Origin of the sequence: Paenibacillus sp. FSL R7-0312 (genome assembly GCF_038004445.1) — a bacterium.
Classification (GTDB): domain Bacteria; phylum Bacillota; class Bacilli; order Paenibacillales; family Paenibacillaceae; genus Paenibacillus_AQ.
Window position 1 is genome coordinate 7,434,908 of record NZ_JBBORE010000001.1, and the last position, 230,686, is coordinate 7,665,593.

The 230,686-nt window shown below is 51.0% G+C and carries 206 protein-coding genes, 5 tRNA genes and 4 pseudogenes (2 of these 215 cut by a window edge); 58 read left to right on the forward strand and 157 right to left on the reverse strand.

The features are described from left to right. Together MKX70_RS32065 and MKX70_RS32070 are read right to left on the reverse strand one after the other, a co-directional pair. Positions 1–920: the beginning of a putative bifunctional diguanylate cyclase/phosphodiesterase gene (locus MKX70_RS32065; protein ID WP_340841550.1), read on the reverse strand. Its footprint begins 1,204 nt before the window's first position; only the first 920 of its 2,124 coding nucleotides appear in the window; it begins with the start codon at positions 918–920; the stop codon falls past the left edge of the window. Positions 921–1,108: 188 nt separating this feature from the next. Then, a complete protein-coding gene (locus MKX70_RS32070) occupies positions 1,109–2,068 on the reverse strand; it encodes an aldolase catalytic domain-containing protein (protein WP_445323732.1) in 960 nt (319 codons plus the stop codon). Positions 2,069–2,319: 251 nt separating this feature from the next. Here MKX70_RS32070 and MKX70_RS32075 point away from each other — a divergent pair, with 251 nt between their 5' ends. The 4 genes from MKX70_RS32075 to MKX70_RS32090 all read left to right on the forward strand — a co-directional run bounded on the left by MKX70_RS32075 (position 2,320) and on the right by MKX70_RS32090 (position 5,037). Then, on the forward strand, positions 2,320–2,562 hold the full coding sequence (locus MKX70_RS32075; protein WP_042134498.1) for a FeoA family protein: 243 nt from the start codon (positions 2,320–2,322) through the stop codon (positions 2,560–2,562). Continuing rightward, positions 2,559–4,571 (forward strand): ferrous iron transport protein B, encoded by a 2,013-nt coding sequence (gene feoB / locus MKX70_RS32080; protein ID WP_340789587.1) that lies wholly within the window; start codon positions 2,559–2,561, stop codon positions 4,569–4,571. The genes MKX70_RS32075 and feoB overlap by 4 nt, the downstream gene beginning before the upstream one ends. A 43-nt stretch (positions 4,572–4,614) precedes the next feature. Next, complete coding sequence (locus tag MKX70_RS32085; RefSeq protein WP_039301473.1) at positions 4,615–4,797, forward strand: FeoB-associated Cys-rich membrane protein; 183 nt, start codon at positions 4,615–4,617, stop codon at positions 4,795–4,797. Between the two features lie 108 nt (positions 4,798–4,905). After that, positions 4,906–5,037: a hypothetical protein gene (locus MKX70_RS32090; RefSeq protein WP_256704057.1), complete on the forward strand. Its 132-nt coding sequence runs from the start codon at positions 4,906–4,908 to the stop codon at positions 5,035–5,037. Positions 5,038–5,145: 108 nt separating this feature from the next. On the opposite strand, the gene MKX70_RS32095 is transcribed toward MKX70_RS32090, so the two are convergent. From MKX70_RS32095 to leuB, 5 genes are all read right to left on the reverse strand, one after another. Then, complete coding sequence (locus MKX70_RS32095; protein WP_340789590.1) at positions 5,146–6,687, reverse strand: leucyl aminopeptidase; 1,542 nt, start codon at positions 6,685–6,687, stop codon at positions 5,146–5,148. Between the two features lie 145 nt (positions 6,688–6,832). Beyond that, complete coding sequence (locus MKX70_RS32100) at positions 6,833–7,936, reverse strand: ATP-binding protein (RefSeq protein ID WP_042233416.1); 1,104 nt, start codon at positions 7,934–7,936, stop codon at positions 6,833–6,835. A 331-nt stretch (positions 7,937–8,267) separates the two neighbouring features. Continuing rightward, complete coding sequence (locus MKX70_RS32105; protein WP_039301477.1) at positions 8,268–8,675, reverse strand: hypothetical protein; 408 nt, start codon at positions 8,673–8,675, stop codon at positions 8,268–8,270. Positions 8,676–8,902: 227 nt separating this feature from the next. Further along, positions 8,903–9,442 (reverse strand): peroxiredoxin, encoded by a 540-nt coding sequence (locus MKX70_RS32110; protein ID WP_039301479.1) that lies wholly within the window; start codon positions 9,440–9,442, stop codon positions 8,903–8,905. A 238-nt stretch (positions 9,443–9,680) separates the two neighbouring features. Further along, positions 9,681–10,763, reverse strand: coding sequence for a 3-isopropylmalate dehydrogenase (gene leuB / locus MKX70_RS32115; RefSeq protein WP_340789594.1), 1,083 nt, complete (start codon positions 10,761–10,763; stop codon positions 9,681–9,683). Positions 10,764–11,003: 240 nt separating this feature from the next. On the opposite strand from leuB, the gene MKX70_RS32120 reads away from it, so the two are divergent. After that, positions 11,004–11,984 (forward strand): aldo/keto reductase, encoded by a 981-nt coding sequence (locus MKX70_RS32120; protein ID WP_042233412.1) that lies wholly within the window; start codon positions 11,004–11,006, stop codon positions 11,982–11,984. A gap of 102 nt (positions 11,985–12,086) precedes the next feature. Here the strand turns inward: MKX70_RS32120 and MKX70_RS32125 are convergent, their stop codons facing one another. The 4 genes from MKX70_RS32125 to MKX70_RS32140 form a co-directional block, all read right to left on the reverse strand. Then, the gene (locus MKX70_RS32125) at positions 12,087–13,175 is read right to left on the reverse strand and encodes a LiaF transmembrane domain-containing protein (RefSeq protein ID WP_340789597.1); all 1,089 of its coding nucleotides are present in this window, start codon (positions 13,173–13,175) and stop codon (positions 12,087–12,089) included. 19 nt (positions 13,176–13,194) lie between these two features. Then, a complete protein-coding gene (locus tag MKX70_RS32130; protein WP_042233408.1) occupies positions 13,195–13,692 on the reverse strand; it encodes a hypothetical protein in 498 nt (165 codons plus the stop codon). Between the two features lie 124 nt (positions 13,693–13,816). After that, the gene (locus tag MKX70_RS32135; RefSeq protein WP_042233407.1) at positions 13,817–14,281 is read right to left on the reverse strand and encodes a zf-HC2 domain-containing protein; all 465 of its coding nucleotides are present in this window, start codon (positions 14,279–14,281) and stop codon (positions 13,817–13,819) included. After that, positions 14,278–14,820, reverse strand: a complete 543-nt coding sequence (locus tag MKX70_RS32140) for an RNA polymerase sigma factor (RefSeq protein ID WP_042233405.1) — start codon at positions 14,818–14,820, stop codon at positions 14,278–14,280. Before MKX70_RS32140 ends, MKX70_RS32135 begins: the two co-directional genes overlap by 4 nt. 272 nt (positions 14,821–15,092) lie before the next feature. Here MKX70_RS32140 and MKX70_RS32145 point away from each other — a divergent pair, with 272 nt between their 5' ends. Then, on the forward strand, positions 15,093–16,238 hold the full coding sequence (locus tag MKX70_RS32145; protein ID WP_081956401.1) for a response regulator: 1,146 nt from the start codon (positions 15,093–15,095) through the stop codon (positions 16,236–16,238). A 108-nt stretch (positions 16,239–16,346) separates the two neighbouring features. Here the strand turns inward: MKX70_RS32145 and MKX70_RS32150 are convergent, their stop codons facing one another. The 5 genes from MKX70_RS32150 to ilvB all read right to left on the reverse strand — a co-directional run bounded on the left by MKX70_RS32150 (position 16,347) and on the right by ilvB (position 28,107). Next, positions 16,347–22,703 carry a SpaA isopeptide-forming pilin-related protein gene (locus MKX70_RS32150; protein WP_340841552.1) on the reverse strand — a complete coding sequence of 2,119 codons (6,357 nt, stop codon included), beginning with the start codon at positions 22,701–22,703 and terminating at the stop codon, positions 16,347–16,349. Between the two features lie 346 nt (positions 22,704–23,049). Beyond that, the gene (locus tag MKX70_RS32155; RefSeq protein WP_042233401.1) at positions 23,050–24,591 is read right to left on the reverse strand and encodes a 2-isopropylmalate synthase; all 1,542 of its coding nucleotides are present in this window, start codon (positions 24,589–24,591) and stop codon (positions 23,050–23,052) included. Positions 24,592–24,696: 105 nt separating this feature from the next. After that, entirely contained in the window at positions 24,697–25,689 is a 993-nt protein-coding gene (gene ilvC / locus MKX70_RS32160) for a ketol-acid reductoisomerase (protein WP_039301500.1), read from the reverse strand. Positions 25,690–25,870: 181 nt separating this feature from the next. Further along, complete coding sequence (gene ilvN, locus MKX70_RS32165; protein WP_039301592.1) at positions 25,871–26,350, reverse strand: acetolactate synthase small subunit; 480 nt, start codon at positions 26,348–26,350, stop codon at positions 25,871–25,873. A 5-nt stretch (positions 26,351–26,355) separates the two neighbouring features. After that, positions 26,356–28,107: a biosynthetic-type acetolactate synthase large subunit gene (ilvB, locus tag MKX70_RS32170; RefSeq protein ID WP_042233399.1), complete on the reverse strand. Its 1,752-nt coding sequence runs from the start codon at positions 28,105–28,107 to the stop codon at positions 26,356–26,358. Positions 28,108–28,728: 621 nt separating this feature from the next. On the opposite strand from ilvB, the gene MKX70_RS32175 reads away from it, so the two are divergent. Beyond that, positions 28,729–29,175, forward strand: coding sequence for a GNAT family N-acetyltransferase (locus MKX70_RS32175; RefSeq protein WP_039301506.1), 447 nt, complete (start codon positions 28,729–28,731; stop codon positions 29,173–29,175). A 22-nt stretch (positions 29,176–29,197) separates the two neighbouring features. Here MKX70_RS32175 and MKX70_RS32180 read toward each other — a convergent pair whose 3' ends face one another. The 5 genes from MKX70_RS32180 to MKX70_RS32200 form a co-directional block, all read right to left on the reverse strand. Next, entirely contained in the window at positions 29,198–29,551 is a 354-nt protein-coding gene (locus MKX70_RS32180; RefSeq protein WP_042233397.1) for a hypothetical protein, read from the reverse strand. Between the two features lie 177 nt (positions 29,552–29,728). Continuing rightward, positions 29,729–30,679, reverse strand: a complete 951-nt coding sequence (locus MKX70_RS32185; protein WP_042233395.1) for an ABC transporter permease — start codon at positions 30,677–30,679, stop codon at positions 29,729–29,731. Then, on the reverse strand, positions 30,680–31,756 hold the full coding sequence (locus MKX70_RS32190) for an ABC transporter permease (RefSeq protein WP_039301514.1): 1,077 nt from the start codon (positions 31,754–31,756) through the stop codon (positions 30,680–30,682). Continuing rightward, a complete protein-coding gene (locus MKX70_RS32195; RefSeq protein WP_042233390.1) occupies positions 31,749–33,287 on the reverse strand; it encodes an ABC transporter ATP-binding protein in 1,539 nt (512 codons plus the stop codon). Before MKX70_RS32195 ends, MKX70_RS32190 begins: the two co-directional genes overlap by 8 nt. Positions 33,288–33,465: 178 nt before the next feature. Next, complete coding sequence (locus MKX70_RS32200; protein ID WP_042233388.1) at positions 33,466–34,545, reverse strand: BMP family lipoprotein; 1,080 nt, start codon at positions 34,543–34,545, stop codon at positions 33,466–33,468. 305 nt (positions 34,546–34,850) lie between these two features. Here MKX70_RS32200 and MKX70_RS32205 point away from each other — a divergent pair, with 305 nt between their 5' ends. Beyond that, complete coding sequence (locus MKX70_RS32205; RefSeq protein WP_042233386.1) at positions 34,851–35,393, forward strand: acyl-CoA thioesterase; 543 nt, start codon at positions 34,851–34,853, stop codon at positions 35,391–35,393. Positions 35,394–35,512: 119 nt separating this feature from the next. Here the strand turns inward: MKX70_RS32205 and rplT are convergent, their stop codons facing one another. The 4 genes from rplT to MKX70_RS32225 form a co-directional block, all read right to left on the reverse strand. Continuing rightward, on the reverse strand, positions 35,513–35,872 hold the full coding sequence (gene rplT, locus MKX70_RS32210) for a 50S ribosomal protein L20 (RefSeq protein WP_036649386.1): 360 nt from the start codon (positions 35,870–35,872) through the stop codon (positions 35,513–35,515). Between the two features lie 31 nt (positions 35,873–35,903). After that, positions 35,904–36,104, reverse strand: a complete 201-nt coding sequence (gene rpmI, locus MKX70_RS32215; RefSeq protein ID WP_036696104.1) for a 50S ribosomal protein L35 — start codon at positions 36,102–36,104, stop codon at positions 35,904–35,906. 57 nt (positions 36,105–36,161) lie between these two features. After that, positions 36,162–36,659 carry a translation initiation factor IF-3 gene (gene infC / locus MKX70_RS32220; RefSeq protein ID WP_039301536.1) on the reverse strand — a complete coding sequence of 166 codons (498 nt, stop codon included), beginning with the start codon at positions 36,657–36,659 and terminating at the stop codon, positions 36,162–36,164. A gap of 287 nt (positions 36,660–36,946) precedes the next feature. Beyond that, positions 36,947–38,185 (reverse strand): glycosyltransferase family 2 protein, encoded by a 1,239-nt coding sequence (locus MKX70_RS32225; RefSeq protein ID WP_042211122.1) that lies wholly within the window; start codon positions 38,183–38,185, stop codon positions 36,947–36,949. A 409-nt stretch (positions 38,186–38,594) separates the two neighbouring features. On the opposite strand from MKX70_RS32225, the gene MKX70_RS32230 reads away from it, so the two are divergent. Beyond that, positions 38,595–39,122 carry a phosphatase PAP2 family protein gene (locus MKX70_RS32230; RefSeq protein ID WP_042233383.1) on the forward strand — a complete coding sequence of 176 codons (528 nt, stop codon included), beginning with the start codon at positions 38,595–38,597 and terminating at the stop codon, positions 39,120–39,122. A gap of 55 nt (positions 39,123–39,177) precedes the next feature. Further along, complete coding sequence (locus MKX70_RS32235; protein ID WP_042233381.1) at positions 39,178–40,293, forward strand: UDP-N-acetylglucosamine--LPS N-acetylglucosamine transferase; 1,116 nt, start codon at positions 39,178–39,180, stop codon at positions 40,291–40,293. A 154-nt stretch (positions 40,294–40,447) separates the two neighbouring features. Here the strand turns inward: MKX70_RS32235 and trmB are convergent, their stop codons facing one another. Together trmB and MKX70_RS32245 are read right to left on the reverse strand one after the other, a co-directional pair. Then, on the reverse strand, positions 40,448–41,164 hold the full coding sequence (gene trmB / locus MKX70_RS32240; protein WP_042233380.1) for a tRNA (guanosine(46)-N7)-methyltransferase TrmB: 717 nt from the start codon (positions 41,162–41,164) through the stop codon (positions 40,448–40,450). A gap of 335 nt (positions 41,165–41,499) precedes the next feature. Continuing rightward, on the reverse strand, positions 41,500–41,682 hold the full coding sequence (locus tag MKX70_RS32245) for a hypothetical protein (RefSeq protein ID WP_039301551.1): 183 nt from the start codon (positions 41,680–41,682) through the stop codon (positions 41,500–41,502). A 244-nt stretch (positions 41,683–41,926) separates the two neighbouring features. On the opposite strand from MKX70_RS32245, the gene MKX70_RS32250 reads away from it, so the two are divergent. The 5 genes from MKX70_RS32250 to MKX70_RS32270 all read left to right on the forward strand — a co-directional run bounded on the left by MKX70_RS32250 (position 41,927) and on the right by MKX70_RS32270 (position 46,127). Next, the gene (locus MKX70_RS32250; RefSeq protein WP_042233378.1) at positions 41,927–42,883 is read left to right on the forward strand and encodes a TIGR01212 family radical SAM protein; all 957 of its coding nucleotides are present in this window, start codon (positions 41,927–41,929) and stop codon (positions 42,881–42,883) included. Further along, complete coding sequence (locus tag MKX70_RS32255) at positions 42,883–43,488, forward strand: tRNA (mnm(5)s(2)U34)-methyltransferase (protein WP_340790252.1); 606 nt, start codon at positions 42,883–42,885, stop codon at positions 43,486–43,488. Before MKX70_RS32250 ends, MKX70_RS32255 begins: the two co-directional genes overlap by 1 nt. Next, positions 43,489–43,878, forward strand: a complete 390-nt coding sequence (locus MKX70_RS32260) for a VOC family protein (protein ID WP_340789619.1) — start codon at positions 43,489–43,491, stop codon at positions 43,876–43,878. Between the two features lie 212 nt (positions 43,879–44,090). Next, positions 44,091–45,059, forward strand: a complete 969-nt coding sequence (locus MKX70_RS32265; RefSeq protein ID WP_042233372.1) for a type I phosphomannose isomerase catalytic subunit — start codon at positions 44,091–44,093, stop codon at positions 45,057–45,059. A gap of 105 nt (positions 45,060–45,164) precedes the next feature. After that, positions 45,165–46,127 (forward strand): alpha/beta hydrolase, encoded by a 963-nt coding sequence (locus tag MKX70_RS32270; RefSeq protein WP_340789622.1) that lies wholly within the window; start codon positions 45,165–45,167, stop codon positions 46,125–46,127. A 391-nt stretch (positions 46,128–46,518) separates the two neighbouring features. Here the strand turns inward: MKX70_RS32270 and MKX70_RS32275 are convergent, their stop codons facing one another. The 4 genes from MKX70_RS32275 to recQ form a co-directional block, all read right to left on the reverse strand. Further along, complete coding sequence (locus MKX70_RS32275) at positions 46,519–47,361, reverse strand: hypothetical protein (protein ID WP_340789624.1); 843 nt, start codon at positions 47,359–47,361, stop codon at positions 46,519–46,521. Positions 47,362–47,664: 303 nt separating this feature from the next. Beyond that, a complete protein-coding gene (locus tag MKX70_RS32280; RefSeq protein ID WP_340789626.1) occupies positions 47,665–48,216 on the reverse strand; it encodes a histidine phosphatase family protein in 552 nt (183 codons plus the stop codon). A 208-nt stretch (positions 48,217–48,424) separates the two neighbouring features. Beyond that, on the reverse strand, positions 48,425–50,398 hold the full coding sequence (locus tag MKX70_RS32285) for a B12-binding domain-containing radical SAM protein (RefSeq protein ID WP_340789627.1): 1,974 nt from the start codon (positions 50,396–50,398) through the stop codon (positions 48,425–48,427). A gap of 15 nt (positions 50,399–50,413) precedes the next feature. Further along, positions 50,414–52,240 carry a DNA helicase RecQ gene (gene recQ / locus MKX70_RS32290; RefSeq protein WP_042233360.1) on the reverse strand — a complete coding sequence of 609 codons (1,827 nt, stop codon included), beginning with the start codon at positions 52,238–52,240 and terminating at the stop codon, positions 50,414–50,416. Positions 52,241–52,427: 187 nt separating this feature from the next. Between recQ and MKX70_RS32295 the strand changes: the two genes are divergently transcribed. The 9 genes and pseudogenes from MKX70_RS32295 to MKX70_RS32330 all read left to right on the forward strand — a co-directional run. Continuing rightward, positions 52,428–54,032: a spore germination protein gene (locus MKX70_RS32295; protein WP_231637793.1), complete on the forward strand. Its 1,605-nt coding sequence runs from the start codon at positions 52,428–52,430 to the stop codon at positions 54,030–54,032. Continuing rightward, positions 54,025–55,122 carry a GerAB/ArcD/ProY family transporter gene (locus tag MKX70_RS32300; protein WP_042233357.1) on the forward strand — a complete coding sequence of 366 codons (1,098 nt, stop codon included), beginning with the start codon at positions 54,025–54,027 and terminating at the stop codon, positions 55,120–55,122. The genes MKX70_RS32295 and MKX70_RS32300 overlap by 8 nt, the downstream gene beginning before the upstream one ends. Further along, a complete protein-coding gene (locus MKX70_RS32305; protein WP_042233355.1) occupies positions 55,119–56,342 on the forward strand; it encodes a Ger(x)C family spore germination protein in 1,224 nt (407 codons plus the stop codon). The genes MKX70_RS32300 and MKX70_RS32305 overlap by 4 nt, the downstream gene beginning before the upstream one ends. Before the next feature lie 37 nt (positions 56,343–56,379). Further along, positions 56,380–56,574 carry a CLC_0170 family protein gene (locus tag MKX70_RS33520; protein ID WP_042233353.1) on the forward strand — a complete coding sequence of 65 codons (195 nt, stop codon included), beginning with the start codon at positions 56,380–56,382 and terminating at the stop codon, positions 56,572–56,574. Between the two features lie 82 nt (positions 56,575–56,656). Further along, a complete protein-coding gene (locus tag MKX70_RS32310) occupies positions 56,657–57,709 on the forward strand; it encodes an RluA family pseudouridine synthase (RefSeq protein WP_081956398.1) in 1,053 nt (350 codons plus the stop codon). Between the two features lie 138 nt (positions 57,710–57,847). Continuing rightward, positions 57,848–58,372, forward strand: a complete 525-nt coding sequence (locus tag MKX70_RS32315; protein ID WP_340790253.1) for a hypothetical protein — start codon at positions 57,848–57,850, stop codon at positions 58,370–58,372. Positions 58,373–58,395: 23 nt separating this feature from the next. After that, positions 58,396–58,791 (forward strand): hypothetical protein, encoded by a 396-nt coding sequence (locus tag MKX70_RS32320; protein WP_042233348.1) that lies wholly within the window; start codon positions 58,396–58,398, stop codon positions 58,789–58,791. Positions 58,792–58,851: 60 nt separating this feature from the next. Continuing rightward, entirely contained in the window at positions 58,852–59,421 is a 570-nt protein-coding gene (locus tag MKX70_RS32325) for a TetR-like C-terminal domain-containing protein (RefSeq protein WP_042241755.1), read from the forward strand. 192 nt (positions 59,422–59,613) lie between these two features. Next, positions 59,614–61,203, forward strand: a pseudogene (locus tag MKX70_RS32330) (oleate hydratase); the annotation flags it as partial. Positions 61,204–61,299: 96 nt separating this feature from the next. Here MKX70_RS32330 and MKX70_RS32335 read toward each other — a convergent pair. Together MKX70_RS32335 and MKX70_RS32340 are read right to left on the reverse strand one after the other, a co-directional pair. Beyond that, positions 61,300–62,022, reverse strand: coding sequence for a DsbA family oxidoreductase (locus MKX70_RS32335; protein ID WP_340789637.1), 723 nt, complete (start codon positions 62,020–62,022; stop codon positions 61,300–61,302). A 372-nt stretch (positions 62,023–62,394) separates the two neighbouring features. Then, positions 62,395–63,678: a glycosyltransferase family 4 protein gene (locus MKX70_RS32340; RefSeq protein ID WP_042233342.1), complete on the reverse strand. Its 1,284-nt coding sequence runs from the start codon at positions 63,676–63,678 to the stop codon at positions 62,395–62,397. Positions 63,679–63,936: 258 nt separating this feature from the next. Between MKX70_RS32340 and MKX70_RS32345 the strand changes: the two genes are divergently transcribed. Further along, positions 63,937–64,869: a glycosyltransferase family 2 protein gene (locus tag MKX70_RS32345; protein ID WP_042134449.1), complete on the forward strand. Its 933-nt coding sequence runs from the start codon at positions 63,937–63,939 to the stop codon at positions 64,867–64,869. Positions 64,870–65,339: 470 nt separating this feature from the next. Here the strand turns inward: MKX70_RS32345 and MKX70_RS32350 are convergent, their stop codons facing one another. Then, entirely contained in the window at positions 65,340–67,055 is a 1,716-nt protein-coding gene (locus tag MKX70_RS32350; RefSeq protein ID WP_042241752.1) for an SGNH/GDSL hydrolase family protein, read from the reverse strand. Between the two features lie 126 nt (positions 67,056–67,181). Continuing rightward, positions 67,182–67,754: a TetR/AcrR family transcriptional regulator gene (locus MKX70_RS32355; RefSeq protein ID WP_042233340.1), complete on the reverse strand. Its 573-nt coding sequence runs from the start codon at positions 67,752–67,754 to the stop codon at positions 67,182–67,184. A gap of 244 nt (positions 67,755–67,998) precedes the next feature. Between MKX70_RS32355 and MKX70_RS32360 the strand changes: the two genes are divergently transcribed. Then, the gene (locus MKX70_RS32360; protein WP_042233338.1) at positions 67,999–69,114 is read left to right on the forward strand and encodes an FAD:protein FMN transferase; all 1,116 of its coding nucleotides are present in this window, start codon (positions 67,999–68,001) and stop codon (positions 69,112–69,114) included. A 75-nt stretch (positions 69,115–69,189) separates the two neighbouring features. On the opposite strand, the gene MKX70_RS32365 is transcribed toward MKX70_RS32360, so the two are convergent. The 8 genes from MKX70_RS32365 to MKX70_RS32400 form a co-directional block, all read right to left on the reverse strand. Beyond that, positions 69,190–69,900: an HAD family hydrolase gene (locus MKX70_RS32365; RefSeq protein WP_340841554.1), complete on the reverse strand. Its 711-nt coding sequence runs from the start codon at positions 69,898–69,900 to the stop codon at positions 69,190–69,192. 22 nt (positions 69,901–69,922) lie between these two features. Further along, positions 69,923–70,384 carry a GNAT family N-acetyltransferase gene (locus MKX70_RS32370; RefSeq protein ID WP_340841556.1) on the reverse strand — a complete coding sequence of 154 codons (462 nt, stop codon included), beginning with the start codon at positions 70,382–70,384 and terminating at the stop codon, positions 69,923–69,925. A gap of 29 nt (positions 70,385–70,413) precedes the next feature. Continuing rightward, positions 70,414–70,920 (reverse strand): metallophosphoesterase family protein, encoded by a 507-nt coding sequence (locus MKX70_RS32375; protein WP_340841557.1) that lies wholly within the window; start codon positions 70,918–70,920, stop codon positions 70,414–70,416. A 221-nt stretch (positions 70,921–71,141) separates the two neighbouring features. After that, a complete protein-coding gene (locus MKX70_RS32380) occupies positions 71,142–72,347 on the reverse strand; it encodes an anti-sigma factor (protein ID WP_340841558.1) in 1,206 nt (401 codons plus the stop codon). Beyond that, positions 72,340–72,843: a sigma-70 family RNA polymerase sigma factor gene (locus tag MKX70_RS32385; protein ID WP_340841559.1), complete on the reverse strand. Its 504-nt coding sequence runs from the start codon at positions 72,841–72,843 to the stop codon at positions 72,340–72,342. The genes MKX70_RS32380 and MKX70_RS32385 overlap by 8 nt, the downstream gene beginning before the upstream one ends. 168 nt (positions 72,844–73,011) lie before the next feature. Next, complete coding sequence (locus tag MKX70_RS32390; protein WP_042233329.1) at positions 73,012–74,298, reverse strand: ATP-binding protein; 1,287 nt, start codon at positions 74,296–74,298, stop codon at positions 73,012–73,014. A 1-nt stretch (position 74,299) separates the two neighbouring features. Next, positions 74,300–75,748 carry an RtcB family protein gene (locus MKX70_RS32395; RefSeq protein ID WP_340841560.1) on the reverse strand — a complete coding sequence of 483 codons (1,449 nt, stop codon included), beginning with the start codon at positions 75,746–75,748 and terminating at the stop codon, positions 74,300–74,302. A gap of 349 nt (positions 75,749–76,097) precedes the next feature. After that, a complete protein-coding gene (locus MKX70_RS32400; protein ID WP_340841561.1) occupies positions 76,098–76,358 on the reverse strand; it encodes a YqkE family protein in 261 nt (86 codons plus the stop codon). Between the two features lie 90 nt (positions 76,359–76,448). Between MKX70_RS32400 and MKX70_RS32405 the strand changes: the two genes are divergently transcribed. Next, positions 76,449–76,796: a winged helix-turn-helix transcriptional regulator gene (locus tag MKX70_RS32405; protein WP_039299846.1), complete on the forward strand. Its 348-nt coding sequence runs from the start codon at positions 76,449–76,451 to the stop codon at positions 76,794–76,796. 37 nt (positions 76,797–76,833) lie between these two features. Here the strand turns inward: MKX70_RS32405 and MKX70_RS32410 are convergent, their stop codons facing one another. Together MKX70_RS32410 and MKX70_RS32415 are read right to left on the reverse strand one after the other, a co-directional pair. Further along, positions 76,834–77,337, reverse strand: a complete 504-nt coding sequence (locus MKX70_RS32410) for a GNAT family N-acetyltransferase (RefSeq protein ID WP_042233322.1) — start codon at positions 77,335–77,337, stop codon at positions 76,834–76,836. Positions 77,338–77,493: 156 nt separating this feature from the next. Beyond that, complete coding sequence (locus MKX70_RS32415) at positions 77,494–78,336, reverse strand: SDR family oxidoreductase (protein ID WP_340789654.1); 843 nt, start codon at positions 78,334–78,336, stop codon at positions 77,494–77,496. A gap of 182 nt (positions 78,337–78,518) precedes the next feature. Between MKX70_RS32415 and csaA the strand changes: the two genes are divergently transcribed. Further along, on the forward strand, positions 78,519–78,848 hold the full coding sequence (gene csaA / locus MKX70_RS32420; RefSeq protein WP_039299841.1) for a chaperone CsaA: 330 nt from the start codon (positions 78,519–78,521) through the stop codon (positions 78,846–78,848). A gap of 560 nt (positions 78,849–79,408) precedes the next feature. On the opposite strand, the gene MKX70_RS32425 is transcribed toward csaA, so the two are convergent. Continuing rightward, positions 79,409–80,758: a PQQ-dependent sugar dehydrogenase gene (locus tag MKX70_RS32425; RefSeq protein ID WP_340789658.1), complete on the reverse strand. Its 1,350-nt coding sequence runs from the start codon at positions 80,756–80,758 to the stop codon at positions 79,409–79,411. 186 nt (positions 80,759–80,944) lie between these two features. On the opposite strand from MKX70_RS32425, the gene MKX70_RS32430 reads away from it, so the two are divergent. Further along, positions 80,945–82,039: a M24 family metallopeptidase gene (locus tag MKX70_RS32430; protein ID WP_340841562.1), complete on the forward strand. Its 1,095-nt coding sequence runs from the start codon at positions 80,945–80,947 to the stop codon at positions 82,037–82,039. Positions 82,040–82,110: 71 nt separating this feature from the next. Here the strand turns inward: MKX70_RS32430 and MKX70_RS32435 are convergent, their stop codons facing one another. Next, positions 82,111–82,836: a queuosine precursor transporter gene (locus tag MKX70_RS32435; protein ID WP_340841563.1), complete on the reverse strand. Its 726-nt coding sequence runs from the start codon at positions 82,834–82,836 to the stop codon at positions 82,111–82,113. Between the two features lie 394 nt (positions 82,837–83,230). Here MKX70_RS32435 and MKX70_RS32440 point away from each other — a divergent pair, with 394 nt between their 5' ends. Together MKX70_RS32440 and MKX70_RS32445 are read left to right on the forward strand one after the other, a co-directional pair. After that, positions 83,231–84,919, forward strand: coding sequence for a methyl-accepting chemotaxis protein (locus MKX70_RS32440; protein ID WP_042233313.1), 1,689 nt, complete (start codon positions 83,231–83,233; stop codon positions 84,917–84,919). 172 nt (positions 84,920–85,091) lie between these two features. After that, a protein-coding gene (locus tag MKX70_RS32445; protein ID WP_156123452.1) for an IS3 family transposase occupies positions 85,092–86,425 on the forward strand; the annotation gives its coding sequence in 2 pieces (ribosomal slippage) (positions 85,092–85,473 and positions 85,473–86,425; 1,335 coding nt in all). Positions 86,426–86,683: 258 nt separating this feature from the next. Here MKX70_RS32445 and MKX70_RS32450 read toward each other — a convergent pair. From MKX70_RS32450 to cobD, 14 genes and pseudogenes are all read right to left on the reverse strand, one after another. Further along, complete coding sequence (locus MKX70_RS32450; protein ID WP_042233310.1) at positions 86,684–87,010, reverse strand: YnfA family protein; 327 nt, start codon at positions 87,008–87,010, stop codon at positions 86,684–86,686. A 2-nt stretch (positions 87,011–87,012) separates the two neighbouring features. After that, positions 87,013–88,565, reverse strand: a pseudogene (locus MKX70_RS32455) (cobyric acid synthase). 258 nt (positions 88,566–88,823) lie between these two features. Further along, positions 88,824–88,949, reverse strand: coding sequence for an adenosylcobinamide-GDP ribazoletransferase (locus MKX70_RS33525; protein WP_445323694.1), 126 nt, complete (start codon positions 88,947–88,949; stop codon positions 88,824–88,826). Between the two features lie 205 nt (positions 88,950–89,154). After that, positions 89,155–89,631: pseudogene (locus MKX70_RS33530) on the reverse strand (adenosylcobinamide-GDP ribazoletransferase); the annotation flags it as partial. Continuing rightward, on the reverse strand, positions 89,628–90,191 hold the full coding sequence (gene cobU / locus MKX70_RS32470) for a bifunctional adenosylcobinamide kinase/adenosylcobinamide-phosphate guanylyltransferase (RefSeq protein ID WP_042233308.1): 564 nt from the start codon (positions 90,189–90,191) through the stop codon (positions 89,628–89,630). The gene cobU and the pseudogene MKX70_RS33530, both read right to left, overlap by 4 nt. After that, positions 90,188–91,249: a nicotinate-nucleotide--dimethylbenzimidazole phosphoribosyltransferase gene (gene cobT, locus MKX70_RS32475; RefSeq protein ID WP_340789664.1), complete on the reverse strand. Its 1,062-nt coding sequence runs from the start codon at positions 91,247–91,249 to the stop codon at positions 90,188–90,190. The genes cobU and cobT overlap by 4 nt, the downstream gene beginning before the upstream one ends. 203 nt (positions 91,250–91,452) lie before the next feature. Beyond that, positions 91,453–92,616 (reverse strand): aminotransferase class I/II-fold pyridoxal phosphate-dependent enzyme, encoded by a 1,164-nt coding sequence (locus MKX70_RS32480; RefSeq protein WP_340841725.1) that lies wholly within the window; start codon positions 92,614–92,616, stop codon positions 91,453–91,455. Between the two features lie 65 nt (positions 92,617–92,681). After that, on the reverse strand, positions 92,682–93,680 hold the full coding sequence (locus MKX70_RS32485; protein ID WP_340841565.1) for a D-alanine--D-alanine ligase: 999 nt from the start codon (positions 93,678–93,680) through the stop codon (positions 92,682–92,684). Positions 93,681–93,694: 14 nt separating this feature from the next. Next, on the reverse strand, positions 93,695–95,155 hold the full coding sequence (locus MKX70_RS32490) for an aminotransferase-like domain-containing protein (RefSeq protein WP_340841567.1): 1,461 nt from the start codon (positions 95,153–95,155) through the stop codon (positions 93,695–93,697). Between the two features lie 308 nt (positions 95,156–95,463). Next, positions 95,464–96,558 (reverse strand): histidine phosphatase family protein, encoded by a 1,095-nt coding sequence (locus tag MKX70_RS32495; RefSeq protein ID WP_340841726.1) that lies wholly within the window; start codon positions 96,556–96,558, stop codon positions 95,464–95,466. A gap of 11 nt (positions 96,559–96,569) precedes the next feature. Next, positions 96,570–97,535, reverse strand: coding sequence for an adenosylcobinamide-phosphate synthase CbiB (gene cbiB, locus MKX70_RS32500; RefSeq protein ID WP_042233305.1), 966 nt, complete (start codon positions 97,533–97,535; stop codon positions 96,570–96,572). A gap of 52 nt (positions 97,536–97,587) precedes the next feature. After that, a complete protein-coding gene (locus MKX70_RS32505) occupies positions 97,588–98,502 on the reverse strand; it encodes an adenosylcobinamide amidohydrolase (protein ID WP_081956767.1) in 915 nt (304 codons plus the stop codon). Between the two features lie 253 nt (positions 98,503–98,755). Continuing rightward, entirely contained in the window at positions 98,756–103,726 is a 4,971-nt protein-coding gene (locus MKX70_RS32510; RefSeq protein WP_340841568.1) for an S-layer homology domain-containing protein, read from the reverse strand. A 684-nt stretch (positions 103,727–104,410) separates the two neighbouring features. Continuing rightward, positions 104,411–105,502, reverse strand: a complete 1,092-nt coding sequence (cobD, locus tag MKX70_RS32515; protein WP_340841569.1) for a threonine-phosphate decarboxylase CobD — start codon at positions 105,500–105,502, stop codon at positions 104,411–104,413. Between the two features lie 330 nt (positions 105,503–105,832). Between cobD and MKX70_RS32520 the strand changes: the two genes are divergently transcribed. Further along, positions 105,833–105,976 carry a hypothetical protein gene (locus MKX70_RS32520; protein WP_340841570.1) on the forward strand — a complete coding sequence of 48 codons (144 nt, stop codon included), beginning with the start codon at positions 105,833–105,835 and terminating at the stop codon, positions 105,974–105,976. 96 nt (positions 105,977–106,072) lie between these two features. Next, positions 106,073–107,077: a lipoate--protein ligase gene (locus MKX70_RS32525; RefSeq protein WP_042233303.1), complete on the forward strand. Its 1,005-nt coding sequence runs from the start codon at positions 106,073–106,075 to the stop codon at positions 107,075–107,077. A gap of 359 nt (positions 107,078–107,436) precedes the next feature. On the opposite strand, the gene MKX70_RS32530 is transcribed toward MKX70_RS32525, so the two are convergent. After that, the gene (locus MKX70_RS32530; protein WP_340841571.1) at positions 107,437–108,159 is read right to left on the reverse strand and encodes a metal-dependent hydrolase; all 723 of its coding nucleotides are present in this window, start codon (positions 108,157–108,159) and stop codon (positions 107,437–107,439) included. A gap of 231 nt (positions 108,160–108,390) precedes the next feature. Here MKX70_RS32530 and MKX70_RS32535 point away from each other — a divergent pair, with 231 nt between their 5' ends. Continuing rightward, positions 108,391–109,302 carry a DMT family transporter gene (locus MKX70_RS32535; protein ID WP_042233301.1) on the forward strand — a complete coding sequence of 304 codons (912 nt, stop codon included), beginning with the start codon at positions 108,391–108,393 and terminating at the stop codon, positions 109,300–109,302. A gap of 111 nt (positions 109,303–109,413) precedes the next feature. After that, complete coding sequence (locus MKX70_RS32540) at positions 109,414–110,220, forward strand: Cof-type HAD-IIB family hydrolase (RefSeq protein ID WP_042233300.1); 807 nt, start codon at positions 109,414–109,416, stop codon at positions 110,218–110,220. A gap of 116 nt (positions 110,221–110,336) precedes the next feature. On the opposite strand, the gene hydF (MKX70_RS32545) is transcribed toward MKX70_RS32540, so the two are convergent. From hydF (MKX70_RS32545) to MKX70_RS32605, 13 genes are all read right to left on the reverse strand, one after another. Beyond that, positions 110,337–111,605 carry a [FeFe] hydrogenase H-cluster maturation GTPase HydF gene (gene hydF / locus MKX70_RS32545; RefSeq protein WP_340841573.1) on the reverse strand — a complete coding sequence of 423 codons (1,269 nt, stop codon included), beginning with the start codon at positions 111,603–111,605 and terminating at the stop codon, positions 110,337–110,339. Positions 111,606–111,648: 43 nt separating this feature from the next. Then, positions 111,649–113,061 (reverse strand): aspartate ammonia-lyase, encoded by a 1,413-nt coding sequence (locus MKX70_RS32550; protein WP_042233295.1) that lies wholly within the window; start codon positions 113,059–113,061, stop codon positions 111,649–111,651. Positions 113,062–113,074: 13 nt separating this feature from the next. Beyond that, positions 113,075–114,265 (reverse strand): [FeFe] hydrogenase H-cluster maturation GTPase HydF, encoded by a 1,191-nt coding sequence (gene hydF / locus MKX70_RS32555; protein WP_042233293.1) that lies wholly within the window; start codon positions 114,263–114,265, stop codon positions 113,075–113,077. A gap of 27 nt (positions 114,266–114,292) precedes the next feature. Continuing rightward, complete coding sequence (gene hydG / locus MKX70_RS32560; RefSeq protein WP_042233290.1) at positions 114,293–115,717, reverse strand: [FeFe] hydrogenase H-cluster radical SAM maturase HydG; 1,425 nt, start codon at positions 115,715–115,717, stop codon at positions 114,293–114,295. Between the two features lie 36 nt (positions 115,718–115,753). After that, the gene (locus tag MKX70_RS32565) at positions 115,754–117,490 is read right to left on the reverse strand and encodes an NADH-dependent [FeFe] hydrogenase, group A6 (RefSeq protein WP_340841574.1); all 1,737 of its coding nucleotides are present in this window, start codon (positions 117,488–117,490) and stop codon (positions 115,754–115,756) included. A 17-nt stretch (positions 117,491–117,507) separates the two neighbouring features. Further along, positions 117,508–119,385, reverse strand: coding sequence for an NADH-quinone oxidoreductase subunit NuoF (gene nuoF, locus MKX70_RS32570; RefSeq protein ID WP_340789677.1), 1,878 nt, complete (start codon positions 119,383–119,385; stop codon positions 117,508–117,510). 42 nt (positions 119,386–119,427) lie between these two features. Then, positions 119,428–119,925 (reverse strand): NADH-quinone oxidoreductase subunit NuoE family protein, encoded by a 498-nt coding sequence (locus tag MKX70_RS32575; protein WP_042233288.1) that lies wholly within the window; start codon positions 119,923–119,925, stop codon positions 119,428–119,430. A 154-nt stretch (positions 119,926–120,079) separates the two neighbouring features. Beyond that, complete coding sequence (locus tag MKX70_RS32580; RefSeq protein WP_042233287.1) at positions 120,080–122,371, reverse strand: thiamine pyrophosphate-dependent enzyme; 2,292 nt, start codon at positions 122,369–122,371, stop codon at positions 120,080–120,082. Between the two features lie 26 nt (positions 122,372–122,397). Then, on the reverse strand, positions 122,398–123,387 hold the full coding sequence (locus MKX70_RS32585; protein WP_042233285.1) for a 2-oxoacid:acceptor oxidoreductase family protein: 990 nt from the start codon (positions 123,385–123,387) through the stop codon (positions 122,398–122,400). Between the two features lie 62 nt (positions 123,388–123,449). Then, the gene (hydE, locus tag MKX70_RS32590) at positions 123,450–124,508 is read right to left on the reverse strand and encodes a [FeFe] hydrogenase H-cluster radical SAM maturase HydE (protein WP_340841575.1); all 1,059 of its coding nucleotides are present in this window, start codon (positions 124,506–124,508) and stop codon (positions 123,450–123,452) included. 421 nt (positions 124,509–124,929) lie between these two features. Next, positions 124,930–125,391: an ATP-binding cassette domain-containing protein gene (locus MKX70_RS32595; protein ID WP_340841576.1), complete on the reverse strand. Its 462-nt coding sequence runs from the start codon at positions 125,389–125,391 to the stop codon at positions 124,930–124,932. Next, on the reverse strand, positions 125,391–126,761 hold the full coding sequence (locus tag MKX70_RS32600; protein ID WP_340841577.1) for an ABC transporter ATP-binding protein: 1,371 nt from the start codon (positions 126,759–126,761) through the stop codon (positions 125,391–125,393). The genes MKX70_RS32595 and MKX70_RS32600 overlap by 1 nt, the downstream gene beginning before the upstream one ends. A 14-nt stretch (positions 126,762–126,775) precedes the next feature. Next, a complete protein-coding gene (locus MKX70_RS32605; protein ID WP_042233281.1) occupies positions 126,776–127,357 on the reverse strand; it encodes a GNAT family N-acetyltransferase in 582 nt (193 codons plus the stop codon). Between the two features lie 450 nt (positions 127,358–127,807). Here MKX70_RS32605 and MKX70_RS32610 point away from each other — a divergent pair, with 450 nt between their 5' ends. Continuing rightward, entirely contained in the window at positions 127,808–128,263 is a 456-nt protein-coding gene (locus MKX70_RS32610; protein WP_340841578.1) for an S-ribosylhomocysteine lyase, read from the forward strand. 499 nt (positions 128,264–128,762) lie between these two features. Further along, positions 128,763–129,083 (forward strand): MazG-like protein, encoded by a 321-nt coding sequence (locus MKX70_RS32615; RefSeq protein WP_340789680.1) that lies wholly within the window; start codon positions 128,763–128,765, stop codon positions 129,081–129,083. 92 nt (positions 129,084–129,175) lie between these two features. On the opposite strand, the gene MKX70_RS32620 is transcribed toward MKX70_RS32615, so the two are convergent. The 5 genes from MKX70_RS32620 to cysT form a co-directional block, all read right to left on the reverse strand. Beyond that, positions 129,176–129,958, reverse strand: a complete 783-nt coding sequence (locus MKX70_RS32620) for an MBL fold metallo-hydrolase (RefSeq protein ID WP_340789682.1) — start codon at positions 129,956–129,958, stop codon at positions 129,176–129,178. Positions 129,959–130,230: 272 nt separating this feature from the next. Next, on the reverse strand, positions 130,231–131,295 hold the full coding sequence (locus MKX70_RS32625) for a sulfate ABC transporter substrate-binding protein (protein ID WP_340841579.1): 1,065 nt from the start codon (positions 131,293–131,295) through the stop codon (positions 130,231–130,233). A gap of 53 nt (positions 131,296–131,348) precedes the next feature. Beyond that, the gene (locus MKX70_RS32630) at positions 131,349–132,413 is read right to left on the reverse strand and encodes a sulfate/molybdate ABC transporter ATP-binding protein (RefSeq protein WP_042233272.1); all 1,065 of its coding nucleotides are present in this window, start codon (positions 132,411–132,413) and stop codon (positions 131,349–131,351) included. Between the two features lie 2 nt (positions 132,414–132,415). After that, the gene (locus MKX70_RS32635; RefSeq protein ID WP_042233270.1) at positions 132,416–133,213 is read right to left on the reverse strand and encodes a sulfate ABC transporter permease subunit; all 798 of its coding nucleotides are present in this window, start codon (positions 133,211–133,213) and stop codon (positions 132,416–132,418) included. After that, positions 133,210–134,025, reverse strand: a complete 816-nt coding sequence (gene cysT / locus MKX70_RS32640) for a sulfate ABC transporter permease subunit CysT (protein ID WP_340841581.1) — start codon at positions 134,023–134,025, stop codon at positions 133,210–133,212. Before cysT ends, MKX70_RS32635 begins: the two co-directional genes overlap by 4 nt. Before the next feature lie 195 nt (positions 134,026–134,220). Between cysT and MKX70_RS32645 the strand changes: the two genes are divergently transcribed. Continuing rightward, positions 134,221–134,622 (forward strand): secondary thiamine-phosphate synthase enzyme YjbQ, encoded by a 402-nt coding sequence (locus MKX70_RS32645; RefSeq protein WP_042233266.1) that lies wholly within the window; start codon positions 134,221–134,223, stop codon positions 134,620–134,622. Positions 134,623–134,770: 148 nt separating this feature from the next. Here MKX70_RS32645 and MKX70_RS32650 read toward each other — a convergent pair whose 3' ends face one another. The 3 genes from MKX70_RS32650 to MKX70_RS32660 form a co-directional block, all read right to left on the reverse strand. Then, entirely contained in the window at positions 134,771–135,352 is a 582-nt protein-coding gene (locus MKX70_RS32650) for a TetR/AcrR family transcriptional regulator (protein ID WP_039296452.1), read from the reverse strand. 4 nt (positions 135,353–135,356) lie between these two features. Further along, complete coding sequence (locus MKX70_RS32655) at positions 135,357–135,989, reverse strand: YigZ family protein (protein WP_042233263.1); 633 nt, start codon at positions 135,987–135,989, stop codon at positions 135,357–135,359. A 128-nt stretch (positions 135,990–136,117) separates the two neighbouring features. Further along, the gene (locus MKX70_RS32660; protein WP_042233261.1) at positions 136,118–137,473 is read right to left on the reverse strand and encodes a glucose-6-phosphate isomerase; all 1,356 of its coding nucleotides are present in this window, start codon (positions 137,471–137,473) and stop codon (positions 136,118–136,120) included. Between the two features lie 262 nt (positions 137,474–137,735). On the opposite strand from MKX70_RS32660, the gene MKX70_RS32665 reads away from it, so the two are divergent. The 5 genes from MKX70_RS32665 (at position 137,736) to MKX70_RS32685 (ending at position 142,316) form a co-directional block, all read left to right on the forward strand. Continuing rightward, positions 137,736–138,638: an NAD(P)-dependent oxidoreductase gene (locus tag MKX70_RS32665; protein ID WP_042233259.1), complete on the forward strand. Its 903-nt coding sequence runs from the start codon at positions 137,736–137,738 to the stop codon at positions 138,636–138,638. 171 nt (positions 138,639–138,809) lie between these two features. Beyond that, positions 138,810–139,283, forward strand: coding sequence for a GNAT family N-acetyltransferase (locus MKX70_RS32670; protein WP_340841582.1), 474 nt, complete (start codon positions 138,810–138,812; stop codon positions 139,281–139,283). 534 nt (positions 139,284–139,817) lie between these two features. Next, a complete protein-coding gene (locus tag MKX70_RS32675) occupies positions 139,818–140,633 on the forward strand; it encodes an ABC transporter ATP-binding protein (RefSeq protein ID WP_340841583.1) in 816 nt (271 codons plus the stop codon). Between the two features lie 51 nt (positions 140,634–140,684). After that, complete coding sequence (locus MKX70_RS32680) at positions 140,685–141,515, forward strand: ABC transporter permease (RefSeq protein WP_340841584.1); 831 nt, start codon at positions 140,685–140,687, stop codon at positions 141,513–141,515. 9 nt (positions 141,516–141,524) lie between these two features. Continuing rightward, entirely contained in the window at positions 141,525–142,316 is a 792-nt protein-coding gene (locus MKX70_RS32685; RefSeq protein ID WP_042233251.1) for an ABC transporter permease, read from the forward strand. 91 nt (positions 142,317–142,407) lie between these two features. On the opposite strand, the gene ppnP is transcribed toward MKX70_RS32685, so the two are convergent. Further along, positions 142,408–142,725, reverse strand: coding sequence for a pyrimidine/purine nucleoside phosphorylase (ppnP, locus tag MKX70_RS32690; protein ID WP_042233249.1), 318 nt, complete (start codon positions 142,723–142,725; stop codon positions 142,408–142,410). Between the two features lie 35 nt (positions 142,726–142,760). Beyond that, positions 142,761–144,812, reverse strand: a complete 2,052-nt coding sequence (gene tkt, locus MKX70_RS32695) for a transketolase (protein ID WP_042233247.1) — start codon at positions 144,810–144,812, stop codon at positions 142,761–142,763. A gap of 318 nt (positions 144,813–145,130) precedes the next feature. Here tkt and MKX70_RS32700 point away from each other — a divergent pair, with 318 nt between their 5' ends. Next, positions 145,131–145,775 (forward strand): hypothetical protein, encoded by a 645-nt coding sequence (locus tag MKX70_RS32700; protein ID WP_197073045.1) that lies wholly within the window; start codon positions 145,131–145,133, stop codon positions 145,773–145,775. 81 nt (positions 145,776–145,856) lie between these two features. On the opposite strand, the gene MKX70_RS32705 is transcribed toward MKX70_RS32700, so the two are convergent. From MKX70_RS32705 to MKX70_RS32770, 14 genes are all read right to left on the reverse strand, one after another. Beyond that, positions 145,857–149,126 (reverse strand): hypothetical protein, encoded by a 3,270-nt coding sequence (locus tag MKX70_RS32705; RefSeq protein WP_340841585.1) that lies wholly within the window; start codon positions 149,124–149,126, stop codon positions 145,857–145,859. Positions 149,127–149,615: 489 nt separating this feature from the next. Next, on the reverse strand, positions 149,616–151,880 hold the full coding sequence (locus MKX70_RS32710; protein ID WP_340841586.1) for a hypothetical protein: 2,265 nt from the start codon (positions 151,878–151,880) through the stop codon (positions 149,616–149,618). A gap of 9 nt (positions 151,881–151,889) precedes the next feature. After that, positions 151,890–152,522 carry a hypothetical protein gene (locus tag MKX70_RS32715; protein ID WP_340841588.1) on the reverse strand — a complete coding sequence of 211 codons (633 nt, stop codon included), beginning with the start codon at positions 152,520–152,522 and terminating at the stop codon, positions 151,890–151,892. 57 nt (positions 152,523–152,579) lie between these two features. Beyond that, on the reverse strand, positions 152,580–153,077 hold the full coding sequence (locus MKX70_RS32720; protein WP_340841590.1) for a hypothetical protein: 498 nt from the start codon (positions 153,075–153,077) through the stop codon (positions 152,580–152,582). A 20-nt stretch (positions 153,078–153,097) separates the two neighbouring features. Next, on the reverse strand, positions 153,098–153,478 hold the full coding sequence (locus MKX70_RS32725) for a hypothetical protein (RefSeq protein WP_039296416.1): 381 nt from the start codon (positions 153,476–153,478) through the stop codon (positions 153,098–153,100). 15 nt (positions 153,479–153,493) lie between these two features. Continuing rightward, complete coding sequence (locus MKX70_RS32730) at positions 153,494–153,637, reverse strand: hypothetical protein (RefSeq protein ID WP_156118554.1); 144 nt, start codon at positions 153,635–153,637, stop codon at positions 153,494–153,496. A 5-nt stretch (positions 153,638–153,642) separates the two neighbouring features. Then, positions 153,643–153,852, reverse strand: a complete 210-nt coding sequence (locus MKX70_RS32735; protein WP_042233239.1) for a hypothetical protein — start codon at positions 153,850–153,852, stop codon at positions 153,643–153,645. 61 nt (positions 153,853–153,913) lie between these two features. After that, entirely contained in the window at positions 153,914–154,783 is an 870-nt protein-coding gene (locus tag MKX70_RS32740) for a hypothetical protein (protein WP_042233237.1), read from the reverse strand. 11 nt (positions 154,784–154,794) lie between these two features. Next, entirely contained in the window at positions 154,795–155,844 is a 1,050-nt protein-coding gene (locus MKX70_RS32745; protein WP_340789717.1) for a hypothetical protein, read from the reverse strand. 11 nt (positions 155,845–155,855) lie between these two features. Beyond that, the gene (locus MKX70_RS32750; protein WP_042233233.1) at positions 155,856–157,424 is read right to left on the reverse strand and encodes an ATPase, T2SS/T4P/T4SS family; all 1,569 of its coding nucleotides are present in this window, start codon (positions 157,422–157,424) and stop codon (positions 155,856–155,858) included. Further along, on the reverse strand, positions 157,421–158,485 hold the full coding sequence (locus MKX70_RS32755) for a hypothetical protein (protein ID WP_340841591.1): 1,065 nt from the start codon (positions 158,483–158,485) through the stop codon (positions 157,421–157,423). Before MKX70_RS32755 ends, MKX70_RS32750 begins: the two co-directional genes overlap by 4 nt. Before the next feature lie 31 nt (positions 158,486–158,516). Continuing rightward, positions 158,517–159,296: a hypothetical protein gene (locus MKX70_RS32760; RefSeq protein WP_340841592.1), complete on the reverse strand. Its 780-nt coding sequence runs from the start codon at positions 159,294–159,296 to the stop codon at positions 158,517–158,519. 273 nt (positions 159,297–159,569) lie between these two features. Beyond that, positions 159,570–160,466, reverse strand: coding sequence for a formyltetrahydrofolate deformylase (purU, locus tag MKX70_RS32765; RefSeq protein ID WP_340841593.1), 897 nt, complete (start codon positions 160,464–160,466; stop codon positions 159,570–159,572). Between the two features lie 46 nt (positions 160,467–160,512). After that, on the reverse strand, positions 160,513–161,640 hold the full coding sequence (locus MKX70_RS32770; RefSeq protein WP_340789725.1) for a deoxyribonuclease IV: 1,128 nt from the start codon (positions 161,638–161,640) through the stop codon (positions 160,513–160,515). Between the two features lie 171 nt (positions 161,641–161,811). On the opposite strand from MKX70_RS32770, the gene MKX70_RS32775 reads away from it, so the two are divergent. Both MKX70_RS32775 and MKX70_RS32780 read left to right on the forward strand, forming a co-directional pair. Beyond that, positions 161,812–162,276: a DUF2621 domain-containing protein gene (locus tag MKX70_RS32775; protein ID WP_042241709.1), complete on the forward strand. Its 465-nt coding sequence runs from the start codon at positions 161,812–161,814 to the stop codon at positions 162,274–162,276. 52 nt (positions 162,277–162,328) lie between these two features. Next, positions 162,329–163,234 (forward strand): TIGR01777 family oxidoreductase, encoded by a 906-nt coding sequence (locus tag MKX70_RS32780; protein ID WP_340841594.1) that lies wholly within the window; start codon positions 162,329–162,331, stop codon positions 163,232–163,234. Here MKX70_RS32780 and MKX70_RS32785 read toward each other — a convergent pair. The 10 genes from MKX70_RS32785 to MKX70_RS32830 all read right to left on the reverse strand — a co-directional run bounded on the left by MKX70_RS32785 (position 163,225) and on the right by MKX70_RS32830 (position 173,963). After that, the gene (locus tag MKX70_RS32785; RefSeq protein WP_340841595.1) at positions 163,225–164,931 is read right to left on the reverse strand and encodes a DUF6382 domain-containing protein; all 1,707 of its coding nucleotides are present in this window, start codon (positions 164,929–164,931) and stop codon (positions 163,225–163,227) included. The genes MKX70_RS32780 and MKX70_RS32785 overlap by 10 nt on opposite strands. 41 nt (positions 164,932–164,972) lie before the next feature. Further along, a complete protein-coding gene (locus tag MKX70_RS32790) occupies positions 164,973–165,485 on the reverse strand; it encodes an A24 family peptidase (protein ID WP_042233219.1) in 513 nt (170 codons plus the stop codon). A gap of 27 nt (positions 165,486–165,512) precedes the next feature. After that, positions 165,513–166,487: a TadE/TadG family type IV pilus assembly protein gene (locus MKX70_RS32795; protein ID WP_042233217.1), complete on the reverse strand. Its 975-nt coding sequence runs from the start codon at positions 166,485–166,487 to the stop codon at positions 165,513–165,515. A gap of 15 nt (positions 166,488–166,502) precedes the next feature. Continuing rightward, positions 166,503–168,578 carry a hypothetical protein gene (locus tag MKX70_RS32800; protein ID WP_340841596.1) on the reverse strand — a complete coding sequence of 692 codons (2,076 nt, stop codon included), beginning with the start codon at positions 168,576–168,578 and terminating at the stop codon, positions 166,503–166,505. A 350-nt stretch (positions 168,579–168,928) separates the two neighbouring features. Next, complete coding sequence (locus MKX70_RS32805) at positions 168,929–169,594, reverse strand: TadE family protein (protein ID WP_340841597.1); 666 nt, start codon at positions 169,592–169,594, stop codon at positions 168,929–168,931. Next, positions 169,591–169,779 carry a Flp1 family type IVb pilin gene (locus MKX70_RS32810; protein WP_042233214.1) on the reverse strand — a complete coding sequence of 63 codons (189 nt, stop codon included), beginning with the start codon at positions 169,777–169,779 and terminating at the stop codon, positions 169,591–169,593. Before MKX70_RS32810 ends, MKX70_RS32805 begins: the two co-directional genes overlap by 4 nt. Positions 169,780–169,792: 13 nt before the next feature. Continuing rightward, positions 169,793–170,674, reverse strand: a complete 882-nt coding sequence (locus MKX70_RS32815; protein ID WP_445323695.1) for a type II secretion system F family protein — start codon at positions 170,672–170,674, stop codon at positions 169,793–169,795. A 9-nt stretch (positions 170,675–170,683) separates the two neighbouring features. Continuing rightward, positions 170,684–171,475: a type II secretion system F family protein gene (locus MKX70_RS32820; protein ID WP_340841727.1), complete on the reverse strand. Its 792-nt coding sequence runs from the start codon at positions 171,473–171,475 to the stop codon at positions 170,684–170,686. Positions 171,476–171,537: 62 nt separating this feature from the next. After that, complete coding sequence (locus MKX70_RS32825) at positions 171,538–172,809, reverse strand: CpaF family protein (protein WP_042233209.1); 1,272 nt, start codon at positions 172,807–172,809, stop codon at positions 171,538–171,540. Then, a complete protein-coding gene (locus MKX70_RS32830) occupies positions 172,806–173,963 on the reverse strand; it encodes a hypothetical protein (protein ID WP_042233208.1) in 1,158 nt (385 codons plus the stop codon). Before MKX70_RS32830 ends, MKX70_RS32825 begins: the two co-directional genes overlap by 4 nt. Positions 173,964–174,256: 293 nt before the next feature. Here MKX70_RS32830 and MKX70_RS32835 point away from each other — a divergent pair, with 293 nt between their 5' ends. Then, positions 174,257–175,447: a copper amine oxidase N-terminal domain-containing protein gene (locus MKX70_RS32835; protein ID WP_042233206.1), complete on the forward strand. Its 1,191-nt coding sequence runs from the start codon at positions 174,257–174,259 to the stop codon at positions 175,445–175,447. A gap of 109 nt (positions 175,448–175,556) precedes the next feature. Here the strand turns inward: MKX70_RS32835 and MKX70_RS32840 are convergent, their stop codons facing one another. The 3 genes from MKX70_RS32840 to MKX70_RS32850 all read right to left on the reverse strand — a co-directional run bounded on the left by MKX70_RS32840 (position 175,557) and on the right by MKX70_RS32850 (position 177,079). Beyond that, positions 175,557–175,955, reverse strand: a complete 399-nt coding sequence (locus MKX70_RS32840) for a thiol-disulfide oxidoreductase DCC family protein (protein ID WP_042241697.1) — start codon at positions 175,953–175,955, stop codon at positions 175,557–175,559. Between the two features lie 127 nt (positions 175,956–176,082). Beyond that, the gene (locus MKX70_RS32845; protein ID WP_039296361.1) at positions 176,083–176,361 is read right to left on the reverse strand and encodes a hypothetical protein; all 279 of its coding nucleotides are present in this window, start codon (positions 176,359–176,361) and stop codon (positions 176,083–176,085) included. A 283-nt stretch (positions 176,362–176,644) separates the two neighbouring features. Further along, positions 176,645–177,079, reverse strand: coding sequence for an organic hydroperoxide resistance protein (locus MKX70_RS32850; RefSeq protein WP_042233204.1), 435 nt, complete (start codon positions 177,077–177,079; stop codon positions 176,645–176,647). Positions 177,080–177,251: 172 nt separating this feature from the next. On the opposite strand from MKX70_RS32850, the gene MKX70_RS32855 reads away from it, so the two are divergent. Further along, positions 177,252–177,731 (forward strand): glutathione peroxidase, encoded by a 480-nt coding sequence (locus tag MKX70_RS32855; protein ID WP_042233201.1) that lies wholly within the window; start codon positions 177,252–177,254, stop codon positions 177,729–177,731. Positions 177,732–178,096: 365 nt separating this feature from the next. On the opposite strand, the gene MKX70_RS32860 is transcribed toward MKX70_RS32855, so the two are convergent. Together MKX70_RS32860 and MKX70_RS32865 are read right to left on the reverse strand one after the other, a co-directional pair. Next, positions 178,097–178,179, reverse strand: a tRNA-Leu gene (locus MKX70_RS32860). Between the two features lie 119 nt (positions 178,180–178,298). Continuing rightward, positions 178,299–178,667 (reverse strand): helix-turn-helix domain-containing protein, encoded by a 369-nt coding sequence (locus tag MKX70_RS32865; protein WP_042233195.1) that lies wholly within the window; start codon positions 178,665–178,667, stop codon positions 178,299–178,301. A 146-nt stretch (positions 178,668–178,813) separates the two neighbouring features. On the opposite strand from MKX70_RS32865, the gene MKX70_RS32870 reads away from it, so the two are divergent. Then, complete coding sequence (locus tag MKX70_RS32870) at positions 178,814–179,011, forward strand: Rha family transcriptional regulator (protein WP_076242814.1); 198 nt, start codon at positions 178,814–178,816, stop codon at positions 179,009–179,011. A gap of 36 nt (positions 179,012–179,047) precedes the next feature. Then, the gene (locus tag MKX70_RS32875) at positions 179,048–179,692 is read left to right on the forward strand and encodes a hypothetical protein (protein ID WP_052416036.1); all 645 of its coding nucleotides are present in this window, start codon (positions 179,048–179,050) and stop codon (positions 179,690–179,692) included. 19 nt (positions 179,693–179,711) lie between these two features. Here MKX70_RS32875 and MKX70_RS32880 read toward each other — a convergent pair whose 3' ends face one another. From MKX70_RS32880 to MKX70_RS33015, 28 genes are all read right to left on the reverse strand, one after another. Further along, positions 179,712–180,704: a hypothetical protein gene (locus MKX70_RS32880; protein WP_340789740.1), complete on the reverse strand. Its 993-nt coding sequence runs from the start codon at positions 180,702–180,704 to the stop codon at positions 179,712–179,714. Continuing rightward, positions 180,701–181,138, reverse strand: a complete 438-nt coding sequence (locus MKX70_RS32885) for a DUF3788 domain-containing protein (RefSeq protein WP_042233193.1) — start codon at positions 181,136–181,138, stop codon at positions 180,701–180,703. The genes MKX70_RS32880 and MKX70_RS32885 overlap by 4 nt, the downstream gene beginning before the upstream one ends. 643 nt (positions 181,139–181,781) lie before the next feature. Further along, positions 181,782–181,976: a hypothetical protein gene (locus MKX70_RS32890; protein WP_340789742.1), complete on the reverse strand. Its 195-nt coding sequence runs from the start codon at positions 181,974–181,976 to the stop codon at positions 181,782–181,784. A 9-nt stretch (positions 181,977–181,985) separates the two neighbouring features. Next, on the reverse strand, positions 181,986–182,276 hold the full coding sequence (locus MKX70_RS32895; RefSeq protein WP_340841599.1) for a hypothetical protein: 291 nt from the start codon (positions 182,274–182,276) through the stop codon (positions 181,986–181,988). An 86-nt stretch (positions 182,277–182,362) separates the two neighbouring features. After that, entirely contained in the window at positions 182,363–182,725 is a 363-nt protein-coding gene (locus tag MKX70_RS32900) for a hypothetical protein (RefSeq protein ID WP_340841600.1), read from the reverse strand. 19 nt (positions 182,726–182,744) lie between these two features. Further along, a complete protein-coding gene (locus MKX70_RS32905) occupies positions 182,745–184,847 on the reverse strand; it encodes a hypothetical protein (protein ID WP_340841601.1) in 2,103 nt (700 codons plus the stop codon). 106 nt (positions 184,848–184,953) lie between these two features. Further along, on the reverse strand, positions 184,954–185,253 hold the full coding sequence (locus tag MKX70_RS32910; RefSeq protein WP_042233184.1) for a WXG100 family type VII secretion target: 300 nt from the start codon (positions 185,251–185,253) through the stop codon (positions 184,954–184,956). A gap of 190 nt (positions 185,254–185,443) precedes the next feature. Then, positions 185,444–188,098, reverse strand: coding sequence for a DUF5704 domain-containing protein (locus MKX70_RS32915; protein ID WP_052416027.1), 2,655 nt, complete (start codon positions 188,096–188,098; stop codon positions 185,444–185,446). Between the two features lie 79 nt (positions 188,099–188,177). Then, complete coding sequence (locus MKX70_RS32920; RefSeq protein WP_042233182.1) at positions 188,178–188,810, reverse strand: hypothetical protein; 633 nt, start codon at positions 188,808–188,810, stop codon at positions 188,178–188,180. A 10-nt stretch (positions 188,811–188,820) separates the two neighbouring features. Continuing rightward, complete coding sequence (locus MKX70_RS32925; protein ID WP_340841604.1) at positions 188,821–190,056, reverse strand: S-layer homology domain-containing protein; 1,236 nt, start codon at positions 190,054–190,056, stop codon at positions 188,821–188,823. 40 nt (positions 190,057–190,096) lie between these two features. Then, positions 190,097–190,834: a hypothetical protein gene (locus MKX70_RS32930; protein ID WP_042233180.1), complete on the reverse strand. Its 738-nt coding sequence runs from the start codon at positions 190,832–190,834 to the stop codon at positions 190,097–190,099. A 694-nt stretch (positions 190,835–191,528) separates the two neighbouring features. Next, positions 191,529–192,341, reverse strand: coding sequence for a carbohydrate ABC transporter permease (locus MKX70_RS32935; RefSeq protein ID WP_340789748.1), 813 nt, complete (start codon positions 192,339–192,341; stop codon positions 191,529–191,531). Continuing rightward, the gene (locus tag MKX70_RS32940) at positions 192,338–192,475 is read right to left on the reverse strand and encodes a hypothetical protein (protein WP_340789750.1); all 138 of its coding nucleotides are present in this window, start codon (positions 192,473–192,475) and stop codon (positions 192,338–192,340) included. Before MKX70_RS32940 ends, MKX70_RS32935 begins: the two co-directional genes overlap by 4 nt. A 369-nt stretch (positions 192,476–192,844) precedes the next feature. Next, positions 192,845–193,060 (reverse strand): hypothetical protein, encoded by a 216-nt coding sequence (locus MKX70_RS32945; RefSeq protein ID WP_340789752.1) that lies wholly within the window; start codon positions 193,058–193,060, stop codon positions 192,845–192,847. A 222-nt stretch (positions 193,061–193,282) separates the two neighbouring features. After that, positions 193,283–193,365, reverse strand: a tRNA-Leu gene (locus MKX70_RS32950). A 117-nt stretch (positions 193,366–193,482) separates the two neighbouring features. Further along, positions 193,483–193,557 (reverse strand) — tRNA-Glu (locus tag MKX70_RS32955). A gap of 171 nt (positions 193,558–193,728) precedes the next feature. Beyond that, positions 193,729–194,865 carry an alanine dehydrogenase gene (gene ald, locus MKX70_RS32960; protein WP_340841605.1) on the reverse strand — a complete coding sequence of 379 codons (1,137 nt, stop codon included), beginning with the start codon at positions 194,863–194,865 and terminating at the stop codon, positions 193,729–193,731. A 235-nt stretch (positions 194,866–195,100) separates the two neighbouring features. Further along, on the reverse strand, positions 195,101–196,297 hold the full coding sequence (locus MKX70_RS32965) for an ABC transporter substrate-binding protein (RefSeq protein ID WP_042233170.1): 1,197 nt from the start codon (positions 196,295–196,297) through the stop codon (positions 195,101–195,103). Between the two features lie 75 nt (positions 196,298–196,372). Next, a complete protein-coding gene (locus tag MKX70_RS32970) occupies positions 196,373–197,074 on the reverse strand; it encodes an ABC transporter ATP-binding protein (RefSeq protein WP_039296330.1) in 702 nt (233 codons plus the stop codon). Positions 197,075–197,078: 4 nt separating this feature from the next. Continuing rightward, entirely contained in the window at positions 197,079–197,861 is a 783-nt protein-coding gene (locus MKX70_RS32975) for an ABC transporter ATP-binding protein (RefSeq protein ID WP_042233168.1), read from the reverse strand. Beyond that, positions 197,830–198,798, reverse strand: a complete 969-nt coding sequence (locus MKX70_RS32980; protein WP_197073040.1) for a branched-chain amino acid ABC transporter permease — start codon at positions 198,796–198,798, stop codon at positions 197,830–197,832. Before MKX70_RS32980 ends, MKX70_RS32975 begins: the two co-directional genes overlap by 32 nt. Before the next feature lie 12 nt (positions 198,799–198,810). Beyond that, positions 198,811–199,716: a branched-chain amino acid ABC transporter permease gene (locus tag MKX70_RS32985; RefSeq protein WP_039296535.1), complete on the reverse strand. Its 906-nt coding sequence runs from the start codon at positions 199,714–199,716 to the stop codon at positions 198,811–198,813. Between the two features lie 473 nt (positions 199,717–200,189). Next, on the reverse strand, positions 200,190–201,272 hold the full coding sequence (locus MKX70_RS32990) for a Gfo/Idh/MocA family protein (RefSeq protein WP_340789761.1): 1,083 nt from the start codon (positions 201,270–201,272) through the stop codon (positions 200,190–200,192). A gap of 17 nt (positions 201,273–201,289) precedes the next feature. Then, a complete protein-coding gene (locus MKX70_RS32995) occupies positions 201,290–202,207 on the reverse strand; it encodes a helix-turn-helix domain-containing protein (protein WP_042233164.1) in 918 nt (305 codons plus the stop codon). 42 nt (positions 202,208–202,249) lie between these two features. Next, the gene (locus tag MKX70_RS33000) at positions 202,250–203,254 is read right to left on the reverse strand and encodes a Gfo/Idh/MocA family protein (RefSeq protein WP_042233162.1); all 1,005 of its coding nucleotides are present in this window, start codon (positions 203,252–203,254) and stop codon (positions 202,250–202,252) included. 203 nt (positions 203,255–203,457) lie between these two features. Then, positions 203,458–203,546: transfer RNA gene (locus tag MKX70_RS33005), tRNA-Ser, on the reverse strand. Between the two features lie 6 nt (positions 203,547–203,552). Beyond that, positions 203,553–203,628, reverse strand: a tRNA-Asn gene (locus tag MKX70_RS33010). Positions 203,629–203,732: 104 nt separating this feature from the next. Further along, a complete protein-coding gene (locus MKX70_RS33015; RefSeq protein ID WP_340789763.1) occupies positions 203,733–204,485 on the reverse strand; it encodes an MBL fold metallo-hydrolase in 753 nt (250 codons plus the stop codon). Between the two features lie 133 nt (positions 204,486–204,618). Between MKX70_RS33015 and MKX70_RS33020 the strand changes: the two genes are divergently transcribed. Next, entirely contained in the window at positions 204,619–205,047 is a 429-nt protein-coding gene (locus MKX70_RS33020) for an Lrp/AsnC family transcriptional regulator (RefSeq protein WP_340789765.1), read from the forward strand. Between the two features lie 773 nt (positions 205,048–205,820). Here the strand turns inward: MKX70_RS33020 and MKX70_RS33025 are convergent. Beyond that, positions 205,821–212,726 (reverse strand): S-layer homology domain-containing protein, encoded by a 6,906-nt coding sequence (locus MKX70_RS33025; RefSeq protein ID WP_340841606.1) that lies wholly within the window; start codon positions 212,724–212,726, stop codon positions 205,821–205,823. A 227-nt stretch (positions 212,727–212,953) separates the two neighbouring features. Here MKX70_RS33025 and MKX70_RS33030 point away from each other — a divergent pair, with 227 nt between their 5' ends. Further along, a complete protein-coding gene (locus MKX70_RS33030) occupies positions 212,954–213,595 on the forward strand; it encodes a pentapeptide repeat-containing protein (protein ID WP_042233158.1) in 642 nt (213 codons plus the stop codon). On the opposite strand, the gene MKX70_RS33035 is transcribed toward MKX70_RS33030, so the two are convergent. Further along, positions 213,592–214,077: a SprT family protein gene (locus tag MKX70_RS33035; RefSeq protein ID WP_042233156.1), complete on the reverse strand. Its 486-nt coding sequence runs from the start codon at positions 214,075–214,077 to the stop codon at positions 213,592–213,594. The genes MKX70_RS33030 and MKX70_RS33035 overlap by 4 nt on opposite strands. A 121-nt stretch (positions 214,078–214,198) precedes the next feature. Between MKX70_RS33035 and MKX70_RS33040 the strand changes: the two genes are divergently transcribed. Further along, positions 214,199–214,558: a hypothetical protein gene (locus tag MKX70_RS33040; protein ID WP_042233154.1), complete on the forward strand. Its 360-nt coding sequence runs from the start codon at positions 214,199–214,201 to the stop codon at positions 214,556–214,558. Between the two features lie 127 nt (positions 214,559–214,685). Then, complete coding sequence (cmpA, locus tag MKX70_RS33045; RefSeq protein ID WP_099052445.1) at positions 214,686–214,823, forward strand: cortex morphogenetic protein CmpA; 138 nt, start codon at positions 214,686–214,688, stop codon at positions 214,821–214,823. A 113-nt stretch (positions 214,824–214,936) separates the two neighbouring features. Here the strand turns inward: cmpA and MKX70_RS33050 are convergent, their stop codons facing one another. Then, a complete protein-coding gene (locus MKX70_RS33050) occupies positions 214,937–215,104 on the reverse strand; it encodes a hypothetical protein (protein ID WP_167549522.1) in 168 nt (55 codons plus the stop codon). A 123-nt stretch (positions 215,105–215,227) separates the two neighbouring features. Further along, entirely contained in the window at positions 215,228–215,722 is a 495-nt protein-coding gene (locus MKX70_RS33055) for a DinB family protein (RefSeq protein WP_042233153.1), read from the reverse strand. Between the two features lie 269 nt (positions 215,723–215,991). Between MKX70_RS33055 and MKX70_RS33060 the strand changes: the two genes are divergently transcribed. Beyond that, complete coding sequence (locus tag MKX70_RS33060) at positions 215,992–216,564, forward strand: CGNR zinc finger domain-containing protein (protein ID WP_042233150.1); 573 nt, start codon at positions 215,992–215,994, stop codon at positions 216,562–216,564. 30 nt (positions 216,565–216,594) lie between these two features. Here MKX70_RS33060 and MKX70_RS33065 read toward each other — a convergent pair whose 3' ends face one another. The 3 genes from MKX70_RS33065 to MKX70_RS33075 all read right to left on the reverse strand — a co-directional run bounded on the left by MKX70_RS33065 (position 216,595) and on the right by MKX70_RS33075 (position 219,439). Then, on the reverse strand, positions 216,595–217,719 hold the full coding sequence (locus tag MKX70_RS33065) for a GGDEF domain-containing protein (protein WP_331281902.1): 1,125 nt from the start codon (positions 217,717–217,719) through the stop codon (positions 216,595–216,597). Between the two features lie 267 nt (positions 217,720–217,986). Further along, entirely contained in the window at positions 217,987–218,940 is a 954-nt protein-coding gene (locus MKX70_RS33070) for a phosphotransferase (RefSeq protein WP_340789773.1), read from the reverse strand. A 262-nt stretch (positions 218,941–219,202) separates the two neighbouring features. Next, positions 219,203–219,439 (reverse strand): hypothetical protein, encoded by a 237-nt coding sequence (locus MKX70_RS33075; RefSeq protein ID WP_042233144.1) that lies wholly within the window; start codon positions 219,437–219,439, stop codon positions 219,203–219,205. A 625-nt stretch (positions 219,440–220,064) separates the two neighbouring features. Between MKX70_RS33075 and MKX70_RS33080 the strand changes: the two genes are divergently transcribed. After that, positions 220,065–220,904 (forward strand): aldo/keto reductase, encoded by an 840-nt coding sequence (locus tag MKX70_RS33080; RefSeq protein ID WP_042233143.1) that lies wholly within the window; start codon positions 220,065–220,067, stop codon positions 220,902–220,904. 103 nt (positions 220,905–221,007) lie between these two features. Continuing rightward, positions 221,008–222,006: an S-layer homology domain-containing protein gene (locus MKX70_RS33085; protein WP_340789776.1), complete on the forward strand. Its 999-nt coding sequence runs from the start codon at positions 221,008–221,010 to the stop codon at positions 222,004–222,006. Between the two features lie 141 nt (positions 222,007–222,147). Here MKX70_RS33085 and MKX70_RS33090 read toward each other — a convergent pair. From MKX70_RS33090 to MKX70_RS33110, 5 genes and pseudogenes are all read right to left on the reverse strand, one after another. Beyond that, positions 222,148–222,805: pseudogene (locus MKX70_RS33090) on the reverse strand (Type 1 glutamine amidotransferase-like domain-containing protein). A gap of 291 nt (positions 222,806–223,096) precedes the next feature. Beyond that, positions 223,097–223,495 carry a hypothetical protein gene (locus MKX70_RS33095; RefSeq protein WP_156122967.1) on the reverse strand — a complete coding sequence of 133 codons (399 nt, stop codon included), beginning with the start codon at positions 223,493–223,495 and terminating at the stop codon, positions 223,097–223,099. A gap of 111 nt (positions 223,496–223,606) precedes the next feature. Further along, complete coding sequence (locus tag MKX70_RS33100) at positions 223,607–224,200, reverse strand: hypothetical protein (RefSeq protein WP_156122965.1); 594 nt, start codon at positions 224,198–224,200, stop codon at positions 223,607–223,609. Positions 224,201–224,673: 473 nt separating this feature from the next. Continuing rightward, positions 224,674–225,087, reverse strand: coding sequence for a hypothetical protein (locus MKX70_RS33105; RefSeq protein ID WP_042233134.1), 414 nt, complete (start codon positions 225,085–225,087; stop codon positions 224,674–224,676). Between the two features lie 81 nt (positions 225,088–225,168). Further along, positions 225,169–227,148: a GTP-binding protein gene (locus MKX70_RS33110; protein ID WP_042233132.1), complete on the reverse strand. Its 1,980-nt coding sequence runs from the start codon at positions 227,146–227,148 to the stop codon at positions 225,169–225,171. 288 nt (positions 227,149–227,436) lie between these two features. On the opposite strand from MKX70_RS33110, the gene MKX70_RS33115 reads away from it, so the two are divergent. Further along, positions 227,437–228,405, forward strand: a complete 969-nt coding sequence (locus MKX70_RS33115) for an S-layer homology domain-containing protein (protein ID WP_042233130.1) — start codon at positions 227,437–227,439, stop codon at positions 228,403–228,405. A gap of 116 nt (positions 228,406–228,521) precedes the next feature. Here MKX70_RS33115 and MKX70_RS33120 read toward each other — a convergent pair whose 3' ends face one another. The 3 genes from MKX70_RS33120 to MKX70_RS33130 all read right to left on the reverse strand — a co-directional run. Beyond that, the gene (locus MKX70_RS33120; RefSeq protein WP_340789780.1) at positions 228,522–229,286 is read right to left on the reverse strand and encodes a hypothetical protein; all 765 of its coding nucleotides are present in this window, start codon (positions 229,284–229,286) and stop codon (positions 228,522–228,524) included. 102 nt (positions 229,287–229,388) lie between these two features. Continuing rightward, on the reverse strand, positions 229,389–229,838 hold the full coding sequence (locus MKX70_RS33125; RefSeq protein ID WP_340789782.1) for a GNAT family N-acetyltransferase: 450 nt from the start codon (positions 229,836–229,838) through the stop codon (positions 229,389–229,391). Positions 229,839–229,844: 6 nt separating this feature from the next. After that, positions 229,845–230,686 carry the 3' portion of a GNAT family N-acetyltransferase gene (locus MKX70_RS33130; RefSeq protein WP_340789783.1) on the reverse strand. Its footprint extends 73 nt past the window's final position, so only the last 842 of its 915 coding nucleotides appear in the window; its start codon lies beyond the right edge, outside the window — the gene reads right to left on this strand; its stop codon occupies positions 229,845–229,847.

Sequence of the window (230,686 nt, forward strand, 5' to 3'; positions counted from 1 at the left end):
CGGCTTTTGTCCTTCTCACTCTGGATCACGATCTCTTCCATACGCTGCATCAGGCGGCGCCTGTTCGGAAGACCTGTAAGATCATCGTGGAAGGCCAGATAATTAATCCGCGCCTCTGCCTGCTGGTTCTCTTCAAAGGGCTCCTCTATCGTTAATCTGTAGACACCGGTAAGCAGAAGATAATAAGCCACTCCGCTGCTGAGCATCCCGAACAGATAATCCATATCTCCGACACTGAACAGATTCATGAAGAAGACCTGGCCCAGTGCAAAAAATACAAGGGAGCGGATAATAATCAGAAGCGAAGCAGACTTCTCAATTTTGCCCGGATATACAATAATCCCTACTCCAAGCAGATAAACGAACAGTACGGCCATATTCATCAAATCTCTTACTGTCTCCACCCACGGATAACTCGCCAGTCCAGGAACAATCAGGTTGCCGGAGCCAAACACAGCCGCGGATAGCAGAATCAACAAAAAGGAATTCCGGAACACCTTGTTCTTGCTGTCTACCGACATCGGCTGATCTGCCCTGCAGAAGATAAGCACGATCCCCAGCGCACTCGCAAGCCGCGAGAAGGTCAGCAGCCATAGGGATTGTCCGGAGCTAATATAAGAGGCAACTCCGGGAATGCCTACAAAACCGAGAACATGCAGGAAATCAAAGATGCTTACACCCAAAAACAGAGCGGATGTATAAAGTCTTGCTCTGGATAATTTATTGGAGAATAACAACCAGCCCTGGGCAAAAATCGCAAAGCCGAAAGCCACAGTGCAGCAGCCCGAAATAAGATAGAATGCCAGCAGTAAATCTTTATCCTCTATATCGCCCAGCGGTGTACGGAAAATCTGGATCAGAAGGAACAGCGCAGCCCCTATAATCGCCGCATGAATGGTCTTTCTCTCTTCTTGTCTCATATGTCCCTCGCGTCTAAAAATGATATCTATAATAACTAGTCGATGTGTTTTTGGTCCTATGAATAAATATCGGTTAAATACTCCTGTAAAGTTACATCGTTCATCCTACAATATTAAAAGAAACCATCTCTGGCAGAAAAAAAGCACCTTCCTCTAAAGAGAGGTCAGTGCTTTCATCTTCCGGACGTTTATTTATCCCCGAAATTAACCTCAGGTGTAGTCAGTTTGTCATAGAAGTCAACCGCCTTGTCTTTATCGGCTGAAGAACGCAGCGCCATCGCCGAGCGCGGATGCTCATCCAGTGTTCCCGTAATCATGTATGGGATGATATACCCCCACTCTTCCTTCTCGCGCAATGGAATCATCAGGTTCTCAACAATATCCAGAACGGGACGGAGGGTATACTTGGTATTCTTCAAATGGGTAACCAGCAGCTCTGTAGGACAATTGCCGGCAGCACGGCCCATGCCGTAGCAGGAAGCGTCCAGCAGTTCGACACCTTTTTCCGCTGCAATCAGTGTATTGGAGAAGGCCAGCTGCAGATTGTTATGCGTATGTACACCCAGGCGTTTATCCGGCAAATGTGTTCTGAACTTCTCTACCAGGTAATGGATGTCATTGTGATCCAGACTGCCGTAGGAATCAACGATATATACAACATCAACGACGCTTTCGCGGATCTGTTCAAACGCTTCAAGCAGTTCATTCTCCATGACATTGGATAGAGCCATAATATTAATCGTAGTCTCGTACCCCAGATCGTGGAAGGTCTGCACCAGCTCAAGCGCCTTGTCCACATCTTTGCTATAGCAGGCTACACGGATCAGGTCCAGCATACTCTCACTGCGGGGCAGGATATCATTCACGTCAACACGGCCGATATCGACCAGTGCCGACAGCTTGGTGTGGCCTTTTTGCGGAATAACCTTGCGCAGGAAATCATCATTAAGAAAACGCCACGGCCCGGCACCCTCGGACCCTTTCAGCAGCTTCGGTGAGTTTTTATATCCGATTTCCATATAATCAACACTGGCTTCATTCAAACCAGCGTATAATTTCTGAACAAATTCAATACTGAAATCCCAGTTATTCACCAATCCCCCGTCACGGATGGTACAATCGACAATTTTGCTCTGATTAGTCTTCACAATCTGTTCTCCCTTCGGGCTTAGCTTCATATTATATCCTCATAATAAACACGGCCACAAACTTACTATGCTTACATTATCGTTCAATCATACTTTAATGAAGAATATATTGTAAAGAAAATTTCAGTAATTTCCATATAGATTTCAGAAGAGACGTTCAATGACATTAATCACAGAAAATATTCAAACAAAATGCTACAGTACAAGAAAATAATTGAGATTGATTATCAGTCTCTCTCGGAGGGATTACAATGGCTTCTGCATCCTGCTCCTTGCTGCGTTTACAACCGGGCACTACCGGCTCTATTTATAGAATCGAAGGTATGAACCCCATCTTGCGCCGCCGTCTTGCCGATCTGGGAGTATCCGAAGGTGTAATGATCCGTCTGAAGGGTAAAGGTCCTTTTATGGGCCCCATTACGCTGGAATGCAACGGCCAGTTGTTCGCGATCCGCCGAAAGGAAGCTTCGATGATCGAGGTGAAGGTTTCATGAGCTCTATCGCCCTTGTAGGGAATCCAAACACCGGAAAGACTTCGCTTTTCAATACACTCACATCTTCGTATGAATATGTCGGAAACTGGGCGGGCGTTACTGTTGAGAAGAAGGTCGGCAGCCTGAAGAACGGAGCCGGCAAGCTGATCGACTTACCCGGAATCTATTCACTCCATCCGCTCTCCCGCGATGAGGGCGTAGCCGCCCAATATCTGATCGAAGAATCACCCGAAGCACTCATCAATATTGTCGATGCATCGCAATTGGAAAGAAATCTGCTGCTTACCCTGCAGCTGCTCGAATACGGCAAGCCGATTGTACTTGGTTTGAATATGATCGATGTTGCCAATGCCCGTGGAATTCAGGTGAATCCTGAAGTACTGCAGGCACAGCTTGGGATAACCGTGTTACCGCTGATTGCCAGAACAGGCAAAGGAAGCAGCCAAGTGCTCAGCGTTCTTGAGAAGCCGGCGAGTATTCCGCCTGTAAGCTTCCGTCTGAATTATGGTGAACTCGTTGAAGCGACGATAGCTTCTATATCAAATCAACTGCAGCAGATCTCCGGGCTGCCTAACCTGCGCTGGGTTTCCCTGCAACTGATGGAGCAGAATCCGGTAGTACTGGAGCTGCTCAAGAAACGTATGGATACTTCCGAGCTGATGCTCCTCTGTGATACCTGCCAGACCCAGCTGCAAAAGCAGAAGCTGGCGCTTACCCTTCCGCAGTGGATCCGCTCCATCCGCATGGACTACATCCGCAGTGTATGCGCGGCAGCCATCGATGCGACGAAGCAGAAGCCGCATAATCTGACAGAGCGGCTGGATTCCATCCTGACTCACCGTTTCCTGGGATTGCCTCTGTTTATCGTCTTTATGTATGCTATGTTCAAAACGACCTTTGATTGGGTAGGCGGACCTTTATCGGATCTTCTGGACGGCTTCATTGGCGGCCCCCTCAGTGACGGAGCCAACTCATTGCTGCAGATGATCGGTGCATCGGGCTTTACCCATGCTTTGATTGTCGATGGTATTATCGGGGGTGTCGGCGGCGTGCTCGTCTTTGTTCCCCAGATTTTCATACTGTTCCTGATGATCTCCTTCCTGGAGGATTCCGGTTACATGGCACGCGTCTGCCTGCTGATGGACAGCACGATGGAACGGATGGGCCTGAACGGTAAAGCCTTTATCCCCTTCATTATCGGCTTCGGCTGTAACGTACCGGCGATCATGGCAGCGCGCAGTATCGAACAGCCCAAAGACCGGATGCTGACAACGCTGCTTATGCCGCTGATGTCCTGTTCAGCCCGGCTGCCGGTGTATCTGCTGTTTGCAGCGGTTTTCTTCCCGGCCCGGCAAGCAACGGCGGTGCTGGCGATGTATGTGATGGGAGTAGTCTTCGCCCTGATTCTGTGTAAATTATTCTCCAAACATCTGTTCAAGAATGAATCCTCCATCTTCATTATCGAGCTGCCGCCTTACCGGATGCCGCAGTTCAAGACACTCAGCCGCAGCACCTGGGAGAAGGGCAAAGGCTTCCTGCGAAAAGCAGGAACCATCATTCTTGCCGGTTCGGTCATTATCTGGCTGATGTCTTACGCGGGTCCTGCCGGATTCAATGTAGAGATGGACAACTCGTTCCTGGCCAAATTCGGCGGGCTGATCGCACCGCTGCTGCAGCCGCTCGGCTTCGGCACCTGGCAGGCTGGTTCCACACTGGTTCCAGGCTTCCTTGCCAAAGAGGTTGTCGTATCCACCATGAATATCATTTACCATGCGCCGGATAGCGCAGGGCTGGAAGGACAAATTGCGTCAGTCTTCACACCGCTTAGTTCGATCAGCTTCATGGCCTTTATTCTGCTCTATATTCCTTGCCTGGCCACGGTCGGAGTGATCAAGAAAGAAACGGCATCCTGGAAATGGACCTTCTTCTCCATGGGATATTCACTGGTACTGGCGTATGCCGTGTCACTGGTTATTTTCCAGGGCGGCCGGTTATTAGGATGGTCGTAGAAATAGCAAGTCCAAGATTTACTGAGAGGAAGCGAGAGCAGCAATGATAGTCAATATTCTGATTGTAGCGCTTATCTTCGGGTACTCCGGCTGGATGCTGTACCGTCATGTTCAAAAGGGCAAAGAAGGCGCCTGTGCCGGCTGTGACAAAAGCAAAACCTGTTCGGCCGCGTCGCTGGATTCACCCTTGTCCTGCTGCGGAACTACAGCCGATCCCAAACACTAGATCCGTCTGCGTCCCTAGAGAAAAGAATACAATTCGTTTAGAATCCTTGGCATGCGGGTATGTTAGTTATAAGCAATTACAGCCAGACCATACCAAGGAGGAATTACCATGAACACCAAAAAGACATTGTTTACTACGGTAGCATTGGGAGCAGCCTACTTGCTGAAGAATAAGAATACGCGGGACAAGATCATGAATGGGGTCCAGTCCTTTACTGCACAGATGAAGGCCAGAAAATAGGGTGTAACCCAGGCTCTACTCAGCCGAAAAATAACTCAATCCTAAACAGCCGCGGTCCCGGGAATCCGGAGACTGCGGCTGTTTAGCTTGGTACAGGCCTTATCAGGTTCATGAAGAAGCTTCGGCAGTATCTGCCTGGTTAACAGGATCAGAAGCTAAGCGGAGCAGATATTCAAGCAGCGTACGCACCATCACACCCGTTGCCCCCTTCGGGTTCACTCCCCGCTCTTTTGACAAAAATGCCGTTCCGGCAATGTCCAAATGAATCCATGGCAGACCTTCCGCAAATTCACCGATGAATAATCCGGCTGTAGTAGCTCCGCCGTATCTTCCGGCAGCATTGCGGATATCGGCGACCTCGCTTTTTAGCATCTCGCGGAATTCCGGATAGACGGGCAGAGCCCATATCTGCTCACCTGACAGTCTGGAGGCCTCCAGAAGCTCCGTCAGGAACCCTTCATCATTCGTTACTGCGCCCGTAGCCACATCGCCCAGAATGGACAAGACCGCCCCGGTTAGCGTGGCGACATCAATAATCCGTTCTGCCCCCCACTCCCGCGCATACGTGATTGCATCTCCCAGAACTACTCTGCCTTCCGCATCGGTATTCAACACTTCAATCGTTCTTCCGCTAAGGGAGGTTATAATATCACCAGGTTTAAAAGCATTGCCTGCCGGCATATTCTCCGCCGACGGAATAAGCATGACCACATTGATCCGGGGACGCAAACGCCCCAAGGCCTCCATGACTCCGAGTACTGCGGCTGCACCACCCATGTCACTGATCATATCCTCCATCCCAGGAGCTCTTTTGAGCGAAATGCCTCCAGTGTCGAAGGTGATGCCCTTGCCGACAATCCCCACCACATTCTCCCACTGATTGGTTCCCTGATAGCGAATGGCTATCATACGCGGCGGATTCACACTGCCTTTGCCGACGGCCTGTAATCCGCCCATTCCCTTAAGTTCAATCTCACGTTCATCCAGCACCTCAGCAGGAAGGCCGTGGCGTTCGGCTACTTCAATGGCTGCTGCCGCAAGCTCTGAAGGGGTCAGGAGATTACCAGGGAGGTTGGTTAAATCCCGGGCCAGATTCGTCGCTTCCCCAAAAACCTGTCCCCGCAACATGCCTGTTTTCCATCGCTTATCCTCTGACTCTTCGGACTGACGCTCCATATGCAGCCTTACGGCGGTTAAGCCGGCGTAAGGCTGCTCCAGCTTGTATTGTCTGCGGCGGTAGGCCCCAAGAACCAGGCCTTCTGCGAGGGCCTGACCTGCTGCCTCTGCCTTCAGGGCCTCAGGCAGCAGGTTCAGCTGATCCGGGATCTGCACGATCAGAGTATCTGCCTTCAGTCTGTGAGCCGCCCTAGCGGCATGCGCCATCAGCAGCCGCAGGTCATGGACTGCTGCGCTGCCATTGCCGCTTCCGGCCAGAATGACAACCGGCGGACCCGGACGGCCAGTCACCGGCAGCAGGTAGATTTGCCCCAGCCTGCCGCTAAACAGCCCTGCCTTGGTCAACAGGCCGATTCTCTCCGCCCATTCCGCCGAAAGTCCTTCTCCCAGCGCCTGTGCCTCCGAGACTATGAGACATAAGGCATCACCTTGCAGCGAAGCTGCCTCTGAACCGCTGCTCCATTCAATATTCATGCTGCATCCCTCCACTGGCTCACTGTATTATTCTAAATAACGCAGACAAGGCTGATCTCCCGCACACAACCGTGCACTGCAGGAATCAGCCCATAATGTATTGATTATAACCCGGAAACCTGGAAATACCGAGTCTATTGTTAGATTAATGAATGAGCGGAAGCGAAATCACGAACCGGGTTCCCTCATTCAGCCGGCTGCTGACAGAGATGCAGCCACCATGATTCTTGATGATACGGTCACTGACTGAGAGTCCTAATCCCGTACCATTCTCCTTGGTAGTGAAGAAAGGATTGAACAGCCTATCCAGTGTGCAGATATCCATGCCTTTGCCATTGTCAGAGATAAAAATCCGCACCTCTGTTCCTTCTTTGCGTGCTCCGACCTCTATTCTGCCCATGGAATCATCCGCTCTCTCCGAGATCGCTTCCATAGCGTTTCGAATCATGTTTAAGACGACCTGCTTCATTTGTTTCGTGTCTCCGGAGATGAACAGATCTTCCTGAAGCACCTGCAGATTAATCTGGCAGCCCTTCATCAGCGCTTCACTCTCTGTAAGCAGAACAACTTCCTTAAGCAGCGCCGAGACAGGAATCATACTGACCTGTGGTACCGATGGCTTGGAGGAAGTCAGAAATTCATGAATAATGTCATTGGCACGATCAATCTCAGCCAATATAATCTTCGCATACTCCTCCTTGCCGAGCAGGTGAAGATGGGGATGCAGCAATTGAATAAAACCCCGGATCGCAGTCAGCGGGTTGCGGATCTCATGGGCAATTGAAGCCGATAATCTGCCGAGCATCGCCAGACTGTCGTTCTGGTATGCTGTCTGTTCAATCAGCTTAAAGTCTGAGATCTCTTTAAGCGTGAACAGGTAGCAGCCCTTCATCTGCTCTCCACTGCAGAGAGAAGCGCGCCAGTACCGGCCATATTCATCTACAAATTCATAGCTTGGCTTACCTTTGACCACCATTTCACGGTAGCTCCGCAATACCTGTTTCTTCTTAAAACGGCTTAATTGAATATGGGCTAACAGATGGTTCAGAGTGCAGCCGAGTAGAGAATGGCGGTTAAGCTCCAGTATACCGTACATCTGCTTATTTACGAACGTCAGAACTCCCTCTTCATCAAAAAGCATAATTCCGCTGTCGATATGCTCCAGAACATCCTCATATGTAGTATCCATCGGTCCAGATTGAAACGTTCTTGCCGGTAAAAGCAAGCTTTCCTGATATTGGCTTATCACGATACGAAGTTCCCCCTTTTACTGCAATTGACGAGACGCTTAAGCGACATCAAATTACTATGTATATGAGTATATGACGAAGCCGCCAGAACATTCGGAAATCGTATTATATTATCCAACCGTTTCAACTATATTCCAATCATATCCAAGAGAAGAAGACAACGCAACCGGAGAAACTGTCGAATGATAAAAATATTCTTAAAATGATTCTTAAGACACATTAAATATCGTTAGAATATTTCGTTTCCTGCAAATACAATGAAAAGAGCCTCCGCATTTCGCGAAGACTCTCCTCTTTTATGACATTCCGTGGAAGCATTAAGCTTGGTATTCAGGCTTTCTGCTGCAGCCGGTGACGCCGCTGACTCATAACCGCCAGACGCTTTTTCAGTTCACGTTCCCATTTGGTATCGCCAATTTGTTTGGCTACGGCCAGCAGGTCAAGCGACATGTCGATTTGGCTGCGCACAATAGCGAGCGGATCCTCGCTCTCCATATTTATCACATTCTCGAAGATCGCTTCCTCATCTTCCATTACATAATCCTGGAAATCAACATCCGTAACTCCGTCGCCATGGGCATATTCTGCCAGGATTTCATATTCATTTTCGACTTTATAATGTACCTCTACCCGGTGGCATACCGGACAAAAAAGCAGGGGAACATTATGGACTTGCGTGCGATAATGCTTTAGGGTCCCCTTAGTTCCAACCATACTCGCTCCACAGCAAAAGCTCATTTTTGTTCACCCTCCTTGATTTTTTCCGTTGAATTCCTATTATTATATTACACAATGGCAGGAGAGATTCCTCTCCTTGAAGCTATATATTAACCTTAACGCCCATTTTCAAACGGCTTGTCCGGTAAGGATGGGCCGTTTGGTGCAAAAAACCCCCTTGCCGGGAAATACTCCCGCAAGGAGGTTCTCTTCGTATATCAAAGATCGCAGCTATGAGGACCGGCAGCTTACAGATTCTTGTCGCCTGGTTTCCAGTTCATAGCGCATAGCCCGCCGGATTGCAGAGCCTGCAGAACACGCAGAGTTTCTTCTACACTGCGGCCTACATCATTGTGGTTAACCACTTGATATTTCAGTTCGCCATCAGGATCGATAATGAACAATCCGCGGAGTGCGATACCTTCTTCTTCGATCAGGACGCCATAATCGCTGGCAACCTTCTTCGTGATATCAGACGCCAGCGGGAAGTTAACCGGACCAAGGCCATTCATATCCTTAGGGGTTGTCAACCAGGCTTTGTGGCTGTGGATGGAGTCGATGCTCACCCCAAGAATTTCTGTATCGAGTTCTGCGAAATCAGCCGCAGCATCACTCAGTGCTGTAATTTCGGTCGGACATACAAATGTGAAATCAAGCGGATAAAAGAAGAATACAAGCCATTTGCCGCGATAGTCGGACAAGCTAACCTTACCGAAATCCTTACCGTCGCCCGTTACTGTCTCCATGAAGAAATCAGGGGCTGGTTTACCTACCAAACGTTCTGCCATTGCTTAAATCCTCCTTTGATTATGTAAGAAAAACAACTACGGTGCCGTTAGCCGGTGCAATATGCTTTTCTTGATTTTGATGGGATGGTTACATTGTTGCTTCTACAGAACAAATGTTATCATCGTACAAAATCAAAGTCAATATTACATTGATTACTTTTTTATAATTATTATAAATAAGCAACATTTTGTGAAGTTTTTCTTCTTACTGCGTCAAAGGAGGGCATATGTGGTAGAACTAGGCTCTGCGGATAGCAGCAACAATCAGATCGCCCATCTCAGTAGTACTGATTGCCTTGGTCTTGTCTACCGCGATATCGCTGGTCCGGTGACCGGCATCGAGCACCTCAGCGACAGCTGCTTCTATGGCAGCCGCTGCCTCTTCGTAGCCGAAGGTCATGCGGAACATCAGCGCAAGCGACAGAATCGTCGCGATCGGATTCGCGAGCCCCTGGCCGGCAATATCAGGCGCAGAGCCGTGTACCGGCTCGTAGAGGCCGTAGCTGCCTTCTCCCAGTGAAGCGGAAGCCAGCATACCGATGGAACCGGTCAGCATCGCTGCTTCATCACTCAGGATATCTCCGAACATGTTCTCAGTAACGATGACATCGAAGCTCGAAGGGCGGCGCAGCAGCTGCATTGCACAGTTATCCACCAGCACATGCTCCAGCTCTACCTGCGGATATTCCGGTGCCAGTCTGTTTACTACCTCACGCCAGAGGCGCGAGGTCTCCAGCACATTGGCTTTATCGACACTGGCCAGCTTATTCCGGCGTTTGCCGGCAATCTCGAACGCCTGGCGTACAATGCGCTCTACTTCCGTTACGTTGTACACGCAGGTATCCACAGCTTCTTCTCCGTGTTCACCCTGACGGCGCAGCTTCTCACCGAAATAAATACCGCCTGTCAGCTCACGCACCACCATCAGGTCCGTGCCTTCCAGTACTTCCGGTTTCAGCGTTGAAGCATCCTTCAGGCAGTCGAAGACAACTGCAGGACGCAGATTGGAGAACAGACCCAGTGCTTTGCGGATACCCAGCAGTCCCGTTTCCGGGCGCAGCTCCTTCGGGTTGTTATCCCACTTTGGTCCGCCAACGGCTCCCAGGAGTACGGCATCTGCACTGCGGCAGATTTCCAGCGTATCCTCCGGCAGCGGTGTTCCCCGCTCGTCAATGGCAATTCCGCCGAAGAGGGCATGCTCCGTTTCAAAAGCAAAGCCAAACACTTCTTCCGTTCTTTTCAATACTTTTTCCGCTTCTGCCACAACTTCAGGTCCGATACCGTCCCCGGCAATTACGGCGATTTTCTTAACCTCGCTCATTCCTGTCACTCCTTAGGTAGTCCTGCTGCTCGCAGACATAGTTCTTCTGTATATTGTTGTATCATAACAACAGACAAAGGACAAAGATATAGATTCTATTGAACTGATAGTTTTTCCCTATAAAGGAGGAAGCACTGACTTAATCTGCACAGTTTGCTCTTAAATCTGAAGTTGTTTACAATTAGTATGCAAATGTTGTAAATAACCGTTAGTCCATCTTAATGAGGGAGTGATACTAAGGTGCAATATACTAAGCTTGGCAAGTCCGGTATGAAGGTTAGCCGCCTCTGTCTGGGAACGATGAATTTCGGGCCGATTACCGACGAGAAGGAAGCCTTCCGCATCATGGATGCTGCGCTGGACGCCGGAGTCAACTTTTTTGATACCGCTAACGTGTATGGTTGGGGAGAAAATTCCGGCCTGACCGAGACCATTATCGGGCGTTGGTTCAAGCAGGGCGGCGGACGCCGTGAAAAGGTCGTTCTCGCCACTAAGGTCTATGGCGCCATGAGTGACAAGCTGGATGGTCCAAACGATGAGGCCGGCCTCTCCTCTTATATTATCCGCAGGCACCTGGAAGCCTCTCTGCAGCGTCTGCAGACTGATCATGTTGAACTCTACCAGATGCACCATATCGACCGCAACGTGTCGTGGGATGAGCTGTGGGGCGCCTTTGAGCTTGCTGTCAGCCAGGGCAAGATCGGTTATGTCGGCTCCAGTAACTTTGCCGGCTGGGATATTGCCGTAGCCCAGCAGGAAGCGAAGGCCCGCGGGTTCCTGGGACTGGTATCGGAGCAGCATAAATACAGCCTCACCTGCCGTCTGCCGGAGCTGGAGGTCCTGCCTGCGGCCCAGCATCTCGGTCTTGGAATTATCCCGTGGAGCCCGCTTGACGGGGGACTCCTCGGCCGCAATGCCTTGAAGAAGATCGAAGGCAGCCGCAGCGGGGGCAATTCAGAACGTGTAGAGCAGCATAAGAGCCAGCTGGAAGCCTTTGCGGAGCTGAGTCTGGAGCTGGGCGAACCGCAGGATAATCTCGCATTGGCCTGGCTCCTGGCCAATCCTGCGGTGACGGCTCCGATTATAGGACCGCGTACGCTGGAACAATTCGAAAGCGCGCTGCGCAGCTTGGAGATCACCCTGGACGAGTCCGTGCTGAAACGTCTGGACGAGATTTTCCCGGGACCTGGCGGTGCTGCTCCGAAGGCTTATGCCTGGTAAGCAGGGTTTAAGAAGCCAGATCTGACTCCTATTCTATTCTATAGCAGGGCATAAAAAGAGCTGTTCACCGGCAATTATCCGGTAAACAGCTCTTTGTGCAATTTACTCTGCGGTGTCCACCGTCACAGAACCATTACTGGTGGACAAAGTAACCTCATGGGTTCCGCTGCCAAGCACAGCTGTTCCATTGTCATCATCGCCGTCCCAGGTAACATTCCCTTTAAGCGAGCCATTGCTCGTATCCGCATGGATTGTCGCATCTGTAACAGCCGGCAGGCCCACCACAACCTTGCCATTGCTGGATTTCAGCTCCCAGTCGCCTGTCACCGCAGAATTGACCGTAATCTTGCCGTTGCTGCTCTTGGCAGATAAGGAGCCGTCGATATTGCCCAGTGTGATCGCCCCGTTCGAGCTGACCAGCTCCACTTTACCCTGTATATTCTGCACGGTTACTGTACCATTGCTGGTGTGAGCCTCCACGCCTCCGGTAATATCATGGATATCCATTGTCCCGTTGCTGGTGTCCACATCAATGCCTGCCGTCAGACCGGCAGCTTCGATAGATCCGTCGCTGGTCTCTACCTGGGCGGCTAAATTCTGCGGAATGCTGACATTCAGGTAAGGAGCTTTAACATTGATCCCGAATTGAATGTTCGCGAGCCAGCCGGAATCTCCTTCCAGCTCCATGACAATCGTGTCCCCTTCGGTCGTCACTTTCCATTTACGCTCCAGTGCGCTTGCTGCTTCACTGTCCGTATTGCCCGGCAGCTCCAGCTTTCCTTCATACTCAAGGGTGTTTCCTTGCACGCCTTCAATCTTAACCTTGCCGTCAGGCAATTCAATCCGCACATTCTTAATTTCCTGATTCACTTCTACCGTCCCGCTTACCGGGACAAGCGTTGTATTGCCCAAGATACTGCTCAACGAACCGCCGGCCAGTACCGTCTGTGCCCCGCTTGCAGCGACAAGCACGATAATGAGTACAATCGCCCAGCCGCTCACGCGGCTCTTGACATCCGATTTAATGAAGAGCCTAAGCAGCATCTCCAGCCCGAACAGAATAAGCAATGCCGGCCAGATATAGCCCAGCGCCTCGTAAGTGATTACATCGTACTGGGCGAGTACTACAATGACCCCAATCACAATGCAGCCTATCGCGGCGGTAAAGCTGCCGATTTTCCATCTCCCCATGGTTCATTTCCCCATTTCACTATACTTTAGAATTGTTCTTCAGCATTCTCAGTCCATATCCGATCAAGGCAAGAGACAGCAGGATCGCCCCGATGTTCATGTCATTGAGTATTCTCCAGAGGGTTGGGAATGCCGTAATGAGCATTAGCATAATACCCGCTATTACACAGCCTATGCCTACCCATACCGGATTAACATCATCATGCGGATACACCGGAGGTGCCGGCATCCCCATAGTCCAAGGTGCCCCGAAGCTGTCCGGATGGAACATCATCCGCTCATGCTCAGCCGCAGAGAGCTTCATCCAGGCCGCTTTTTGCAGCGCATCGAATAGCTGATAGAACCAGAGTGCTGCCAGCGCGAACGGAAATACGGTGGGCATCGACGGAATGAACATAATACACAGCGATGCTCCAAGCATATACTCAAGACCCAGCTTTTTGAAGCCTAAATACATATGGCCCAGTCCCGGAACCATCGCCAGGAGAAAGGTGAGCCAGCGTCTTTTCTTAATCATATAATACCCTCCTAAAAGTTTTGCGGAACATCCGCTTCTTCGAAATCTTCTTGCAGCAGAGCTGCTGCTATCGTACGCAGGTTTTAGTATGAATTAGCCGGAATAGCCCCTGCGGATTGTTGGATTATTTGCCTTGAGGGCCGAACCAGGCGCTGACTGAAGTGGACATTTGCCCATTAATTTCGGTAATGCCATAGGCAAGGTGTTCGAACACACCGAACTGCAGCAGGAGAAAAGTCAGCCCCACGGCAACGCCATAATGCATCCAGGAGGTTCCCGGGGCGGTACGCCGTCTGGACATTGTTGCTTTAATCACCCGTTCCCTGCGGCCATTCTCCATACGGTCAATCTTAGCCATCACATCCGCTGTAAGATCAGGGAAGTTCATAGGCTGCATTGCTTCCTGGCCAAGGCCGTCCAGCCCTGCTTCCATCTCATTCCACAGCGCTGCGAGACCGCGTGCCTCTTCCAGCCACTGCGCGCAGTCGGGACAGGACTCGGCATGCAGGCGGATTGTCTGCTGCGCCTCAGGCGGCAGCTGGCCATCGATATAATGCGGCATCCATTCTTTTACTGTTGCACAATTCATCGCCATTCCTCCCCGCTTTTGCGCATCATCTGTCTGGCCCGATACAGCTGCGATTCAACCGTTTTGACCGAAATCCCTTTCTGATCGGCAATCTCCTGATACGAGTGTCGCTGAAAGTAGTACAGCTGCACAACCGACCGGTACGGCTCTGTCAGACTGTTCAAATTCTCACCGAGCTCCTGGGAGGCTTCCTTACGGAGCGCCATCTGCTCAGGCGTTTGCGAAGTCACCCAATCATTCTCCGTGTAGTCCGCAGTGCTCCGGTGCCGCCATTCCCGGTCATTGGCCCGTTTCCAGTCCAGACAGGTCCGGTAAGCAATACGGTACAGCCAAGTGGAGAAGGAGGACTGTCCTCTGAAGGAGGGGAGAGCCTTATAGGCTTTGATGAAGACTTCCTGGGCCATATCCTTGGCCGACTCGGCTTCTCCAGTGATTTTGATGCATACACTATATACCATGCCCTGATAACGCGTCACCAGGTGCCCAAAGGCCTGATGCTCTCCGCCGAGCACAGCAGTAATCCACTCCGTCTCTTCCACGTAATTCTCCCCTCCTTCAGTTACATAACGTTAGACGCCGGGCAGGCTGATGCCCCTGCAGGATATGTAGAATTTTTTAAAAATAATTTTTGTAGTCTATTCTACTTTACTATATCCTACATGGAGCTTATCCTCTACAGAAAGGGAATTCCCTTTTCTTGTCGAAATCATTTATCATCATGGCTAGGCAGCATACAAATAGAAGCGGCTGCTCCCCCTTAAGAGCATGTTATCCGTTTCAGCGATAAAGATAAGGAAAGCGGTGGACAGAAATGATTCGAGCTATGCTAGTGGATGATGAACGTCTTGCACTTATAAAACTTCAGCTCATGCTTGAAGAATTAACGTCAGTACAGATCCTTGCCGCTTTTACAGACCCTTATGAAGCGGTAAAAGCAGCGCCGGAGCTGGACCCGGAAGTTATTTTCCTGGATATTGATATGCCCGAGATGAATGGAGTTCAAGCTGGTGAAATCCTGCAGAATCTTTGCCCCCGTGCCAAAATCATATTTGTGACCGCATACAATAACTACGCTGTAGATGCTTTTGAACTAAACGCGCTTGATTATGTATTGAAGCCGGTAAGCAGAAGCAGGCTGGTGAAGACTATCCAGCGTCTGGAGGAACGGATAGAGCTGGAGCCCGACAAGAAAATTGCAGATCATCAAATCATGATCCGCAGCCTCCAGTCCCTGCGTTTCGAGCGCGGCGGACAGCCACTAAGCAATATTCGCTGGCGTACCTCGAAAGCCCAGGAGCTGTTTGCTTATCTTTTCCATAACCGTAACCGGTTTGTCAGCAAGGACAGCCTGATCGATCTCCTGTGGCCTGATTTCAATCTCAAAAAAGCCTCAACCCACCTGTACACTACCATTTATCAGGTAAGGCAGTGCTTGAAGCAGGGAGAAATCGATCTCCCCATCAATAATGTCAGCGGCGGAGAAGGCTATACCCTGGAGACCGGAGGCGCTTTAATTGACAGCTACGAATGGGAGAAAGGCCTTCTTACTCTGGAGCCGGTCAGTGCAGGCAATATTCAAGAGCATCAGCGTCTGCTGGATTTCTACACTGGTGATTATTTGGCCGACTACGATTATTTGTGGGCTGAGAGTGAACGTCAGCGGCTCCGGACGATCTGGCTGCATCATGCACTGAGTCTGGCAGCATTCTATATAGAGACCAGCAAACTCCCGGAGGCTGTTACGATATATCAGCGTCTTGTCCGTCTTCAGCCTTATTTCGAACAGGGATATTTCGGACTCATGAAAACGTATGATATCATCGGTGAACGCTCAGGGGTTGAGGAGCAATATAACACGATGACAGCTCTTTGGAACGGGGAACTGGGGATCAGCCTGCCGGCAAATATAACCCGGTGGTACGAGGAATGGAAGCAGAATAATTTCAGAAGTCTGTGAATTAATCTTATGCTTCTGCTGAATATAAGAACAAGACAACCCGCCCGGAGCATTTGCTTCGGGCGGGTTGTCTGTATACCACTGTAACCTTGTTTATGCTATCACTTATTACTCCGGTTTATTGCGTGTCTTGAATCTCCGTGCCAGGATTATCCCCAGAACGATCAGTCCTCCACCCATCAGATACAATGGAAGCGGGCTTTCTTCACCTGTCTTAGGGAGATCTCCAGGCAGGCCATCTTCACTGGAGGTTGTATCAGTTACCGTACCTGTCGGCACTTCGTCAACACCCACCTCAATAATAATATCCTGATCATTGCTGTCTTCATCCGTTACAGTAATGATGAACTTATCCTTGCCGGTATATCCCGGATCAGGAGTATAAGTCCATTTGCCGTCTGGTGTAACGACTACTGTACCATGTGTCGGTTCCACGCTAAGGCTTGGAATGCCGCCCAGCGGAATCTCCCCCTCGATTGGAATATCCTGAACAGTAGTTGCTGACGTAGCCTGTGGCGTCGGTGTACTGCTTACTGCAGGTGCAGTAGGACTTAAGGTCGCTATTGGTGTAGGTCCCGGTGTAACCGCTACGCCAGGTACTCCTGTTGCTGAAGGACCAGGTGTACTAGTTACACCTGGCGTTACCGTACTAACCGGAGTAGGTGTCGGGGTAACCACCGGGTACGTTCCGGGCGCTCCTGTCGGTGCCGGTATGTCTTTATTCGTAATTGGGGCCAGCACCTGTTGTACCTTCGAATCAATGATGATGCTGCGCTCCGATGAATCCAAATAATAGCCTATAGGAGCCACGGTTTCCTGCAGTGTGTATACTCCAAGCTTCAAATCCTTAAATTCAATCTCACCATTCATGTCGGTAATTCCCGTTGCAACTACGCTCTTGCTGGAATCATAAAGCTTAAACTCAGCCCCGGCAAGCTTTCTCGCTGCATTACCTTCGGCGATCTTAACGAGCTTGATTGAACCCAAGGTCTCTTGGTTTGTGATTGGTGCTAATACCTGCTGCACCTTTGAATTAATCGTAATAGTGCGCTCCGTTGAATCTATTTCATATCCTGTTGGCGCCTTGGTTTCTTCCAGCGTGTACGTGCCCAGCTTCAACTCATCGAACACAATTTCACCGTTCGCATTGGTAGTTTTCGTTGCTACCACAACCTTGCTGGAATTCGTGAGCTTGAACTCTGCTCCGGCAAGCTTTTTGGCGGCATCAGCGGCGTCTACCTTGATGAGCTTGAGCGAACCCAAGGTTTCCACGTTCTGAATGGGAGCCAGCACCTGCTGGGCCTTCCCGCTGATTGTGATGTTACGCACTGTTCCATCCAGATCATACCCGGCTGGAGCCTTGGTCTCCTCCAGTGTGTATTTGCCTAGCTTCAAATCATTAAATACCAGTTCACCACTAACATTGGTGGTGCCTGTTACTACCGCACCGCTGCTGGAATTCGTAAGCTTGAACTCTGCTCCCGTAAGCTTTTTCGTGGAATCAGCTCCGCCAACCTTAACGAGCTTGAGCGAACCCAGGGTCTCCTGGTTCTTAATAGGGTCGAGCACCTTCTGTACATTGGAATCAATCGTGATATTCTGTGGAGTCCCCTCCAAGTCATATCCGGCTGGAGCTGCAGTCTCCTCCAGGGTATAGACTCCGACCTTCAAATTATCAAACACAATTTCACCATTGGCATTGGTAGTCTTTGTTCCTACCACAACCTTGCTGGAATTCGTGAGCTTGAATACAGCTCCTTCAAGCTTCTTATTCCCGTCAGTTGCATCGACCTTAACAAACTTAATCGAGCCTATGGTCTCTATATTTGCAATTGGGCTCAGTACAAGCTGATCCTTCGAAGTAATCTTGACATTGCGTACCCTTGCATCCAAATCATATCCGTATGGGGCCTTGGTTTCCACCAGGGTATAGTCCCCAAGATTCAGATCAGTGAATTCAATCTCACCATCGGCATTCGTAACACCCGTCACCGCTACATTTGTGCTGGTATTCGTGAGTCTGAACTCTGCTCCGGCCAGCTTTTTATTCACATTATAATAATCTACCTTACTTACCTTGAGTGAGCCCAATGTTTTGGTGTTCTTAATTGGGTCCAGCACCAGCTGATCCTTTGAATCAATCTTGATACTACGCACTGTTCCATCTAAATCATATCCGGTTGGAGCCTTGACTTCCTCCAGTGTGTACGTTCCAAGCTTCAAATCATCGAATACAATTTCACCATTGGCATTGGTAGTCCCTGCCGCAACCACAGTATTGCTGGAATTGTATAATTCGAACTTTGCTCCTGCAAGCTTCTTCGTTCCGTCCGCTGCATCCACCTTTATGAGCTTGAGTGAGCCTGTGGTTGCTTTATTGGGGATCGACGGCAGAACCTGCTGTACTTTCGAATCAATCTTGACATTACGCACCGTCTCATCCAATTCATACCCAGTTGGAGCTTCGGTCTCCTTCAGTGTATAGTCTCCAAGCTTCAAATTATTGAAAACTATTTCACCATTGGCACTGGTAGTCGCCGTTGCCACCATAGCATCGCTGGAATTGTACAGTTCGAACTTCGCTCCGGCAAGCTGCTTCGTTCCGTCCGCGGCATCTACTTTAACAAGCTTGAGTGAACCCAAGGTTTCTTTATTCGTAATTGGAGCCAGCACCTGCTGTACTTTCGAACTAATCGTGAGGTTGCGCACCGTGGAATCCAAATCATATCCGGCCGGAGCCTTGGTTTCCTCCAGTGTATATGCTCCAATCTTCAGATTATCGAATATAATTTCACCACTGGCGTTAGTAGTTGCCGCTGCCACCATGGCATCGCTGGAATTGTACAACTCGAACTTCGCTCCTGCAAGCATCTTCGTACTGTCAGCTGCATCTACCTTAACGAGCTTGAGTGAGCCCAGAATTGCTGTATTCTTGATCGGTTCCAGAACCTTCTGCACATCCGAATCAATCGTAATGCTCTGCTTTGTTGAATCCAATTCATATCCGGCCGGAGCAGCTGTTTCCTGATAGAAATAGGTTCCGAACTTTAAATTACTGAATACAATTTCCCCGCTGGCATTAGTAGTAGATGTTGCCACTAGAGTATTGCTGGAATTGTATAACTCAAACTTTGCTCCTGCAAGCTTCTTCGTTGCATCATCTTTATCTACCTTTATTAGCTTAAGCGAACCTTGAAGTGCTTCATTAGTAACCGTCACGGCCTTTTGTTGAGCCGGATCAATAGTTACGGGAACACTATTACCATTAAGCTTATATCCAGCCGGTGCTTTAGTTTCTTTGTATGTGTAGCTTCCTCCCATTAATTTCGTAAATAATACTACGCCGTTTGAATCGGTAGTTCCCGTTTCGACCAATTTATTCGTAGTATCATACAGTTCAAATTCTGCACCTGCAAGTTTTCTGGACGAATCATCCTGAGCAACCTTAGTCAGCTTGAGCGAGCCGTTATAATCATTCGTAACGGTCAGCAGAACAGGTGTAGAAGAATTAATGGTTACCGTCCGCACTGTAGTATCCAGTGCATATCCGGAGGGTGCCTTTGTTTCCTTTAGAACATATTTACCGGCCCGCAAATTAGTGAACTCCAGATTGCCAGCTGAATCGCTGGCTGCTTTCACTGTATCCTTCAGTTCTGTGCCTACAATACGATCCAGGGAGAACTCAGCACCCTGCAGATTTTTAGTTTGGTCTGCATTTGTTTTCAGCACCTTAAGCGAGCCTTTCACACCGCTTCCCGTGCCTCCGGTATCAACGATGGTGAAGTTTTGGGTGAATGAAGAAGGTTTACTTACCAGTTGGGACCCCAATCCACTGAACGATACAGCATTGGTTACAGGTACGGTCCCTACTGCCGCAATGACTGACTTATAGGTGAGAATGTATGGTTTATTAATGGTGTTCGTAAATGCCAGCTTGAATGTATCCTTGCCGGTACTATCCGTGATGAAATCCAGCGTATAATCCTTGTCACGCTCAAGCTTGGTAGCCGTAACATTTACAGTACCGTTCGCAGGGTTAACAGTGGTCTCAACCAGCTGGAAGCTTTCAGGAAGCAGTACCTGATTACTACTCGGAGTATCCACGACTTGAACATTGCTCACGTTTGACTGGTTTGCATTAATCGTTACTGTCCAGTTAATGATAGTTTGATCAGAACTATCCCGGGATCCGGTTTTTGTTACATATTGTCCGCCATTCGTTACACTTGCACTACCGGATAATACTTCCGAGACTGGCTTATCGTCCGAGTTATTCAAAATGGCGTTATTAGCAACGCTAGACAGGTTAATATCACCGTCTTTGAACTCCGTTTTAAAAACTACATAGAAAGCATAATCCACGCTGTCTTTGAATTTAACCTTGAGCAATTTATCTGTTACAGTAACTGTGTAGTCTGTACCCTCAACCAAAGCAGGATTTACAGAGTAATGTGCTCCATCAGCACCATAATTCAGCTTATTAACGATTACAGTACCCGCAACTACCTGCTGACCCGCCGGAAGGGTATCAACCAGCTCCGCACCTGCAGCGAGCACTCTTTTATTATAGTTCGCTCCAACTGTCCAGGTGATTTTCTTACTGGCTATATCATACTTTCCTGTCTTAAATCCATTCTTAATAACCTTACCGTCTGGAGTGAATGTTGAACTTGATGTCTGAGCACTGCTTGATGTTTTTTCATTCCACACAATGGATGCAGTATTAATGAAATATTTTGAAGCAGTGATCAATGAGTAATAATCAAATTTTGTACTGTACGTAATCGTGTAAGCCTTAGTAATTGGCTTTAAAAATTTAATCTCAAAACCCTCATTCACCTTAAATTCACCAGAGCCTAAATTGGTGATCTCATAATCTGTACCTTCAACAAGCGCAGGCGAAATATCCGGTTTCCCGATCAGTTGCAATCCTGCGTTAGTAAATTTATCGGTAAGTACCAGGTTTGTCATAGTTCTGCTGTCTTCATTAACCTTAATAGTCCATTTCACGGTCTTGTTCAAGTAGTCTACATCCGTACCGTTATTTACAGCCTGCTTGTTCAAAATACGTTGGGTAGTCGAAGTACTCGCTTGAACAGTTTGCCCGTTATAAGTCGCCTTATTTACGATGCTCTCACCAGTGTATACCCGCTCAGCTACCTTTGTCTTATAGACAATCCGGTAGGCAGATTGAATATCATGGTTGAACTGAAGCTTAAATCCAGCTGTACCTGATACGTCAGGTAGTTGGGTAAGCGTATAATCCGTATCTGCAAGCAACGTTCCGTCATCTGTTCCAGACCCATTTTGATCGAGCTTGACTTTATAGATAATCATTGAATCAGCAACATAGTCTTGGGTTATGTTGAAATAGTCAGTCAGGACAGCATTATTTGACGTTATTGACTTTTCATTATAATTGAACCGAATCTCCCAAGTAATAGTCTCATCTGAGGAATTATATCCGCTTGTAAACTTTTCCAGCGTTTTGCCCAAGTTAATATTAACCTCTGCAGAGGCAGATTGAGGTGAGCCATTAGCAGTCAGTGTAGCTGTATTATTAAACTTTGTTTGCTCTGTAGTACTTATGTTCTTGGTAGTAAACTTTATCCGGTAGGCTTCATTTATTGAATTTTTGAATTTCAGATCCAGTTTGGTCAGATCACTTGCGGTCGTGTCATAGAGTGCAGAACTGACCTGCCCGCCAAGGGTTAAGTTTCCTTTAACATCCACCGTCAAGGCATATACAGCAATAGAAGCCGGATCCAGCTCCAAGCCTGTCTGCATGGGGTCCGTAATTACAGCATTATCAAGTTTGTTCAAAAGCGTATTTACATCAACCGTCCAGTCAATACTGCTGGCATTATATTTTTGCGGCATTGGTGTTCCGGTTTTGGTGATAGCTTTGCCGTTACTGGGTTGAACCTGGAGTGTAATTGAGTTATTGGCATTTCCCGCTATCGGAAAATGGAGCACCTGCGTTGTGCTGCCGGTAACTGTAGTTGAGCTTAGGGTAGATTCAACCCAAAAAGTGCCTTTTATATCTAATAGCCCTTCAATATTTTCATTAAAAACAAATACGACTTTATTATCAGCACCTACAGTATAAGTACCGATTCCATTAGCGAATTCACTATTAACCAGCGTACCGGAATACGTTTGATTAATTTTTAATTGGGAAGGAAGGGTGTACGTGTATGTAGCGCCTTTGTCATACTTTGCATCCGGAAGCTCATATGTCAAATTCAGCTTAACCATAGAATCCAGCTTGTACACACTATCCGTAACCTGCATCCCATTTTCGTAAACCGAGAGTGTTACAGTTTTAACAATATCTTCGGTAATTTCTGTGTTCACTGCATCCGCATTTACATTGGTGAAGAAACCCATTGCCTGAGCAAATGTTGTTACAAATAGTATTATTCCAAGCCCCAGTGCCCATTTTTTCTTTTTCAATAATCTCAAGACCTCTCCCTCTTTCATATGTATAATTTGTTCTTACCTCAGTCGTGGAATGATCAGATTAGACATTAGAGCAGTGACATGAACATTTTCTGAACAGCTAAGTAATTTCTCCATTTCTCACTCCAATTTCCTAAAAACCGCTTAGTATTGACAAAGAAAGTGCCAAAAGGCGTGTTTATGACAAGTTAAATTGTAACTAAAGTCACTGATAAATCACTGACAAACCGCTCATAGACCATAATTCCCCCAGGAAAAACAAAAAAAGCCATCCGGTCAGCAGAATGTTCTGCTGGCCCAATGGCTTAACCATAGGTTTCAATTAAGTTAAAGCTACTATATATACCGTTTACAGGCTGGCCTGGTCAGCCGGGAGCAGCGACTTACGCTTCTCAATCAGCTTGTTCAGCGCATCCAGATAGGCTCTGGCACTCGCTTCCAGAATATCGGTACTGAGTCCGCGGCCCTGCGCTGCGATTTCGCCTTGGGACAGCACAACATGAACCTCACCCTGCGCGTCTTTGCCTCTGCTGACTGCCTTGATCGAATAGTCTCCCAAGGTGACTTCTTCACCAGTAGCCTGATCAATGGCGTTATAGATCGCGTCTACGGAACCATTGCCCTCAGCAACTGCCACAATCGGCTGCGGCTCCTGCCCGTTAATAATAACTTTGGCCGTTGGCGTAGCTTCATTACCATAAGTCACATATATCGTCTGCAGGCTGAAGGTCTCCGGTGTATCGATCAGCTTCTCTTCCAGAAGAGCCAGAATATCCTCATCCGAGACTTCCTTCTTCTTGTCCGCCAGATCCTTGAACTTGGCAAAAGCGGCATTCAGCTCTTCCTCCGGGACGTCATAGCCCAGATCACTGAGCTTGTCGCGGAAGGCATGGCGTCCGGAGTGCTTGCCGAGCACCAGCTTGCTCTCTTTGAGGCCGATCGTTTCAGGTGTCATGATCTCGTAGGTGGTCTTCTCCTTCAGCATGCCATCCTGATGAATACCGGATTCATGGGCGAAGGCGTTGGCACCGACGATGGCTTTATTCCCGGGCACTACCATCCCGGTCAGCTTGCTGACCAAGCGGCTGGTACGGGATATTTCCGACAGGACCAGTGAAGTTTTGGCGTCAAAAAATTCGCTCCGGGTCTCCAGCGCCAGCGCTACCTCTTCAATCGCTGTATTTCCTGCCCGCTCTCCAATACCGTTGATGGTCCCTTCAATCTGATCTGCACCATTCTGAATCGCAGCCAGCGTATTGGCGGTGGCCATCCCCAGATCATTATGACAATGTGCACTGAGCTGTACACGTTCGATATCAGGCACCGTATCCTTCAGGAATTTGAAAATCGCTCCGTATTCCGAAGGATTCAAATAGCCCACAGTGTCAGGGATGTTCACCACATTGGCACCTTCACGGATCGCCATCGACACCATTTCAGCCATGAAATCACGTTCTGTCCGGCCGGCATCCTCCAAAGAGAACTCCAGCTTGGGGAAATATTTCTTGGCATAACGGATAGCCGACTGCGCAGTTTCCAGTACCTGTGCTTTATCCATACGGAGCTTGTGCTGGCGGTGAATCGGTGATGTAGCAAGAAAAATATGAATACAAGGATCCTGTGCACCCTGCAGCGCTTCCTTAACCGCATCGATATCACTCTCTCTAGAACGGGAGAGGCCAATCAAAGTGACGTTCTTCACGGCTCTGGCCACTGCGTTAACCGCAGCCAGATCTCCGGGTGAAGCCGCAGGGAATCCGGCTTCCATCCGGTCAATTCCCAGCTTCTCCAGCTGATAGGCGATTTCCACCTTCTCGCGCGTGTTGAGGTTCACACCCGGTGACTGCTCTCCGTCACGCAGCGTCGTGTCGAACACATATATTTTCCGCATGCTGAGCACCTCCTGCAAATTGTCCATAAATCCCCAAATGCGGCTCGCAAAATTACGGCCGCATCTGAGGATCACCTATGGTTCATGTAGTCTTAAGTATATGTCCTATTTCTTAATCCAGTGCATCATTTCACGCAGCTGGCTCCCTACCACTTCTACCGGATGAGCGGCTTCATTGCGGCGGGTAGCAGTCAGGAAGGCGCGGCCGGATTGGTTCTCAAGGATGAAGTCGCGGGCGAATTTACCTTGTTGAATATCGGACAGCACTTCTTTCATTGCTTTTTTAGTTTCATCCGTGATGATGCGTGGTCCAGTTACATAATCACCGTATTCAGCTGTGTTGCTGATGGAATCGCGCATAGTGGCAAGTCCGCCTTCATACACCAGGTCCACAATCAATTTCATTTCATGCAGACACTCGAAGTATGCCATCTCAGGAGCATAACCGGCTTCTGTCAGTGTTTCGAATCCGGCTTTGATCAGTGCGGATACACCGCCGCAGAGGACAGCTTGTTCACCGAACAAATCTGTTTCTGTTTCTTCACGGAAGGAAGTTTCGATAACTCCTGCACGGGTACAGCCGATACCTTTGGCATATGCAAGTCCGATCGCCTTGGCATTACCGGTTGCGTCCTGTTCAATGGCGATCAGGCCGGGAACTCCGAAGCCTTCAACATAAGTACGGCGGACCATGTGGCCCGGGGACTTAGGTGCTACCAGCAGCACGTCTGCATCCTTAGGAGCAACGATTTGACCAAAATGTACGTTAAAGCCGTGGGAGAACATCAGAGCCGCGCCATTCTTCAGGTTCGGTTCAATTTCATTCTTATATACGGATGCCTGTGTTTCGTCCGGCATGAGAATCTGCACTACATCTGCACGGGATACTGCTTCTGCAACAGACAATACTTCAAAACCGTCATTCTTCGCAGTTTCAAATGATTTGCCTTCACGCAGGCCGATGACAACCTGGAGTCCACTGTCACGCAAGTTCTGTGCCTGAGCATGCCCTTGGCTTCCGTACCCGATTACTGCAATTGTCTTTCCTTTTAATACGCTAAGTTCTGCATCCTGTTCATAGTACGTTGTAACTGCCATTGTCAATATCCTCCTTTAATTTGGACCCATCGTAAAGAGCGGGTGCTTCAAGAGCGCAGGGCTTCAATACTTATGCATTGGCGTCTCCTCAAGCCCCCGCTCTTTCGCGGGAAAACCTAACCATATCTTAATAAATTAATGCAAGCAAGCAGTAATTCGTTAAAGCTATAAATTGTGACGATCAGGCATTGCCGCGAATCATCGCCGTTACACCTGTTCGTGACAGTTCCTTAATACCATATGGCTTCAGCAGCTCAATCATAGCATCAATTTTCTGGGTCTCTCCAACTACCTGTACTAATAAGCTAGTTGTTCCGATATCCACTACCGAGGCCCGGAAGGTTTCGACCACGCCCATAATCTCAGGCCGTTCAGCCGGATCAGCCTTGACCTTAATCAGCGCCAGCTCACGGGCAACCATGGGCTTGGAGCCAAGATCAATGACCTTGATGACATCAATCAGCTTATAGAGCTGCTTCTCAATCTGCTCAAGCGTATGCTGGTCTCCAAGAGTAACGATAACCATCCGGGACAGCCCAATCTCTTCAGACTGGCCTACAGTAATACTCTCAATATTGAACCCCCGGCGGCCGAACAGTCCGGATACCCGCTGCAGCACACCCGGCTGGTCATTTACAAGCACGGAAATCGTATGTCTCATCACCGCTATTCATCCCCCATCAGCATTTGATCAATGGTTGACCCTTGGGTTACCATCGGGTAGACATTCTCGTCTTTAGGGACAACGAATTCTACCAGGACGGGTCCAGGTGTTTCCAGGGCTTCTTTCCACGCGGCTCCGGCTTCCTCTTTATTCGTAGCCCGCAGACCCTTAACTCCGTAAGCTTCAGCCAATTTCACAAAATCCGGACTGCCGGCAAGATCGGTATAGCTGTAACGCTTCTCATAGATGAGATTCTGCCATTGCCGGACCATTCCCAGTACCTGATTATTGATTACGACGATTTTGACCGGAATCTTATTAATCGCGCAAATCGCAAGTTCCTGTGAACACATCTGCATGCCGCCGTCACCATTAATGGAGACTACCAGCCGCTCCGGATGTGCCATTTGCGCCCCGATTGCCGCAGGGAAGCCGAAGCCCATTGTACCAAGACCACCCGAAGTAATCCATGCACGAGGGTGATTGAATTTGTAATATTGTGCAGCCCACATCTGGTGCTGTCCTACGTCAGTAGTAACAATTGCCTCGCCTTTAGTGGTGTCATTAATCATTTGAATTACCCATTGCGGTTTCAGCTCTGCCTCAGAATCTTTATAACGCAACGGCTGATCCAGCTTCCACTGGGCGATTTGCGTTCTCCAGGCATCCGCATTCGCGGCCCGCTTCACATCAGGGATCAGCATTTCCAGCACGGTTTTTACATCGCCAACGATCGGAATATCAGGCGATACATTCTTGCCGATCTCCGCCGGATCAATATCGATATGAACAATCTTGGCTTTTGGAGCAAAACCATCCAGCTTACCGGTTACACGGTCATCAAACCGGGCACCGATATTAATCAGCAGGTCGCATTGTTGAATCGCATTGTTCGCTGTATAGGTACCGTGCATGCCCGGCATTCCCATCCACAGATCCTCCGCACTCGGATAACAGCCGAGACCCAGCAATGTTGTAGTAATAGGAATTTCTGTACGCTTCACGAATTCATACATCGCCTCATGCGCTCCGGAGTAAATGACCCCGCCGCCTGCAATAATAATCGGACGCTCTGCAGCAGCAATGGCCTTCACCAGCTTATCAAGCTGAAGCTTGTTAGGCACTGTGCGCGGGTTGTAACCGCGAAGGTTAACGCCTTGCTGCTGAACCGGCGTGAACAATGTCTTCGCAGCCGATACATCCTTCGGAATATCAATCAGCACCGGACCCTTGCGTCCGGTATTCGCGATATGGAATGCCTCATGAATAATTCGCGGCAGGTCTTCAACATCCCGTACCAGATAGCTGTGCTTCGTAATCGGCATCGTTATACCAGTAATATCCGCTTCCTGAAAAGCATCTGTGCCGATCAGGCTGGAGAATACGTTCCCGGTGATTACCACCAGCGGAACAGAGTCCATGAATGCAGTAGCAATTCCTGTTACCAGATTAGTTGCCCCCGGGCCTGAAGTGGCGATACATACGCCTGCTTTGCCGCTCGCTCTGGCATATCCGTCAGCCGCATGAATCGCTCCCTGCTCATGGCGTGTCAGAATATGTTTGAAATCATCGAATCCATAAAGAGCATCATAGATATAGAGTACAGCCCCGCCCGGATATCCGAATACAGTATCCACACCTTCCAGTACTAGACTGCGCAGCAGGACTTCAGACCCTGTAATCACCTCAGGATTTTTCCATTTCTCACGTAACTGCTCTATAGACCGCACTTCTTCCGGTAATTGCGCGCTCATCAGTATTCCTCCCTTCGATTGTTCACATTCATTATTCAAATGACAGGACGTCTTTTATACAACAATTAATATTGGCGAACGGGCCGTAAATCCTCCTCATTCAACAAAAAAACCTCTCGCCTCCCACGCGCAGAATAAGCGCGTGAGGGACGAAAGGTTTAGCTTCCGTGGTACCACCCATGTTTGCATTCCATCTCACGATGAAATGCCTTATCAGGATACAAAAATCCATCGATGTAGGCAGGGCCCAAATCTCTGTAACCTGAAGTCCCTAACGCGGACTAGACGATTCCCCCTAATAATTCCAACGCTCTTGCTGATGGACCTTTCAGGGAAACAGCTCCGAGGTGAGCTCGTATATAAGGGATTTTGGTGGAGGTTGCAGCAATTCCTCTCACTCTCTGAACAAAAGAGCCCTTAAAACTTCGTCCTCTTCATCGCCGATACATGTATGTTCGTTAAAATGTTTAGACACATTATATGATTTCCTCACACGGTAAGTCAATACCCATCTTCCGGATATATATTAAATTCTTCACAAAATGTTGTTCTACCCTTTCCGGAACGCCCACACCAAGCAGGGCATATGATGTACGACAATGCGTGGAAAGGGGGCATTTTATGATTCGTTACCGCAGACCCAAGCAGGATGACACCGTCATTTTTGACTTGATTGAAAAGCAGCTTGTCCCGCTATCCCATCTTCCACAGACGATTATCAATCAGGTCAGAAAAGATCTGCCCCGCCGTCTGGGGCAAGGCGTTACTCTCGTGGCTTGTCCTGACTATGAGAGTGATCCGCTGGGGTTCGTACACTTTATGCTGCATGGAGATTTGTTATATATCGATATGCTCGCCATTGCGCCTAATGCAAGGCGTAGGCGTTACGGGAATATGCTGATGGACAGAGCGGAGCGGTTTGCACTATCACGTGCATGCCGGCGGGCTAAGGTTTCTGTGGATACCGGAAATACAGCCGGTCTTGCCTTTTATGAAAAACTGGGCTACAGCGTAGCCCGTTATCAACCGCAAAACTACTGTTATGAGCTTGAAAAACAGTTTATCTGACGAACTCTGACCGCTCTACAGCTTAAAAGAATCCAATAGGCGGAACACCATAACCGGGACCAGGACCATAACCGCCGTAAGGACCGGGAACAGGCCCAGGGCCGTAACCATATCCGCCTCCGTAAGGAGCCCCTCCATATCCATAACCCCCGCCGCCATAAGCGTATGGAGCCGTACCGACGGCCAGCAAATCAAATAATACAAGCGGAATCAATGCTTTGGTTTGTACTTTTTTACCACTGATACGCTGTAAAACAAGACGGTTGCCCGAAACACGGAGTAACTTGCCCATCACCTTGGAGCCGTCTTTTTTTACTGCAACGATATTTCTACCCACCAGCTTCATGACTTGTTTTTTCGTAACCGGCTGTGCCATAATATCCCTCCTAATGAGTTTCTTAAGCAGTCTATTCGCCTCAGCCGGTATTTGCCTGTACATCTGTCCTGCCCGAATCATGAAGGAGCAGCATCACCGCGAATAAAAAAAACGCATTTCCGGATAACCGAAAATGCGCACTGCAACGAAAGAGAATTAAACAAGGAGAAACTGACCCTAGCGTTTACCCGGGTCGTACGGTTCCCCCAGAGCCTTAGGTGCCGAAGAACGTCCGACTGCACTTACCAGTACGATGATAGTTAGTACATAAGGAATCATGAAAATGAATTCCTGCGGAATGCTCTTGGACCATTCAAACAATTGCACATAGTTACGGATGGCCTGGGACAGACCGAAGAACACGGCCGCTCCGAAAGCACCCAGCGGATTCCATTTACCGAAGATCATCGCTGCGATGGCAATGAAGCCTTGTCCGGAGATGGTATTATGCGCAAACGTACCCGTAGTTGTCAAAGTAATCGTGGCTCCGCCGATACCAGCCAGCAGGCCGCTCAGCATTACGCCAATATATCTCATCTTGTTTACATTTACACCCAGTGTATCTGCTGCACTCGGATGTTCACCGACTGCACGCAGACGGAGTCCAAACGGAGTTTTGAACAGGACGAAATAAATAACAATCACCAATATAATCGCTAAGTAGGTCGTTGGATAGGAATTAAAAATCCCTTCCCCGATCACTGGTATCTTGGAAAGTCCGGGAATGGATAATTTGCTAAAACCATCGATCAGCGGAGTTTCACCCGAACCGTCGAAGATTAGCTTAACCATATACAGTGTACTGCCTGCGGCAAGGAAGTTGATGACCGTACCACTTATCGTCTGGTCGGCCTTGAAGGTTATTGAAGCCACCGCATGAATCAGTGAACCAATCACACCCACAGCCATGGCACAAAGCACACCAACCCAAGGCGCCCATTCACCCATTCCTGCTTCCTGAGCGTAGTACCCGCCTACTGCTGCAGCAAATGCACCAAACATCATCAAGCCTTCAAGTCCGATGTTGACGACACCGGATCGTTCAGAGAAGATGCCGCCAAGGGCGGCAAATATAAGCGCCGTGGAAAAAACAAGCGTTGTATTGAGCAGTTGGCCTAAGACTTCCATCTATAACACCTTCTCTTTCTTGCGCTTGAAGTAAAACGGTTTGAGCACCCAGCGTACAATGCCTTGCGCAGCAATGAAGAAAATAATTGAACCGATGACAATACGGATCAGCTCCGGAGGTACATCAGCACCAAAGCTCATCCCTGCAGAGCCATACGTAAGCGTACCGTATAGAATAGCAGCGAGAATGACGCCGAGCGGATGAGTCAGCCCCAGCAGAGCCACAGCGATACCATCGAATCCATAACCAGGTGATGCCGCGAATACCGATTGATAATGGAACACACCCAGTACTTCACCAGCGCCCGCCAATCCGGCGAACACACCACTGATGAACATCGCCTTGATCACATTGCGTCCTACATTCATCCCTGCATATTCTGCAGCATGCGGGTTCAAACCTACCGCACGCATTTCGTAACCTTGCTTGGTTTTCCACAAATAGACGTAGAAGAATGTCGCCGCTGCAAGGGCAATAACCGTTCCCCAGTGCAGACGGGCATTGTCGAATGTGGAGAACAGGAAAGTCATCGACAGCGATGCCGGGTTATCTTCCGAACGGTTCTGCCCCTGTAAGAGCAGGAATGTCCGGACAATATAGTTCGACAGGAAGAGGGCAATCCAGTTCAACATGATCGTAGTAATAACTTCGTTGATTCCGCGTTTGGCCTTCAGGTAACCGGCAATCCCCGCCCAAAGTCCGCCGCATACACCCGCTGCAATCACCGCAAGAGGTACAAGCAGGAATGCAGGCAATACGCCGCCAAGCTTGATGCCGACTACTGATGCAGCCGTCATACCGATCATTACCTGGCCATCCGCACCAATGTTAAACATACCTGAACGAAAAGCAAAGGCTACCGCTAGACCTGTGAACATTAGCGGAGTCATCTCGCGTACAGCTTCACCGAAATCGTATGGACTGCCGAATACGCGTTTGAATAACGCCGAGTAGGCTGCGACCGGATCGTATCCGCCAATCAGCATAACGATAGCGCCGACCAGGAAACCCAACAGAATCGCAATAAGCGGAATAATGTAGGTGTCTGTAGCGAATATTTTTTTGATTCTAGACATCCGCGTGGCCTCCCCGCTTCAAGCTGCCCGCCATCATCAGACCCAGTTCCTGGTCATTCGTATCCTGCGGGAATACTTCTCCGACAATCTGTCCTTCATAAATAACGGCAATTCTGTCAGATACATTCATAATCTCGTCCAATTCAAAAGAGATCAGCAATACGGCTTTACCCTGGTCACGCTGGGCAATCAGCTGCTTCTGAACAAACTCAATGGCTCCAACATCAAGGCCACGTGTAGGCTGTGCTGCAATCAGAAGGGTCGGATTTTTGTCTATTTCCCGCGCAATAATCGCTTTCTGTTGATTACCGCCGGATAATGACCGGGCCTTGTTCTCAATTGAAGGCGTGCGTACATCGAATTGCTTCACCAGATCCTCTGCATGCCGGTTGATAACATCCTTATTCAAGAATCCGTTCTGATTGTACGGGCTCTTATAATAGGTTTCCAGCACCATATTCTCACTCACGGTGAAATCAAGTACCAGTCCATGCTTGTGCCGGTCTTCGGGGATGTGGGAGACATTCATTTCAGACACTTTACGCGGAGAGAGGTTGGCAATTTCCTTGCCCGAAACTGTAATTGAACCGGAATCGATCTTGCGCAAACCGGTAATCGCCTGAATAAGCTCGCTTTGTCCGTTGCCGTCGACTCCTGCAATCCCCAGAATCTCGCCCGCTTTCACTTCAAAGCTGAGGCCGTTCAGCACAGCGACCCCATCCTTGCTTTTACTTCTGACATCCGACAGCTTCAGGATGCCTTCACCAATATGTGCCGGCTGCTTGTCTACTTTAAAGGTAACACCGCGTCCGACCATTTTTTCGGCCAGCTCGTTCGGATTCGTGCCGGAGGTCTTGACGGTATCAATTACCTTGCCCCGCCGGATAATGGTTACACGGTCAGAAATCTGCATAATTTCTTTCAGCTTATGGGTAATAAGTATAATGGACTTGCCTTCGGCAACGAGCCGCTTCATAATCGCCATCAGTTCAGTAATTTCCTGAGGCGTAAGTACAGCGGTCGGCTCGTCGAATATAAGTATATCCGCTCCGCGGTACAGGGTTTTCATAATTTCTACCCGTTGCTGCATGCCTACCGAAATGTCATGAATTTTGGCATTTGGATTGACTTGAAGACCGTACTGCTCCGATAGCTTACGAACCTGCTCCGCAGCGGATTTATAGTCGATTTTAAGACCTTTTTTCGGTTCCATTCCCAGAACAATATTCTCTGTTACCGTAAAAGGCTCTACTAGCTTGAAATGTTGGTGAACCATACCAATGCCAAGCTCAATAGCCTTATTAGGGTTATCGATAATAACCGGTTTCCCGTCGATTTCGATGCTGCCTTCATCGGGCTGGTACAGTCCGAATACGATATTCATCAAGGTTGATTTGCCTGCCCCGTTCTCACCAAGCAGCGCATGAATCTCCCCTTTTTCCAGCGTCAGACTGATAGAGTCATTCGCGACAATACCGGGAAAGCGTTTTGTGATTTGCTTCAACTCTACGACAGGAGCCGCAGCACTCATGGAATCACCCTCATCACAGAATATATAATACTGCCTTATAGACACGGCTGTACCGCCCTATGCAGGACGGTACCGCTGTGTATACCTATAACAAATGTTGTAACAGAGAACAAGGCCAGCTCAAGTAACCGGCCTTGTTTCTTGATATGGTTAAATCCAGTAAAGGTGAGGCAACGAATTACTCGGCAGGAACAGTGATTGTTCCATCGATGATTTGTTTGCTGTACTCGTCAACTTTAGCCAGGATTTCAGCAGAAACGTTAGCTTTGGATGTTTCAGGAAGGCCTACGCCGTTGTCTTTCAGACTAAGAACAGTTGTAGTGCCGCCTTTGAATGTTCCGTCAACCACTTGCTGGGAAACCTTCTTAACCGCTTCGTCAACACGTTTGATCATGGAAGTCAAAGTTACGTCGTCGCCAAATTCCAGGGATTGGTCTTTGTCTACGCCGATAACCCATACTTTAGTACCGCCAGCTTTGTTGCGGGATTTAGCTTCATTGAATACGCCGTTACCTGTAGCGCCGGCAGCCGGGAAGATGATGTCATTGCCTGCATCATACAGGGTAGCAGCCAGGGATTTACCAGTATCAGGCTTGTCATAAGCTCCTGCATAAGTAATCGTTACATTCGCACTAGGGTTAACTGCCAATACGCCGGCTTTGAAGCCAACTTCAAAACGTTTGATAACCGGGCTTTCCATACCGCCGATGAAGCCTACTTTGTTAGTTTTGGTTGTCAGACCTGCAACAACACCCACCAGGAAGGATCCTTCGTTCTCAGCAAATGTTACGGATTCAACGTTAGGAGCTTCTACTACGCTGTCGATGATCGCCAGATTAGCAGTAGGGTTCTCAGTAGCAACCTTCAATACTGCGTCGCCAAGGTCAAAGCCGATTCCCCAAGTCAGGTCGTAGCCGCCTTTAACGAATTGGTTAAGGTTGGGCTCGTAGTCTGCATTGGATTTACTTTGCAGGTATTTGATTTCCGCGCCAGATTCTGTTTCCAGAGCCTGCAGGGCTTCCCAAGCGGATTGGTTAAAGGATTTGTCATTAACGCCGCCCACGTCAGTTACGAGACCTAGTTTGACAGCCTTAGGAGCCTCAGTTGCTGCTGGTGCTTCTGTAGCTGCTGCATCTGTGGTTGGTGCAGTAGTTGCTGCTCCAGCATTGGTGTTTGCGTTGTTATTGTTTCCGCATCCTGCCAAAATAACAGTGAATGCCATAACCATAACTAAAGATAGTTGGTAAAACTTCTTCATCGAATGTGATCCCCCTTAGAAAATTGGATGTCTTCTGTGTTCTGCTTGGACATACCATTAGAACAAATTATACCTGCAAAAAAAGCTAAAATCCAGTCTATTAATGACCTCAGGTCAATAATAATTTGCATTTTTCAACAAGAAACCGCTTACCATGACATAGCATGTAACCACTATGTATGATAGGTGTCAGGAAACCTCAAAATTCATCTTGTGATACCCTCGCATTAACGTTATTATTGCACAGTGATGGCTTTTCTATTATCATGAATGTTTACATATTGTTCGCAAAGGGAGTTACTGAAATGGATCAAGAAAACAAACCTCAAGTTGTTCCGGCCTCTAAATACTGCCACGAATCCCGCGTATTCAAAACCGGCCGTGTCTTCCCGAATGATGTTAACAACCACAAAACATTGTTTGGCGGCAAACTGATGAGCACAATTGATGAAGTTGCCTCCATCTCGGCCATGCGCCACTGCCGTGCGAATGTGGTAACCGCCTCCGCTGACTCTGTAGACTTCCTTCTGCCGATCAGGCCCACAGATTCCGTCTGCTTCGAATCCTTCGTCTCCTGGACGGGGCGCACTAGCATCGAGGTATTCGTCAAAATCATCTCGGAGAACCTCTATACAGGCGAACGGGCTGTTGCCGCTACATCGTTCCTTACCTTCGTTGCAGTTCACGAAGATGGCACTCCATCTCCGGTTCCGGCCATCATTGCCGAGACTGAGGAAGAGAAGCTGATCTGCCAATCGGCCAACGAGCGTTCGGAACTGCGCAAGATCAGACGCGCCAGCAGCAAGAAGCTGGCTTCACAACTCAGCACAACAAAGTACTGGGAATAGCACTCCTCCGGAATTCTGTTCCTTCAATATAGCAGGGAGCAGTAGCTCAGCCTTCGGGCACAAAAAAGCACCGTCACGCGGGACAACCCGCAGGCGGTGCTTTTCGGTTTATATCATTCTTACGCGTTGATCTTCTCTTTGGCAACTACAGCCAGGGAGTTGAATGCATTCAGATCGTTCACTGCCAGATCAGCCAGCATCTTACGGTTCACTTCTACGCCAGCCAATTTCAGGCCGTATACAAGCTTGCTATAGGAAAGACCGTTCAAACGCGCTGCTGCGTTGATACGAACGATCCACAGTCTGCGGAAGTTACGTTTAGTCTGACGACGGTCACGGTAAGCGTAAACCATCGATTTCATTACTTGCTCTTTAGCTGTTTTGAAAATGCGGTGCTTGGAACCGAAGTAACCTTTTGCCAGTTTCAATACTTTTTTATGTCTACGACGAACTACAAATCCGCCTTTAACTCTTGCCATATTAATAAACCTCCCAAAAATGTGTAATTAACTATTTCAAGTTAGCAAGTCCTTGTTTCAAACGTCTTACATCCCCAGGGGCCATTACTGGATTGCCGTTCAATACGCGTTTTGCGCGTTTCGATTTGTGGGACAGCAAGTGGTTCTTGTGAGCTTTGTAACGCAATACTTTACCAGTTCCAGTGATCTTAAAGCGGCCTTTCAGGCTGCTATGTGTTTTCATTTTAGGCATGGTGTTTCCTCCTTGAATATTATGCGGCGCCAAATTGCTGTGCAAGTGACTCCAGAATTATTGGGCTTTTGGAGCCAAAATCATAATCATGCTGCGGCCTTCCAGCTTAGGCTGGCGCTCAACAACAGAAATATCTTCCACTTCGTTCTTCACACGCTCCAGGATCTTCTGGCCGATACTCGCATGGGTAATCTCACGTCCGCGGAAACGAACGGAGCACTTCACTTTATCGCCTTCGCCCAGGAACTTGATAACATTGCGGAACTTGGTCTGATAATCATGTTCTTCAATGTTAGCACGGAACCAGACTTCCTTGATATCCACGATCTTCTGGTTCTTGCGCGCTTCCTTCTCTTTCTTCTGCGTTTCATAACGGAACTTGCCGTAATCCATGATGCGGCATACCGGCGGTTTCGCCTGCGGTGCTACATTGACTAAATCAAGATTAAGATCGATCGCCATCTGCAACGCCTCGCGGATCGGTTTGATCCCGATTTGTTCACCTTCTGCTCCAACCAGCCGAACCTCTTTGGCCCGAATTTCATCATTGATCATATGTTCCTTACTGATAATACTCCACCTCCGGATCTTCTTGTAATGCGGTTCTCCATAAAAAAGGGATGCCGGTAACTCCCCGACACCCCGTTTGATCAACGTTCATGAATTATAACCATTCATAAAGCATTGAGATCAAAACCAGCCGGCAATTTAGCCGTTCAGGTGAGAAGCCGGTGCTTCTGCTTGCAATCCCTATGTTTTGCATACTTGAATACTATACAACACTGAGCGAACAGTGTCAATATCTTCTCCAAAAAATACTTAGATAACAATCAGGCATTATACTACACTTGCTTGCTCTGCACTTCTTCAAGCCGCACCACACGCGTGTGCTTGGTATGGCTCCATTGCTTGTTGTTCTGCGTGAAGAACGCGTAGAACGTAATGGGGTACCACGAGAGCAGATAAACCGGGAAGGCCAGGAGGTACAGATATACCTTTTTGAACTTCACCTTCTCAAGCGCCATGGCCAGCAGGAAGGTCAGAATATTGGCTCCAATGGCAAAGTAGCTCAGCCAGAGCGGCAAATGACCGTAAATATTAGCAATATGCGGACCATCGAACATGGAGTTATCGATCCACATTACAGCCGTCATCAGGAATGTCAGCAGCACAATGTAGACATTCGCTCCATAGAGCGCCAAGTCAAACTTCGTGAGGCTGCGTTCTTTGATGCTCTGCCACAGCAAAGGGAAGAAATAACGGCGGGCGACTGTGAAATGCCCCTGCATCCAGCGCAGACGCTGTCTGGAGGAAGCCTTGAACGTAAGCGGCTTCTCATCGAAGACCTTGGCATCATAGTTGAATCTTGGATACACACCCTTAGAAGCGCTGCGCATGGTGAATTCCAAATCCTCAACCAGACTTGTAGCCCCCCAGCCCATTTCTTTGAGCAGGTTCGTCTCGAAGCACATGCCTGTTCCGCCGAGGAAGTTGGCCATTTTCAGATTATGGCGCGACAGCTGCCAGAGCCGGTTGATGTACCAGTAGGATACACCATAAGCAGCGGTAATCCATGAATCCTCCGGATTCTTGGTATCAATATAACCTTGAATTACACGTCCCCCTGAACATAGATCATTGTTCATTTCGGTCAGGAATTCGGTATGCGCGAGGTTGTCGGCATCGAACATCACGACAGCATCATACTGGCGGGGCAGCGCCCACAGCTCCTTGAGCATCCACTCGATAGCATACCCTTTTCCGCGAAGATTCGTGTTGGTACGTACACAGGCATTCATGCCGTGCTCCCGTACGATGGCTGCTGTATTATCCGTACAGTTATCGCAGATGACAAATACATCGTACAGTTCCTGGGGATAATTAAGCTGTTTCAAATTTTCCATTAACGCGCCGACTACTTCTTCCTCGTTGTGCGCGGCAACCAGTACGGCAAATGACTTTTGCGGCGCATACTTAACCTTGTTCTTTTTCTTGTGCAGTCCAAACAGCGAGAATGCAAACTGATAAACTGCAATTGCCGCCAAGATCACTTGGAGCGTAACAAACAATGCGTCTGTCATGATCTTTTGATGCCCCCTTTTTCCAAGTCTAGATGTTCTCTTTCTCTCTCAGGCTTGTTAACGTTCTTTCTGACCCTTTTGTTGCATCCCTTACAGCAGACAAGAATTATCCCTTTTTCTCGGGCAGGCTTCCGATTGTGTATTAGCCCCGTTCCTAAGATATGAACATGGTATCCGGATCATGGCCGAATCCTTATTTCTCTGTTACCTTATAAACGGGATCTTCCTGCTTGAATCATTGTAGACGCATTGGGGTACACAAGTCAAAACTGGCATTTTTCGAGTGATTCCGAGCTTTTTCTTGAAATGGACTGCCTTAAAAAAGTATGATAAAGACAGCTTCAGGTCTTGGAACCTGCTGCTTAAGCTGCGCCAAATATCTTTAGCCGGACTAACGGAGGGACAAGATATGAGACCTTTTTTCAAGAAACTGCATCTCTTGGAGCGGCTTCTCTTTCAATGGATTAACGGACGGCTGCACAACCGCTTTCTGAACTTCTGGCTCTGGTACCTCACTCATCTCGGAGGAGCTACGAGCTCCATTGGTATCAATCTTCTAATCTGGGCACTGTGTCCACAGCCATGGAGAACTACAGGACTGCAGGCACTGACCGCGCTGGCAGTAAGCCATCTGCCCGTTGCCGTTGCCAAAAAGCTCTATCCGCGCATGCGGCCTTATCTGGCGCTGCCGGGCACCAATACGTTTCATAATCCGCTTAAGGATCATTCTTTTCCTTCAGGCCATACTACAGCTATCTTCGCCTCTACGGTTCCTTATATGATGGCTTACCCTGCCCTGACCTATATCTTGCTTCCGCTCGCCTGCACGGTCGGCTTCTCCCGGATCTATCTCGGGCTGCATTATCCGTCCGATGTCATCGCTGGTGCGGTAATCGGCTCCGGCGTTGCCGCAGGCACGCTTGCGCTCTGGGTCTGACGCCCTCCCGGCTGCCGGACCCCTGAATACCACTAAAGAACAGGTGAACTATACATTGCGCAAAAAAAGAGTATTATTGCTGTCGGAAGGTTTCGGCGCAGGGCATACCCAGGCAGCATACGCGCTGTCGAGCAGCCTGCGCAAATTGTCGCCTGATGTGCAGACGAAGGTGCTGGAGCTCGGAAGCTTCCTCAATCCTAAGATGGCGCCGATCATTGTCTCGGCCTACCGTAAAACGGTGATCTCCCAGCCCCGGCTGATGGGCTATGTATACCGGCACCAGAAATCATTCAATCGTCTTACCACACTTGCCCTGCACCGCCTATTTTATACGCATACGCAAAATATTGTGAAGCAGCTGAAGCCGGACATCATCGTTTGCACTCATTTCATTCCCGGCGCTGTGGTGTCCCGACTCAAGCGGCTGAATCCGTCGCTGAAAGCGCCGCTGATCACAGTCATCACGGATTACGACGCCCATGCCAGCTGGATTAGTCCTGAAGTGGACCGATATCTGGTCTCTACACCGGAGGTCAAGGCCAAGCTTCGCCGCCGCAGTGTTGCTGCCGCCAAGATCCGGGTAACCGGTATGCCGGTACATCCCGATTTCTGGGAGCATCCTGGCCGCGATGAGATCCAGAAGCAGTTCAGCCTCCGGAACATGCCTACGGTCATGGTCATGGGCGGCGGCTGGGGCATGATGAACGATGAGGTGGTGAACGAGACCCTCGCCGGCTGGCGGGAGCAGGTGCAGCTTGTGTTCTGCCTCGGACAGAATGACAAGCTGCTGCGCGGAATGCAGGAAGACCCGCGCTACAGCCACCCCAACATCAAGCTGCTGGGCTTCACCCGTGAAGTCGATAAGCTCATGGAGGTCTCGGACCTGCTGGTCACCAAGCCCGGCGGAATGACCTGCAGCGAAGGATTGGCCAAGGGCATCCCTATGCTCTTCCATTCCCCGCTGCCGGGGCAGGAAGAAGAAAACTGCCGTTATTTCACGGCAGCCGGCTTCGGGGAACCCATAAGCTCCCTTGATGTGGTCGACCGTTGGATGGAACGGCTGCTGGGCGACTACGGGGATGTGCGGGCCAAACGCAAAGCACACCTGGAGGAGATTTCCCGGTTCAATCCGCTGCAAAGCGCCCAGAGCATCATTGACATGCTGGAATAGCCTCCCGGATTCTTATAGAACAATGGGACTTAAGGTATGATCCTTCTTATATTTGGTTGAGAAACGGCAAATGGCAGCCCTGGGAAGTTTCTCCGGACTGCCATTTGTACTATACAGCTAATAATGCGGAATGATATTCTTACCCGTGGGCGGACTACAGGCGGTATTTGTCCAACCGTGAGGCCTGATACTGCCTCATCGCCTCTTCCCCGACAATGGCCTCACAGCGCTGAATGTTCACACCGCGTCCGTAAAATTTGGTTTCGTATTCCGTCATGACATGCTCTTCATTGATCACGCCGCCTTCATGCAGATCAAGGGAAATGTTCTTCATCTGCAGACCATAGTCGGCAAAAGCATTCAGGGAGAATTCAAACAGGCTGCGGGAATCCGTCTTCAGGTGGATTTCGCCAAGCGGACTAAGCAGCCCCCGGTATTTGTCGAGAAAACGCGGATGCGTCAGACGCCGGCGGGCATGCTTGCTCTTCGGCCACGGATCGCTGAAATTCAGGTAGATCCGCTCCAGTTCACCCGGAGCAAATACTTCCTCCGCATAATCGATATTAGCCAGTGCCACTCTGACGTTCGGCGGCGTCTCTTCCCCTGCCGGCTCCCACACATTTCTGGCCTTCTCGGCTGCACGCCGGACCAGTTCATCGTACATATCCACGCCGATAAAATTGATACCGGGATATTTGAAGCTCATTTGGCTGATGAACTGCCCCTTGCCCATTCCGAACTCCACATGAATCGGATGATCATTGCCGAACAGCTCTGACCACCGGCCCTTCAGGCTGCGTGGATCAAGGATGACCAGGTCAGTCTGCTCCTCAAGGCTTTCACGTATTCCTTTTCTTCCGCGTAAACGCATTAAGTATTCCTCCGCTTATCTCTTATTGCATTATCTGTGAATAGGGAGCTGCGAGGAAATTAGTACCCGCTTTTGTTGACAAAATCTCCACGGTTTTGGGAGTTTTGTCAACAAATTAGCGGTACTTTATTTCGTCGCAGTCTCTAGGATAACTGCCACTTGCAATATTGTGCCGAACTTGCCGTCAAAAGTAAAGGGATTTAAGCAGGAAGCTGAAATATCCCTGCAATAGTTCAAAAAAAAAAAGGATTCCCCGTCCAGCCTGAAAAAGGCCGGTTGGAAAATCCCCTTTTGTTGTATTTGGAATTGGGGTCCATTTTTCAACAGTACATAGTCTACCTTGCCGGAGCGTTAAAATCAAATGTCTTCTCGAAGGCACTGCGGATCTTGCGCTGCGCTTCGGTCTTAATCTTGTGGTTGCCGTTAAATTCCACGCCTGTCAGGGCAAGGGCCTCATCGGGAGTCAGCTGCACATCAATCGAACCTTTATTATCGGGAAACACCGTTGGAGAATTCATCGTTATCACCTCTATGGTTTATTATGGACCGGACGACACGAAATTATGAATTCAAAAATGTGATTGTGGTTGCTGCAGCGGCTTTTTTACACTTTAAATATAACATATTGTGTAAGCATTTACAAGCGAAATCCCGGCTGTTTCCTGCCTATTTCTAGTCCTTTTCCGCTGGATTTCCGGGAGTAATTGTTACGCTCCTCTTTGATTTTTGATACAATGGGAAGGTTAATGAAAGGAGCTGCACATGTCTAATCTTCTACAGACCTCCTCTCCGCTTCTGTGGGGGGATAAACGGTTCCATACCTGGAACTATGAAATGCGTGACCAGATGGATACCAAGGTGTTCAAGGTCATGCTGGATGCCGGCTTCACCTGTCCAAACCGTGACGGTTCCATCGCCAAAGGAGGCTGCACTTTCTGCAGCGCCAGAGGGTCTGGTGATTTCGCCGGAAGCCGCCGCGATGATCTGGTAACCCAGTTCAACAATGTACGTGACCGCCAGCACTTGAAATGGCCAAACGCTAAATATATCGGCTATTTCCAGGCCTACACTAATACGTACGCTCCCGTTGAGGAGCTAAGGGAATATTATGAGGTTATCCTGCAGCAGCCGGGTGTGGTCGGCCTCGCCATTGCTACCCGGCCGGACTGCCTGCCCGATGATGTGGTCGAATACCTTGCCGATCTGAACAAGCGCACCTATCTGTGGGTGGAGATGGGGCTTCAGACCATCCACCAGTCCACCTCCGATCTGATTAACCGGGCGCATGATACTGCCTGTTATACCGAAGCCGTTGCGAAGCTCAGACGTCACGGTATCCGGGTCTGCACCCATATCATTCACGGGCTTCCGCAGGAAACGCACGAGATGATGCTGGAGACTGTATCTGCTGTTGCCAACATGGGCGTGCAGGGGATCAAAATCCACCTGCTTCACCTCATGCGCAAAACGCCGATGGTAAAGCAGTACGAAGCCGGTCTGCTGCGCTTCCTGGAGCAGGATGAGTATGTGAAGCTGATTGCCGACTCGCTGGAGATTCTGCCGCCGGACATGATTGTCCACCGCCTGACCGGCGATGCTCCGCGCGATGCCCTGATCGGCCCGATGTGGAGCCTCAAGAAATGGGAAGTTCTTAATGCCATCGACCACGAGCTGATTGCCCGTGATACCTGGCAGGGTAAGTATTGGAGGAAGAGCTAATGGGCTTCATGTCCGTCCTTAGCTTTGCTCATAAACTAACCGCCGAGCGGCTCGCTCCCGGCGGACGGGCCATTGACGCCACCGTAGGCGCAGGTGCCGACACCCTGTTCCTCGCCAAGGCGGCGGGGCCGCGCGGCGGGGTCTACGGCTTCGACATCCAGCACGCGGCGCTGGCTCTTGCCGGAGAGCGCCTGCGGCTGGCCCGGGAGGAAGCGCCTGCTGCGCTGTCTCCCGTGACCCTGCTGCAGCGGAGCCATGCAGCAATGGCTGAAGCCGTTCCGCCGGATTGGCGCGGAACGGTCTCTGCGGTGATGTTCAACCTCGGCTATCTGCCTGCAGGCGATGCCGACAAGACCATCATCACCGAGCCGGAGAGCACGCTGGCCGCGCTGGAGGCGGCGCTGCTGCTGCTGCGCCCGGGCGGGGTCATCACGGCCGTGCTGTATCCCGGCCACGAAGGCGGCGGCCGTGAAGCTGCCGCCGTGGAAGCCTGGGCCGCCGGACTGGCCCAGCCGGACGCGCAATCCATCGTGTACCGCCAGCTGCAGCGCGATTCCGCCCCGTATGTTGTAGCTGTAGAGAAGAAAAAAGGAGCTGATCACTAAATGGCAGTAACCAAAATGGAGCATGTTGGCATTAAAGTGGACATTCTTGAGCGTTCACTGCAATTTTACCAAGAGGTCATCGGCTTGACGCTTCAGGGTAGTCTGGGCCAGCCTGGAGATGAAGTGCGTCTCGCCTTTCTCAGCTTCCCCGGACAGGCCAGTGTGGAGATTGAACTGATTGAACGGGCATTCGGGGGTCTGCCGCAGGAAGGACGGGTAAGCCATACCGCCTTCACAGTCGATGACATTGAGGAAGAGCACAGTAGACTTGCCGGACTCGGCATCCTGGGACTGACCGGTATTTCAGAGCTCGCAAACGGCAGCCGCTATTTCTTCTTCGAGGGACCGGACAGCGAGAAGCTTGAGTTCTTCCAGCCGGCGCATAGATAGCCCTGCTTCCAATCACCCTGGTATCGCTCAATCAATGTTGTAATAAGTACAACATAACCATGATGCTGCCAATAATGTGTGAGCTTAAGCGTGTCACATATGATCCGGCTTGGTTGACCAGCGTTTGACCGGTTACTTATTGGGTTATAGTCCGATGTACCGTTTAAATATTAAGTTTTAACCATTCTATAATCAGGAAGGAAGATGTTGTAATGACGAAACCATATCCTCTGAAATTTCAGCCGGAGTTCAAAGAACGTGTCTGGGGAGGCCGTGCGCTGGAGAAATTCGGCCTGGAGCTGCCGGAAGGCCATATCGGCGAAGGCTGGATGATCGCTGACCACCCGAACGGAACTTCTTCTGTAGTGAACGGCGAACTCGCCGGACTAGGTCTGGATGCCATCCGTGAGCAGTTCGGACATGAATGGTTTGGCAGCAAGGGTATTACGGAGGACGGCGGAAGATTCCCGCTGCTGATCAAGCTGCTCGATTGCAATGACAATCTTTCCGTACAGGTACACCCTACTGATGATTATGCCGGATTACCCAAGGGCGAACTGGGCAAAACAGAAATGTGGTACGTGCTGGATGCCAAGCCGGGCGCCAAAATCATCTACGGTCTGAAAGAAGGCGTAACCCGCGAGGTTCTGCAGGATGCTCTCGAGAACGGGACCGTTATGGACAGCCTGCAGGAAGTGACTGTAGCGGCAGGAGATTCTTTCTATATTCCCGCAGGCACCGTTCACGCCTTGTGTGCAGGTGTCGTTGTAGCCGAAATCCAGCAGAACTCCGACACTACATACCGGATTTACGATTACGACCGTCCCGGCCTGGACGGCAAGCCCCGCGAGCTGCATATTGAGGATTCCCTGAATGTTACTGCCTATGAAGGTGCAGGCGCGACTTCGATGAAGACAGACGGTGCAGTGGCCGGTGAATGGCTGCAAATCGCCTCCTCCCCTTATTTCATCGTAGAAAAAGGTGTGGTCGCCGGTGAATGGCAGCTCGCCACCACGGACGACAGCTTCACCATTCTGGTGATCTGTGAAGGCAGCGGCCACCTGATCTGGGAAGACGGCTCCCAGCCTTATGCAGCGGGCGAATGCTATCTGCTCCCGTCCAGCCTCGGCGCCTACAGCATTGAAGGCATGTCCACCGTTCTCCGCTCTTATCTGCCGTAAGCAGCAGCGGTTTACATCCATTCATAACTGGTATACCGGGCAGATTTAGTATAACGAAGTACTCTTACGCTAGGATTGCTGAATTTAACTTTCAGGAGGACGGCGATGACAGAGAACACCTTTACAATGACCGATCCACTAGGCGTCAAAATCCATGTCTATGAATGGCTGCCGGAAGCTGGAGCCGACGTCAGAGGGGTCGTGCAGATCTCTCACGGCATGTGTGAAACGGCTGCGCGTTATGCACGTTTTGCGTCCGCGCTCAACGCAGCCGGTTATGCGGTGTATGCCAATGACCACCGGGGCCATGGCCTCACCGCCGGCCAAGTCAATCTGCTCGGCGATACCGGGGAGAACGGTTTCTACTGGATGCGCCGCAATCTGCTGCAGCTTGCGGGAATCGCCTGCTCCCGGCATCAGCATGTGCCGATTTACCTGTTCGCCCATAGCATGGGTTCATTCCTGGCCCAGAAGCTGATGTGCGAAGTAGGTAACGACATCTACAGCGGCTTCATTCTCAGCGGTACCAACGGTCCGCGGAGCATGCTGCGGCTGGCCGAATCTCTGTCGGCAATGCAGCTAAGGCTGCAGGGAGACCACCATCGCAGCGTATTGTTGAACGGTCTTGTTTTTGGCGCATATAACCGTTCCTTCTCACCGGTCAGAACAGCCTTCGACTGGCTCAGCAGAGACCGGGAGGAAGTAGACCACTTCATCTCCGACCCGTTCTGCGGGGCGATCTGCACTACCCGCTTCTTCCGGGATTTCTTCCATATGCTGCGGGAGCTTCATACCAAGACTACCCTGCTGACCTTGTGCAGAGATAAACCTGTCTATCTGTTCTCCGGGGAGAAAGACCCCGTGGGGATGAACGGTCAAGGGGTGAAGCGTCTGGCCGAACTGTACCGCGGGCAGGGAATACAGGACGTAGAGTGCAAGCTGTACCCTGAAGGCAGGCATGAGATGCTGAACGAGGTCAACCGGGATGAGGTCACCGCCGATGTACTGGACTGGCTTGCCCGCCACCTCCCTGCCGGCTCCATGCGGCTTCAGCCTACGGCGAACTAGCTTCAATGGAGCTTTGGCTCTGGTACCCTGGCTGACCATTCATGTAACCCGCAGGGGAAAGGATGAGAACTGTCAGCAGCTTAAGATATATCTTTAAAATAAAGCGAGGCACCCCGTACCTGACGGAGTGCCTCGCTTTCGGTTATGCTGCCAAAGTTCTGTTGCTGCCAGGGTCTCCACCTGATTGACGCCGCAGTATTTTAATTGTACAGAATACAGTTATCCCTGCTCATCCGGCTTTTCGCCGTATTTTAACTGCACGAAATACAATTATCTGCTAGGCTCTCTGCTTGAGAATGGTCTCAATCCTTACCGATTGCACCGAATTCAGGCCCAAGCTTGAGGATGATCCAATTCCAGGTTCCATCGCCCATCTGCCTTTAAAATCCCTTCAGTTTATTCCTGATAATACCTTCACTAAAACCTGTCTGTACGCATCTAAATCATATGAAGAGTTGTTTACTTTGCGCTTAGCCATATTCAAGCTGCTTAATATGGATTCTTCTAAGTCCCTTCTTGCCTTAAGCACCTGCAGAGTTCCTTCCAAGCCGGTGTAACCCTGTTTTTTGCCAAACCCTTGTTTGGTGTAATAGTCAACAAAGCCTTCAGACCATTCTTGGGGTCTCTCTTCAAAAGCCTTGCCGAAGGAATACTCAAGATCGTTCTGGTCAACGTATATCAGAAGCGGATTCAGCGCTTCTGATATGGCTGCCAGTTCAACAACATAATTTGTGATGTCTTCCTTGGCAGCATCATGTTTGATCATTCCCATGGTTACAGGATTCTGTATGAAACAACAATCGAAAATATAAAGGTCAGCGCCATTTAAGGCTCTCTCTGCAAACTGCTTCCATTTTGCCGTAATCAGTTCCCTGTTTCGGTCTAGCGGCAATTCATACACATCGTGCTTCACCAAAGTATCCAGCATTTCATTTGGAATACTTGAACAGTGTTCATTGATTAGTTTCCGGTATTCCACGAAATAACTATTCTCTTGATTCCATGTATATGGGCTTAATAAATCCCTAAATTCCTCATAGTCGCTCAATAGATCATCGTATTCAACTTCATCTAGATAAGCGACTCCATCATAATCAGCAGGATGGTCCAAATTCCCTTCAAGGAATAGCTGAGCCCTAAGATTATTCTCTGTAAGAATTTCATGCACCAGCTGAGCCGTGGTTGATTTCCCGGAGCCCGGTAAGCCCTCAATTAAGATCAATTTAGTATGCATATAGTAGTTCCTCCAGTCATTTTTAGGAGGATAGGCAGGTAAGAATCAAGGGAGATGCGTATTTCCCGCGACACGACAATAAAGCGGATACCAAAAGGGTATCCGCAGAAGTGGTTTTATGACACACCTTATCCTGCATACCCTGTAAGATTAAAGAAAGACATGCCTAATACAATAGTGCGTTCACTATTTCAGGCATTCTTCCGGCTTGTTAATCTTTACAGAGTCATCCACATGATACGGTTTATGCTCCTTTACAGGCATCTCATTCCTGATATTAACACCGGATACCGCCAATTACAATTACGTAATTCCTATTACAGCCTGTGTTTTATTATATCCGGTAATGGAGGCATGCGGAATTTCTTCCATCTCTCCTACGAGGGTACGAAAAGCCATGCCATGTCCGGTAATGATCACTTTTTCAAATCCGAGATATCTGTCAATCACCTTCTCCACGCGGTTCTTCAGCAGTTCTTTGGACTCCCATTGCTTGGTTGCCCCTGGAGGATATACCCCAAGATTAGCATCATAATCGTTCCCCAGCTCTGCAAGCTGCTCCAGGGAATCATATTCAAAGGTTAAGTCAGGCTGCCATTCCCTTAAATCCAATTCAACCTTTATGTCTAAACCGAGTTCCTTGGATAAAATAGCGGCCGTTTGAAGTGCTCTTGTGTAAGGAGAAGAAATAATGACCTCCGCTTCTTTCAGCCGCTCATCTTGTGCTGTCCGATATACCTGGTTCACTCCTGCTTCCGTAAGAGGTACCAGATCCCGGCCATGGCCCTTTAATTTGTACTGCTCATTGATGTTCCAATCGGGTTCACCATGGCGGATGAGATAAAACTGTGTCATTGAAATCCTCCTGTCTGTTATTGGTACTCAATCTATTCGCTACTCGTTCTACACAATCCTACCCGGTCGTATTTCTTAATGGAGGCTTGCCACTTTCTTCATATCCCATCTGCTGAAGTAGTTGAGCGCCATGAACACAGCAAAAAGCCGGAGCTTCATTGCCCCCAAGGGACAACCGTAAGCTCCGGCCATTTCAGCAGGCTTCCGTCTATATAGGCAGCGCGTAATACTGCGCCCGCTGGCTCTCATCCTGCTGATAGAGCACAATCAGCAGCGTACTGCCGCCGCTGGAACCGGGATGCGCATCCGCCACGGCCGGTACTGTGTCCCCGGCCACAGCTACTGCAGCTTGCAGCAGTGCTGCCGGAGCCACCGTAGCTGCCGTCCCGGCCGTAGTCAAGCTGCCGGACATGCCTCCTTCGGCTTTGTCGCTGCCTTCATAGCCAGCCACGGCAACCGTCGCATTCTCTGCCGCCTCACCTTCAGCACCAGCCAAGCCGTCAAAACGCAGCCCGCTGATCGAATCCAGCACCGGCGCAAGCACGAACGGCAGCACATCCAGCACGATGTACTTCTGCAATTCACGCTCGCTTAAGCCTGCCTCGGCCAGCTTGGGCGAAATCAGCTCCGGCTGCCCGGCAATCTGCTTCAGGTATTTGGCCCACTCTGACTTGCCCATCACCTCATCCCACCAGATCTTCCGCGGCTTGTACTTGTGGCCGAGGAAATAATCCAGCTTCATCAGCCCGGTGATGATGTCCATGTCCATGGAAGCCGTCCCCCGGTCCGTGAGGAAATTATGCAGCCGGGTGAACAGATCCTCGAGCTGATGCCCGATCTTCTGCCAGCCCCGCGCTTCCCAGTAGTCGCCGAATTCCTGGAAGAAATCGAACGGTGACGGGAAGACATGGCGGATCAGATACTTGACCGAATGAGCCAGGCGCTGGCTGTTCCAGTACTTCTCCAGCACATCCTCCAGCCGCTTCAGCCGGATAATGTCAGAGAACGGCATTACATGGCTGCTGAGAATTTCGTACGGCGCATGCTCCATGTACGTATAATCGTATTTGGCTGCCTGGGCGCGCAGCCCGGTGCCGCGGAGCATTTTGAGGAAACCTAGCTGCAGCTCCTCCGGCTCCATGGCGAATACATCATTGAAGGTCTTGCGGAAGGTCGAGTAATCCTCCATCGGCAGTCCGGCAATCAAATCGAGATGCTGGTCGATATTGCCGCTGGCCTTGATCTTCATTACCGTGCGGGACAGCTTCGTGAAGTTCTGGCGGCGTTTGACCAGTTCGTTGGTCTCATCATTGGTCGACTGCACACCGATCTCGAAGCGGAAAACTCCGGGCGGCGCATTCTGCGCAAGGAAATCCAGCACCTCCGGACGCATAATATCCGCTGTAATCTCGAATTGGAACACACAGCCCTGATGATTGTCGATCAGGAACTGGAACATCTCCATCGCGTAATTGCGGTTGATATTGAAGGTGCGGTCGAGGAATTTGATCACCTTGGCCCCGCCTTCAATCAGATAGAGCAGATCGGATTTCACCCGTTCAATATCGTAATAACGCACGCCTACCTCGATGCTGGACAGGCAGAACTGGCAATTGAAAGGGCACCCCCGGCTTGTCTCAAAATACACAATGCGCTTGCTGAGCTCCGGCAGATCCTCCGCGAACCGGTGGGGCGTCGGCAGGGTATTAAGGTCGCTTTTGGGCCGCGGCGGGTTGACGATCAGGTCCTCCCCCTTGCGGTAGGCAGCGCCGTATACAAAATGGTATTTATGCTCATCCCGGATCTCCTGCAGCAGATGATGGAAGGTCTCTTCCCCGTCCCCATTGACTACGAAGTCGATTCCGGCTTCCCGTTTCATCCAGTAGAGCGGCTCATAAGACACCTCCGGCCCCCCAAGTACGATCTTCACCTCCGGCATCACCTGCTTGAGAATTGAGACCAGCTTGACTGTTTCTTCGATGTTCCAGATATAACAGGAGAAGCCGATCACATCCGGCTGCTTCTGGAAAAGGTCCGACACGATATTCATCACGGGATCTTTGATGGTGTATTCCGCCAAAAGGATATCTTCGAATTCATGCTCGCTGTACGCCTTCAGAAGCCGGATCGCCAGCGATGTATGAATATATTTGGCATTTAATGTGGCCAGGATGATTCTCATGCCTTATAACCTTCTTTACATTTCATTTTGAAAAAACTCCAGGAATGCCTTACCGTATTTACGATACTTCACTTCGCCGACACCCTTCACTCTCAGCATCTCGCCTTCAGTCTGCGGGCAAACCACGCTCATCTCGCGCAGTGTCGCATCATTGAAGATGATATAGGACGGCACATGCTCGCGCCCCGCCAGCTCGCGGCGGATCAGACGCAGCTGCTCGAAGACCGTCTCGTTTACGGCCGACGGTGAATGGTCGCGCGTCCGGCTGCGGTCCCGCGTGCCGGAGGTGACCAGCGTGCGGGCCACGCGCTGGTGAACCTCACGCTGGCCGCGCAGCACCTCTGCTGCCAGCGGCTGAAGCCGCACGACCGGATACTGGCCTTCGGACAAGGCCAGATACCCCTCTGAGATCAGCACATTGATGCTCTCGGTAATCTCCTTCTCGCTGCGGCCCGACATCGCCCCGTGGGTCGGCAGCTTCTCGAAGCCGTACTGCAGCACCTTCTGGTTGCGCGAGCCCTTCAGCACCGAGGACACCAGCGCCACCCCGTAGCGTTCGCGCATACGGTGGATACAGGAGAAGATCTTCTGTGCATCCACCGTCATGTCTACCAGCTGCCGTTCATCGGTACAGGAGCTGCAGATGCCGCACGGATCGTCGTCATGATTCTCGCCGAAATAATCCAGCTGTGCACTGCGCAGACAGCGGGTGGTGTAGCAGTAATCAATCATCTGCTGCAGCTTGCGGTATTCATTGGCTTTGCGCTCTGTGTCCTGCGGATTCTGCTCAATCAGGAACTTCTGCGTCATAATATCCTGCGCACTGAAGAGCAGAATACAGTCACTCGGCTCCCCGTCGCGGCCGGCACGTCCGGCCTCCTGGACATAAGCCTCCATATTCTTCGGCATATTGTAATGAATGACATAACGAACGTTAGACTTGTCGATCCCCATCCCAAAAGCATTCGTGGCCACCATGACGCGGATATCGTCATACAGGAATCCTTCCTGGCTCTCGGCCCGTTCCTGGTCGCTCATCCCGGCATGGTAGCGGCCCGCGGCGACTCCCGTCGCCTGCAGCCGCTGATAGAGATCATCCACCTCTTTGCGGGTGGCGGCATAGACGATGCCCGGCTGATGCGAATGCTGCGCCGTGTAGTCCAGCACGAATTCGCGCTTATTCTCTCCGCGCAGCACTTGCATGGCCAGATTATCACGGCCAAGTCCAGTCATGAAGACACCCGGATCGCGCAGACGAAGCAGCCGGACCATATCCTCCATAACCTCAGGTGTAGCTGTAGCGGTGAAAGCGGCCAGGATTGGCCGCTGTGGCAGCTCCTCTACAAACGGCGACACCGCCAGATAGCTGGTGCGGAAATCATGGCCCCACTGCGATACGCAGTGCGCCTCATCGACAGCTACGCAGGAGATGGACAGACCCGCCATCTCCAGGCGGAACCAGTCCAGCTCCAGACGTTCCGGCGCCACATAGAGCAGCTTCAATTCGCCCCGGCGGGCGGCACGGATCCGGTCATTCACTTCTTTGCCGCTTAAGGTGCTGTTGATATAGGCTGCAGGAATTCCGGCGGTAGTAAGGGCGTCCACCTGATCCTTCATCAGCGAGATCAGCGGGGATACAACAAGTGTAAGTCCCGGCAGTAGCAGTGCAGGAACCTGATAGCAGATCGATTTACCGCCCCCGGTAGGCAGAATGCCCAGCGTGTCGCGGCCTTCGAGTAAGTTGTTCACAATTTTCTTCTGGCCTTCCCGGAAATCAGGATAACCGTAATATTTTTGCAGTTCAGCCTGCGCTTGTTCCATTAGTGATCCTTGCATCTTCATATCTCTTCTGACTCCTTAAGACTTTCTACCTTTAGTTTACCGGGCAACAGGGTACTTAGGCAACCGCTTGAAGCAGATATCATAGCACTCCTTTTGGGCCTGTTACATAAAATTTACATAAAAATCACGCGTTCAAGCAACACTTTATAGAAATACATTCAAATTGTACTGCTGAGGAGGCGGCCACTTGCAAGCCTGGAAAGATATATATACCTCTTATATGCACAAGCAGCAGCAAGCTTCTCCTCCAGAGCCTGACAAAAGTCCGCTTACAGGAAATCTGCAGGCCGATTTACAAGCGCTGCAGGCACGGCTCGGCGACAACGGCGACCTCGTAGTCCGCGACTTCCAGCTCTTCGGAGCTCACCAGGCCGCAATGCTCTTCTTCTCTTCACTGGTTAATATGGAGCAGGTGCGCGAGCATGTCCTTAAACCCTTAATGGCCGGGCCCTCCGGGCATCAGGATATTCCGGATTCTATTGCCGGCATGATCCATTATATCTGGAGCACAGCCGTCCAGGTAACACAAGGAACCACCACTACAGACATTTCTGTGCTGCCTGACGCGGCCGTGAAGGGTGAGCTAATTCTGCTGATAGAGGGAGTGCCCGAAGCCCTCGTACTCGATATGCGCCAGATTGACATGCGCGGCGTGGAGCAGCCGCAGACCGAGCAGGTCATCCGCGGCCCCCGTGAAGGTTACGTGGAGAAGCTGGAGAATAACCTCTCCCTGCTGCGCTACCGGCTTCAGAGCACGGATTTCCGGATCGAAATCAGCCCGATCGGAACACGTACCCAGTCGAGGGTGGCATTATGTTATATCGAGAGCATTGCCGACAGCGGGCTCGTTGCTGAAGCGATGCGCAGAATCTCAATGATTGATACCGACGGCATTCTTGATGCCGGATATATTGAGCAGTTCATCGAAGACCAGCCGCTGTCTCCGTTCCCGCAGGTACAATGCACAGAGCGGCCCGACAAGACGGTTGCCGCTCTGCTGGAAGGGCGGGTTGCCATGCTTGTCGACGGTTCTCCCTTTGCTGTGATCGTCCCTGCTCTGTTCAACCAGTTCTTTCAGACGGTAGATGATTACACAGAGCGTTTCATTATGGGCAGCCTGATCCGTATGATCCGTCTGATCGCTTTAGCCTGTTCCCTTTTTTTCCCGGCGTTCTATGTTTCTGTAATCTCGTTTAACCCCGAATTAATGCCTACAGAGTTCGCCGTGGCCATCTCGGGCGGAAGAGCCGGTGTCCCTTTCCCGGCTGTACTGGAAGTGCTGATCATGGAGGTATCCATGGAAGTGCTGCGTGAAGCCACCATCCGCCTCCCGCAAATGATCGGCGGAGCTTTATCTATTGTAGGCGTCCTTGTCATCGGCCAGGCCGCCGTGGGTGCCGGGCTGGCCAGCCCGATCACGGTCGTCATTGTCGCGCTTACGACAATCGGCTCTTTTGCCACACCGGCGTATAATGCCGCAATCGCACTGCGGATGCTTAGGTTTCCTCTAATAATACTGGCTGGGATGTTCGGCCTGTATGGTGTAATGATCGGCACGATCCTTATTGTGAATCATCTGCTGTTTCTGGAATCCTTCGGAGTTCCATACATGTCGCCTTACGTCCCGGGGAAGTGGCGTGACCTTAAGGACACTCTGGTCAGAGTTCCTCTGTGGTGGATGCGCCGCCGCCCCAGCTTCCTGCATGCCAAGGATAACACCAGGATAGCTGGCAGTGTTTCCTCCGCTTATGTAGATCAGATCCTCAGTCAGGAAGGTGAGACCGATGAGTAATTTCAGGCAGATCACAACAGCTCGGGCGGCAGCCGTCATCTGTAGCACGATTATCGGCGTAGGAATACAGAGTTTCCCCCGTTTTATGATCGCAGCAGGGGATAACAGTGGGCCTTTTATCGCGCTCACAGGTGTGATCATCTCCTTTTTAATCTACTATGTGCTTACCTCTCTATGCCAGCTTTACCCCAAAGAAACTCTGTTTGTGTTCAGCCGCCGTTTGATCGGCCGTCCGTTCGCTGTATTGTTCACTGCTGTGATTATGCTGGTGTTCGTTATACAGACGGGCCTTACTGCCCGCCAGTTCGGCGATATCGCCACAACCGTGCTCTACCGGAAGACACCCATTGAGGCCACCATTTTTCTGCTGCTGTTCGTATGCCTGCTCTCCTCCAGGCGCAATATTGTGAAATTTTCTTATATCCATGCCTTTTATTTACCGCTGATTGTCGGCTCTATCGTAATCATGATTCTGATCTCAATGGACAATATTACTTTGCTTAATCTTCAGCCTATTCTTATGCCCCTGAATCACAAGTTTTGGAAAGGGGCACAGATCGCCAGCTATTTGTTTCAGAGCTCATTCGTAATCACACTGCTGATTCCCTTTATGGTGAAGCCTAAGCAGGCCGTACGGGCAGGAGCACTGGCAATCTTCACGTCCGGTGCCATTTATCTGCTGATCGTTATCACCTCACTGGGAATATTCGGTGCTGAGGAGAGCAAGCTGCTGATCTATCCCACTTTGGAGATGGCCCGGAATGCAGCCTTTGAGCAAGGAGTCTTTGAACGGCTGGATGCCATCTTTATAGTTCTTTGGGTCATTTCCGTCTACACAACGGTCTACACTACGTATTACGTATCTGCTTACCTTATACAGAATCTGTTCGCTCTCCGCGACCAGCGTATGGCTTCCAGTGTCCTGCTCCCGGTGGTGTTTGCCATATCCATGTTTCCTACGAATGTATTTGACACTTATTATTGGTCTCTGCAGCTCGGGAATGCCGTAATGGTTCTGCTGATTGGCTATCCGCTGCTACTATGGCTTGCGCACTTGATCCGGCTTCCAAGAAAGAAGGTTCCCGCATGAGTAAATGGCTTCTTCGCAATTCTGCACTGACCCTGCTGCTGGTTTTTATCGCTCCGCTTCTGGCGGGATGCTGGGATCAGGTAGAGATTGAAGACCGCGCGCTTGTGCTTGGCCTCTCCATCGACAAGGTCAAAGCGGAAGTGGCAGAAAAAGAAGATAAGGTCACTCATATGGATAATGATTCTTTACCTGCAGAATACATCAGTGTTACGGCACAGATTGCAGTTCCCGGAAGGGTTCCTCTTGGGCCGAGCAGCGGAGGCGGATCTAGTGAAGGAAGCTCAAATCCGCTATGGGTGGTACATGTATACGGCATTTCACTGGACGACGCTATGAATAATCTGCAGCAGCAAATTGCTGACCCGCGTTACCTGGTTCATTTGCGGATCATTATCATCAGCGAGGGTATCGCCCGGGGCAATTTCAATGAGCTGAACGATTATCTAAGGCGTAATCCGGAGATCCGGCGCAGAACCTGGCTGCTTGTGTCCGAAGGGCCGGCTTCAGCATTTATGGATCTGGAGCCCCCGCTTCAACGTGTGCCTACGCTCTACATTTTGGCCATGATGGAGAAATCCGTCGCCTCCGGCAAGTTCCCCCGGGATTGTATCGGCACGTTCTGGTCAGCACATTCCGCATGGGGACAAAGTGCTTACCTTCCCTATATCGCACTCCGTGATAAAGATAATATTATGATCAAAGGCCTGGCTTATTTCAGCGGCGGAAAAATGGTCAGCAGGACCGTACCGATTGAGATCGGCGTATTCATGGCCATCCAGGGAATAGACCCCGGGGGGTACTCTGCCCTCTTCAAAACGAAGAATCTGGGAGTCGTTATGACCAAGACAAATGAACGCTTTACCCGGGTCAGGAGCCGAATCACGGAGGGCAAGCCCCATGTCTCCTATGAGATTTTTCTGGAAGGGGATTTGGATGAGCACTACAATAGTGACAAACCGGTCAATTCATCGGCCAATCTGCATGAGATTGAACGGGATTTCGAAGAAGGGATCAGCAAGCTGCTGACCGGATTGATTCAAAAAACGCAAAAGGATCATTCCGATATCTTTGGTATGGGTGAAATGATCCGAAGCAAACATCCTTCATTCTGGAAGCAGCATATCCATGGAAAAGACGATTGGGAAATGATGTACAGCACTGTGGAGGTCGATATCAAATTGTCTCTGCGCCTCCGGAGAGTCGGACTTAAAGATCAGTAAAAATCGCGAATGTACAATATTTTCACTTTAGAGAGGGTTGATCTGCATAATCCGGTTACTCACCTGTTCCTCGATCATTCTGTTTGTCTCCGCGCTGCTGATGCTGACTGTAGATTCCAGGATATATAAAGACAGAGGCTGGTTCCGGGAGAAAAAATACGCTGCTGTTATGGGATGGATCTACTGTATTCTCAGCGTATTTATTCTTATCGGGCTGATGATTTATGTCTAGTTATCCCCGCGCTCTCCGTAGTATTTCTTCACAGTGCATGGTATATTGAGGAGTACAATCTTACAGGACGGAGAATGCAGGCATGAATACAAGAAGAAATCCGAAAGAGGGTTCCAAGCGGTCCGTGAAGCCCGCAGCAGCCTCCAAGGCCCAGCCTAAATCAGGAACCAGAAATCAGGGGAACAAGACCTCTAATCATAAACCGGGAGCAAGGCCGGGAGCACCTGCCAAAACAATATCTAAAACACCAGCTCAGATAAAGTCCTATACGGTGTCCGAGCCCGCAGAGCTGCTGCCTTATCTGCTTAAGACGATTACGAACAAGGGACGGAATGCAGTCAAGTCGATGCTGTCCCGGGGACAGATATCGGTGAACGGCAAGCCGGTGACCCAGCATAATCATCAGCTCCACCCCGGCCAGACCGTGACAATTGATCAGGAGAGGCATGCAGAAGCCAAAGAAATGCTCGGCCTGACCATCGTTCATGAGGATGATGATATCATCGTCATTCAGAAGGATGCCGGACTGCTGTCGATTGCTACCGGAGAAGACAATGAACTGACAGCTTACCGCCAATTGATGGAGCATGTGCGCCTGACGAATCCGAAGAACCGCGTCTTTGTGGTACACCGGCTGGACCGTGATACCTCAGGAGTCATGATGTTTGCCAAAAGCGAGGCGATTCAGCAGTCCCTGCAGAACAGCTGGAAGGAGACCGTCAAGGAACGTTCCTACGTGGCGCTGGTGGAAGGCGCAGTCAAGAAACCGGAAGGCACTATCAGTTCATGGCTGAAGGAAACTTCAACGCTGAAGATGTACTCCAGTCCGCATGAAGGGGACGGGCTGCATGCCGTAACCCGTTATAAGCTGCTCCAGGCCAACCGCCATTTCTCCCTGCTGGAAGTGCATCTGGAGACCGGCCGTAAGAATCAGATCCGTGTGCACATGGCGGATATCGGGCATCCGATTGCCGGTGACAAGAAATACGGCGCAGAGACCAAAGCCGTAGGCCGTCTCGGACTGCATGCCCGCGTTCTCTCGTTCGCTCATCCGACTACGGGAGAAATCTTGACCTTCGAGAGTCCGATTCCAAAGACATTCCTGAAGTATACTGCACCTGCGCCGACGAACTAAACAAGCCGGCTAATTTCTTTGAAGGGCAAATGAGAGGCATTTATGCCTCTCATTTGTCATTGCAGGGATTCTTCGATTCATCCGCATTCTTTGTCACTTTTTTCTGCGTCATGGTACAATACAGAGAAACGTGAGAAGGTGCCGCTCTTGTTCCATCCTACTGTCTTTGACAATATTAAAATTGCTTTTGAGAACCAGATCTACGATTACGATAATCTGGATGGAATCCTCGTCGTGACGGATCGGTCGGATATGCTGAACCTCGCGCTGATGTCACGGGAATTCAGTCTTGCGTTCAAATTGACTGAAGGCAATAATGTAACCTCCGAAATTATACTGCAGTCTTCGGTGAAGGATCTGGGTGACGAAATTCTGGAAACAACGGGGAGCGATCCCGGCTGCACTCTTCTATTACGATTTTATATGGAGATTGACGATGTGAACGTGCAGTGTCCTGCGGCGGAGAAGATTCTGTCTACGATCTGGGGGCCGGATTTCCAGCCTGTCCAATCCCTCAGCTTCCGGTACGGTCAAGAAGGCGATACCTACAATAACTGCATAGAACTGCAGTTCAAGCGACAAATTACTGAAGAACAAATGGAAGATATTCCGAACCTTCTGAAGTTCCTGCTGCAAAGCGCCGGGGAACTGGAGGAGGTATAATTCTTAAGGCGGGTGAACTGCTTATGAACTTTCTGCCTCCTGCCCGGATAGGCCGCTGGCTCTGGTGGTATGTCAGTTATGCGCTGATTGTGTGGCTGCTGCTGATTCTGCACCGGTTCGTGCTGCTCGGCGAGGGTTTCGATCTTCTGATCTTACTGCGCTGGGCTGCTCTTGCCATCGTGCTCTCCGGCATTATTAACAGCTTCGGCTGGTATGGTGCCCGGCTGGTGTGGATATTCTCGACCGCAGGTGTTGTGCTCGGGATCAGCCTGATGTTCATGTACACTTCCCGCGATATGTCAGGCTGGGAGGATCTTGCGGGCTTTTTGTCTTTTCTCCTGTTCACGGCGGGTGGTTTCGTCCTGGGTTTGCTTGTGGAAGGCAGCCGGCTGCTTGTTCAATATTTGCGCAGACGCTGATGCCTTCTGCTGGCCGGACTCTACCCTTATACAGGTTTACAAGAGGAGCTGATGACCCTGATGTCCAATTCCTTGCTGACCAAAAATGCGCTCGCCCACTCCCTGAAAGAGCTGATGGCACATATTCCGCTGAACAAAATCTCCGTCAGGCATCTGGTTGACGACTGCGGAGTGAACCGGCAGACCTTTTATTATCATTTTCAGGATATCTTTGACCTCCTGGGCTGGATCTATAAGACTGAGGCGGTCGAGAGCATTGCCCAGTACCGCAGCTACAGCACGTGGACGGACGGCTTTCACCGGATTTTCTGCTATATCGAGAGCAATAAAGCCTTCTGCTGCAACACGCTGGACTCGCTTGGACGGACACATCTCGACGCCTACTTGTATGAAGTAACTAATGATCTGATCATGGGAGTCATTGACGAGCTGGCCACGGGAATGGATATCAGGCTGGAGGATAAGCAATTTATCGCTAACTTCTATACGCTGGCCTTCACCGGGCTTGTGATTCAGTGGATGCGCGACGGCATGAAGGATCAGCCGAAGCATGTGATTGAGAAGCTCAGTGTGCTGATCGAGGGAAATTTCCTGAAGGCGCTGCATAAATATGAACAGGCGACGTCGTAACCCTCCGGGCTGCTTACCCGGGTAAGCAGCGAAGCCAAAGCCCCACATTGTGGGGTTTTTTTCTGTCCAAAAACTATACACTTTGCACGATATGACCAAATTTCATACACTCGCGGACTTTTGATGATACCTTCCACAGCGGCGCTATATTACACTCGGTTCAGGTACAGCAATCAAGCAAACCTATGGAGGCGACAATCAGTGAAAAAAGAGTACGGTAACGAACAGGTGTATTTTGTCGGCGGCGGAATTGCATCACTTGCGGGTGCGGCATACCTCGTCAGAGACTGTGGTTTTCCCGGACAGAACATTCACATTATTGAAGAGATGAAGATCCTCGGCGGCAGCAATGACGGCTCAGGCAATGAGGAGCACGGCTATGTGATCCGGGGCGGCCGGATGCTGAACGACGAAACCTATGAGAACCTATGGGAACTTCTAAATACGATTCCATCGATTGACCAGCCGGGGCTGACGCTGCGGGAAGAAATCACCCAGTTCGATGATGCCAATCCCACCCGCTCCAAGGCGCGCCTGGTCGACAGCAAGGGTGAGATTCAGGACGTCAATTCAATGGGCTTCGATATGGCTGACCGCCTGGCCCTCGGCAAGCTGATCATTACTCCGGAGGCCAAAATGGGCAAAGCGCGGATTAATGACTGGTTCGGGCCACATTTCTTCACCACCAACTTCTGGTATATGTGGGCGACTACCTTCGCCTTCCAGCCTTGGCATAGTGCGGTTGAGCTGAAACGGTATATGATCCGCTTCATTCATGAATTCCCGAGAATTCAGACGCTCGAAGGCGTAACCCGCACCCCTTACAATCAATATGATTCGATTATTCTGCCGCTGCACCAGTACTTGGAACCGTTTGGCGTAGATTTCACGTTAAGATGTACGGTAACCGATCTGGAATTCAAAGAAGGCGACGGCATTACCGTTACGAAAATGAAGGTCTCCCGCCAAGGCGTGGAAGACGTGATCGAGGTAAACGAAGGTGACCGTGTCATTATCACCAACGGCTCGATGACCGAAGGCTCCAGCCTCGGATCGATGACCTCCGCACCCCGCCTGAACGGCAAGGGCAGCTCCTGGAAGCTGTGGGAGAATATCGCCGCCAAGAAGCAGGGTCTCGGCAATCCTTCGTCCTTCGACGATCATGTGGACGAGTCCAAATGGGAATCCTTCACGGTTACCTTCCAGGACTCGAAGTTCTTCGACCTCATGGAAGACTTCACCCGCAACCGTGCCGGCACTGGGGCACTAGTGACCTTCAAGGATTCCAGCTGGCTGATGTCCGTTGTATTGGCCTTCCAGCCGCATTTCCGCAACCAGCCGGAGCATGTCAAAGTATTCTGGGGTTACGGACTGTATCCGGATAAGGTCGGTGATTATGTCCACAAGAAAATGTGTGACTGTACCGGCGAAGAGATCATGCAGGAGCTGATTGGCCATCTCCATTTCGAAGCGCATAAGGAAGAGATCATGGCTACAGCGAACTGCATTCCATGCATGATGCCTTATATCACTTCCCAGTTTATGCCACGGCTGAACAGCGACCGGCCGCAGGTTGTACCTGAAGGCTCCACTAACCTGGCCTTTGTCGGCCAATACTGTGAAATCCCGGATGATGTGGTCTTCACGGAAGAATATTCCGTCAGGGCGGCCCGAATCGCTGTCTACACACTGTTCGGCATGGGCCGTCCGGTTGAGCCGATTAAGGAATACCAGCATGATGTGCGCACGCTGTTATCGAGCCTTGTGACTTCGTTCAGATAGTACTGTTATATGGCCCGAAATAGGTAAAAGAAATACCCCGCTGCATGGAGAAAATCCATACAGCGGGGTATTTGTGTGTAGTCTGCCTAAACGGAATCAGATGCTGCAGGAGCCATCATCACAGCCGTCAGCATCCTCTGCCTTCGCCTGTGGCTTGCCGACTACCTGGAGCACAGGGGTATTCTGCTCTTCGGCCCAGACGGTATCCAGGACTTCGGTGAATACCGGACCCGGCTGCGCGCCGGACACCGCATACTTATTGTTGAAGACGAAGAACGGCACGCCGGTGATATTCAGCAGCCGGGCTGCATCAATATCTGCATTCACCTGATCAGCATAAGCGTCACTCTCCAGCACCGCAGCCGTTTCAGCCTGATCCAAGCCGACTTCAGCGGCCAGCTCAGCCAGTACCTTGCGGTCACCGAGGTTCAGCGAGTCAGTGAAATACGCGCGCAGCAGCCGTTCGGTCATTTGCTGGGCTTTACCCTTTGTAGCCGCGAAATGGCTTAAGCGGTGACCGTCAAACGTATTGGTCGACTGGACCGTATCAAAGTTGAACTCAAGACCCACACCCTGCGCTTGTTCGGCAAGCTGTGCGTTCGTAGCTTTAGCCTTGTCACGGGTCATGCCATATTTGGCAGCCAGAATGTCGTGAATATCTCTCGTTTCGTCGGTGCGCGCATTCGGATCGAGCTGGAAGCTGCGGAATACGACCTCCACTTTGTCACGGTCCGGGAACTGGCTCAGGGCGTGCTCCAGCCGTCTTTTGCCGATATAACAGAACGGGCAGGCATAATCGGACCATATATCTATTCTCATGGGAATTCCTCCTGAAATGTATTGGATGTAACGCTGTACTACAATTGACGAGTCTTACATGTCACTTACTATTATATAGTTAAAAACCGAAAATTACAAACAAACTTTCTGCCATCCGCAGATTGGATGCTTGCTTACGGCGGGTCTGTTGATATATGCGGCAGCTATCCCAAAATCGCCCCGTTCCGCAACAAGCTGCTGTATGCCTGTATAGCCGCCATCGGCTTCTATGCAGGCATACAGCAGCTATCGGCTTCTATGTAGTCGCAGAGCATCAGATCTGCAACGGGTTCGCCAATTAGAGGAGTGACCATCGGCCGTATTCCAGCAGCAGCGGCCTCAGTCACAACGGCACAACAATAAGACAGCGGTTTACAAGGGAGACGTTAACTCTGGAGCATACCCGTCACCAAAGAGCGGTGCGGACGGATCAAGCCCTAAGCTCTCCTGAAGCAGATTGTAGAGTCTGGCTCCGATAATCTCTTCCGAATAATCAGAGCGGACAATCTGCAGCGCTGCTGCCCCCATCTCCCGGCACAGTTCAGGATTGCCGAGCAGCTGATCCAGGGATGCAGCAAGTTTAGCCGGATCAAGCCCTTCAGCGAGCAGTCCGCTCTCCCCGTGGCGTACCAGACCTCTGACCCCCATCACATTAAAAGCAACGGTTGGAAGACCGCAGGCCCCCGCTTCCAGGATAACCAGCGGCAATCCTTCATACCGCGAAGGCAGCACAAACAGCTCAGAGACGCTGTAATAGCTGGCCAGCATATCCTTGTTGCGGATTGTACCGAGCATGATGAAGCGGTCCTCCAGCCCCTTGGCCCGGATCATATTCTTCAGATTCTGTTCATCCGGACCGCCGCCGGCAACCAATATTCTAAGGTCAGGGTACTGCTTCAGCTGCTCCATGGCCTGCACCAGCAGCGAATGGCCTTTCTGATGCTCAAACAGCCGTCCAACGGTAATAATATATCTGTAGCCGGGGTCCAGCCCCAACGCAGCTATTGCTTCATCCTTATCCCGCTGGTAAAAGATCGCCGAATTCACGAAATTCGGCAGCAGCCGGATCCGCCCCTCCAGATGCGGAAAGTGGCGCACCATGCTGTTCTGCTCATCTTCGTTAAGCGTAGTCATGAATGCTGCCTTATGAAGCGTATGCTTCTTGATCGGCAGAATCCACTTATGGATGCTGCCCCCGTGGTAAGCGGCAATGATCGGGATGCTCAGCTTCTTCGCAGCGGCAGCCAGCCGCTCAAACCGTCCGGAAGCATATTCCTGGGCATAAATCAGGCTGATTCCGTCTCCCCGCAGAATATCACACAGGTCTCTCTGAATCGTGGATATATATTGTGATACGAATTTGCCGATCGGTGTCCGGTGGGACAAGGGAATGACGGAATACCATTTATACAGCATGCCCACCGGGATAAACTTAATCGTACAATCCACGATTCCGTGCTGATAGGTGCGGACCTCACTCCCAATTCTGGTGAAATTATAAATGGTCGTGCGGATCCCCTTGGTTTGCAGAAGACGCGCATAGTCGAAAGAAAAATCGTTATGATACGAATGTACATATTCCTCTTCACTGAGACCCAGACCCTTTACGAAGAAATCTTCAAAGTAATTGGTATGCATAAAGATCCCGACATGCATAACGTCCCCTCCTAAAATTTTTTTACACCCTGTATAACTCGAACAGAGCTCATTTCGGAAGCACCGCTTAGGTTTTGAAAGCATATACATTCTGAAATTAATTCTATTATAAGCGCAACTGTACTAAATAAAAGTAAACCAAAGTGGTATATACGGCCTACAAAAGGGGGAGTAAAATTAGATCAACACGTACTTTCGGTGCATTGTAATCTAAAATTAAAGCGGACGGTCTAGGACGTCCCGGGAGGAGTCAGCGGTATGCATGATCTGTCTATAGTAATTCCTACACGCAACCGGATCAGCGATCTGACCCTGTGCATTGAATCCATCGGCAGGCAGACAGAGCTGGAGGATGTTTCAATTGAACTGCTGATTGTGGATGACGGCGAGATTGAGGAGAAAGTGCTGGAGTATTTCCGCAAGGTACTGGGCCGTATGCCTCAAGCCGAGCTGCGCTATTACCGCAAAACCAAACCCGGCGTCTGGCTCTCCCGCTATGAAGCCCTGGGTCTTATCGACGGTGAAATTCTGCTCAGCTTCGATGACGATGCCGAGCTGGATGATCCGCTCTACATCCGCCGGATGCTGGACACTTACGCTTCGGACCCGTCCATTGCCGGAGTTGGCGGCATCGCCAAGGGCCTCTCCAGCAGCAAGTCCGGCAAACTGCTCGGCAGGCTGACCTGCCAGATGTCGGCTTCACCCGGCCGGCTGTCGGCAAGCACACTGGCAGGCTCCCTGCTGCTGTGGGGGGAGACCGAGAATATTTTTGAGACGGATTTCTTCCATGGCTGCAATATGTCCTTCCGGACGTCGGCGCTGCAGGATATGAAGCCTTACCCCTGGATGACCAGCTATGCGGTGGCTGACGATATCTATATGTGCCATCTGGCCAGCAGATACGGCAAGCTTGTCATCAACCCGGAGATGAAGATCATGCATCATGAATCTCCCAGCTCCCGCGACAAGGCTGGCCGGGTGGCCCGGGCTACTGCAGTAAATCATTATTATTTGCTTAATCTGCGCAAGGCACCGGTGAAGAATTATGCCGCTTTGCTGTGGACACTGACCTATTTAACCGGCAAAGCTACCCTCAAGCGGAATTTCAATGCCGTCTCGGGCTATGCCAGCGGAATTCTCTTCGTACTGAACCCCCGTAAGGATAAATACAGGGAATTTATGCTGGACTAGCAGCGCCAGATTTAACCTATATAGATTGAACTAAAGATTCCCCCATTTAAGCGAGGAAGTAGCTGCGGTGAATGAATTGTACCGCTGTTCGCGGTGGGAATCCGGTGACAAAGGCGTCCGCTATCGCTCCTACAGTTCCAAAATCCCCTACGTACCTTTGCAGTGAACGGAATATGGGATATCCGGCATGCTTAATTGTACTTTATACAACTAAATCGTCTAATTTACACCCCATTCTCCGTTTAGTTGTATTTCGTACAATTAAAATGCCGGTTGTAGAGGGTTCTGTCCGATCGGGCGGATTTAGTTGTACAAACTGCAGTTATAAGAAGGCAGCAACCCTTTTCGCAGGTTTTAATTGTACATAATACAACTATCACTCAATTTCCACATGGACTGAATACATAAGTCGCTGCATTGTCTGAATGAACTCACTTCTTCAGTCCTGTTGTGTGCTGGTTCTTAAACCATCAAGCAGTATAACCGAAGCCCAGTACCGTAAAGCATTTGTCCTTATCTTCCGGCGCCATGCGGATCTCAATGACATGCTCCTGACTCTGCTCATTCTGGTACAGAATGACCGGATTACAGTGCGTCCAGCTGTTCACATGCGGATCAGCAGTCAGTACAAGGCTGCCATCGACGAAGATATCTGCTCTGCCAAAATCAGGGCTGCCCGAATCCTTGTATACGAGGATCAGATTGCTGCTGGTGATGGTCAGCCTGAAGCCTTCCTCACCGGATGCTGCCGTATGCTGCCAGTTATGCGGAAATTCCGGGGTGCCGAAGGGATCGGCATCTAGCTCTACCCGCTGCAAATCCGTGTCGGTTGCCCTGAAGCCGCCAGCTTCCACCCGGACATCGCTGAGATCGCTCAGGCTCTTGCGGTCTAGCAGCCGTATATTCGCGTAATCATTTCCGAGAACCGGCCGTTTAGCGGTTGTAATATCCTCTTCGTCCCGGAGCGACCGGCAGGTCTCGGAGAATAAATAACCCAGACAGTCAGCCATAACCCGGTGCCCGTCATTCGCAGGATGATAAATATCGTAGAAAAATTGCCGTTTCGATATGACATTCCCCTCAGTCTTGCTCAAACGGAACTGTCCGGTTACCGCATCTTTGATGCTGACCATCGGGAGGTTATAGTGCCTGCCCACAGGAGCGAGCCGTTCCTGAAGGTTCCAGTCATTCACAAACACACTGAACAGCAGAATCACGGCAGGCCGGGCCGGATCAGACAGAATTTTTAGACAAAGGCTCTCGAAGCAATTGCCCTTCGTTTCATCGCCCTCGTCATTCACTGCAAATTCCACCACCACAATATCCGGCGTTACCGCACCCTCCCGCAGAATATCTCTTTCATAACGGATCACTCCAAGCTCAGAAGGCGTCCCGCCCACTCCGGCTTTCACATAATGGATATTCTCTCCACCGTCCTTACCGAACAGCTCCTTGAACTGCAAATAAGATTGGTAGGCATAACAACCGGTGTGGATCGGCTTAGCCCCTGCACCTTGGGTGATGGACCCTCCAATATAAGCAATAGTGACATCCTCACCCTTAATTGCTTTGTCTATAGCTGTTCTGAGCCGGTAATTATTGCCCGAATGCAGCAGAGATTTAGCAATCATTGCGCGGTATTCCAGCGAACCGAAGGCAACCGGAGCTTCCATTGCAACTTCAGGCGCAGTATAGCCGTCATTCAAATAGAAAATAATACTCGCCGTTGCCAGCTCTCCTTCACGGCTAAATTCAAAAGCGAATTTACCGGGACTTATATCGTCCCCGGACCACATGGCCTCCTCCAGCTTCAGCAATACCTCCGTCCCGTCCCCCGGACAGGGGACACGCAGTTGCGTTCCTGTCTCATACTTGCTGCTTCCGCCCCAGTTCTGCATAAGAAAGGAGACCTTTCCCCCTTCACTGCCTGTCCCGGTCTTCACGGACACCCCGATGCTATGCACCAGCTCACGGAACCCGGCCCAGGTGGTCAGAAGCGCCAGCATCCCCTCATCCGTAATCCCGCCTATGTATCTTGCCTTATCCGTCAGATAATTGCCTTCCAGATACACTTCCTGGGATGGACTGCCCTCCGCTCTGGCTGTCGCCTCTATCGCTGTTTCGAACATTACGAAGAAGCCGCCTCTTCTGTCCTCCGGATCTTTGGGTGCCGCCGGACCTTCCATTCTGCCGCCGGTAGAATCATTGTTATTGCCCTTCACTTGGATCAGCCTCGCTTTCCGGTATATATGAAGACGCTCTCATTATAGACGTGGGGCGGACTCCCCTCATCCGGGAAAAGCCCACCCACACTATAGCAGAATCCCCGTCGAAATGAACAGGATCATATGCTCTTTAATCTTGTTTTTGTCCAGCGGCTCATGGGATTTGTTCCATTCCGTGGTGAGCGCCAGGTACATTCGCAGAATCATAAATGCCGCAACACTGGAATCGCAGGGCTTCACTTCACCGCTGCCGATGGCTTCCTCAATCTGCTGTTTCAAGAAATCAAGCGCGTATGCCTCCATCCGCTTAACCCCTTCCAGCGCCTGGGCTGTCCCGATGTCCCGCACCTCCTGGGCGAGCTTCACAAATAGCTCATGATCGGACCGGAATTCCAGAATGGAGTCCAGCAGATTAAGCAAGTTATGCACAAAGGTCGTTTGTTCCGCCGCTACACGGTTCATCACAGACATTAATTCCTGCGAAGCCTTGTCCAGAATTTCCTCAAACAGCTCTTCTTTGGTTTTGAAAAAAGTATAGATTGTGCCTTTGCCCACATTAGCGATTCTGGATACCTGATCCATAGTCGTAGCTTTATAGCCAAATTGTACAAATGACAGGGTCGCTGCCTGCAGGATCAACGCCTTGCGGTCAATGGACATAGGTAAAACTCCCTTCTTCCTGTACGACCATAAATTGACTAAATTTTATTTTTGGTCACCAAGTCACAATCAATTTATCATGTCACCGGCAAGAAGACAACTTTTTGATAAAAGTTTCAATCCGCTTCCGTTCTGCAAGCTGCTCTTCTGCACAAAATGTCATGAAATTAGTATCCCTTGCCATTCTTTCTGGGGTATGATAATAAAGATGTGATCAAGAAACTAACTTTATGGATGGTGGAATATGTTTAAGAACAAGAAATCTGGCGTTATTCTGGCTGCTCTCGTCATTGTTATCGTCGCAGCTGTGGGCATCTGGCTATTGGTGGGCAACAATGGAAAAGACAGCACGACTACTGAACCCCCCGGCGGTGCAACGGTCACGAAGGATGGCGATACGAAGTCCCTGGAACAGACGTTTTATATTTATGATACGGTCGTGAATATCAAGGTCTTCGGTAATACTGTAGAGCAGAAGAATATGGATGATATTCAGGCGATGCTGGAACGGATGGACATCGAGTTCAGCCGCACCAAGGAGAATGGGGAATTATACGCTGTGAATCAGGCAGCCGGTAAAGAAGCCGTAGCCGTATCCGACGAAACGCTGGATATCGTGAAGCTTTCCCTCAAATATGCCGAAGAAATGGACGGGCTATATGATCCGACTGTTGGACCGCTCGTTGACCTCTGGGCAATCGGTGAAGGCGGAGAGCATGTTCCCGATCAGGCAGCGATTGATAAAGCCCGCAGCCTGACCAATTACAAGGATGTTATTGTGGATGATGCCGCGAAGACGGTCAAGCTGGCTAAAGAAGGCATGGTACTGGATATGGGCGGGATCGGCAAAGGGTATGCCGCTGACCGGATCGCCGACTACCTCAAGGCGCAAGGCCTGGACAGTGCGATGATCAATCTCGGCGGCAGCAGTATTATTGCGCTTGGCAACAAGCCGAACGGCTCGCCTTGGAATATCGGCCTGCAGGACCCCGATCAGAGCCGAGGTACCCAGCTGGGTACCATCAAAATCTCGGACGAGGTTATTGACGCATCCGGGGTATACGAACGCTTCTTCATGCAGGACGGTGTGCGTTACCATCATATTCTTGACCCGCGTACGGGCTTCCCTTCCCAGAACGGGCTTAAGAGCATTACCATTATGAGTCCGAACGCAACAGATGCGGATGCCTTGTCAACCGGTGTATTCCTGATGGGTCTCGAAGACGGCATGAAGTATCTTGAAGCACTCCCGGAGAAGATCGATGCCTTCTTCATCACAGACGACAATAAGATTCATGCCACCTCTTCGCTGAGAGAACGGCTGAATCTGACCGATCCTACGTACAGCTTCGCTGATTAATACCGCGCAGTGTGGATGTACAGCATCGTATGTAAGCAGAAAAGGTGCCTTCCTTTGGGGGAGGGCACCTTTTTGTCATACCAGCGGCAGCTCGCTGAACTCCTTATAATTGGTGAAAATATAGCTTGGCCTGTGATCCCCACCCGGCTGCCGGCCGCGCGGGTTGTACCAGCATACCTTCCAGCCTGCCGCAAGCGCACCAACCACATCGTTAGCCCATGTATCGCCTACATAGAGGCTGTTCTCAGGTGCAGTTCCCGTCATCTTATTGACATGGGCGAAGATGGCCGGGTCGGGCTTAGCCAGACCCACAGCATCCGAGATGAAGATCATCTCCGGCGGAATGATCTTATCTATACCCAGCCCGCGCAGCTTGCCCATCTGATGCCTCAGCGGTCCGTTGGTGATAATGCCTACCGGATGACCCAGGGCAATGAAGCGCTTAAGCTGCTCCGCCACGCCTTCGATCATCTCGATCGTGTACTGGCGGGCAATATAGGAGGCCTGAACTCTGGCTGCCTGCTCCCGGTTCAAGGGCAGGCCATATTCGGCAAAAGCCAGCTCCAGCCGCATCACCCGGGTCTCCTCCAGTTCAAGCTCCCCGCGCAGATATTTCGGCCACAGCAGGTCACTGTGATGCCGTACGGTGTAGAACAGCTCCGCATAATCCAGCTTGTCTTCATCTGGCGCCAGCACCTCGCGCACCGCTTCCCGGAAAGGCACCAAATGGTCGTACAACGTATCATCCAGATCAAAAAACACGGCCAGCTTATTGCTTGTCTCCACGTAAACTCCCCTAACTATATCTTTAGAAATATAAATGATAAGTGAAAAAACTCTCGTCCCGGATGTAGCCTTGGGCTTCATACAGACGCTGTGCGCCGGTATTATGCGTCATCGTTGAAAGCGTCAGTCCCTTCGCACCAGTACCCTGCGCAAATCCGCGCACGCCTTCAAGCAGCAGTGAGCCAAGTCCATGCCCGCGCTGCTCCGACGTCACAAACAGATCGTTCAGAATCCATACAGGCTGAACTGTAATGGAGGAGAAGGAAGGGTACAGCTGCGCCATTCCATACGTCCGCTTGTCCGCACCCTCACCGGCTGCTGCTATAAAAATTACAGATTCCTCATTGGACAGCCTCTTCTTCAGAAATTCCCGTGCTGCTTCCAGGTCAGAGGCTTGGCCGTAATAGCTGCGATATTCATCGAATAGTGGAACAAGCTCCTCCACATCCTCAAGCCCTGCCCGTTCAAAACGAAATTTCAACACAGCTCTTCCCTCCTTCTCCCCTGCTTCCTTTATTCCTTGGAGTCATAAAAGACATGACGGGCCGTGATTTTACCGTCTTCAATGTCCATCAGGCCGAAGGAATACTGCTTCTCCCGGCGCTTGTCCGTAGGTGATCCGGGGTTGAACAGCAGAATACCGTTCTCCCGGCGCATCAGCGGCTGATGGGAATGGCCGAAGAGAATACAGTCCACCTCCTGGCCTTCAAAGGCCAGCAGCGCATTTCCATCCGTCCCCTTGCGGGAATACGGCGCATGTCCGTGAATCATTCCTATACGCATGCCCTCCAGCGTAACGATCTTGCTCTCGCCGAAGCGCTGAATGATCTCATATCCATCGTTATTGCCGGCAATTCCCTCTACCGGAGCAAGCCCGGCCAGCAGATCGTAGATCTCCAGCGATACCCAATCGCCCAGATGCAGAATCATATCCACCTTGCTGAATTCTTCCATAAGCACGGAGGGCAGTCCCTTGGCCCTGCTTGAGAGATGTGTATCCGATACTACTCCAATCTTCATCTGCTTCAGCTCCTAATTCTTATAGTCCTCCTGCCGGCACCCCGGTAAATTTCCATCCTAATTCCAAGTGTTCAAAGATGACCCGAGATACTGGAAGTAAAATAGCTGAGAAACGCTGTAAACAACGTTCCTCAGCCATTTCACATCAACCTTCTCAAGTTTACGTACTTATAATTGTACGGTTTGGCGAACTTAGAAGCAAGCCGCGCCCGGCCTAAGCCTTATTCCCGCCAGTTCCACAGCCGGACTTCACCCACCCGCATATAGCTGACCCAGGAGGCCTCGCGCAGCTTCAGCAGTTCCTTGACCGGCCCGGTGACAACGGCTCCATAGAGCTTAACCCCGTTCTGCTCCAGATAGGCCAGAGAGGTGTCAAGCTGGTCAATATACACCGCTCTGCCCGCAAGTGTCTGATGCTGCTGCAACAGCTTGAGGGTCTTGATGAAATTGGCATCCCGCAGCGCGCCGCTCCCGTACGCTTCAACGGAAGGCGATACGCTGCTATAGGAGGATACCGAGCTGAACCAGCCTGTCTTGGTAGTAGTGACTTCCGATTTCTTCATATCATCCTCATGCCAGATGGGCTGGTAGGGAAAGCCCAGCGGATATCTGACCACATCGTCTCTTGTTGAAGGTCCAGTATCTGCACCGAACCAGACAGGCAGAAGGTTCAGCGGTTCCAATTGCTTGAGCAGCTCATCTGTGGTATACAAATGGTCCAGCGACAGATACGCCTCGGCCACCGTACCTTCAGGAAGCTTCCCCAGCTTCTTCCACTGATCGCTGTTGTCCCCTCTCCCGGCAGTGCCCTTCGCAGACGGATAATAGAATACATAAGTAGCCGCATTCTGCTCATCCATCCAGTTAAACTCCCCAAGATTCGCCCTTCCCAGAAAGAGATTCTGGGTATAGTTGCCCACCTGAATGCTCTCGCTGCCCACCTGCCTCAGCAGATTCCCGGTTAACTCCAGTCGGAAAAAATAATGCGCGTTCGATGAAAGCCTCACCGTTGTATTGGGACGGGTAACGGCAATCGCCGATGTCACCACATCCTTGTAAGTGTCACCACGGTCTCCAGTGCTGTAGAAGACCGCAGTAATGATGCTGCTGATGACCGTCAAGATCAGAAACGCAGAAAATACAGTAAACGTATTGGTGATTCGTGCTTTCCATTTGCCGCGCCGGATAATAGACTTCTCTCTTCGCTTGGCCTTCCTCTTGGTCTTCTTAAGCCCTGTAGGTGCGCTTCCTTCTGGGTCAGTCTTGATCCACCGTTCGCTGGTCTGCTCCTCCCGCTCCATCTGCTCCTCCAGATACAGCTGATATGCTTCAAGCTTCGCCAGCTCACTCTCCAGCTCCTCACGCTCTTCCTCCGGAAGTGTGCCTTCGCTGTATTGGCGCAGCTTCTCCTTGAATTCCTCACTCATGCTCATTCCTCCTCCGCTCCGCCTCACGCAGCTTCTGCCTGGCGCGGAATACCAGTATCTTGTATTGGGACAGGCCCACATCCATAACGACTGCGGCTTCTTTGTAACTCAGCCCGTGATAATCATGCAGCAGCAGCGCATGGCGCTGTCCTTCCGGCAGCAGATTGAGCGCCAAGGCCGCTTCCGCCCAGCGTTCCTGACGCAGCAAAGTCCCCTCTGTTGTGTCAGGATGAGCCAAACCGCTGAAGTAACCGGCTTCCTTGGACACACTCCGCTTCTCCTTGCGCTTATAATCTACAAAAGCATTGTAAGCCACGCGGAACAGCCACGGCTTAATCTTATCTTCCCGGCAATCCTCCAAATACAGATAAGCGCGGTAAAAGGTCTCCTGCATCAAATCTTCGGCCGCATGGTGGTCCTGGCAGAGGGAGCGCAGATAGCGGTAGATGTCCATAACATAATTTCCGTATACCTCATCCAGCGAATTCGGCTCCATCTCCTCCCCCCTTAATCCATCCACGTATGAGAACGCCAAAAGTTACAGCTTCCAGCCATATATTTCAGGAATCATCCATCTTACTATAGCAGATTTATCTTCATCCCTACGCAAAAAGGGAGCCTCCCGGCTCCCCAAATCTTCCCTTTACAGTCGCTTCTCACATACTTAATAAAATCCGATACTGGACGAAGCATCCTTCATCCATTCCCGTTTGCGCCCCTTGTCCAGTTCGCCGCGCATGCCGCGCACCAGAGACTCGACATCTGCCATGCCATTCTCATGCCATTCCAGCGCCGCACTGACATATAGCTCGCCAAGCTGAGTCAGGGAGAAATCTCCTGTCAGGCGCGCAGCGGTGGCCGTACCCTCTTCACCTGCGAAGGCGGAGAACCCGCGTAGCTGCAGATATTCGAGGCGCAGCGCCTCATTTGGCATCTTGATCTCATAAGCCCGGTCGAAGCGCCCGGCGCGGTTCATGAGACCCGGGTCGATTTTCTCCGGATAATTGGTGGTGCCGATCAGGAAGATGCCTTCCTTCGAAGTAGCCCCGTCCAGCGTGTTGAGGAAAAAGGAGCGGACCTCCTGCGGCATGGAATCGATGTCCTCAATCACCAGTACCATCGGCGCCAGCCGGGCCGCAGCCTCGAACACCTCATTCACTGACTCGCTGCTCGTATATTCGGTAATCTGCCAGTAGATCACAGGTCCCGGTACACTTCCGGCGATCGATTTGACGAGCGTAGTCTTGCCGTTGCCCGGATGGCCGTAGAGCAGAATGCCCCGCTTGTACGGGATATCGTAAGTGACGTAGAAGCTGCGGTCCGAATCAAAAAACTGGTCGAGCGAACGGTAGATTTCTTTCTTGATCCCCGCGTCCAGCACGACCTCCTCACGCCCGACAGAGCGGGTGATGGGTTCATCGTCACGGAAGATTCCATTGCGCCGGTCAGTGAACACCGTCACCTTATTGATGTTCTGCTCCCGCTGCCGGGTACGCACATTGGCCAGGAAGAACTGCAGCTGCGCGTCAGATGCCGCGAACACATAGTCCTGAAAGTTGATGCCGTTCTCCTGGAACACCGGCACCCGCGCCAGAGCAATGCCCATGGCAGGATACGCCAGCACATTATTGCGGATCGAGAGATGGATATTGTATTCCGGCTGCTCTTTATCATCGTCATACACAAACGTCCGGTCCTCCAGGCGGTCAAAAATCCGCGCCACATGCTCCACCCCGGCATTTCCACTCTGCACATCATTCTCCAGCAGCTTCCAGTATTCACTGTTGGGGTCATCGCTCGCATACAGCTCATAACGGACGCCGTAGCGGATGTAGAGCGCTTCAAGTATGCCGTCAACCAGGCGTGCGTACACATCATAACCTTTGATGATTCCGGCTCTGTCTTCATCGTACTCGTAGATTACAGTAGGCTTCTTAATCTCCTGCTCCATCCTATTTCGTCCCCTTTATCGCTGCGAGCGGCTTGCATTTGGCCACAACAGCAGCCAGGCCGGCGCCCGTAACGCTTTCTATAATCTCATCTACATTCTTATAGGCCTGGGGAGATTCGTCAATGATAGATTCCAGGGAATGCTGATTCACTACAATCTCGTCTGCCGTCCCCACCTTCATCGACTGGGAGAATTCATGGACAGACACCAGCCGCTTCGTTGCCGAGCGGGAGCGGATGCGTCCGGCTCCATGGCAGATCGAATAATAATTCTCTTCTCCTCCGGGCTGGCCGACCATGATGTAGGAAGCGGTGCCCATCGAGCCGGGAATCAGCGCCGGATGCCCGGTCGCCGCATAGGCTGACGGATTATCCGGATGTCCGGCCGGCAGGGCGCGCGTCGCCCCTTTGCGGTGTACGAACTTGGTGCCGGAGGAGGTCTCCTCTTTCCAGGCATAATTGTGCATCAGATCATAGAGGGTCCGCAGCTCGCATTTCGTGCCGAAGACGTCACGGAAGCCCTCACGTACACCATAAGCGATCAGATGGCGGTTCACTACCGCATAGTTCAGCGCCGAGTACATCAGATTAACATAGCGCTGGGCCTGCGGATGTGCCAGAGGCGCATAGATCAGGCGCGGGTCGGCGCTGCCCAGTCCAAGCTGGCCCATGACCTTGGCGAAGGCCGGGGTACAGAACTGATTGACCATACCTCCCCAGGCCCGGGAGCCGGAATGGATCATCACGGCAAGCTGCCCGTCCTTCAGGCCCCACGCTTCAGCCACTTGCCGCTGCTCTTCAGCAATCTCAATCGCTTGAATCTCGACGAAATGGTTGCCGCCGCCAAGGGTGCCGAGCTGGCGGTGACCCCGGTGCCAGGCCATATCCGGCAGCTCATTCAGAATCTCGTCATCGAAGGCAAGCTTGCTGATCTCCACATGGGACAGCGCACTCGACTTCTTCGGCGTGTAGCTGTCCGGAATATATTTGTTCGGCAGGCCGTGCAGCCTTTTGCGGACGATATTCTCCAGCCGGATATCGCTGTAATGGCCGCGCTGCTGGGCCTCCATCGGCAGATAAGCCTCTATCCTGCGGACCAGCTTCCGGCGCAGCTTCACTTCACGCAGATCATCCATATGCAGGTTAGTCAGATGCACGCGCATGCCGCAGCCGATATCGCTGCCCACAATGGACGGCGATACATAGCCTGACGCGGCATCCCAGACCGCCGTGGTCCCGATGCAGGTTCCGACGCCTACATGCACATCCGGGGTGTAGCTCATATATTCTATATTCGGGATTTGCAGATTGTTATTAGCCATTTCCAGGACCTTGTAATCAAGTGAGCCAAATAATTGCTCGCTGGCATATACCCTGAGGTCGCCGCCCGGAAGGGCTACCTCATGTTTGTAGCGGGATATCTCCCCCGCTTGCTGCTTCATGCTATTCATAAATGTTTTCATTTCCTCTCAGGTTGGTAAGATAAATCCCAGTTTTGTGGTACACAAAAAGAGCCGCAGATCAGTTCTGATCATGCGGCTCCCGGAGCGCTGGGTGCAGCTTCGAATTCAAGCTGGGACACCCGTATGCAGTTGTGACATAATAAGCACGCTGCGCATTATGTCTTCCGGACGAAGGCGATGAGATCAGATTGTTCATATGCGGTTGTAATGTGACTGTGCGGCGTTCTCAAACCATTTGTTCCAATCATGACCCATCGGCCTCCCTTCTCTAAATGATAAACCCAATAATATAGGGCGCTGCTGCAGATTGTCAACCCTGATACTGGTAAAGTTTGTTTTATTTAAATTTCGACCAGTCCTGATTGCTGTTCTCCAGCAGGTGGCCGAAATCATTCTCCAGACGTTTCTGCTCTGCCTTGCGTTTGTCCTCCGCTTCCTTGAGGGCGGCGTCTTTCTTGCCTTGCTCTTCGGCTTTGAGCGCATCGGACTGCGCCTTCAGCTTGTCCAGCACCTCTCGGCTGAGCAGGTCTTTGAGTGTTGCCGGAGCATCGGTCGCCGCAGGCCGCGGAGCCGGGGTTATCTTCTTCTTTTTAGCCAAGGGAATCATCCTTTCAAGTAGTGCAAATAGTTCAAATTTGTTTTAGTTATAGGTCTTTTCGTTTATAATGTACAGTAAGAGGTGAGCCTAATGAAATCCACAGAGTTATGTCCAAGGTTACAAAAAAGCATGGATATTATCGGCAGACGTTGGACGGGCTTAATCATCTATCAGCTTCTGCAAGGTCCCCAGCGCTTCGGCGCCATTGAAGCTTCGCTGCCGGTCAGCGGCAGGCTTTTGTCCGAGCGGCTGAAAGAACTGGAGCAGGAGGGCATCGTCCTGCGCGAGGTTTTTCCCGAAACGCCTGTAAGAATCCAGTATTCGTTAACTGACAAGGGCCGGGCCTTGGAATCCGTCATCCGTGATTTGCAGGTATGGTCGGAAGACTGGATTACAGAAGAGGAATGCCGGTCTGCTTCAGCTGCTCCTCCGCAATAAGTTTCACACACTGTTTCTGCGAAAGCCTTATATAAATTTACAGCTTGCGGCCTACGATAACAAGGTCACGCGGAATGCCGTCCAGCACGGCGACACCCGGCAGCAGGCCCCATTGTCCGAAACCAAACTTCCGCAGCAGCGCAAGACTTGGCTCATTATGGCCAAACACAAAGCCTACCAAGTTCTGCAGTCCAAGTCGCGGACATTCCTCAAGCGCCTTGGTCAGCAGGATACTTCCGGCGCCGCTGCCGCGGAATTTTTCACTTACATAGACGCTGATCTCTGCCGTTCCATTATAGGCCGGACGCCCATAGAATGACTGAAAGCTGAACCAGGCTGCAATTTCTCCGCCTTGCCGCAGGACCCAGAGCGGACGGTGATGACTTTTATGCTCATGGAACCACTCTACTCTATCCTCCACGGCCACCGGCGTAAGATCCGCTGTCACCATTCTTCCGGCAACCGTCGTGTTATAAATCTCCACAATCGCTCCCAAATCCTCAATTGCCGCATCCTCTATGCTGTAACCTTTCCAATCCATGCTATGATTCCTCCTAGAAGTTGTATGTGATATGTGAACAACATTCCCCTCATCATATCGGCCCGAATCCAAAATGGTTGTTCAAAAGCATTTACAGAGATCCTTATAATCAGTTGATGCCTGTCCACTAGTTTCATTGCATTGCGGAAAACGAGGCTAGTTCAGCCCTGTCTGCTCCAGACTCCACTTCCACAGCCGTGCGGCTTCTTCTGTATTCTTCGCCCTTGGCGATAATTCCTTGATCTCGCGGCGGTAATAATATTGCCCGCTTACTTCGCTCAGCTCCGGCGCAGCCGCCAGATAAATGGCCGTGTCCGCACCTTTCTCAGGAGTCAGGAAGAAGTAGGACAGCAGCTTCAGCAGCGAGCGCCCAAAGCCTGTCTCCCGGTTCACTCCGATACTCGTCCCCACCGCTCCCGGATGCACACAGTTCACAGTAACCCTGGTGCCCTTCAGGCGTGCAGCAAGCTCCCGGGTAAACAGGATGTTGGCCAGTTTGGAACGGGCGTAAGCCTTAGCCGGATTGAAGCCGCGTGACAGCGTATGATCCTCCAGATGCAGCTTGCCAATCTTGTAGGCACCTGAAGCCACTACCACAATCCTGCCCTGTTCAGCATGCTTCAGTCTATCCAATAACAACATGGTAAGCAGAAAATGACCCAGATGATTCACGCCCAAATCCTGCTCATAGCCGTCTGAAGTAAGCTCACGTCTGATGGCGACTACGCCAGCATTATTGATCAGAACATCAAGCACCGGATAGCCGGCCGTGAATTCCTCTGCAAAAGCGCGAATGCTTGCGAACGAACCCAGATCGCACAGCATCAGCCGGATTTGATCAGAGCCGCTCTGTCGTACCGCTTCTGCAAGAGCTTCCTCCCCGCGTTGGCGGCTGCGGCAGGCCATGATTACATGGGCTCCTCTGCGGGCCATCTCCACTGTCGTAGCCAGTCCCATGCCGGAATTCGCACCGGTGACAAGCACGGTCTTTCCTTTCATGGACATCTTCCCCTCTCTTGCGGGCCAGCCAGGCCAGAGCATGGCGTAGCCTTTTCAGAGTATATGTTTTATGATAATGTTACATCATTTCTGAGGGTTAAAATAGCCCCTGGGCATGGAATAGCTTCTCAAGAGGTCTATTCCCGGTTCGAAGCAACTTATCCACTACAGGAGGCGGGGACATGGCTACTATTGAAGATTTCTTGAAGCTAGATATGCGCATAGGAACCATTCTGTCCGCAGAGCCTTTTCCTGAGGCACGCAAACCGGCGATTAAGCTGCAGATCGATTTCGGGGAACTCGGCATTAAGGCCTCCAGTGCGCAGATCACCAAACGTTACACTCCGGAAGAGCTGATCGGCCGGCAGATTGCCGCTGTCGTGAACTTCCCGCCCAGACGGATTGCCGGCTTCCTCTCGGAAGTGCTCGTCCTGGGCGGTGTGCCGGAGGAAGGCGATGTGATTCTGCTGGCTCCGGAGCAGCAGGTTCCGAACGGGACGCCGATCGCGTAGCGGACCCGCCGCTGAACCGGCTCCCCAAGGTATGCCGCTTACGCTGCCTAGTCTGCATAAGCTCTCAGACCTGACGGTACAGAATATCTTCTGCTACCACGTTGCACGTTATGAAGACAGCCTGCAGGCGTTGATGGTTCGCTTGCGGGCTACCTGTAGGCGGGGTTTACACGCTGCAGGCCCATAACAGGAAAGGCTGTCCTCTGTGCAGATGATCTGCAAGGAGGACAGCCTTTGTTTGCTACATAGTTACATAGTTACATACTTACATTACATAGTTACAGAGTGAGATGGACTCAGATGACGTTATTTTGCGGAAAAGGGTGATTTTGACGTATATGCGGACTCAGGAGACCTTATTGGGATTATTGTAGACCCGAATACGGTAAAACTGAGCCATTAAGGGCATCTGAGTCCGCAACGGACAGAAACCGGGCTAATATCCGGAAATAACGGCTTCTCAGTCCGCTCAGCGCCGGGTGGCCGTGAAATCCCTTCGTCAATAGTATGGCCGTGATAAAGTTCCGGAGGAAGTACACGGAAAATGCACCTAACAGCCCTTATTTCCAATCCGGCCGCAGCGCAATCAGCTTATCATCTTGTGCGCGTGGGTTGCCTCTGCCATCCCGGTTATTGGTCATAAGGTACAGGGTGCCGTCAGGCCCTTCCGCCACATTGCGGATTCGGCCATACTTCTCTTTGAATACAGCCGTAATCTTAGGCTTGCCGCCCGAAGGAGACAAAGATACCCGCAGCAGCTGCTGCCCGGCCAGACCGGCAACCAACAGTTCGCCGCTCCATGGCCCCTGCGTAATAAAGCTCATACCCGATGGCGCCCAGGTCTCCTCCCCGCTGTGTGCCAACGGAGCCTTCAGCTTCAGCTTTGCGGCTCCATTCGCATCGCCTTCAATCAGCGGCCAGCCGTAATTGGACCCGGCCTGAATAAGATTGATCTCATCATGGCTCGACTGGCCATGCTCCGAGCTGTATAAGACTCCGCTCTCCGGTTGCCAGGCCAGACCCTGCGGATTGCGGTGGCCCATACTATAGACCGGAGATCCCGGCCACGGGTTATCGTCAGGGATGCCGCCGCTGGTCGTAATCCGCAGGATTTTCCCGCCCAGACTGGTCTTATCCTGCGCCAGCTCAGGCTCATAGCGTTCACCTGTGGTGATGTACAAGTAGCCGTCCGGGCCCAGCTTAACCCGTCCGCCGTTATGATTGGTGTCCCCTGGTATATTATCCAGCAGGACCTGCCTGATCTCCGCTTTGCTGCTGCCGATCTTAATCCGCAGGACCCGGTTTGCCATGCTCCCCTCCGCATTGCGGTAAGAATGATATACATAAGCCAATCCGTTGCTCTCGAACTCCCGGTCAAGCGCAAGTCCCAGCAACCCGCCCTCTCCCTTACTGATAAAGGGGGCTTCAAGCTCCAGCAGCGGGGCCGCACGAAGCTTGCCATTCTCTATGACCCGCAGGCTGCCCGGCCGTTCGGTGAAAAAGATCCGCCCGTCCGGAGCGAACGCCATCTCCCAAGGCACATTCAATCCGTCTGCCAGCGTATGGGCGGTATAAGGGAAGGCTGACGAAGCTGGCGGCTTCGGCGCGGCAGCCGTTACTTCCGGTGCCTGTGTGCTTCCAGAGGCACCAGGTGATGCTGCGCCAACCGGCGCACCTGTTCCTGCACTCGCAGACGCTCCCGGTGTTCTTACCGGCGTTTCGGTCATCGTAGTCATTGAAGATGGAAGAGCAGTGCCGGCAGGCTGTGCGTCAAACCGCGGATTCTCACCTGTCAGCTGCCCTTGCCTAGGATCTTGTTCAGCAGAGGTGCAGGCTGACAGCAGGCCCATCAGCAGGACCAAAGCTCCGCGCAGCAGAAATGTATGGAAGAGGGCCGATGTACCGGACATATTCATAACCTCCTGTTAAGTGAAGCGGGAATAGAAACCAGAAATGATAGTGGCAACTATTACCCGGTGCTTAACTTCACTAAACTCCCTGTTGCATCCGTTCCAGGAACGTGCAGCCTCCCGGATTATGAATTATAATGAGAATAATGCTGTTTCAAGCGTGTATATGAAAGGGGAACTATTGCAATGAATGAAGCTCTGCTTAAACTGGAGCAAGGACTTACAGAAGAGGGCTTGGATGCTCTCCTCGTAACCGATCCCAAGCATGTATACTATCTGACCGGCTTCGCCAGCAACCCGCATGAACGCTTTCTGGGCCTGCTGCTGATCCGCGGCGAGGAGCCTGTGCTGATCGTTCCGGCGCTGGACGCCGAAGCGGCGCATGCCGCCTCCTCGGTGAAGACTATTCTGACACACAGCGATACGGACAACCCGTACGAGCTGCTCAAATCCCGCTTCGGCGGCGCTGCTCCGGGCAGCTTCGGCATAGAGAAGGAGCACTTCTCCGTCAGCCGCTATGAGTTGCTGGCAGACGCCATCCCAGCGGGGGCATTCAGCGACATCGGCCATCTGCTCCGCGCTATGCGCGCCATGAAGACGCCTGAAGAAATCCGCATTATGAAGCATGCCGCCGAGCTTGTGGAGGAAGTTCTCCGCCGGGGCCTGTCACATGTCAAAGCCGGTGTCAGCGAGAATGAGCTGGTAGCGGAGCTGGAATACCTGATGAAAAAAGTCGGAGCCTCCGGCCCCTCCTTCGACACCATGGTGCTCTCCGGCCCGAATACGGCCCTGCCGCATGGCGTACCGGGTGAACGCAAGATTCAGCCGGGTGATCTGCTGATGTTCGATCTTGGCGTATACGCCGCAGGCTATGCCTCTGACATTACCCGCACCTTCGCTGTAGGCGAAATCGACAGCAAGCTGATAGATATCTACAATACTGTGCTTGCTGCCAATGAGGCTGGTATCGCCGCTTCTGTTGCCGGAGCCACCTTCGGTTCTGTTGACAAGGCTGCCCGTGACGTTATTGAAGCCGCCGGCTACGGCGAATACTTCATGCACCGCGTCGGACATGGTCTCGGCATGGATACCCATGAATATCCATCATTGCATGGACTCAATACGGATATTATCGCAAACGGCAACGTCTTCACAGTAGAACCGGGGATTTATGTGCCGAATCTTGGCGGCGTGCGCATTGAGGATGATGTGCTCGTTACGGCAGAGGGCCCGCAGACGCTGACCAGCTTCCCCAAAGAATTGACAGTGCTGAGCCTGTAATTCAGAAATCAAAAAAAAGCCCCAATCTCCAGATCATCAATGGAGGTCAGGGCTTTTATATATAAACTATGCTATGAAATATTGCGCTTGGTCTCCTGGGAGCTGACTGCCTGCTCCTCTTCAGCGAATTTAAAGGAACGGGCAAGGTAAAGTACCGGTGTGCCTGCACCTGTAAGCAGGAATTTGGCCAGATAGGTGGTCAGCAGAATCTCAGTCCATACCTTCAGGTCATACATTCCGGCAAACGCAATAGTGCAGAAGATCAAAGTGTCGACAAAAGAGCTGATCATGGTGCTGCCGTTGGAGCGGATCCAGAGCTGCCGTGAGCTGCCGTAGTATTTGCGGATCCATGCGTATAAGCGTACATCCAGAAACTGGCTGATAAAATATGCGGTAAGACTGCCCAGCGCAAGTCTCGGCATCAGACCGAAGATTCTCTGAAGAGACTCTTGGGCCATATCTCCCTCCTGCGGCTCAAAGACAAGCACCATCTGCATAATGACGGTAGTCATCAGCAAGGTGAAGAATCCGAACCAGACGGCGTTCCGCGCTTCAGCCCGCCCGTATCTCTCATTCAGCAGGTCACTGGTCATATATAACGTGACATACATCGTATTTCCCAGCGTCATTACGATATCGAAAGGCATCGCAATCGTCTTGGCGACTTGAATATTGGCGACCACGGTTGCCATGCCGACCCAGGCATAGAGCCCTTTTTTACCGAACAGCCGGTAGCAGAGCAGAAAAAACACAAAATTAACAACAACAAACAAAATCCCCCACAACAAATTAAACATATTTCTGTTAACTCCTCCTAGTTTTGGTTACGCGGGATGGTTACGAACCGCGGCTATCCACTCTTATAGAAACAAAACATTAATACTCTACCACAGAAAAAGCTAACATACTATGAAATTTTAAATTTTCACGAAAACAGCGTATAATTCATTTTTTTCGGCAAATTGGTGATAGACTCGTTAAATATTCAATTTTTTCTGAAAAATAGTGCAATATAGAGCAAACTTTCACTATTCAACCTGAGGTTAATTCTATAGAATAGTTATCAATCACCATTCCCGTTCACTGATAGCTTCATATATGACCTATACCAATGGAATATATTGCTGCTTGCCTGGCACTTTGTCTGGCTTGGGATATTCAGATGCAATTGACAGAAAAGGAGAGAAAGAAATGTTCCGTCTCAAAAAATCAATTAGCCGCAAGTTTACGCTTCTGCTGTTTGTCGTTCTGTTACTCACTTCTCTTTTGCTAAGTATCAGCTTCTACTTCATATCCATTAATATTATCGACAGCTATGTGATGCCGCAGATCAACAAGTCTCTGACTGCCTCAGCCCAGGATGTATATAAGAATCTGAATGCTACAAGCGCGCAGCAGGCCCTTAACAAGAATGAACAGGCGGGGACCAATGTAGAATTTTATTTCGAGGAAAAGCGGAAGCAGCACGATGTTGAGACCATTTTCCTCATTGAACTGAAGGAAGGCAAAGCTACTGTCCTGGTCGCAGATCATAACGCCAAGCTTCAACGTGAAGAATCCATTGAGGTATTGCCTGCCATGGAGCAAGCCTCCAAAGGAAAGTCCGGACTTAGTGAAATCTATAGTGATAGTCATGGTATACATAAGACTGCATTTGTTGGCGTTCCCGGCACCCCCATGCTCGTTGGCGTAAGCTCGGATGTCGGCTTTATTCAAGAAAAGATGAGCAGCATTCTATGGACCAGTGCGGGAATCACCCTGCTGGCACTTATTGTCGGACTCTCCGGCGCCACATTGATGAGCCGCAGAATCATCCGTCCGATTAAACTGCTGGCGGCCTACAGCAACAAGCTGGCCGGAGGTGATTTCACCGAAGAACTTACGATTAAAGGCAACGATGAAGTAGGCCAGCTCTCCGAGAGCTTCCGGATCATGAGCGAGCGGCTCAAGGAGATGATCGGGCATGTGCTGGATACATCGGGCGCCGTCGTTGCCGATTCCAATGATCTGAAGGAACGTGTTCAGATTCTGAACAATATGGCTGAGCAATCCGCTGTTTCTGTAGAAGAAATCGGTAAAGGCAGCACCGCTATTGCAAGCAGCGCACTCGATAATTCCCGGGCTATGGATGAGATCAACATCGGCATCCAGCATATCGCTTCTGCCGCCGGTGAGGTCACGGAGCAGATCAGTGAAGCCTCCACCGAAGCCATGGGCGGTAATGACATTGCCCAGAGTGCTGTGCAGCAGATGCGCCAGGTGGAACAGGCCTCGGTACAGTCGCTCGAGCAATTCCGTATCATGAATGAACGCTCGCTGATGATCGGGGAAGTGGTGCAGGGCATTACCGAAATCACGAAGCAGATTCAGATGCTGTCGCTTAACGCATCTATTGAAGCCGCGCGCGCCGGAGAGCATGGCCGGGGATTCGCTGTCGTGGCCGGTGAAGTGCGCAAGCTGTCTGAGCAGTCCAAGGAATCCAATGAGCAGATCCGTGAATTCCTGCTCGGACTTCAGGAAGATATGAACCACTCGGTATCCGAGATGAACCACGTGAATACTGAAGTAGCTTCAGGTATGAACAAAGTGGTGGAAGCAGGCAATGCCTTCAATCATCTGCTTATTCTTATTCAGAGCATCAACCACAGCATCCAGTCCGTATCTGCCGCTACCCAGCAGATTTCGGCAGGCACCGAAGAAGTCAGCGCCTCGGTGGAAGAAACGGCACAGATTACAGCCAAGTCGCAGCAGAGCGCTGATACGCTGGCCGGCAACTCTGCCCGCCAGCAACAGGAGCTGGAAGGCCACGCGCTGACCGTAGAGCATCTGCATGAGCAGGCCGTGAAGCTGCAGAAGGCTGTCGAGCAGTTTAAGATTTAGCTTGTTCCCTGTTCAATCAAATCTATAATGCAATAGAATAGTAAACTATAAAAAGCAGCTCCAAAGGCCACACTGAACTGTGACCCACAAGAAAGACACTTTGAAAAAAGTGACCTTCTTGTGGGTCTTTTGTGTTTTAATCAGAATATTGGAAAAGGAGCGGGATAAGACTGTGGGAAATTTAAATCGAACCCTATTTACGGAAGATATCATTAGAAGATTAGAGAAGAATCCAAATGTTCAGCGAGTATCCGAGACGAATATTTCGTATACTGCTGAGTTTAAGTTGGCGGCAGTGAAGGCCTACAACGAGGGGACACCCCCGTCAGAAATATTTCTTAAGGCGGGCTTTGACCTAAATCTCATCGGTTCTAAAAAACCAAAGCATAGTTTGAAACGCTGGAGAGATAGCTTTGCTAAATATGGTGAACTAGGACTACTGGAAGAACGGCGTGGCAAAGGCAGCGCTGGACGAAAGCCTGCATGTGCCTTGTCTGCTGACGAAGAACTGAAGCGCGCAAAGGCGAAGATTAAATTACTAGAAGCTGAGGTCGACTTTCTAAAAAAGCTCGAAGCGCTCGAACGGAACCAAGGAAAACCTTAACACCTTCGGAGCGCTACGAAATCATTTATCACACCCTGAGAGCCCATGGATTAAGCCGTATGACTCGTTATCTATGTGGAGTCGCCGCTGTGAGCACCAGTGGCTATTACAGATGGCTGGGCGCCGAGCAAAGGCGTCAACTTCGTGCAGCCGACGACGAGCGCGACCTTGTTCTTATTAAGCAACACTTCAACGCATTACAAGGAAGAGCTGGCGCTTTGGTGATTAAGATGCGTTTGGAGCATCTCAGCGGTGTCACCATGAATCACAAGAAGATTCGCCGATTAATGCGTAAATTTAACCTTGTCGCAGCCTTACGGCAAGCTAATCCGTACCGTAAGATGGCAAAGGCAACGCAGGAGCATCAGACCTGCGCAAACTTACTGAAACGCCAATTTGACCAGAAAGAGCCGGAGAAAGTCTTTCTAACCGATATCACCTATCTGCGGTACGGAAACGGACAGTGGGCTTATCTTTCGTGCATAAAAGATGGAGCAACCCGGCAAATTCTTGCTGACTGTGTAGCAGGGACACTAGAGTTACCAATCGTTGAAAAAACCATTCGGCGTCTGCTGGAACGGCTTGATGGAAATCTTCATCCAGAAGCCATTTTCCACTCCGATCAGGGCATGCACTACACACATCCTAAAACTCGTCTCCAAATTGAGCAGGCAGGTTTTCAACAGTCTATGTCCCGTAAAGGGAACTGTTGGGACAATGCATCGATGGAGTCGTTCTTTGGGCATATGAAAGATGAAATGAGCGTTCGAGATTGTCAGAATCTCACAGAAGTCAGGGCTCGTGTTTCGGAATATATTGCCTACTATAACTCCGAGCGATACCAATGGACATTAAAGAAGATGACTCCTGACGAATTCAGAAGTCATCTCCTTGCGAGCTAGCTCTAGGGTATTTCTTTTAAACCGTCCTCAAATCGGGTCACAGTTCACACGGCTGTTGGAGCTGCTTTTTTGCATAGGGACAAGCGCAAGCATTCATTTCCTCAAGTTTGATTCGTTGCTGACACCTTGAGATTCTTAAGTTCACGCGGGTTCAGGATAAATGTTGTATTTTGGGCAGGATTCCATGGAACAACAAGGTTCCATCACAATCCGTGGATGAGAATAGAGGGATTCGTGCGATAACTGATTAGGACATGCTCAGTGCCTCGGTGCCCACAAGATGACAGAGACTCCAATCACGCAGACGCCGGCGCCGATCCAGTCGTAGAGATCCGGTGTTTTCCGGTCCACCAGCCAGCCCCACAGCACAGCAAGCACGATGAATACTCCGCCATAGGCGGCATATACCCGGCCAAAGGAAGGAAACTTCTGCAGCGTCGGGATAATACCATACGCGATCAGGATGGCAGAGCCTGCCAAACCGTACCACAGCGGCCGCGATTCCCGCAGCCAGAGCCAGACCAGATACCCGCCGCCGATCTCGGCCAGTCCGGCAACCATAAACAGCAGAACCGCAATAGTCATCCCTATTCCCCTCCTCCCCGCAAGCCCATAATATTGTAAACGGCATTCATGTCCAAATGTGACCTTACAGCATCCGCCAGCCGGTCGAATTCCTGCTCACGGAGCGCAGCGCCGAGGAGGTTACCGACAGCGGTGCGAGTCCTTTGGCAATACGCAATCCGTCCAGCCAGCTGCGGCGCAGCCCGTCGTTGTGGAACAAGCCGTGCAGATAACTGCCCCAGATTCTGCCGTCCGGGGTTCCCCAGCCTTCCGGCAGAGCCTGCCGTTCCGGCCCGTCCAGACTGAACAGGCAACGTACCGAAGCAGCATCATGATTCTTCGTTGTTCCCATATGTATCTCGTAGCCGGTAATGGGTATCTCTCCGGTTGAGGCGGACGCTTGTGTGCTTAGTTGCAGCGGATGATCCGCAGCCAGTGTTCCGCTCACGCGTACCGTGGTCTTCTGCTGCAGGAACGCCGTTGACAGCGGCAGATACCCGAGGCCCTCACTCTCACCTGGTTCAGCACTCTCAACCGCATGAGGATCAAGCAGCTTCAGCCCCAGCATCTGATACCCGCCGCAGATTCCGGCAAGCTGCTGCGTCCCCTGTCCCAATGCACGCTCTATTGCCTCCGGGAACCCCTGCTCCCGCAAATACTGCAGGTCGGCGACCGTATTCTTCGTGCCCGGCAATATAATGACATCCGGCGTTCCTAGCTCGTCTGCCGACAGTACATAGCGTACGGTAACATCCGGCTCATCCTCCAGCGGATCGAAGTCGGTGAAATTGGAGATGCGCGGATAGCGGATGACCGCAATATCAAGTTCTTTCATAGAACCTTCACGCACTCGGCCTGAGGTTCCTTCCAGAACTACGGAGTCCTCCGCCTCAATCCGCAGCTGCGGCAGGAACGGCAGCACCCCCAGCACCGGAATGCCTGTACGCTCCTCCAGCCAGTCCAGCCCGGGCTGCAGCAGCGAGACATCGCCGCGGAATTTATTGATAATGAAGCCTTTGACCCGGGCCCGTTCATGCGGCTCCAGCAGCTCCAGCGTCCCGACGATGAAGGCAAACACGCCGCCCCGGTCAATATCGGCAACCAGCAGCACAGGGGCATCTGCCCAGCCAGCCAGATTCATATTGACGATATCCCGCGCCTTGAGGTTGATTTCCGCGGGGCTGCCTGCGCCTTCCATCAGCACAACATCGTATGCCTCGCGCAGACGCCCAAGCGCATCCATTACGGTCCCTTTGGCCTCGGGAAGAAATTTCTCGCGGTATTCCCTTGCACTGAGCGCGGCATGCGGCACACCATGCACCACAATCTGCGCGCTCATCTCACCGGAAGGCTTCAGCAGGATCGGATTCATGTCACTGGTAGCCGTAATACCGAAGGCTTCCGCCTGCATCCCCTGGGCGCGGCCGATTTCTTTGCCGTCCGCTGTAACATAAGAATTCAGCGCCATATTCTGCGACTTGAACGGTGCCGTACGGTAGCCGTCCCGGGTCATAATCCGTCCGATGGCGGCGGTGACGAGGCTCTTGCCGACATCGGAGGCGGTTCCCTGCACCATCAGCACGGCGGCTGGGTGCTGCTTGCCGCGTCCATCTGCAACCACCGGCGCTGCCTGGACGGTAGCTGGCTGCTTATCCGCTCCCCGAGCAGCTCCCGTCGCTGCCTGAAGCGCGGCCTTACCTGAGGCTGTAACTTCCATGTTCATCTTCTTCACTTCCTCGCTTTCTTGCTGCTGCCGGTGTTCAGGGCGGTGCAGCCCTATGGCCTATTGGAGCGCTGTGCGGCGCTGCCCTAAGTGCATGGCGGACGCTGTCCGCTACAGGTTGTGCTGCAGCAGCACCAGCACCAGCAGAACCACCGTCTCCAGCAGCTCACCCAGCGCGCCGTAGACGTCGCCGGTGAGCCCGCCGAGCCGGCTGGCGATCCGCCGCGCTGCGAGCATGCCGCAGGCGCCGCAGCCGCCGGCGCCAGGATGGCCGCCGCCGCCAGCTGCGGCCAGGCCCCGCTGCCCGCGCCGAGCGCCAGAGGCGCCGCGGCGCGGCCAGCGTAAGCAGCGCGGCGCTTAGACGCGCGCGCCGCTCCAGCCAGGCAGGCAGCCCGCCGAAGCTGGCGGCCAGCCCTTCATTGCCGCGGGCCAGCGGATAGCGGGCCATGGCCCGCACCATGTACCAGCGGCTCCAGATCGGCGGCAGCAGGAGCAGCGGCAGCATGCTGTAGCTGCCGCCTTCAATTAATGCCGCCAGCAGCGAGGCCTTCAGCAGCAGGAGCAGCACGCAGGCCAGCACGCCCATAGCGCCTACGCGGCTGTCCTTCATGATCTCCAGCATCCGCTCCCGCGAGCGATAGCTGAGCAGCGCATCGGCGCTGTCCATCCAGCCGTCCAGATGCAGCCCGCCGGTCAGCCCCACCCACAGGATGAGGGTGATGACAGCGGCAGGCCAGGCCGGCAGCAGCCAGGCGGCGGCAGCTGCGCCAAGCGCGGCGCTGAGGCCGATCGCTGCGCCTACCAGCGGATAATAGACCACGCTGCGGCGCAGCAGCTCAGGCGAGAAATCCGGGCTGTATTTGACCGGAAACCGCGACAGGAACTGAAACGCGGCAGCGGCATCCCCCCGCGCGCTCACAGGAGGTACTCCCGGCTCTTCAGCTCCACAGGAATCCCGGCTGTAACCAGGAATACCTGCTCACACTGCCGGGCAAGCCGCGCGTTCATCCGTCCGGCCAGGTCACGGTACAGCCGGCCGAGTGAATACTCCGGCACAATGCCGTCGCCTACTTCATTGGTAACCAGAATTAGCGTTCCTTTGAAGCTGGAGACACTCTGCTCCAGCCCGGTAATTGCCGCTTCAACCAGTGGCTGCCGGTCACTGCGTTCCTCCACAGCCAGCAGCTGGTTGGACAGCCAGAGCGTCAGGCAGTCCACCAAGACTGGCTGACCGCTGCCGCTGCCGGACAGCCGCCGGAGCAGCGCCGACAGTTCAAGCGGCTCCTCCAGTGTCTCCCAGCGGAAGCCGCCCTCCTCCCGCTGCTGCCGGTGCAGCGCAATCCGCGCCTTCATCTCTTCATCGAACGCTTGCCCGGTCGCCACATAGACCGCCTGCTGCGGGTCTGCCAGCTTCTTGGTTAGGCGCTCGGCGAATCCGCTTTTCCCGCTGCGTGCCCCTCCGGTTACAAGGATGCTCATACGCTCTCCGAACCGGAGACCCCCGCACTCTCGAAGGTCGCCATCTCCCGCATAATCCGGCAGACCGCTTCAATGAAATGCAGGCACAGCGCGCCGCCGGTGCCTTCACCGAGGCGCAGTCCGAGATCCAGCAGGGCTTCCAGACCGAGGCGGTCCAGCATCAGCTTATGCCCCTGCTCGCCCGAGACATGGGAAGCAATCATGTAGGCCGTCGATTCCGGCGCTAATGCCTTCGCTACCAGGGCTGCCGCTCCGGAAATGAAGCCGTCCAGAATGACCGGAATCCGCAGGGCCGCCGCCCCCAGAATCAGACCGGCCAGACCGGCAATCTCAAGTCCGCCTACCTTCGAGAGTACATCGATCGGGTCAGCCGGATTCGGCGCATTAACCTTCAGGGCGCGTTCGATCACCGATATTTTGTGGCGCAGCCGCTCGTCGTCGATACCTGTCCCCCGTCCGGCTGCTGTCTCCGCCGGGATGCCTTCCAGTGCGCACAGCACCGCAGCACTTGCCGTAGTATTGCCGATGCCCATCTCACCGGTAATAAAAATCTCCGTTCCGTTCTTCACCGCCTCCTGGGCCACCTGAACTCCGGCCAGAATCGCGCGCAGCGCATCATCACGGCTCATGGCCGGACCTGCCGCCATATTGTCCGTGCCGCGGCGCACTTTGCGGTCGATCAAGTGCGGATGGCTGATGTCACCGTTAATACCGATGTCCACGAACTGCACCTCTGCACCGCCTTGGCGGGCCAGCACATTCACTGCGGCGCCGCCGCTCAGGAAGTTATAGGCCATCTGCATGGTAACCTCCTGCGGAAAAGCACTGACCCCTTCACAGCAGACCCCATGATCCGCTGCCATAACTACTACCGTACGTTTGCTGTAACAGGGCTGTTCTACTTTGGAGATCCCGGCCAGCCGGACGGCCAGCGCCTCCAGCCGCCCGAGGCTTCCCGGCGGCTTGGTCAGGCTGTTCAGGCGGAGCACCGCGCGCAAGGTCGCTTTTTCATCAGGCGGAGCGATCCGTCCGGTTACTTCTTGTATGGCTGTGATCATGATATTGCCTCCTGTTATCTATTGTATATTCTATTAAAAACAATCTACTTCTAGCTGCTCATCATCCTGTCATCAGAACACAAAAAAAGCTCCCCTGCTCTGAAGAAGGGAGCTTCCGCTGACTTGGCTGCAAGCCAATTGAATTCTAACATATCCCTATTTCTTCCTTAAAGGATTATAGGTGATATAGATTGATCTTACAATTAGATTTTTACCTTCATGAAGCCTTCAAGCCGCTCCAGCGCCTCGGTCAGCTTCGCTGTAGAAGCTGCATAGGAGCAGCGGATATACCCTTCTCCGCCAGCCCCGAACACATGACCCGGAACAACTGCGACTCCCGACTCCTTCAGCAGCCTTAAGGCGAATTCCTCCGAGCTCATGCCTGTGCGGGCAATGGACGGGAAGGCATAGAATGCCCCTTCAGGCACATGGCAGGGCAGTCCTGCAGACCGCAGGCCGTCTACAAATATTGTCCGGCGGTCCTTGAAGCATGCCTTCATCTGGTCTTTATCCGGCAGAGCACTGCGCAGGGATTCGGCAGCGGCGATCTGGCCCAGCACGGGTGCGCACATGGCCGTGTATTGATGAATTTTGAGCATAGCCGCCAGCAGTTCGCCGTTCCCGCAGGCATATCCGACCCGCCAGCCGGTCATGGCAAAAGCCTTCGAGAACCCGCTGATCACCACCGTCCGCTCCTTCATGCCGGGAAGTGAGGCAATACTTACATGTGTGCTGTCGTAGGTAAGCTCGGCATAGATCTCATCCGAAATCACGATCAGCCCGTGCTCCTTCACCACCTCAGCTACCGGCAGCCAGTCCTCATAGGTCATTACCGCCCCTGTAGGGTTACTCGGAAAATTCACCATCAGCAGCTTGGATCGCGGAGTGATTGCCCGCTTCAATGCTTCGGCCGTGAGCTTAAAGCTCTGCTCCACCTTCGTCTCCACCGTGGCCAGCGTTCCGCCATTCAGATAGGCGATAGGCGCATAGGCGACATAACCCGGGGAAGGAATCAGAATCTCATCGCCTGGTGCGATGAAGGCGCGCAGCGCCAGATCCACGGCTTCACTGCTCCCTACAGTAACCATTATTTCATCCGCAGGATCGTACTGCAGGTCGAAGCCCTTCTGCAAATACCCGGCAATCTCCTCCCGCAGCTCCATCCTCCCGCTGTTAGGCGTATACATCGTCTCCCCGCGGTCCAGGGCGCGGATACAGGCCGCTCTGACCTGTTCAGGAGTAGCGAAGTCAGGTTCGCCAACCCCGAGTGAAATAATATCGTTGTTACCCGCAGCCAGATCAAAAAAAGCGCGGATGCCCGAAGGCGGAATCTCCCTTAGACGCGGAGTAATGGGGTCGTTGTGCATGGAGATGCCAGAGAGGCGCGGGATGCGGGGGTGGCGGTCCACAGGCAAAGCGGATTGTTTGCTGTTCATAACCCGCCACCCCCTTGCTGTACCAGTTGTGCTTCTGGTGCTTCTGGTGCTTCTGGTGCTTCTGGTGCTTCTGGTGCTTCCCCCGTACCTCCACGCTCCCGCAGCGATCCGGTGATAATCTCATCCAGCAGCCGGGTGAAGGAAATACCTGCGGCCTTTGCACTCTGGGGTAGCAGGCTGGTTGCAGTCATGCCGGGCAGGGTGTTCACTTCCAGCACATAGGGAATCCCGTCCTTCAGCAGCATATCCACCCGTGCATACACCGCGCATTTCAGCGCCCTGTAGCAGGTAAGCGCCGCCGTCCGCACCCGTTCCTCGACCTCCGCAGGCAGCTGAATGATCTGTTCCTCTGCCCCGCCCTGCTCATATTTGGCGCTGTAATCGAACCAGTCGGCACCGAGCGACTGAATCCCGATTACCGGCAGCAGCTCTCCACCGAGAATGGAGCAGGTAATCTCCTGTCCTGTTGTATAATGCTCAATCAGCACCGAGCAGTCTGCGGCAAAAGCCTTCTCCACCGCCCCGCGCAGCTCCCGCGGATGATTCACCTTGGTCATGCCGATGCTGGAGCCGCCGGAATTCGGCTTGACCATCACCGGATAACCCAGCCGGTCCACGGCTTCCGGTGCATATTCATTGATATGCTCCCAGCACAGCCAGTCGGGTGTGAGGATGCTTTTGCTGCGGATAACCGTCTTGGCCAGCCCTTTATCCATGCAGAGACTGCTGGACAGCACGCCGCTCCCGGAATAAGGAATGCCGAGCGTTTCAAGCGTACCTTGCACAGTGCCATCCTCGCCGTAGGTCCCATGCAGGGCGAGCAGAGCGAAGTCTAGCCCCACGACTCCCTCCAGCAGCTCCTTCCGCGAGGTGATGGGTACAGGAATCCCGGTGTATATTGCCGGATCCAGTGCCTTCAGCATCTCCCTGCCGGTATTCATGGACACCTCATATTCAGACGATACGCCGCCCATAATAACTCCCACTTTAATCATATCCGTACACCCCTTCATCCCATAAGTTGCCGTGCTGTCCTGCCGATAATTTCGATCCCTCTGCGTATATCCTCATCCGCCACTCTGGAGAAGCCCAGCCGCAGTGTATTCTGTCCCTTCCCGTCAGTGAAGAAGATGTCTCCTGCGGTAAAAATCACTCCCTGCTTATGGCAGGCCGCCAGCAATTCCCTTGTGCTGAAGCCTTCGGCGAACGTTACAAACAGATGCAGCCCTCCATCCCCTGACAATGAGGCATATGGAATATGCTCCTTGCAGTACGCGAGCGTCAGCTCGTATTTGCGTTTATACTCCAGCCGGGCCTTCTTCAGATACTTCTCCAGATTGCCGCCCAGCAGATATTGGTACAGGATAGACTGGTCCAGCGTCGAGGTATGAATGCTGCGTGCCCTTTTGACACTTTCGAGATAATAGATCAGCTCCTGATCCGCCAGCACCCAGCCCACCCGCAGTCCGGGGAACAGTACTTTGGAGAAGCTGCCGAGGTAGATGACGCTGTTCCCGCCGCCCGCCGCCGCGATTAACGGAGCCACATGGGCACCCGAATAACGCAGCTCCTCGTTGAAGCCGTCCTCAATGACCGGCACTTTGTAGTCCGACATCAGCTTCATCAGCCCATGTCTTTTCTCGGGAGACATGACAATGCCCGTGGGATTATGGTAGGAGGGGACCAGATAGGCACAGTCATATTCCCGCTCTTCGAGCGCCTGCCTAAGCTCCCCTAAGTGGATGCCGTCCCGCTCCATCGTTACCCCATGTATCCCGAAGCCGTGCAGCTTCAGATTTTTGATCGCCGTATGATGCGTCGGATTCTCGCAGACCACAGCGCCATGCCGCTTGCCGAGAGCCGACAATACCACGTCAAACCCCTCCGTAAACCCGTTGGTGATCAGCAGATCCTTCCCGCGCATATTCACGCCCTTGTGCTCCATATATTGCCGCAAATAATCTATTAAAGGTCTATATCCCTTGGCATATCCATAATTCAGCAGAACGTTGCCCTCTACGGACATACGCTCCAGAAAAGCTCTCCGGACCTGATCCAGATCGAAGAGGCTCTCATCCGGCGCGATACTGGTAAAAGAAATCGTTCCTTTCCCCGCGCGGATTCCCCGCTTCATAATGTCCAGCTCTTCCGCGAGCAGCGCCTGGCCGCTGAGCCGCTCTTTCCAGTCCACGCTCCAGGAGGCCGCTTCCGGATCTCCGTGCCCCGCTGCTGCACCTGGTGAGATATAACTTCCCTGGCCCTGCACCGTATACGCGAAGCCGTCATCCTCCAGACTCTCGTAGGCTGAGATAATGGAGTTGCGGCTGACCTTGAGGAGTGTGCTGAGTTCCCGTGTAGAGGGAAGCTTCTGCCCGCCCTGGAGCGCGCTTTTGATAATAAGATGCTTCATGTAATCCTTCACCTGGATATATACCGGACGTCCGGCAATGAGCTTGAAATCCTTAAACATACCGCTATCGCCCCCATAGCTATCATGGCACAGACGCCGCCGTAAAAAAAGAACCACAGCCCCGGGATTTTCTTCCGGCTGTGGTTCTAAGGGGGACAATGTAGTTGGTTTTTCGCATACACTTGGCTGGTTAACCCTATCGACGCGCATTGTAGTCGGTTTTTCGCATACACTTGGCTGGTTAACCCTGTCGACGGCGCATTGTATTCGGTTTTTCGCATACATTTGGCTCGTGAACGCTATCGGTGGTGCAATGTAGTCGGTTTTTCGCACCCGAGTTGTAGCTGTCCCTAGTCCACCCGTGGTAGCTACACTTCGCGCGGCATCATGCGCCAGGCTCCTTCATCCTTCAGAAGATTCAGTACAGTGACTTCACCCGGAGCGGGTGCAGCTGCTGTATAGAAGGTTACTCCTTCGGTCAGACGCGCCAGCAGCAGACGGATGATACCACCATGAGTTACAATCAGCACGCGCGGAGGCGGGGGATTGGGCGGTGAGTCTGGCGCTAATGGAACTCCCGAAGATAAAATTGGTACTGGTGGAACCGCCACAGTTGAAATGGGCACTGGTGAAACTTCTGCTGGAGGAACTACCGCTGGTGGAACCACCCTTGGTTTGCTGGCTTCAAGACAGGGCATACCGTCGTCCATGCTTCTTAGCTCAAATTCCTGCACCAGCTGAGCCCAGAAATCATCCACCCGGGCTTCAAACTCTTCCCACGCTTCCCCTTCCGGCGGTGTTACTAACTCGGGGTGGTCAATCCAGCTGCGGTAATGCCCGTTATCCTTCAGCTGGTCATAATTGCATCCTTCCCAGGCACCAAAATCCAGCTCGCGCAGCCGCGAATCATAGTTGGCCTGCCGCTCCAGGTGTGGAGCCACGGCTACCAGCGTCTCCCTGCACCTGAGCAGGTCACTGCAATAGACACGCCAGAATTCCCCGCCGAGCGCAGGCTGGTCGCTTAGTGCGGACAATTGCTGCCGCGCCTCCGGCAGCAGCGGCAGATCCGTACTCCCTAAATAGCGCCGTTCCTTGTTCCACTGCGTGTGCCCATGACGGACAAGCACCAGCTCCAGTTCCTGCTCCAGTTCCTGCTCCAACTCCTGCCCCAACTTCAGCTCCAGTTCCTGCTCCAGTTGAGGCTCCCGTGCCAGCTCCTGCTCCTGCCCCAACTCCTGCTCCTGTTCCATTTCCTGCTCCCGTTCCATTTCCTGCTCCTGCTCCTGCTCCTGCCCCAACTTCAACTCCAGCTCCTGCTGCGGTGCCGGGTTTCTTATGCTACTGCGACCTGACGGAGCCAAGCGGCCTTCCTTATCTTTGTCCTTATCTTTGTCCTTATCCTTATCTTTGTCCGTGTCCTTATCTTTGTCCTTACTCGTATCCTTACCCTTGTCCTTGTCCATCTGCACTCCGCTCAGCCCCCCATCCCCTGCCATAACAAGGCAACCGCTGCACACAGGCAGACAAATATGGCTGAAGACAGCATCATTATCCGCGCAGTCACGATAATATCCTCCGGCTCCATTGTCCGCAGGGGATCTCCCATGTAGGCGCGGAAGGAGGTTACGCTGTGGTATACATTTTCTCCACCCAGCCGGATGCCCAGTGCTCCGGCAACTGCCGATTCCGGGTAACCGCTATTCGGGCTGGGATGAAGACGTGCATCCCTCCGGACGGTACGCCAGCATCTCCGCCAGTCCAGCCGCAGCAGTGCTGCACATAAGGTTAGCAATAGCGCTGTAATCCGCGCCGGTATGTAATTGGCCACGTCATCCAGCCGGGCGGATGCCCAGCCCAGATCGCGGTACTTGTCGTTCTTGTAGCCGACCATGGAATCCAGCGTGTTCACCGCACGGTAAGCCATTGCCAGCGGAGCCCCGCCCAGCAGGGCGAAGAACAGCGGCGAGATGATCGCGTCGACGATATTCTCCGCCACTGTCTCCACTGTGCCGCGAACGATTTCCGGACTCTCCAGGTGGCCCGTATCCCGGCCGACAATCATTCCCAGCGCTCTGCGGGCAGCGGGAATATCCCCTTGGCGGAGTTCTGCGAATACCGCCATCCCGGCATCCTTCAAGCCTTTGGAGGCGATCGTTGTCGAGATCAGCCACACTTCGGCCGCCCCGGCCAGCCAGGGGGATATCCGGTAGAGCAGCAGCACTAGCAGCGCTGTCAGCACCCATGCGCCTCCTGCTATCAGGAGCGGAAGCAGCAGCCCCGCCCGCTTCAGGGCACGGGGCGCCGATGCGAAGCGGCGGATAAGCCCCTCTATCGCGCTGATGGCCTTCCCCATATAAACAACGGGATGGGGAAATTTACGCGGATCGCCGACAATCCGGTCCACTATATAAGCAGCCAACAGTATGATGGCAAGCTTCACCTTGGTTCACCCCGCTGCAGTTCCTGGCGGACCATGTTTATCAATCCAGACATTATTCCCGGCCGCCTTTCTTCAGATGGCCGTGCTGCCCATTTAGTGCTTCTTTCGGCGGTAACAGTTCAGCTGCCACTACTGCTTCGACTTCAACTGCTTCTTCTCCACCCGCGGCTTGCCTAGTTTCCACAGAAGCCGCCAGTTGCTCTGCCTGCGCCAAGTCAGCTAGTTCCGCTCTCCGCACAGCTTCCGCCGCCTTCACCGAACGCAGACTTTCCGTCACCGCACTGTACACCAGCCTACCAATGGCTCCCCCGAGGTCGGTCGCTGTTCCGGCATACACATGCTCCGCTGCATAGCGGCGGCTCCCGCTCACCGCAAGCACGATGGCATCCGTTGTGGTCCCGGTTGCGAGTAGACCGTTCTCGGAATCCGTGATTCCGAGATCTGCCAGTGCGGCAGCCTTCGCTTCCGTGGCCGTCATCACGGCATTGACCATGGCCGATGGCGACAGCCAGCCGTCAATGCCGAGCATGATATTAATCGTGCCCGGGCGGTATGCCGCCAGCACGCTGCGCTGCGAGCCGGCGCGGGCGGCATTGCCCGCAGCCGCTGTCACGCAGCACATAATCCCCGCAGAGCCGGTATCCTCCTCGGCAACTGCGGCATGTTCAAGCGGAACGGCCGTCATCAGTCCGGCACAGCCGTCCAGCGGATAACCCCACTCCTGCAGCTTATTTTCCATATCCCGTACCGGATTGCTGCATTCGTAGTCCCGGGAGACATATTGGTTCACCGCCCGCTTCAGGCGGCCTGTTCCTCCGCCATACACCGCGCTTGATATACTGTCCGCCTCAGCCGGAAATTCCAGCAGCAGATGGCCTTCCCGCCACTCCAGCGTTAGTCCCTGCCAGACCCTGCTCTGGTACACCGCCAATCCACCGTCAAGATTAAAGGGTAGGTTCACATTCATTTCTTTCACATTACATCCGCTCCTCTCGCGCAGTAAACTATTCCTAAACCCACTATATCATTATATATATAAGACGCACTTAAGATTTGAACCTGAAGCTTAGTCGTCACTGCAGTGAACCTTTGGACTTCCGACCGCTGCCCGCCCCAGATTTCTTGATATATAGTTTCTCGTCTCCTCTGTATCAAGGTTTGTAGCCTGCAAACAAAAAGCTGACGCCGGAAATCCGGACGCCAGCTTACTCTGCCTCATTCTACTGCTGTTCAGTTTTGTCTAACAGTCTAAGAATCAGGGTCACGGCCTCTGCCCGCGTTGCCTGATCATTCGGAGCCAGCCGGTTATTGCCTTGGCCTTCAACCAGACCCGCTTCATAGGCGGCTGCCGCATACGGCTGACCCCATGAAGGAATAAGATCCGCATCAGCAAATGCTGCCTTAGCCTTGGAGTCAGTCTTCCATTCCAGCGCCCGGGCGATCATTGTAATCATCTCCAGACGGGTAATCTTTCCGCCGGGCCTGAAGGACTGATCCGTATAGCCTGTAATCCAGCCGGATTTAACCGCTGCGGCAACATATGGCTTCGCCCATGGCTGAATGATGCCTTCATCCGTGAAGGAAAGTCCGGATTGCGAAAGGTTCACCTGTAAAGCGCGGCCCAGGATCACCGCGAATTCACTGCGTGTAACGGCTCCGTCCGGACGGAAGGTTCCGTCTGCATAACCGTTCACCAGCTTGCGCTGCGCCGCAGTTATAATGCTCTCTTTTGCCCAGTGCTTCTCTACATCCTTGAACGCAGGCTGAGTAGCCAGACCGCCATCGCCTGTATTTCCTGTGCTGCCTGTGCTGCCCGTATTGCCGGTGGTTACGATAGTACCGATAGTTCCGGCGCTCCCCGTGCTGCTGTTGCCTGAATTCCCATTATTGCTGTTGTTACCGTTGTTACCATTGTTGCTGTTGTTGCCGGTGTTCCCTGTATCCGTGCCTCCGTCAGGCTTGGTGTCTGCCTTTAGAACCGTCAATACAAAGCTTTTCTGCGCCTCCGCCCCGTCTTTCTTCAGAGTGGCTGTCAAAGTCACCCCGATTGTACTCGCCGGACGCTTAACTTCCCCTTTGCCCGAAACGATATCCGGATGACTTGAGGTCCAGGTAATTACACTTCCATGCTCACCTGCTGCCGGCAAAATAACGTCTTTCGTAACCGAGGCCTGGAGGTCTCCATCGGCATAAACAATTTCAAGCTGATCCTTATCTAAGTTAACAGCCAGCGGTTTCGGTAAATCACCTAAAGTTATTGTTACTGAGGCTGTATTTAACGGAACCGTAACGATACCTTTGCTGTTATCCATTATGCCTGCAGATACATCCGTAATATTGTTCACCATGCTCGGCAATTGGACACTGAAGCTAGCCTCTCCGGCACCAGCTTTCGCCTGGCTTAAATCGCTGCTGAAGGTAACCATGAGCTGGTTATCTTGTCTTACAATGCTGTACCCTACTCTGCCGCCTTGCAGGGCGGGGTAATTCTGCACACGGGCCACCGCATTATTGTTCCTGGCAGCATCCTTGACCCACTCCTTAGGAATACCGCGGCCTACAATAATCTCCGTCTTCTGATTCTGATCATAAATCCGCTCGGCAATCAGGGAGTCAATGAGTACCTTGGAGTTAACGGATTGTCCCCACATATGCTGAGCCGATCCACCGCCGCCCGGTGCATTCTGAAGGTTCAGCTGATCATTCGTCTGTGCCCAAGGACTTCCCGCGACAGGATAATTGATCCCTTCCCACCAGCTGAACGGCCCGCTCATCGAATTTTCAATCATGAATTCATACGCTTTAATGCCCATATCCCGGTATTCTTCTCCGCGCAGCGCAGCGCTTCCGTATCCGGCGTTGTATGCGCTTGAATAAAAGCCATGCGGATACCCCCCGAAGTTGTACGGAGAATCTGTCGTATCCTCTTGAATACGCCGGTTGATTCCATAGGAATACGTATCGTCCAGCAGCTTCAGGCTGATGTTGTCCTCGGGCTGCTCCGCCCCATACAGATATCCGTCCCAGTGCCATCTGCCGAACAGGAACATGGAAGCCCAGTTCGCATCTCTGGAGTCTCTCATCCGGTTCTCATCATTGGTCTCAACGACCGAAGCCGGAATATAATCAAGTCCTTCTTCGGTTATCGTCTGCTGCAGCTTGGTTGTGAATTTGGCCAATAAGTCGTCATACCTTGCTTTTGCCCACTCTGCTTCCTGCAAATAGGCTTCGTCATTCTTTATACGGTAGAGCTCGCGGGTTACATATTCATAGGCGGTCAGACCGGTCAGGGCGGAATAATTGTCGATCGTCCAGTTGCCCTCGGAATCAATCGCATACGTTTTTTTCATAATTCCGTCAGCGTTGCGGTCACTCTCGATGGTTCGCGCCCCGAATTTAACCCGCTTCTCAAATACGGTACCGGTAGAGCCGTCATCGGCGGTCATCTGCTCATCGAATATGGAGGCGTCACCGGTTTTACTTAAGTAAACCGCATAGGCCCACGGAATTTTCCAGTTCGTATCCCAATACAGATTGCTGTCCACCTGCCCCGTCTCCATGTTGATTCCACCTGTCAATGGGATACTCTTCAGATAATCCTGCGCATGGGCGAAATCCCCGCTCTGAATCAGGTTCACCAGAATACCCAGCGTATCATGGGAGAATAACCGGGCATAGCCGTTCTCCCCCACATGCAGATACGAATCATCTTTAATAATCAGCGTATCGATATAGCCGGATTTGAACGCATTTTCAAGCTCCCGGTTCGGTAATCCGATATCCACTACTGCTGAGAGTCTCGTCAGCCAATAAGCCTTCATCTCACTGTAGTTGGCTTCGAAGGTTCCCAGACCCGCCACCTGCTCTTTAGTTAAGGAAGTAAACCGGGTCAAGTTCTTGTCAAAATATTCATATTTATCAGCTTCAATCGCATATTCCCTGACAACGCTTTCCCCCGGCTGAACGGTGTACGTATTTACAGCGTCCGCATTGAGTGGCACCAGATTGCCCGAGACGACCGGCAGCAGCATGAGCTCGCCTGAATGATTCGCAGCCGTGACTCTCGAATAGTTGACGACATAATCCTTATGGTCCACCGTATGCTTGTTGGCGAAGGTCTCAATCTTGTAGTCTACTTTATTCTTCGTATATTCACTGATCATTACCGGTAAATAACCTTCCCCCTTGGTCCACTTGATGTTGCTTGTGTCCGCAACTCCGAAGGTAACCATTTGTTTCGGGGCCACCGGACCATGCTGCTCCGGACGGCTTCCGCCGATTTGATACGATCCGTCCAGAAAAGCGAGGGAAGCATTCTTATCTCCTTCGAAGCCGAAGGCCGCAGTCATTTGTGCATGGGTATCGTACTGGTATTTGCCCGCAGTCTTCAAATTATGAACCGCTTCCAAAACAGCGGAGTAGGCGGTCAGCTTCTCGTTATCCGGGGCGTTGGCCCCCAGCGCCTTGGCAGCTTGCACAGCTTCATTCAAGGTGTTCAGGGAACTGAGGGTGTAGCCTTTAATGACGGCCCGGCTAATAAGATCGATCTGTCCGGCAATCGCCGCCATATCCATCTTAATCTCCAGCTGGTCCCTTGCCGCCTGTAAATGGCTGAGTGCTGCATCGATCCCCTCCTGATTAGCGTCAAAATCGTTCAAAACCAGACCGGCATTAGCCAACGCGGCTTCGAGTGCAGACCACGACTGCACGGTGTACAGCCTGCTGTTGTAGTTAGATTTGGCAATATCATCGATTAAGGCCTGCAAGGCGGTTCTGTCCACATCCGTATTCTTAATAATTCTTAAAATGCCGGTGCCCAGATGTGCTTCGGATTGGAAGGCTCCGGAGACGCTTTTGCCAAAAAATTCACTTGCCGTTTCCCCGTTCTTCTTCATGACCATCCAGCGGTATTTGCCGGCGGAGAGATTCTTCTGTGATAAAACCAGAGCGTACCTTGTATTTCCGGCAAGACTGTAACGGAGTGGAATCGTAGTCATTTCACCGTCCGCAACACGGTCCCGGCTGACCACGGTTTCTGCAAGAGGAGCACCTGCCGGGAAGCCGGAAGGGTCTGTCCCATATAGCTTCACAGTCAAGTCGCTTACGCTATTGGACATTTTTCTCACATTTACTTGTGCGTACTGCATCTCGAAGCTCTCCTGAGCAGTAAAAGTCTGATATCTATCCTGCTGATCCCCATTACTGCCGAACTCGTATTCATTCTCCGCAGCACCTGTGTAATCGATCATCAGATTGGTTTCTCTTCTTACCAGAGCCGCTTGCTTCTGCTCTAGAAGAGACAGGGCCGTGTCGATCTCCGCCTGAAGGGCATCCGGCTTGTCCAGAACCTCCTTGGCTTGAATCCTTGCTTTGGCAAAGTCCTGCCAGGATTCATCCGTGTGTACACCTTGGAGTTTGTCCTTCACCTGATTATAGGCAAGCTGCAGCGCACTTTTGTCGGCTACCTCCTTGCTGCTTACCGCAAGTCCCGAGAAGGACATGTTACCGTACCGTGAAAGGGTTTCTGCCTGCAGACCCTCAACCTTTAATTGCACATTGGCGGGCACCTTAATTTGATACTTGTATACTTCCGAGGTCCCACCCGCATTGATTTCCTTCGTCTCCATGAGGTTCATATCTGCATAGATCCTCACAGCAGCTTTCGCCTGCCATAGCCCGATGCCGAAGACGACCGTTGACTCCTGCGGCTGCGGGGCAATTTGGAAGGTCCAGCCTACATTCCCGTATATCCCCGAATCTCTATTCTTGGGGAAAAACACGCCGAATCCGGTATCCTTGACAGCCCTTTCATAACCAGGCATGCCGTCATTCCAGGAATAGGACAAATAATTCCCGTCATTGCCCCTATCTGGCTTCCCTTCGGTACCTGTCGTACCGTTCCCGTACACGCTGAAGGTTACAGAGCTGGGAACGGCCTTTTTAATCTGAATGATGTCGTCCGGTCCATTGCCTCTCAGATGCAGCCAGTCTACATTCCCAACCTCCGACAGATCCAGCGCATACTCACCTTCTACTTTACTTTGGGTAATATCAAGTGCGGCGGAGCTTACAGCGGCATCTGTGCCTTCTGCTCCATAAGCGGCCGGGGGCTGGCCAAGCGGGGTTGAGGATAGGACCAGTGAAGCCAGCAATATCAAGACGGGGATTTTTCGTAAGGGTATTCTGAACATTCTTTAACCTCCTTGTGTATTTGATTTAAGCATATAAAAACCCGGTAAATTTAAACATACGAATATCTTTACATCCAGCCGACTTTTTTTACCTCTTTACGGCCCGGCCATCCGGTTAACCTTAATGCCTGGGTTCATGTACGCTTAGCAACAAGTCTGCGGGGTGAACGCGTTGCCGGTAATATCCAGGTAACATACATTCTTCAAACACAAAAATACATTCTTCAAACACAAAAAAACCGTTCCTGTAATTAATGGAGGTATCACCCGCCATTTCTAAAGGAGCGATTTCTATGTATACTCACCAGATGATGGACCCTTCCGATAAGAGACGGGTTCCGTTCCGTGCTATAGCCGGCCTAATAAGTGGAATTATGACATTTAATTATATGCTTTAACCGTGCATACGGCGGTTATTAAGTGGAAAAACAGCATCTAATTCTCTTGATTTCGCCTCCAAACGGGGATGCGGGACGAATAGATGTACTTTTTCCAACTGCTGTCCCGAAAATGTCTGGTTCAGGCTAAATAAATGCTCTTTTTCCACTAATTTCTTGAGGAGAGGCTACGTGCACACTGGCAGCGAAGCGAGACGGAGAACCGTTGCTGGCGGGCTCGCTGACGGATGACGGCGGGCACGCTAACGGATGGCGGCGGGCTCACTCTCCATTGTTGCAGCAGCTCTCAGCTCCCCGCACGCAGCGCCGCCCCCAGCTCCCGCAGCAGCCGGGCATTGTCCGCCCAGCCCTTCACTGCGACGCGCATATGCCCCGGCTCAAGGCCGGGGTACATCGCGCAGCTGCGGACGAGTATGCCGCCCGCGCCCAGCCGCCGCTGCATCTCCTGCGCGCTCCACGGAGCGGGCAGCCGCAGCAGCAGGAAGTTCGCTTCGCCCGGCGGCACTTCGCAGCCGAGCTCAAGCAGACCTTGGCGCAGCAGCTGCCGCTCTGCTGCGATCAGCGCGCGCGTCTCCTGCCCGTAGCCGTCGCCGCTCTGCAGACAGGCTTCCCCGGCCAGCAGCGCCAGGCCGTTCACGCTCCAGGTCACCTGCTTGCCGGTCATCGCCGCGGCAAGCTCCGGGTGCGCGGCGGTGAAGCCCAGCCGCAGCCCGGGAATGGCAAAGAACTTCGTCATCGAGCGCACCAGCACCGTATGACGGTAAGCCCCCAGCTCCGGCAGCAGGGATTGCCGGTCCGCCTCCGGTATGAAGTCAATGAACGCTTCATCCACGGCAAGAATCGTCCCGCAGGCTTCCGCCTTGCGGGCCAGCACCCGCAGCTCGTCCAGCGGATACTGGACGCCGTTCGGATTATTCGGCTGGCCGAGGAACAGCAGATCCGTCTGCTCCAGCAGGCCGGAGATCTCGTCCACGGAGGCCCGGTAATCGGTGCCGCGGGTCCCCTGAACGGACAAAACCTCGGCACCGAACTGCTCTGCTAGCTGGCGGTATTCGGAGAAGCACGGCTCGACAATGCCTACGCGGCGCGGGGCCGCTGCCAACAGGAGCAGGGCCATCGACTCGGCAGCTCCATTGGCAACGGTAATCCAGTCCGTGCCTACGCCCAGGCTCTCCGCGAGCAGCGCTTTCAGCCTCCGGTGTCCCGGATCAGGATACGCTGTAATCGCGGAGACTGCATCCCGCAGCAGCGCGAGCACCCCCGGCGGCGGGCCCAGCGGATTAATATTGGCGCTGAAATCCAGGAAGCCACCGCTATTCTCTCCGTATAGCTCGGCCGCAGTCAACAGATCGCCGCCGTGTCCGTATTTTTCAAGCATGAGTACACTCCCTTTACGCTCAATCATTACTTCATTAATTTAATTGAACTACACTTATTTGAGTAGCAGATCAGCCGCTGCCAAAATCCTGCCCATAATACAACATTCTCCGCATGATTCCGGCAATAATCCAGAACTGTTGTATAAAAGGCAGCATTTCGTCCCCTCCAAGCGGTTTAGCAGGACAATTCTTGTATCTCATACAACAATCTGTGTGAATAATGAGGTATTTAGGATGCAAAGTTGCAATACGTACAACACATAAGCCTATGTAGTGTGAAACTTAGCAATCTGTCACCCAATTATCGGCCAATTGCCGGAAGTACGTCAATGCTCCACAGCAAACGCACAGGTGCGCCCGGCATGATGATCCCAGGCACTTATCAAGCGGAGAAATACCGGGCGAAGCTGATTCTGCCGGGCAGAAGTCCTCCTCCAGCCTCAGTGGAGGGTAAACTGGTGGCCCTTGCGTAACTCCGGCCGGCTAAGTAAACTTTCGATTTTGTGGAAATCTCTCTTTTAGTTTAGAATAAGTACAGCAGTTTACTATGGCCAAGCGGAGGAATCACTATGCTTTTTATCGATAACACCGGAATTACAGACGCATCGGTCAATCTGGCCATTGAGGAATTTGCACTCAAGAACCTGCCGATGGACGAGAGCTATCTGCTTTTTTATATCAACAGCCCGTCGATTATTATCGGCAAACATCAGAACACCATCGAAGAGATCAACCAGGAATATGTGAAGGACAACAATATCCAGGTTGTACGGCGGTTATCCGGCGGCGGCGCGGTCTATCATGATCTGGGCAATCTGAACTTCAGCTTCATTACCAAGGATGACGGACAGTCTTTCCATAACTTCCTCAAATTCACCCAACCCGTTATCGACTATCTGCAGTCGATGGGAGTGAACGCCGAGCTGAGCGGACGCAACGATCTTCAGGTAGGGGAGCAGAAAATCTCCGGCAATGCCCAATTCTCCACACGCGGACGTATGTTCAGCCACGGCACCTTAATGTTTGACCTTAATCTGGATGATGTCCAGGCTTCACTGAATGTGAATCCCGAGAAGTTCAAATCGAAGAGCACCAAGTCCGTACGCAGCCGCGTCGCCAATATCAAAGAGCTGCTGGGCAACCCCGATATGACGATTGAGGCGTTCCGCGAAGGCCTGCTGCGTTCCATCTTCGGGATGGAGGCGTCCGAGGTCCCCCAGTACAAGCTGACCATGGACGACTGGGTGCGGATCAATGAAATCTCCAAGGAGCATTACCAGAACTGGGACTGGAACTACGGCCTCTCGCCAAAAAGCAATGTGAAGCATACCCGCAAATTCCCGGCAGGGCTGGTGGATATCCGCATGGATATTGAAGATTCTGTCATCCGCGAGATCAAAATCTACGGGGACTTCTTCGGTGTCGGCGATGTGGCGGATGTGGAGAACGCGCTGCGCGGCAAACGTTATGCGGAAGCTGACGTCAGAGAGGCACTGGCTGATCTCGATCTGAAGCATTACTTCGGCCGCATTGAGCCGGAAGACTTCATCGGACTGGTGTTTCTTGAAGAATAAACTTGAGGAATAAAATAGAAGGCATTACAGGCCAAAGCCCTCCCGCGCGGATGATCTCCGCACCGGAGGGCTTTGCCGTATACGCTTGCCGGTATTGAACCAAGCACTGCCGCTCCCCCTCAACAAGCAAGTGGATAAACGTATCTTAAATCGCCCGTTTCTGAGGATTCCAGGGAAGCAAGTGGATAAACAGCATCTATTATTGCTCTCTTTCGCTACTTAGGCCGAACCGAGAGGTTATAAGTGCTGTTTATCCACCTGCTGTTGCAGCAGGAAGCATTCATTCATCAGCAAGTGTACGAAATCCAACTATTTCCGGTCCTCACCGCATCCTGACCTAACCCGTTCGCTATCAGACGTCATCCCAAAGAGGGTGTAAGCACAAACACATAGACAACCAGCGCCAGCGTGAGCATTACGCACACCTTCTCCACCGCATTGCCTTTCTTCGTGCCGGTGCTCATCAGCTTCAGCCGCAGCTTGACCGGCAGCGGGGGCAGCGGCGTAATTCCGCGCTGGGTCAGGGAATCGGCCAGCAGATGCAGGCCGTAGGACATACTCCCGGCAATCCAGAGACTGCCTCCATCATCCATGCCCTTTGATACAAAATACAGCAGCGCCCCCCAGCCGGCCACGGCATACAGCGTATGCGTGATTCCCCGGTGCGGGACAACGGAAGCTACGACCAGCACACAGGCGGCAATATAGTTCCATGGCTCATAGGCATCGGCAAAAGCAAACAGCGCCAGCGCAATCAGCAGCATCACCAGATGCCTCAGCCTCCTGCCCGGCAGAAAAGACACACTGCCGACCAGCAGAGCCAGGGCCATATTCCACGGCGGAGCAGCGATTCCGGCAAAATAAAGATAAATTGCTGCCCCGATCAGGGATACCTGCAGGATACGCAGCAGAAACTCGGGAACTGCCTTGCGTACCAGTAGTGAATTCGGCTCGTCGATATCGGGCAGCAGCGAGCTGACCACCGCAACGGCGACGGCCGGAAGAGTGATTTCAAGCCCAAATAAACTCATGGCGGACAAGGTAACCCCGGTGCTGATAACTAAATGGGATTTGCCCATCATGGTGAATCCGCTCCTTCATATGAGAGTATAATGATTCTGGATGCCCGAAATAAGAACAAGTGTGCGGTTATCGAAGTATACCAAGGCTTTCCTTTTTTGTCCAGCGGATAACGGGTTACAAGCTTCCTGTATCCCGTACGGACACGGCCGCTACGCAGTTTCGGCTTGTCCTGCCCCCTGATTTAGGATACAATTTGGACAACTCAACCGGCCCTGAAAGGATGACACCTTGTGAATCGCTCCCGAATCGCCGATCTAAGTCTGCTGCTGGTGGCGATGATGTGGGGATGTACGTTTCTTATTGTGCAATCTGCCGTCCGGGTACTGCCGCCGCTTGCCTTCAACAGCATCCGGTTTATAGGTGCCGCCCTGCTGCTTGCCCTAATTACTGCCGTCTTCTACCGTCAGGAATGGAAGAAGCTAAGCTTACGTATGATTCTGCATGCTCTGCTGCTGGGCCTGCTGCTCTTCCTGGGCTATGGCTTCCAGACCATAGGACTGCTGTATACTACCACCTCCAATACAGGGTTCATTACCGGACTGTCAGTGGTACTTGTACCTTTCCTGTCTCTGGCGCTGCTGAAGCATGCCATCTCCCGTTTCACCTGGTTCAGTGCCGGACTCGCTGCGGTTGGCCTGTATCTGCTGACCTTCACCGGCTCTGCGTTCTCCCTGAATAAGGGCGATGGCCTGATCCTGCTCTGCGCCGCCTTCTTTGCACTGCAGATCGTGTATACCGGCATATATGCGCCGCGTTATCCGGCCTTGCCGCTGGCCGCGCTGCAGCTTGCCTTTGTGGGCCTGTTCAGCGTCCTGGCCTCCCTTCTGGTGGATGGCCCCGCACCGCTTATGCACAGCGGAGAGCTGCTCGCGAAGCCGGAAGTGCTCTGGGCCATGCTAATCTCCATCGGCCCGACCAGCGCCTTCGCCTTCTGGATTCAGACCGCCTGCCAGAAATACACCACCCCGTCCCGGGTGGCGATTATTTATGCCACAGAGCCGGTATTCGCTGCAGTAACGGGCCTGCTCTTCGGCGGAGAGATACTCGGCCTGTCCGCTGCGCTAGGCTGTGGATGCATACTTGCCGCCATGCTGATGGCGGAGCTGAGTCCTGATCCAGTGCGGACGAAGGCGGAGGGCTAGCCCCATTTTAAAAGTTACATGCTTCAGACAAAAAGTCGTGCTTCTGTTCCCCTTCTTATAGAAGATTCAGCGGAAAGCCGGACTAAACCAACCTTTTAGGAGAGAACCCAAATGTACAAATTGATTGCTATCGATATTGACGACACCCTGATTAATGACAACAAGGAAGTTACCCCTGCCACCCAAACCGCCCTGGAACAGGCTGTCGCCGCAGGCGTTGTAGTTACACTCGCTACCGGACGCGCATATGCCTCCGCCCAGGCGATTGCCCGCCAGACCGGACTGAATGTGCCGATCATCACCTACCAGGGTGCATTAGTTAAGAATCTGCTGGATGAAGCAGTGCTCTATGAGCGTTATGTGCCGCAGGATGCAGTGCGCAAGCTGTTCCAGTACTGTGTGGAGCATGACCTGCATCTGCAGACTTACATCGACGACAAGCTCTATGCCCGCGAAGAGAACCAGAAGCTGATCGATTATTCTACCTTGAACGGAACACAATACTACATTGAGCCGAACTGGGAAGAGAAGCTGGTTCCGCAAAAAACACCTAAAATGCTCATCATCGACGATCCGGCCTTCCTGGATGAACTGTCTCCGATCCTGCGCAATCTGCTTGGTGATTCGGTTCACATCACGAAGTCCAAGCCGCATTTCCTGGAGATCATGCATCATGAAGGCACCAAGGGCCTGGCGCTCGAATTCCTGGCTAAGCATTTCGGCTGCGAGCTGTCCGAGACTATCGCTGTCGGCGATTCCTGGAACGATCATGAGATGCTCGAAGCCGCCGGTCTCGGTGTCGCGATGGCGAATGCTATTCCTGCCCTGAAGGAAATCGCCGATTTCGTTACCCTCAGCAACAATGAGGACGGCGTGAAATACGCGATTGATAAATTCATTCTGAACACTGCTGAATAAGCAGCCTAAGCTTTACCCGCTTCCCCCTGCTGCCCTCCGGCAGCAGCACAAAGAGTGCCTACCGCCGGTTTACTGAACCCGGCGGTAGGCACTCTTTTTTTCAAATAGAATCACAATTATTCCTGCGGCTTGTTCTCCTCCCAGGCCATACGCGCAAGCGGGAACGGTGAAATTGCCCGCTCCAGTATACCCTGCACAAATGCAATCGCAACCCCATAATTGACGATGGGACCCCTGGCGTCCTGTGCCTGCTCCATCCGCCAGAGCATCTGCCTGCGGCTGAGCATACACCCCCCGCAATGAACAATAAGCGAGAAATCCTCCAGATCGTCCGGGAAACTCATGCCGCTGGCGAACTCGAACTGCAGCTGCTTGCCGGTAGCCTGGCGGAGCCAGCGCGGAAGCTTCACGGTGCCGATATCATCGGCTTGACTGTGATGGGTGCAGGCCTCGGCAATCAGCACCCTGTCCCCATCCTGCAGCCTGTCGATGGCACGCGCGCCTCTAACCATCTCTTCAAGATTGCCCTTTTGCCGGGCAAACAGGATTGAGAATGAAGTCAGCGGGATATCCCTTGGCGTATCCGCCGCAGCCTTCAGAAACACCTGTGAATCGGTCACCACCAGCCGCGGCTTCTTGCCGAGACTCTCCAGGGTCTCCTTCAGCTCGAATTCCTTTGTTACCACTGCAATGGCATCGCTCTCCAGCAAGTCACGGATGGTCTGCTGCTGGGGAAGAATCAGCCTGCCTTTGGGCGCAGCCTGGTCAACCGGAACCACGAGTACGACCAAATCTCCCGGAGAGACCAGATCGCCGATAATGCGGAATTTATCCTCGGCTTCCGGCACAGCAGTGCCCAGCGCTTTCATCAGCTTCGGTATCCCTTGCCGGTCCAACGCAGAAACGGGAATCACCTTCATCCCCAGCTCCAGCTCCGTCCGGCTGGCCAGAGCGGCAAACTCTTCTGTCCGGGAAGACTCATTGCCAATCAATAAATCTATTTTATTCAGTATTCCCATCGCTGGAATACCCTTGCTGCGGACGGTCTCAGCAATCTGCCGGTCCAGCGGGAGCACACCGCAAGCAGCATCAACGACGATCAGGGCCAGATCGGATTTATTAAGAACATCCAGCGTCTTCTGCTTCCGCAGTTCACCGAGCTCTCCCGTCTCATCCAGGCCGGCGGTATCAATAAATACGACTGGTCCGAGCGGCAGCAGCTCCATAGCTTTATACACGGGATCTGTTGTTGTTCCTTTGACGGGGGACACAAGCGCGGCATCCTGCCCTGTGATCGCGTTGATCAGGCTTGATTTCCCGGCGTTGCTCCTGCCGAATATAGCGATGTGCAGACGATTCGAACGGGGCGTATGATTCATACTCATACGGCTCTCTCCTTCCCCAATAACGGTTAGCGCGTGTCCGTATTTATTTGCCGGGAACACCCGGTCTGGTCACTTGACTGGGATTCAGGATTTGTGCAATCTCAGACTCCGGAAGAAGCTGTGCCTCGAGCAGCACCTGCCGTACCGTTTTGCCTTCCCGGCTTGCCTGCTTGGCGATCTCCGCACTCTTCTCGTAACCGATGTGATGGACCAGCGCAGCGGCCAGCACAGAGGAATTCATCACATGCTCCTGACAACGCTGCTCACAAATACGGATGCCGCGGACACACCGCTCTTCGAACAGGTTAACGGCATTTGCCAGAATCTCCAGAGACTCCAGGAGCGCATCGGCGATCAGCGGCATGAATGCATTCAGCTCCAGCTGGCCGCCGGCCGCCGCCAGCGTCACAGCGGTGTCATTCGCAATGACCCGCATCGCAACAAGCCCCGTCATCTCTGCCATGACGGGATTGACCTTACCCGGCATAATCGAGGAGCCGGCCTGCACAGCCGGCAGTTCAAGCTCCCCGAGGCCTCCGGACGGCCCGCTGGCCAGAAGCCGCAGATCACCCGATATTTTCAACAGATTAATAGACGCAGCCTTCAGCAGTCCGGATACTTCAGCGAACACATCCATATTCTGCGTAAGGTCCATCGGGTATTCACTGCGGGCCAGACCATACCCGGTCAAATCCTGCAAGATATCAGTAATCAAAAACGTATATTTCACCGGTGCATTGAGACCTGTTCCGATGGCAGTCCCCCCAATGTTGATCTCCCTGAGCCGTTCCTCCACTTTGTAGAGACGCCAGCGGTCCCGGGCTACCGCTTTGGCATAGGCTCCGAAGCCTTGCCCTGCCATCATCGGCAGCGCATCCATCAGCTCCGTACGGCCCAGCTTGAGCACATCCGCGAAGGCATTCTCCTTCTCCTGAAGGGCTTCCTGCAAAGACGCGAAGGCCTCACTCAGCCTTCGGACCAGCCCGATAGCGGCAATCCTTAGCGCAGTGGGATAGACATCATTGGTGGACTGGCAGCAGTTGACATGATCCAGAGGATGTACCCTTGAATAGTCGCCCCGCTCTCCGCCCAGGAGCTCAATCGCACGGCCCGCGATCACTTCGTTCACATTCATATTGGTTGATGTCCCGGCACCGCCCTGCATGGCATCTACAGTGAATTGTTCACGGTAAGCACCTGCCAGAATTTCATCACAGGCCTCAACAATCGCCAGGGCTATCGCTGCCGGATAGGTATTCAGCTTCATATGGGCCAGCGCCGCAGCTTTCTTCACCGTCACCAGGCCATGCAGCAGATGCGCATTAACCGTTCTGCCGCTTACCGCAAAATTATCCATGGCCCGTGCAGTATGAATCCCGTAATACGCTGACTGCGGTATATTTCTGGTGCCTAATGCATCCTGCTCCATACGGAAGGCGTTCAGCGGATTCTCCATGGGGATAATCTGCTTAGGCCTTTACTTCCAGAACTTCCAGCACACGCGGCAGGATCCCGCGGAAATAGGCAAAAGCGATGCCGTAGTTGGTAATCGGCACGTTCTGCACTCCCGAGCTCCGCAGCCGCATCATCAGCTGCTTCCGGTTAAAGATGCAGCCCCCACAGTGAACGATCAGCTTATACCCGGAGATATCATCCGGGAAATCCGGACCCACGCTGGTCGTAATCTCCAGTCTGCCGCCGGCGATCTCCTCCAGTTTGGCCTTGACCAGCATACGGTCAATCTCTCCGTTATGCGGGTGATGGATGCAGGCCTCTGACAGCAGAACCTTGTCGCCGGGCTTGAGGCTTGAGATCATTCCGGCACCGGCCACAAAGGTGTTCAAATCCCCCTTAAAGCGCGCCATCAGGATCGCAAACGTGGTTAATGGCACACTCGCAGGTATGATCTCGTTCACTCTGTCAAACACCTGTGAATCGGTAATGACCAGATTCGGCAGACGGTTTAAGCCCGCAAGCAGCTCCGGCAGTTCTTCTTCAGTAACAGATACGGCTATGGCGTGATGATCGAGCAGGTCGCGGAGGATCTGCTGCTGTGAGGCGACCAGCCGGTATTTCGGTGCAGGGATCAGTTCAGGCATCACCATTACGACCAGATCGCCCAGGTTCACGAGGTCCCCTACGATGCTGTTCCGCTCAAACTCGGCGGGAGCAAGGTCGCTCATGGCAAAACGCAGACTGCCAAGGTTCGTGTTCCGCTTCACACTGAGCTTCACGAAGGGTATAGTCAGCGCCGCTTTTAAGGAATCAATATCTGTATAATGGTCGTCCGTTTTGGTGATCACCCCGATAACAGGGATATTCCGTTTATCCATTTCCCGGACCCATTCCTTCTCCAGCTTATAGTCGCCGGCCTCATCCGAGAAGATCATGATTCCAAGATCTGTCAGATCCATGACCTCTCTCGTCTTTTGGACCCGGAACAGGTCCTCATCATCAATTCCTGCTGTATCTACGATAATCTGGGTCCCCATATTTTTCATAGTCAGGTATTGGAATATCGGTTCAGCTGTCGTTCCCGGCTCATCACTGACCAGCAACGTTGATTTCCCGGTGAGCGCGTTAATCAGACTGGATTTCCCTGCATTTCTTCTTCCAAAAACAGCAATATGCATTTTGTTAGATTGGGGTGTAAATTGCATCACTTTTCTCTCCTCAATATGCGATTTTTAGAAGTGTATGTCCCGTTCACCGTTTTCTAGGCGCAGGAGCCGGTCAATCGTTGCCTTCCTCGCAGCTTCCTTCGGAATATCCTCAAGCCCCTTACGGATGATCTCTTCCCCCAAGGTACGGGTCGTTTCGTCCGCATAATCCAGCAAGTATTCTTTGAAGGTTAAAAGAGAGTTGGGCTGGCAGATGTTATGAATCTGCCCGGATTTGGCCAGCCGCATGAAACGGTCACCCGTCCGCCCTTCCCGGTAGCAGGCGGTACAATAGCTGGGAACGTATCCATCCTGGCATAGTCCAAGAATAATCTCCTCCGGTGACCGGTGATCACTGACTTCGAATTGAGGCTTCTCTCCCTGCTGGCCTGCGGCCCCCTGCTTGTTCTCCATATAGCCTCCGACCCCGGTACAGGAGCCTGCACTCACCTGTGAAATCCCCAGCTTGATCACCTCGTCACGGAAGGCTGGCTCTTCACGGGTGGAGAGAATCATTCCGGCATAGGGAACAGCCAGGCGCAGGACGGCAACAAGCTTCTTGAAATCCTCATCCTTCACCAGATGCGGATACACATCCAGATTTACATTCTCCGCCTCACGCAGCCTGGGAACAGATACCGTATGAGGACCCACACCAAACCTCTCTTCCAGATGCTCGGCATGCATCAGCATAGCAACAGTATCGTATTTATGGTCATATAGGCCGTAGAGAACGCCTATGCCCACATCATCGATCCCCCCCGTTTGTGCCCGGTCCATGGCCGTAGTGTGCCAGTCATAATCGCTTTTGGGTCCCTGTGGATGCATGACTGCATAGGTGGGTCTGTGATAGGTCTCCTGGAACAAAATGTAGGTGCCTATCTCCGCATCCCTAAGCTTCGTATAATCTTCCACTGTAGTAGCCGCAATATTAATGTTCACACGGCGGATGCTGCCATTATCCACCTTGACAGAATAGATCGTCCGGATGGCTTCGACAACATAGTCAATGTCACAGTTCACCGGATCTTCCCCCGCTTCCAGAACAAGGCGCTTATGCCCCAGCTCCTGAAGCACACGTACTTCAGCGGCTAATTCCTCTTGGCTTAGCTTCCTCCGCAGGAAATCCCCGTTGGTGTGCTTGTATCCGCAGTAGTCGCAGTTATTCACACAGTAGTTGCTTATATATAAAGGAGCGAATAATACAATACGGTTGCCGTATATTTTCTCTTTAATCACCTTTGCAGAACGGTTAATACTGCTTAGCACCTCTGGATCTGTAACCTCAAGAAGGACAGCTGCCTCCCGGTGCGTAAGCCCCTTGCAGGCCCTTGCTTTTTCTAAGATAGACTGCACATAGGCCTGATCGCCAGCCTTCACTTTCGCCTCTTCCAGACTAAGCAGAATTTCTTCATCATTGATAAAATCCGCCGCTTCCCAGCCCTTCCGCAAATTCTTCACCTCCTCTTAAATGTGTAGGCCATAAGCTTATACTTTGGAACGCACCCTATAATGAGTATGCAGCAGCTCATGGGCCAGGTGACCGTTAGGCTCCCCTAAGAATTCTTCATAGAGCGCTTTGATAAAAGGATTGTTATGCGATTTGCGAACCGTCTGCGCCTCATCTTCCGTGTAGATCGCTTTGGCACGCTCAGCCTTAATATTGATCCGCTCGGATGTCCCCGCATTCAGGATCGGCTGGCCTCCGCCCGTAATACAGCCGCCGGGGCAGGCCATAACTTCTATGAACTCATAGCTTTTTTCCCCGAGCTCCATCGCTTCCATCAGCTTGCGGGCATTGCCCAGACCATGAACAACAGCCGTACGGATCTTCTGGCCATTCGGCAGCTCGATCACATTCTCCTTAATGCCATCCATTCCCCGCACAGCTGTGTATTCGACCGTATCCAGTTCCTTGCCTGAGGTGATTTCGAATACCGTACGGAGTGCTGCTTCTGCTACACCGCCCGTTGCACCGAATATAACGGCTGCCCCCGAGCCCTGGCCAATCGGATTATCGAACGCTTCGTCCTTCAGGTTCGCAAAGTCTATACCGGCTTCCTTGATCATGGATGCCAGCTCACGGGTGGTGAGGACCCAGTCGACATCCTGCAGCCCTTCACTTGACAGCTCTTCACGCGCTCCTTCGAATTTCTTGGCGGTACAAGGCATGATGGAGACTACGGACATATTTTTGGGATCCATCCCTATTTTCTTGGCGAAGAAGGACTTCACGATAGCGCCTTCCATTTCATGCGGTGACTTGCAGGTAGACAGGTTATCCAGCCGGTCCGGGAAGTTATGCTCCATAAATTTCACCCAGCCAGGACAACAGGATGTCATGAGCGGCAGGTTCTCTCCGCTGCTGATACGGGAGAGCAGTTCGGTCCCTTCTTCCATAATAGTAAGATCCGCGCCAAAGTTGGCGTCGAACACTTTATCAAATCCAAGCCTGCGCAGTGCTGCGACCATTTTACCGGTAACCCGGGTTCCAACCGGCAGGCCAAATTCTTCTCCCAGGGCTACGCGAACAGCAGGTGCTGTCTGGACCACAACATATTTGCCCGGGTCTGCGAGCTCATTCCACACATCATCGATGTTCTCACGCTCACTAAGTGCACCTACCGGACAAGCCATAATACACTGGCCGCAGTTGACACAGGTGGACTCGGCAAGCGGACGGCCGAACGCGGTAGAGATTACCGTATCGAACCCGCGCTTCGCGAAGCTGATGGCACCCACTGTCTGCATCGTCCCGCAAGCCCCGACACAGCGGCCGCAAAGGATACATTTGGATGCATCCCGAACGATAGACGGGGATGTATAATCCTTCTCCTGGCTGGATTTCTCACCTGTGTAGGTCACTTTGCGGATATTCAGCGCACTGGAGACGTCCTGCAGTTCACAACCGCCGCTGCGGGAGCAGCTGAGACACTCCTGACTATGATCGGACAGTAAAAGCTCAACGGAAGCTTTACGGGCTTCCCGGACTTTCCGGGTGTTCGTCTGAATCTTCATGCCTTCTTCCGCAATCAGCGTGCAGGAGGCAATAAGCCTCGGACCCACCTCCACCACACATACCCGGCAGCTGGACGAGTGGTTGATTCCTTTCAAATAACACAGGGAGGGGATATCAATGCCTTGATTTCGCGCCGCTTCGAGCACAGTCGTGCCTTTCTGGACTTCTGTCTCGATCCCGTCGATCATGATTTTTATCGTATTCAAAGTGTTCACTCCTCTCGTCAGACTATCGCTACGGCTTCAAACTTGCATACATCGAAGCAGACGCCGCATTTGATGCAGACCGCCGTATCGATGACAAACGGTTCCTTCAGTTCGCCGGAGATCGCATCCGTTGGACACTTCTTGGCACAAAGGCTGCAGCCCCGGCACAGATCAGGATCGATCTCATAAGAAATCAGCGATTTACAGACACCAGCCGGACATTTATGACCTTCAATATGGGCCAAGTATTCCTCGCGGAAATACTTAATGGTGGATAATACCGGATTTGGAGCAGTCTGGCCTAACGCACACAGTGAGGCATTCTTGATCTGCACCGAAAGGTTCTCCAGCTTCTCAAGATCGTCTAAGCTTCCTTTGCCTTCCGTGATCTTATCCAGCAGCTCCAGCAGGCGTTTGGTGCCTATACGGCAAGGCGTGCATTTCCCGCAGGACTCATCGCGTGTGAAATCCAGGTAGAACCTGGCAACGTCAACCATACAGGTGTCTTCATCCATGATGATCATGCCTCCTGAGCCCATCATGGAGCCCAGGCTGGTCAGTGTATCGAAATCAATGGTGCAGTCCAGATGCTCTTCCGTCAGACAGCCGCCGGAAGGCCCGCCGGTCTGTACGGCCTTGAATTTTTTGCCGCCCGGAATCCCGCCGCCGATTTCAAAAATAACTTCGCGCAGCGTGATTCCCATAGGAACCTCAACGAGCCCGGTGTTCACAACCTTTCCGCCCAGAGCGAATACTTTAGTGCCCTTAGACTTCTCGGTCCCGATGCTTGCATACCACGGGGCGCCTTTTAGAATAATCTGGGCAACATTCGCCAAGGTTTCCACATTGTTGATGATCGTCGGCTGCCCCCACAGGCCCTGAACAGCCGGAAAAGGCGGTTTGGGCGTCGGCATTCCCCGGTGCCCTTCAATCGAATGGATCAAAGCCGTTTCTTCCCCGCAGACAAAAGCCCCCGCGCCAAGCCGCACATCGATGCTGAAGCTAAAGCCTGTTCCAAGAATATTGTCGCCGAGCAGCTCATATTCACGGGCTTGTTCAAGCGCTTTCATGAACCGCTGGACTGCGATCGGATATTCCGCACGGACATAGATGAAGCCTTGGTTAGAGCCAATCGCATAGCCGGCAATCGCCATCGCCTCAATGACCGAATGAGGATTGCCTTCGAGGATCGAGCGGTCCATGAATGCCCCCGGGTCTCCTTCATCCGCATTACAAATGACGTACTTCTGCTCTTTATCCTGCTTCGCGGCAAACTCCCATTTCAGACCAGTGTTGAATCCGCCGCCGCCGCGTCCCCGCAGTCCGGACTGCTTCATCGTATCAATAACCTCTTGACGGCTCATGGTCTTCAGTACTTTGTCAAGCGCCTGATAGCCGTCACTGCCGATATATTCATCAATATTCTCCGGGTCAATGACACCGCAGTTGTGCAAAGCAATCCGCACTTGCTTCTTGTAGAATTCGGTTTCTTCAAAATTCAGGATTTCGCCGTCCTGCTTGGTCTTCTCGTAGATTTTCTTCTCGTATGGTTTGCCCTGAAGCAGATGCGTTTCCACCAGCTTTGGAATATCCTGAACCTCCACCCGGCTGTAAAAAATCCCTTCCGGATAGACGATAACGACCGGCCCGAGCTCGCATAGTCCGAAGCAGCCTGTACGTACCACTTCCACCTGCTGCTGAATGCCGTGGCCTGCTATTTCCTGGTTAAGCTTAGCAATAATCTGATTGGAATCGGACGATGTACATCCCGTCCCCCCGCATACCATCACTGATCTGAACGAGATGGAATCCGGAGATTCCCCGGTGATTCTCCGGTTGTCCAGACGAGCTTGCGTAAGCGTTCTGATGGCCTCAAGATCCGTTAGAAGCTTCATACTCATACCTCCCCTATCACATGCGCCAGAGGCGCAGGATCATCATTTGTATTCCTTCAGAATTACCGGAATGTTATTAGGCGCCAGCCGTCCATGGACCTTCTCGCCAATCGTCATAACTGGTGCAAGACCGCAGGCCCCCAAGCAGCGTGTGGCTTCAAGTGTGAATTTGTTGTCCTCAGTAGTTCCCTGAACAGGCACTTTAAGCTCCGTGCTCAGACGGTCGAGAATCCCTTGTGCGCCTTTGATATAACAGGCTGTCCCGAGGCATAGATGGACCACATTCTCCCCTTTGGGGGTTAGCGAAAAGAAATGATAAAAGGACGCGACACCATAGATTTCACTCATCGGCAAGTTTAGCTCGGCAGACACTATCTGGAGCACCGGCTCCGGCAGATACCCGTAAATATCCTGAATTTCATGCAGTACGGGGATTAGTGCCCCCTTGATCATTTTGAACTGAGAAATCGCGGATTGTACCTTCATCAGCTTTTCATCCGCTTCGGCTACGCCCACACAACTGCTGGCTTGTTGTTCCATGTCCATACTCCCTCCATTCAAGGTAAAAAAGTTAGGCAAGGTACTCAGGAATATTGCATTTTTTGCATAACTCCGGATATAATGTATTGAGAATGATTTTCAGTGAAAAGAATGAGGCCAACTCCGGCAGTTGTCAGCCTCATCACAACCCATACTAGAGCAGCGAACTTTCGCTCTTAAGTTTCAGCCTGCTCCAGCGGCGCTCAATTTCGGTTTCGAAGTCTTTCAGCAGCTCTTCATCCTTGAGCAGATGTTTGGTTTTGCCCATTCCCTTCAGCCAATCCACTGCCGGAATACGCTTGCCCTTCAGTTCCGGATTGTAGGTGATGCTGGTGATGCCCTGCTCAATTTCATACAGCGGGAAGAAGCAGGAATCCACAGCCGCCTTCACTAGGTCATAGCCACTATGGTCAGCGGATTTCCAGTTCAGCGGGCAGGCGCAGAGCAGCTTCCCGTAGGCAGTCCCGACATTATTGGCGTACCACTGTGCCTTGGCTGCCTTCTGCAGCAAATCCTGAGGATTGGATTCGGCACCGGTGAATACATAAGGGATGTTGCAGGCCGCCAGAATTTGAGCCGTATCCTTGTGATGCCCCTTCTTCCCTTTTTGAGTTTTACCGACACCAGAGGTGCTGGTCATGTGTCCCATAGGTGTGGAGTAGGACAATTGAGAGCCAGTGTTCATGTAACCCTCGTTATCGTATTCAAGGATGATCATTTTATGGTTGCGGAGTGCTGCACCTACGGTTGCGCCCATCCCGATATCCATGCCGCCGTCACCGGATACCATCACGAAGGTCACATCGTCACTAACCTGAACTTCGCCGCGCCGCTTCAATTCATAGAAGGCATCCACCATACCGGCTAAGGTGGCTGCACCATTCTGGAACAGATTGTGGACAAAGGTTTGTTTATGAGACGAGTACGGATAGCTTGCCGTTACAACATAGGCGCATCCTGTCTGGAACAGGACGACCATATCGCCTTCGATTCCCTTGAAAAACAGCTCCAGTGCGGAGAGTGCACCACAGCCAGGACATGCTCCATGTCCTGAAGCCAAGCGGTGCGGCTTCACAGTCAATTGACTAAGTGGCGGAAGCTTCACTTTCAATAAACCGGTATCTTCGTTTTGGGTGACTGTGATCAGGCCCGTTTTGAAGGCATCCCCATGCATCGGTTCCATCACCGGAGCAAGAGCATCCTTTTCTTCACCAGGGTAGTATCCATGATAGTCAAAAGGTGTCTCCGCATAGCCCTTTTCTGCCGCCTCAACAGCCAATTTAAAGAAAGCTTCTGCATCATCAGCATAGAAGTCTTTACCGCCCAGGCCAAAGATACGGGAGAGAATGATAGTCTTGTTCTCCGGATCTACTTGCAGAGCGGAGCGGATTTCGTGAGTCAGGTTGCCGCCCTGAGCACCATAAGAGTCTGCGCGTTCACCGACAAGCAGTGCTGTGACGTTCTTGAGCGCTTGGCGCAGCTGTTCAGCCGGGAACGGACGGATGATGTTCGGACGAACTAACCCTGCTTTGATGCCTTTGGCGCGCAGCGCGTCAACGGTATCCTTGGCTGATTCACCTGCTGAGTTGAGCAGAAACACAGCTACGTCGGCATCATCCATACGATACAGGTCAAGAATCGGATATTCGCGTCCTGACAAGAGGGCATACTCCCGGGCAACTTCCGCATAGACTTCACCCGCCTTTTCAAGCGCTACCGACAGCTGATAATGGTTATTCAGCAGGTCATCGCCACCCATATGTGCACCAATGGTTACCGGATGGGAAGGATCTGAGACGTTGGGATAATTGTGATTCGGATTTGGACCCACAAAATGCTGTACGACTTCGTTCTCTTTGAAATATTGGACCTTGCGTTTTTGGTGAGATGTGAAGAAGCCGTCATAAGCAACGATAACGGGTAGGCGCACTTCAGAATGTTCAGCAATTCGGAGTGCCATGATGTTCATGTCATATACTGCTTGCGGTGTACTGGCTGTCAGGATGACCCAGCCTACATTCAGACCATAGTACAAATCGGAGTGATCCCCCCGGATGTCGAGCGGTCCGCTGACTGCACGGGTAACGAGGTTGAGCACCATCGGGAACCGGGTCCCGGATTGGGTGGGAAGCTGCTCCAGCATATATAGAAAGCCTTGGGAGCTGGTAGCGTTAATCACGCGTGCGCCCGCCATCGCCGCACCGTAGCATATTCCGGCAGAACCATGCTCACCATCCGCTGCGATCAGCTGAATGTCGTGCTGACCGCGGGCTTTCATCTGATCCAGGTATTGAGCTACTTCCGTGGAAGGCGTTATCGGGAAATACCCCATGATATGGTAATTAATTTGAGCTGCTGCTGTTGCAGCCATTTCATTTCCGGATTCGAAGTGTGTGACTTGCTCGGCAAGTTTAACCCCTGTCAATTGATTTTCAACTACAGCCATTTTTTGTATCCTCCCTTTCGATTGATTTACAACACTTGAGGAACGCGATGTTGTTCGGCAAACCCAACTTCCTCACGGAGACTGGTGAGTGCCTCTGTTGGGCATACATCGATGCATTTCAGACAGCCTTTACAGTATTGATAGTCGATCCCGAGGAGCTGCTGCTGCTGGCGTCCGCGTTTATCTTCAGTGGTCTCCCAAACAAAACAATAATCAGGGCAAACATTGTCGCAAGCCGCACAGCTAACACACAAATCTGAATCGAGTACCGGCAGCATTCCAGACCGCGAGCCGCTCAAATCCTTCAGCATACTGTTGCCTTGAGCTGTAATAACGCCACCGGGCAGCTGTGTTAGATAGCCAAGTACGGATTTGGCACGTATGAAAGGCTTGGCTTCGGTACCTTCCGGCACATCATAGGTTTTGAATTTCACTTCATTGTAACCGCGATCAAAGGTACGGATGTTCGGCTCTACCAAGTGCGGGTATTTGTTCTCAAAGGTTCTGCGGATTACCTTACGCATCGCTTCCGGATCCAGGAAGTCACAGATACGGAACATAGCACCAAGCATCGAGGTATTTACCTTGGTTTTCTCTTCAACGGCTATCCCCATCGCATCTACTAATGCAATCGTGCCGTATTCAAGCTTCAGGTCTGCGCGAACCTCATCGAAGTCACGTGAGGTGTTAACCAGTACAACTCCATCCGGCTGCATGCCGCTTACCACGTTAACTGTCTTGTACAGGGCTTCATGAAAAACCGCAACCAGATGGGGCTCTTCAATCGGACTGTGGTCCCTGATCTCCACTTCGGGATCACAGAAGCGGACAAAGGTTTTGATGGGGGTGCCTTTTTTCTCCGAGCCGTAGGACGAGAAGTTCGCTGCATTGAAGCCAAGCTCAATAGCACCTGTCTCGGCGAGCATTTTACCTGCAAGGTTGGCACCAAGTCCGCCGATGGATTCAAGACGGATTTCGTAAAAACCTAGCGCATTCTTTTTTGGCAAAGTTGACATTAAATCTCCTCCTTAGAACGTGAAAGTATTCACTTACATTATTAAGAATGATGTTCACAGCATTAGCTTTTATCTGGTGTGCGAATGAAGCTGCAGTGATCCCCTCTACTGAGTTCAATCTTAAATCCAGCGGCTGCGATTCTCATTTCAATACAGTTCCTGCAATGTGAAGCTTCGTCACCCGTGCAAATCTTGTTCTCATACAAGGCATATTTCTCGCGAACCTTCAGCGGTGACAGAATAGGCATAACAACATTGCCTCCTGCCAAAAGCGCCTTCTCCCTGCCTTCTCTATCCAGAGTTCCCATTGCCGTGGTAGCAGGCATAAGAGCATCTGGAACGAGCAATCTTGCCATGGCAATCATCACGAGCGTGTCCTCAACAGTTCCACCTTGAGCATCTTTAAGCGGTGTTGCGCTATGCGGGATGAATGGACCTATGCCTATCATTTGCGGATGAAGTTCTTTCAGAAATAGCAGATCCTCTGCAAGATGCTCGTAGGTCTGACCCGGAAGTCCAACCATAAAACCGGCTCCAACCTGGTAGCCAATCTCCTTGAGAGTCCGCAGACAGTTCAAGCGGTTATCATACGACATCCCTGGATGCAAAGACTCGTAAAGCGAGCGTGAGGCTGCCTCATGCCTTAGCAAGTATCGGTCAGTCCCTGCATCAAAAAGCGCACGATAAAATGCTTCGCTTCGTTCTCCAATGGACAAGGTAATTGCTGCATCAGGATACTGATCCTTCATGCTCGTGACTAAGCGGATCATCCGTTCTTCCGTGAAGTAAAAATCCTCTCCACTCTGTAAGACAAACGAACGGTATCCCAGACGATAGCCCTCTGCCGCACACTCCAGAATTTCCTCCTCGGTCAGCCGGTAACGACTAGCCCTAGAGTTGGACCTGCGCAGGCCGCAATATAGGCAATCCTGTTTACAGAAGTTTGAAAATTCTATTAAGCCTCGCAAAAAAACGCTTTCATTATAGTGTTTCTTTCTAGTTTGTGCCGCTAGAATGTACAAGCGATGCTTGAAATCAGGAGTTAGATTCTTAAGGAAATACATAATTTCTTCCTTAGTCAGCTCATTCTGCTCAACTAATTTGCCGAGCAATACCTCCATCAGGGCGTATTCCTCCATTCCCTATGCTGGCTATTTGGTGAATTACCTTTCTCTCAATCTTCTGTCAATCGAACAGGTTGGAATAAACAATGAATTACTAATGATTATGCTGCATATGAGGGTTACATGCCGGGTGTGATTTGCACATTTCTGCTTTTTGTATAATTCTAAAAAGCTCTTCCATAAGGAACTGCAAAACCAACAGCGTATGTTTGTACTAGAGGGGGTTGATGAGGAATAGATCGAAAATTTATAATCTGCTTTTATTATATTTTGTGACTACTGACTCTGTATGTGAGAACTGTCATTCGCAACAAAAAAATCCGACAAAAACAGCGGGCCCCCATAACCGGAAACCCGCTGTTTATGCTTCGGGAAGGCCGTAGGCTACCCTGAAGACAGTTATATTGATCCCTTGATATTAGGCTTCGCCTACCGCGATCTCCAGACCCGGCTTCTCATACTCCACACTTCCCGCTGGCTGTAAACCAGGCTTACAGCTCTCCAGCCCCTCTGACGCCACTTCTTCGTCCAGCTGCGAATGATACAGACCGGAATATCGCCCCTCTGCAGCAAGCAGCTCCTCATGTCTGCCCCGCTCTACAATCTCCCCGTTCTCCATCACCAGAATGATGTCAGCATTCTGAATGGTTGTGAGGCGGTGGGCAATGACAAGTGTTGTCTTATCCTTCATCAGCTTCCGGATCGCCTGCTGGACCATTTTCTCCGATTCGTTATCGAGCGCAGCCGTAGCTTCATCCAGCAGCAGAATCGGCGCATTCTTCAGCATCGCTCTGGCAATGGACAGGCGCTGTTTCTGCCCGCCGGACAATCTGGAGCCATGCTCCCCAATATCCGTGTGAATGCCGTCCGGCAATTCCATTACGAACTCATAAGCATTCGCCTGCCGCAGCGCTTCAATAATCGCTTCTTCCGTTGCCTCCGGCTTGCCGCTCTCGATATTGTCACGGATGCTTCCGTATACAGCCCCGACTCCTGCGGTACATAGGCAAAATAACTTCTCAGCTGTTCCAGCGGCATCCCGCCAATCGGCTGGCCATTGATTGAAATTTCGCCTTCATCCGGTTTGTAGAAACCGAGCAGCAGCTTGAACAGTGTGGATTTACCGCCGCCGCTCGGGCCAACCACCGCCATCTGTTTCCCTTGCGTCAGCTCCAGACTTACCTTGTTTAGACTCAGCTTCTCACTCTCCGGATATCCGAATGACAGATCTGAGAGCTGCAATACCCTGAAATCGGGCTGCTCCACCAGCTGGTGAGGAAGTGCATCAACCTCAACAGGAGCATCCATTACTTCAAAAATCCGCTGCGCCGCACCCAGCGACTGCTGCATGGAAGCAACCAGCCCCGGCAGTACCGAGAACGGCCCTACCAGATAATTCATCAGTTGAATGAAGGCAATCATCGCTCCGACCTCAAGCCTTCCGTTGGCCACGAACCATCCGGCAATGACCAGCGCCAGGAGAAAGGTAAGGTTACCCAGCACAGCGGAAAGAGCCCCCGTTGCCCCTTCGATTCTCGCCTTTTTCTTCTCTCCGGAGGCAATGCTCTCACTGTATCCCACATATTGCTTCTGCAGTCTTCGCTCCATTGAGAAGGCCTTGAACACCATGCTGCTGCCCAGAATATCATTCAGGAAAGCCGTCGTTTTGCTCATACTCTCCTGCACCCGTACACTGTTGGCACGCATCGCATTACCAAATACTTTGCCGGTCAGGAACAACAGCGGTCCTACGGACAGACAGATCAGTGCAAGCAGCCAATTAATATAGATCAGATAGGCGAAGGATGCCACCGCCAGCAGCGGATTGCGCAGCAGGTCCATCATGACCTGTCCGCAGGCTTCACCGACCGATTGATTGTCATTCGTGAACCGGGACAAGAGATCGCCCGAATGATTTCGGTCAAAATACGACTGCGGCAAGGCCAGCGTATGTCCCATCATATCCTGCCGCAGCTCATTTCTGATTTTGGCTGATATATTGGTTTTGAGATACATACTGAGAAACGTATTAATTCCGGCAACAGCCAAGAATATAACCCCGAACCAGGCTAGACCTTCGAAGGCCTCCACATCCAGACGGACCGCAGCATCTGTAATCCGGGCCAGAAACCAGGCCATCGTGAGATCAAGTACGATACTGAACAGGGTAACGAGCAGCAATATGGTATAAGTCAGCTTATGCCTCAGCATGTATGTACTTAATCTGGCGAAAGCACCCTTCTTCTTCACATCATCATCTCCCTTTAAAATTCTGTACCACGCACCTTAGCATATACCTTGCTGTCGTGGAGCTCCCCGTCCGTCTCGCGGGTGCTTTTGCGCAGAATGCCGTCCAGTGTGAACCCTGCACGCTCGGCGACAGCGGCACTCCGCTTATTCCGCGCACTGCAGCGGATTTCAATCCGGTTAGCCCCAAGCTCACGGATAGCAAAATCCGTAATCCCGTTCACCGCTTCCGTAATATATCCGTTGCCTGCGCACGAGCTTCTGATCCAGTATCCCGTCTCGAAGCAGCGGACCTCCCAGTCAATGTGATGCAGGCCAATGTTGCCGATGAACTTCCCTTCCGCTTTGCTGTAGATCTGCATATTCAGCGTAGAGCGTTTCAGATACGCTACCCGCGACTCCCGGACAAATCGCTCGGTCTCTTCCACCGCAGGCATGCTTCGGGCAAAGGGCATCCACGGCTGCAATTCCTTCAGGCTCTCCCCGATGGCCTCATTCATCTCAGCACCGTCCCCCGGCTGCGCAGCCCGGACAAGCAGGCGCTCGGTTTCAAAGCTCTCCGGGATATCCAGCAGAATCGGAACCATATTCTCACTCATTCAATTTCACCCTCCACGATAATCGATTTAATGAAATTACAAGCGAAACGGCTACGCCGTCCTTTGGATGACGGCATCTGTCTCAGCGAGAAAGCTAAGGATATTTGTAGGCGGGAAGCATATAAATCCTTATCTTTTAAAATATTCCATTAGAATATCGTTATTATAGTGCGTCCTACTCTTCTTGAAAATAAAGAAATATACACATTAGTTGCATAAAAATGCCAGACCCCTCTATTCATTCTTAACTCTATTGCCTATTATGACTTCAGTTTACAGAACTGGAGGACTCTTCCCCAGCGTCGGCAGACGGAATCAGAGATCGGTCTTGAGACTGAAACTGACGGGGTATCTCTTGGAGGGACGCTGAGAGTACGGGTCAATACAGGTTTACTTCTTTTATCCGGTGTGATAATTTGATATGAAAAGCTAGAAGGGAAGAGGAAGAAGATGGCGAAGGTTGAAAGCTTCCAATTGGATCATACGAAGGTAAAAGCCCCTTATGTGCGGATTGCCGGTACGGAGAAGAATGCGAAGGGCAGTACGATTCAGAAATATGACTTGCGCTTCCTGCAGCCGAATACAGACGCATTGCCTACTGCCGCTGTCCATACGCTGGAGCATTTGCTGGCCACCTATTTGCGGGATGAGCTGGAGGGCATTATCGATATCTCTCCGATGGGCTGCCGGACCGGCTTCTATCTGATTATCTGGGATGAGCATAATCCTGCTGACGTCGCTGCCGCGCTAACCAAGGTTCTTCATAAAGTACTGGATACAGAGGTTGTTCCTGCGGTCTCTGCACTGGAATGCGGCAACTATAAGGACCATTCCTTATTCAGCGCTAAGGAGTACGCCCGGATTGTGCTGGATGCCGGAATCAGCGATGATCCCTTCAGAGGCTAGAACGAAAGGAAGCTGCTGCCGTGCATCCGTACTCATTATATAAAGTCGATTTCAATTTGCGGAGGTAGCGTAAGAACGAACGTTGAGAGGTGTCGCGAATGTTTACGTCCTCCCACGACTACCTCATGTTCATCATACCCGTTCACACGCCCCCGCCTGTCATCTTCCCATCTGTTATCACCAGGACATAGCTGCCGAAAAAAATAGCATTATCCAGCTCAAAATCATGCTGCAGAGTTCTCATATTCATGTTCACCCGCGCTCACTCCATATCTGCTTAAATGTGCAATTTTTCATTCTCCAGGTTAAATTGACAGGTTCAAGACTACAAGTTCAATATACGCCATGTAATAGGACTACATTATGTCATATTAAGCCGGGGGCAGATTCACAAGCAGCTTTCACCGCAGGCTTCTCCTGTCCATTCTGTAATTGTAACATGACATATTGCCGTCTACTTAAGAGTGCTATATTGGTAAAAGAAAGCAGGGGATGAAACATGAATATTCAAGAAGCAGCTCTGCGCTCCGCTCAAATCAGACAGCTTTATCATCAATTGGAGCGGCAGCATCATGGTAAAGAGTGGACTGTAGAAGAGGATGCGCTTGCTTTTCTGACGGATGCCGGATTGGTGGGCCGTCTGACGATGTCCCAGCAGGGGCGCTGGCTGGCTCAAGGGGATACTGTAACCGAACTCGAGCATAAGCTTGGGGAATGTGCGTGGTGGTTGATGGTTCTTGCTGAACGGATGAATATCGACTTCGCCTCAGCACTGGAAACCTTCTTATCCAAAACTGAGAAGCTGCTTGGACAAGAATAACAGGTTGTATGTAAAGAAGCTCCGGGGCATCCGGAGCTTCTTTACATACAGGCAGGATTGTCCATGCTGAAATCACAAGCTGCTCCGGCTGATTAGGGTTTCTCCCGATACAGCGGAAGCCTCATCCCGGTAATGGCAAGCGTTACTTTTTCCGGCAAAATATATTCCTTCTCCAGATTCACGTCATGCGACATATGCGTGTATACCGCACGGCGCGGCTGCACAATGTTCAGCAGCTCTGCCGCTTCTGTCATATCGTATACAGACCGGGTGGACAGCTCCGCTGCCTCGTAGTAGAAGCTGGTCCCCAGCACCAGCAGATCTGCTCCGTGCATAGGCTTCGTTTCGTCCGGCCCCAGAGAAATGGAGTCCGGGCAGTAGACCCAGACATAATCCTCCTTCTCCAGCCGGTAGGCGTACGAGTATCCGTTCTTGCCATGATTGACCCGCCACGTACTGATCCTCCAGCCGTCCAGTGAAATGCCGTCATCGCAGGGAATCATGTCGATGTGTCCGGCAAGCCACGGGTATTGACGCTGAATGACGGGAATCACTTCCGCCGGAGCGTAGAGTTCACCCCGGTAGCCCATCCAGCGGCAGCTGTCCGCCCATTCCGGCAGTCCGCCGATATGGTCGAAGTGGGCATGGGTCACCAGCAGTCTGCGCATGCCGCGGTGCCCCAGCAGCTCCATCTGCCGCCGCCAATCCGGCCCGCAGTCAATCATCAGAAAATTGCTGCCATTATCTATCAGAACAGAAGAACGCAGCCTGTTATTGCGCCCACTTGTTCTTGCTTCCGTACAGGTGTCACAGTCGCAATAGACCCGGGGTACGCCCATGGCATCCCCTGTTCCCGCAAAAACCAATGTATCCATAAGCCAGCCCTCCCTCACATTACACAATGTATCAACCTGTTTATTATAAAACAGCAGGCTCCGCTTTGCATCTTGCATCCCGCTTCTTACTTCCCCTCCGCCCGTAACACGTGGACAGACAAAGAGCCGTCCTGCACCGCATAACGGCCGCAGAACAGCTCTCCTAGTCACTCAGACTTCACAGTATGCGGAATCACCGGCTCCCGATCTCCTTCAGTCTACATCAGTATCCATCCTTGTCTGACCTTCTATTACCATCCCTTTTTCTCCGCCTAAATCCCCGCCAGCACCTGATACCAGATCCCGCGTTTAGAATACAAGGTTGTACGGACTTCATTCCAGCCGCCAAGATAGTTAATGTCGAACAGTCCCGCAGGAACCGGATACTGGCTCTCATGCTCCGCATAGACCTGCTCGTTCACCGGACGGAAGCCGAATTTGGCGAAGACCTCCTGTGCCTCCGGTGTGGTCAGATAATCCACCAGTGCCTCTGACGCCTCTCGGGTGCCATGCTCATCCGCATATTTGTCCACCACTGCAGCGGGGTTCTCGATCAGGATTGTATTCTGCGGGATGATCACCTCATACTTTACCCCTTGGGCTATCCGTGCCAGCAGCTCATTCTCATAAGTGACGATTACATCGCCTACCCCGTATTCGAAGGCCGCCATCGAAGCGCGTCCGCTTTTATCCAGAGACTCTACGTTGGCGTGTATGCTCTCGAGAAAAGCTTTCGCGGCAGCAGGGTCTTTCGCCCCCTTCTGCTCCTCAGACAGCTTCAGACCCGCCCCATAGATCGCATTGATGTCCCACTGCGCACCGCCGGAGGTCTTCGGATTCGGATAGAGCACCTTCACGCCCGGCTTCGCCAGATCGGCAAAATCATGAATGCCCTTAGGGTTGCCTTCCCGTGTACCCAGGGCCACAACCGAACGTGTGACCATTCCGGCCTCGCCGCGTCCCTTCCAGCTCTTCTCCACTAGGCCCGCTTTGACCAGCTTCTCAACATCGCCTTCCATCGCCAGCAGAGTGACATCCGCCTCGAATCCGCCGGCAATCGCCCGCGCCTGGGTTCCGGAAGCCTCATAGGACTCCTGGAATACAATTTTTTGGCCGGTCTTGGCCTGCCATTCCTCCGCGAACAAGGGCAGAATTTCGCCCATCGCATCCTTCGCTACGCTGTACGCACCGACCACCAGGGTCAAGTCCCCCTGCTGCGCAGCAGCAGTTGAACCTTCCTGCTCATTTCCGCAGCCGGCGGCGGTCAGTGTGAGCACCGCCAGCATTAAGACAGCCAGCCAGCCGTGCAGTTGTCTGCTCCTTCTGAAAAGCCTCATACCGGCGACACATCCCACATCTTATATTTTTAATTACATACGGGTTATATTTATTAAATAAATACAGGCATCGGGTCTTCCTTCAGCCCGTTCTCCTGAATCCAGCTCCGCTCATCATTAAACAGGTAGGCGCGGTGCACAAGCACAGAAATTTGCTGACCGGGAATCAGCGTCTCCTTCTCCAGTGACCGGTACGTTACCAGCTTATGTCCGTTCACCTCAACCTCCACCAGCCATTCGCTGCCGCGGAAATGCAGATGCTTCACAATGCCCTGCTCGGTGGCCGAAGCCATTTTGAATTCATGCAGATGGCCCACCTCGATATACTCGGGACGGATCAGCGCCTTGGTCAATTTTCCGCCGCCTGCCCCTTTGAAGCCCTTCAGCTCGGAAGCACTTTCGATCAGCGTCGATTCCCCGATAAAGGTCGCCACGAACGGTGTCTTCGGCTCCTTGTAGATATCCCACGGCGTACCCTTTTGCTCCAGGCGGCCCTGGTTGATGATCATAATCTCATCCGCCACCTCAATCGCTTCATCCTGGTCATGGGTAACGAAGATCGAGGTTATACCGACACGTTCAATCAGCTCCCGCAGCCAGGAACGCAGCTCTTGGCGGATCTTGGCATCAATCGCCGCGAACGGCTCATCCAGCAGCAGCAGCTGCGGCTCAGGCGCGAGCGCCCGGGCAAAAGCCACACGCTGGCGCTGACCGCCGGACAGCTGATGCGGATACCGCTTCTCGAAGCCCTTCAGCCCGGTAAGCTCCACCAGCTCGGCCACGCGGTCACGGATGGTATCTTTCGAAGTTTTTTTGACCTTCAGCCCGAAAGCAATATTCTCAAACACCGTCATGTGCTTGAACAGTGCATAGTTCTGGAACACGAAGCCGATCTCACGCTCCTGGGGCGGCAGGTTATTCACAGTTTTGCCGTGGAAAATAATCTCCCCGCTGTCCGGTGTCTCAAGGCCGGCCAGCATACGCAGGATGGAGGTTTTGCCGCCTCCGCTCGGGCCGAGCAGTCCGATCAGATGACCTTTGGTAATCCCGAAATTGACGTCCTTCACGGCATGGAAATCTCCAAAATGCTTATTCAGTCCCCGGACCTCTACATGCATAACTAGTGCACACCCTTTCTTCTCTTGCTCCATTCCATCAACAGCAGCAGACCTGCGGAGAATGCGGCCAGCACCAGCGCTATACCGCCTGCAGCCGTAACATTGAAATTCTCGACATCCTGATAGACCAGCGTGGTCGCAGTCTGCGTTTTGTTCATAATATTGCCGGACACAACGAGCACCGCACCGAATTCACCAAGCGAACGGGCCACCGTCAGAATCACCCCATAGATCACTGCCCAACGGATCGAAGGCCAGGTAACTTTCCAGAAGGTCGTCCAGCCATACGCACCAAGCGTCGAAGCCGCTTCCTCCTGCTGGGAGCCAATCTCCTGCAGCACCGGCATCACCTCACGCACCATCAGGGGGAAGGTCACGAACAATGTGGCAATCACCATTCCGGGAAAAGCATACACGATCTTCACTCCGATTTGTTCAAACAGCGCTCCGAGCGCACTGTCCGGACCCAGCAGCAGAACGATCATCAGACCGCCGATCACCGGCGATACCGCATATGGCAGGTCAACGATGCTGTTCAGCAGGCTTTTCAGGCGCCGTCCCAGCCAATTTGCACGTACCAGATACAAGGCCATCATGATGCCAAACAGCGTATTCAGCAGCGTCACTACAACCACCACAAACCCCGTCATCATCAGCGCGTGCAGTGCCTCCGGGCGGGTCAGGGCATTCCAGAAGCCGCCCCAGCCTTCGCTGAAGGCACCGATTGTCATTTTACCCAGCGGCGCGGCAATCAGCAGGAAGAATACGAGATACGTCAGTATAATCCAGAGTCTTCTCATGATCTTCTCCCCCGCATCTGCAGCAGACTAATCAGCCAGAGAATCAGAAAGGACAAGGTCAGGAGAATGATCGAGACCGCTGCGGCCCCCACCGGATTATCACTCTCAACTTCGCCGAAAATAAATACCGAAGACACCAGCGTCCGCCCCGGAATATTGCCCGCCACCAGCACAACCGCTCCGAATTCAGCGAGCGCCCGGGAGAAGGCCAGCATCCCCCCGCCAATCATACCCGGTGACATCGACGGCAGAATGACCTGCAGGAAGACCCGGCTGGGCTTAGCCCCCATCGTATACGCCGCCTCTTCTTCAGAAGCGTCCAGCTCCTCCAGCAGTGGCTGCACCGCCCGGATCACGAAGGGAAAAGTGACGAAGACCATAGCAATGACAATCGCCGGCTGGTGAAAAACAATCTCGAACCCCAGTGACTCCGCCAAACCGCCGATCAGGCTTCCCGGACCCAACAGCAGCAGAATCATTAGGCCTCCTACGGCAGTAGGCAGAGCAAACGGGAGATCAACGAGACTGTTCAGCAGCGCTTTACCGGGAAATTTATAGCGTATAAGTACCCAGGCAATCATCGTCCCCAGCAGCACGTTAATGAGTGTGGCGATCACCGCCAGCTTAAGCGTTAATATGACCGACTTCCAGGCAATCGGATCCATAATACTCTCGACAAAACTGCCAATACCGAGCGAGAATGAATTGTAATAGACACCGAGTATTGGCAGCACGATCAGCACTACAAAATAAAGTAAAATAGTTGTACGGAATCCCCAGGTCCAGCCTTTGTGTCTAATTAACGAATTCAATGGTTAAGCCTCCCACCTCCGGCTATCCGGTCGGTATACTCGTCTTTAAAGCTGTAATTATTCCTATTAATATACTTGGTTTAAAGTTATCACTACTTTACCAAACACCGGTTGCTGCCGTCAATTACTTTCGTAGCTTTTGGGTTAAAGTATATATATCAATCATTTTGCCTATGTAAGAGAGGGGAGTTTATTATGCTTCATACTATGGAGATCAGTACCAGCAAACGGGATGAGTTACGGGATATCACCCGCGAGGTCCAGTCTTATGTGAAGAAAAGCGCAGTGCGAAGCGGAATTATTGTAGTGTATTGTCCGCACACCACCGCGGGGATTGCGATTAACGAGAACGCCGACCCGGATGTGAAACATGATGTGCTGATGCGTCTGGATGAAGTCTATCCGTGGGAACATCCGAAATACCGCCACGCCGAGGGTAATACCGCTTCCCATCTGAAGTCAATCACAGCAGGCCCTTCCCAAACCATTATCATTCACGACGGAGCATTGCTGCTGGGCCGCTGGCAGGGGATCTATTTCTGTGAGTTCGATGGTCCAAGACACCGGCAATGTTATCTGAAAATCATCGGGGGTTAGTCCAGTCTTATGATGCTTATAGAAAAGCAGCTTCGCCGGTTCCTGCGGAGCTGCTCACTATATTATTTATAGCTTCTATAACACTTTCGCCAATCAATGTTATACCAATGCAACGCTCTAAAGTACGGATTGTTAAAAAAAACAGTTATTATAAACTGCGGCTTAGTACTTTGACATGCGTAAGTGCGGCTTGCTTCACATCTTCGAACAGCACCTTATCTTGAATATAATAGGAGATAAATCCGTGAGCAGACAAGAACAGCGTCAGCGGTACACTTTGCCAGTCTTCCGAGACATATCCCTCTTCCTTCATATGACGGCGGACAATACCTGCAAACAACTCGAAACATCGGCCCTGTTCTGCTCTACAATAAGCAAGCAGCTCTTCATCGCGGATCATGAACATGATCTCATACTGGTACGGATGATCCAGCCCGAAACGGATGAACTCCATGATCAGCTGTTCAACACGGGTCATTCCCTCTTCAGGGGGCATGCTCATTGCCTGATTCAGCAGTGTAGCCACATGATTGAAATCCTCGACTACGATTGCGTAGAATAATTCAGCTTTCTCTTTGAAGTGATAATAGAGAGAACCGTGACTATAACCCAGATGCTGGCCGATGCTGCGCATCGAAATGGCCCGGTACCCTTTGGTTATAAAAAGATGCCTCGCCGCCTCCAGTATCCTCTCCCTCGACAATTCCTGCTCCACTGCTCTTCTTGCCATAAATTTATTCCCCTTCGCTGTAGTAAAGCCGCCGCCCTTCCGTAACCTGGGCTTGCGCCCCGGTAAGATCGGTTATCCATGCGATAAATGCGTCACCTTCATCATTGCGCGGAAGACATAGCAGCGTAACTTTATCCGTAAATAAAGTTTCACCAGTCTGGATGCCTCTGCCCCGCAGCGCGTTCTCCACCTTGCCCAGCCAGGTGTATTCGATTTCCACGAACACCTCCCGCCTCAGCACACGGGTGATCACCTCTCCGGCTTCAAGTGCCAGCACTGCACCGTCTGTATAGGCCCGAATCAGTCCGCCTGCTCCCAGCATAATGCCTCCGAAATAACGGGTAACTACAATAGCGACATTTTTAACCTTTTGGCTGCGGATTACTTCCAAAATCGGCTTCCCGGCCGTTCCACTCGGTTCACCGTCATCCGACTGTCTTTGGATCTCATCCCTCTCACCAATCATATAAGCAGAACAGTTATGTGTAGCGTTCCAGTGCTGCTTCTTGATGTCATCAATGAATTGCATCGCTTCTTCTTCGCTCTCCACCGGCATTACATGTCCGATGAAACGTGATTTACGGATTACGACTTCCCGTGAACCGGAAGCACGTACCGTCCTGTATTGTTCCAGCATTTGTTGTCCATTCCTTAATCTACATATGATAACTTGATATATATTAGGAGCAGCCCAGGTAATGGTTACCTATGGACTGCTCCCTGATGACTTACCTTAGTATGAATGATCCGTATTTATGTTGTGAACTACTCAGTTAGTCTGGCTTCCAGCTCTGCCTTTTCTTTCTCATAGCCCGGTTTACCCAGCAATGCGAACATATTCTTCTTGTAAGCCTCAACGCCCGGCTGATCGAACGGATTCACACCCAGCAGGTATCCGCTGATGCCGCAGGCTTTCTCGAAGAAGTAGACCAGATAGCCGAAAGTATAAGGAGTCTGGTCAGGAATAGTGACGATCAGGTTCGGCACTTGGCCGTCTGTGTGCGCCAGCATGGTTCCCTGGAAGGCCTTCTTATTCACGAAGTCCATTGTCTTGCCTGTCAGGAAATTCAGTCCGTCCAGATCATCCGGATCAGACTCGATCGATACATGGTGCTGTACCTGTTCTACCTGGATAACCGTTTCAAAGATATTGCGGTTACCCTCCTGAATGAATTGACCCATGGAGTGCAGGTCTGTAGAGAAGTCAACGGAGGAAGGATAGATTCCTTTGTAATCCTTGCCTTCGCTTTCGCCGTAGAGCTGCTTCCACCATTCAGATACAAAGTGCAGGGACGGCTCGTAGTTCACGAGGATTTCTGTAGTCTTGCCTTTGCGGTAAAGTGCGTTACGCACTGCCGCATATTGATAGCTCTGGTTCGTAGCTACATCCGGATTGTTGAACTCATCCGCTGCAGCTGCGGCCCCTTGCATCATTTCTTCAATGTTGATTCCGGCTACAGCGATTGGCAGAAGGCCAACTGGTGTCAGTACGGAATAACGTCCGCCAACATCATCAGGAATAATGAACGACTCGTAGCCTTCTTCATTAGCCAGCTTCTTGAGTGCGCCCTTCTCCTTGTCTGTAGTTGCGTAGATACGTTTGCGGGCTTCTTCCTTGCCGTATTTCTTCTCTAGTGCCGCACGGAAGATACGGAAGGCAATTGCCGGTTCAGTAGTCGTACCGGATTTGGAAATTACGTTCACGGAGAAGTCTTTGCCTTCTACCAGATCAAGCAAATGCGTGATGTAGGTGGAGCTGATGTTGTTGCCGGCAAAATAAACTTCCGGAGTCTTGCGCTTATCCTTGGACAGGTTATTGTAGAACGAATGAGAAAGCGCCTCAATAGCTGCGCGTGCTCCCAGGTAAGAACCGCCGATACCGATAACGATCAGTACATCGGAATCACTTTGAATTTTCTTGGCAGCCTGCTGAATACGGGCGAATTCATCTTTGTCGTACGCTGTAGGGAGATCAATCCAGCCCAGGTAATCGGAGCCTGCTCCGCTCTTGTTATGCAGCTGTTCGTGGGCCAGTTTCACCGGAGCGGCGAAATAGTCAATCTCAGTCTGGCTGAAGAAGGAAAGGGCTTTGGTGTAGTCAAAATTAATCTTCTTGGACATCGGTAATGGTAGCCTCCTGTTTATCTCTTTAGATTTGACACCGTTTGTTGCAACATTATTATCTAGGATACTTTAATTTGCCTTGACTGGCAAGGTCTTAAGGCATATCCCCGGCTTTGGAACCATGTTTATGAAAGTTTCATGGAAGCGTTTGCTGTCCGGAACCGGAAACCTGTCTGTGGAACATGCCAGGACCATCTGATAGAATGTAGACAAACTTAGTTTCTATATTATGATCTCAAAGAGCAAAGGTGGAAATGAAATGAAACAGATCGGCTTTATCGGACTCGGAACGATGGGAGCGCCTATGGCGTCTAACCTGCTGCGCAGCGGCTTTGAGGTTACGGTGTACAACCGCACAGCAGAGAAATGCAGACCTCTGGAGCAGGAAGGCGCGAAGGTTGCCGCAACTCCGCAGGCTGCGGCTGAAGGCAAGAATGTTATTATCACCATGATCAGTAATGATGATTCGATCCGGGAAGTATTCTACGGTGATAACGGTATTCTGGCTACCCTTCAACCGGGAACCACCGTTGTGGATTCCAGCACCATCTCGCCCGGGCTTGCGAAGGAAATTGCCGCAGCCGTGGAAGAACGGGGCGGCAGCTTCCTCGATGCTCCGGTAACTGGCAGCAAACCTGCGGCTATCGAAGGCACACTGGTCTTCATGGTTGGCGGCAGCGCCGCTGTGATTGAAGAGCACCGTGATATCTTCGACTCCATGGGCAGACTGCTGCTGCATATGGGTGCTAACGGCAGCGGTGCCGTAGCCAAGCTCGCTCACAATGCCATGGTCGGCATTCATAATGTCGCACTCGCCGAAGGCTTCTCCATTGCCGTGAAATCAGGTGTTCCCGCAGATAAGTTCCTCGAGCTGGTGAAGAACGGATCGGCAGGTAGCAAGCAGGCTGAGCTGAAGGGACAGAAGATTATTGATAATGATTTCAGCAACCAGTTCTCCCTTGCCCTGATGCTCAAGGATCTCAAGCTGGCATCCTCGCTCAGCGATTCCACCGGCGTACCTTCCCCTATGCTTGGTGTCGCCAAAAGTATGTTCCAGGCGGGCTTCAATCACGGCTACGGGGATGAGGACCTGTCTGCTGTGGTGAAATCTTACGAAGACTGGATCGGCCAGAAGATCGGCGGCGCAACCGGCAAGGAATAACAGACTTCCCACTTCAGGCGCAGCCGGATCACAGGCTGCGTCTTTTCTTGTGCAGCATTATGCATAGAACTCTAATTAGGATACTGTAACCAATATAACGGCAGAATTCTCTACAACTGCATAGAATAAAGCCCGGCGGTACAATTACACATCCCTTAGGAGGAATATGAAATGCTATCCATTGAATTAGCCCAACCGCAAGATTCTTCAGCATTGGCTGATGTACAGAAAAGAACATTCGATGAAGATGCACGGCGTTATCAGAACAAAGAAGAAGACGGGCCTCCCGGCTACGATTCCGTGACCTGGCAGGCAGAGCAGATGAACAAGAGCCATTATTATAAATTCCTGAAAGGCAGACAGATTATCGGCGGAATGATTATCATCCCGGTAAGTGAAGAGGAGTGCCATTTGGGCCGGATCTTCATCGATCCGCTGTATCAGAATCAGGGCCTCGGGCATGAGGCATTTCATTTCCTGTATGCAAGCTATCCTGCGGCGAAGAAATGGACACTGGATACACCTTCCTGGGCAGTCCGGAATCATTACTTCTATCAGAAGCACGGATTCGTCCGGACTGGAGAAATTCAGGACATTGAGAACAATGAGAGCATCTGGGAGTATGAGCGGATTACCGCGGAATGAGCCCTTAACTGGCGCGGTTTACTCTGGTCAGCCATTCTCGGGTCATCATCCCGAACAGCTCCTCCTGCTCCAGCTGCAGATGTTCGTCAGGTATCAACACTTCGATCATTTTCTTCACTGCCTGGAGCAGCCCTCTCCGGCCTCCTCATAGTTAAAGCTTATGTATACATTCACAAACATACGTTCTTATATTAAGATAGCAAATTCCCGATTATATGGCAAGCATTAACAACTGGTTTCATCAAATCTTTCAGTTCTTATAAGAAAACGCAAAAATACCGGTGATTCTCATCACCGGTACGTTAAAGGTTGTATTTGAGATACATATACAAAAAAACATCTAATTTCCTTGTGTTAACTATAAAATTAATGTAGCACAGAAATGTCAACATAACAAGCATTTTTGTGGAAAACGAAGGAAATAAATGAATCCCCCCCTCGGACTGGAAGCAAAGGATCAAGGAGGTACTTTGCGCTGATGTCTTCCTATTCCCCTGTAATGATATGATCTTCTCCACGAAGGAGGCGACTAGGATGCAAATCAGACTCAGAGATATCCGCAAAAGCTTTAAAGTCTATAAACGGCCCGAAGGAAAATGGGGGCTGCTGAAAGGAGCCTTTATGAGGAATGTGACACAGGTAGAGGCACTCGGCGGAATCGGTTTTGACATTGCTGAAGGCGAGCTGGTGGGTTACATCGGCCCTAACGGTGCAGGTAAATCCACCTCCGTCAAGGTGATGAGCGGTATCCTGACGCCGGACAGCGGAGAATGCACCATTTTAGGCAAAGTTCCCTGGAAGCACCGCGTAGATCATGTATCCAAGATCGGCGTTGTCTTCGGCCAGCGCTCTCAGCTTTGGTGGGATGTACCTGTGGCTGATTCCTTTGATGTGCTGAAGGATATTTATGCGATTCCCCCCGGAGACTACAGGCTGAGACTTTCGGAGTTAACAGCAACTCTTGGTGTGGAAACACTATTAAGGATACCGGTGAGACAACTATCGCTGGGGCAGCGGATGCGTTGTGAACTGGTGGCGGCGCTACTGCACCGGCCGAGAATTCTGTTTCTGGATGAGCCAACCATAGGACTCGATGCGGTATCGAAGCTCGCACTGCGCAATTTTTTAAAGGCAGAGAACCGCCAGCACGGGGTTACGATGCTGCTGACCACTCACGACATGGATGACATTGAGGCCTTATGCGAGCGGGTCATGGTGATCGGGCACGGCCAACTGCTCTATGACGGAAAACTCGCCGGTCTACAAGAGAAATATGCGCCTGAGGTCGTTATGAAGGTCAACACAGATGCGATGATTGCTGCCATGTACAATGATTTGGCTTTGACTTAAGCCCGTTTGGCGGGACCCGTGTCTCTAAGCTCATCAATCAGGAGGTGCAAGATGAATTTCAGAAATACATGCCGGGCCTGTGGCTCCCTCTTCCGGATCAGAATGGCCGAGGGGCTCCAATACCGCATATCAGCACTATCAGGCATGATGGTCGGCGTGTTCTGGGCGCTTATGGAATGTGTGCTGTTCACCGTGTTCTATACATACAGCGAGAACGGCTCTTGGAACAATAACGGGCTGAGTCTTCCGCAAACGATATCTTATGTGTGGCTGGCCCAGGGGCTGTTTGTGCTGCAGAGTATGAGCATCGACAGTGAGATTTTGGGCAAAATCAACAACGGCGACGTCGGGATCGAGTTATGCCGGCCAATGAACCTGTATACCCACTGGTTTGTCAAAAGCTCTGCCGGCAAGCTCGGCACCTCTTGGATTCGGGGCCTGTCCACCGTGTTTGTGGGTCTTCTGATGCCTGCAGGATATGCACTGGGTGGGCCAGCCTCAATAACTGCACTGTTCTGTTTTCTTCTCTCGGTAGTCATGGCGTTTGTGCTTTGCTCGGCCTTTGCCATGCTTGTGACCGCTATCCGTTTAAACATTACTTGGGGGGACGGGCCGACCTATATGCTTTTACTAGTGAGCAGTATCTTGTCCGGCACCTATCTCCCCCTGCGGCTCTGGCCTGAATTCATGCAGACCTTCCTGTACCTTCAGCCGTTTGGAGGGTTCGCAGATATCCCGTTGCAGTTGTATGTAGGAACCATGGCTCCGTCCGCCGCGCTGCCCGGCATAGGGCTTCAGTTCTTCTGGAGCATGCTCTTCATTGCGGCGGGCCGGATCATAATGAAACGTAGACTGAACAGCATTATCGTCCAGGGAGGGTGAGACAAACGAATGATTGCTGAAGGTAAAATCTATTTCAAATATTTACGGATGCATCTGCTGTCCGGCATGGAATATAAGGGCTGGTGGCTAATGCTGATTCAGGTACTAACCGTTGTGGTCTCTGATCCCATTGCCACCGTCCTGCTGTTCTCCCGCTTTGGCAATATCGGTGAATGGACCGTTGCCCATATCATCCTCGTGTACTCACTGGCTGTAGCTTCCTTCGGACTCGCCGAGAGCCTCTGCCGCGGCTTTGATTATTTCCCGTGGCATCTGCTGCGCTCCGGAGATTTCGACCGGCTGCTGCTCCGTCCACGTTCTCTGTTCGTCCAGGTTGCCGCCTCCAGATTCCATCTGCACCGGCTGGTCCGGCCTGTCACCGGAATCTGTGCGGCAGGTTGGGCGCTCGGGGAGCTGGGCGTCTCCCTGACGCCGGGCAGGCTCGGAATTCTGGCGCTGGCGCTGACAGGAGGCTGCTTGATGTACTGCGGAGTATTCGTTCTGACCTCAGGGCTTGCTTTCTTCACTATTAAAGGTCTCGACTGGATTTATCTGCTGACCAATGCAAGCTACCAGATTACCCGCTGCCCGGAGCCATACATGCCACGGGCACTGAAATCGGTGTTTAGCTTTGTGTTGCCGATGCTGTTCATCAGCTTCTATCCGGCAGCTACAGTATGCGGCTGGGACTATCCTAAGTGGCTCGGCTTCCTCTCACTTCCCGCCGGAGCTGCCTTCCTCGGACTCTCTCTGCTGATCTGGCGCATAGGTGTGAGGCATTACAAAAGCACGGGGAGCTGATTCCCGTTTATTTCATCTATTATTGATTTGTGGAACAAACAAAAATATCCCGGCAGCTTAGGCTGCCGGGATATTTCATTCTGATAATTAATTACACAATCGGGTAAGAACAGCAATAATCAGTTAATGCGAAGACTTCCAGCGCAAACTTGGAGTTGCCGGGAACATGGAACGTTTCTGTTCCGTCGATGTCCTTCCACACGTCAGTACCGGGAAGCAGTACTTTAAGGTTGCCGGAGAGGATTTCCATCGTCTCTGGACCTTCTGTGCCGAATTCGTATACTCCAGGCAGCATAATACCGAGTGTCACCTTAGTACCGTCCTCTAAAGTAACTGTACGGCTGGTAACTTTTCCGTCGTAATAGATGTTCGCTGCTTTTTTAATTGTCGCGCCCGTAAACTGACTCATATGCTTATTCTCCCCTTTGTCGTTAGGTCAATCTATTATAGCAGGGCTTTCACGCGGCTGACTACATTTTCCACGGTGAAGCCATACTCTCTGATTACTGTGTCGCCAGGGGCGGAAGCGCCGAAGGTAGTGATCCCCAGAATGTCGCCTTGATCGCCTGTATAACGTTCCCAGCCGAAGGTTTGCGCCATTTCAATCGCCAGACGGGCCTTTACTTCAGGCAGAATTACGGAATCACGGTAAGCCTTGTCCTGTTTCTCAAACAGATCCCAGCTCGGCAAGCTGATTACACGGACATCAATGCCTTCTTCGGCAAGAGCAGCCTGAGCCTTAACAGCCAGCTGTACTTCAGAGCCTGTAGCAATAATCTGTGCCTGCGGGGTACCGTTCTTGGAATCAGAAACTACATAGCCGCCGCGTTTGATGTTATCGCGTACGCCTTCAACAGTTCCTGGCAGGATCGGCAGGTTCTGACGGGTCAGTACCAGTGCTACCGGATTGGACGTGTTCTCCATAGCATAAGCCCAAGCTGCCGAAGTTTCGTTGCCGTCAGCCGGACGAAGCACAGTAAGGCCTGGAATAATGCGCAGGGACGCGAGCTGTTCAATCGGCTCATGGGTAGGACCGTCTTCACCGACAGCGATACTGTCATGTGTAAGCACGTAGGTTACCGGCAGCTTCATGATGGAAGCCAGGCGGACAGCCGGACGCAGGTAATCTGTGAATACGAAGAACGTACCGCCGAATACTTTGAGCCCGCTGTGCAGCGCAATCCCGTTCATGGCCGCAGCCATACCGAATTCGCGGACGCCGAAGTAGATATTACGGCCGTCATACGATTCAGAAGTGAACTGGGACAGACCGTTCAAGTGAGTCATTGTCGAACTCTCAAGGTCAGCGGAACCCCCAACCAGCTGCGGGATACCGGCAGTCAGACCGTTCAGTGCACTACCGGAAGCTACACGCGTGGACACTGCTTTGTCTTCTGCTTTGTAGAATGGAAGATTGGCATCCCAGCCTGCTGGAAGCTCACCACTAAGTGCAGTTTCGAGCTGTGCAGCAAGCTCAGGGTAAGCTTGTTTGTAAGCTGCAAATTTCTCATCCCATGCTTTGTTAGCCGCGATTCCTTTAGCCTTCACTTCAGCAAAGCTGGCGCGCACTTCGTCCGGAACAAAGAAATCTTCTTCATATACCCATTTGTAGAAGTCCTTCGTAAGCTTCGCCTCATCGGCACCCAGCGGGGAGCCGTGAGTACCGCCGTGGCCGCCTTTACCTTGTTTATTCGGGCTGCCGTAGCCGATAACGGTCTTCACTTCGATCAGCGTCGGTTTGCTGCTGTCTGCTTGAGCTTCAGCAAGAGCCTTACTGAGTGCAGGAAGATCGTTGCCGTCTTCTACGCGCAGAACCTGCCAGCCGTAAGCTTCGAAACGTTTAGCCACATTCTCGGAGAACGCAAGGTTTAGCTTGCCATCGAGGGAAATATCATTGGAATCATACATTACAATCAGTTTGCCCAGCTTCAAATGGCCGGCAAGCGAAGCGGACTCGGAAGAGATCCCTTCCATCAAGTCGCCATCGCCACAGATCGCATACGTATAATGGTCGATTACATTATGTTCGTCTTTATTGTAAGTAGCACCCAGCTGCGCTTCAGCCATCGCCATACCTACAGCCATACCGATACCTTGTCCAAGCGGACCGGTTGTCGCGTCTACACCTGCAGTGTGGCCGAACTCCGGATGTCCCGGTGTCAAGCTGCCCCATTGACGGAACTGCTTCAATTCTTCCATCGGCAGATCATAACCGCTCAGGTGGAGCAAGCTGTAGAGCAGCATGGAGCCATGACCGGCGGACAATACAAACCGGTCACGGTTTACCCAAGTCGGGTGATCCGGGTTATGATTCATCGTCTTGGCGAACAACTGGTATCCCATGGGTGCAGAACCCATTGGCATGCCTGGATGACCGGAATTTGCTTTTTCAATCGCATCAATAGCAAGGGTACGGATCGTAGTGATGGCCAGGTTGTCCACCGTCGAGTTTTCTTCTTTATGAATGGCTTGATCTTTTTTTGCTTGTTCAGTCATTAAAATAATCCTCCTCAAATCAAGAATGTCATTTTGACTATTATTGTATCACGTAAGTGGAAGCATTTCCAATTGTTTTTGCTACAGCTTATAGTTAGCGGCTTCTGCCGGGTCTATGCACTCTACCGCCAGCTTTACAGAGTTTCAGGAGGGTTTGGGAGGATGCAAGCCGCGAATGGAGGGACTTAGCCTTAAGTCTAGTTTCTATCTAAGACTAAAGTTTGTTTTACAAAGCTGATTTATACAGTAAGATGGAAGTACCTCAGCAATACTTTTTACCGGATTATCCATTACTTCCAGCAGAAAGGGATTTCGAAGATGACTGCAAATAGAGATATCTATGTTGTGCTTACCGGAACGGGTACGGCCTTCAGCGGAATTATTAAATGGTTCACCAAAGCAGAGCTGAATCATGCTTCGATCGCCTTTGACAGTGAACTGCGCGAGGTCTACAGCTTCGGGAGAAAAAGAGTGCACAATCCATTTATCGCCGGACTGATCCATGAGAACTTTATCCATCCGTTCTACAGCAGTGCAGACTGTGCCATCTACCAGCTTAGAGTCAGTGCCGAAGAGTATGACACCATGTACAATCATGTTCAAGGTATGATGCAGAATCAGGAGCGCTATAAATATCATCTGCTCGGCCTGGTGGGTGTGCTGCTGAATATCCGGATCGACAGGGAGGATGCTTTTTTCTGCTCACAATTTGTAGCCTCTGTATTTGAAGAAACGGCCGTGCATCCGGTGGCCAAGCCCTCCTGCTTCGTAACTCCGGAGGATTTCGCCTCGTCCCTGTGTGCCCACAAGATATTCAGCGGCAAACTTTCCTATTATATGCGCCGTAATAATGGTGTGGCTCTCTTCACATCCAGCTTACATACCACCAGTTCACCCGTTCCGGGGGCGGTTGCCGCACGAATGCTCCGCTTAAACGAAGAACGGACTGAGGGGATCGTCTGAACGATCCCCCTCCGCCCGTAGGATGCTGCGTGATATAGACACGTAAGAACAAGATACCGGTAACGGAGTGACTACGTTCCGTTATTTTACGCGATGACTCTGATAATATTCTGACCAATCCCCCAGGATGGTTACCGTAACCGAATCGACTTTGGTCGTGAATTCATTAGTGGCGGTAAAAGTGAACGTAACCGGACCATCCGGCAACTCTTCAAACGACGGGTCTGCCAATTCGCCTATCCACTTGGTCCTGTCACTTCCGGTCGGACTCAGCTGCGCTGTATACCCTCCGCTCATTGTAACCTGAACGGTATCCGGCAATCCGGTTGCCGTGCCCTGCAGCACGAATTTCTCCCCCGCCCAATAAACAGTATACCCCCGCGGATTCTCCGCATTCCCGCTTTTATTCAAATTGTAAGCCTGACGGTTACTGTTCCACTCCTCTGTGTGCTGGACAGCCCCCTTAATGCTGAGCAGATTGACCATCATATATTTGCGCGGAGACACACTACTCCAGCCGAACCCGTCATACCCCTCAACTTCCACAGCATATTTCTCATTCTCTGCAAACGTGCCGGAAGGAACCTTCCACTGCTTAGCCCCGGATACCTGTTCACCAGACTGGGCCTTTACCGCACCACTTGCCAGATTAACAATGCGTACTTTGAAGCGCTGCTGCACATCGCCGTCTTCATCCTGATAATCCCACTGAATCACAGGGGTGAGTGTACTAACAATGGTCGGACTGGATGGGTTGGTGCTGGTTGGATAAATAATATTCACAGCCGGGATCCGGTTCACGACAGTGATATTCTGCGACAGCTCCCGGTATAACCCCAGAGTATCCGTAACGATTTGCCGCAGCGTAAAGGTTCCGTTTGATGTGAATTGCTTGGTGAAGCTCTCCTGTACGCTGGCCAGCCCTTCCGTCCCGCTTGAAGGCTTCAGAAAATATTGATGTTTAATACTGTCACCCTTCGGGATATCCGCATCGGTTGCAGTGCTGGTAATCTGCAGTACATCCGTCCGGTAAATGGGCACCGCTGCTGCATTGCGGCCCGTATCCGTCATCAGGTTAAAACCGGCATGCGGCGGATTATCGATGATGAAGGCTTTTTCATTGGAGACTTCTGACCAGGAGCCTTTTGAATAAGCCCGGGCGTAGAGGCTGAAAATTGAGAACCGTTCAAAGGTGGGATTAGGCACCTGATATTGCCGCAATCCGCCGGTCGAATCTGTATTCTCGACTGTTTTGGTCAACTGCCCGTCTGTCGCGAAGAACTCCAGCCGGTATTTCTCCTGCGGGTCGTTCTCCGGGTCACTGTAGTTCCACCTAATGAGAGGATCGCCCTGCAGCTCAGCATCCAGAACAGTTGGATTGGTAACTGTACCTGCCGGCGTAGTAAGCGTGATTGCTGGAGCCTGGTTTTCTATGACATCAATCTTCAGCTTAGCCACGTTTGACTTTGCACCGATTTGGTCCACTACCCAATGTTCTATGGTGTAGGCCCCTGTGTCAGGGAAATCTATATTTATATTGGCTGTGCGGTACATTGTTGTAGTTCCATCGCTACTGGTAACCTTCCAGTAGTATTGTAAGCTGCTCGCATCCGACGAGTCTTCATCCGTATCCACACCATAGTAGGTTTTGTTGTCATATTGGTATATAACCGTTGGTCCATTAATCTCAGCCGTTGGAACATGATTCTTGACCGTAAACAAACGGGTAGCATTCGAGCTTAACGAACCATCTGAAGCCGTAAGCCTCATTTCCCATCCCTCAGAAATTGCTTGCTGCTGGGATATGCCATAGTTTGCAATTAAATCACGGATCGTCATCATCGGACTCCGGTTACCGCTGGCATAATAATAGCTGGAGTTATTGATTCGTGCGTTCCAGCCATAACTCAGTCCGTCCCCATCCTCGTCCGGATCGGGCGTCAAATTCTCAATTGAAATTAACGTATCCCGGTACACTTCAGATGGCATATTAAATGCTGCTGCAGGCGGGTGGTTCATGACTTGTACGGTTTGACTGTAAGGTTCTGACCACAGCCCCCGATTATCATGGACCTGTAAGGTTAACTGGTAAGTCCCCACTCCGTAGGCGGCAATATTCGGAGGTGTAGTTGCCCCGCCCCAATGACTCCATACCTGCTGCCACCCGTCCTTAACCACCGTCCAGCTATACACATCAAGTGGATCATTATCAGGGTCAAAAGACTTGTCGGTAACCGCCGTGGCTTTACGGTAAGAAACGATATTCGGCTCTACCGTAAAAAGCGCTACCGGTGGAAGATTACCACCGCCACCTACGGTCCGCACACACCAATCACTCCAGACCCCTGCTCCATTTTCTCCGTCCACATCACGCACACGTAGCCGGATATCATATTGCTCGTTTGTTGGCAGCTGTGCAGGCGGTTGCCCGTCCATCCACATTTCAGATTCGGTTGTTTTATATTGCCATTGCCAATCCATCAACCCCTTGTTATACGCCTTGATATGATCAAGATCGTAGGAGCTATCTGTGATTTGCAGCCATCCTCCCGTTAGCTTCGCACTAAACAGAGCAATTGGCTTCCGGTGTACATGAAACGTCATGGATGATAAATTATCGCGGCTCCATAGCCGGTATTCATCGAACCGATCATCACTTTTTGGATTATCCCGAGCCTGGAAGGTGGCCACATACACCCCGCTGTAGGGGAACGACTGGTACTTTGAATTTCGCCATAGACCACTGTCACCAATGATCCCCATTGAATTGTCAAAAAAGTTCGGGTCATGATCATACCGGTACCTGTCTTGAACCTTCGGGTCCCCTTCATAATCTGTGTAGGTTGTCGTAATGTCCACAGGTGTATTAATTAAGATAAATGACTTATTCCTTAACCTGTAGGATACATTTACATTTAGCGTCCTCTCGTCTTTGAAGTTGTAGGGATCAACGACTTTGACAATAATCGTATGCCGTCCAGGAGGTATCCCGTCTGCCAAAACGTCTATGGGTATGGAAAATGGTTTATTATATAATGCCTGCGGAATGGTTACTTTTTTGTAGAACACATTCGGGATCTCCGCACTGACCACCAAATCGTTATTGTCCACATCGCGTACGTATCCTTCGATGTTCATTCCGCTGAAGCCAGGCTCGTTGATTAGCTGCTGTTCACTCGGAGTCGTTACGGTTAGACTTGGAGCTGAATTGATAATTAACGGCACATCGTAAATATAACGTTGGGCGGCATTCGCCCAACCATTCGTAGGACTGTTATACCAATGACTATCTCTTGCCCATACCATAATATCTAACTTGGTAGGAAGTTCCCGATCCCATGGTACACTCACCTGACTCGTAGGTGGTCCTGATAGACTCAATGTATTATATGTTTGAGTAGCCGGGAACTCATTTACTAACCATTCCCTATAATTAACTGTAGCGCTCTTTGTTGGCGAACTAAAACTTGTGGAAATGCTCGCAAATCTAGTTCTCCAGTAGTCAGAATACCAATCCTTATTTGACGATTTCATTATAATTGGTGCATCCAGAACAACATCATATTCAAATATAAGAGTTGTTAGGTCAAATCGGACATTTTTAAGCGTAAAACTTGGCATATCAAGAGTTACATCTCCGATTCCCCCCATATATGGTTCCCAATACCTAGTATCGCTAAATGCCTCAACATGTATATCGATATAGTTGATTACATTGGAATCACCCGCTGCCTCTACCCGCACCTTTCCCGGCAAAGCTTCAGGCCATGTTAGAAGCAGTAAAACAGCAGCCATGAATATTGAGAGTGCCTTGTTAAATTTCAGCATATTCTTTCCTTTCTACCATGACCAATCCACATCTGGCGCCTGATTTTTAACCTTAAAGATTCGCTCAATGGTATTTTGTGTAACGTCTGAGTTGTTCGATTGGCGATCATCCTGGGTAACAAATTCATCTATGGTTGGCTGCCCAAATTCTTCAAACACAGTGAGCCGTACCAGGTATTGTCCAACATCCCGCACTTTAAGATTAAGGTGATCTAAATTCTCGTTACTAAAGATGACCCAGCTCTCATCTGCAAAATTTCCGTTGTTATTCGAATCGTAGCGATATTCCCATAGCCTCCGGGCCACAATGTCTTTATCCGGAGAATAGGACATGTCATCGATAGAGATCGTCGCCTGATTGCCATCTGCAGGGTTACGGTACGCGGATCCAGGAAGTGTGAAGTAAGCAAAGGGCTTCTCATCCGGTACAATATCAAACGACACTTCGCTGCTCGCAGACAGCCCCAGGGTATTCTCGACATAGATTGTTGCTTTATATCTGCCTGGCTTTTTAAACAGTACATCTTTACTTGGCACGCCATTCAGCGACCCGCTGTATTTTATGTCTGCATTAGTCCCCCCAGAAACGGCAGTGATGGTGATTTTAGTTTTAGAATCTACCAACGGGTAATGTGTAGGGCTGCTGCTATAACTGCGAATAATGACCTTCCGGTTCTGTTTCAAGGTTCCTTCAGCATAAATGGACGCATTCGGAACCGGCTCAATGACCGTAATTTCAGTACTGGTGCTCCCGGACATTGAATCATCATCCAAAACCGTAAGTGCCAGCGACTGCTCGCCCAAATGCTCCTTATCGTACCAAAGGGTCCCCCGCGGCCGATCCGTCAATTCTCCTATAGCATTCGGCGTGTCCCAATAATAGCTCTTGATAAAGCCGTCCGGATCAAAAGAGCCTGCGCCGCTGGCTTCAAACTCTTGTCCTGCCTTAATCGTCTTTGGCGCTGAGATAAGGGCAATCGGCGGCTTCAGCTCTCGCGGAGGATTTGGAGGAGAAGTTGGTCCTGGAAAGTCCCCGCCTGGAGGAGTTGGAGTTGTATACACTCCGGCTTTAACGTTGTAGGACTCCTTCAATGAAGTGATGGTTCCCGTTTTGGTTACAACGGGTTTCTTGAACCTCACGACTACACTTAATTCGTACTCCTGTGTGATACTAGGAGATTTCACTTTTGATTTTGGAATGGTAAAATCTATTTTCTTTGAGGACGTAAGGGTTTTAGAATAATCCTTTAGCGTTTTCAGCGAACTCTCATTTCCTTTTTCTTTAGCATAAAACACCCATTCTTCGATGTTAGACGAATCTTTATATGCCAACAGCTCCCCTTTCAGGTTGATCTGTACGGGTACGTCCTTATCCTCAAATTTCACCGGGTTGGGTGAGGGTTTTTCAAGAATGGCTGCCCCTGTGAGGGTCGCTTCATCGGGGAGACCGTAGTCGAAGGTGACTAGGCCGCCGTAGCTGTAGGAGGTGACGTTTGCGTTTGCTTCGTAATAATAAGTAACCAGTGCAAAATATCTCCGACCTTCTGCTTTTCCTGAAAGTCCGTCATCCGGTTCTGATTTCCATGGAGTACTATTGGGGATAAAATAGTTTATAATTACTCTTCCATTCTTAAATGTTGGTAACCCCTTAGTATATGAAGAATGTTCGAGTAATATTGGTTTTATAGACGATGCAACAATATCTTTTGAATCAATATCTTCTGTTTTAGAACCGTTATACCATTTGAGATACAGCTGATCTTGTAAAGGACCAGCTGTTACTACTATAGATGGAGGATTTTGTGATGGATAATCATCGGTAGCTGTTACATCTTTTGTCTTCATTCGATCATTACGTTCATCATATTCATTAATTTGCCAACGTCTTCCATCTGAATACAGCCATATTGAATTGTAGATTTCAGTCTTGTACATTGCTTCAAAAGAAGCCCTATACCCTTTAACTTTTTCAAGAACTTTTTTATTTTCCGTACCTTTTAAAGTAACTTTTATTTTTCCATTCTCTATATTAATACTTCCAATGGTCTTATTATTGCCAGTATAATTAAGTGTATTGTGTAAGATTGCAGAGCTGGTAACTCCGCTAGGCAAATCCAAGTAAAAACTTTTTGCACTATTATTTGATCCTACTAAACCTGTAGTGATGGGAACAGCGACAGAACTTGATTTAGTGCCATTCGAAGCTTGAGCATAATCATTCGGAAAGCTTGCTGCCAGTAAAATAATAATCAAAATCAAACAACTAAATTTCCTCATACTTCCTCCTTACAGTTCTTCCACTACGAATTTTTCGTTGAATTGACCATCGAAGTACAAACGAATAGCAAAATGATCGAAAGCAGTGTTGCCATACATATAAGCTTGATAGGTTGATAATTGTTCCCCTGGCTTAAGAATAAAACTATTAAGAGCCATTTTATCATTTGGCTTTTTAATGCGTGACCAATTTCTTACAGGATCAACTGATACCAATCCTTTAAAGCTCAATACCCAGTATTCTCCGTTTTTATCATTACTCACTATTTTTTTGCTATTATTTTTTATTGTTATCTTTGTCCAAACAAAATAGGTAGGCTTTGAAATAAGCCCGGATTCTTCACCATATTTATATGTTTTTCTCAAATTGATTGCATCTTTAGAATTAAAATCATAAATCATAATCTTCTCCAGCGTATAACTAAGTCCGCCAGCCTCAACTGTTACCGGAAGCTCCACATCCTTCACTAATCCATACTTCGAAAGATTATCTCTCATAATCGGAGCCGCCGTCGGCTTTGCAGCTGTTGCACTGACAGGCCCAACTTGACCTACAATTACACCGGCTAACAATGCTGTTGCCAGTAAGGCTTTTACAGCTGTTCTCCCCACCATTGTCTTGCTGAGCATCGTCTTTTTCATAATCGAACTCTCCCTTAATTGTAGTAGTTGGGTCAGGACCCGCCGAAGCTCATATGGCTAATGATTCAGCTTATATTCTTGAACCGCCGGCACGGTAATTGCTTCTTGTACTTTGTTTCTGGAGATCAGGACCGGATGCTCCGTTTGAATAACTGCGATGACCGAAGGTCCTTGTATGTATTTGGTGATGCCGTAAGCAGGGTCTTCATAGAGCATGGGAAACGTATTTCCCGTTGATTCATCCACAATATCGAACTTGACGATCCTCACTTGAGCCTGGAGTCGGCTCCCCGCTAAGGGGGATAAGCCGTCGTCCAGTCCCAGATTACTCTGCAGCGTGTGGCGGAAGGTAGCATAGGCTTCATCAGGGTCAATAACCAACCGTCCTTGTGCACGCGCTGCTTCGTTCAACTCCTGTGATGCATCGTGAACCGCCATATTGTTAGCATCCTTGAGCATACTGCGCATGATGTCCCACTCCTGATTCTGAATTTGAAAAAACCAGGAGTAGATAAAGATCAGCAGGACAAATGCCAGCTTAATAATATAATCCATAGGTTAGCTTCATCCCTTAATTAATCGAGATATTCACTCATGATCGAGCCGTGCCCATAATACCTTGTCGGCTGGGATACGCCGGAGAAATTGTAGGGAAACAGGTTTACCCTTGGTGCTGTTACATACACATCTATCCGCTGTTTGCGCTCAAGAATCATTTCCGTACTGCTAGTAATTTCAATAGAGCTCTCCGGAAAACCGACCGCCTTCAGGTTCGAGATGACCTCGCCTCTCATAGAGGCTGTAACCATTCCTTCGGTTGCGGCCTTTTGCGTGATATAGGATGTGTTGGCTTTGACCTGCAAATCCAGCAGATAATCAATATACGTAAAAATCGGCTGCAGGATAATGAACAGCACCAGCCACATAAACAATGCCCGGAGGACGGTTGCCTTCAAGCGCAGCGCCTCCTTTTAATACTGTTCAACTGCTTTGACATGGGTAATGATATCATCCTGGCTACCGCCGATAATGCTTGTTGCCCCGGCGATAAAAATTCCCGCAATCACAAAGCCAATAGCCAGAAACAGTGCGACGGAAATCGAGTCCTTCTTCATCTCCGTTAAACCAGGAAATCAACTAACTTATGTCCTGCCGCATCTACACCCGAGCCTGACGGCTTAACCAGGCTAACCGCCGGAATGAGCGGTCTGTTATCATCTGCATCGTCGATTACGTCCCGTACGACAGGAATCAGTATTGCGATTACGATAGCCACACACAGAAATCCGATAGCGATAAATAAACCAGTAGAAATAGCGTCCTTTTTCATTGTTAATATCTCCCTTTTTATTTTATATTTTTAATTGCTGTTTGAATATACAAAAATTCACTCATTGAAACATCCCCACACCGCTAAAATTGCCCTTAATCAGCATAATGTACTGCATAGCCAGACATACAATCATCAGGAAGGTAGCGATAGACGGAATTACATTAATGATGGTCGATACATCGCCGATGAAGGACCACTTCTTCAAATATTGGTCGCTCGATATTTTGGTGATAATCTTGCCCTGCTCCCGTAAATAATTCGCTGCTTCATGATCATCATCCATGCCCTCCGTCGCCAGCAGAATCGAACGGATATCGTTGATAAAAGCGTGGTTCTCGGGAAATTTTCCGCAAAACCATTCAATCGCACGCTCGGTTCCCTCATCTACCGCCCTTTCCGAGAGCTCATATAGATCCTGACGGATATAATTGAAGTGGCTGGCTGTCCCTGCACAAAAAGCTCCAAACTCCACATACCCGCGCTTGCGCAGCCGGTTATTCTCATAGAGACGGATGAAGGAAATCAGCTCCCCGTCTTTTTGAATAAGTGTCTTCTGATGCAGCCAGATCAGCAGCCAGCCAAGCGGCAGAACCCGCTGCGGACTGGTAATCAGGAGAATAAGCGCAGCAATAAGCGGATCATAGATAGATAAAGGCTCTGAACGTACGAAGTCACCTGCCGTCTGCACCAGCAGATAAATCAGCGCCGCCGAGTACCGGAACAGTGTAATTTTGGCTGCTGATATGGGTAGACCGCTCTGATTCAGCAAGTGCTGCAGCCGTTCATTCTGCACCCGTTCCCCGAAGGCCTTCCACTTCACACCGAGACGGAGTACATAACGTTCCTGACGGCTGCTGCTGCTGACAAAAACCAATAGAGCGAGATACACAATACCTGTTACAGCTATTAAAAGTAGTAATCTATCCATTATTCATCACCTTAGTGGTAGTCCAGCTTGGGCCTGGCGAGGATGGTACTGATCATGAACGAGATGAACATTCCCGCAATGATGACCATCATAAATGTAAGGCCAACTGTAGTCTCAAATTGCAATTTGAAATAGACGTCTGGCTTCAGCATATACATAAATGTTCCAACCGAAGAAACGAGCACAACCAGATTTCCGTACAGCCCCAGGCTAATCGCATCCCTGCTGCTTGCTTTGACCGTCAGAATCGTCTCCCGTTGCTGCTCCATGGAGCGGTTAAGCATCATGAGCGAGCTTTTGAGATAACGTGTGCCTTCCTTCTCGCAATAGAGCAGATCCGATACGAATTCTACGGCAAAGGTCGTTCCGATCGCTCCGGCAAAACGCCCTGCTTCCTCATTCAGCTCCCGTTCATTGCTGTAATTGGCAAACGCCGCTCCAAGCAGCTTCAAGGGAGTCTTCAGCACATTATCCCCGGCCAGCAAATCACTGGTCCTCGACAGAATGGAATCCGCAGATAAATGAGTGAATTTGGTGGCGATTTTGATCACATCGAGCAGATCGTAGCTCCCCCGCACTTTCCTCTGAGCATAGGTATACCTCATCCGTAAGTATGGAATGCTTGCCGAGAGAATTGCCAGAAACAGCGGGAGCCGCCAAGCGTCCTGCACAGCTGTACCCTCATTTAACACAATCCCCTCCAGAAAAGGATTATTAAAGCTCATATGTCCCGGCAGCTCCCGCAGAGTCAGCAGACCCGATAGAAATATCCCCGTGAACAGCATGCCTGAACGAGTGACAAAACGCATAACACTGATTCCCGGCTCATACCGCTTATGGGCAAAATACAGCAAATCATCCAGATGGCGGTATAGCCACATTCTTTTATTAATCATGCTTACTTTTTTGCCGAACAGACTCATCCTCAGGTTCATCCGGAAATCCATCTTTTGTCCCCACTGCGATAAATGCCGCTCAATAAGCGGCTTCACCAATAGCCATAATCCGCCCGCGACCAGTAAATGAAAGACAAACTGGATGATATAGTACAGCAGCGCCACAGGCTCCCCCCTCATTCATTCAAAACAATCCTGGATTTCAAGCTTTCCTTCAGCGGGCCCACCATCGGTTTCTGGGCAGCGAGATGTCCAAGCTCCTGCAGCATCATCCGCGTGGCCCGTGCATTCTTCTTCTTCATCTTCACCATCAGCCCCGGCGTCAGCTTGTCATTATAGCTCCAGGCCGACTGCTCCGGCTCCCAGCGCATCAGATCATTAGCGAATACCGAGTTGCTGGCTTCCTCATAAAAAACCTCGGATATCCGCGAGAGCCGCTTCTTCCCATCGGGCACACTTTCCAGAATAAAGACCAGCTCACAGGATTTCAGCGCTGAGATTAAATGCCCTTTCAGGCTGCCGCCAATCCGTGTAGATACGGCAAATGCGCCCTGGTAAGGAATATCCTCCGAATCCACGGTATGAAAGGTTCCGGTGATGCCGTCATAGCCCTTTTCGCCGCTCCATAGATAGAATTCCCATTCGTTATAACGCATCTCCGTCATATAGAGAATGTTCGGGTCATGCCGCAACGATTCCACGCCGACCTCCATCAGCTCCTCATTGGATGCCTGGATCGGAATGATCCGGTGGCCCTTGATCTGATATGGCAGAATAGACTCCGGATGCTTCTCAATCATCACCACTCCCATGCAGGAGGAGGAACCGAGCAGCTGCTCACCGACAATTGTATTGGCAAAAGTGGTTTTGCCCGAGCCTACGGCACCCGCGATAATCGTATTACGAAACGTCCCCGTAAGCGCACGGATCAGTTCAATCGCTTCCGCAGGGATGCATTCTGTGCCGGCCTGATCATCCAGATCCAGAAATTCGACGACCTGGCGGCGCAGCGATATGGTGGTGAAGCCTTCCCAGACCCGTGGCGATACCCAGATGGCTAGCCGGATGAACCGTCCCGGCCAGAGGGGATCATCCATTTTGAATTCCACCGAAGGATTATCCTTGTTCAGCTTTTTGTTGGGATCGCTTTTCAACAGAGATCGCTTCAGCTGCTCTACACGATCCAGCGAAGGCATCTCATACGGATAAGCTACAAACCTGCCCTGGTGGTTATAGAAAATTTGCCGTCCGATCATCTGCAGCCCGGTCGATTCACTATAAGCCCGGTCCGTGAACCAGCGGTAAGCGGGTCCGAACCCTTTCCATTCATGGAACAGCGCCTCTGCCGCTGTACGGTAAGCTTCCGGCACCTTGCCCGTAAACGGGGTACGGCGCAAATACTTCTCGATCTCGTTCATGAAAAAGCTGACTGCCTGCGGATCACCAATCAATGCCTTGGCATTTAGCTCGAAATAGCTGTCATCCTCACGCTCTAGTCCGGCGTTCATTTCACTTTTCATTTTCTGCAGAAAGCTGTAGAAGTCTTCCTTGCCGGGTTTGCTGGTACGGAGCACACTTTGCTTCAGTGAGAAAAGCCGCCTGTTCTCAGTAGCCTCCGACAACCTTAACTGTTCGCTCCCGTCCTCCTCTTCCTGCCGCCTTCCATGCTCAGGGTCCCGCGGCGTCCATCTTGATGAAGGGCGTCCCTGCTTCAGCAGCCAAGCTTCATCCGGATATTCAATCATTGAAATATCCCCTTCTTTCGGACTTCCAAAGCCAGACCCAGCGAGACCAGCAGCGCATGAACCTTATCGTCTACATGCTGAAGTTCTTTTTTGCCGAGCGGCAGGCTCTCCAGGAAAGGCTGGTAATATGGAAGCTCCAGCAGGATCTCACTGCCAAAGCGCAGCGCCAGATTCTTGGAAGAGGTCAGCTCTTCTACATTGCTGCGGTTAATGATCCACTGGAAATCCTGCGGATGCAGATCCATATGCCCGGCCAGCTCCATCAGAGGCTGTAGCCTGTACTCATGACGGGGATGCGTTACAATCATCCGCAGGACGGATTTCTGCATGCCCACATACCAGGCGGCACTTTCCGGAATGGACCCAAAATCAGCCACCACCACATCGGCATTGTCACTTGCTCTGTCCAGCAAATACTCGATCTCCTCCTCCTGATAGTCCTGAGCGCTTAAATAATCGAAGTTGCCCGGCAGATACGAATATCCTTCCTGCTTCACAAACCCGGCAAAGTCCTCATCGTGAAGCATTTTGCCGGTAATCCGCGGCCGCAGCCTGTCCAGGCTGACTGCTGTCTTACGGTCATAACCCGGATCGTACAGATCAAGACCCAGCACGGTTACCCGCAGCCCCGAAGCCGCAATTCGTCTGGCGAATAGCTTAGCTGCACTTGTACAGCCAATGCCCGGCCCGGACCCGAAGAATCCAATCAGATTCCCCCGCTCTGCCTGCTCATCCTCAAGCATGTAGCGCAGCTTATCGATAATAGCCGATGAGGTCGAACGCGGAGGCATGAAGAAGATCCCCAGGCTCTCACATTGCATATGAATAGCCTGATAACCCCTCACCCCTTTTTGCAGATATACATACAAAATGTTGGAATCCGGATAACTCCGGCGCAGCCCGCTGAGTCCAGATACGGGTACCTGCTCGCTTGTCACCATCAGCAGATGTCCTCCGGCCTGCGCAGGCTCAGGCAGCACGCTTTGGGCAATGACCGTAAATCCGGCAAGCTTTATTTCATTAATTGTCAGCTGATCCATACCCAGACTGAATATTTTCAAGCTCATCCCTCCTCCCTTCTGCTTCACTTTGCTACTCCACTCTTACGATCCACAGCTTCTTGCCCTGTTCCAGATATGCCCCCATCAGCTCCCCGTCGCTCTTCTTCAGCTTCAGCTCCGGTGCCGCCACTTTGCCGGTCGAGGTAAAGCGGTTATTATTGTTGCCATTCTCCGAATCCAGCACATCATTGTTGTCTTCGGTACGCACATAATTCACGGTTACTCCGCTGAGAAATACTTTACGGCCGGGAAGCGCCGGCTGAATTTCCTCATCCACCGCAGATGCCGGTCCTGAAACCTTCATTCCTGAAGAAGCTTCTACTGCCCCGGCTGCCGGGCTATAGCCTGTCCGGTCCTTAACCGGCGAATCCCCTTCGACCAGATAAATATCCACCTTATCTCTGCTGCGGAGAGAACCGTTAATGGCATAGATCGCCTCTTTGGGTATGGGGAAAATCCCTTCATCCTGCTGCGGCTCCAGATTGCTCACATCAATCAGTGATTCGGTCAGAATACTGCCATCCGTCAGATTCACATTCGTAATCTTCCGTTCCACCTGATCCAGGCTTCGGATGACACCAGCCGGAATGTCTTTGGTCTGCACGGAATCCAGATAGAGATCTCCGGGCTTCAGCTCATAATTTTTCGGTAAAAAGCCTCCGCCATCCACCTTGATTTTGACGACAGTCTGAGAGAGTACATAGGGTTTGAAATAGAGATCATAGCCAAGCAGTCCGCCGAAGCCGGTGGTCAGGATGAGGAAGGCAAAGATGTAATTGCGTTTTAATAAATGTCCGCGTTGCGATGACAAGCCCTTTACCCCCTTTGAATGTGAAATCTGCACATAACAAAATACATTTTGGCTTAAGATCCAAAATGCCGGTAAAATGCTTTTTTACCTGTCGTGGTGAGAAGTGTATTAGATTATTACTGTGAGGTTGTTGTATAGCTTGAGGCTGCGGGAGAAGCTCCCGGCAGAAGATGATGCCGGTAAAAATCAGACCGGAAGGATGTTATATGCATCCGTGTGATTCCTGACTTTTACCGGAGTGGTTGTAATAGTTTAACTGGAAAGCTTCGCTGCTTAATTAAAAACTACTGTTTTATTATGATGCACGAGAATTCTGTCCTCAATATGCCATTTCACTGCACGGGCCAAAACTACTCGTTCAATGGTGCGTCCGATGCGCTTAAGCTCGTTCACATCATCACTGTGGCTGACCCGCTGCACGTCCTGCTCGATAATCGGACCGCCGTCCAGCTCTTCAGTCACATAGTGGGCAGTAGCGCCGATAATCTTGACCCCGCGCTGATACGCCTGAGCGTACGGCTTGCCACCGACGAATGCCGGCAGGAACGAGTGGTGGATATTGATAATCCGGTGCCGGTAATGCTCGATGAACGAAGGGGAGATAATCTGCATATACCGGGCCAGAATGATCACATCGATATCATCACCGATCACCTCAAGCTGACGTTTCTCTGCGGCTTCCTTCGTATCCGCCGTAACCGGAATATGATGGAAAGGAATGCCGAAGGATTCAACATAAGCCTGCATGTCCGTATGGTTGCTGACCACAAGAGCAATGTCCGCATCCAGATCACCGGCCTGCCACTGCCATAGCAGCTCCACCAGACAGTGATCCTCTTTGGATACAAAGATCGCCAGCCGCTTCTTGTGGCTTACATTGAAGATCTGCCAGTTCATCTTGAAGCGCTCGGCAACGCCGCCAAAGATCGTACGCACCTCTTCCAGCCGTTCATTCAGCTTAGGCAGGTCAAACTCCACTCTCATAAAAAACATTCCGCCGTCCGGGTCCATCGTATATTGATCCGACTGCACAATGTTCGCACCATGCTGGTACAAGAAATGCGACACAGCCGCTACGATACCCGGCCCGTCCGGACAGGAAATGAGCATACGCGCCCGGTCCGGATATTGACTGCCTGATGAATGATCTCTTTTCACATGTAACTCCATATTTCTCCGTCCATCCTCTCATCTGCTTGCGCAATCTGTTGTTGGATTAAGCGTTCACGAGCAGCTGCTTGCCTGCCAGCCAGGCGATCAGCCGCTGGTTGACGGCTTCCTCACTAAGCTGAGGGAATAATCCGGCGGCAATTACTTGATCATAGAGACGTTCCAGCGGCTCACGGGGATCGGCTTTCTTCGCTTTGGCATCATTCTTCAGCAATTCCCATACATCAAGCACATAGCGGCGGGAGTCCAGCTCCTGTTTGGCAAAAAAAGCATGCAGCTCTTCCAGCTCCTGCAGGAATTCTGCTCCGAAACGTTCAGCCACATTGCCGCGCAGCAGAGCAATTTCCACTTCATACATTGGACGAAGCTTCTTGGCATCCTTGCCTATCCACGGGGTCTCCAGAATGAACGGCAGACCCGCCAGTGCTTCATGATGTACGACATTGTTGATCGTCTCAAAACCAATATAGCCCGAGCCAATCGGAGTATGGCGGTCTTTGCCCGCTCCCCGCGGATTCTTGCTGTCATTAATGTGGATAACGCCGAGCCGTCCCAGGCCGATGGTATCGTCGAATTTCTTCAGCACGCCATCCAGATCGCCCACGATATCGTATCCGGCATCATGAATGTGACAGGTGTCGAGACAAATGGACAACCGCTCATTATGTACGACCTTATCGATAATGGAAGCAATCTCCTCGAAGCTGCGTCCGACCTCTGTTCCCTTGCCGGCCATTGTTTCCAGAGCAATATGCACTTCCGTCTCATTCGTACCGCCCAGCACTTCGTTCAGTCCGTCTGCAATGCGCTGAATGCCGTATTCAGCATCCTTGTCGGTGAAAGCTCCCGGATGCAGGACAATATGCTTAACACCGAGTGCATGGGTACGGCGGATCTCCTCCTGCAGGAAATCAACTGCCAGCTGGTAGGTGCTTTCCTTGTAGGAGCCCAGGTTAATAATGTATGGGGCGTGAACCACTATCTCTTCGACGCCATTCTGCGCCATTACCAGCTTCCCTTCCTCAGGGAACATCGATTCAATCGGCTTACGGCGCGTATTCTGCGGCGCTCCCGTATATATCATAAACGAGGTAGATCCGTACTCATTTGCTTCATTGGCCGCGCTCAGGAGACCCTTGTCCGCGCAGGACACATGTGAACCTATTTTCAGCATGCCTATTTCCCTCTTTCCTTCACGAATTAACCCTTATTCTACCGTGATCGGGAAAATAAATCTAGGCAAGCGCCAGAAGGCCGCTTCCGCTTCGCAAAACTTTGGAAATACGCTATACTTTAGATGAGTAAAAGGAAAGTGACAATCATCATTGTCAAAGGCGGTGTAACCATGCATTTTCATTCACCCTCAAGCTTGTTATCTGCAGCTCCGAGCAATTGGTTTATGAATTCCATCGCATTTTGGACCTTTTTACTGCTGGGCTGTATGTGCATCGGCGGCTATTTTATGTTCCGCAAATTTCTGAAGGTACTGCCCAAGGCTGACGGCAAGTCCAAGCTGGACTGGCAGAATTACTGGGTAGAACGCAGCCGTCCACTATGGAGCGACGAGATGAAGGCTTTTCTGGACCAGCTGGTTCAGCCGGTACCCAGCCCCTTCCGCGACATCGCCAAACATTCCATTGCTGCCGAGATCGGCAGAATTGCTGTGGAGAGCAACGCTCCGGAGGTAACCCGCGAGCACTGCATCAAAGGCTATATTATAGCTACACCACGGCGCGACAACCGCTTTCTGGTTACCTTCCTGGAAAAGAACGGCATCGACTACACACCTTATAAACATTTAGTCAAATAACTGCTAATCAGGGTCACGCCATGGTCAGGCGTCCAGAACAGGAGCACCCCCTATGAAATTTATCATTTGCGGAGGCAGCGGCTTCATCGGCAGCGAGCTGACCGAATATTGGCTGCAAAGCGGGCATCAGCTCATCAGTGTCGGCCGCAAGCTTCCGGCGAACCCACGATCTCATCCGGGTCTGAGCTATCTTACCTGGGACAGTCTGAAATCAAATCCCGAAGCTGCCGAAGGCGCAGATGCACTGGTTAATCTTGCCGGAGCTTCCCTTAGCCAGCGCTGGACTCAAAGCGGCAAACAGGCGATTATGAAATCGCGGCTGGAAACCGTTACCGCAGCAGGGAAGCTGCTGCAGTCGCTGCAGCATAAGCCCCAGGTAGTCGTCCAGTCCTCTGCTGTCGCCATTTACGGGACTTCACGGCAGGATACCTATAATGAATCCTCTCCAACCCGCGTTGTAGACTTCCCTTCAGAAGTCGTCAAGACCTGGGAAGAGGCTTCCGATGAAGCATATTCCGGCTGCCGGCTGGTCAAACTGCGCACAGGCGTTGTGCTGGGCAATGAGAGCGGTGCTTTCCCCAAAATGAAGTTGCCTTATTCCCTTGGTTTCGGCGGCAGAATCGGTAGCGGCAAGCAGTGGCTGTCCTGGATTCACCTGACAGATATCGTCCGGCTAATCGAATTCTGCATTCTTCATCCTGAGATCGAAGGTCCTGTTAATGCTACTGCTCCGCAGCCGGTTACGAACGAACAATTCGGAAGGATGATCGGCAAAGTCTATCATCGTCCGCATTGGTTCCCCGTCCCTGCATTTCTGCTGAAGGCTGCCGTAGGTGAGCTGTCGGAAATTCTGCTTGAGGGACAGCGCGTACTTCCTTCCAAAGCAGTGAATATCGGCTTCACATTCACCTTTCCAACCCTGCAGCCGGCGCTTGAACAGCTGAAATCTCAAGTGTGAAACGTATAACAGCCCTTAACAATCGTGAACACCGTTCCTTCGGTCAACGGATACTCTTTATAAGGAACCATAAGCTCACCAGCGAGAAACGTGCCGTTCCTGGAGTCCAGATCCTTCAGGATATACCCGCCGGAGCTTCTGGAAATTTCGGCGTGTACCCGCGATGCCCCTTCAGATGTCTCTACATACTGGGCAACCTCTGAAGAGCGGCCAATAATGAAGCTGGGGCGGTTCAGTTCAATTCTCTCAGGAGTTCCGCCAGCATCCGCCTCGCTTCTTTCCAGATAAGGAGCTGCCCGCCCGCATGATGAGAGCCCGCCCCCTTTGACCGGTTCCGGTTCCCGGATAAGCAGCGCTGTGGCAGCTACAGCAGCAGGTGCTTCTTTCACATGAAGGCGGCCCTCCGCAATCTCCGGGGCTGTACCCTGTCCGCCTGCCATTGTCACCCTTGGGTAAGAGATTTCAGCAGATACTGCTTGTTCTGAACGCATATTAGCGGGAGCTGAAGTCCGGAGCGGCGCTACAGGATTTCTGTCAAAATCCCATTCCAGCTCATTCCTCAGCTGCCGGCCTGCACCCTTCCGTTCCTCTGTCCCCTCCTCCAAAAATTCTTCCTCTTCAGCAGATCCGCCCCAGGTAATCCTACCGCTCCACACCATCCAGCATACAACTGCCATCCCCAGAGTTACTGCTGCACAGACCGCGAGCCAAAGCATCAAGGGATTATTTAAATAGAGAAACTTCCATAACAACGCATCGCACAGCACTGCACCAAGTACAATATACGTCCGATACGATGATGTTCCGTCCACAGCAGCTTGGAGGGTTTGTTCAGGCATATCAGGCCTCAGCTGTTCTCCGGTTGCTCCCCCATCCTTCCGCTTCAGCCGCGGTGCGCCGCTCATCCATGGAGCCTGATCTGGCGCCTGTCCAGGAGCAGGAGTCACTGTGTCTTTATCTTCTTGCTCCCACGCGAAGGCTGCTCTTCCCGGGAAAGCCGTCTTTGGCTCTTCCAGATTACGGAGCGGAGGCTGTTCCATTCTGTCTGCTGACCGAATCGGCGCTCCTGCCAGCTTCCCCTGAACCAGCCCCATGGCTTCCGGAGGAGCCCTGTATTGGTCTGCCCCTGTCAGCAATTCTGCTAATAGTTCCTTAAGCCCTGCAGGGCTGAAAGCCTCCTCCCCGCAGTATTGCAGCAGCCGCTGCATTCCGTCACCGGACAGCTCGTGGATGGCCGCCATAAAAACCATGATCAGCGATCTGAGTGACTTCCCCGGACTTACAGCTGATTCTGTATGCTGCAGCGGAAGGTAGGTAAGGAACACTTTTCCACTGTTTAATGGACCCTCAATGAAGATGTAGTCTTCATGCAACGCGTACTGCTCTGCACGCAGCATATACAGGCGCCCCTCCTCCATTCCTGCAGCGATCTGCAGCAGCAGCCCGAAGAATTCCAGCATGCTCAGCCTCTCACTTTTGAGCAGAGCCCCCAGCATTTTTCGTCTTGATACGGTATATTCCAGTGTCACCTGCAGGTCTATCTCTCTAAGCAACAGCCGCAGATGATGCGGAATACCTGTGTTCATCAGCATGCGGGCCTGAACCATGTTAAGCTCTCCTGCCGCCAACCCCTCTGGCTTGCCGAGCAGCATCGTTATCCCATCCTGCTGCACGAAATCACGTTCCAGTCCAAACAAGCAGCTTCACCTCCTGAGCTGTTATAACTCCAAACCTCAAGTCAGAAATAATAATACGCACAGATAAATCCCGGAAAAACAGCCAGCATAAAAGGAAACCGGAGCAGGTCAGTCCCCTGCCCTTTTTTGAACATATCCGTATTACGGAGCAGCAGGAATCCCGCTGTTCTGCTTAACACACCGCGTACCCTCCGGCCTGCTTCCCGCCTGAAGAGAATCATGATCCAGCCGACAACGGCTCCCAACAGCACAGAATACACAATTACCTGCAGGGAGAACAATACACCAGTCCAGGCACCAATTCCGGCAAAAAGCTTAACATCTCCAGCCCCCACTGCCCCGATGAAATACATGATCAGCAGCAGCAGAAACCCCGAACCTGCACCGCACAGAGATAAGAGCAGTCCATGTCGGCCGTTCATAATCACTTGCAGGGATATCCCCGCAACAAGTGCAGGCAATGTAATCCAGTTAGGGATCTTCATCCAGCGTATATCTGTGAATAATGCTGCTGTCAGGAACGGCAGGAAGCCCCAAAAAGCCCATTCTGTCATCCGCACTCCCCTTCCCGTAAACTTCAGTTATTTCACAACTGTAAAAGTAGCCTCCAAGGTGGTGCCGTCAGCCAAACAAATAACGAAGGGCCAGGTCCCCGGTGTTGTATTTACGCCTATCTTCCATTCCCATTCGATATATCCGTTCTCATCCGCCTGCTTCCAGCCCAGATATTTGGCTGTGCTCTGACCGCTTTTGTAAAAAATGGCCAGGTTCGCCGAAGCACCCGGAGGCACCTTAACCTTCATCAGGCCCTGATGGTTCGCCACGCCCGGATTAGGCTTCTCCAGGACGACAATGATGCCTGTTTCTTCATCAGGTCCGGCCGCAGCACCATCTCCGGATACATCTGTGTTGCCGATCCATAAGCGTTCGACTGCACTGGCCTCAAGTACAATCTTTTGATTCAGGAACGGGACCTTCATCGGCAAGTCATAGCTGACTACCAGCCCGAAGTAGGGATGTGTTCCTTTATTCAGATCAGGGACGGTTACATTAGACACATGAATCCGGCTGTATTCAAGCCAGTCCGAAGACAGATACGGCTTCAGCATAGGCTTAAGTGCTATATCCAGTACGGCCTCGGAAGCTCCGGCCTGCATCTTCTGGAGCGGTCCTTCTCCCTGCTGGATTGCAGCGCTGACCCAAGATTCCATAGGTTCAGGAAGCTCTTTTACATAATTCTCGCTCCATTCGGCAAGCGACAACCGCGGAATACTCCATACATCCGGGGAGGCAGAGCCAGCGGACGAATCTGTGTTCTCTGGTTCACCTGCAGCATCCCATTGCTGTGCGGCCAAAGCCGCAGGATACATATGCGCCGAGACTATTTTAACCGTATCGGATACCGTGCTCTGCAGCGCCGTGGAATATAGTGTCATTTGCACAATAAAGATCAGGAACAAGACAAACAACAGAAACATGGGTAGAACCAGCGCCGCCTCTACAACCATGCTGCCTTCATCACGCGGGCCCGGCGATTTCCGCAGACAGAGCTTCATTCGGCCAATCCTCCTTCAATAAGAAAAGTCGGCCCCTACTTTCCTGAAATAATTCTTGCCCCGGACGTCCCCGGAGAGTCCTGCACTATAATCCACCAGCTTCACTACTCCAGGGAGAAACCACAGCGGCATGCTCATTGTGAGCTCTGCTGAGGCATACGTGAACTTACCCGCCGGATCAGTGCCGGTATTCAGGCGGATAAGTGCAAGCATCCGGGCCAATTGCTCCTCCCCTCCTCCATGCAGCAGAAGAAACAGCCGCAAATGGTCACGATAGGTAAGCTTCGCGGTCATATATTTGGATAAGGGAATCTCCCCGTTCCGGCAGAGCAGGAGCATGTCCTGAACAGCCTGTTCAACTCCATACAAAAGTGCAGCAGCCAAGACCGCCAGCGGATTACCCAGACTGGCTTTCTCTATCATTCCCTCCATAGTCCGTACGGCCAGCCGCAAGGCAAAGATCTCCCCATATGCCGCCGCTACATTCCCGGCAGGATTATAGAAGCCATACAGAATATACTCCAGCTCCTGAGCCTGAGGATCGAGTTGTTCCCCCAGCTGTTCTCCGAATTCTTCAGCAGACCCGGAAGCCAGCGGAGTCAGCGCAGATAGATCAAAATGACGGAAATACATTGCTGAATACTCTGTTTGATATATTCTGTCCCTGGCACCTTCCAGAACACTGCTCATCGCTGTGTACAAGCCGTCCATAATCTTCATCGATGACTTTCCGGCAGTATATTGATCACCACTATTCACGGTAGCTGCTGCGTCCTGCTCAATACCCTCATTGAAAGAGACATTCTCCTCGTAGTATTGGCGCAGACTACGGTACCGCTCCATGGCTTCCCCCGCACTTTCACCCACACCGCGGATTTGATCAAGCAGTTTCATGGCCTCCCCGAGCTTGGTTTTCGCCTGTTGTTCCGTTTGCCTGCGCCCGCTGTCCGAAGTCCGGCGGCCGTCAATCTGCGCGGCCTCAGCTGTAATAATGGATCCATGCTCGCCATAATTCTGTATATAACTATGAACTGTCCCTGAAGCATTCAGAACACCTGTAACCATGCCTGAATACTCTCCAGATGATTCAGATAATGAACTCAATACGGTTGGTAATCCGGATACTGCCGGCTCCAGGATCATTGCTGCCCGTTCCTGTTCCCCTAAATTATTGTCCATAGTACTGAACTCGGAGGATGGGAGAATAAGACTTGCTGCTTGCTCCCTCAGCTTCCTGAGCGGCTCTGAATTCATTTCTTCCGCGCTCCCCGGGATGTCCCAGTTCCGCGCAGGATCATTTCCGGCTGGATCTGCATCAGCCATTGACTGATCGAGCATGGTTTTCATCTGCCGGTTTAGATCCTCAGCCTTCGTAAGTGCTGACCTGGCCTCCTGTAACCGGGAGTTATGGTCTGCCTGAACCTCAGCCAGAACACCAGGTATCCGGCTGATCAAATCATATACTTGATTTCTATACAGCGATAGAACACCTGAGTACTTCGGCGATTTTTTAGTATCCCGGAACAAATCCTCGTAATACTTGGCAAAATAATCGTTATACATCGCCGGGATATCCGCTGCTGAAGTAATGGAGCCCAGCTCAGTAGGATATATATGATCAGCAGGAGGATTCATCAGAAGCTTCTGCAGCTTCACTGTACTGTCAGCGGCATCTCTTCTCTTCTGCAGCATAAGTTCCAATGCTTCCTCACGCTGAGTATATAAAGGCTGCAGGTCTCCCAGTATCTGTGTTGTCTGTGAAGCCTCCGTCATTGCCGCAGACAGGGGTTTCAGCTTTCCTGCCAGCTCCAGTGCGAAATCAACAGGTGCTTTATACTTCATTTCTTCAATAATCTGCCGCCGGAAGATATCATAGCTGCCAAGCGGCCGGCTCCAGTTCAGGGAAGAGGAATCCAGCTTTACCGGCAGCAGATTAAAAGCATCCGCCCGCCCGCTCTCATACAGATTATCGTTCAGCACCTTGGACAGCAGCTGATTGCCATCGTTACCGCCGAAGGCGAACAGAGCGTACCGGTCCCGTAAAGTAATATCATAAGAGGACATCACGGAGCGGACCCCTGCTCTCGCCAAACGTTCCTCCTGCACATTCACAGCCGCAATCCGCGCGTAATCTATGAGCACAGTGGTGAAAAGAAATACGAAAGCCAGTATCATAATCAGAAAAATGGAGACAGATCCTTCAGTTGTATGCAGATATCTGACGGTACACCTCACTAATCTTCCGGTTCTATTACTATCGCTCCCCCTGTTGCTAGTCCTGTTCCTACTTCTGTTCCTAGTTCCGCTCCGCCCGGCATAATTCCAGCAGCTGCTCGGGCTAGGAAGCTTGCTGAACAACTTGCATTCCTTGGAATGCTGCATCCGTTATTACCTCCCTCAGGCCCTATCCCCTGAACCAGTCCCGCCGAGATTTTGGCAGCTTAGTGCAGCTTGTCCAGCATGAGGGCAGCATTCTTCTTCTCCATGCCCGTGTCCTCCTTGCTGCCGGATGAATGATTCTTGAACTTGGACCCGTAGTAACGCATGAGGTCTACGGTTCGAATAAACTCAACAGGCTCAGTAACATAGGAGCTGGCAGACACCTCGGGAACCGCCTCATCCGCCAATAATTCATCCAAGACCGGTAAACGCAGCACCTTCTTTAATTCAGCGCTGATCTTACGGCCTGTGAATCCGTAAGTGTAGCTAAGCTCTCCCGTCAGATTCAACGGGACAATCTTCGAAGCTTGCCGCAGCTTCACTACGGGCAATTCGCCCCCACCCTCCGCCTCACCAGGCAGTGCAATTGCCGTACTACCATTCTGAGCACTCTTTCCGAACAAGGACCCCAATAATCCATCTTCGCTGATTCTCCAGTACAGCGGATCATAATTGCCAGCTGCGAATTCCCCATTCACCGCCCTGTTGCTATTCTCCCAATTATAGGCCGCACGCTCGGTTGCAGCTGAGCCCACCTGCAGCAGCATCGACTTCTGGTAGCTATAGAGGGAGAAAAACAGTAGCAGCATTGTGATGCACATAATGATCGGCAGCAGAAGCGAAGCCTCGATTGTGAAGCTTCCCTCCTCCTCCTGTAGAGGGATCACTCAAATACTTCCTGACTCTTATCTCCGGCAGTACTAATCAAGTCCTTAACTACCTTTACAATCTCTTCACGGAACACCAGCACTACCGCAATCAACACCGCAATAATCAGTATCATCTCGAGCGTACCCAGTCCATCTTCATCTCTCCAAAAATTCCTCACACCTTCTGCAAACAGCGTCATCATATGCTTCTACCTCCTACATTTTTAACATCATCAGCGCCGGTGTTCCCACCAGCACAATTACAATCAAGAAGATAACCACCATCGGGAAGACCAGCTTTGAGGAAGCCTGTTCCCCTTGCGTCCGGCTGATAGCCTTCCGCTTCTCCCAGAGCATCCGTGACAAATCACGCAGCGACAGAACAAAGTCAGCTCCGCCTCTACGGTAATTTAGCAGTACTGTAGTTGTGAAGATGGAGACTTCCTGCACCGCACAACGCTTGCTGAAGTTCTCAAACGCCTGCTGGAACGAATAGCCGCCTTCCCATTCCGCTGTCATCTTCAGCAGTTCAGCATACAGCGGATGGGCGTTGTCTCCCAGGCGGCTGTTGACACAGCGGAGAATCGCCCGCTGCACCGTCTCGCCGGCACCAACAAGTAAAACTAAACTATTCAGTAGCTCCGGCAATTCAAGCAGGATTAGCTGCTCCCGCAGCCGCACCTTCTTGTGCAGGTCACTGACCATCGCAACCGGAAGTAGAACTGCCAAGAGGCCGCCAATTGAGATTCCCGCCTGCTCACCCGTGAACAAGGTCAGTGCGCTGCCTCCTGTGATCAACAGCAAGCTGTAGCTAAGCATCTCTCCCATGAATAGCAAAGTTCTTTCTGCGCTATGGCGCATGCCGTAGATCCGCTGCAGCGAGCGCTGAATTTTGAACATTACTGCCGGGATTAGGCTAACGACCTTCCCCTTCTCCACAAGCAGCAGGATTGGCTCGCCCAGCCACCGCAGCCGGAGCCCTGCCATGGGCAGCTCACGCAACGCTGCGTAGCGGCCGCCGCATTTGAAGCGCAGAATCAGCCAGCCGGCGGTGAAGATAAGCATGACTGCAGCACATAACAGTGACATGTCATCCATCCCTTCTCTTCACAATGGAATATCCATGATCTTGGAGGTCCAGAGATAGCAGAGAAATAAGGCAATCAGCGCCAGTGTGGAGACCGCTATTCCAGCACCTGTATACATTGGCTGCATATAGTCTCCCGCTGTCAGGCTCATGAACATCACCATCATCAGCGGAGAGACGAGTAAGGCCTTGGCCTCAAATTTCTTCTGGGCAATACTGACCGCAATATCCTGCTGGATATCGAGCTTCTCGCCAATAATTGTAGAAGTGCGGCGCACGATCTCCACGAGATCACCGCCCGTCCGCTTGCAGACCATGAATACATCTGCAAAACGTTCCACATCCTCCATGCCTGCCCTTTTGCTGAAATCATACAGCGCCTCTTCTACCGGCTCCCCGTACTCCATGCGGGTACAGATAATATTCAGCTCAGCGATCATGTCACCGCTGCCCTCCGGGTCAAGCATCCGCAGATCAAGCACAGCCTCGCGAAATGCATTCTCTACCGACCGTCCGGCGGATAGCGATGAAGAGAGCGAGAAGAGCATCTGCTTGAACTGCAGATTAAGCGCTGAGCGCCTGCGCTGGAGCAGGTATTGGCGCAGCAGGCGTGGGCCGGCTGCACTACCCGGCACAAGCAGCACAGAGAGAAGCAGGTGATGATAGAACAGGTAACCAAGGCCAAATAACAGTACACCACCCATCAGAATGACCAGAATTCGTTGCAGAGCGTTCAGTTCGTACCGGGTATAATCCGGAAGCACTGCTTGCTCACCCGCAGCAGACCCGCCAGACGGCTGAACCGGCTTAATTCCTTTCGCGAATATCCTTCTATCCGCTTGGGGTACACTCTGGCTTCTGTTCTTCAAGGCATTCAGGACACAACCTCCTCTGGCTTCCGGCTGGCTGCGCTGAAGCGCAGCAATGAATAATCACTAATTCCGGCCATTCGCAGTTTGTTTGTATGCAGCAGCGGATTGCCGCAGGCGGCAAGGCCGCCCAGTACCCGGCCATCCCGTTCTCCGGTTTCCCGAAATTCATATAACGGATTCAGCTCGACCTCTCCGCTGCGCAGACCCGCAACTTCACTAATCTCCATGACTCTGCGCGAACGGTCCCGCAGCCGTGAGAGATGTACGAATATATCAATCGCTGACCCGATCTGCTGACGGACTACAGCCACCGGCAGCTCCGCGGCACTGAGGACCATAGTTTCCAGCCGGCTGACCATATCCTGCGCACTGTTGGAATGCCCCGTTGATAACGACCCGTCATGGCCGGTATTCATCGCCTGCAGCATATCCAGGCACTCTGCTCCACGCACCTCACCGACAACAATACGGTTCGGCCGCATCCGCAGTGAAGTGCGGATCAGATCGCGGATGGTAATCTCGCCCCTTCCTTCCGTGTTAGCATTTCTGGTCTCCAGCGAGACCAGATTCGGGACCGTAACAATCTGCAGCTCTGCAGAATCTTCTACCGTAATCACGCGATCCTGCGGCGGTATGAACTGCGACAGAGCATTCAGAAAGGTAGTCTTTCCCGAGCCTGTCCCCCCGCTGATGAAGATGTTGTACTTCGCCGCTACCAGAATCTGCAGCAGCTCTGCGGCTTCTTTACTGAGTGCTTCACGCTTCACCAACTCGGCCATGGTCATAGGCGTCTCAGGGAACTTACGAATGGTCATTGCCGGGCCCCTTAGCGCAGCAGGCGGCAGCACGATATTGACACGCGAACCGTCCTGCAGCCGGGCATCTACAATTGGCGAAGACTCATTCACCACCCGGTTAACGCCTGAGACTACAGTCTGGATAATATCCTCCAGCCGGCTTCTGGATTCAAAAGCCAGCGGCAGTCTGCGGATCATCCCGTCCTCCTCCACAAAGATCTCCTCATGGCTGTTGATCATAATCTCGGTAATGGCCGGATTATCTATCAGCGGCTGAAGGATATCCAGCCCCCGGAAGGAGTCAAACAGCTTCTTCACCAGTTCGTGCTTCTCCTTAGCCGTCAAAAACTGCAAATTGTCCCGTTCAAGAATAATCCGTTCAATAAAGACGGCAAGCTCATGGTTTCCTATGGCCGAAGTAACGTCCAGCCCTGCCCGGATGTCGCTGCGCAGTGCTCTGAACATTTCTTCATTCATGCAGAACTCCCGGTAAATACGCCTGGCAATGCCGGTTCAATAATGCTTCTGCAGAGCTGCTGTACTCCCGCTATGAATTGGGGTGAGCTCAGGCAGAGCTCTCCGTAATGCTGCATCCCCCAGGAAGGAATATACGGAAGTGTACCCGCCAGCCCGGTTCCGGCATCCGCCGGGTTGTCATTCACCGCTTCCGTGCAGCAGTTCATCACGAATCTGCTCCTGCCCCTCAGTTCCGGAGGCATGCCGGAGTGCGGGCTGTCGACGTGGGTAAGCCAGCGTTCCGTCTTGTGCCGGCTTACCTGCTCGTTCTTCAGTACCCACAGCAGGAGTCCGCATCTGTGCAATACAGCCTGAGCCCGCTCCTCCTCAATGCTTCCGGTATCCGCAATGATCACATCATAGCTTCCGGACGCAGCCAGCCCTTCTAATATCTCCAGCGTATCCTGCCGTGACATCTGGAGCATTTCCCTGAAATTCTCCACAGGTCTGAATGCATCACAACGCAGGCTATCATGCCTGAACGCATAATCTTTCCATAAGGGCTTCCCCCTCCCTCCCTTATTCTCTCCCCCAGCCTTGAGTTCGTAGAGCAGGCGTTCAAAGCCTGGAGCGTTACCGCCCGGCATCCGCAGATATAATCCGCTGCTGTCCACACTCTCCAGGTTGAGGTAGAACACGGAGAGGCCGAGTGCACCAAGCTGCTTCGCCATATTCAGGGCAAGCGTTGTTTTACCGCTGCTGCCGCTTGCCGAGACAACTCCCAGCAGCAGCGTTTGCTCCTTGGGGGCAGCAGCAGTTCTGACCCGCTTCAGATCACACAGCTGGAGAATGGATTCCAGCAGAGAGGGGAGCGCCTGGTATTTGGCAATCCTCATTCCTCCTGCCACATTACCGGCATTCGGCAGGTCTCCCGCATCACTCAACACTGCCCACGGAACCGCGCTCCTTCCTTCAACCAGCCAGGCTTCTATGAAGGATGGGTCTCCGGCAACAGCATCCGGAATTTCGTCTCCTTTCATAAATTCCATAAAAGTGTCTAGTCTGCTGAACGCTGTGATCCGCAGCATTTCCCCATACTCACTATGGTGTAGATAATGCAGCAGCGGTTCAATGTACTCGCTCTCCCGGACTGCAAGTACAATTCTTGCCGTCATGAAATCACTCTCCTCTCAGAAAATTGGCAAAAATGGCAGCAAAAAAGCACCGCCAATAACCGTGGGATACGGTCATTGAACGGTGCTTCCGTTACTGTTCCTATAATTTACAGCTATAGTAGCATATATATAAGAGCTCAGCAATAGCTTTTTTACCAATATCCGAGTGAACCTCCCAGAATCCCCCTACCTTACATGTCCTGCGAGGGATATGTGATCATTCTCCGCAAACCTTTATAATACAAACGTACATACATAAGTTAGTCCAGATTATAGAGAGGAGTTTTACAATTATGAAACTAATTCCCGGATTCCTTGCCGTTCTTGCCTTATCCGGTGCAGTCAGCTTATCCGCTGCCGCAGCAGAACAACCTATTACTGTCCTCATTGATCAGCAGAAGCTGAACCTGAGCTCCAGCTCGCCGGTCAAAGACAACGATTCTATCCTCGTGCCTATGCGCCCGATCTTCGAGAAGCTGGGCCTGGAGCTAGCCTGGGATGCCAAGACCAGCACCGTCACCGCCAGCAAGGAAGGCCTGAGCATCAAGCTGCAGATCGGCAGCAAAAAAGCCAGCGTGAATGGAACGGTCAAGTCGCTGGTATCCGCTCCCCGGATGATTAATAATGTGACGTACGTCCCGCTGCGCTTCGTCAGTGAAGCTACTGGCAATCAGGTGACCTGGGATGCCAAAGCCAATACCGTAGCGATCACCAGTGCAGTAGACACTGCTGCATCCACCAAAGAAATCTCAGCCCTGTTCGATAAGTACGCCGACTATTTGAATAAGGAGAATGCCAAAGGTTTCGTGTCGCTTATCGATCCGCAGTCTCCGCTAACCGCGATTGGTCCGCAGCTTGAGGAACAAATGGCGAAGTATGATACCAAGACCACCATTGAGCAGCTGAACATTATTGATGTGCAGAAGAGTGAAGCAACCGTGCAGACGATTGAAACCAGCAAGAAGCTCGGCGGTGATTTTATGCTGAACAGCAAAGCTGAATACATCTATTCCCTGACCCGGAGTACCGCCAGCACACAGTGGCAGATTAGTAATCTGCAGATCAAAGCTATAGAGTATTCCCTTCCGGAGGGAACGCTCGAAGCAGCCGTTTCGGTCCCCAAAGCTGACGAAGATCTGATCAATGCTGTGGTTCAGGCTAATTTTGATTATACCAACAAAGAGAACCTGGACGGCCTGCTCTCGACCATTGACGAGACTTCTCCGGCATATGCTCAGACCAAGCAGGCGTATGCCCAGATGTTCCAGGTCTATGATCTGGATTCCGCTATCGAGTCTTCGAAGATCATTGATTATACAGCTGATGAAGCCTCCGTATATCTGGTGCAGACGACCAAGAAACTAAGCGGTCCTGCATTACCGGATAGCCGCTCCACCACTGTGACAACCCTGAAGAAGTCTGCTGACGGCAAATGGAAGCTTTCCCAGAGCTATATGCTTAAGACAGAACCTCTGAAGCCGTAAGGCCCCGTTCAGAAACCGTGGAATTCATCTAAGTCTTAATCATCTTCTTGCCAAAAAGCAGTGCCGCCCTCAGAGGCCGGCACTGCTTTTCATTAAACAGGGCTCCCCGCTACAGGAATCTCCGCTTCAGATCCGGTGAAGGGAGCAGACACTGCTCATCACGGCCGAACCAGCGGTAGCGGTTCCTTGCCACAAGCCTGTACAAGGCGTTACGCAGCGGTTTCGGCACCAGGATGAATACATAGGCGAGCGGCCACGGAAACCGCAGTCTGCGGGCAATCCGCAGCACTGCAGCCGACTCTGTATAATAGCTGCCGTTCTCCACCAGCACCACAGTGTTTAACTGATTGTCTGGCAGGCTGCCAGCCCTCAGCAATTCCTTTGCCGCCTCACTCTGCAAGGAGGCGAACATGAAGTTCGCCCGGGGATCACGGGGAACAATGAACCGGACCAGCCCCTGGCACAGATGACAGACTCCATCAATCAGCACAATGGATTTACCCTGCATTTCCTTGTACTCTTCAGCCACTTCGCCGCCCCCTTCCTCTTAAGCATAGTGTACCCATCATATCCTCTTCTGAAAAAAAACAAAAAACGCGGGATAGCTCCCGCGCCTACAACGTCCGTACGTGTAATTATTCAGCAATTGCCTTGTTAATCCACTCGTCCCCGATCATTTGCCCTTCGAAATCAGCTGTGAAGGAATCCATGCATCTGCAGATGAAATCTTTGCGGCATACCGGACATGGCGTCTTGAGCAGGCGGCTGATGTTCGTCATTTTCCATTCCGGAAACCGATTGTAGAACGCGCGGCACTCCGTTCCGTCAGCAAGCTTGATAATGAACTCGTACAATCCTTCCTTATCATTGCTGCTGGCTTTGGTCACATTCGTAATATTCGGTCTGTAAGACATCTTCATCACCCATTATTTAAATTTTTGGTAGTTAATAGCACACGCGACATTAACAGATACTTAGACATATTAAAGAATTTCCGGGGTGATGTCAACCAAACAGCAAGCTCGCGCCCGCTATTTATTGCACTTCTAACCTTCTCCGACTCTATTTAGCCATTATTCCCAGCTTTGTTCATTCCTACCCGTTGTTTCTGCGGCTCCACATAGGATAAGACCGGACATCGGCTGTCCGGCCTTATACGGGAACATATCACTTTCAATGATATAACTTCACCATACCTTACAGTACGTTCAGTTCAACCTCAATATTCCCGCGGGTCGCCTTCGAATACGGGCAGAAATCATGAGCTTTCTTCGCCAGATCTTCCGCTACAGACCGTTCAATACCCGGCAGCTTCACATCCAGTTTAACCGCAAGCTTGAAGCCTCCGTCGCTCTCGTCCTTGCCAATCAGAACGTTGGAAGTGATCTCCACATCCTGCAGCTTCACGCCCTCTTTACGCGCAATGTTGGCTAGCGCACTCTCATAGCAGGCACCATATCCCGCTGCGAACAACTGCTCAGGATTCGTACCGGCACCGCCGGGACCGCCAAGCTCCTTCGGAATTTTGAGGTCATGCTTAAGGGCTCCATCCGATGATTCCACTGAACCCTCGCGACCCCCGCGAACGGTTGCTGTAGCTGTATATAACGCCTTAAGTTGCACTGCAGTCATCTTTGATCTTCTCCTTTTTCAAGCGGATTTTGTATCGACACATACCTTTAACTTAAACATCCCCTGCATTTTGAAACGATTATGCAATGTTGTCACAACCTGGAGGGTTGCTTCTGACGGTAAATAGTGTACAATTAAATTGTGATAAATCAATGTTCGGGAGGAATTATCCATGAGTGTCTATGATTATCAAGCCAACACCCTGCGGGGCCAGGAAGAATCACTCTCCAAATACAAAGGTAAAGTACTGCTCGTCGTGAATACAGCCAGCAAGTGTGGATTAACCCCCCAGTATAAGGGTCTCCAGGAGGTCTACGATAAATTCAAAGACCGCGGGTTTGAAGTTCTCGGGTTCCCCAGCAACCAATTTGCCGGACAGGAGCCGGGTAAAAGTGAGGATATCTCCGAGTTCTGCGAGATTAATTATGGCGTAACCTTCCCTATGTACGAGAAAATTAATGTCAACGGCAGCGAAGCCCATCCGTTATTCAAATATCTGTCCAAAGAAGCACCCGGTGTACTCGGCTCGAAGAGCATCAAATGGAATTTCACCAAATTCCTGGTGGATCAGGAAGGCCGCGTGCTGAAGCGGTTCTCACCGCAAACCACACCGGACCAGATTGAAGCAGACATCGCCAAGCTGCTGGGGTAGAGCGACCTAATTCATCTGTCTGCCGCAAAACACAAACACCCTTTCTGCCCGAATGAATGCGGGTGTGAAGGGTTTTTTTTCTATTACAATCTAAGCTCCTTCATATTTGCTTCCAGTCCTTGCAGCTACAAACCCAAATAAACTTAAATAAATCACCCTGACGGGTGAACGATGCTGGTGCCTTCGGTTTTTCGCATACAGTTGGTCTGAACGCCTTCGCGCCAGCACATTGCAGATTGTTTTCGGTTTTCCGCATCTTTATTCACTCTTATCCACAACAGACGAAATTCATAATTTCCTAAACAGCAAAAAACCTGAAGTCCCTTATAGATAAGGAATTTCAGGTTTCTGCTGCTTACATAGTATGCGGTAGAGAGGACTCGAACCTCCACGGGTATACACCCACTACCCCCTCAAGATAGCGTGTCTGCCATTCCACCACTACCGCGCGGTGTGTACAAAAGTTATAGCTTTGTTTGAGGCCAACATTCAATATTATAAATCCATTGCTTCGAAAAGTAAAGATGCCCTTTTAAGAATTTTTAATCCTGTCAGAGCATCCCATACTCAGATAGAATTATCGCCATCCGCCTTGCGCTTACGGTACTCTGTAAATTCAATGTATTCCTTGATAAACTCCTTCTCCTTCTGCAGCAGTTCATCCGTTTGGCAATTCAATTGCCGCATTTGGCCAAAAAAATAATCCTCTCCGCTTTCTTTCACCGTGTCGACATTCCGCTTGCCCAGAATCAGCCAATCGAGGCTGACATTAAAAAATGCGGCGATCTCAATCAGCTTATGCGTGCCGGGCGTCGACTTGCCCCGCTTCCAGTCGCCCATGTTGCCGGTGCTGATATTCAGCTGCTCACAGAAAGCTTTCTTCGTAAGTCCTTGCCGTTTGATCAGAGATTCAATTCGTTCGTAAATGGAGTGCATTCGGTACCCGCCTTCCGCCAAAATATTTTATACGTAAAAACGTTATTTTTATTGTAAAATGACGTAAAAAAGTATATAATTAACTATTATTATGTCTTTTCCTAATTATAACATAGCGGCTGGATAGTCGATAAGAGGTGAGTGATCTGAACAGCAAACGACCTATTACTCCATATGGCTGGGCTATCAAACAACGTCTGACAGAACTGCATTTGGACCAGAAGAAATTCTGTGAGTTACACGGCATCCCACCCTATCGCCTGTCCAACCTGATTCACGGCACACGCAAAGCCGACCGTTACCGCCGCCAAGTCGCCGAGCTGCTGAACCTCCCGCCATCCTAGCTTGTCATTCCTGCACCACCCAAGGAGCGATTACCATTGCCGGACAGTATCTCTTCTTCCATCATCCAATCCCTGAATGCCATGAAGCATAACTCGCTGGTAATCGGCAGCACTGGAAACATCCGTTTCGCCAGCGATCACTGGGAGGACTTTAACCGGCTGTATGGCTTCTCAAGTGCTGGGAACTGGCTCGAATTGAATGTGCTAGAGCTGTTTCGGCAAAAGCTGGCTGATCCGGACGGGATGGTAAAGCTGGAGCAGCTGCTGCGTGATATTTTCAAGGGAATCCGCCTTGTTGCCAGCGCTGAGCTAACACTCCTGACCGGGAATAACGGCAACAGAATATTTCACCTGGATATTTTCCCGCTCCTTACTGAACAACAAGCACCCGCGCATCAGACTGCCGTCCTTACACTGCGTGATATTGGACCTTCCCCTAATGCAGAGGAATCTGCCGGTCCTGCCCTTGTAACCCAGTGCCCCAGCGTCGTCCATCTACACCCGAGCCCCCAGCTCGTCCCCATCTGTGCAGCCTGCAAATCAGTCCGCAGCAGCCAGGAGGAATGGATCTCCATTGAACGTTTCCTGCAGCTGCAGCTCTCTTTACAATTCACTCATGATATCTGCCCGGACTGCATCCGCGAGCTGTACCCGAAATACGCCGCAGCCCTGAAGTGGTGAATCCGGTTAATAAGCTCTGTTAGCGAGGCCTTGCCAGAATAATTAACTCTCCATCCCATTCGGGAATGAACAAGCGGTTGTTATAATAGTCAAGACTGCAAATTTTGGGCAGCTGCAGAGCAAGCGGATTTATAGATATAGCTGAATCATTAATGTAGGAAGGGACCCTTGGGGTACGGCCGGCAATCGTGATTATCCTCCCCGTTTCCCGTTCGACCATTCGAACCACATGATTCTGTGTGTCACCAATGAATAGATTGCCCGCCTCATCAATCGCCAAAGACCAGGGCCCATCGAAGTGCTCATCCGGATTAGATCCGAAGGTTGCCTCTAATGCCGGGCCGCCATCTCCGGAATAACCACCTGTCCCCGTACCTGCCACTCGTATTACTACATCACAGCTAACATCAATCATCCGTACGCAATAATTCCCGCTATCCAGAACATAGATATTGCCATCAGGCCCGCGCCGCAGATCAAAAATCCAATTAAACTGCACTTCATCCCTTGCCGCCTTATCCTGCGCAAACCCTGGTACACCGTTGCCAAAAGTGGTAAGCAGCTGGCCTTCAAGGTCGAACTTGTGCACTCTGCATCCGGTCACCTCATTAATCCATAGGAAACCGTCCGGATCATACTCGCAATTGCCGATGTCCTTCAGCCCCCATACGTCTCCGGCGATCAATAGCTGCGAACTGCCTGTAAAGTGATTTATCCGGAATACCTTGTTATTCCCGCTGCTTACAACCATGATTGTATCTGAATCTATTGTAGTCATATAAGTGGGGTTAGCCAGATCAACATGGATATGCCGGACTCCAGCCCTCATCGGTGACTTCCCGGCCGTCCAGCTGAGCGCATTGCTGCTCCCGCTTATTTTCCCCAGCCAATGTGTATCATGATCCAGTATGAACCGGTTCCCCTGACCGTCGTGAAAACCGAAATGACAGTATCCGTCGATAATTGTGCTCCGCTCTTCAAAATGCAGAATACGTTCAACCGTCCAGTTCATCGGTGGACTCTCGCTTTCCTCTTGATCAGAATCATCCTTTGGATATCCTCAAGCTGTCCTGCAGCTTCGACCCTTATCCATAACCATTTCCCGTCATGATACTGGGCTGCAGAATCATACAAGGAGCGGAAAGCGCCGCTGAACTCTGCACATCTGTCCTGATATCCTTCAATCTCCTTTTTTCCAAGGACAAGCAGGACGGTAAATCCGTTTTTCTCCGGGAACATGTTAAATAGGGTTTTTCCGCTTTTACGGTACCTGACGTTCCAGCCGTAATTCTTGCCTCCGTAATTCCATTCGGCTACGTGGTCGTAATGCTCCTCTGCAAAGCTCATTAATTGAACCCAGGCAGCCTTCGCCCCACTTCCAAGAGATGAATACAGCTCGTCTTCCGTTGGCATTTCGTTTTTATCGGTAAACCGGTCACTATTCATACCTACACTCCCCTGAATTTATGATTCAAAGCAAGCATTCGCAGGCTGTCATTACGAGTATTGTAGCATTTTATTGCAAAAAAACGGAAACCCTTATCGCTAAGGATTTCCGTTCTCCACTGGAGTTTTCGCGCTCAAAACCGTAAAAGATGAACAGGATCAGCATCGGATTGAACAAACGATTCAAGCAATCGAGTGTTTTGTCATGTGCCAGTGCATCATAATGGGACTACTGCAGTTAATGCCTTGCGCTTTTCCAGCCTGACGCCAGCGTTGTTTTTCCCAATTTGCGTACGCCGTCCCATGCCGTGGTTTCCAAGGCTACCGTCGCCGCTTATTTACAGGTGTAGAACTTTTGACTGTCCAGTATCATAAAGATCATCAATTATCTGTCTACCAGGGTTACCGTCCCCTAACCCAACCTCTTGAAGCTCCTTCGCCTTCCCATCCATCTCCGTCTAGCCTTAGCGGTGCTTTCTACTTCCTTGAACTACACTTCACGTAGAACCCCGTTCACAAGCCTCTTTACACTCGCCAGCCCTTTACTGGCGGCGGTGAATAACGCATCTCCCGCTCCGGTAACCGTCGTGTTCACGCCTACCTAGATTAACTGCTCTCCCACGCTTTGCTTCCCATCATCCCGCTAATCGTTGATCTCGTCCATGGTTTCTTCTAGGTTTCCGCTGATTGCTCCGGCTACCATGGATTTAAGTAAGGTGGGCGAGAACTTACCTACCACTCCTGGCGTCTTCACTGCGCTCAGAAACTTCCAGGGCAGGCCGATGCTAATGAAGGTTCCGGCTACTTGTCCCGCTTTTTTCCCATACGGATCGTCCATTGGGTTGACTTAGCCTTCCGGCATTGGACCCGCAATCCAGTCCCCCAGCGTCCTTAGGAGTCCAAATGAGGCCGTATTAATCGCTTGGACCATCATATTGCTCCCACCCATCAGGATGTTCGCCACTGTCTGGTTCCCGACTCCGCTTCTCACCAATCGGTCTTGGTCTGCTGCTTCCTTATCCAGCTTCTCGTAATATGCCTTAAGCTCTTCATACCGCCGGTCCTGTTCCTCAGTTGGTAAGGTGAACCAGTAGGTTCCCTTCACATTCGGCACTGTGTGGAGTTGAGAAAGGGACAACAGAAAACCACAATACAGGCGTGTAGCTTGCATTGTGGCTTGGCAGAATGTATTGCACGATCTTGTTGTTTGTTTTGTAAATAAGTTTATGATTGATATAAGGATTTTGATTTTATTAAAATATTCACTTGTCTTTGGGTATCCTCATCTAAAACATCAAAAACAGATTTAAATGAATCTGAATTTTTTTTATTACAAATTTCAAACAAGGTAGCTAGGCTAAAATGCCCGAGCATATATACTCCCATAACCTGATCCTTATCTTTTTCAAAACGTTTGCTCATACTTTGAAGAACCGCAATTGTTTTATCATCAAACAATCCTGATTGAACAATTTTGAACATTGCTTTAAGTTGAATCATTTTCAGGTTAGACTCCAACGCTGAGTTTATCGCAGCTACGTCTATCAACGCCATATCCATTTTTTGTTCCCAATCTGATTTTTGCATACTACCTCCTGATTACATATTATTTGTATGGGTTTGGAAAGTTATAGTCATTACAAATCGTTTCAACTTCTAATAGAAAATTATCCCATAACTTATTCGCTAAGTCTGTTTGCCCCAAACTTTTGGCCAGATCAATTTCTTGGCTGTAGGCTTTCAACTCGTTCGCAATACGTGCTTCCGGATCAAATAGTGACATCCAGCCTGGCCAGCCAGTCTCTTTATCATAATAAAAATGTTGTGCTTCATGCTTTAAAGCTGATAAAGAAGCATCCTTATTTATCGTAATCTCGCCCGGTGTATCTCCAATTTTAGGTGTGTACCCCATAGTATCCCCATCAACTAGTCGGACCGTTCCCCCTGCCTGTTCAACATCAGCAATTATTTTATTCCACTCTTCAGGTTGTGATATCCTTCCCGAATCATTTAATACTCGAGCAGGATCTCCTTTAAATTGATCAAAATCAACTCCTTCCGTCCCCCCAACCCGAACCTCCTCAAGCTCCTTACCCTTCCCATCGATCTCCGCCTTAGCCTTAGCGGTACCATCCACCTCTTTGACCTTCACATCGCCTATCGTACCGTTCACGAGCTTCTTCACATTCGCCAGCCCCTTGCTGGCGGCGGTGAATAACGCATCTCCCGCCCCGGCAATTACGGTATTGATGCCTACCGAGAGTAACCGCGCTCCCACGCTTTGCTTCCCATCCTCCCGGTAATCATTGACAGCGTCCATGGTTTCTTCAAGGGTTCCGCTAATCGCTCCGGCTACCATGGATTTAAGTAAGGTAGGCGAGAACTTACCTACCACGCCTGGCGTCTTCACGGCGCTCAGATACTTCCAGGGCAGGCCGATACTGATGAAGGTTCCGGCTATTTGTCCCGCTTTTTTCCCATACGGATCGTCCATTGGGTTCACATAGCCTTCCGGCATTGGACCCGCAATCCAGTCCCCCAGCGTCCTTGGGAGTCCAAATGAGGCCGTATTAATCGCTTGGACAATTATATTGCTTCCACCCATCAGGATGTTCGCCACTGTCTGGTTTCCGACTCCGCTTCTCACCAATCGGTCTTGGTCTGCTGCTTCCTTATCCAGCTTCTCGTAATATGCCTTAAGCTCTTCATATCGCCGGTCCTGCTCCTCAGGCGGCAAAGTAAACCAGTACGTGCCCTTCAACCGCTCTATCACCTTCGGATCGTTCCGGTTCAGAATGTCCGCTTCTGACACGCTGTTATACGGGTCTACCGGCCCTATCGTTGCTTCCGGTTGGATCAGGGCCAGCTGTTGCTTCGCCCACTCCCCCTGTATTCCCGGCTCCATCGCCATCCGCAGCAAAAGCGCATATTCTTCCTTCTCCAGCAGCGGAACGCTTTTGTCTGTAATGGATGGATCGTAGTCACAGGCTTTGATGGCGGACTCCTTGTAATATCCGCTGAGGTCCTTCCCGGGCTGATACTGGACTTCGCTGATCCCCATCGACTTCAGCTTCTTGCGCGCTTCCTCCGCCTGCTGATGGGCCGCCTCCATTTGTGCCTGATTGCCAAAGGTCTTGTACACCTCGTAGGCGATCTGTGACTTTCCAATCTGCTCCCGTGCTTCGTAAATCTCTTTCAGCTTCATCTCCGCGGCCAGTCCATCGATGCTTACCAGGCCTGACTGCTGAATCATTCCCCGCAGCTTCTGCACCACCGGATCGCTGCTCCATTCATCCTTGGCACTCAGGATCGTTAACGTACGAATCAGGCTGGTCACGGCCTTCTGTGCCAAGAAGGGGATAGAAAGCGGACCGAATGACCCACGGCTGCCTGCGCTTCCGAATAGCCCTGCCAGTATACCCAGCTGCTGGCTGAGCTGACCTGCCTGCCGCTTATTCTCGGCTTGAACACTCTGGACTCCCTGGACGGCACTTCGGATCAGATCCTCTAGCTTCTCAGCTTCGCTGGTTAATTCCTTAATGAGCACTTGGGCTTTTAGCAGCTCCTGCCCCAGCGGGATGCCGCCCCAGTCCGAGGCTTTTCCCTTGAACTGCAGATGCAGGCGGTTTGTGTCCTGGCTGACCAGTCCAATCTTCGTCCGCAGGCGCTCTACTTCATCGACATTGAACAATAATTTCGTCGTCGCCATGGCTTCCCCCTGCCAATTTCTAATAAAATCAGCTATGCAGCATGCTGCATAGCTGATTGCATTCTTATGTAGTGGGACTCTTGCTGTTTATTGGATAAAGAAAATATTAGAAGCTTTTGTTCTGAGCAGCTTTAATTTCTTTAGAAAGAGTTTCATAACTGTTCGAAACATTTCTCATATGAATTCCAATATTCTCAAGCGCTTGGCCAAATGCAGTAAAGGTTTTATCCATTCCTTTCACCTTTTCGGCAAACTCTCTTGCGGCAGTATCCTCCCAGATACTGTTCAATGTCGTAGCTGTAGTCGTAATTTTTTTCATTAAATTATCGTATTCTCCTTTTTGTTTTATAATATTGTCTGCAAGTGTTTTCAAACCATCGTAATTTACCGTAACTTTGTCTGCCATTATAAATCGCTCCTTATAAATCATATTTTTATATAAAAATGAACTTGAAAAACACAGTTATAAACTTGCAGAAAATTTCAAGTCCATTAGTATAGCTCTGGTTCTGCATAATTTATTTATCGGTCTAATGCGTTGATAATTTTATATTTTATTCCTTTTAAAGAATTTTTTACCTCTACTTAATTCAGGTTCATTTCCCCTGACCCTGATAGTCATTGCGCACCGAGAAATCCGATTCGAACAGGATAATGTCCCCGGAGGAAAAAGAAAACGGATGTCCCATTTCATCAGTGTCTGTGGTCATCTGGCCTTCAATCGCCCACATATTGGCTTCAGGCGCCTTGTAGCCCAGAATGCGGGTGCCGGCATCACTATTTTTGACCGTATAAATTTCGAACTTCACCAGAATATAGCCGCCGGAAATGAACTCCTGTTCATGGCCGTCCAGTGCGCCGCCATAATGAGTCGCCAAAGTCACAATGTTAGTCCCCTTGGGCAGGATGTAAGGAGCTATCGGCAGGTTGTATTCCCCGTACCAGTGCTGCACGCTGCGTACTGCGGCAATGGGGTTTACTCCATTCGGAATATTCGTAGGACCGACTAAGGTACGCGATGTATAAGGCAGAATTTCCAGGTTATAGCCTTCGGAAATCTCGGTTTTGCGCTTTAGATACTTCTCGTAGAACTTCAGCCAATTCGTTTGTCCCCGCTCCGCCTCCGTGAGGATGTAGTTATACTCATAGCTGGCCGCCGTGGATAACTCGCCACCTGATATGTTCCGCAGACCATCGGCTAAGCGGTAGGTGCGGGTATAGCTCAGCTTGTCCTTCGGTGAGCCGACGCCGATCATCTTATTGCCCGAACCCGAGACGTCATAATACAGATCAACGGGCGCTGCACTTCCTCCAGTCTTCGGAATAAAATAGAAGCTTGGCTCAATCCGGATTCCCTCTCCCGGCTGCCACAGATTCCCGATGGTCCGAAAGTCAAACAGAAACGAGTAGCCATTATGCGGAACTGTTATCTGCTCCGTGGGATGTGAGCCTTTGCGGATTGGGAGATGCCACTGTTTTTGGCTGCTTAAAGCCGTTGGTGTTCCATTCTCATCGTTCCCGCCCGTATAATACATTGCGTTGCTATGATCAAGGTTGCCCGTTCCCGTGCGGAATACTTTTTCAAACCGGAAATCCCCGATATCCCAGATCCGAAAATCGAACAGCCGGCCGACCACCCCGACATTGAAGCTCTCTGCTGCGCAGTAATTTGCCAGATTTCCGTTCAGATTCACCTGACACAACTCCGCCCCGTCCGACGGGGCATTGATTGCCCAAGACTGTGTATGAATGGTGTAGTCCCCTTCGTTAACCCAAGTCGGCATGGTAAAGTTCATGTACAGTGTCCCGACAGGGATATTGATCCAGGTGTTCTCCGGGTAATACATTCCCTCTTGGAACACACCGAACGGAAACTGGATGCGTTTGTTCTGCGTGTACTTGCCATAATCCCGGTTGCCATAGCCTGGGATGTTCAGGTGCTGCCCGCTCTCTGTGAAATGAACAGTAAAGGGCCGGTCCAGAATCAGCACCGTCCGGTCGTAATCCGGGTCCATCCGCTGGTCGTAAGGACGGTTATCATCCGGGAGAAGTGAATAGTTGACGACTGGTGTGTGTACGGTGATGGAGTTAATGCCATTGATTGAATACGCCCGGTCCCCCTGTCCCTCCACATTCTCCGGCAGCATCGTGTAATATATTGAGCCAGAACTGGCCGCATTTGCCCGGTTGAGCAGACTCCGGTTAATCATCAACTGGCCTTGATAAAGTACATCGCCTCCGGTATCCTGCGGATCGGCAATCCTTCCTGGAACGGGCCCGGTCTTTGTAGAGACAGTGTCATCCATAATCATCTGTCCGTTGAATACCAGCCGGTCATTCTGCACCTTTGGATCGTTCGTTTGCGATTCTGCAAGACTCTTAAGCTCATCTTTATCATCAACATCGCTCGGGCTTGGTTCATGGTCCCCGCCATCGACCACCTCCGGCGTAAACGATAGGGTTCCTGTCTCTTGGGGAACAACATGCTCTTCCACCACAGTACTGTTGGCAAGTTCAACCGCCGGAGCATTATAGTTGTTAGGGTAAAGTGTGACCGACCCTCCCGGCAGGGCATAGTTCTCCATCAGTGCCCGGTCGATTTGATAGACGGATAACTGATCGATCTGCCAGTACGCATATTCTCTAGGCGTCAGTTCAAAGGTATAGGTTTTGTCAAAGGATGAATCTTTGGGAATTGGATCTTGGGGGATCGGATCTCCACCATCCTCTCCCGGAAGATCCGGCTGGGCTTCCTCCCATTTAGTAGGATAGGTAACATCCACACTGCAGGAATAGCGTATCTGCCCTGCCATATTGGCAAAGGTATGTTCAAACAAATAATTCTTTCCCCACGCATTAGCGTATAAATGATCTGAGGTAGGAATTCCGGTCGGTGCATCAAAGTGTATCCCATTCGATGCATCATCACCCAGAATTACCCCGCTCGCTGACGGGTCCATAAATGATGCTTGCGGAGCCGCGATCTTGTTCGGAGGTTGAATGGTGTAGGTGCATTCGCCTGAACCTGAGCCTTCTCCCCCGCCTACGGTTATGGTAGCAGTTCCATATAGGGAATATGGATATTTGTTCCACTTGGCTGTGATATGTGCAGTTCCTTCTGCATGGGCCACTACTTTCCCATACTGGTCTACAGTAGCTACTGCTGAATTATCTGAGCTCCAGGTCGTATTCGTTGTCGCCGATGTCACATCGTTCCAGTTGTTGGGGAATTCGGTCATGTCAGTAGCCATTGTCCGCACCTGAGCCTGCAGGTTTTTCGAATCATTAACTTGAAGAGTAGCATTTTGGAGTACACGCATTTGTTTTTTTTCAACTACATACATACCCTTCGTATTTTACATCCATTGGAATATAGTATTCTGCTGTATATTTATTCGCCCCATCCGCTCTAGTACCAAATTTTGTTTTTAGATTATAATTTAACGGATAGCCCGTATAGACCTTGATGTTAGCTGTCATTGTACCTGCCTGAAACTCCGGATTTCCGCCAGCCACAGCTGGCGTATAAGTGTCCCCAACTGCTTTCCATGCCATATCTGATATTTCCAGATTTTTGATTTCAGATATGGGGAATGCATTTTCTCTTTGGTCTTTCATGGATTCAGGGGCATAATCTCTCATATCCAAAATAAAATCGGTACGTTCTTTCTTCGGAACCGCAGAGTCTCCAGATCCATTCGTTAAAGTTGTTTTTGGCCCGCCTGTATAAGTTGCTGTCCATTCGGGACCATCTGATTGCACCCATACGACTTTGGGACGTGCCTCTTTCTCACCTCTTACTTTTACTTTCACAGTCTGCATGGGTGCCAGACCTTGCGGAGTTACATCAATGTCTAGGACCCCTTCCGGGTATCCCTGATTAAATCCTGTTGCATAAGACGGAACTGGAAATAGAGCAAGTATTAAAGCTAGAAGGAGTAAGCCAACGCCCCATTTTCTCATACCGCCTCACCTATTCCTCTTTCGGTTTATAATAGAGCCAGTATCCGTCATCCATCGTCAAACCCTTTTTACTTTGCCCAACTTCTATGAATTGCACCTGCCATAAAGTAACCCCTTTTCCGTCCATATAGTTTGCAAAGAATTGCTGAGGTTCATCATAGGGTAAAGTATTATATCCATATTTATTTTTAAGATTATCAGTCCTTGTTCTATTTCCTGTAAATAAACCACTATCATGATCACTGTAATAATCACCTATGGAGAATGGACTTTTCAACGGATAAATAGTAACTTCAACATACGCCCTATATACTCCAGGTTTATCTTGTTCAGCTATTATTTCACTTTCATCGAAAAACAAAGGTGCATAAATCCCTTTAGGATTTTTGGGATCCTGTGCATTCACAAAAATGAAATGATTTAATTTGACAATACAGCTTTTATTTTTGAATGTGAATGTTTTCTCAGCAGCATCATTAAAGGAAGATTTACCCGTCGTAAACGGACTGATGCTCTCCATATTCGTCCGCTTGGTTCCCACTTCCCGCAATTCGTTTAAACCTACAAGGCTGCTTGCCTCCTGCTGGCTAATCTCATTCAAACGCAGCAGGATAGCGGATGCTTCCGCTCGTGTCGCTTTTTGAGTTAATCCAAAGGATCCGTCCGGATAGCCGCTCATCAGCTTGGTCCCAAGCGAAACCGCAATATACGGAGCTTGGGACTGTGAGACTCCCGGTTTAAAATACTCTTTTACCGGAAGCACCGTTGTAACCGTGTCCTGCAAGGCCTCCTTATACTCTGGATCGGCTGCCGCAAGTCCGGATGCCATCCATTTGGCAATTTCCATCCGTGTAATGGGCGTGCTTGGCTTGAACCCATTCGGATAATCACTGACATTAATGTACCCCAGTCCAATTGCCCGGTTCACTTCAGTCTCACTCCAATGCCCTGCCAGATCCGGGAAATTTCCCGGTTGTGCTGTCTCAGGCTGTGCCTTCGACGCCCTTGCCAACAATGCCGCGAACTCTGCCCGGGTTACTGATCCATTCGGTTTGAATGTGCCGTCAGCATAACCTTTGAAGTAGCCATTTTTTACCGCCGTATCGATAGCTGCTTTGGCCCAATGTCCTTTAATGTCCGTAAATGTAGCAGACTGCTCTGCTGCTAGCACTGGACGACTCTGCACCAACAAACTTGTGCATATCATAGAAACAATCAATAGACTGTTAAGTATTATTTTTCTCATTATGTACCTCCACTATTGTATTGGGCTCATTCATGTTCCTTCACCTAACCGCACAATCCTCCACAAAATACCCTTTCCTCGCTGCCTCCTCCGGATCGAATAGGCTCTCAATGACATTCGCTCCGGCAGGCAAGCAGCTTTCACCGTAGGCCGTACGCCGGCCTGCTGCATTCCGGGTTCCGATCAGCACCTTGCGCCGCATGACCGCGCCGCTGCCGAGGGAATAAGCATCCAGCAGTTCCCCGCCGGGAAGCGGATAGCCTTGTATAAAGGCCATAATTCCCACATCCTGAATTGACTGCTCCTGAAGACCCCGCGGGAGTGTGAACTGGATGGACAAGCCCATCCGCTTCACCAGCTCCATGTGCCTATTAATGGCCGTGGCCAGATCCTGTTCGACCAGTGAAGTGATCGTGCTCTGGCGAATCTCGCGGAATAGCTCAAGTGAGTTAATAGGTGCGAGATTCGTCTCTGCAGCCAGTTCTGCATACTCTCCTTCATAGAATTCATTGGTCCCAGTGTCGTATACCCGGGCGTTATCATCTAAGGTGAAATAGAGCAGGTTATTATTCCGAAGCTTGTAGTAGTAGGGCCGCTCCGGCCAGCTGACAGGCTTAAGCTCCTTCTCTCCCCCGTTACCGGCTGTATCATCAAGCGTAACCAGCGTATATCCGCTATAACCGAACATCACAAGAGCCGGCATATGCATTTTCAGATTGTTCAATTCAGCCCTATTATTCTCCAGTCCGAATTTCATCGCCAGGTTACTGTAGAACACACTCAGCACATCCTGATCCAGCTTCAGCTGGCGCTCCCGGCCATAATGGACTGCCGTTATCGTACCTGATTGACCAGCATTTCTTGTACACTCATTTTTTTCATCACCACTGGATAGGAATTTTGGATTACCAAGCTCATTTAATTTAAAATTTTGAATAAAAAATATAAAATCTCATTAATTCGGGATTTATATTTAGCATTATCGGCAATCCTCGACAATAGTTTATATTTTCCATAACATTTATTGTTAATATAGTTCATTAATCCCTAATAAGTCATCATTCTCTTTATCACATTAAAATTAACAGAGGATAAAGATATAGTTCCATAGCCACACTGCTCATTTCCGCAAGCACCAGAATTATGCATAATGGCATATTTACATTCCCAACCCACTCCCTACCCTATTCCCCATCCAATGTACATTTTTACTTTAAATGTATTTTGTTATCACTACATCTCCGTCATTTTTTTATTTAGCTATCAGCCACAGCCGGCTTCTCTGCATCAGGACTTCGATACTATGAATAATGACTGCGCCAAAACTATTCCATTGTCCTATTAAAATAAAATACCTGCGGGAATATACTTCTTCACCTCAATTTTTGTAGTACTCAAAAACAAATAAGCCGCCAAAATGGCGGCCTATTCTTCTGCTGAACTAGTTCAGGTATTCTGCTTGATTTTTGGCCTCACCCTTTAACCGCACCGCCGGTGAGTCCCCGGACCAATGTTTTGGAGCCGAAGAGGAAAAGGACGATCAGCGGAAGCGTGCCTAGGGTCAGCCCCAGGATACTTGCCGAATAATCCGTGCGGAAGACGGTAGACAGATTGGCAATTCCCAGCGGCAGCGTGTACAGTTCCGGCTTGTTTATCGTTACCAGAGGCAACAGATAACCGTTCCATGAGCCCAGGAAGGAGATGAGCCCCAGGGTGCTGATGGCCGGCATCAGGAACGGAACGACGATTCTGGTGAGAATCGCCGGCTCCGAGCAGCCGTCGATCCGCGCACTTTCGATGACCTCGGTCGGGACAGAGGAACGGATGAACTGGGTCATGAAGAATACGCCGAAGGCGTTGTTCAGTCCGGCCAGAATCAGCGGCGCATGGGTGTTGTTCAGATGGAACCACTTCATCTCCATGACATAAGCAATCAGGCCCAGGTGTCCGGGAATCATCATCGTCAGCAGAATGAAGCCGTACAGCGCATTTTTACCCTTGAATTCATATTTGGCAAAAGCAAACCCGGTAATCGAGGCCACCCCCACCGTCACGAGGGTGAACAATACGGCTACATAGAAGCTGTTCCAATAATTCCGCAGGAAGCTGGCGGACATGATAGTCTGCAGATTCTCCAGCAGATAGCCGCTGGGCAGAATTGGAAGCTGCTTGAACAGGTCCTCGGAATAATAGGTTCCCATCACAATCATCATATAGAACGGGAACAGGAAAGCGACAGCGATCAGACTAAGCAGCAATACGGTAAAAAATTTCTTTGCTCTCATTTGTCGTCACCATCCCTGTTGATCCATTTCATGCCAACTACCGAGAACAAGGCGATGAACAGGAAGGTGCCATAAGCGATTGCTGCCCCTTTGCCATACTTGAACGCACTGCCGTTGAAGGAAGCGTCGAACATATACCAGATTGGTGTGAAGGTCGAGCCGTAACTAGCATTTGGCCTGCAATCTGCCGCAAGATATAATGCTGGAGCAACAGACTGCTGGAAGATGACAGCTTCAGCAGCACTATGTAGCCTCCTTCATCCATCTCTAAAATGTGAATTCCCTCTATCTCCGTGGACTGTAGGCGGATTTCATCTTCGATGCTCTTCCACACGGAGGATACCGGCCAGCGTGTGTTCCGGCGGCTGCCATCCAGCAGCATGGCAGCCGTCAGCTCAAGATACAGCAGCGCAGGCTGCCTCTGCTGATATTCTGTAACCAGCCGGTGCATCCGGGACTCCTGATTCCCGCAGGGACTTGATATTTGCCCGCTAACATATCTTTCAGCAGAATTTGAAGTGCATGTCCGCGGCCTTCTTCCTCAGCTGTTCCAACAGGCGGTTGCGGCTGCAATTTCTCGAATAACCGCAGCGCATACGCCCGCTCGTTGCCTTCGCAACTACCTCAAAACCATGCTCTGCCCAAGGCACCATATCATATACATTCTCCAGTGCAAGCGGCTCATCATCCACAAGCATGACCGAAATTACAAAATTCATTGCAGATCCTCCCGTTCCTGTCGTTTTCGGATATATATGCAGGTATAACGGAACATGAAGACGCCGTCAATGGAAATACCTCCCTAACTGTAGGGATGACAATAATTCACAACCAACAACAAAAAAGCAACTCATCCGGAGACAAGTCGCTATTCTAAACGCTCTATTTATATAACAAAAAAACCCTTGAATCATCAAGGGTTTCCCGTTCATTTCAAATTATGCGGTAGAGAGGACTCGAACCTCCACGGGTATACACCCACTACCCCCTCAAGATAGCGTGTCTGCCATTCCACCACTACCGCATATTGATGACTCGTATGGGATACTCTCCACTCTGTTACGAGATTGCGAAGTATTCCTAACCTAGCCGAGGCTTCAACGAACCCAAGGATTCTCATCCCATCATTCGAAGAAGATTATGGTGACTCGTATGGGATTCGAACCCATGTTACCTCCGTGAAAGGGAGGTGTCTTAACCCCTTGACCAACGAGCCAGATGATAAGTTTGTGTGTTTGTCACAACAAAAATGAGTATATCAAACCTTAATGAATTTGACAAGCTTTATTTTCTCAAGAAAATATCAGGGAGAATTGGGCGTGCAGCTTCCGCTTCTCCCTCTCCCAGCCCGCCTTCCCGCGAAGCCGAAAACAATATTCTCCCCTTCTTAAATACGTCCGCCAGCCGCAGCTAGGACGCGGATTCCATCCGAGCATTCATAGCCCAGACTCTGCGCTACTGCCAGATTCGTTACGTATCCAGCCACCACATTCAGGCCGCGCGCAAGCGCAGCATTGTTGACCGCAGCCACATGAATGCCATGATTGGCAATTTGCAGTGCATAAGGGATTGTCACATTGGTCAGCGCCAGTGTAGAGGTCCGGGCGACCGCCCCCGGCATATTGGCCACCGCATAGTGCACCACGCCATGCTTCACATAGGTCGGGTTCTCATGGGTTGTAATCCGGTCGATGGTCTCAATCGAGCCGCCCTGATCAATCGCCACGTCCACGATTACAGAACCCTCTGCCATCTGCTGTACCATATACTCTTTAACCAGCTTGGGAGCACGGGCACCGGGAATCAGTACAGCCCCGATCAGCAGATCGGCTCGGCGGACAGCCTGCTCAAGATGATAGGAATCCGACATCACTGTAACAAGCCTTCCGCCAAAAATATCATCCAGAACACGCAGCCTGCCCGCATTCAGATCGAGCACCGTCACGCGTGCTCCCATCCCCAGGGCAATCTTCGCCGCATTGGTGCCGACAATGCCACCGCCGACAATCACTACCTCTCCAGGCTGAACTCCCGGCACCCCGCCCAGCAGGATACCCTTACCGCCCTGCGGCTTCTCCAGCAGCCCGGCACCGATCTGCACAGCCATCCGTCCGGCAACCTCGCTCATCGGGATAAGCAGCGGCAGGGAGCCATCTTCAAGCTGGATGGTCTCATACCCTACCGCTGTTACCCCGCCTTCCACAAGCGCCTTGGTCAGAACCGCCTCCGGCGCCAGATGCAGGTATGTGAAGAGAATCAGCCCTTTGCGGAAATAAGCATATTCCTCCGGCAGAGGCTCCTTGACTTTAATGATCATCTCCGCCTTGCCCCAGATTTCCGCAGCGGTGTCCAGAACCACAGCACCTTTATCCAGGTATTCTTGGTCATCGAAGCCGCTGCCTGTGCCGGCAGAGGCTTCAATATACACTTCATGCCCCGCCTTCCGGAGTGCTTCTACCCCGGCCGGGGTTATGGCAACGCGGTTCTCATTATTCTTGATTTCTGCGGGTACGCCAACAATCATGCTGATTCCCCCTAAAAGTTTGGTGAGCATAACCTTCCTTGATATAACATCGGCAAAACTCGCTTCGGAAGCATAGGCTTAGTTTGGTGAGCATGGCCTTCCTGTGATATGCGAAAAGAAAGGCTCAGAATTGAGCCTTTCTTTTCAGAGCTAAGGTGACGCAGGAGGCCAAGCGGCCTCTTGCGGTGCTAAAGAACCCCAATTCCATTCACCCTAGTATATGCGGATTTACCTCTTAAGGATTAACCTTTGTTTCGAAGGTCTGTTTACCGTCAACGAATTTTAGAACGACAGCCGCTTTAACCGGGTCATGTGTTTCGTTCAGGGTAATTTTTCCTGTAGCGAGCTGCAGATCTTTGGTTGCTGCCAAAGCTTCTGTAATTTTGGCCGGATCCGCTTCACCGGCACGGGTGATGGCATCAGCCACCAGCTTCAGTGCATCGTAACCAAGGGCAGCCATACCATCCGGAACTGCACCGCCATTAGCTGCTTTGTAGGCTTCAACGAAGCTTGTTACTTCAGTAGCTGTATCTTCAGGCGAGTAGTGATTGGACATATAAGTGTTCTCCAAGGCTTCTGCACCAGCGATTTCAGCCAGCTGCGGGGAATCCCATCCGTCTCCGCCCAGGAAAGGAACAGTGATGCCCATTTCACGGGCCTGTTTCACGATTTTACCAACCTCTTCATAGTAGCCCGGCAGGTAAATCACATCGGGGTTTGCTGCTTTGATACGTGTCAGAACCGCTTTGAAGTCAGAGTCTTTCTGCTGATAGGACTCTTGGCTGAGCACTTCGCCGCCTTTAGCTTTGAAGGTCTCTTCGAAGAACTTCTGCAGACCTTTGGAGTAGTCACTCGAAGTATCTGTATAGATTACTGCTTTTTTGGCTTTCAGGGAGTCGATTGCAAAGTTAGCCATCACTTCACCTTGGAAAGGATCGATAAAGGCTGCGCGGAACACATATTCATTCACATTGCCACTGCGCTCATCTACAGTAACTTTAGGGTTGGTGGCACCTACTGCAACGAGTGGAATCTTCTTCTCGGTAGCAACCGGAACGATACCCAGCGTATTGGTAGAAGTGGAAGCCCCGATGATTGTAACAACCTTATCATTGGTAATCAGCTTCTGTGCCGCCTGTGTAGCTTCTTCAGATTTCGAAGCATTGTCAGCTACGACCAGCTCGAGCTGTTTGCCCAGGATCCCGCCTGCAGCATTGATCTCGTCAACAGCCAGCTTCGCGCCCTTTGATGCGGAGTCGCCGAAAGAAGCTTGACCGCCTGTGAGCTCAAGGTCAGCCCCGATTTTGATTGTGCCTCCGGCAGCATTTCCGCCGCTTGCAGAGTTACCGCTGTTCTCTGTGTTGTTGCCACAGCCCGATGCTAATACCGCAGTCAGTACTGTCGACAAAATAATGGCCCCAATTTTCTTCATTGTTTCTCCCAGCCTCCCGATTAATTAATTTTTATATGTTGTTTCTGTGATGCTGCTGTAGTTAGGCGTATCTGTTTAGTGACCAAGATAAGCCATTTTGATTTCATCGGAATCGGCCAATTCCTTGGCGTCCCCTTCAAGCACTACTCTACCTGTCTCCAGAACATAGGCACGGTCAGCGATTTTGAGCGCCTGATGGGCATTCTGCTCAACCAGCAGTACAGTGGTTCCGGCGTCATTGACTTCTTTGATGATTTTGAAAATATCCTGGACCAGCAGCGGCGCCAGCCCCATGGACGGTTCATCCAGCAGCAGCAGCTTGGGGTGTCCCATAATCGCCCGCCCCATGGCAAGCATCTGCTGTTCCCCGCCGGACAGCGTTCCGGCTTGTTGCTTCTTACGTTCCAGCAGACGCGGGAAAGTGTTGTAGACTCTCTGGAAGTCAGCTGCTAGGCTGCCGGAATCCTGCAGATAAGCACCCAGCTCCAGGTTCTCCTCAACGGACATATTCGCGAAGACGCGGCGTCCTTCAGGACAATGAATTAGCCCTTCCTTAACAATCGCTTGAACACTTTGATTGGCAATCGATTTATCCAGGAATTCAATACTTCCTGTCTTGGGTTTAAGCAGCCCCGACAGCGTCTTGAGCAGCGTTGACTTGCCGGCGCCATTAGCACCGATCAGTGTAACGATCTCTCCCTGCTTCACGTTGATGCTGAGATCCTTCAAGGCATGAATAGCTCCGTAATAAACATTGATTCCTTGTACTGTAAGCATAGTTCTACGCCTCCTGTCCCAAATACGCTTCGATAACCTTCGGATTATTCCGGATTTCCACCGGAGTTCCGTCAGCGATAAGGATTCCGCGGTCCAGTACGTAAATCCGGTTGCAGACACCCATAACCAGTGACATATCATGCTCAATCAGCAGAATGGTAAGGTCAAATTCCTCACGGATCCAGGCAATCAGATTCATCAGATCACGCGTCTCATTCGGGTTCATTCCGGCTGCCGGCTCATCGAGCAGCAGCAGCTTAGGTCCGGCAGCAAGCGCCCGGGCAATTTCAAGTCGGCGCTGGTTACCATAGCTCAGGTTGCTGGCTACCTCTTGACTCTGATCGGCAAGATTGAATATTTTGAGAATATCCATCGCCTTCCGGGTAATTTCGTCCTCTCCTTTGAAATGCTTCGGCAAACGGAGCATAGACGAGAATAACGAGTGTTTGGCATGCTGATGAAAAGCAATTTTGACATTCTCCAGCACAGTCATAGCCGTAAATAAGCGGATGTTCTGGAACGTACGGGCGGCACCTTTATGGTTAATTTTATAAGGCTTCATCCCGCCAATGGATTCGTTATTCAGAAGAATACTGCCTGATGAAGGGGGGTAAACCCCGGTCAGCAGATTGAACAATGTTGTTTTGCCGGCGCCGTTGGGTCCGATCAGACCAATCAGTTCACCTTTGTTAATATGAAGGGAAACCTCACTGACTGCCTTAAGTCCGCCAAAGGATCGGCTGGCCTCCTTAACATCAAGGAGCACTGCTGCCTTCGATTGCGTCATTTGCCTTAGCCTCCTTTTTGCCGAACTTGCCGAATGAGAATTTGGTTGTGCCCAGCAGGCCGCTTGGGCGGAAGATCATCATCAGGATGAGCACAATGGAGTAAATAATCATCCGCCATTCCGGGAATTCACGTAAGTAGGTGTAGAGCAGGGTAACGAACACCGCTCCGACAATGGAACCCGCCGTGCTGCCAAGTCCCCCGAGAACAACCATAACGATAATTTCAAACGACTTCAGGAAGTTGAAACTACCCGGTGTAATAACGTAGAACGTATGAGCTGACAGCCCGCCTGCAATCCCGGCAAACAAGGCACCGATGGTGAAAGCGATAATTTTGTAGCGTGTCGTATTAATACCCATAGCCTCTGCTGCAATTTCATTCTCACGGATAGCAATACACGCCCGGCCGTGTGTGGATCTAATGAAGTTATTAATCAGAACTACTGAAATCAGGGTGAAGAAGAATAACATCGTCCACGTTGTTTTGGCAGGAATACCGCTGAGCCCGGAAGCTCCGCCAACGAATTCTGTATTCAGCATGATAATCCGGATGATTTCACCGAATCCCAGTGTGGCAATGGCAAGATAGTCACCGTTAAGCCGGAGAGTAGGCATCCCGATCAATACGCCGAACACCGCCGCCAGGAGTCCGCCTGCAATAATGGCTGGAATGAATGGCACGTTGTAGTCAAGGGTAAGGATAGCCGAAGTGTACGCACCTACGGACATAAATCCAGCATGACCAATGGAGAACTGTCCGGTAATCCCGGTAATCAGGTTGAGGGATACCGCAAGCATGATGTTAACACCAATGAGAAGCAGCATAGATTGGTTTACATCACTTAGAACTCCCGTTGTTAGAAGAACTTTGACGACTCCATAGAACGCAAGGGCAACGATTATGCCCATCCAGAACTTTTTATTTATATTTTTCACGGCAGTTCCCTCCTACACTTTCTCCCGGACATTCTTGCCAAACAGTCCGGATGGTTTAAAGATAAGGATCAGAATCAGTACCGCGAATGCCACGCCGTCACGCCATGAGGAGAACCCAAGTGAAGAAATCTCTGTCTCTACCGTTCCCAGCAGCAATCCGCCTACAAGGGCACCAGGAATACTTCCGATTCCCCCGAGCACCGCAGCTACGAAAGCTTTGAGTCCAGGCATAACGCCCATCAAAGGATCTACTGAGTTATATGTCATTCCAAAAATGACTCCGGCAGCAGCAGCAAGCGCTGAACCGATTGCGAATGTAGCTGAAATGGTGCGGTCTACGTTGATCCCCATCAATCGCGCCGCTTCCACATCGAATGATACCGCCCGCATTGCTTTACCGGTTTTGGTATAACGGACGATATACTGCAGGACAAGCATTAGAATAATCGTTGTTAGCAGAATCATGATCTGATTAGATTCCACTTGGATGGAAGAACCGAACAGATGATATTGCTTCTTCTCCATAATATCCGGGAAGCCTTGAGCCTGAGGGCCAAGAATCAATACCCCGGTATATTCCAGCAGGAAGGATACACCAATCGCAGTGATCAGCGCGGCAATCCGGGTTGACTTGCGAAGCGGCTTGTAAGCCAGACGCTCTATTGTTATACCGAGCAATGCGCTGATGGTCATCGAAATGATCAGCGACAAGAGCAGGACAACGATGGGCGGCAATCCGGCATTCGCCAGATATTTGGCACTGTAGAGTCCGATGAACGAACCTACCATAAATACATCGCCGTGCGCAAAATTGATCAGTTTGATGATACCGTAAACCATAGTGTAACCAAGGGCGATCAGAGCATAGATACTGCCTACGGAAATCCCGTTAATTAGTTGCTGAATGAAGTACTCCATCGCCATCCCCTTTTCCCCATAATAATCATAATTCCCCTTTCTCTGCCTTGCCTCTCTTTTATTTCTTTATGATGTCATTTATATTAACACAAGGGTTGGGTGTCGTCACTAATTTTTATGTGAATTAATATAAAATTCAAGATTTGATGTTATGTTAAATTACATGGTATGTGTAGTATTCGGTAGGTTTTTGTTAGTTTTCGAAAAATTCGTAGAAAACGGGAGTAAAACAGAGGATTTTAAAGCAGGATAGTTTTAGGATTTGTTTCCTTTTCTTATACAATACTTTATTTTCACGCAATTAATATAACATTTGTCTCTTTACAGCATCACTCCTTCATTTTATTAAAGGGGTAACGGGTTGAACCGACAGACTTTTTGTCGTTATTTGTCTGAAAAGCAAATAAGCTGGCCCCTCTTACATCGGGAGGTCCAGCTTATTTGCCTGATACACTCTGCAGACCGATTAACGTTTAGTCCAAATAAACCGCCTTACCCGTCTGTGCCGATTCATAGATAGCTTCCAGAATCCGGGAGACTACATAAGCCTGTTCAGGAGTAACGACCGGATCTTTATCCTCTTCAATAGCTTCAATCCACTTTCTCAATTCCACATCCGTAGCCTTCTCTGCTTTGCCTTCATAGAACGCTACCCCTCCGGCACCAAGCTCAACTTCCTTCGTGTATAGCTTACTATGATTCTCCCCGTTAATTCTGAGACCATTCTTCATATCCGCACCCGCTTCGGTTCCGCTTAAGCTGCACTTAGCCTCATCCACATCAAGCGAATTCAGTGCCCAGCTTGCTTCCAGCGTAATCGTTGCACCATTCTCCATCACAATCATTCCGAACGCGGAGTCCTCTACGGTGAATTTCTCCGGGTCCCATGGGCCCCAGGCGTTAGCCGCATCTTTTTTCTGTGCGAGCTCGTGGTACTTGGTACCCAGCACAACCTTCGGTTTGTAGTTATCCATCATCCAGAGCGTCAGATCAAGCGCGTGGGTCCCGATATCAATAAGCGGGCCTCCACCCTGCTTCTCCTCATCCAGGAAAACACCCCAGGTCGGAACGGCTCTCCGTCTGATGGCATGTGCTTTCGCATAATAGATATGGCCAAGCTCCCCTGATTCGCAAACCTTTTTCAAATACAAGCTGTCTTGTCTGAACCGGTTGTCATAACCGATCGTCAGCTTCTTGCCTGTACGTTTCGCCGCCTCGGCCATACGCTTGGCATCTGCCGCTGTTTTGGCCATTGGCTTCTCACACATCACATGCTTTCCTGCCTCTAATGCCGCAATAGATATTTCCGCATGCGCATCATTCGGAGTAAGCACATGGACAATATCAATAGAAGCATCCTTCAATAATTCCTGATAATCCGTATAGACAACAGCCTCCGCGTTTCCATATTGTTCTGCAGCCGACTCCGCCCGTTCCTTAATAATGTCGCAAAAGGCAACCACTTGGACCTTATCCTGTCTGCTCAAGCTCGGAAGATGCTTCCCGTTCGCAATACCTCCACATCCGATAACTCCAACACGATACACTTTACTCATATCCTCTCATCCTCACTTTAATTTAGTTTTTTGGACTTGCGGTAGGCCGCCGGGGTCATTCCGAGCCGCTTGCGGAAAACCGAATGCAGGTAAGTCGCATTCGTAAATCCTTCAGACTCAGCGATGTATTCGATCGGCAGAGCGCTGGTCTCAAGTTTGCTGCATACGGCCTGCAGCCTTATCTCTTCAAGAACCCGGCTGAATGTTCTATCCGGATCGATCTGCTTAAATATTCGCTGCAGCTGCCTGGAGCTGATATTGAGCTTCTCCGCAACATTCTCCAGGGTTACGGTTGCTGAAGAATTCGCTTCCATATACTGAATGGCATATTGATAGCGGGAGGTCAACATATCCCGGACCGGTGCGGAGGTTCCCATCCCGCCTGCATCGTAAGCTCTGGTTACCTTCAGTAAAATACTGATCACGAGATGTTTAATAGAAGTGTAATATCCCGTAAGCTTGCCGTCACAGGCCTCATAAGCTTCGAGAAAGCATTTCATAGCTCTGTGATAATCTTGTGCAGGAACAGTGGGAAGCCTCCTCAGCTTCTCCACGCATTCCTCGGCTTCCGCAACCTCCCATGGATCCGCATCTTCTCTGGGCTTTGCTGCAATATTGACATGCAGACACAGCTCCTCCATCGATACTTCCGAATCCGCTTCCTGACGATGCATGACTCCCGGTCCGGTTAAATAGAGCATTCCCTCCGATAAAGGATACCGCTGATCGCCAAGAATAACCGTCCCCTTGCCCCGCGGAATGAAATGAAATTCAAATTCAGCATGGTTATGGAAATCAATGACCTTTCCCGGGGGAAAAGAGGTCAAATGAAACCGGAGAACTGAAATTTCATAATGTCCCCACAGGATTGAAATATCCAGCCTTTCAAGCATATCCTGCTTCTCAAACATAATCCCGAAGGGAAAATGGCTCATGGTAATCCTCCTGCTTGAGCTAAGCTCTTCATGGATGAGTAATCAGGCGTTCAATTCGGCTAACCGGATAACACGGCCTGCACTCGCGGAGAGATTCGCCGCCTCCATTAACCTTGTAAGCTCAGTTGCGATTTCAATATTCTCGGTAGCAAGCGTGTTGTTCTGAATGTGGCTGACCCATTGTTGAAATGCAGTTTCCCGGTGGTCTTGCAGAGGCATATCTATCCAGGAATCCCCTTTGTCTGGCGCTTTAGTACTTCTAACGAGCAGCTTCTCTTCAGGCGTTCCGTATAAAAGGGTTCCTTCCGTTCCATGCACTTCGATCGTAAACGGTGAGTAGCTATTCACGAATCCGGCTTCCACCACACCAATAGCTCCTGAATCGGTATAGAGCGTCGCCACCGCGTTGTCTTCAACTTCCTTGCCTGTTACATATCCAAAGTTCGCACTTACACCGGTCACTTCTTGACCTAGAAAGAGCCTGGTCAGGTACATGGGATGACAGCCAAGATCAATTAAGGCACCGCCCTGGCATTGCTCCAGACTAAAGAAATGTTCGGGAAGCCAGTTTGCAGTTGCGCCATTATGAGATAAGCGGACTCTGACATACGTTATTTCTCCAAGCAGTCCCTGGTTTAGAATTTCTTGAACCGATAAAGTATAACCATCGTTTAGACGCGGGAGGGAGACCGTTAGCTTCACTCCATGATCCGAGACTTCTGACAGGATTTCATTGACCTCACTCAACGTTGCAGCCACAACCTTTTCGGTGAAGATGTGCTTACCGGCTTTGGCGGCCGCAATGATGATATCCCGGTGCTGACAGGTTGGCGCGTCCACAATAACGGCATCTATATCCTTCCGGGCAAGCAGGTCATCCAAAGAATCATAAAACGGAACATTCAAGCTGTCCGCAGCCGTCTTGCCGCGCTCCGCATCCTCATCCCACACCGCAGCGATTGCAGTATCACTATGTTCCTGAGCCTGCTTCGTATAATCCCAGGCATGCACATGCCAAAAGCTGATTTTGCCAATCCTAATGCTCATTCGCCTGCACCTCCATATATAGTATTCTGACATTAACTATAAGGTATCACATAACATGCAGGTTTTTTAGTAGATAAATGCGACAATAACTATATGTAATTACGACACGAGAAGAAACCCGCATACTTCAAGGCTTCACATCGCCCTGACTGGATGAACGCAAAAAAAGGAGCTCAAAATGAGCTCCTTCTGTATTAATCATACGGAGAGAGAGGGATTCGAACCCTCGCACCGCTTACGCAGTCTAACCCCTTAGCAGAGGGTCCCCTTATAGCCACTTGGGTATCTCTCCAAGTAATGGCTCCCCGAACAGGACTCGAACCTGTGACAACTCGATTAACAGTCGAGTGCTCTACCAACTGAGCTATCAGGGAACATTAACATGAACAAGGATTAATTTATCATGATTCTTTAGGTTAGTCAAGCTTAGCAAAAGAGATTGTAAGAACGTTTTCAAACTATACAAATTTCCTTGGGACTACACCCATTCTCCATCCAATGGTACAGCGACACGGTTAAGCAGTTCCTCTTGTTCAAGGCGGAACTTCAGCTGTTTACGGGTAACGTGGCAGTGGTTAATGGCGTCCATGTGAACGGCAATCACGGATGCTTCCGGGGCTGCATGGCATACATCCACAATATCCTGTTCGTTCATAGTGATATGTCCTCCGCTTACGAAGCTTGCCCCTCCGGCGTTCACGACGATAACTTCCGGGTGATAATCATCAAGTACCTGCCGGACTTCGCCGCACCAGATTGTGTCTCCCGCCAGATACAGATCGGGTTCTCCATCCGCCTGGAATATGAAACCGGAGACTTTGCCCATTCTCTCCCCGGTCTCTCCCGTTCCATGGCGGCCACCAGTACGTGTCAGGGTTACTCCACGCACAGAAGCTGCCGTACTGTCTTTAATCTCTGTAACTTGGTCGAAGCCCTGTGATGTAATTTTCTCCCCATCTCCCTCCTGGCATAGTACCGGAAGCTCATGCGACAAAAGCTCTGCCGCCGCTGCATCCCAGTGATCCTGGTGGAGGTGGGTCACTAGCACAGCATCCGGCTCCAGCCACTGCTGTACAGGTTCAGGTAAAGGAATCAGCGGATTCCGCTGCTCATTCGAGGTATTAATAATTGGCGGATTGGCTCCCTGTGCACTCAGCATCGGGTCAACCAGAAAGGTTACTCCGCCGTATTCCAGCCATAATGAGGCGTGGCGGATCAGTTGGATTTTCATAATAAACACCTCTTCCTTATACTTGTGCTTGTGTTCTGCTACAATCAATTATAAATCGGCCGCAGATTAGAATACATTGTGCCGCGAAAGAGTTTAGCCTGTTCTACTTTCACCCGGAAAGGAAATTACACTTATGATGCCCTACCTCATTGACGATACAGATTACCGCATCTTACAGCTTCTCATAGAAGACTCTACATTAAGCCACAAAGATATCGGAGCTGAAGTTCACCTGACCGGCCAAGCCGTAGGCGCGCGTATCCGCAGAATGCGGGAGCTGGAGATTATTCAGGGCTACACCATCCGCTGGAACCCGCTCCGGATCGGGCAGAATATCCATGCCTTTATTACAGTGTTTCTCAGCACCAACGCCGCTCATCTGCCCTTCCAGAACTTTGCGAAGAACCATAAGAGTGTTGCGGAGCTGTACCGCATCAGCGGGGAAGGCTGTTACTGGATGCGCGTACGCACTGTGAATCAGGAAGCGCTGACTGCATTTCTCGACGAGCTGCTGAGGTACGGCAATTACCGGGTCAACCTGGACATGGGCCAGATCAAGTAGTTCTGTTGCTGGCTGAGGGCAAGTATAGGGCAGGCAGAGGGCAGCCGAAGGCAAACAGAGCGAAGCTTTTGTAAGGATTGCCTTCCTTGCGGATAGGGGGCGAGGTTAAAGTCATAGTTAGAAACAAGTTATCCGGGCAGCGATTTAATTGGTTCTCTAGGAGCTGCACCCGCCGATGTGCTCACGATAGAACTACGTATGGAATCATCCATAAGACCGGCAGCGGAAGTAGCTATGGAACCAGCAGTGGACCCCTACGAAAGCTTCAGCGATAATTTCGATGAAAATATTATTTGCTGCTGCAGATGAAAATTATAAACACTCTCCATCCCTGTATGTCCCGCTCAGCCGACTTTGAGTGAAATTATAGCTACTCTTCCTATATGAGCGGGAGTACTGGAGAATTGTTACCTTCAGATCCGGGATTGTTGTATTTTCTGCAAAATTTCTGCCGTCTCGCATCACTCTGTCCCTCCACTCTGCCGACTTTGGGCGATATTAAACAGACTTATGCGTCTCCCTCACTCCCTTCTGCTAACTTTTAGCTAATTTTCTAACACACTTCAGCTTATTCAAAAATGCTTCTGCGTCTCTGTTCCTCCAATATGCCAACTTTGAGCGATATCAAAGGCACTTCCGCGCTTCTTTCCTCTTTAGTCCACTTCGAGCGAGTTAAAAAACACGGCCTCCTGGCCTAGATAAAAATAAGCCGCCGCGAAGGAAGACGGGGGGAAATCCCGCGTTCCTTTGCAGCGGCTTGTAACGACTTGCGGCTACTCGTTCAGCAGCTTGCCGGCACGGAGCAGGCGGGTCAGAATAACGGCGGCTTCTGCACGGCTGGTGTTGCTGTCCGGCGCAAAATATCCGCCGGATAGGCCGTTCATAATGCCGGTGGCGGTTAATGTGCCCACAGCTTCCTTAGCCCAAGCAGAGATGCTGGCAGCATCCTTAAACGCACCTGGCCCCGGCAGTGCTGACGAAGAAGCGGCTTCATTAATTGCTGCATTGGCGTGAAGCAGCTTCCAAGCTCTGGCGGCCATGACCGCCATCTGCTCTCTGGTGACCGGCGCATCCGGACGGAAGGAACCGTCCGCGTAGCCTTGAACCAGCCCCAACAATACGGCGGTTTCCGCATCGGTGGCGTACCAGGAGCTGGCCGGCACATCGCGGAAAGCGACGGCTGCAGCTTCCGGCAGCGCATCCGGCTGCAGTCCAAGCGAGCGGACCAGCATGGATGCGAATTCCGCCCGGCTGACGGTGCGCTGCGGGGCAAAGACGCCAGCCGACTGGCCGTTTACAATCAATCTGCTGGCCAGCAGATTGATCTCATCCTTGGCCCAGTGGGCGGAGAGATCGCCGAAGCTTGCCGGATTCACGGCAACAGCCATTACACCTCCGGCCAAGCTGCTCTTAACGGTAATCCGGGTCATACCCGCCCCGGATTCGAATACTGCCGGAACGTAACGGAAGGTTCCGTCCTTGGCATCATAGACCAGCGCCACCGCTGTCTTGACGTCCATTACTTCGTTAATGGTGAAGGTACGCTCGACATGTACAGTGCCGAAGCTTCCGGCCGGCAATGAGGTCTTGCCGTCCGTAACATTCAAGGTGAAGCCTGCCGGCGTTCCCTTCACCTTATAGTTCTGCTTGCCTGCAGCGGCAAGCAGCCCCGCAAGCTCCGCGCCTGTCTGCGGCGCGAGCTTGAACTCCAGCGTTCCATCAGGCAGCTTCGCGCCCTTCAGAACGCTGTCTGCCAGGGCCAGCGGGAGACGGTAGGACGCCTCCCCGCTCCGGACCACCAGCACAGCGTCCGGACTCGCCGCTGCCGCTGCCCGCAGAGCCGCACCGCTGAAGCGTGCGGTACCGTCTGCAATAGCCGCCACTTCAATTACCTTCTGCCCGGCGGCAATACTCTTAAGCTGTGCATCGTTATTTGCCGCAGGCACAATCACTGGCGCCGGGGTAGCCGCAGGAGTTGACTGCGGGTTCGGGTTCGTATTCGGCCCCGGAGCCGCCGTCGGACTCGGAGTCGGACTCGGGGTCGGACTTGGAGTTCCCGGATCGACAGGGTCTACTGGATCGACTGGATCGACTGGATCGACAGGGTCAGCGGCCGATATCACAAGATCATACACTCTTGTGCTGCCAAGGGCGGACACGGTAAAGGTAGTGTTCCCTTTAGCAACTGCCTGCAGCTTCCCTTCTTTCACAGTGGCAAGGCTGCTGCCTGCAATACTGATGACTGCCTGTGCAGTGATATCTGTCCCCTTCTGATCCAGTACCTGCAGCTTGGAGCCTGTTCCCTCTTTTAATACCACAGGTCCGGTCTGTCCATCCCCAAGCTTGATCGAGAATGGTTTGACGCTGCTTGCGATACCTTGATTCTTCTCCAGAACCGTAAATGTTGACGAGGTATTCGCCACCAGATTCATCCGCTCCCCGCGGATAATCAGGTTATCGGCCAGCAGACTGCCTCTCATTTCCTTCGTAATCTCTACTCCGTTAGTGCCTGCTCCGTCGATCACGTTATCTGTTAGGGTGATTCCTTCCATATTCAGATTGCCGTGGACGATGAGTCCGGAATAGGTGCTGTCCAGTGCGATGTTATTGCGGATCAGCACATTGCTGTTGATGTTATTTTCCCCGGTATAGAGCCATATAGCTCCCAGATTCACACTATACCCGGAATCATAGCTGCCGGTCCGCAGCAACGTATTGCGCTCCACAACGGTTGTGCCCTGGAACGGCTCTGCGCTGAAGCGTGTAGATACGGCGATCCCCGCTCCGTTCGTCACAGTATCCTTCACAATATTATCCTGGATCTTATTATCCCTGCCGCCAAATACAACGATATTATCAGCCAGCCAAGGAAGGGATACATTGTTGAACCGCGCCGTATTATTGAAGCTTGGCGTCCGCTCGCTGCCATTGACATCATTCAGCCCGGCATCGGTGAAGGACCACATGGCGATACCGTCATCGCCTGGATAGCGGATATCGCTCTGCTCCATCATGCTGTTCCCTGTGCCTACAGCGAAGTTGATCCCGTCCGCCATCAGGTTGCGGATACGCAGCCCGGCCATATAGAGGCCATTGGTGCGCGCCTTCTCACCTTTGGGCTGGGTCAGCCATAAGCCTGCTTTGGTATGCTCAATCCATACATGCTGAATGACCGAGCCTTGACCGAAGGCGCCGTGAAAAGCATTCGTAACCGCCTCATCGTCGCGCACGTTAATGCCGCCCTCAATCAGCAGATCGTATACGCCGATCTTGCCGCCGTGCCCGTAGAACTTGGCGCCGTTCAGCGTCGTGTACCACATGCCTGCGCCGCGGATCTGCGCATCGTCCAGATCCAGTAGTCCGCTGCCGACATTGAAGCTGCCTTCCGGGAACCAGACGCCTGCATCCTGAGCTTCGGCTGCGGCAAGTGCTGCCTTAAATGCGGCAGTATCATCGCCATCATCACCGGCGACAGCTCCAAAATCAGTGACAGACAGGAACCCCTCAGGCTGAGCCAGCGCAGGTGCAACCTGCTCCATGTCTGCCAGATCGATTACATATGAGGCAGCATGATCATCCGTGCTTTTCTCAAGGCGGATCACCGCTCCTGCCGGAGCCTCACCGATCAGCGCATGAATCTCGTCATAGAAGCGGTGTCCGCTGCCTTGACGCGGGTCATTCGACCATGGGTAGCTGCCATATTCCCAGGCGTATTTTGACGTGAGGTTAAGCACCTGACGTTCCCCGTTCACGAAGAGCGACAATGTTTCCTCTGCACCCGCTCCATCCGGACTGTCCGGTATGGAATAACGGAGTACTATTGAATTCGCAGGTTTGGCCATCGTAAACTCCACATACTCGCCGGTGTTCTTCAGGATGACGGCTTCACGTCCTGAAGCCTCGGAAGCCAGACTGCGGTATTTCCTTGAAGGCGTGATCAGCGTTCCATTCGTAACGGCATCTTCTGCTTCATAGCTGATATAAGGAAGCGTAGCTCCGCGGTAGGTTTTATTGATGCTATTTTTGACAGTCAGGCTATCAATTGTAATCCCGCTCCATGACGCCTCTGCGCCACTGAATGAAACCGTATTGATTCCTGTCCGCAGGTCCAGCGTAAGCTCAGCCGTCTGCCATACGGAAGCGGAGGCTCTGGCAGCAAGGCTTACCTCACTCTGCTTAAGGCCATTGACCCGGGTTTCCAGCTCAGCCGCAGCGGCGGACGCATTCCGGTAACGGAGCACAACGTCGTATTCCCCCGCTACATCAGCATTCACGGCAAACCGCAGCACCCCGTCCCCATGAAAAGCCTCTGTCCCGGCATACGCAGCATCCTTAGCTACGGGAACGAAGCTCCATAGCGCAGCCTGTGCTCCAGCCGCTCCCAGTTGAACTCCTGCCTCCCCGTAAGTAAGCGCAGATTGCTTATCTGCACTTAACAGCAGCCGGTATCCCAGCTTATCCTGGATAGTCCACTGCGAGTCTTCCTTGACACCGGAATCCACGAGGACAATAGCGCCTTCTTGATCGCGAGCAAGATAATGCCCGGTCTTAACGTTCATCACCCGGTTCCGGCCATTGAAATCCTGCACCAGCCACTGCGCCTGGGCGGGACTTGTAGAAGCATCGGCATAAACCAGCTTGCCGTCCTTTTCCGCCACGAATGTGCCGTCCATTCCTTGCGGTGCGATGGTAATGATATTCGTGTCGTTCTGAACCGGTGTAGCCGTATCCGTGTTTCTGGCTTCACCTTCCGGCATGCCGAAGTCCTGCGGTGCAGCTTCCAGGGTCCACTGCAATGAGGCCTCAGTGTCCAGCAGCAATGCACGCTCAGCATATCCCGTCTTGTTCTGCAAGTGGATGTACTCATCGTTATATTCACCGTAGAGACTGCGGACGGTATAATGCTTGGCATCCGCAGCGAGACTGATATCCCATGCTGAAGCGCCGGTATCCGCCGGATCACCGCCGGTACTCTCCAGGAATGAGTAATCACTATTCAAAGTAATATAGTGGCCCGTGGCCCGATTCACGATATATTGCTGCCCTTCATTCGTAACGATGCTCCAGTGCGAGTAGCCGTTATCTGAAGCAGGCTGGCCGTATAGGACCACGCCGTGTTCGTTCTCGTACAGGTAATCTCCGGTGCCTGCATTTTTGAACCGGACAGGGGTGACTGGAAGAGGCGGTACCGGTTCGAAAACAGGTTCAGCAGTAAACTGCGCACTGTTTCTGGTGGGGGCATCCGCAGCCTTGCTAATCCGGATTACCGGATAGCCGTTATCATCAGCGGCGCCATACAGGTAATGGCCTGCCCAGGCACTTTTGAAGGTAGTCCGTCCGGATTCCTGCATATCAACTATCCATCTGATGCTTGCCCAGACGTCATATACCGTCTGCTCAGTCCGGACAGGAGCCGGCGGTTCTTCCTGTTCAATCACCGCCCCCAGACTCTCCAGAGAGATGAACCTGCCGGTCCCTCTATTCTTAATCTTTACCGCACCATTGCTGCCCGGGATATCGATCAGCTGCCAGACGAAGGAATCGTCTCCGGGAATAAGCTCTCCGTACGTAGCCTGACCGACCGTCGGATCAGCAGCAGCAGCACCGCCACCTGCACTAAGCGGGGGCTCTTCTTCCAAACCAGCCTTCTCCGCTATATCCTCCAGGTCTCCGCCAGCCTGATCCTGCGGATCATATACATCCTCTGTAACGGTATCATCATTAACCGGAAGCGTAACCTTCAGCACAGGAGCAGGAACAGCATCATCCTTAAGATACTGATCTTCCCCGTTCACTCCATCCAGCTTGAAGCGGAACAAATCATGTTTCTTCTCGGTTACGGGTACGAACGTCCACTTGGGACTGCCCCAATCGGGATTGATCACCCCATATTCGGCATATTTGGTCAGATTCTGCAAAGAAATATACTTCAGCGGATGCTTATTTGGCTCCTTATCCAGCACATTGGCAATAACATACGTGCTGTCTCCGGTATTTCTGCCAGTCCAGATGTACGCCGGGTCCACATTATCCTTACTGCCAAGCGGAGCCACTGAAATATGACCATCCGGCATCTGCGCTACATTCATGTAGTGGCCTGTTTTTTTATTCTTGAAAAGCTTGCGGCCGTTGTACTTCTCAATCAGCCACTGGTCTGACCCATCCTCCTGCATATTGCCGTATTTCAGCACACCGTCGCTGCTCTCATACCAGTAGAAGGACTGCCAGGTATTCTGGATCCTGAAGTAGTGCAGGGCCCCGTCTGCCGGCATATTCGGATCAAGCAGCTGCCACTGGGCGGACAGCGAAGTGGCATCAGAGCCGGCGCCGGCTTGCGCGCCTCCCAGCTGAGCCAGATATATCCCCGGAGTCCCTACATTCTCAATCGTCTGGTAGTCATCATAATCATCCGATTCATTGAAATCCCACTGATCAGAAGGCAGACTACTATTCATCGTCACGGCAGCAGCGATACCATCCGCATAGTTCAGATAATGTCCGGTTGCTGCATTGCGGATGCGTTTATGGCCGTCATAGTCCTCGGCAATCCATTGATAGACCATTCCGTTCAGGCCGCCTGCGCCAATGGTCCCGTGCCCCAATTGACCGGCAGCTGCCGCTTCATAGAGAAAATCCGTTGCAGACTGTTCATCCGTATAGGTGCCCAGCCGCACCGGCTGCGAACCAATGAACGGAACAATCCGCCACTGTGCACTGGGATTACCCGGTCCGCCCGTCCAAGTATTGGAGCGGACATTATTGTCCGTAGGAAACTGGGCGTTTAACCATAAAGAACCGCCGCCCTCGGTCAAGCCATAGTTCCGGTAAGCCACATACCCCATTCCTTCTGTCCCGGGTGCGGCTTCCTGAATCCATTCACTTAAGCCCGGCTTCACCGGATCAATTACCGTTACCTGAAGCCCGGCCCAGGTAATCTCGTTCTGCCCCAGAAAGTGGCCTGTCTCCAGATTGCGGATCCGAAGGCTTCCCGCATCTGTCCCCTCTTCAAAGATCCAGAGTGCGGCCCTATTGCTGGACGGCTGCTCTCCATAGAGGGCATTGCCTTGCTTATCCTCATACATGACCTGACCCGGGCGGAAGCGGCTCTCCAGCCGCACACTAAGTGCGGTATCAAGGTCTACAAAAGTCCACTGCGGACTTTCAAATGTAATGTTGATATCCGCGCTGGCCTGGGCATAACCCAGCTGATTCTCCTCATGGATGACCAGCTTGCTCTCCGGAGCGGTTGCACTGCGGATGACCATATAGCCGGCTCTGTTTGAAGTATCTATCAGCCATTGGTCAGCAGTGCTCCCCCCGCCCGGGGCAGCAGCTGCCTTGAGTGAATCCTCTTTGCCCGCATTGCCTTCAAGCGTAATGAAGTGGCCTGTCTTCACATTCTGAATCCGTGACAAGCCCCCCTCCGTCGCCACGGTCCAGTGGGAAGAGGTGTCAGCCGGATTGGTCATCCCGTAGCGGACAACGCCTTCACTGGTCTCGTACAAAAAATTGTTTTTCCACTTGTTCTTGATCAGAACGGTGCCTGTAGGAATTTGCGCTGCACCTGTCCCCCCGATACCGTCTGCATGAACGAACCCGCCGGCTCCCTGCAGGCTCAGGGTTGGAAAAAACAGCAACAGCGCCAGCAGACCCGCGACCGCGGACCTGAATCGTTTCATAAGTGCGCCCCCTCTAACTAAAATGGACTTCTTGTTCATCTTAGTGTGGTAACGCTTACAAGACGATGTGTGATTTTATCCATCCACAGGTGTATTTGTACGTACATGCTTAAGGCGGGCTGTAGCCGCTGTAATTGACAAAAGTCCCGGTTCGCAGGATAGTTAACTCATTCAGCCGCCAAGTTGTCCATACTTGAACGGATGGAACTAATTCTACGGAGGCATTCATGAATAACAAGATCGAACAACCTCGAATCCCGGAACCGGAGCTTTTGCTGCCGCAGCAGATTCATTCTCTGTCTTCCAAAGACGAATTCAGCCGCTGCCTCATTTCAGGTTCCCTCATTGAATATCAGGACGCCGCCAGAGTTTCTTTTGACAAAACCATCTTCAAGAACGTCACCATTACTGAATCTTCCTTACACGGAATTGAGCTTACCGACGTCATCTTCGATCATTGTGACCTGTCCAATGTGGATTTCAGCGATGCCTTCATGCACCGGACAGAATTCAGGGATTGCCGGCTGATTGGCACGGACTTCACGAGATCGCGGTTTCAAAATGTATCGGTGACCGGGTGCATCGGGGAGTTCGCGGTGTTCAGGTTTGCGAATTTCAAAGGAGCGTCCTTCGAGCGCTGTTCGCTGATCAGCGCGGATTATTATCAGTCCAGCCTAAGCGGCCTTTACTTCTCTGAATGCAATCTGGATCAGGCCACACTGGCCGGGTGCAAGCTGAAGGATATTGACCTGAGCGATTGCGAATTCACCGGCCTAGTGGTTGACCTCCAGGATCTGGACGGCTGTGTAATCTCGGCGGAGCAGGCGGCTTCATTCGCCGGACTGCTGGGACTCGTGATTAAATATTAAGTAGCCGGACTCCCGTCTGCCTCCAGGGTGACCAGCTTCAGCTTGCCCGAACATTTCCCGCAGCGGTAACGCTTCGGATCGGCTCTGCGTTTGCGCAGATATTCGGTGGCACAGGCCACGCACACCAGCTTGTACCGGTAAGGCTGTGGCTTACGCGCCTTGGCTCCCGGCAGTGTCTGGCAGTAGCGGCTGCCCCCGACCCGGGCGAGCAGTGTTTTGAAATCATCATCCCGGTGCATATATCCCCGCTTCGCCAGATGCAGATGGTAGTGGCAGAGCTCATGCTTAATAATCTTCTCCGTCTCCTCCCGGCCGTGGATGGCAAGCTGCTGGGGATTGATCTCTATATTATGGCTTTTGGTAAAATATCGTCCGCCCGTTGTCGTAAGTCTGCTGTTAAAGCTGGCTGTATGCCGGAAAGGCACGCCGAAGCTGTTCAGTGACACCTGCTCGATCCACTGCTGCAGCTCTTCGTTGCTCATACTTATCATAACGCTCCTTCACGGCTCCTCTCCTTAAGGAAATAAGATCTCTACTTGAATTGTAACTTGCCCATAGGCTACACTGTCAAGAAGGAAGACAAGTCCGGAGGGAGAATGAGTTATGCCGAAAATGCGGTATGTAATTTTGCAGCAGGATCAGGAACTGCAATTCGTGGAGATGCCGGAGGAGTATGCTTACCAGCTGAGCGCCCTCAATCTTCGCCTGAATAAAGAAATTGACAAGCTGACTGCGGAGAATGTACCCGGTCTGCCGCGGGCGATTGCCGAGTGCGATTCCCTGGAGCTGCTGCGTCAGGAGCATCACCTGGAGTCCGGACTGGCCTATATCAACCGTCTGGAAAATGCTTTTGCCTCTATACAAGAGACTGAGTATCCGCTGATCTCGTTATTAACGGAAATCCGCGCGCTGCAGGCCCAGCTGGAGCAATGGTACGAAGAGGAAGAGGAAAGTGTGCAGTAGCTAGCAGTTGTATGGATCGAGCTGTACGGCTAATTACCACCTGTAAATGAATGCTGCTGCCGCACCTTTGGGCGGCCTTCTCCATATGCTATCTGTACATAGGATGCATGCCAGAGGAGGGGTACCCTTGCCGCAGTGGCTTTGCCAACAGCTCATGAAGGCTTATTTCAAGAAAGACCGCCGTCAGATCAAACTGCTGAATGAATGCTGGTTCTTTTACCGGAATTCTGCCGAAACCCGTGAATTCATCACCAAAGACGTATAGGTATTATTCCGCATTATATCCGTAAGCGCCAAAAGGGAGTGACCGCGCAGCCGTAGAAATCATGGCTGTGAGGCACTCCCTTTAACATATATATCCAGGCCGGATTCTGTTGCTTAGAACATCGGGAATACATACTTCACCAGGAAGAACAGCAGTCCAAAAATGATGATAATATACGCGGCATATTTAATAAAGGTGGATGCGACGAGACTGGAATCGGATTTCTTGTGTACCTCTGTCCGTTCGACCTCAATGCTTCTATCCTTGGTATTCGGTTCCATCTTCAATCTCTCCTCTCGGTTCGTTAGCTGTATGTCTTCCATTAACCCCCGTGTTTCGGACTGAAACAAAAAGAAACGGCGCCGTCCTAAGGGACAGCATCCGTTTCTGCTGAAAATCAGCTTTTAGTCAAAACTGCGTTGGCCCGGCCAGGAGCCCTGCAGCTTGCGGACCAGTACGATCTGTCCGGTATGGTAGGAATCATGCAGAATCAGACTCATCACTTCTTCGCCCGGTGCATGTCCGGAGCCGCCCCATTCATAAGCGCCTTCCTCAAGGGCCACAATAATCTCCCGCAAAGAGGCATGAACGGACTTCAGCTTGGCAACTGCCTGTTTCCACGCCTCTTCCCCGCTCTCCGTTACCGTAAACGTAGCATCATTGCTCTCAAGATCAGGCAATTTCTCCAGGCCCTTAAGCTTGCGCAGCAGACGTTCCTTATAATAAGTCAGATGGTTGACGGTCTCCCAGATAGAATTGCCCGCTGCCCCCTCCGGCTTCCAGCTTGCCTGTTCACTAGTCACACCTTCAAGCGCGTCTTTAAGCGGCGGCTGCCAATCCTCAACATCCATCACATAATCCCAGTTCTCCACCAGAACATCGCTAATCTTATTTTGCATATTTCACCCTCCTAAAAGTTTTGCGGAGCCTATGCACCTCGAGTTTCTTCGCAGTAAGGCAAGCTTCGAAATCATCAGCTTCGTTTCTCGGAGCATTCGCTCCCTGATTACAGAGCTTAGAAAATCCGAATTTCGTAACGGTTAAACAACCTTAATGAAGGTTACATTAGCAATGTAGCATATTTGCCGAAGCGCTTCAAGTAACTAGCAAAACTTATTTTTAACTGTTACAATCAAAGGAAACATCACGGTGAAAGGAACGATGAAGCTTGCTGTGGGAGGATTTCATTAACAGCTACTGGCGGAATTGGCGGACAGGCGACCGGAGCAAGGACCGGGACAGGCTGGATGAACCGGAGTGGCTGGCAGAATGGCTGGCGGCACAGAAATTACCTGCGGCAGGACCGATTCTGCCGGTTGAACTGGAGCGGCTGAAGCAGTTGCGCGGATTATTATGGGACGAGGTACAACGGCTGGTACAGGGACAACCTACGGAAAACGCTCTGCTGGTACAGCTGAATCAATATATGAGCAACGGGCCTGTTCTGCGGAAAGTAGTCTGGGGTACCGGCGGCGAAGCCGGGATTTCATTGCTCCCCCAGCGTGCAGACTGGGAGCAGATTATGGCGGAGATAGCGGCTTCTTTTGCCGAAGCATTAATGGAGAAGGAGTCCTCACGCTTCCGGATCTGCGGGAATCCCGATTGTCTCTGGGTCTATTACGACGATACCCGCAACCGCTCGAAGCGCTACTGCGATGACAAGATGTGCGGCAATCTGATGAAGGTCAGACGGTTCCGGGCGCGGAAGAAGGCTGCGGAGGATGAAGGCCCGCCCGGATAACACCCCGGTTATAGAGCGCAACCGTGCAGGCTACACCACAATCAGCTGGGTCAGCGGAGTGAGGGTCTTATTCTTACCGGAATGCTTAGCCGTGTAGAGCAGATTATCAACTTCTTCAAACAGCTTTTCTTTGGTGATCCCTTCGGAATAGCTCTGGAGGCCGATACTAACGGTAACTTCCCGGCCTTCCATTTCCTCATGGAATGTTTCCGACAGCTTCTGGCGGATACATTCTATCCGCTCATATGCTTCCTCAAAGGTCTTCTCAAACAACAATATGGCGAATTCCTCACCGCCGTAACGTGCGGCGATATCCGCTGGAGAGATGAATTCCTTAATCACTTTCGCGACCCTCGCCAGCACAATATCCCCTGTACGATGTCCATATTTATCATTAACCAGCTTGAAATTGTCTATATCAATCAAGGCCAGATGAAACGGCGCACCCTGATTCCCATACTCCAGCGCTTTGTCGTAGAACTCATGGAAGGAGATATGATTGTACAGGCCGGTCAGCGCATCCGTAGTGGACAGCTTGCGGATCACCGCATTCTCGATCATCAGATTCTGCTTGGCGGTCAGTGTCGCTTCCAGATCACTCGCCAGCTCCCGCCCGTTAATAATAATAATGCCGGCTACCAGCGTGCCCACCAGCAGAAATAGCGGAATGGCAATCAGATCGAAATCATTCAGATAATATTGGAACCAGTAATCCCAGCGGTAGAGAATGAAGAACGCAGCCGCCTGCAGGGCAGACGTAAATAAGGTCAGATCCAGCCGGAAAAAGATCGCCGACGCAAAAATCGGCAGCAGCATCAGCGCCCCGATAATCCGGATATCCATATTCAGATGGATAATCATCATGGCAATAATGGTCCCGGACACAAACAGCAGGACAAAGGAATATTTTGGCGCAATCGCATCGACGAACTGGGTCACCCCGACAACCGCACTCATCAGCAGCGTCGGATAGAGCAGGACATCATAATAAAATTCATACGGTCCCATAGGGTATGTAAGAAACAGAAAGGCCCAGAGCTGCGCAGCAAAATGCAGAGCAATCACGAGCCAATAGGTACGCAAAAAACGCTTGATCCACTTGGCCTGCCGCTGTGCGGAAGTATCCGAGGGGCCCATGAAATCTCTTAATCTCAAACCATTCACCCGCTGCACGTAGATTTGATCAACACATTTCTGCTATTTTAACATGTATGGATCTGGTGCGATACTCACTTGCGGGATATGTACTATTATGGGGGATGCATGCCTGTATAGAGCGTGACTGCACGTGCTGAGCAGTAGACGCAAACTGTGCAGTAAGGAGGAAAATTATGGTGAGAAAACTTAGCCTATCGCGGCAGCTCTAAACGAAAACCAAAGCCATAGACTGCCGCTGTGTTGTTGTTTCACTAACGTTTCTCGTTAGGTTGGCGAAGTTCCCACCACCATGTCTAAATATTTCTTTAAGTCATCTTTGGCGTGTGAATTACTAGTCCAAGCTCCTAAATTCCAACTCATATATCTAAGTCCCAGGTAGCGGGAGGCGATTGCATACATTTGATTGAAATGATCATAAGAAAATTCTATGCTTTTATCAGCCAGTAGCCCCTTGTAATCCTCAATTTGTTCCGAGGTACCACAACGCAGAGGGATATCTAAAAATAAAGAGCCATACCTAGCTTCTTCCCAATCAATAAAAAGTACGTCAGTATTGTTATGTACCAATACATTTCCTGGATTAAGGTCGTTATGAATTAATGTTTGGCTGCTTTCATCATTTATTAAATGTTGAATATCCTCGAAAATCGTATTAGCTACAGCTTCCACAAAGGGGATGTAATCCCCGAAGATGTCTATAAACTGTTCGTTTCTCTTAGCAGCTTGCCATTGGGGTTTCCACCGCTCGTATATCATCTTTTCTATATGTAAGCTGTCTACTTCAGGTAACCATGAAAGTTCTCTCCTTTGGCCAAAGTTAGAGGCGTGAATGTATGATAGTGCCTTCGTTTCACTTTTCTGAAGTAACCTAACATTTATGTTTCTATAGTTTGTTTGATAATCAACATCCTGTATACAAATAAGAAACCTTTCATCTAATTCAGAACCATCGGAATAAGAAAAAGGTACACTTGCTCTTTGGGAGTAAAGCCTCGTCAGTACCTGACGTTCAATCCTGGTTGCATATTTTGAAACAAGGGACAACTTCGATGTTTCGTCAAGTACTTTTATTAGTACACTATGGCGCATTAACTCAACTGCTTGTGAGCCCATACTGATAGGAGTGCTTTCAATGCTTAAAACTTCTGCTTTAGGGTCCATATATTTCTTTGCAGTCTCTTGTAACAATTTTAGGAGATTGTTATTTATTAAAGCCAAGTTGCTCACCCAATCATGTAATATTTTACCTAAATGTACCACAATCCTTAGTTTCAATGTGAGAAAAGTTTTAGACCTTTTGCTCCACTAATCTGCCTGTTAGCTTAATGCCTTCGACGGCTAATATTTTATATTCTTATGAGAAGTGGTTCCGTTAGTTATTACGCAGTACGAAGAGGTAACGCCAGTAAGATGCAAAGAAAAAACCGGCAAAAGTGCCGGTAGATTATCCAATGTATCATTAAGCCTACTAACGATCTTGTCAATCAACAATATTTCTGATCTTAATTAGCTCGTTAATAAAATAATCAAGTTGATTCTTAGTTGATTTAATAGAAGCAGTACGACTATTTTTTTTGGTTTTATAATCCTGTTTTAAAGCATCTAACGCTAATCCGGCAGCCAGCGCCGCGATTCCGTCACCTAATGCAGCAATAGAGCCTCCAATAAAAGCCAACTGGGCAATTTCAATATCGCGTAGGTCCTTATCAATGGCCAATTTCTGTACCTCCTCTTCTCATCTGTACTAATATATGTTCGCGATCACATGTTGTTAAAAAAGGTATTCCGAACATATGAACATACGAAGATGCAAAGAATTGAAGATATGATTTCAATCCACGTTTCCGCATGGGGAGTGACCTAAGCTACTGGCTGCTCTAGAAGAGGCACAACAAATTATAATCTACGATCCCGCACGGGGAGCGCGACAAGTACATTTATATCACAGAGACACAGGCAGTCGGATTTCAATCCACGCTCCCCACACGGAGTGCGACAGTGGAAATCCGCATAATCTATGCTTCCCCCGCATCAATTCTCTATTTTTTCATTAAACTATACGAGAAAAAGTATACATCAATCATTGACTTTTGATAAACACTCTTTATTCCTTATGGGTTCGACAAAGTCCGAGGTGCGAAGGACCCGGGGATTTCATGGGGCTTGGCATTCACAGCGAGCAAGGCCCTTCGTTCAGCCATTTGGTTCGTCTCGATTATCTTTCCCAAAGATTGATCCCTGCCTTCTTGTGCTATAATCGTTCACAAAGTCAAACCATTAATGAAGGGGACGATCTTCAGGAAGCTTCCATGCCTGAAATAAAAGAGGAGGGTGACTCTTAAATGGAACATTTCGTTTTGAATAATGGTGTGATGATGCCGAAGATTGGTCTGGGTGTGTATAACATCAAAGATAATAATGAAGACGCTGTACTGTGGGCGCTCAATAACGGGTATCGGCATCTGGATACGGCGGCAGCTTACCGCAACGAGGAGCTGATCGCCAGTGCCATCCGGAAATCAGGCGTAAACAGAAACGATCTCTTTATTACAACCAAAGTATGGAGTACTGATCTGGGGCGGAAGACCCGTCAGGCGTTTGAGACCAGTCTGCAAAAACTGCAAACCGATTATATTGATCTTTATTTGATCCACTGGCCAGCCAAAAACTATCTGGAGAGTTGGCATCTAATGGAGTCTCTATACAAAGAAGGAAAGATCAGGGCCATTGGAGTCTCTAATTTTGAGCAGCATCATCTGGAAAAGGTCATGATGCAGGGAACGATTATACCTGCTGTGAATCAGATCCAAACGAACCCGCTTCTGCAGCAAGGTGCGCTTCATGAATTCATGGGTAAGCATGGTATCCAGCATGTTGCCTGGAGTCCCTTTGGACACGGGAACAAGCAGATGCTTGCCCACCCTGTACTAACCGAAATTGCAGCCAAATATGATAAAACAGCGGCGCAAGTCATCCTGAGATGGAACCTTGGGCGGGATATCGCAGTGATTCCGAAATCGGTTACTCCCGCAAGGCTGAAACAAAATATGGAAGTGTTTGATTTTGCGCTGTCTGACGAAGAGATGAACCAAATCTGTGCCCTGGAACAAAATAAAAGAGGCTTTGTCGATCCTCAAAACAAATTTTACCTATGGACAACCCGCTTTATCCCATTGTCATAACTATCATTAACAAAGTAATGTTTATCTCCCGCTTTAGATTTTTCTACACCAACTGCAACATTTCCCCTCTAATAACCATCATAGTATATAGAGGTGATGCACAATGAGAACAACTAATATTATAAAGCGCGCAAAAAAAATGAGCATCGCGTGCGGAATCCTGGCTGCCAGCTTGTCGTTTGGAGCATCCGCTTTTGCCTTTTCTGATCTGAACGGACATTCTGCCGAACCCAAAATCAATGCGCTGCATGATGCCGGTGTGATTAACGGTATAACCAGTGATCTTTTTGCTCCTAACGCTAAAGTAACCCTGGCGCAAGGCGTTCAATTTCTCGTCAAAGGGCTGGCGCTGACACCAAGGGCGGATATGGGCAACACCCCTTCTACAGCCAGCAGTTTTTTTGACAATGTAAAAGATAATGCCTGGTATGCTTCCTCTTTCCTGGCCGCCAAACAGAGCGGTTTGACTCTGGCACAGAATGCCAATCCGAATGCAAACCTGACCCGCGCAGAATTCGCTCATCTGCTCACGGAAGCCTTGCAGAGTAAAGGTAATTTTGCCGTTACCAAAATGTATTTCATGGTTGAGGATGGCGACAAGCTCTCTTCTGATGTCATGAACAGCCTGCAAATTCTGCTGAACACGAAGGTTATTACGCTGGACAACGGAAAATTCCGCCCGGCGGATATCATCACCCGCTCCGAGGCTGCTGTTATGGTTCATGATGCCGCTGAGTTTGCAGCACGGGCCATCAACCAAGACGATACAGTAATTGAGCCTTCTGAACCAGAACCGGTTCCGGTTAATCAATACGTTTCCAATGTTGTCCTGGAAAAAGCTGCTGAAGGCGTTAATAAAGCCACCATCACCGTCGATAATCTGCCTAATCCCGGCTACGGCCTGGCGGTAGAGCGCATCGAATTCACCAGTCCCACCAAAGCAGTGATCTACTTCAAAATAACCCTGCCCGATCCGGATATGATGTACCCGCAAGTCATCACCAAAGGGACGGTCTCCACTTATCTGCCCGAAGGCTACACTGCTACAGCAGAGCCTGTTATGGGATCGCGTTGGCTGCAGCCGGCAACCGATGTTGAGTGATTAATTTGTGAAGCAAGGCTAATTGTAAAAATAATTACAAATAAAGTAAATAACAGATCATGCCTGCCTTCCGGGACATGATCTGTTTTTTACTTCCACGTATTCCATGTTAGGAAACCTGAGATGACTCGCCGTAAGCCTTTAGAGCGTCTCAGCCAATTTCTGAATCTTTGAGCGGGAAATTAAATATATAGGACCCATTGTTGCTATTTTGCCGTCTTTTACTCGTATAGCGCTCTCTTGTTCTGCCGCATATACATCAATCTCTTCAGACAAAGGGAACAGGTAGCCTCGAACAAACGTGGCGTAGTCACGTTGAGAATGGGATTCATAGGCAAAAGGATCAAAGCCAATTCCCTCATAAATCGTACTTGTTTCAACTTCATCGCCAGTGTTATCCAGGCTTAACCATTTGGCAGCCATGTTTAACGCACCGGCGCTGGCACCCAGTATAACGGCATCGCTGTTCTTAATAACATCTAATAATTCATAATCCGTCAAAAAATCGCTCTGCAAAGCAGGATACCCACCGCATAAAAAAATGACAGAAGCGTTGTGAATGAACCTCTGGGCATCCTCCTTCTGCATACGGTAATCAATGAAATGATATTCATTTAGCTTGATAGAGCCATGTCCATTCAGAAATATCATCAAAGTTAATTTGCTCATCTGTATAACCAGACGGGTCAGCGCTAATCATGACAAGCGATTGTCTGTCTTGTATATCCTCATGCAAACAATGGACCAGCTTCTCTGGAAAATAATTATTAAACCAACTGAAATAGTAGTGAGCACTCAAACTTAGATACCTCCATATGTATTATTTACATTCATCCCTTCTTAACGATAAAACATACTATACTCGCTAAAAAGATGAACGGTTCTTCAGCTATTTCACTTGCACTCCCATGAACACTTTTCATAAATTCAATCCTACATTACCATAACCTAGAATTGTAGTATGTGGAATATGTTTGCACGTTAAACTGCCCGTTAGATGATGTATGGCGAGGAAGGAGCGAGGAGTTTAGGACGATTTTTTTGTAATCATCTTCTTAATTGTCGTCTTTGGAATTGTTGTGTTGGTTCTTTATATTGAATCTAAATCTTGAGCAGTATCAATATCCTTAAGAACCGCTGTTCCAAATTCCTGAATGTCTTTAATACTGCTGTAATAAGTAAATACTTTGCCCGAAGAATAAATTGTAATTAAATACATCTCTTTATCAGATTGCTGAGTCCATTTCCATTCAAACGATTCATCATAATGTGAAAAATAACCATTGTATGAGATCACGGGAAAATTAATAAGCATTTCAATGAATTTATTTAAGGTAAAGTTCGTCCATCCTATTTGACTATCTATAATACTTCTATTCTCAGTATTTGAAACAATAAATCTACAGCCTTGATCAGGTCTCACATCACGATAAATAAATTCCAAATCCAAAAATTTATTATTGTCATAATGGTCTTGTAATTTAGCCACAGTAATACCCCCGTTAACAGTTAAAGGACTATGCAAATCTATAATCGATTGTTCACTGATTAAAAACAATATCAACTATAAAAATGCCTAGTCCAATAACTAATAATTATATTATCTAAAAGTAAATGTTGAAGGCTTCCAACGACCTGCATTAACTCTATTTGGCATAGTATTATCATTGTCAACGTAAGTGGTAATTATGATGTTGTCAACCAAAGATAAGACAACGGTGAGTTTGCTACCAGGGTCATACATTATTCTTGATTGCCCTAGAACATCTTCAAATTTTAAAACTCTTAACATTGATACTGCAGTTTCGGATAATATATTATCTAACATTATTTCTGTAATACCTCGTGCAACAGCTTGTTTAATTGCATGATTTTTGAGAGTAGTTGTAACGTTTTTCTTTGTTGCAGTTACAACAACGTCATCTGCATTTTTAGCAAGAAGTTTAAAAACAACTTTTACTAAACTAACAATACCAGCTCTTGCTTGAGGATCAGATTCGTTTTGATTGATTTGACTTTTTTGATATTCCAGCAACCCTTCTTCATAAGGATCGCTACTTATAACTTGGACGTTTGTTGCCGCTTGATCAGTGACATTTGCTGAGGAAGAAGATGCGAATGCGAAAATTGGGTTTATACTAATTGCGAGAGATAGAGAAACTGCAATGAATTTAAAATATTTACTCAATTTCAACAAAATAGCACCTCGATTAAATATTAGTAGATTGGCCAATCTCAAAACCTATTCTATCTCATAAAAAATGGAAAGTCAAAATTTGAGATAATTTCCAATTGGATACTCAATTAGTGGTAGGATATTATACATCCCCTTATGAAGCTGGCTACTAGTGCCCTTTCCGAGATTATAGTTGTTGGGACAACGGGTAATTTTACGTAAATCCAACTCTCTCGAGGTGAGCGGTATGACTATTTTTGTTCGTACTTACTCAGGAATAAGGCACCTGCCTCCTTCGGATTGCCTGCAAGGGAGCCGATCCGGTTCGGGTCCGTCGAACTTTACTTATTCTGGCCTCTGCTCAAAAAATGAAAGTCCGACCTTAAGGCTGGCGAAAATTCCTGGTTGGCCAAATTTACCAGATTCACTTAAACCCGAAGATTTTATTAGGGCTTCCTAGGGTTTATATCCCCACGCACAAGTCTTCCCTCCTAAGTATGAAAAACCGTCATTAGAAGAATCAGCAAACCGCTGATCAGCCCGAACAGTTCGAGTGCAAACATTCGGGAACGTTTTTTCCGGAAAAATAAAATAGAGGGATGGGCCAGACCAGCCGTCATATACAGGAGTGACAGCAGCAGGCCGAAGCTAAGCAGTGAAAATATGGGGTTATCCGCCTGGGGCACACCGAGGAAAATGACCAGCAGTATGAGCGCAGTCAGCAAGTAGAGGAACCAACGGGTAAACCGGATAACTGGTCCGGATTGTACCGGGAGAGTGTTATCAGGGGCTTGCTGTTCACGGGTATGCTTCTCCAGTGCCCGCCGGAACTCCACTGGATTCTCGCTTCGCATTCGCTGCATTTGGTTCGCATTGTCGATTCGCCGCTTCAGGCTTCTGAACATGCGGTTCACTCCTCTCCACTGCTGCTTCTCTCGTTATACTATGCTACTGATTCTCACGCCCTGCCTATTTCTCTACCCATCCTACCCCTGCAGCGCCTTCCGCACGCTCAGAATATACTTGGCCTGATCCAGCGGGTTCACGCCCCGGCGGGTACGCTCAGCAGTGACGTCCGGCGGGCACGGTTCATAGCCGGCAAAAAAGGAAGTAAACGTGCTCCGCCCCTTCGTGTAGGAGCTTAAGGTCACAGGATACTCTAGCGAGGTTGCCAGTGGCAGCCTGCCTTCAATGATCATCCGATCGCCCTGCAGCACGGGCGGCTCAAAGGTGCCGCGCATCTGCACAAGGTCGTTCATCACACGGCCGCCGTTCTCCTCAGGCACGACGATGCGCACCTGCAGGACCGGCTCCAGCAGGCTGGTGCCGGTATGGGCCAGCCCATCCATGATGGCCATGGGCGTAGCCACGGCAAAATCCAGCGGATGGGTATGCCACACATGGTGGTTCCCCTCCACCAGTGTGATCTTGAGGTCGGTAACCTCCCACCCGCGCAGACCCTGCTGCAGCGCCTCCGGCACGCGGCGGGCCGTCTCGTTCTGGTATTGCGGCAACAGATCGGAGCTGCGCACCAATGATTCATAGACGAGGCCGCTGCCCGGCGGGCCGGGCTCAATCTGGAACCTCAGAATCGCCCAGCACGGCTTCGGCATCAGGTAGGCAACGTAGCCTTCTCCTGCGCGGCTTGGCGTTTCGCGGTAGATCACCGACGGCGGGCCGAAGGTGACCTTCAGTCCGAATCGTTCCTGCAATACACTATCCAGGATCTCCAGCTGGATCGGCCCCATCACCTTGATATGCAGCTCCCGCTCCTCCTGCAGCCACTGAGTATCCAGCAGCGGGTCCTCGTCGGCCAGCTCCTGAAATGCGGCAATCACCTTATGGTCGTCGGCATCCGCTCCCCAGAAGACACGCACGGTCAGCAGCGGCACGGCAAGCTTGGCCTCCTGCGGAATGGCCTCCGGCCGGCCCAGTACATCGCCGATCCGCACGCCGGACAGCCCATAGACTACAGCGATGTCACCCGCTTCCAGCGCCCCCACATCCTCGGTGCGTCCGCCTTCGACCTTGCGGATCTGCGTCACCTTGCCCTGAACCTCCTGCGTATAATTCATCACCGTGTCCCGGTTGCGGATAGTTCCTTGATAGAGGCGCACGAAGGCCATGCGGCCCATGCTTTTGTCACGCTGGATGTTGTACACGATGCCGGACACAGGCTGCTCCGCATCCCCGCCCGCGCGGGGGAAATACTGCGTCATGGCATCGAGCAGCGCCGTGACACCGAGACCTTTGGCCGCTACGCCATACACCAGCGGATACATTCTTCCTGCAGCCGTCCGAACGGCCAGCTCTCTTTTCCACCGCGCCAGATCTGCCGTACCGCCCGCCATATACAGCTCCAGCAGCTCTTCATCCCGCTCCGCGAGCGCTTCCAGCAGCTCTGTCCGCGCCGCCGCGTCTGCGCCTTCACTCCACAAATCCGCCGCCCCTATGTATTCCCGTTCCCTATAGAAGGGCTGCTGCACAGGCACAATATCCCCGGACAGATAGGTCCGCGCCTGTGTTAGCACAGCGGCTGGATCCGCGCCAATCCGGTCCATTTTATTCACGAAGATGAGCGTCGGAATTCCCAGCTTACGCAGCGCATTCCAGATCATCTCGCTCTGTGCCTGCACGCCCTCCACTGCTGACAGGATCAATACCGCACAATCCATCACCCGCAAGCTGCGTTCCACCTCGGACAGGAAATCCACATGCCCCGGGGTATCTACCAGGTTAATCTGCACTCCCCGCCATGTAAACGAAGCCAGAGCCGCCCGCACCGAAATTCCCCTCTGCCGCTCAACCTCCATGGAATCCGTCAACGCCGTTCCGCTGTCCACACTGCCAAGTGCGCGAATCCGCCCGCTCTCATACAAAATATGCTCCGTCGTAGTCGTCTTCCCCGCATCCACATGGGCAAAAATCCCCACGTTGATCCGTTCAATCTCCTGCTGCTGAATCATCTATGTTCTCCTGTCATGAGCTGAATTTATGAATGGCCCGATAGTAGTTGAATCCGTTTACTGACTCTGCTTCAAGTGTACAGCCAAATGCCGCTAATGTTCAATCGTTAAGCACTTTCCCGGATGACAGTCCTCCCGTCTGCTGATACTACCCTCAACGAACGAGTCTTCTGCAATTAGGGTACAGACGAACATCACTCAGCCTAACTAATATTTTTCAGCTTAATCAGATCTGCCTGCAACATTTCGGCCCCTTTAGCCATCTAAGAGTATAAGAGGTGAGGCACAATGAAGAATAAATCATTCCAGAAGCGCGCTACAAAAATCACTCTAGCGTGCAGCATTCTGGCTGCAACAGTATCATTCGGAGCATCGGCTTCCGCCTTTTCGGATATGAAAGGCCATGCTTCCGAATCCAAAATTAATGCACTTCATCAAAATGGCATCATTAACGGAATTACCAGTGATAGGTTCGCACCGAAATCCAAGCTGACTTACGCCCAAGGCCTGCAGTTCATCGTCAGCGGCCTCAAGCTGTCTCCGCAGAATACTACCGGCAGCAAAGCCAGCGATTACTTCGACAAGGTAAAAGATAACGCATGGTATGCCTCCGCATTCGTGGCTGCCAAGCAAAGCGGATTGTCTCTGGACAAGTCCATCGACCCCAATGCGGCAATGACTCGGATCCAGTTCGCTCACTTGCTGACCCAGGCGCTGCAGAGTAAAGGGAATTTCCCGGTTACGCTGATGTATGCGGAGATCACAGATGGCGGCAAGCTGTCTACAGCAGAAATGAACAGTCTGCAGATTCTGGTCAATACCCGCCTGATCACACTAGAGAAGAATAACACCTTCCGTCCGAATGAACCGGTTACCCGCGCGGAAGCCGCAGTCCTGATCTATGATGCAGCCAAATTTGCCAAAGAGGTAATCACTCCCGATGACAGCGCCACTGCTCCGGTTAATGACTATGAAGCAGCGGTTACACTGGAAAAAGCGGCAACAGGCGTAAACAAAGCCACTGTAACGGTTGAGAATCTGCCTAACCCGGGTTACGGCCTGTCGATTGAGCGGATTGAATTCGGTGCTAACCAAACAGCAGTGATCTATTTCAAAGTGACTGCACCGCCTGCCGGCTCCATGAATCTGCAGGTCATCTCCAGTGCCACCGCCGTGACTTACCTGCCAGAAGGTTATACAGCGGTAGCCAAATCTGTAACAGGTTCAGCTTCTGCTGCTTCATCCGCAGGGATGTAAGTGAGAAATTTATAAACGCATATTCGTCAAAAGAAGCCGCATCACCGTTGGGATAACCAAGGGATGCGGCTCTTTGCGATTTTACGAATAACTGGCTGGCGCTTTCAGTCCTTACGTTAAGGTGTCCACTGATCATGAATGATCCCTACAAGAATATGGTCCTGGCCATTCTTCTCAAAAACCAGCCGCAGGCTGCGCCAATCCATGCCCTCTAAGGAAGGATCGATACCGGCGATATGATATTCTACGAAGTCATGGGTCTCCTTGGGGTACACCTCATTGAGATTATTTAGAGTTGTTCCTTGGCCCAAGCCCTGATTCAGTGCAACTTCAGATTTACCGGAAAAATCCGCATCGTACACAAACCGCTTATAGTAGTCCGCAAAGGTCAGCTTAATCAGCTCTCCCGTACCGGCGAACTCACGCCATTCGCGCTTTACCGGATCTTGCATGGCAGCCTTCAGCTCATCCTGGCTTAACACAATGTCTTTATCAACATCTACATAAGCGTAAGGGGAGAAGCGGACCCCTCTGTCCCGGTGTACCCACGCGGCGAGCGTCTCCATATTCCCGTTCTTCAGCGCCCGCATTACTGTGGTTGCCGCTTCCAGCGCTGTAGGCGGTGTGCCTTCCTCCGGCGGTCCGGGGTCTTCCGCTACCGGAGTTGGTTCCGTAGCCTCAGGACTTGGAGCTGGCGTTGCCGCCGGTGCCGGGGATGGAGATAGCGATGGTACGGCCGTAGCAGTCGCTGGGGCAAATGTCTGAGTCTGCTCCGGTGTGGATGTGGTCCCCGGCGCCGCTTCCGGCGCTGAGCTGCAGGCTGTAAGCATTAGCATTCCGGCCGTTAACGCAGCGAATCCAATGGATCTTGCCTTATACATGATATCCCTCCTCATGCTGCTATTCTTACCCTTTTAGACGCTGCCCGCCCCGATATAGTTGCAGGGCGCTTGTCACATGGGGAGGTAAGCATTGGGAGGGGGCTAGTTACTGATTTGCAGCAGACGTACAATTTCACCGTCAATTACTTCTTCACTGGCTTTTAGAAACCCTAAAGCTTCATACATTCTTCCCGCAATCAGATTGTCTGGCCGGTGTCCAATCATGATTCTAGTACAATTGGAATCACTCATCAGCTGAATCAAGGTTTCCATTGCAGCCTTGCCATAACCTTTGCCTTGATGCTTGTGATCAATCATTAAGGCAGGAATCCAACAGTTATCATCCTTGTCTGGACGGGTACAAAATACGAGAAATCCAACGGGGACCTCTTCTGAGTAAATCGCACGCAATTCAAATTCATCAACATATTTCGATTCAGCAATCCAATAAACCACAGGTGCAGGAAAAACATTCAACTGCTCTGGCTTAACTGTAAGTTGGGTGCATTCATACCAATTATTAATACACACTGGCTTTAGTTCCACAGTCATATAAAATTATCCCAGCTCCGTATACAATCTGATCTCCTGCCGTCCGGTTTGAAAACCCACGGATTCGTACAGGGACAGCGCCGATTCATTGGTAGTCATGGCGATAAGCTGCGCCTGCTCCAGCCCGTGCTCCTTCAGATACGCCAGGGCACGGACCAGCAACGCCTTGGCGATCCCCCGTCTTCTCCATGGCTCACGGACAAACACATCCTCGATAATCCCTTTTTGATCTTCCTGCCAGACCATCAGACTGCCGGCAACCTTGCCTGCATCCCGTACAACAGCCGATGTCCAGAGCGGATGCTCCTGATATTCCATCAGACGTTCCACGCCCAGCGGGGTATCCGGCCAGATCTCCGCCTCCAGTTCCAGATAAGCTTCTCTCTGCTCCGGCGAATCCAACTGAACCCACGCTGATTCAAGACCTGCCGCAAGCTTTACTACGGGTATAGTTTCGTTCAAGTCACGATGGAGCGTATATAACCGGCTATGCGGCAGGTAACCCAGATGCTGTGCGAAATAAGTGTTGCAGCTCTCCTCCGCAGCGTAATTCCCCGTACACAGAACCGTTCCGTATTCCCGGGGCAGTGTTCCCTTTAGCTCATGCGCCCGTTCCAGCAGAAGGGAGTAGATACTATCCAGCAGTCCGATATCCTGTTCACGCCCGGGCAGTGTTTTCAGATTCACAAAAATCTTATGTTTGCTCCCAGGCAGACGTCCAGGGGGAACTACATTGAAAATCTGCAGCTGGCCTTTGGCCACCATTTTGTCCCCTTCAAAGGCACAGATTACATTCTTCCAGTTGCTCTCCTCCCCTACCCACCAAAAAAGCACATCCTCCTGTGCCG

Excerpts from the sequence above, each read along its gene's own strand:
- MKX70_RS32620 (WP_340789682.1), bottom strand. The coding sequence starts at position 129,958 with ATGGATACATTGGTTTTTGCGGGAACAGGGGATGCCATGGGCGTACCC.
- MKX70_RS32300 (WP_042233357.1), top strand. The coding sequence starts at position 54,025 with ATGAGTAATTTCAGGCAGATCACAACAGCTCGGGCGGCAGCCGTCATC.
- MKX70_RS32185 (WP_042233395.1), bottom strand. The coding sequence starts at position 30,679 with ATGGAAGTCTTAGGCCAACTGCTCAATACAACGCTTGTTTTTTCCACG.
- MKX70_RS32260 (WP_340789619.1), top strand. The coding sequence starts at position 43,489 with ATGGCAGTAACCAAAATGGAGCATGTTGGCATTAAAGTGGACATTCTT.
- MKX70_RS32935 (WP_340789748.1), bottom strand. The coding sequence starts at position 192,341 with ATGAGAGCAAAGAAATTTTTTACCGTATTGCTGCTTAGTCTGATCGCT.
- hydE (WP_340841575.1), bottom strand. The coding sequence starts at position 124,508 with ATGGAGGTATTGCTCGGCAAATTAGTTGAGCAGAATGAGCTGACTAAG.
- MKX70_RS32965 (WP_042233170.1), bottom strand. The coding sequence starts at position 196,297 with ATGAAGAAAATTGGGGCCATTATTTTGTCGACAGTACTGACTGCGGTA.
- MKX70_RS32680 (WP_340841584.1), top strand. The coding sequence starts at position 140,685 with ATGAATTTCAGAAATACATGCCGGGCCTGTGGCTCCCTCTTCCGGATC.
- recQ (WP_042233360.1), bottom strand. The coding sequence starts at position 52,240 with ATGAAGATGCAAGGATCACTAATGGAACAAGCGCAGGCTGAACTGCAA.
- rpmI (WP_036696104.1), bottom strand. The coding sequence starts at position 36,104 with ATGCCTAAAATGAAAACACATAGCAGCCTGAAAGGCCGCTTTAAGATC.
- MKX70_RS33015 (WP_340789763.1), bottom strand. The coding sequence starts at position 204,485 with ATGAAAATCCAACTGATCCGCCACGCCTCATTATGGCTGGAATACGGC.
- MKX70_RS32660 (WP_042233261.1), bottom strand. The coding sequence starts at position 137,473 with ATGTCCAAGAAGATTAATTTTGACTACACCAAAGCCCTTTCCTTCTTC.
- MKX70_RS33055 (WP_042233153.1), bottom strand. The coding sequence starts at position 215,722 with ATGCAAAATAAGATTAGCGATGTTCTGGTGGAGAACTGGGATTATGTG.
- MKX70_RS32325 (WP_042241755.1), top strand. The coding sequence starts at position 58,852 with ATGTCCAATTCCTTGCTGACCAAAAATGCGCTCGCCCACTCCCTGAAA.
- csaA (WP_039299841.1), top strand. The coding sequence starts at position 78,519 with ATGGCTACTATTGAAGATTTCTTGAAGCTAGATATGCGCATAGGAACC.
- MKX70_RS32685 (WP_042233251.1), top strand. The coding sequence starts at position 141,525 with ATGATTGCTGAAGGTAAAATCTATTTCAAATATTTACGGATGCATCTG.
- MKX70_RS32665 (WP_042233259.1), top strand. The coding sequence starts at position 137,736 with ATGAAACAGATCGGCTTTATCGGACTCGGAACGATGGGAGCGCCTATG.
- trmB (WP_042233380.1), bottom strand. The coding sequence starts at position 41,164 with ATGCGTTTACGCGGAAGAAAAGGAATACGTGAAAGCCTTGAGGAGCAG.
- MKX70_RS32990 (WP_340789761.1), bottom strand. The coding sequence starts at position 201,272 with ATGAGTAAAGTGTATCGTGTTGGAGTTATCGGATGTGGAGGTATTGCG.
- leuB (WP_340789594.1), bottom strand. The coding sequence starts at position 10,763 with ATGAGCGAGGTTAAGAAAATCGCCGTAATTGCCGGGGACGGTATCGGA.
- MKX70_RS33115 (WP_042233130.1), top strand. The coding sequence starts at position 227,437 with ATGAAGAATAAATCATTCCAGAAGCGCGCTACAAAAATCACTCTAGCG.
- MKX70_RS33040 (WP_042233154.1), top strand. The coding sequence starts at position 214,199 with ATGCCGAAAATGCGGTATGTAATTTTGCAGCAGGATCAGGAACTGCAA.
- MKX70_RS32735 (WP_042233239.1), bottom strand. The coding sequence starts at position 153,852 with ATGAAAAAGGACGCTATTTCTACTGGTTTATTTATCGCTATCGGATTT.
- ppnP (WP_042233249.1), bottom strand. The coding sequence starts at position 142,725 with ATGAGTCAGTTTACGGGCGCGACAATTAAAAAAGCAGCGAACATCTAT.
- MKX70_RS32885 (WP_042233193.1), bottom strand. The coding sequence starts at position 181,138 with ATGAATAGTGACCGGTTTACCGATAAAAACGAAATGCCAACGGAAGAC.
- MKX70_RS33035 (WP_042233156.1), bottom strand. The coding sequence starts at position 214,077 with ATGAGCAACGAAGAGCTGCAGCAGTGGATCGAGCAGGTGTCACTGAAC.
- MKX70_RS32525 (WP_042233303.1), top strand. The coding sequence starts at position 106,073 with ATGCTTTTTATCGATAACACCGGAATTACAGACGCATCGGTCAATCTG.
- MKX70_RS32320 (WP_042233348.1), top strand. The coding sequence starts at position 58,396 with ATGAACTTTCTGCCTCCTGCCCGGATAGGCCGCTGGCTCTGGTGGTAT.
- MKX70_RS32915 (WP_052416027.1), bottom strand. The coding sequence starts at position 188,098 with ATGGCTACTGACATGACCGAATTCCCCAACAACTGGAACGATGTGACA.
- nuoF (WP_340789677.1), bottom strand. The coding sequence starts at position 119,385 with ATGAAGCTTCTAACGGATCTTGAGGCCATCAGAACGCTTACGCAAGCT.
- MKX70_RS32230 (WP_042233383.1), top strand. The coding sequence starts at position 38,595 with ATGAGACCTTTTTTCAAGAAACTGCATCTCTTGGAGCGGCTTCTCTTT.
- MKX70_RS32995 (WP_042233164.1), bottom strand. The coding sequence starts at position 202,207 with ATGAGCCATTTTCCCTTCGGGATTATGTTTGAGAAGCAGGATATGCTT.
- MKX70_RS32360 (WP_042233338.1), top strand. The coding sequence starts at position 67,999 with ATGTTTAAGAACAAGAAATCTGGCGTTATTCTGGCTGCTCTCGTCATT.
- MKX70_RS32310 (WP_081956398.1), top strand. The coding sequence starts at position 56,657 with ATGAATACAAGAAGAAATCCGAAAGAGGGTTCCAAGCGGTCCGTGAAG.
- MKX70_RS32830 (WP_042233208.1), bottom strand. The coding sequence starts at position 173,963 with ATGACGGCAAGAATTGTACTTGCAGTCCGGGAGAGCGAGTACATTGAA.
- MKX70_RS33085 (WP_340789776.1), top strand. The coding sequence starts at position 221,008 with ATGAGAACAACTAATATTATAAAGCGCGCAAAAAAAATGAGCATCGCG.
- MKX70_RS32285 (WP_340789627.1), bottom strand. The coding sequence starts at position 50,398 with ATGAGAATCATCCTGGCCACATTAAATGCCAAATATATTCATACATCG.
- MKX70_RS32920 (WP_042233182.1), bottom strand. The coding sequence starts at position 188,810 with ATGAGAAAATGGGGCGTTGGCTTACTCCTTCTAGCTTTAATACTTGCT.
- MKX70_RS32405 (WP_039299846.1), top strand. The coding sequence starts at position 76,449 with ATGAAATCCACAGAGTTATGTCCAAGGTTACAAAAAAGCATGGATATT.
- MKX70_RS32340 (WP_042233342.1), bottom strand. The coding sequence starts at position 63,678 with ATGCATGTCGGGATCTTTATGCATACCAATTACTTTGAAGATTTCTTC.
- MKX70_RS32650 (WP_039296452.1), bottom strand. The coding sequence starts at position 135,352 with ATGGCAAGAAGAGCAGTGGAGCAGGAATTGTCGAGGGAGAGGATACTG.
- MKX70_RS32890 (WP_340789742.1), bottom strand. The coding sequence starts at position 181,976 with ATGGACGATCCGTATGGGAAAAAAGCGGGACAAGTAGCCGGAACCTTC.
- MKX70_RS32835 (WP_042233206.1), top strand. The coding sequence starts at position 174,257 with ATGAAACTAATTCCCGGATTCCTTGCCGTTCTTGCCTTATCCGGTGCA.
- MKX70_RS32305 (WP_042233355.1), top strand. The coding sequence starts at position 55,119 with ATGAGTAAATGGCTTCTTCGCAATTCTGCACTGACCCTGCTGCTGGTT.
- MKX70_RS33125 (WP_340789782.1), bottom strand. The coding sequence starts at position 229,838 with ATGACTGTGGAACTAAAGCCAGTGTGTATTAATAATTGGTATGAATGC.
- MKX70_RS32925 (WP_340841604.1), bottom strand. The coding sequence starts at position 190,056 with ATGAGAAAAATAATACTTAACAGTCTATTGATTGTTTCTATGATATGC.
- MKX70_RS33080 (WP_042233143.1), top strand. The coding sequence starts at position 220,065 with ATGGAACATTTCGTTTTGAATAATGGTGTGATGATGCCGAAGATTGGT.
- MKX70_RS32840 (WP_042241697.1), bottom strand. The coding sequence starts at position 175,955 with ATGCAGGGTAAATCCATTGTGCTGATTGATGGAGTCTGTCATCTGTGC.
- MKX70_RS32335 (WP_340789637.1), bottom strand. The coding sequence starts at position 62,022 with ATGAGAATAGATATATGGTCCGATTATGCCTGCCCGTTCTGTTATATC.
- MKX70_RS32430 (WP_340841562.1), top strand. The coding sequence starts at position 80,945 with ATGAATGAAGCTCTGCTTAAACTGGAGCAAGGACTTACAGAAGAGGGC.
- MKX70_RS33105 (WP_042233134.1), bottom strand. The coding sequence starts at position 225,087 with ATGTTCAGAAGCCTGAAGCGGCGAATCGACAATGCGAACCAAATGCAG.
- MKX70_RS32435 (WP_340841563.1), bottom strand. The coding sequence starts at position 82,836 with ATGTTTAATTTGTTGTGGGGGATTTTGTTTGTTGTTGTTAATTTTGTG.
- MKX70_RS32510 (WP_340841568.1), bottom strand. The coding sequence starts at position 103,726 with ATGTTCAGAATACCCTTACGAAAAATCCCCGTCTTGATATTGCTGGCT.
- hydF (WP_340841573.1), bottom strand. The coding sequence starts at position 111,605 with ATGAGTATGAATCATACGCCCCGTTCGAATCGTCTGCACATCGCTATA.
- rplT (WP_036649386.1), bottom strand. The coding sequence starts at position 35,872 with ATGGCAAGAGTTAAAGGCGGATTTGTAGTTCGTCGTAGACATAAAAAA.
- MKX70_RS32970 (WP_039296330.1), bottom strand. The coding sequence starts at position 197,074 with ATGCTTACAGTACAAGGAATCAATGTTTATTACGGAGCTATTCATGCC.
- MKX70_RS32245 (WP_039301551.1), bottom strand. The coding sequence starts at position 41,682 with ATGAATTCTCCAACGGTGTTTCCCGATAATAAAGGTTCGATTGATGTG.
- MKX70_RS32580 (WP_042233287.1), bottom strand. The coding sequence starts at position 122,371 with ATGGCTGTAGTTGAAAATCAATTGACAGGGGTTAAACTTGCCGAGCAA.
- MKX70_RS33110 (WP_042233132.1), bottom strand. The coding sequence starts at position 227,148 with ATGATTCAGCAGCAGGAGATTGAACGGATCAACGTGGGGATTTTTGCC.
- MKX70_RS32985 (WP_039296535.1), bottom strand. The coding sequence starts at position 199,716 with ATGGAGTACTTCATTCAGCAACTAATTAACGGGATTTCCGTAGGCAGT.
- MKX70_RS32815 (WP_445323695.1), bottom strand. The coding sequence starts at position 170,674 with ATGGATGACATGTCACTGTTATGTGCTGCAGTCATGCTTATCTTCACC.
- ilvC (WP_039301500.1), bottom strand. The coding sequence starts at position 25,689 with ATGGCAGTTACAACGTACTATGAACAGGATGCAGAACTTAGCGTATTA.
- MKX70_RS32410 (WP_042233322.1), bottom strand. The coding sequence starts at position 77,337 with ATGGATTGGAAAGGTTACAGCATAGAGGATGCGGCAATTGAGGATTTG.
- MKX70_RS32635 (WP_042233270.1), bottom strand. The coding sequence starts at position 133,213 with ATGAGAAGACTCTGGATTATACTGACGTATCTCGTATTCTTCCTGCTG.
- MKX70_RS32495 (WP_340841726.1), bottom strand. The coding sequence starts at position 96,558 with ATGGACAAGGACAAGGGTAAGGATACGAGTAAGGACAAAGATAAGGAC.
- MKX70_RS32750 (WP_042233233.1), bottom strand. The coding sequence starts at position 157,424 with ATGATTGAATATCCGGATGAAGCTTGGCTGCTGAAGCAGGGACGCCCT.
- MKX70_RS32865 (WP_042233195.1), bottom strand. The coding sequence starts at position 178,667 with ATGCACTCCATTTACGAACGAATTGAATCTCTGATCAAACGGCAAGGA.
- MKX70_RS32145 (WP_081956401.1), top strand. The coding sequence starts at position 15,093 with ATGATTCGAGCTATGCTAGTGGATGATGAACGTCTTGCACTTATAAAA.
- MKX70_RS32375 (WP_340841557.1), bottom strand. The coding sequence starts at position 70,920 with ATGAAGATTGGAGTAGTATCGGATACACATCTCTCAAGCAGGGCCAAG.
- MKX70_RS32250 (WP_042233378.1), top strand. The coding sequence starts at position 41,927 with ATGTCTAATCTTCTACAGACCTCCTCTCCGCTTCTGTGGGGGGATAAA.
- MKX70_RS32180 (WP_042233397.1), bottom strand. The coding sequence starts at position 29,551 with ATGGCACAGCCGGTTACGAAAAAACAAGTCATGAAGCTGGTGGGTAGA.
- MKX70_RS32485 (WP_340841565.1), bottom strand. The coding sequence starts at position 93,680 with ATGATTAAAGTGGGAGTTATTATGGGCGGCGTATCGTCTGAATATGAG.
- MKX70_RS32700 (WP_197073045.1), top strand. The coding sequence starts at position 145,131 with ATGACTGCAAATAGAGATATCTATGTTGTGCTTACCGGAACGGGTACG.
- cobU (WP_042233308.1), bottom strand. The coding sequence starts at position 90,191 with ATGAGCATCCTTGTAACCGGAGGGGCACGCAGCGGGAAAAGCGGATTC.
- MKX70_RS32265 (WP_042233372.1), top strand. The coding sequence starts at position 44,091 with ATGACGAAACCATATCCTCTGAAATTTCAGCCGGAGTTCAAAGAACGT.
- ald (WP_340841605.1), bottom strand. The coding sequence starts at position 194,865 with ATGATTGTTGGCGTACCCGCAGAAATCAAGAATAATGAGAACCGCGTT.
- MKX70_RS32135 (WP_042233407.1), bottom strand. The coding sequence starts at position 14,281 with ATGAATTGTGCAACAGTAAAAGAATGGATGCCGCATTATATCGATGGC.
- MKX70_RS32615 (WP_340789680.1), top strand. The coding sequence starts at position 128,763 with ATGAATATTCAAGAAGCAGCTCTGCGCTCCGCTCAAATCAGACAGCTT.
- tkt (WP_042233247.1), bottom strand. The coding sequence starts at position 144,812 with ATGACTGAACAAGCAAAAAAAGATCAAGCCATTCATAAAGAAGAAAAC.
- MKX70_RS32910 (WP_042233184.1), bottom strand. The coding sequence starts at position 185,253 with ATGGCAGACAAAGTTACGGTAAATTACGATGGTTTGAAAACACTTGCA.
- MKX70_RS33020 (WP_340789765.1), top strand. The coding sequence starts at position 204,619 with ATGATGCCCTACCTCATTGACGATACAGATTACCGCATCTTACAGCTT.
- MKX70_RS33030 (WP_042233158.1), top strand. The coding sequence starts at position 212,954 with ATGAATAACAAGATCGAACAACCTCGAATCCCGGAACCGGAGCTTTTG.
- MKX70_RS32975 (WP_042233168.1), bottom strand. The coding sequence starts at position 197,861 with ATGACGCAATCGAAGGCAGCAGTGCTCCTTGATGTTAAGGAGGCCAGC.
- MKX70_RS32905 (WP_340841601.1), bottom strand. The coding sequence starts at position 184,847 with ATGGCGACGACGAAATTATTGTTCAATGTCGATGAAGTAGAGCGCCTG.
- MKX70_RS32200 (WP_042233388.1), bottom strand. The coding sequence starts at position 34,545 with ATGAAGAAGTTTTACCAACTATCTTTAGTTATGGTTATGGCATTCACT.
- MKX70_RS32425 (WP_340789658.1), bottom strand. The coding sequence starts at position 80,758 with ATGTCCGGTACATCGGCCCTCTTCCATACATTTCTGCTGCGCGGAGCT.
- MKX70_RS32880 (WP_340789740.1), bottom strand. The coding sequence starts at position 180,704 with ATGAACTGGACGGTTGAACGTATTCTGCATTTTGAAGAGCGGAGCACA.
- MKX70_RS32195 (WP_042233390.1), bottom strand. The coding sequence starts at position 33,287 with ATGAGTGCTGCGGCTCCTGTCGTAGAGTTGAAGCAAATCACAAAACGC.
- MKX70_RS32845 (WP_039296361.1), bottom strand. The coding sequence starts at position 176,361 with ATGTCTTACAGACCGAATATTACGAATGTGACCAAAGCCAGCAGCAAT.
- MKX70_RS32275 (WP_340789624.1), bottom strand. The coding sequence starts at position 47,361 with ATGCATACTAAATTGATCTTAATTGAGGGCTTACCGGGCTCCGGGAAA.
- MKX70_RS32440 (WP_042233313.1), top strand. The coding sequence starts at position 83,231 with ATGTTCCGTCTCAAAAAATCAATTAGCCGCAAGTTTACGCTTCTGCTG.
- MKX70_RS32130 (WP_042233408.1), bottom strand. The coding sequence starts at position 13,692 with ATGATTAAGAAAAGACGCTGGCTCACCTTTCTCCTGGCGATGGTTCCG.
- MKX70_RS32825 (WP_042233209.1), bottom strand. The coding sequence starts at position 172,809 with ATGAATGAAGAAATGTTCAGAGCACTGCGCAGCGACATCCGGGCAGGG.
- MKX70_RS32610 (WP_340841578.1), top strand. The coding sequence starts at position 127,808 with ATGGCGAAGGTTGAAAGCTTCCAATTGGATCATACGAAGGTAAAAGCC.
- MKX70_RS33525 (WP_445323694.1), bottom strand. The coding sequence starts at position 88,949 with ATGCTCGCAGCGCGGCGGATCGCCAGCCGGCTCGGCGGGCTCACCGGC.
- MKX70_RS32350 (WP_042241752.1), bottom strand. The coding sequence starts at position 67,055 with ATGGAAGGTCCGGCGGCACCCAAAGATCCGGAGGACAGAAGAGGCGGC.
- MKX70_RS32390 (WP_042233329.1), bottom strand. The coding sequence starts at position 74,298 with ATGGAGCAGGAGATTAAGAAGCCTACTGTAATCTACGAGTACGATGAA.
- hydF (WP_042233293.1), bottom strand. The coding sequence starts at position 114,265 with ATGCAATTTACACCCCAATCTAACAAAATGCATATTGCTGTTTTTGGA.
- MKX70_RS32205 (WP_042233386.1), top strand. The coding sequence starts at position 34,851 with ATGGATCAAGAAAACAAACCTCAAGTTGTTCCGGCCTCTAAATACTGC.
- MKX70_RS32480 (WP_340841725.1), bottom strand. The coding sequence starts at position 92,616 with ATGCACAACGACCCCATTACTCCGCGTCTAAGGGAGATTCCGCCTTCG.
- MKX70_RS32105 (WP_039301477.1), bottom strand. The coding sequence starts at position 8,675 with ATGAGCTTTTGCTGTGGAGCGAGTATGGTTGGAACTAAGGGGACCCTA.
- MKX70_RS32595 (WP_340841576.1), bottom strand. The coding sequence starts at position 125,391 with ATGGAATTGCCGGACGGCATTCACACGGATATTGGGGAGCATGGCTCC.
- MKX70_RS32110 (WP_039301479.1), bottom strand. The coding sequence starts at position 9,442 with ATGGCAGAACGTTTGGTAGGTAAACCAGCCCCTGATTTCTTCATGGAG.
- ilvN (WP_039301592.1), bottom strand. The coding sequence starts at position 26,350 with ATGAGACATACGATTTCCGTGCTTGTAAATGACCAGCCGGGTGTGCTG.
- MKX70_RS32655 (WP_042233263.1), bottom strand. The coding sequence starts at position 135,989 with ATGCTGGAACAATACAGGACGGTACGTGCTTCCGGTTCACGGGAAGTC.
- MKX70_RS32605 (WP_042233281.1), bottom strand. The coding sequence starts at position 127,357 with ATGAGTGAGAATATGGTTCCGATTCTGCTGGATATCCCGGAGAGCTTT.
- MKX70_RS32740 (WP_042233237.1), bottom strand. The coding sequence starts at position 154,783 with ATGGATAGATTACTACTTTTAATAGCTGTAACAGGTATTGTGTATCTC.
- MKX70_RS32780 (WP_340841594.1), top strand. The coding sequence starts at position 162,329 with ATGAAATTTATCATTTGCGGAGGCAGCGGCTTCATCGGCAGCGAGCTG.
- MKX70_RS32125 (WP_340789597.1), bottom strand. The coding sequence starts at position 13,175 with ATGGGGAGATGGAAAATCGGCAGCTTTACCGCCGCGATAGGCTGCATT.
- MKX70_RS32095 (WP_340789590.1), bottom strand. The coding sequence starts at position 6,687 with ATGAATATTGAATGGAGCAGCGGTTCAGAGGCAGCTTCGCTGCAAGGT.
- cobD (WP_340841569.1), bottom strand. The coding sequence starts at position 105,502 with ATGCTTGAAAAATACGGACACGGCGGCGATCTGTTGACTGCGGCCGAG.
- MKX70_RS32625 (WP_340841579.1), bottom strand. The coding sequence starts at position 131,295 with ATGAGGCTTTTCAGAAGGAGCAGACAACTGCACGGCTGGCTGGCTGTC.
- MKX70_RS32850 (WP_042233204.1), bottom strand. The coding sequence starts at position 177,079 with ATGACTGCAGTGCAACTTAAGGCGTTATATACAGCTACAGCAACCGTT.
- MKX70_RS32790 (WP_042233219.1), bottom strand. The coding sequence starts at position 165,485 with ATGACAGAATGGGCTTTTTGGGGCTTCCTGCCGTTCCTGACAGCAGCA.
- MKX70_RS32225 (WP_042211122.1), bottom strand. The coding sequence starts at position 38,185 with ATGACAGACGCATTGTTTGTTACGCTCCAAGTGATCTTGGCGGCAATT.
- MKX70_RS33025 (WP_340841606.1), bottom strand. The coding sequence starts at position 212,726 with ATGAAACGATTCAGGTCCGCGGTCGCGGGTCTGCTGGCGCTGTTGCTG.
- MKX70_RS32855 (WP_042233201.1), top strand. The coding sequence starts at position 177,252 with ATGAGTGTCTATGATTATCAAGCCAACACCCTGCGGGGCCAGGAAGAA.
- MKX70_RS32575 (WP_042233288.1), bottom strand. The coding sequence starts at position 119,925 with ATGGAACAACAAGCCAGCAGTTGTGTGGGCGTAGCCGAAGCGGATGAA.
- MKX70_RS32645 (WP_042233266.1), top strand. The coding sequence starts at position 134,221 with ATGCTTCATACTATGGAGATCAGTACCAGCAAACGGGATGAGTTACGG.
- MKX70_RS32775 (WP_042241709.1), top strand. The coding sequence starts at position 161,812 with ATGCATTTTCATTCACCCTCAAGCTTGTTATCTGCAGCTCCGAGCAAT.
- MKX70_RS32630 (WP_042233272.1), bottom strand. The coding sequence starts at position 132,413 with ATGCATGTAGAGGTCCGGGGACTGAATAAGCATTTTGGAGATTTCCAT.
- feoB (WP_340789587.1), top strand. The coding sequence starts at position 2,559 with ATGAGCTCTATCGCCCTTGTAGGGAATCCAAACACCGGAAAGACTTCG.
- MKX70_RS32345 (WP_042134449.1), top strand. The coding sequence starts at position 63,937 with ATGCATGATCTGTCTATAGTAATTCCTACACGCAACCGGATCAGCGAT.
- MKX70_RS32675 (WP_340841583.1), top strand. The coding sequence starts at position 139,818 with ATGCAAATCAGACTCAGAGATATCCGCAAAAGCTTTAAAGTCTATAAA.
- MKX70_RS32075 (WP_042134498.1), top strand. The coding sequence starts at position 2,320 with ATGGCTTCTGCATCCTGCTCCTTGCTGCGTTTACAACCGGGCACTACC.
- MKX70_RS32710 (WP_340841586.1), bottom strand. The coding sequence starts at position 151,880 with ATGAGGAAATTTAGTTGTTTGATTTTGATTATTATTTTACTGGCAGCA.
- MKX70_RS32490 (WP_340841567.1), bottom strand. The coding sequence starts at position 95,155 with ATGTTTAAGGATTTCAAGCTCATTGCCGGACGTCCGGTATATATCCAG.
- MKX70_RS32385 (WP_340841559.1), bottom strand. The coding sequence starts at position 72,843 with ATGGAGCCGAATTCGCTGGATGAGGTATACGGAAATTATGTTATGGAC.
- MKX70_RS32940 (WP_340789750.1), bottom strand. The coding sequence starts at position 192,475 with ATGTTCGACGCTTCCTTCAACGGCAGTGCGTTCAAGTATGGCAAAGGG.
- MKX70_RS32530 (WP_340841571.1), bottom strand. The coding sequence starts at position 108,159 with ATGATGGGCAAATCCCATTTAGTTATCAGCACCGGGGTTACCTTGTCC.
- MKX70_RS32505 (WP_081956767.1), bottom strand. The coding sequence starts at position 98,502 with ATGAATGTGAACCTACCCTTTAATCTTGACGGTGGATTGGCGGTGTAC.
- MKX70_RS32090 (WP_256704057.1), top strand. The coding sequence starts at position 4,906 with ATGAACACCAAAAAGACATTGTTTACTACGGTAGCATTGGGAGCAGCC.
- infC (WP_039301536.1), bottom strand. The coding sequence starts at position 36,659 with ATGATCAATGATGAAATTCGGGCCAAAGAGGTTCGGCTGGTTGGAGCA.
- MKX70_RS32520 (WP_340841570.1), top strand. The coding sequence starts at position 105,833 with ATGCTCCACAGCAAACGCACAGGTGCGCCCGGCATGATGATCCCAGGC.
- MKX70_RS32450 (WP_042233310.1), bottom strand. The coding sequence starts at position 87,010 with ATGACTATTGCGGTTCTGCTGTTTATGGTTGCCGGACTGGCCGAGATC.
- MKX70_RS32715 (WP_340841588.1), bottom strand. The coding sequence starts at position 152,522 with ATGAAAAAGACGATGCTCAGCAAGACAATGGTGGGGAGAACAGCTGTA.
- MKX70_RS33000 (WP_042233162.1), bottom strand. The coding sequence starts at position 203,254 with ATGAGCATTAGGATTGGCAAAATCAGCTTTTGGCATGTGCATGCCTGG.
- MKX70_RS33050 (WP_167549522.1), bottom strand. The coding sequence starts at position 215,104 with ATGGAACCGAATACCAAGGATAGAAGCATTGAGGTCGAACGGACAGAG.
- MKX70_RS32720 (WP_340841590.1), bottom strand. The coding sequence starts at position 153,077 with ATGGATTATATTATTAAGCTGGCATTTGTCCTGCTGATCTTTATCTAC.
- MKX70_RS32810 (WP_042233214.1), bottom strand. The coding sequence starts at position 169,779 with ATGATGACGCTGTTTGCAGAAGGTGTGAGGAATTTTTGGAGAGATGAA.
- cobT (WP_340789664.1), bottom strand. The coding sequence starts at position 91,249 with ATGATCACAGCCATACAAGAAGTAACCGGACGGATCGCTCCGCCTGAT.
- MKX70_RS32175 (WP_039301506.1), top strand. The coding sequence starts at position 28,729 with ATGATTCGTTACCGCAGACCCAAGCAGGATGACACCGTCATTTTTGAC.
- MKX70_RS32670 (WP_340841582.1), top strand. The coding sequence starts at position 138,810 with ATGCTATCCATTGAATTAGCCCAACCGCAAGATTCTTCAGCATTGGCT.
- MKX70_RS32380 (WP_340841558.1), bottom strand. The coding sequence starts at position 72,347 with ATGAGTGAGGAATTCAAGGAGAAGCTGCGCCAATACAGCGAAGGCACA.
- MKX70_RS32900 (WP_340841600.1), bottom strand. The coding sequence starts at position 182,725 with ATGCAAAAATCAGATTGGGAACAAAAAATGGATATGGCGTTGATAGAC.
- MKX70_RS32085 (WP_039301473.1), top strand. The coding sequence starts at position 4,615 with ATGATAGTCAATATTCTGATTGTAGCGCTTATCTTCGGGTACTCCGGC.
- MKX70_RS32255 (WP_340790252.1), top strand. The coding sequence starts at position 42,883 with ATGGGCTTCATGTCCGTCCTTAGCTTTGCTCATAAACTAACCGCCGAG.
- MKX70_RS32770 (WP_340789725.1), bottom strand. The coding sequence starts at position 161,640 with ATGCTGAAAATAGGTTCACATGTGTCCTGCGCGGACAAGGGTCTCCTG.
- MKX70_RS32190 (WP_039301514.1), bottom strand. The coding sequence starts at position 31,756 with ATGTCTAGAATCAAAAAAATATTCGCTACAGACACCTACATTATTCCG.
- MKX70_RS32945 (WP_340789752.1), bottom strand. The coding sequence starts at position 193,060 with ATGAATTTTGTAATTTCGGTCATGCTTGTGGATGATGAGCCGCTTGCA.
- MKX70_RS32155 (WP_042233401.1), bottom strand. The coding sequence starts at position 24,591 with ATGCGGAAAATATATGTGTTCGACACGACGCTGCGTGACGGAGAGCAG.
- MKX70_RS32540 (WP_042233300.1), top strand. The coding sequence starts at position 109,414 with ATGTACAAATTGATTGCTATCGATATTGACGACACCCTGATTAATGAC.
- MKX70_RS32550 (WP_042233295.1), bottom strand. The coding sequence starts at position 113,061 with ATGGAGAATCCGCTGAACGCCTTCCGTATGGAGCAGGATGCATTAGGC.
- purU (WP_340841593.1), bottom strand. The coding sequence starts at position 160,466 with ATGGAGTTACATGTGAAAAGAGATCATTCATCAGGCAGTCAATATCCG.
- MKX70_RS32270 (WP_340789622.1), top strand. The coding sequence starts at position 45,165 with ATGACAGAGAACACCTTTACAATGACCGATCCACTAGGCGTCAAAATC.
- MKX70_RS32355 (WP_042233340.1), bottom strand. The coding sequence starts at position 67,754 with ATGTCCATTGACCGCAAGGCGTTGATCCTGCAGGCAGCGACCCTGTCA.
- MKX70_RS32730 (WP_156118554.1), bottom strand. The coding sequence starts at position 153,637 with ATGAAGAAGGACTCGATTTCCGTCGCACTGTTTCTGGCTATTGGCTTT.
- MKX70_RS32795 (WP_042233217.1), bottom strand. The coding sequence starts at position 166,487 with ATGAAGCTCTGTCTGCGGAAATCGCCGGGCCCGCGTGATGAAGGCAGC.
- MKX70_RS33120 (WP_340789780.1), bottom strand. The coding sequence starts at position 229,286 with ATGTATAAGGCAAGATCCATTGGATTCGCTGCGTTAACGGCCGGAATG.
- MKX70_RS32395 (WP_340841560.1), bottom strand. The coding sequence starts at position 75,748 with ATGAATAGCATGAAGCAGCAAGCGGGGGAGATATCCCGCTACAAACAT.
- ilvB (WP_042233399.1), bottom strand. The coding sequence starts at position 28,107 with ATGAGCGCGCAATTACCGGAAGAAGTGCGGTCTATAGAGCAGTTACGT.
- MKX70_RS32415 (WP_340789654.1), bottom strand. The coding sequence starts at position 78,336 with ATGAAAGGAAAGACCGTGCTTGTCACCGGTGCGAATTCCGGCATGGGA.
- MKX70_RS32585 (WP_042233285.1), bottom strand. The coding sequence starts at position 123,387 with ATGTCAACTTTGCCAAAAAAGAATGCGCTAGGTTTTTACGAAATCCGT.
- MKX70_RS32280 (WP_340789626.1), bottom strand. The coding sequence starts at position 48,216 with ATGACACAGTTTTATCTCATCCGCCATGGTGAACCCGATTGGAACATC.